At 73.8% G+C, this 225,054-nt stretch carries 193 protein-coding genes, 1 tRNA gene and 3 pseudogenes (1 of these 197 only partly in view); 110 read left to right on the plus strand and 87 right to left on the minus strand.

Annotated features, from left to right (window positions below):
* Positions 1-192: 192 nt before the first annotated feature.
* Complete coding sequence (locus tag ACZ4TG_RS17390) at positions 193-870, minus strand: MBL fold metallo-hydrolase (RefSeq protein WP_468164143.1); 678 nt, start codon at positions 868-870, stop codon at positions 193-195.
* An 86-nt stretch (positions 871-956) separates the two neighbouring features.
* Positions 957-2,321, minus strand: coding sequence for a M20/M25/M40 family metallo-hydrolase (locus ACZ4TG_RS17395; protein WP_468163489.1), 1,365 nt, complete (start codon positions 2,319-2,321; stop codon positions 957-959).
* A gap of 271 nt (positions 2,322-2,592) precedes the next feature.
* Here ACZ4TG_RS17395 and ACZ4TG_RS17400 point away from each other — a divergent pair, with 271 nt between their 5' ends.
* Complete coding sequence (locus tag ACZ4TG_RS17400; RefSeq protein WP_468164145.1) at positions 2,593-3,783, plus strand: geranylgeranyl reductase family protein; 1,191 nt, start codon at positions 2,593-2,595, stop codon at positions 3,781-3,783.
* 62 nt (positions 3,784-3,845) lie between these two features.
* Here the strand turns inward: ACZ4TG_RS17400 and ACZ4TG_RS17405 are convergent, their stop codons facing one another.
* Both ACZ4TG_RS17405 and ACZ4TG_RS17410 read right to left on the minus strand, forming a co-directional pair.
* Positions 3,846-4,871: an NHL repeat-containing protein gene (locus ACZ4TG_RS17405; protein WP_468163491.1), complete on the minus strand. Its 1,026-nt coding sequence runs from the start codon at positions 4,869-4,871 to the stop codon at positions 3,846-3,848.
* A 677-nt stretch (positions 4,872-5,548) separates the two neighbouring features.
* Positions 5,549-6,007 carry a nitroreductase/quinone reductase family protein gene (locus ACZ4TG_RS17410; RefSeq protein WP_468163493.1) on the minus strand — a complete coding sequence of 153 codons (459 nt, stop codon included), beginning with the start codon at positions 6,005-6,007 and terminating at the stop codon, positions 5,549-5,551.
* A gap of 149 nt (positions 6,008-6,156) precedes the next feature.
* Here ACZ4TG_RS17410 and ACZ4TG_RS17415 point away from each other — a divergent pair, with 149 nt between their 5' ends.
* The 4 genes from ACZ4TG_RS17415 to ACZ4TG_RS17430 all read left to right on the plus strand — a co-directional run bounded on the left by ACZ4TG_RS17415 (position 6,157) and on the right by ACZ4TG_RS17430 (position 10,552).
* Positions 6,157-6,855 carry a TetR/AcrR family transcriptional regulator gene (locus tag ACZ4TG_RS17415; RefSeq protein WP_468163495.1) on the plus strand — a complete coding sequence of 233 codons (699 nt, stop codon included), beginning with the start codon at positions 6,157-6,159 and terminating at the stop codon, positions 6,853-6,855.
* Between the two features lie 206 nt (positions 6,856-7,061).
* Entirely contained in the window at positions 7,062-8,027 is a 966-nt protein-coding gene (locus ACZ4TG_RS17420; protein ID WP_468163497.1) for a spherulation-specific family 4 protein, read from the plus strand.
* 75 nt (positions 8,028-8,102) lie between these two features.
* Positions 8,103-9,872, plus strand: coding sequence for a sensor histidine kinase (locus ACZ4TG_RS17425; RefSeq protein ID WP_468163499.1), 1,770 nt, complete (start codon positions 8,103-8,105; stop codon positions 9,870-9,872).
* A complete protein-coding gene (locus ACZ4TG_RS17430; RefSeq protein ID WP_468163501.1) occupies positions 9,869-10,552 on the plus strand; it encodes a response regulator in 684 nt (227 codons plus the stop codon). The genes ACZ4TG_RS17425 and ACZ4TG_RS17430 overlap by 4 nt, the downstream gene beginning before the upstream one ends.
* Before the next feature lie 42 nt (positions 10,553-10,594).
* Here the strand turns inward: ACZ4TG_RS17430 and ACZ4TG_RS17435 are convergent.
* The 3 genes and pseudogenes from ACZ4TG_RS17435 to ACZ4TG_RS17445 form a co-directional block, all read right to left on the minus strand.
* Positions 10,595-11,230: pseudogene (locus ACZ4TG_RS17435) on the minus strand (phosphatase PAP2 family protein); the annotation flags it as partial.
* Positions 11,231-11,328: 98 nt separating this feature from the next.
* Positions 11,329-11,580, minus strand: a complete 252-nt coding sequence (locus ACZ4TG_RS17440; protein WP_468163503.1) for a DUF6332 family protein — start codon at positions 11,578-11,580, stop codon at positions 11,329-11,331.
* A gap of 59 nt (positions 11,581-11,639) precedes the next feature.
* Positions 11,640-12,383, minus strand: a complete 744-nt coding sequence (locus ACZ4TG_RS17445; RefSeq protein WP_468163505.1) for a maleylpyruvate isomerase family mycothiol-dependent enzyme — start codon at positions 12,381-12,383, stop codon at positions 11,640-11,642.
* Positions 12,384-12,420: 37 nt separating this feature from the next.
* Between ACZ4TG_RS17445 and ACZ4TG_RS17450 the strand changes: the two genes are divergently transcribed.
* Positions 12,421-13,083, plus strand: coding sequence for an alpha-ketoglutarate-dependent dioxygenase AlkB family protein (locus ACZ4TG_RS17450; RefSeq protein ID WP_468163507.1), 663 nt, complete (start codon positions 12,421-12,423; stop codon positions 13,081-13,083).
* A 40-nt stretch (positions 13,084-13,123) separates the two neighbouring features.
* Positions 13,124-14,521, plus strand: coding sequence for an ROK family protein (locus tag ACZ4TG_RS17455; RefSeq protein ID WP_468163509.1), 1,398 nt, complete (start codon positions 13,124-13,126; stop codon positions 14,519-14,521).
* A gap of 222 nt (positions 14,522-14,743) precedes the next feature.
* Here ACZ4TG_RS17455 and ACZ4TG_RS17460 read toward each other — a convergent pair whose 3' ends face one another.
* On the minus strand, positions 14,744-15,292 hold the full coding sequence (locus ACZ4TG_RS17460; protein WP_468163511.1) for an ATP-binding protein: 549 nt from the start codon (positions 15,290-15,292) through the stop codon (positions 14,744-14,746).
* Between the two features lie 422 nt (positions 15,293-15,714).
* Between ACZ4TG_RS17460 and ACZ4TG_RS17465 the strand changes: the two genes are divergently transcribed.
* Positions 15,715-16,842: a PLP-dependent cysteine synthase family protein gene (locus ACZ4TG_RS17465; protein WP_468163513.1), complete on the plus strand. Its 1,128-nt coding sequence runs from the start codon at positions 15,715-15,717 to the stop codon at positions 16,840-16,842.
* 151 nt (positions 16,843-16,993) lie between these two features.
* Positions 16,994-17,860: a S1 family peptidase gene (locus ACZ4TG_RS17470; protein ID WP_468163515.1), complete on the plus strand. Its 867-nt coding sequence runs from the start codon at positions 16,994-16,996 to the stop codon at positions 17,858-17,860.
* A gap of 237 nt (positions 17,861-18,097) precedes the next feature.
* Here ACZ4TG_RS17470 and ACZ4TG_RS17475 read toward each other — a convergent pair whose 3' ends face one another.
* The gene (locus ACZ4TG_RS17475) at positions 18,098-18,598 is read right to left on the minus strand and encodes an SRPBCC family protein (protein WP_468163517.1); all 501 of its coding nucleotides are present in this window, start codon (positions 18,596-18,598) and stop codon (positions 18,098-18,100) included.
* Between the two features lie 260 nt (positions 18,599-18,858).
* On the opposite strand from ACZ4TG_RS17475, the gene ACZ4TG_RS17480 reads away from it, so the two are divergent.
* A complete protein-coding gene (locus ACZ4TG_RS17480; protein ID WP_468164147.1) occupies positions 18,859-21,216 on the plus strand; it encodes a hypothetical protein in 2,358 nt (785 codons plus the stop codon).
* Between the two features lie 127 nt (positions 21,217-21,343).
* Here ACZ4TG_RS17480 and ACZ4TG_RS17485 read toward each other — a convergent pair whose 3' ends face one another.
* The 5 genes from ACZ4TG_RS17485 to ACZ4TG_RS17505 all read right to left on the minus strand — a co-directional run bounded on the left by ACZ4TG_RS17485 (position 21,344) and on the right by ACZ4TG_RS17505 (position 27,672).
* On the minus strand, positions 21,344-23,812 hold the full coding sequence (locus ACZ4TG_RS17485; protein WP_468163519.1) for a right-handed parallel beta-helix repeat-containing protein: 2,469 nt from the start codon (positions 23,810-23,812) through the stop codon (positions 21,344-21,346).
* Between the two features lie 149 nt (positions 23,813-23,961).
* The gene (locus tag ACZ4TG_RS17490) at positions 23,962-24,573 is read right to left on the minus strand and encodes an Rv1733c family protein (protein WP_468163521.1); all 612 of its coding nucleotides are present in this window, start codon (positions 24,571-24,573) and stop codon (positions 23,962-23,964) included.
* Positions 24,574-24,831: 258 nt separating this feature from the next.
* Complete coding sequence (locus tag ACZ4TG_RS17495) at positions 24,832-25,662, minus strand: MOSC domain-containing protein (protein ID WP_468163523.1); 831 nt, start codon at positions 25,660-25,662, stop codon at positions 24,832-24,834.
* Positions 25,663-25,746: 84 nt separating this feature from the next.
* On the minus strand, positions 25,747-26,253 hold the full coding sequence (locus ACZ4TG_RS17500; RefSeq protein ID WP_468163525.1) for a DUF6643 family protein: 507 nt from the start codon (positions 26,251-26,253) through the stop codon (positions 25,747-25,749).
* Positions 26,254-26,499: 246 nt separating this feature from the next.
* Positions 26,500-27,672, minus strand: a complete 1,173-nt coding sequence (locus tag ACZ4TG_RS17505) for a glycosyltransferase (RefSeq protein ID WP_468163527.1) — start codon at positions 27,670-27,672, stop codon at positions 26,500-26,502.
* Between the two features lie 323 nt (positions 27,673-27,995).
* Between ACZ4TG_RS17505 and ACZ4TG_RS17510 the strand changes: the two genes are divergently transcribed.
* The 3 genes and pseudogenes from ACZ4TG_RS17510 (at position 27,996) to abc-f (ending at position 31,352) form a co-directional block, all read left to right on the plus strand.
* Positions 27,996-28,790, plus strand: coding sequence for a glutamate racemase (locus tag ACZ4TG_RS17510; RefSeq protein WP_468163529.1), 795 nt, complete (start codon positions 27,996-27,998; stop codon positions 28,788-28,790).
* Positions 28,791-29,213: 423 nt separating this feature from the next.
* Complete coding sequence (locus ACZ4TG_RS17515) at positions 29,214-29,564, plus strand: hypothetical protein (protein ID WP_468163531.1); 351 nt, start codon at positions 29,214-29,216, stop codon at positions 29,562-29,564.
* A gap of 83 nt (positions 29,565-29,647) precedes the next feature.
* Positions 29,648-31,352: pseudogene (abc-f, locus tag ACZ4TG_RS17520) on the plus strand (ribosomal protection-like ABC-F family protein).
* On the opposite strand, the gene ACZ4TG_RS17525 reads toward abc-f, so the two are convergent.
* A complete protein-coding gene (locus tag ACZ4TG_RS17525) occupies positions 31,328-32,248 on the minus strand; it encodes an ADP-ribosylglycohydrolase family protein (protein WP_468163533.1) in 921 nt (306 codons plus the stop codon). The pseudogene abc-f and the gene ACZ4TG_RS17525 overlap by 25 nt on opposite strands.
* Positions 32,245-32,832: a TetR/AcrR family transcriptional regulator gene (locus ACZ4TG_RS17530; protein WP_468163535.1), complete on the minus strand. Its 588-nt coding sequence runs from the start codon at positions 32,830-32,832 to the stop codon at positions 32,245-32,247. Before ACZ4TG_RS17530 ends, ACZ4TG_RS17525 begins: the two co-directional genes overlap by 4 nt.
* 93 nt (positions 32,833-32,925) lie before the next feature.
* On the opposite strand from ACZ4TG_RS17530, the gene ACZ4TG_RS17535 reads away from it, so the two are divergent.
* The 4 genes from ACZ4TG_RS17535 to ACZ4TG_RS17550 all read left to right on the plus strand — a co-directional run bounded on the left by ACZ4TG_RS17535 (position 32,926) and on the right by ACZ4TG_RS17550 (position 37,114).
* Positions 32,926-34,176 carry an FAD-dependent oxidoreductase gene (locus tag ACZ4TG_RS17535; protein WP_468163537.1) on the plus strand — a complete coding sequence of 417 codons (1,251 nt, stop codon included), beginning with the start codon at positions 32,926-32,928 and terminating at the stop codon, positions 34,174-34,176.
* A gap of 142 nt (positions 34,177-34,318) precedes the next feature.
* Complete coding sequence (locus tag ACZ4TG_RS17540; protein WP_468163539.1) at positions 34,319-34,834, plus strand: hypothetical protein; 516 nt, start codon at positions 34,319-34,321, stop codon at positions 34,832-34,834.
* Positions 34,835-34,902: 68 nt separating this feature from the next.
* Positions 34,903-36,546, plus strand: coding sequence for an apolipoprotein N-acyltransferase (lnt, locus tag ACZ4TG_RS17545; RefSeq protein ID WP_468163541.1), 1,644 nt, complete (start codon positions 34,903-34,905; stop codon positions 36,544-36,546).
* 37 nt (positions 36,547-36,583) lie between these two features.
* Complete coding sequence (locus ACZ4TG_RS17550; protein ID WP_468163543.1) at positions 36,584-37,114, plus strand: NUDIX hydrolase; 531 nt, start codon at positions 36,584-36,586, stop codon at positions 37,112-37,114.
* 30 nt (positions 37,115-37,144) lie between these two features.
* On the opposite strand, the gene ACZ4TG_RS17555 is transcribed toward ACZ4TG_RS17550, so the two are convergent.
* On the minus strand, positions 37,145-37,909 hold the full coding sequence (locus ACZ4TG_RS17555) for a trypsin-like serine peptidase (RefSeq protein WP_468163545.1): 765 nt from the start codon (positions 37,907-37,909) through the stop codon (positions 37,145-37,147).
* A gap of 218 nt (positions 37,910-38,127) precedes the next feature.
* Between ACZ4TG_RS17555 and ACZ4TG_RS17560 the strand changes: the two genes are divergently transcribed.
* Complete coding sequence (locus ACZ4TG_RS17560) at positions 38,128-38,943, plus strand: alpha/beta hydrolase (protein ID WP_468163547.1); 816 nt, start codon at positions 38,128-38,130, stop codon at positions 38,941-38,943.
* 27 nt (positions 38,944-38,970) lie between these two features.
* Here the strand turns inward: ACZ4TG_RS17560 and ACZ4TG_RS17565 are convergent, their stop codons facing one another.
* The gene (locus tag ACZ4TG_RS17565; protein WP_468163549.1) at positions 38,971-39,582 is read right to left on the minus strand and encodes a hypothetical protein; all 612 of its coding nucleotides are present in this window, start codon (positions 39,580-39,582) and stop codon (positions 38,971-38,973) included.
* 266 nt (positions 39,583-39,848) lie between these two features.
* Between ACZ4TG_RS17565 and ACZ4TG_RS17570 the strand changes: the two genes are divergently transcribed.
* Positions 39,849-41,138 (plus strand): ATP-binding protein, encoded by a 1,290-nt coding sequence (locus ACZ4TG_RS17570; protein ID WP_468163551.1) that lies wholly within the window; start codon positions 39,849-39,851, stop codon positions 41,136-41,138.
* A 287-nt stretch (positions 41,139-41,425) separates the two neighbouring features.
* Here the strand turns inward: ACZ4TG_RS17570 and ACZ4TG_RS17575 are convergent, their stop codons facing one another.
* The 5 genes from ACZ4TG_RS17575 to ACZ4TG_RS17595 all read right to left on the minus strand — a co-directional run bounded on the left by ACZ4TG_RS17575 (position 41,426) and on the right by ACZ4TG_RS17595 (position 46,793).
* Positions 41,426-42,142: a hypothetical protein gene (locus tag ACZ4TG_RS17575; protein WP_468163553.1), complete on the minus strand. Its 717-nt coding sequence runs from the start codon at positions 42,140-42,142 to the stop codon at positions 41,426-41,428.
* Positions 42,139-43,770, minus strand: coding sequence for a serine/threonine-protein kinase (locus ACZ4TG_RS17580; RefSeq protein ID WP_468163555.1), 1,632 nt, complete (start codon positions 43,768-43,770; stop codon positions 42,139-42,141). Before ACZ4TG_RS17580 ends, ACZ4TG_RS17575 begins: the two co-directional genes overlap by 4 nt.
* A gap of 124 nt (positions 43,771-43,894) precedes the next feature.
* Positions 43,895-45,148: a Tm-1-like ATP-binding domain-containing protein gene (locus tag ACZ4TG_RS17585; protein WP_468163557.1), complete on the minus strand. Its 1,254-nt coding sequence runs from the start codon at positions 45,146-45,148 to the stop codon at positions 43,895-43,897.
* Between the two features lie 48 nt (positions 45,149-45,196).
* Positions 45,197-45,676 carry an NUDIX hydrolase gene (locus tag ACZ4TG_RS17590; RefSeq protein ID WP_468163559.1) on the minus strand — a complete coding sequence of 160 codons (480 nt, stop codon included), beginning with the start codon at positions 45,674-45,676 and terminating at the stop codon, positions 45,197-45,199.
* 79 nt (positions 45,677-45,755) lie between these two features.
* Entirely contained in the window at positions 45,756-46,793 is a 1,038-nt protein-coding gene (locus tag ACZ4TG_RS17595) for a cation diffusion facilitator family transporter (protein WP_468163562.1), read from the minus strand.
* Positions 46,794-46,944: 151 nt separating this feature from the next.
* On the opposite strand from ACZ4TG_RS17595, the gene ACZ4TG_RS17600 reads away from it, so the two are divergent.
* Genes ACZ4TG_RS17600 through ACZ4TG_RS17610 form a run of 3 tightly spaced genes read left to right on the plus strand, consistent with a single transcriptional unit; the run spans position 46,945 to position 51,142 of the window.
* Positions 46,945-49,341 carry an ABC transporter ATP-binding protein/permease gene (locus tag ACZ4TG_RS17600; RefSeq protein WP_468163564.1) on the plus strand — a complete coding sequence of 799 codons (2,397 nt, stop codon included), beginning with the start codon at positions 46,945-46,947 and terminating at the stop codon, positions 49,339-49,341.
* Positions 49,342-49,346: 5 nt separating this feature from the next.
* Positions 49,347-50,078, plus strand: a complete 732-nt coding sequence (locus ACZ4TG_RS17605; protein WP_468163566.1) for a hypothetical protein — start codon at positions 49,347-49,349, stop codon at positions 50,076-50,078.
* Positions 50,078-51,142: a serine/threonine-protein kinase gene (locus ACZ4TG_RS17610; protein WP_468163568.1), complete on the plus strand. Its 1,065-nt coding sequence runs from the start codon at positions 50,078-50,080 to the stop codon at positions 51,140-51,142. Before ACZ4TG_RS17605 ends, ACZ4TG_RS17610 begins: the two co-directional genes overlap by 1 nt.
* Positions 51,143-51,160: 18 nt before the next feature.
* Here ACZ4TG_RS17610 and ACZ4TG_RS17615 read toward each other — a convergent pair whose 3' ends face one another.
* Entirely contained in the window at positions 51,161-51,532 is a 372-nt protein-coding gene (locus tag ACZ4TG_RS17615) for a hypothetical protein (RefSeq protein ID WP_468163570.1), read from the minus strand.
* A gap of 134 nt (positions 51,533-51,666) precedes the next feature.
* Positions 51,667-52,926: a streptophobe family protein gene (locus ACZ4TG_RS17620; protein ID WP_468163572.1), complete on the minus strand. Its 1,260-nt coding sequence runs from the start codon at positions 52,924-52,926 to the stop codon at positions 51,667-51,669.
* Between the two features lie 166 nt (positions 52,927-53,092).
* Here ACZ4TG_RS17620 and ACZ4TG_RS17625 point away from each other — a divergent pair, with 166 nt between their 5' ends.
* Together ACZ4TG_RS17625 and ACZ4TG_RS17630 are read left to right on the plus strand one after the other, a co-directional pair.
* Positions 53,093-54,424: a DUF6777 domain-containing protein gene (locus ACZ4TG_RS17625; protein WP_468163574.1), complete on the plus strand. Its 1,332-nt coding sequence runs from the start codon at positions 53,093-53,095 to the stop codon at positions 54,422-54,424.
* Between the two features lie 146 nt (positions 54,425-54,570).
* Positions 54,571-56,637 (plus strand): SpoIIE family protein phosphatase, encoded by a 2,067-nt coding sequence (locus ACZ4TG_RS17630; protein ID WP_468163576.1) that lies wholly within the window; start codon positions 54,571-54,573, stop codon positions 56,635-56,637.
* Positions 56,638-56,663: 26 nt separating this feature from the next.
* Here the strand turns inward: ACZ4TG_RS17630 and ACZ4TG_RS17635 are convergent, their stop codons facing one another.
* The 4 genes from ACZ4TG_RS17635 to ACZ4TG_RS17650 form a co-directional block, all read right to left on the minus strand.
* Entirely contained in the window at positions 56,664-57,371 is a 708-nt protein-coding gene (locus tag ACZ4TG_RS17635) for a DUF4328 domain-containing protein (protein WP_468163578.1), read from the minus strand.
* Positions 57,372-57,482: 111 nt separating this feature from the next.
* Positions 57,483-59,408, minus strand: a complete 1,926-nt coding sequence (locus tag ACZ4TG_RS17640) for an ABC transporter permease (RefSeq protein WP_468163580.1) — start codon at positions 59,406-59,408, stop codon at positions 57,483-57,485.
* Positions 59,409-59,503: 95 nt separating this feature from the next.
* Complete coding sequence (modA, locus tag ACZ4TG_RS17645; protein ID WP_468163582.1) at positions 59,504-60,331, minus strand: molybdate ABC transporter substrate-binding protein; 828 nt, start codon at positions 60,329-60,331, stop codon at positions 59,504-59,506.
* 185 nt (positions 60,332-60,516) lie between these two features.
* Complete coding sequence (locus tag ACZ4TG_RS17650) at positions 60,517-60,912, minus strand: TOBE domain-containing protein (RefSeq protein ID WP_053681863.1); 396 nt, start codon at positions 60,910-60,912, stop codon at positions 60,517-60,519.
* A gap of 134 nt (positions 60,913-61,046) precedes the next feature.
* Between ACZ4TG_RS17650 and ACZ4TG_RS17655 the strand changes: the two genes are divergently transcribed.
* The gene (locus ACZ4TG_RS17655; protein WP_468163585.1) at positions 61,047-61,424 is read left to right on the plus strand and encodes an RNA-binding S4 domain-containing protein; all 378 of its coding nucleotides are present in this window, start codon (positions 61,047-61,049) and stop codon (positions 61,422-61,424) included.
* Positions 61,425-61,485: 61 nt separating this feature from the next.
* On the opposite strand, the gene ACZ4TG_RS17660 is transcribed toward ACZ4TG_RS17655, so the two are convergent.
* The 4 genes from ACZ4TG_RS17660 to nadE form a co-directional block, all read right to left on the minus strand.
* Complete coding sequence (locus tag ACZ4TG_RS17660) at positions 61,486-61,893, minus strand: PTS-dependent dihydroxyacetone kinase phosphotransferase subunit DhaM (protein ID WP_468163588.1); 408 nt, start codon at positions 61,891-61,893, stop codon at positions 61,486-61,488.
* On the minus strand, positions 61,890-62,465 hold the full coding sequence (gene dhaL / locus ACZ4TG_RS17665) for a dihydroxyacetone kinase subunit DhaL (protein WP_468164150.1): 576 nt from the start codon (positions 62,463-62,465) through the stop codon (positions 61,890-61,892). The genes ACZ4TG_RS17660 and dhaL overlap by 4 nt, the downstream gene beginning before the upstream one ends.
* A 95-nt stretch (positions 62,466-62,560) precedes the next feature.
* Positions 62,561-63,565 (minus strand): dihydroxyacetone kinase subunit DhaK, encoded by a 1,005-nt coding sequence (dhaK, locus tag ACZ4TG_RS17670; RefSeq protein WP_468163590.1) that lies wholly within the window; start codon positions 63,563-63,565, stop codon positions 62,561-62,563.
* 148 nt (positions 63,566-63,713) lie between these two features.
* Entirely contained in the window at positions 63,714-64,544 is an 831-nt protein-coding gene (gene nadE, locus ACZ4TG_RS17675) for an ammonia-dependent NAD(+) synthetase (RefSeq protein ID WP_468163592.1), read from the minus strand.
* A gap of 147 nt (positions 64,545-64,691) precedes the next feature.
* Here nadE and ACZ4TG_RS17680 point away from each other — a divergent pair, with 147 nt between their 5' ends.
* Genes ACZ4TG_RS17680 through ACZ4TG_RS17725 form a run of 10 tightly spaced genes read left to right on the plus strand, consistent with a single transcriptional unit; the run spans position 64,692 to position 76,355 of the window.
* Positions 64,692-65,996, plus strand: a complete 1,305-nt coding sequence (locus ACZ4TG_RS17680) for an ATP-grasp domain-containing protein (RefSeq protein WP_468163594.1) — start codon at positions 64,692-64,694, stop codon at positions 65,994-65,996.
* Positions 65,993-66,844, plus strand: coding sequence for a Rossmann-like domain-containing protein (locus ACZ4TG_RS17685; RefSeq protein WP_468163596.1), 852 nt, complete (start codon positions 65,993-65,995; stop codon positions 66,842-66,844). Before ACZ4TG_RS17680 ends, ACZ4TG_RS17685 begins: the two co-directional genes overlap by 4 nt.
* Positions 66,841-67,950: a PLP-dependent cysteine synthase family protein gene (locus ACZ4TG_RS17690; protein ID WP_468163598.1), complete on the plus strand. Its 1,110-nt coding sequence runs from the start codon at positions 66,841-66,843 to the stop codon at positions 67,948-67,950. The genes ACZ4TG_RS17685 and ACZ4TG_RS17690 overlap by 4 nt, the downstream gene beginning before the upstream one ends.
* Positions 67,947-69,047 carry an enolase C-terminal domain-like protein gene (locus ACZ4TG_RS17695; protein WP_468163600.1) on the plus strand — a complete coding sequence of 367 codons (1,101 nt, stop codon included), beginning with the start codon at positions 67,947-67,949 and terminating at the stop codon, positions 69,045-69,047. The genes ACZ4TG_RS17690 and ACZ4TG_RS17695 overlap by 4 nt, the downstream gene beginning before the upstream one ends.
* A complete protein-coding gene (locus ACZ4TG_RS17700; protein ID WP_468163602.1) occupies positions 69,044-70,339 on the plus strand; it encodes an MFS transporter in 1,296 nt (431 codons plus the stop codon). Before ACZ4TG_RS17695 ends, ACZ4TG_RS17700 begins: the two co-directional genes overlap by 4 nt.
* Positions 70,336-71,274, plus strand: coding sequence for a class I SAM-dependent methyltransferase (locus ACZ4TG_RS17705; RefSeq protein WP_468163604.1), 939 nt, complete (start codon positions 70,336-70,338; stop codon positions 71,272-71,274). Before ACZ4TG_RS17700 ends, ACZ4TG_RS17705 begins: the two co-directional genes overlap by 4 nt.
* Positions 71,271-72,842 carry an ABC transporter substrate-binding protein gene (locus ACZ4TG_RS17710; protein WP_468163606.1) on the plus strand — a complete coding sequence of 524 codons (1,572 nt, stop codon included), beginning with the start codon at positions 71,271-71,273 and terminating at the stop codon, positions 72,840-72,842. Before ACZ4TG_RS17705 ends, ACZ4TG_RS17710 begins: the two co-directional genes overlap by 4 nt.
* Positions 72,839-73,786 carry an ABC transporter permease gene (locus ACZ4TG_RS17715; protein ID WP_468163608.1) on the plus strand — a complete coding sequence of 316 codons (948 nt, stop codon included), beginning with the start codon at positions 72,839-72,841 and terminating at the stop codon, positions 73,784-73,786. The genes ACZ4TG_RS17710 and ACZ4TG_RS17715 overlap by 4 nt, the downstream gene beginning before the upstream one ends.
* Positions 73,783-74,607: an ABC transporter permease subunit gene (locus ACZ4TG_RS17720; protein WP_468163610.1), complete on the plus strand. Its 825-nt coding sequence runs from the start codon at positions 73,783-73,785 to the stop codon at positions 74,605-74,607. The genes ACZ4TG_RS17715 and ACZ4TG_RS17720 overlap by 4 nt, the downstream gene beginning before the upstream one ends.
* Positions 74,604-76,355, plus strand: coding sequence for an ABC transporter ATP-binding protein (locus tag ACZ4TG_RS17725; RefSeq protein WP_468163613.1), 1,752 nt, complete (start codon positions 74,604-74,606; stop codon positions 76,353-76,355). Before ACZ4TG_RS17720 ends, ACZ4TG_RS17725 begins: the two co-directional genes overlap by 4 nt.
* Here ACZ4TG_RS17725 and ACZ4TG_RS17730 read toward each other — a convergent pair.
* A complete protein-coding gene (locus ACZ4TG_RS17730) occupies positions 76,349-77,626 on the minus strand; it encodes an SUKH-4 family immunity protein (RefSeq protein ID WP_468163615.1) in 1,278 nt (425 codons plus the stop codon). The genes ACZ4TG_RS17725 and ACZ4TG_RS17730 overlap by 7 nt on opposite strands.
* A 181-nt stretch (positions 77,627-77,807) precedes the next feature.
* Here ACZ4TG_RS17730 and ACZ4TG_RS17735 point away from each other — a divergent pair, with 181 nt between their 5' ends.
* Positions 77,808-78,452, plus strand: a complete 645-nt coding sequence (locus ACZ4TG_RS17735; protein WP_468163617.1) for a fasciclin domain-containing protein — start codon at positions 77,808-77,810, stop codon at positions 78,450-78,452.
* A gap of 33 nt (positions 78,453-78,485) precedes the next feature.
* On the opposite strand, the gene ACZ4TG_RS17740 is transcribed toward ACZ4TG_RS17735, so the two are convergent.
* From ACZ4TG_RS17740 to ACZ4TG_RS17760, 5 genes are all read right to left on the minus strand, one after another.
* Complete coding sequence (locus tag ACZ4TG_RS17740; protein WP_468163619.1) at positions 78,486-80,672, minus strand: protein kinase domain-containing protein; 2,187 nt, start codon at positions 80,670-80,672, stop codon at positions 78,486-78,488.
* A 5-nt stretch (positions 80,673-80,677) separates the two neighbouring features.
* Positions 80,678-81,616 (minus strand): protein kinase family protein, encoded by a 939-nt coding sequence (locus ACZ4TG_RS17745; protein WP_468163621.1) that lies wholly within the window; start codon positions 81,614-81,616, stop codon positions 80,678-80,680.
* A 98-nt stretch (positions 81,617-81,714) separates the two neighbouring features.
* Entirely contained in the window at positions 81,715-83,862 is a 2,148-nt protein-coding gene (locus ACZ4TG_RS17750; RefSeq protein WP_468163623.1) for a protein kinase domain-containing protein, read from the minus strand.
* 183 nt (positions 83,863-84,045) lie between these two features.
* Positions 84,046-84,348, minus strand: a complete 303-nt coding sequence (locus tag ACZ4TG_RS17755) for a DUF1232 domain-containing protein (RefSeq protein ID WP_468163625.1) — start codon at positions 84,346-84,348, stop codon at positions 84,046-84,048.
* Between the two features lie 32 nt (positions 84,349-84,380).
* On the minus strand, positions 84,381-84,845 hold the full coding sequence (locus tag ACZ4TG_RS17760) for a MarR family winged helix-turn-helix transcriptional regulator (RefSeq protein ID WP_468163627.1): 465 nt from the start codon (positions 84,843-84,845) through the stop codon (positions 84,381-84,383).
* A 110-nt stretch (positions 84,846-84,955) separates the two neighbouring features.
* Between ACZ4TG_RS17760 and ACZ4TG_RS17765 the strand changes: the two genes are divergently transcribed.
* A complete protein-coding gene (locus ACZ4TG_RS17765) occupies positions 84,956-85,513 on the plus strand; it encodes a DoxX family protein (RefSeq protein ID WP_468163630.1) in 558 nt (185 codons plus the stop codon).
* 90 nt (positions 85,514-85,603) lie between these two features.
* The gene (locus ACZ4TG_RS17770) at positions 85,604-87,397 is read left to right on the plus strand and encodes a glycoside hydrolase family 15 protein (RefSeq protein WP_468163632.1); all 1,794 of its coding nucleotides are present in this window, start codon (positions 85,604-85,606) and stop codon (positions 87,395-87,397) included.
* 660 nt (positions 87,398-88,057) lie between these two features.
* Here ACZ4TG_RS17770 and ACZ4TG_RS17775 read toward each other — a convergent pair.
* Positions 88,058-89,308: a hypothetical protein gene (locus ACZ4TG_RS17775; protein WP_468163634.1), complete on the minus strand. Its 1,251-nt coding sequence runs from the start codon at positions 89,306-89,308 to the stop codon at positions 88,058-88,060.
* 186 nt (positions 89,309-89,494) lie between these two features.
* Between ACZ4TG_RS17775 and ACZ4TG_RS17780 the strand changes: the two genes are divergently transcribed.
* Together ACZ4TG_RS17780 and ACZ4TG_RS17785 are read left to right on the plus strand one after the other, a co-directional pair.
* The gene (locus tag ACZ4TG_RS17780; RefSeq protein ID WP_468163636.1) at positions 89,495-89,830 is read left to right on the plus strand and encodes a hypothetical protein; all 336 of its coding nucleotides are present in this window, start codon (positions 89,495-89,497) and stop codon (positions 89,828-89,830) included.
* 455 nt (positions 89,831-90,285) lie between these two features.
* Positions 90,286-90,681 (plus strand): hypothetical protein, encoded by a 396-nt coding sequence (locus ACZ4TG_RS17785; RefSeq protein ID WP_468163638.1) that lies wholly within the window; start codon positions 90,286-90,288, stop codon positions 90,679-90,681.
* A 216-nt stretch (positions 90,682-90,897) separates the two neighbouring features.
* On the opposite strand, the gene ACZ4TG_RS17790 is transcribed toward ACZ4TG_RS17785, so the two are convergent.
* The 7 genes from ACZ4TG_RS17790 to ACZ4TG_RS17820 all read right to left on the minus strand — a co-directional run bounded on the left by ACZ4TG_RS17790 (position 90,898) and on the right by ACZ4TG_RS17820 (position 97,672).
* Positions 90,898-91,686 carry an ABC transporter ATP-binding protein gene (locus ACZ4TG_RS17790; protein ID WP_468163640.1) on the minus strand — a complete coding sequence of 263 codons (789 nt, stop codon included), beginning with the start codon at positions 91,684-91,686 and terminating at the stop codon, positions 90,898-90,900.
* On the minus strand, positions 91,673-92,710 hold the full coding sequence (locus ACZ4TG_RS17795; RefSeq protein WP_468163642.1) for a taurine ABC transporter substrate-binding protein: 1,038 nt from the start codon (positions 92,708-92,710) through the stop codon (positions 91,673-91,675). Before ACZ4TG_RS17795 ends, ACZ4TG_RS17790 begins: the two co-directional genes overlap by 14 nt.
* A 44-nt stretch (positions 92,711-92,754) precedes the next feature.
* Positions 92,755-93,627, minus strand: coding sequence for an ABC transporter permease (locus ACZ4TG_RS17800; protein WP_468163644.1), 873 nt, complete (start codon positions 93,625-93,627; stop codon positions 92,755-92,757).
* Entirely contained in the window at positions 93,624-94,742 is a 1,119-nt protein-coding gene (locus ACZ4TG_RS17805) for an LLM class flavin-dependent oxidoreductase (protein ID WP_468163646.1), read from the minus strand. Before ACZ4TG_RS17805 ends, ACZ4TG_RS17800 begins: the two co-directional genes overlap by 4 nt.
* A gap of 441 nt (positions 94,743-95,183) precedes the next feature.
* The gene (locus tag ACZ4TG_RS17810; RefSeq protein WP_468163648.1) at positions 95,184-95,735 is read right to left on the minus strand and encodes a rhodanese-like domain-containing protein; all 552 of its coding nucleotides are present in this window, start codon (positions 95,733-95,735) and stop codon (positions 95,184-95,186) included.
* 373 nt (positions 95,736-96,108) lie between these two features.
* Positions 96,109-96,226: transfer RNA gene (locus ACZ4TG_RS17815), tRNA-His, on the minus strand.
* 39 nt (positions 96,227-96,265) lie between these two features.
* Positions 96,266-97,672, minus strand: a complete 1,407-nt coding sequence (locus tag ACZ4TG_RS17820) for an APC family permease (RefSeq protein ID WP_468163650.1) — start codon at positions 97,670-97,672, stop codon at positions 96,266-96,268.
* A 329-nt stretch (positions 97,673-98,001) separates the two neighbouring features.
* Between ACZ4TG_RS17820 and ACZ4TG_RS17825 the strand changes: the two genes are divergently transcribed.
* Positions 98,002-98,394 (plus strand): VOC family protein, encoded by a 393-nt coding sequence (locus ACZ4TG_RS17825; protein WP_468163652.1) that lies wholly within the window; start codon positions 98,002-98,004, stop codon positions 98,392-98,394.
* Positions 98,395-98,576: 182 nt separating this feature from the next.
* The gene (locus tag ACZ4TG_RS17830) at positions 98,577-99,977 is read left to right on the plus strand and encodes a serine hydrolase domain-containing protein (RefSeq protein ID WP_468163654.1); all 1,401 of its coding nucleotides are present in this window, start codon (positions 98,577-98,579) and stop codon (positions 99,975-99,977) included.
* Here the strand turns inward: ACZ4TG_RS17830 and ACZ4TG_RS17835 are convergent.
* Positions 99,934-102,120, minus strand: a complete 2,187-nt coding sequence (locus ACZ4TG_RS17835; RefSeq protein ID WP_468163656.1) for a PP2C family protein-serine/threonine phosphatase — start codon at positions 102,118-102,120, stop codon at positions 99,934-99,936. The two genes, ACZ4TG_RS17830 and ACZ4TG_RS17835, sit on opposite strands and share 44 nt — an antisense overlap.
* Before the next feature lie 177 nt (positions 102,121-102,297).
* On the opposite strand from ACZ4TG_RS17835, the gene ACZ4TG_RS17840 reads away from it, so the two are divergent.
* A complete protein-coding gene (locus ACZ4TG_RS17840; RefSeq protein ID WP_468163658.1) occupies positions 102,298-103,014 on the plus strand; it encodes a class I SAM-dependent methyltransferase in 717 nt (238 codons plus the stop codon).
* 195 nt (positions 103,015-103,209) lie between these two features.
* Here the strand turns inward: ACZ4TG_RS17840 and ACZ4TG_RS17845 are convergent, their stop codons facing one another.
* Positions 103,210-104,118, minus strand: a complete 909-nt coding sequence (locus tag ACZ4TG_RS17845) for an alpha/beta hydrolase fold domain-containing protein (RefSeq protein ID WP_468163660.1) — start codon at positions 104,116-104,118, stop codon at positions 103,210-103,212.
* A gap of 216 nt (positions 104,119-104,334) precedes the next feature.
* Here ACZ4TG_RS17845 and tdh point away from each other — a divergent pair, with 216 nt between their 5' ends.
* The 3 genes from tdh (at position 104,335) to ACZ4TG_RS17860 (ending at position 107,688) form a co-directional block, all read left to right on the plus strand.
* Complete coding sequence (gene tdh, locus ACZ4TG_RS17850; protein ID WP_468163662.1) at positions 104,335-105,363, plus strand: L-threonine 3-dehydrogenase; 1,029 nt, start codon at positions 104,335-104,337, stop codon at positions 105,361-105,363.
* A gap of 177 nt (positions 105,364-105,540) precedes the next feature.
* Positions 105,541-106,743, plus strand: a complete 1,203-nt coding sequence (locus ACZ4TG_RS17855; RefSeq protein ID WP_468163664.1) for a glycine C-acetyltransferase — start codon at positions 105,541-105,543, stop codon at positions 106,741-106,743.
* A gap of 30 nt (positions 106,744-106,773) precedes the next feature.
* Positions 106,774-107,688 carry a LysR family transcriptional regulator gene (locus ACZ4TG_RS17860; protein WP_468163666.1) on the plus strand — a complete coding sequence of 305 codons (915 nt, stop codon included), beginning with the start codon at positions 106,774-106,776 and terminating at the stop codon, positions 107,686-107,688.
* 31 nt (positions 107,689-107,719) lie between these two features.
* Here ACZ4TG_RS17860 and ACZ4TG_RS17865 read toward each other — a convergent pair whose 3' ends face one another.
* Both ACZ4TG_RS17865 and ACZ4TG_RS17870 read right to left on the minus strand, forming a co-directional pair.
* Entirely contained in the window at positions 107,720-108,802 is a 1,083-nt protein-coding gene (locus ACZ4TG_RS17865) for an LAETG motif-containing sortase-dependent surface protein (protein WP_468163668.1), read from the minus strand.
* Positions 108,803-108,978: 176 nt separating this feature from the next.
* Complete coding sequence (locus ACZ4TG_RS17870) at positions 108,979-109,758, minus strand: DeoR/GlpR family DNA-binding transcription regulator (protein ID WP_468163670.1); 780 nt, start codon at positions 109,756-109,758, stop codon at positions 108,979-108,981.
* Between the two features lie 157 nt (positions 109,759-109,915).
* On the opposite strand from ACZ4TG_RS17870, the gene ACZ4TG_RS17875 reads away from it, so the two are divergent.
* The 5 genes from ACZ4TG_RS17875 to ACZ4TG_RS17895 all read left to right on the plus strand — a co-directional run bounded on the left by ACZ4TG_RS17875 (position 109,916) and on the right by ACZ4TG_RS17895 (position 114,086).
* Complete coding sequence (locus ACZ4TG_RS17875) at positions 109,916-110,818, plus strand: SIS domain-containing protein (RefSeq protein ID WP_468163672.1); 903 nt, start codon at positions 109,916-109,918, stop codon at positions 110,816-110,818.
* Positions 110,815-111,657 carry a class II fructose-bisphosphate aldolase gene (locus tag ACZ4TG_RS17880; protein WP_468163674.1) on the plus strand — a complete coding sequence of 281 codons (843 nt, stop codon included), beginning with the start codon at positions 110,815-110,817 and terminating at the stop codon, positions 111,655-111,657. The genes ACZ4TG_RS17875 and ACZ4TG_RS17880 overlap by 4 nt, the downstream gene beginning before the upstream one ends.
* 17 nt (positions 111,658-111,674) lie before the next feature.
* Positions 111,675-112,208: a hypothetical protein gene (locus ACZ4TG_RS17885; RefSeq protein WP_468163676.1), complete on the plus strand. Its 534-nt coding sequence runs from the start codon at positions 111,675-111,677 to the stop codon at positions 112,206-112,208.
* 136 nt (positions 112,209-112,344) lie between these two features.
* The gene (locus ACZ4TG_RS17890; protein WP_468163678.1) at positions 112,345-113,517 is read left to right on the plus strand and encodes an LLM class flavin-dependent oxidoreductase; all 1,173 of its coding nucleotides are present in this window, start codon (positions 112,345-112,347) and stop codon (positions 113,515-113,517) included.
* Between the two features lie 218 nt (positions 113,518-113,735).
* Positions 113,736-114,086 carry a hypothetical protein gene (locus ACZ4TG_RS17895; RefSeq protein ID WP_468163680.1) on the plus strand — a complete coding sequence of 117 codons (351 nt, stop codon included), beginning with the start codon at positions 113,736-113,738 and terminating at the stop codon, positions 114,084-114,086.
* Positions 114,087-114,113: 27 nt separating this feature from the next.
* On the opposite strand, the gene ACZ4TG_RS17900 is transcribed toward ACZ4TG_RS17895, so the two are convergent.
* On the minus strand, positions 114,114-114,611 hold the full coding sequence (locus ACZ4TG_RS17900) for a hypothetical protein (protein ID WP_468163682.1): 498 nt from the start codon (positions 114,609-114,611) through the stop codon (positions 114,114-114,116).
* A gap of 97 nt (positions 114,612-114,708) precedes the next feature.
* Between ACZ4TG_RS17900 and ACZ4TG_RS17905 the strand changes: the two genes are divergently transcribed.
* Positions 114,709-115,899, plus strand: a complete 1,191-nt coding sequence (locus ACZ4TG_RS17905) for an acyl-CoA dehydrogenase family protein (protein ID WP_468163684.1) — start codon at positions 114,709-114,711, stop codon at positions 115,897-115,899.
* Between the two features lie 69 nt (positions 115,900-115,968).
* Here the strand turns inward: ACZ4TG_RS17905 and ACZ4TG_RS17910 are convergent, their stop codons facing one another.
* Positions 115,969-116,196, minus strand: a complete 228-nt coding sequence (locus tag ACZ4TG_RS17910; protein ID WP_468163686.1) for a hypothetical protein — start codon at positions 116,194-116,196, stop codon at positions 115,969-115,971.
* A gap of 454 nt (positions 116,197-116,650) precedes the next feature.
* Between ACZ4TG_RS17910 and ACZ4TG_RS17915 the strand changes: the two genes are divergently transcribed.
* From ACZ4TG_RS17915 to ACZ4TG_RS17925, 3 genes are all read left to right on the plus strand, one after another.
* A complete protein-coding gene (locus tag ACZ4TG_RS17915) occupies positions 116,651-116,923 on the plus strand; it encodes a hypothetical protein (RefSeq protein WP_468163688.1) in 273 nt (90 codons plus the stop codon).
* A gap of 294 nt (positions 116,924-117,217) precedes the next feature.
* Positions 117,218-117,424, plus strand: coding sequence for a hypothetical protein (locus tag ACZ4TG_RS17920; protein WP_468163690.1), 207 nt, complete (start codon positions 117,218-117,220; stop codon positions 117,422-117,424).
* A 660-nt stretch (positions 117,425-118,084) separates the two neighbouring features.
* Complete coding sequence (locus ACZ4TG_RS17925; protein WP_468163692.1) at positions 118,085-119,557, plus strand: sialidase family protein; 1,473 nt, start codon at positions 118,085-118,087, stop codon at positions 119,555-119,557.
* Between the two features lie 80 nt (positions 119,558-119,637).
* Here ACZ4TG_RS17925 and ACZ4TG_RS17930 read toward each other — a convergent pair whose 3' ends face one another.
* Positions 119,638-121,254 (minus strand): ADP-ribosyltransferase domain-containing protein, encoded by a 1,617-nt coding sequence (locus ACZ4TG_RS17930; RefSeq protein ID WP_468163694.1) that lies wholly within the window; start codon positions 121,252-121,254, stop codon positions 119,638-119,640.
* A gap of 306 nt (positions 121,255-121,560) precedes the next feature.
* On the opposite strand from ACZ4TG_RS17930, the gene ACZ4TG_RS17935 reads away from it, so the two are divergent.
* The 5 genes from ACZ4TG_RS17935 to ACZ4TG_RS17955 all read left to right on the plus strand — a co-directional run bounded on the left by ACZ4TG_RS17935 (position 121,561) and on the right by ACZ4TG_RS17955 (position 128,347).
* Positions 121,561-122,238: a macro domain-containing protein gene (locus ACZ4TG_RS17935; RefSeq protein WP_468163696.1), complete on the plus strand. Its 678-nt coding sequence runs from the start codon at positions 121,561-121,563 to the stop codon at positions 122,236-122,238.
* Between the two features lie 153 nt (positions 122,239-122,391).
* Positions 122,392-123,606: a glycosyltransferase gene (locus ACZ4TG_RS17940; protein ID WP_468163698.1), complete on the plus strand. Its 1,215-nt coding sequence runs from the start codon at positions 122,392-122,394 to the stop codon at positions 123,604-123,606.
* A gap of 137 nt (positions 123,607-123,743) precedes the next feature.
* On the plus strand, positions 123,744-124,634 hold the full coding sequence (locus ACZ4TG_RS17945; protein ID WP_468163700.1) for an oxygenase MpaB family protein: 891 nt from the start codon (positions 123,744-123,746) through the stop codon (positions 124,632-124,634).
* Between the two features lie 27 nt (positions 124,635-124,661).
* Entirely contained in the window at positions 124,662-126,731 is a 2,070-nt protein-coding gene (locus tag ACZ4TG_RS17950; RefSeq protein WP_468163703.1) for a serine/threonine-protein kinase, read from the plus strand.
* Positions 126,728-128,347, plus strand: a complete 1,620-nt coding sequence (locus ACZ4TG_RS17955) for a phytoene desaturase family protein (protein WP_468163705.1) — start codon at positions 126,728-126,730, stop codon at positions 128,345-128,347. Before ACZ4TG_RS17950 ends, ACZ4TG_RS17955 begins: the two co-directional genes overlap by 4 nt.
* 6 nt (positions 128,348-128,353) lie before the next feature.
* Here ACZ4TG_RS17955 and ACZ4TG_RS17960 read toward each other — a convergent pair whose 3' ends face one another.
* Positions 128,354-128,803, minus strand: a complete 450-nt coding sequence (locus tag ACZ4TG_RS17960; protein WP_468163707.1) for a nitroreductase family deazaflavin-dependent oxidoreductase — start codon at positions 128,801-128,803, stop codon at positions 128,354-128,356.
* 152 nt (positions 128,804-128,955) lie between these two features.
* Between ACZ4TG_RS17960 and ACZ4TG_RS17965 the strand changes: the two genes are divergently transcribed.
* Entirely contained in the window at positions 128,956-129,549 is a 594-nt protein-coding gene (locus tag ACZ4TG_RS17965; protein WP_468163709.1) for a hypothetical protein, read from the plus strand.
* A gap of 155 nt (positions 129,550-129,704) precedes the next feature.
* Positions 129,705-130,061, plus strand: coding sequence for a hypothetical protein (locus ACZ4TG_RS17970; RefSeq protein ID WP_468163711.1), 357 nt, complete (start codon positions 129,705-129,707; stop codon positions 130,059-130,061).
* A gap of 112 nt (positions 130,062-130,173) precedes the next feature.
* On the opposite strand, the gene ACZ4TG_RS17975 is transcribed toward ACZ4TG_RS17970, so the two are convergent.
* Positions 130,174-132,036: a serine hydrolase domain-containing protein gene (locus tag ACZ4TG_RS17975; RefSeq protein ID WP_468163713.1), complete on the minus strand. Its 1,863-nt coding sequence runs from the start codon at positions 132,034-132,036 to the stop codon at positions 130,174-130,176.
* Between the two features lie 146 nt (positions 132,037-132,182).
* On the opposite strand from ACZ4TG_RS17975, the gene ACZ4TG_RS17980 reads away from it, so the two are divergent.
* The 3 genes from ACZ4TG_RS17980 (at position 132,183) to ACZ4TG_RS17990 (ending at position 136,588) form a co-directional block, all read left to right on the plus strand.
* Positions 132,183-133,289: an NAD(P)H-dependent flavin oxidoreductase gene (locus ACZ4TG_RS17980; protein ID WP_468163715.1), complete on the plus strand. Its 1,107-nt coding sequence runs from the start codon at positions 132,183-132,185 to the stop codon at positions 133,287-133,289.
* A gap of 28 nt (positions 133,290-133,317) precedes the next feature.
* The gene (locus tag ACZ4TG_RS17985; RefSeq protein ID WP_468163717.1) at positions 133,318-135,000 is read left to right on the plus strand and encodes an acyl-CoA synthetase; all 1,683 of its coding nucleotides are present in this window, start codon (positions 133,318-133,320) and stop codon (positions 134,998-135,000) included.
* A gap of 448 nt (positions 135,001-135,448) precedes the next feature.
* Positions 135,449-136,588: a calcium:cation antiporter gene (locus ACZ4TG_RS17990; protein ID WP_468163719.1), complete on the plus strand. Its 1,140-nt coding sequence runs from the start codon at positions 135,449-135,451 to the stop codon at positions 136,586-136,588.
* Between the two features lie 66 nt (positions 136,589-136,654).
* Here the strand turns inward: ACZ4TG_RS17990 and ACZ4TG_RS17995 are convergent, their stop codons facing one another.
* Positions 136,655-139,084 (minus strand): penicillin acylase family protein, encoded by a 2,430-nt coding sequence (locus tag ACZ4TG_RS17995; RefSeq protein ID WP_468163721.1) that lies wholly within the window; start codon positions 139,082-139,084, stop codon positions 136,655-136,657.
* 155 nt (positions 139,085-139,239) lie between these two features.
* Here ACZ4TG_RS17995 and ACZ4TG_RS18000 point away from each other — a divergent pair, with 155 nt between their 5' ends.
* Together ACZ4TG_RS18000 and ACZ4TG_RS18005 are read left to right on the plus strand one after the other, a co-directional pair.
* Entirely contained in the window at positions 139,240-140,754 is a 1,515-nt protein-coding gene (locus tag ACZ4TG_RS18000; RefSeq protein WP_468163723.1) for a fatty acyl-CoA synthetase, read from the plus strand.
* Between the two features lie 63 nt (positions 140,755-140,817).
* Positions 140,818-141,204 (plus strand): barstar family protein, encoded by a 387-nt coding sequence (locus tag ACZ4TG_RS18005; protein ID WP_468163725.1) that lies wholly within the window; start codon positions 140,818-140,820, stop codon positions 141,202-141,204.
* 5 nt (positions 141,205-141,209) lie between these two features.
* Here ACZ4TG_RS18005 and ACZ4TG_RS18010 read toward each other — a convergent pair whose 3' ends face one another.
* The 3 genes from ACZ4TG_RS18010 to ACZ4TG_RS18020 all read right to left on the minus strand — a co-directional run bounded on the left by ACZ4TG_RS18010 (position 141,210) and on the right by ACZ4TG_RS18020 (position 144,438).
* Positions 141,210-142,037, minus strand: a complete 828-nt coding sequence (locus tag ACZ4TG_RS18010) for a YhjD/YihY/BrkB family envelope integrity protein (RefSeq protein WP_468163727.1) — start codon at positions 142,035-142,037, stop codon at positions 141,210-141,212.
* A gap of 189 nt (positions 142,038-142,226) precedes the next feature.
* Positions 142,227-143,528 (minus strand): phenylacetate--CoA ligase PaaK, encoded by a 1,302-nt coding sequence (paaK, locus tag ACZ4TG_RS18015; protein WP_468163729.1) that lies wholly within the window; start codon positions 143,526-143,528, stop codon positions 142,227-142,229.
* A gap of 157 nt (positions 143,529-143,685) precedes the next feature.
* Positions 143,686-144,438, minus strand: coding sequence for a transglutaminase domain-containing protein (locus ACZ4TG_RS18020; protein WP_468163731.1), 753 nt, complete (start codon positions 144,436-144,438; stop codon positions 143,686-143,688).
* Between the two features lie 97 nt (positions 144,439-144,535).
* On the opposite strand from ACZ4TG_RS18020, the gene ACZ4TG_RS18025 reads away from it, so the two are divergent.
* Positions 144,536-145,186, plus strand: a complete 651-nt coding sequence (locus ACZ4TG_RS18025; protein WP_468163733.1) for a DUF2278 family protein — start codon at positions 144,536-144,538, stop codon at positions 145,184-145,186.
* Between the two features lie 43 nt (positions 145,187-145,229).
* Here the strand turns inward: ACZ4TG_RS18025 and ACZ4TG_RS18030 are convergent, their stop codons facing one another.
* Positions 145,230-146,861, minus strand: coding sequence for an acyl-CoA synthetase (locus ACZ4TG_RS18030; protein ID WP_468163735.1), 1,632 nt, complete (start codon positions 146,859-146,861; stop codon positions 145,230-145,232).
* Between the two features lie 174 nt (positions 146,862-147,035).
* Between ACZ4TG_RS18030 and ACZ4TG_RS18035 the strand changes: the two genes are divergently transcribed.
* From ACZ4TG_RS18035 to ACZ4TG_RS18065, 7 genes are all read left to right on the plus strand, one after another.
* Positions 147,036-147,836, plus strand: coding sequence for a crotonase/enoyl-CoA hydratase family protein (locus tag ACZ4TG_RS18035; protein ID WP_468163737.1), 801 nt, complete (start codon positions 147,036-147,038; stop codon positions 147,834-147,836).
* Positions 147,837-148,096: 260 nt separating this feature from the next.
* Entirely contained in the window at positions 148,097-149,056 is a 960-nt protein-coding gene (locus tag ACZ4TG_RS18040) for a Zn-ribbon domain-containing OB-fold protein (protein ID WP_468163739.1), read from the plus strand.
* A complete protein-coding gene (locus tag ACZ4TG_RS18045) occupies positions 149,056-150,123 on the plus strand; it encodes a thiolase domain-containing protein (RefSeq protein ID WP_468163741.1) in 1,068 nt (355 codons plus the stop codon). Before ACZ4TG_RS18040 ends, ACZ4TG_RS18045 begins: the two co-directional genes overlap by 1 nt.
* Entirely contained in the window at positions 150,120-151,286 is a 1,167-nt protein-coding gene (locus ACZ4TG_RS18050) for a thiolase domain-containing protein (RefSeq protein ID WP_468163743.1), read from the plus strand. Before ACZ4TG_RS18045 ends, ACZ4TG_RS18050 begins: the two co-directional genes overlap by 4 nt.
* A gap of 131 nt (positions 151,287-151,417) precedes the next feature.
* Positions 151,418-151,645 (plus strand): DUF397 domain-containing protein, encoded by a 228-nt coding sequence (locus tag ACZ4TG_RS18055; protein WP_468164152.1) that lies wholly within the window; start codon positions 151,418-151,420, stop codon positions 151,643-151,645.
* Positions 151,646-151,749: 104 nt separating this feature from the next.
* Positions 151,750-152,154: an ACT domain-containing protein gene (locus ACZ4TG_RS18060; RefSeq protein WP_468163745.1), complete on the plus strand. Its 405-nt coding sequence runs from the start codon at positions 151,750-151,752 to the stop codon at positions 152,152-152,154.
* Between the two features lie 67 nt (positions 152,155-152,221).
* Positions 152,222-153,040, plus strand: a complete 819-nt coding sequence (locus ACZ4TG_RS18065; RefSeq protein ID WP_468163747.1) for a maleylpyruvate isomerase family mycothiol-dependent enzyme — start codon at positions 152,222-152,224, stop codon at positions 153,038-153,040.
* On the opposite strand, the gene ACZ4TG_RS18070 is transcribed toward ACZ4TG_RS18065, so the two are convergent.
* The 3 genes from ACZ4TG_RS18070 to ACZ4TG_RS18080 are packed head-to-tail and all read right to left on the minus strand — an operon-like array spanning position 153,013 to position 155,413.
* Entirely contained in the window at positions 153,013-154,245 is a 1,233-nt protein-coding gene (locus ACZ4TG_RS18070; RefSeq protein WP_468163749.1) for an MAB_1171c family putative transporter, read from the minus strand. The genes ACZ4TG_RS18065 and ACZ4TG_RS18070 overlap by 28 nt on opposite strands.
* Complete coding sequence (locus ACZ4TG_RS18075) at positions 154,242-154,796, minus strand: toxin-antitoxin system, toxin component (RefSeq protein ID WP_468163751.1); 555 nt, start codon at positions 154,794-154,796, stop codon at positions 154,242-154,244. The genes ACZ4TG_RS18070 and ACZ4TG_RS18075 overlap by 4 nt, the downstream gene beginning before the upstream one ends.
* The gene (locus ACZ4TG_RS18080) at positions 154,793-155,413 is read right to left on the minus strand and encodes a hypothetical protein (RefSeq protein WP_468163753.1); all 621 of its coding nucleotides are present in this window, start codon (positions 155,411-155,413) and stop codon (positions 154,793-154,795) included. Before ACZ4TG_RS18080 ends, ACZ4TG_RS18075 begins: the two co-directional genes overlap by 4 nt.
* A gap of 240 nt (positions 155,414-155,653) precedes the next feature.
* Here ACZ4TG_RS18080 and ACZ4TG_RS18085 point away from each other — a divergent pair, with 240 nt between their 5' ends.
* Entirely contained in the window at positions 155,654-156,154 is a 501-nt protein-coding gene (locus ACZ4TG_RS18085; protein ID WP_361312019.1) for a hypothetical protein, read from the plus strand.
* Positions 156,155-156,258: 104 nt separating this feature from the next.
* Here the strand turns inward: ACZ4TG_RS18085 and kstD are convergent, their stop codons facing one another.
* Together kstD and ACZ4TG_RS18095 are read right to left on the minus strand one after the other, a co-directional pair.
* Positions 156,259-158,040, minus strand: a complete 1,782-nt coding sequence (gene kstD / locus ACZ4TG_RS18090; RefSeq protein ID WP_468163755.1) for a 3-oxosteroid 1-dehydrogenase — start codon at positions 158,038-158,040, stop codon at positions 156,259-156,261.
* A gap of 199 nt (positions 158,041-158,239) precedes the next feature.
* The gene (locus ACZ4TG_RS18095; protein ID WP_468163757.1) at positions 158,240-159,364 is read right to left on the minus strand and encodes an aminoglycoside phosphotransferase family protein; all 1,125 of its coding nucleotides are present in this window, start codon (positions 159,362-159,364) and stop codon (positions 158,240-158,242) included.
* A 232-nt stretch (positions 159,365-159,596) separates the two neighbouring features.
* On the opposite strand from ACZ4TG_RS18095, the gene ACZ4TG_RS18100 reads away from it, so the two are divergent.
* Positions 159,597-161,084, plus strand: coding sequence for a DNA-binding protein NsdB (locus ACZ4TG_RS18100; protein ID WP_468163759.1), 1,488 nt, complete (start codon positions 159,597-159,599; stop codon positions 161,082-161,084).
* Between the two features lie 169 nt (positions 161,085-161,253).
* Here ACZ4TG_RS18100 and ACZ4TG_RS18105 read toward each other — a convergent pair whose 3' ends face one another.
* On the minus strand, positions 161,254-162,681 hold the full coding sequence (locus ACZ4TG_RS18105) for a PP2C family protein-serine/threonine phosphatase (RefSeq protein ID WP_468163761.1): 1,428 nt from the start codon (positions 162,679-162,681) through the stop codon (positions 161,254-161,256).
* Positions 162,682-163,167: 486 nt separating this feature from the next.
* Here ACZ4TG_RS18105 and ACZ4TG_RS18110 point away from each other — a divergent pair, with 486 nt between their 5' ends.
* From ACZ4TG_RS18110 to ACZ4TG_RS18120, 3 genes are all read left to right on the plus strand, one after another.
* Positions 163,168-165,423, plus strand: coding sequence for a xanthine dehydrogenase family protein molybdopterin-binding subunit (locus ACZ4TG_RS18110; protein ID WP_468163763.1), 2,256 nt, complete (start codon positions 163,168-163,170; stop codon positions 165,421-165,423).
* A gap of 56 nt (positions 165,424-165,479) precedes the next feature.
* Positions 165,480-165,935: a (2Fe-2S)-binding protein gene (locus ACZ4TG_RS18115; protein ID WP_468163765.1), complete on the plus strand. Its 456-nt coding sequence runs from the start codon at positions 165,480-165,482 to the stop codon at positions 165,933-165,935.
* 81 nt (positions 165,936-166,016) lie between these two features.
* Positions 166,017-167,966: an APC family permease gene (locus tag ACZ4TG_RS18120; protein WP_468163767.1), complete on the plus strand. Its 1,950-nt coding sequence runs from the start codon at positions 166,017-166,019 to the stop codon at positions 167,964-167,966.
* Positions 167,967-168,019: 53 nt separating this feature from the next.
* Here the strand turns inward: ACZ4TG_RS18120 and ACZ4TG_RS18125 are convergent, their stop codons facing one another.
* A complete protein-coding gene (locus ACZ4TG_RS18125) occupies positions 168,020-168,229 on the minus strand; it encodes a hypothetical protein (protein WP_468163769.1) in 210 nt (69 codons plus the stop codon).
* A 110-nt stretch (positions 168,230-168,339) separates the two neighbouring features.
* Entirely contained in the window at positions 168,340-169,590 is a 1,251-nt protein-coding gene (locus tag ACZ4TG_RS18130) for a PucR family transcriptional regulator (protein WP_468163771.1), read from the minus strand.
* Between the two features lie 190 nt (positions 169,591-169,780).
* On the opposite strand from ACZ4TG_RS18130, the gene ACZ4TG_RS18135 reads away from it, so the two are divergent.
* The 9 genes and pseudogenes from ACZ4TG_RS18135 to ACZ4TG_RS18175 all read left to right on the plus strand — a co-directional run bounded on the left by ACZ4TG_RS18135 (position 169,781) and on the right by ACZ4TG_RS18175 (position 178,050).
* Entirely contained in the window at positions 169,781-170,344 is a 564-nt protein-coding gene (locus tag ACZ4TG_RS18135; RefSeq protein ID WP_468163773.1) for a TetR/AcrR family transcriptional regulator, read from the plus strand.
* A 43-nt stretch (positions 170,345-170,387) separates the two neighbouring features.
* Positions 170,388-171,026: a DUF6461 domain-containing protein gene (locus ACZ4TG_RS18140; protein ID WP_468163775.1), complete on the plus strand. Its 639-nt coding sequence runs from the start codon at positions 170,388-170,390 to the stop codon at positions 171,024-171,026.
* A 105-nt stretch (positions 171,027-171,131) separates the two neighbouring features.
* A pseudogene (locus ACZ4TG_RS18145) lies at positions 171,132-171,347 on the plus strand (helix-turn-helix domain-containing protein); the annotation flags it as partial.
* A 187-nt stretch (positions 171,348-171,534) separates the two neighbouring features.
* Positions 171,535-171,939 carry a hypothetical protein gene (locus ACZ4TG_RS18150; protein ID WP_468163777.1) on the plus strand — a complete coding sequence of 135 codons (405 nt, stop codon included), beginning with the start codon at positions 171,535-171,537 and terminating at the stop codon, positions 171,937-171,939.
* Positions 171,936-172,727: a transcriptional regulator gene (locus ACZ4TG_RS18155; RefSeq protein ID WP_468163779.1), complete on the plus strand. Its 792-nt coding sequence runs from the start codon at positions 171,936-171,938 to the stop codon at positions 172,725-172,727. Before ACZ4TG_RS18150 ends, ACZ4TG_RS18155 begins: the two co-directional genes overlap by 4 nt.
* Before the next feature lie 68 nt (positions 172,728-172,795).
* A complete protein-coding gene (locus tag ACZ4TG_RS18160) occupies positions 172,796-173,242 on the plus strand; it encodes a roadblock/LC7 domain-containing protein (RefSeq protein WP_468163781.1) in 447 nt (148 codons plus the stop codon).
* A gap of 74 nt (positions 173,243-173,316) precedes the next feature.
* Positions 173,317-173,691, plus strand: coding sequence for a hypothetical protein (locus ACZ4TG_RS18165; RefSeq protein ID WP_468163783.1), 375 nt, complete (start codon positions 173,317-173,319; stop codon positions 173,689-173,691).
* A 180-nt stretch (positions 173,692-173,871) separates the two neighbouring features.
* Positions 173,872-177,444, plus strand: coding sequence for a bifunctional glycosyltransferase/CDP-glycerol:glycerophosphate glycerophosphotransferase (locus tag ACZ4TG_RS18170; protein WP_468163785.1), 3,573 nt, complete (start codon positions 173,872-173,874; stop codon positions 177,442-177,444).
* A gap of 123 nt (positions 177,445-177,567) precedes the next feature.
* Positions 177,568-178,050, plus strand: coding sequence for a VOC family protein (locus tag ACZ4TG_RS18175; RefSeq protein ID WP_468163787.1), 483 nt, complete (start codon positions 177,568-177,570; stop codon positions 178,048-178,050).
* 13 nt (positions 178,051-178,063) lie between these two features.
* Here the strand turns inward: ACZ4TG_RS18175 and ACZ4TG_RS18180 are convergent, their stop codons facing one another.
* Positions 178,064-178,789, minus strand: coding sequence for an SIR2 family NAD-dependent protein deacylase (locus ACZ4TG_RS18180; protein ID WP_468163789.1), 726 nt, complete (start codon positions 178,787-178,789; stop codon positions 178,064-178,066).
* A 202-nt stretch (positions 178,790-178,991) separates the two neighbouring features.
* On the opposite strand from ACZ4TG_RS18180, the gene ACZ4TG_RS18185 reads away from it, so the two are divergent.
* The 3 genes from ACZ4TG_RS18185 (at position 178,992) to ACZ4TG_RS18195 (ending at position 181,311) form a co-directional block, all read left to right on the plus strand.
* Positions 178,992-179,435 (plus strand): hypothetical protein, encoded by a 444-nt coding sequence (locus ACZ4TG_RS18185; RefSeq protein WP_468163791.1) that lies wholly within the window; start codon positions 178,992-178,994, stop codon positions 179,433-179,435.
* Between the two features lie 43 nt (positions 179,436-179,478).
* Positions 179,479-180,372 (plus strand): ATP-grasp domain-containing protein, encoded by an 894-nt coding sequence (locus ACZ4TG_RS18190; RefSeq protein WP_468163793.1) that lies wholly within the window; start codon positions 179,479-179,481, stop codon positions 180,370-180,372.
* Positions 180,373-180,468: 96 nt separating this feature from the next.
* The gene (locus ACZ4TG_RS18195; protein WP_468163795.1) at positions 180,469-181,311 is read left to right on the plus strand and encodes a GNAT family N-acetyltransferase; all 843 of its coding nucleotides are present in this window, start codon (positions 180,469-180,471) and stop codon (positions 181,309-181,311) included.
* A gap of 9 nt (positions 181,312-181,320) precedes the next feature.
* On the opposite strand, the gene ACZ4TG_RS18200 is transcribed toward ACZ4TG_RS18195, so the two are convergent.
* Positions 181,321-181,764, minus strand: coding sequence for a subtilase-type protease inhibitor (locus ACZ4TG_RS18200; protein ID WP_468163797.1), 444 nt, complete (start codon positions 181,762-181,764; stop codon positions 181,321-181,323).
* Positions 181,765-182,146: 382 nt separating this feature from the next.
* On the opposite strand from ACZ4TG_RS18200, the gene ACZ4TG_RS18205 reads away from it, so the two are divergent.
* Together ACZ4TG_RS18205 and ACZ4TG_RS18210 are read left to right on the plus strand one after the other, a co-directional pair.
* A complete protein-coding gene (locus ACZ4TG_RS18205; protein ID WP_468163799.1) occupies positions 182,147-182,884 on the plus strand; it encodes an ABC transporter ATP-binding protein in 738 nt (245 codons plus the stop codon).
* Positions 182,878-185,319, plus strand: a complete 2,442-nt coding sequence (locus tag ACZ4TG_RS18210) for an FtsX-like permease family protein (protein ID WP_468163801.1) — start codon at positions 182,878-182,880, stop codon at positions 185,317-185,319. Before ACZ4TG_RS18205 ends, ACZ4TG_RS18210 begins: the two co-directional genes overlap by 7 nt.
* A gap of 39 nt (positions 185,320-185,358) precedes the next feature.
* Here ACZ4TG_RS18210 and ACZ4TG_RS18215 read toward each other — a convergent pair whose 3' ends face one another.
* Both ACZ4TG_RS18215 and ACZ4TG_RS18220 read right to left on the minus strand, forming a co-directional pair.
* Positions 185,359-185,820 carry a Crp/Fnr family transcriptional regulator gene (locus tag ACZ4TG_RS18215; RefSeq protein WP_468163803.1) on the minus strand — a complete coding sequence of 154 codons (462 nt, stop codon included), beginning with the start codon at positions 185,818-185,820 and terminating at the stop codon, positions 185,359-185,361.
* A gap of 337 nt (positions 185,821-186,157) precedes the next feature.
* A complete protein-coding gene (locus tag ACZ4TG_RS18220) occupies positions 186,158-186,472 on the minus strand; it encodes a hypothetical protein (protein ID WP_468163805.1) in 315 nt (104 codons plus the stop codon).
* Between the two features lie 168 nt (positions 186,473-186,640).
* Between ACZ4TG_RS18220 and ACZ4TG_RS18225 the strand changes: the two genes are divergently transcribed.
* Entirely contained in the window at positions 186,641-188,233 is a 1,593-nt protein-coding gene (locus ACZ4TG_RS18225; RefSeq protein WP_468163807.1) for a hypothetical protein, read from the plus strand.
* 51 nt (positions 188,234-188,284) lie between these two features.
* On the plus strand, positions 188,285-190,258 hold the full coding sequence (locus tag ACZ4TG_RS18230) for a glycoside hydrolase family 5 protein (protein WP_468163809.1): 1,974 nt from the start codon (positions 188,285-188,287) through the stop codon (positions 190,256-190,258).
* Between the two features lie 74 nt (positions 190,259-190,332).
* On the opposite strand, the gene ACZ4TG_RS18235 is transcribed toward ACZ4TG_RS18230, so the two are convergent.
* Positions 190,333-190,731, minus strand: coding sequence for a hypothetical protein (locus ACZ4TG_RS18235; protein ID WP_468163811.1), 399 nt, complete (start codon positions 190,729-190,731; stop codon positions 190,333-190,335).
* Between the two features lie 273 nt (positions 190,732-191,004).
* Between ACZ4TG_RS18235 and ACZ4TG_RS18240 the strand changes: the two genes are divergently transcribed.
* On the plus strand, positions 191,005-193,743 hold the full coding sequence (locus ACZ4TG_RS18240) for a DNRLRE domain-containing protein (RefSeq protein WP_468163813.1): 2,739 nt from the start codon (positions 191,005-191,007) through the stop codon (positions 193,741-193,743).
* Positions 193,744-193,923: 180 nt separating this feature from the next.
* Positions 193,924-194,619, plus strand: coding sequence for a hypothetical protein (locus ACZ4TG_RS18245; protein WP_468163815.1), 696 nt, complete (start codon positions 193,924-193,926; stop codon positions 194,617-194,619).
* A 75-nt stretch (positions 194,620-194,694) separates the two neighbouring features.
* Here ACZ4TG_RS18245 and ACZ4TG_RS18250 read toward each other — a convergent pair whose 3' ends face one another.
* Positions 194,695-195,102, minus strand: coding sequence for a DUF3224 domain-containing protein (locus ACZ4TG_RS18250; protein ID WP_468163817.1), 408 nt, complete (start codon positions 195,100-195,102; stop codon positions 194,695-194,697).
* A 107-nt stretch (positions 195,103-195,209) separates the two neighbouring features.
* Here ACZ4TG_RS18250 and ACZ4TG_RS18255 point away from each other — a divergent pair, with 107 nt between their 5' ends.
* Positions 195,210-196,196 (plus strand): helix-turn-helix transcriptional regulator, encoded by a 987-nt coding sequence (locus ACZ4TG_RS18255; RefSeq protein ID WP_468163819.1) that lies wholly within the window; start codon positions 195,210-195,212, stop codon positions 196,194-196,196.
* A gap of 69 nt (positions 196,197-196,265) precedes the next feature.
* On the opposite strand, the gene ACZ4TG_RS18260 is transcribed toward ACZ4TG_RS18255, so the two are convergent.
* Positions 196,266-196,742 carry a hypothetical protein gene (locus tag ACZ4TG_RS18260; protein ID WP_468163821.1) on the minus strand — a complete coding sequence of 159 codons (477 nt, stop codon included), beginning with the start codon at positions 196,740-196,742 and terminating at the stop codon, positions 196,266-196,268.
* 90 nt (positions 196,743-196,832) lie between these two features.
* Here ACZ4TG_RS18260 and ACZ4TG_RS18265 point away from each other — a divergent pair, with 90 nt between their 5' ends.
* Positions 196,833-197,186, plus strand: a complete 354-nt coding sequence (locus tag ACZ4TG_RS18265; RefSeq protein WP_468163823.1) for a hypothetical protein — start codon at positions 196,833-196,835, stop codon at positions 197,184-197,186.
* Positions 197,187-197,230: 44 nt separating this feature from the next.
* Here the strand turns inward: ACZ4TG_RS18265 and ACZ4TG_RS18270 are convergent, their stop codons facing one another.
* Together ACZ4TG_RS18270 and ACZ4TG_RS18275 are read right to left on the minus strand one after the other, a co-directional pair.
* Positions 197,231-198,064 (minus strand): MerR family transcriptional regulator, encoded by an 834-nt coding sequence (locus ACZ4TG_RS18270; protein ID WP_468164154.1) that lies wholly within the window; start codon positions 198,062-198,064, stop codon positions 197,231-197,233.
* 73 nt (positions 198,065-198,137) lie between these two features.
* Positions 198,138-198,608 (minus strand): hypothetical protein, encoded by a 471-nt coding sequence (locus ACZ4TG_RS18275; RefSeq protein ID WP_468163825.1) that lies wholly within the window; start codon positions 198,606-198,608, stop codon positions 198,138-198,140.
* 316 nt (positions 198,609-198,924) lie between these two features.
* Here ACZ4TG_RS18275 and ACZ4TG_RS18280 point away from each other — a divergent pair, with 316 nt between their 5' ends.
* The 3 genes from ACZ4TG_RS18280 (at position 198,925) to ACZ4TG_RS18290 (ending at position 202,970) form a co-directional block, all read left to right on the plus strand.
* Positions 198,925-200,211, plus strand: coding sequence for an MFS transporter (locus tag ACZ4TG_RS18280; protein ID WP_468163828.1), 1,287 nt, complete (start codon positions 198,925-198,927; stop codon positions 200,209-200,211).
* A gap of 732 nt (positions 200,212-200,943) precedes the next feature.
* Complete coding sequence (locus tag ACZ4TG_RS18285) at positions 200,944-201,549, plus strand: peptidoglycan-binding domain-containing protein (protein WP_468163831.1); 606 nt, start codon at positions 200,944-200,946, stop codon at positions 201,547-201,549.
* A gap of 347 nt (positions 201,550-201,896) precedes the next feature.
* Positions 201,897-202,970 (plus strand): RNA ligase (ATP), encoded by a 1,074-nt coding sequence (locus ACZ4TG_RS18290; protein ID WP_468163833.1) that lies wholly within the window; start codon positions 201,897-201,899, stop codon positions 202,968-202,970.
* 97 nt (positions 202,971-203,067) lie between these two features.
* Here ACZ4TG_RS18290 and ACZ4TG_RS18295 read toward each other — a convergent pair whose 3' ends face one another.
* A complete protein-coding gene (locus ACZ4TG_RS18295) occupies positions 203,068-204,366 on the minus strand; it encodes an ROK family transcriptional regulator (protein WP_468163835.1) in 1,299 nt (432 codons plus the stop codon).
* A gap of 221 nt (positions 204,367-204,587) precedes the next feature.
* On the opposite strand from ACZ4TG_RS18295, the gene ACZ4TG_RS18300 reads away from it, so the two are divergent.
* The 5 genes from ACZ4TG_RS18300 to ACZ4TG_RS18320 all read left to right on the plus strand — a co-directional run bounded on the left by ACZ4TG_RS18300 (position 204,588) and on the right by ACZ4TG_RS18320 (position 210,235).
* Positions 204,588-205,907, plus strand: a complete 1,320-nt coding sequence (locus ACZ4TG_RS18300; RefSeq protein ID WP_468163837.1) for an ABC transporter substrate-binding protein — start codon at positions 204,588-204,590, stop codon at positions 205,905-205,907.
* 10 nt (positions 205,908-205,917) lie between these two features.
* Positions 205,918-206,898, plus strand: a complete 981-nt coding sequence (locus ACZ4TG_RS18305; protein ID WP_468163839.1) for a carbohydrate ABC transporter permease — start codon at positions 205,918-205,920, stop codon at positions 206,896-206,898.
* Complete coding sequence (locus ACZ4TG_RS18310; RefSeq protein WP_468163841.1) at positions 206,891-207,769, plus strand: carbohydrate ABC transporter permease; 879 nt, start codon at positions 206,891-206,893, stop codon at positions 207,767-207,769. The genes ACZ4TG_RS18305 and ACZ4TG_RS18310 overlap by 8 nt, the downstream gene beginning before the upstream one ends.
* On the plus strand, positions 207,766-209,160 hold the full coding sequence (locus ACZ4TG_RS18315; RefSeq protein ID WP_468163843.1) for a GH1 family beta-glucosidase: 1,395 nt from the start codon (positions 207,766-207,768) through the stop codon (positions 209,158-209,160). The genes ACZ4TG_RS18310 and ACZ4TG_RS18315 overlap by 4 nt, the downstream gene beginning before the upstream one ends.
* Before the next feature lie 157 nt (positions 209,161-209,317).
* On the plus strand, positions 209,318-210,235 hold the full coding sequence (locus tag ACZ4TG_RS18320; RefSeq protein ID WP_468164156.1) for an NADP-dependent oxidoreductase: 918 nt from the start codon (positions 209,318-209,320) through the stop codon (positions 210,233-210,235).
* A 142-nt stretch (positions 210,236-210,377) separates the two neighbouring features.
* Here the strand turns inward: ACZ4TG_RS18320 and ACZ4TG_RS18325 are convergent, their stop codons facing one another.
* The 3 genes from ACZ4TG_RS18325 to ACZ4TG_RS18335 form a co-directional block, all read right to left on the minus strand.
* Complete coding sequence (locus tag ACZ4TG_RS18325; RefSeq protein WP_468163845.1) at positions 210,378-212,534, minus strand: discoidin domain-containing protein; 2,157 nt, start codon at positions 212,532-212,534, stop codon at positions 210,378-210,380.
* A gap of 415 nt (positions 212,535-212,949) precedes the next feature.
* Entirely contained in the window at positions 212,950-216,198 is a 3,249-nt protein-coding gene (locus tag ACZ4TG_RS18330; protein WP_468163847.1) for a poly(A) polymerase, read from the minus strand.
* A complete protein-coding gene (locus ACZ4TG_RS18335) occupies positions 216,198-217,967 on the minus strand; it encodes an RNA ligase family protein (protein WP_468164158.1) in 1,770 nt (589 codons plus the stop codon). Before ACZ4TG_RS18335 ends, ACZ4TG_RS18330 begins: the two co-directional genes overlap by 1 nt.
* 43 nt (positions 217,968-218,010) lie before the next feature.
* Between ACZ4TG_RS18335 and ACZ4TG_RS18340 the strand changes: the two genes are divergently transcribed.
* Positions 218,011-219,669, plus strand: a complete 1,659-nt coding sequence (locus tag ACZ4TG_RS18340) for a M48 family metalloprotease (RefSeq protein WP_468164160.1) — start codon at positions 218,011-218,013, stop codon at positions 219,667-219,669.
* On the opposite strand, the gene ACZ4TG_RS18345 is transcribed toward ACZ4TG_RS18340, so the two are convergent.
* Positions 219,571-220,185: a TIGR03086 family metal-binding protein gene (locus ACZ4TG_RS18345; protein WP_468163849.1), complete on the minus strand. Its 615-nt coding sequence runs from the start codon at positions 220,183-220,185 to the stop codon at positions 219,571-219,573. The two genes, ACZ4TG_RS18340 and ACZ4TG_RS18345, sit on opposite strands and share 99 nt — an antisense overlap.
* Positions 220,186-220,247: 62 nt before the next feature.
* Here ACZ4TG_RS18345 and ACZ4TG_RS18350 point away from each other — a divergent pair, with 62 nt between their 5' ends.
* The gene (locus tag ACZ4TG_RS18350) at positions 220,248-221,366 is read left to right on the plus strand and encodes a helix-turn-helix transcriptional regulator (protein ID WP_468163851.1); all 1,119 of its coding nucleotides are present in this window, start codon (positions 220,248-220,250) and stop codon (positions 221,364-221,366) included.
* Here the strand turns inward: ACZ4TG_RS18350 and ACZ4TG_RS18355 are convergent.
* The 4 genes from ACZ4TG_RS18355 to ACZ4TG_RS18370 form a co-directional block, all read right to left on the minus strand.
* Positions 221,360-222,016 (minus strand): NAD(P)-dependent oxidoreductase, encoded by a 657-nt coding sequence (locus ACZ4TG_RS18355; RefSeq protein ID WP_468163853.1) that lies wholly within the window; start codon positions 222,014-222,016, stop codon positions 221,360-221,362. The two genes, ACZ4TG_RS18350 and ACZ4TG_RS18355, sit on opposite strands and share 7 nt — an antisense overlap.
* Before the next feature lie 109 nt (positions 222,017-222,125).
* On the minus strand, positions 222,126-223,607 hold the full coding sequence (locus ACZ4TG_RS18360; protein ID WP_468163855.1) for a hypothetical protein: 1,482 nt from the start codon (positions 223,605-223,607) through the stop codon (positions 222,126-222,128).
* Between the two features lie 98 nt (positions 223,608-223,705).
* Entirely contained in the window at positions 223,706-224,227 is a 522-nt protein-coding gene (locus ACZ4TG_RS18365) for a hypothetical protein (protein WP_468163857.1), read from the minus strand.
* A gap of 75 nt (positions 224,228-224,302) precedes the next feature.
* Positions 224,303-225,054 carry the 3' end of a VanW family protein gene (locus tag ACZ4TG_RS18370; protein ID WP_468163859.1) on the minus strand. Its footprint extends 994 nt past the window's final position, so 752 of the gene's 1,746 nt are visible here — the last part of the coding sequence; the start codon falls outside the window, past its right edge; its stop codon occupies positions 224,303-224,305.

The raw sequence follows: 225,054 nt of genomic DNA on the forward strand, positions 1-225,054 counted from the left end.
AAACCCAGCCCCGCCGGCGCTTGAGGCGCCCGGGCGCAGCCCGGGGCCGGAAGCGACGGCGCCGCAGGCGACCAACTCAACCGCCCGGCCAGGGCAACGGCCGGTGCTTGAGGCGCCCCGCAGCAGCCGAGCTGCAAACCAAACCCGGCCCCGCAGGGGCAGCCCGAACCCCGTCAACCGCCCGGCCAGGGCCTAGGCGGCGCGCAAGGCAGCGGCCGTGTCCTCGGTCAGGGGGCCGCCGTGGCCGAAGCAGGCTATCGACGGGTTCAGGGCGGCCAGCCGACGGAAGGAGGCCTCGGCTTCGGCGCGGTCCACGTTGAAGACGCCCAGCATCACCTGGCCCACCCCCGCCACGCAGTCCCCGGTGAACAGCACCCCGTGCTCCGGCAGGTGGATGCCGATGCTGCCCGCCGTGTGGCCCGGGGCGTGGACCACCACCGCCCCGTCGCCGAAGGGGAGTACGTCCCCGTCCTCCAGCTCCCGGTCCACCCGGGTCGGCGGTGCCTCCGGGGCCGTCAGGCCGTGCGCGTACAGCGGGAGTTCCCAGTCCAGCAGCACCGGCTCGGGGACCGGCTGCTCGCCCCGGATCACCGGAGCGTCCAGGCGGTGCGCCAGCACCTCCGCCCCCCAGCGGGCGGCGAGTTCGCCGGCCGCGCCGACGTGGTCGCGGTGGCAGTGGGTCAGTACGATCCGCTCCAGCCGCTGCGGTCGCAGCCCGAGCGAGCGGATCGCGTCCTCGATGGCCGGCGCCGACCCCGCGTACCCGGCGTCGACCAGGGTCAGGGCCTCGCCGTCGCGCCACAGGTACGCCTGGCCGATCGGGAACCGGAGCATGTGGAGCCGGTGGGGGATTACCTCGACAAGATCGATTTCGGTCATGGATCCGACCGTAGACCGCAGACCCCCGCTCCCGGCGCTCGGTTCACCGGGAGCGGAGTTCGCCCGTGGCGCAGACCTCAGACGGCCTTGGACGCCGCGTAGTTGACGAGGAACAGGGCCTCCGCGACCGAGAGGCGTTCGAGTTCCTCGGGGGAGACGCTCTCGTTCACCGCGTGGATCTGTGCTTCCGGCTCGCTCAGACCGATCAGCAGCATCTCCGCCTCCGGGTACAGCGAGGTCAGCGAGTTGCACAGCGGGATCGAGCCGCCCATGCCGCTGATCTGCATCTCCTGGCCCGGGTAGGCCGCCTCCAGCGCCGCCGCCATCGAGGCGTACGCCGGGCTGTCCGTGTCCGCCTGGAAGGGCTGGCCCTGGCCGACGATCTCGAGTTCGAGGCGTGCGTTCCACGGGGTGTGCGCCACCATGTGCGCCTCCAGCAGCTTGATCGCCTCGCGGGTGTCCACGCCCGGCGGCACCCGCAGGCTGATCAGTGCGCCCGCGCTCGCGTGCACCGACGGGGTCGCGCCGACCACCGGCGGGCAGTCGATGCCCAGGACGGTGACGGCCGGGCGGGCCCACAGCCGGTCCGCGATCGTGCCGTGGCCGATGAGGTCCACGCCGTCCAGTACCTTCGCGTCGGCGCGGAAGTCCGCCTCCGGGTACTGGAGGCCCTCCCACACCGCGTCCGAGGCGAGGCCGTCGACCGTGGTCGTACCGTCCGCCGCCCGCAGCGAGTCCAGCACCTTGATGAGCGCGGCCAGCGCGTCGGGGGCCACGCCGCCGAACATGCCCGAGTGCAGGTTCCCGCCCAGGGTGTCGATCTTGACCTTGAGCAGCGCCATTCCGCGCAGGGTGGCCGTCACGGTCGGCAGGCCGAGCCGGAAATTGCCCGCGTCGCCGATGACGATGGTGTCGGCGGCCAGCAGCTCCGGGTGCGCCTCGGCGTACTGCTGGAGGCCGCCGGTGCCCTGCTCCTCGGAGCCCTCGACGATCACCTTCACGCTCACCGGCACACCGCCGTTGGACTTCAGCGCGCGCAGCGCCAGCAGGTGCATGATGAAGCCGCCCTTGCAGTCCGCCGCGCCGCGCCCGTACCAGCGGCCGTCGCGCTCGGTCAGCTCGAAGGCGGGGGAGATCCAGGCGGCGTCGTCCAGCGGCGGCTGTACGTCGTAGTGCGCGTAGAGGAGAACGGTCGGGGCGCCCTCGGGACCGGGCAGGAAGCCGTACACCGACTGCGTGCCGTCGGGGGTGTCGAGCAGCGCCACGTCCTGGAAGCCCTCGACGCGCAGGGCGTCGGCCACCCAGTTGGCCGCGGCCTCGCTCTCGCTCTTGGGGAACTGCGCCCAGTCCGCCACCGACTGGAAGGCCACCAGCTCGGTCAGCTCCGCCTTGGCGCGGGGCATCAGTGAGGCGATGGTCTCGGCGATCGGATTCTGGGACATGGGCACGCTCCTCTTGGGTGCGACGTTGTTCTGTGTGTACGCCGCCCGCATACGCGGGGTGTGCGTACGCCGGGTACGGCGAAAGACAGTCCCGATCCTCGCACAGCGGGCCGAGGCGATCTCTCACCGTAGGATTCCTCCGGCATCCGAGCAACAGCGTGATCAGGAGCAGCAGCACATCGTGAGCAGCGACGACGACGTACACGGGGCAAACGCAGAGCAGTCCGACGCCGAGGGGACGGTAGAGGAGAACGCCGGGGGGACCGGCGAGGTGTGGGACGTCATCGTGGTCGGGGCCGGGCCGGCCGGCGCCTCGGCGGCGCATGCGGCCGCGGCCGGGGGGCGCAGCGTCCTGCTGCTGGAGAAGGCCGAGCTGCCCCGGTACAAGACCTGCGGCGGCGGCATCATCGGCCCCTCGCGCGACGCCCTGCCGCCGGGGTTCGTGCTGCCCTTCAAGGACCGCATCAACGCGGTCACCTTCTCCATGAACGGGCGGCTGACCCGGACCCGCAGGTCCCGGGGGATGCTGTTCGGACTCATCAACCGGGCGGAGTTCGACGCGGCCCTGGTCGCGGAGGCCGAGAAGGCCGGCGCGACGGTCCGTACGGGTACGGCGGTGGCCCGTGTCGAGCAGCACGGGGCGGCCGTGCCCGACCGGCGGACGGTGGCCGTGGTCCTCGCGGACGGCGAGACCGTGCTGGCCCGGGCCGTGGTCGGTGCGGACGGCAGCGCCAGCCGGATCGGGGCGCACGTCGGGGTGGAGATGGACCAGGTCGACCTGGGCCTGGAGGCGGAGATCCCCGTCCCCGAGACCGTGGCCGCCGACTGGAAGGGGCGGGTGCTCATCGACTGGGGCCCCCTGCCCGGCAGTTACGGCTGGGTCTTCCCCAAGGGCGACACCCTCACCGTCGGGGTCATCTCGGCGAAGGGCGAGGGCGCCGCGACCAAGCGCTATCTGGACGACTTCATCGGCCGGCTGGGCCTGGCCGGTTTCGAGCCGTCCGTCTCCTCCGGGCACCTGACCCGCTGCCGCAAGCCCGACTCGCCGCTCTCGCGGGGCCGGGTGCTGGTGGCGGGCGACGCGGCCGGACTGCTGGAGCCGTGGACCCGTGAGGGCATCTCCTTCGCGCTGCGCTCGGGGCGGCTCGCGGGGGAGTGGGCCGTCAAGATCTCCGAGGCGCAGGACGCGGTGGACGCGCGGCGCCAGGCCCTGAACTACGCCTTCGCCGTCAAGGCCGGGCTGGGCGTGGAGATGGGCGTCGGCAAGCGGATGCTGACCCTCTTCGAGGCCAGGCCGGGGCTGCTGCACGCCGCCATCACGGGCCTGCGCCCGGCGTGGCTGGCCTTCGCCCGGATCACGCGCGGTTCGACGACCCTGGCCGACCTGGTCCGTCAGTTCCCGCTGGCCCGTAAGGCGCTGCACGCGCTGGACGGCCGTCAGGCGCGCAAGGGCAGCGCCTAGGCGTATTGATCAGAGGACGGCGCCGGGCCCCTGCCGGGCCCGGCGCCGTCCGGCCGCCGTTCCTACGGGTGGTGCCGCTGGATGCGGGCGGTCAGGAGGTTGGGGTCGTCCGCGGTGTAGAAGGCGGCGCTGGGCACGTGGACCCTGCCGTGGCGCAACGCCACGGAGGTGGGGTTGGACAGTCCGTCGTGCCGCGTCAGCAGGATGCCTTGCGTGCCGTCGGGCCGTACCACGGCGAGGTCGCTGCTGGTGTTCAGCGCGGCGAGGACGGTGTCGCCGTGGACGAACGCGAAGTCGTCGATCCCGGCGAGCCCGGTGGCCCGGACGGTGGTCGGGCCCGCGGTGCCGTCCTTGCGGACGGGGATCCGCAGCAGGGTGGCCCGGTCGTGGTTGGACACCCAGACGGCGCCGTCGTGGACCTTGATGCCGTTCGCGCCGATGAACCCGGTCGGCGCCGGAGCGGGCCGCAGTTCGGCGCCCGTGGCCCAGGCGGTGACCGCGGCGTCGTCCAGCGAGATGCGCCAGACGGTGCCGAGCACCGAGTCGGCGGCGTAGAGCACGCCGTGGTCCTCGTCGAGCGCGAGCCCGTTGGCGAAGCCGGCCGGCGGCAGGGCCGCGAACCGGGTCGTGTGGCCGTCCGGAGTGATCCGCCAGACGCCGGTCAGGCCGGCGGTTCCGGTGAGGTAGTTGACGTACAGCACGCCGTCGTGGGTACGTACGATCCCGGACACGACCGCGGCGCCGACGAGCGGGGTGGCCGGGTTGGCCACGGGAGGCAGGGTGGCGAGGATCTCCGTGTCGCCGTGCGGGCTGACCCGGGCGACCTGCCGGGCGAAGGCGAAGGTCAGGTCGGCGGAGCCGTCGGGCTCCAGGGCGATGTTCTCGGGGGTCTGACCGGCGGCGAAGTCGAAGTGCGCGACGATGCGGGGGTGCGTCAGCGCCAGGGGCGGCTGCGAGGAAGACTGCGGAGGCGGCTCGGCGGCGGCCGTGGGAGCGCCGGGGGCGGTGGCGAGTACGGCGAGGGCGAGGACTGGGGCTACGGCGCCGGTGGCCGCAACGCGACGCGGCAGGCGGAGCTTGCGGGGCACGGGGCTCTCCTTCTCGACCGGGCACGGGATGCCAGGGCGTGATGAAGGACCAGCCAAACATGACGGGGTGTCAGGGTAGTCGCATAGCGCGGCGCCGACTCCGCGGATCGCCCGCACGGTCGAAGGCCGGACTGCGCTTCGTCCGGTCCGCTGCGCCGGCCGCTGCGCGCTGTCGCCGTCCGTGCCGGTCACTGTCCCTGCCGCTGTCCGTGCCGGCCGCTGCCCGTGCCGGCCGCCGCGCGCTGCCGCTGCCCAGCCGGTCGCTGCCCAGCTGGCCGCTGTCCGTGCCGGTCGCCGCCCAGCCGGTCGCCGCCCAGCCGGTCGTTGCCCAGTCGGCCGCTGTCCGTGCCGGCCGCCGCCCGTGCCGGCTGCTGCGCGCGCTGCCGCCGCCCAGTCGGCCACCGCCCGCGCCGGCCGTCGCCCGCGCCGACGCTGCGGTGTCCACCCCGTTTGCCGCGCCGGCCGTTGCAGCGGTTGCGGGCCCGCCCTTGTTGCTGCGGCCGCGCCGGACGCTCCCGCCGGAGCCGGAGCCGGAGCCGGAGCCGGAGCCGGAGCCGGAGCCGGAGCCGGAGCCAGGGCCGGAGCCAGGGCCGGAGCCAGGGCCGGAGCCAGGGCCGGAGCCAGGGCCGGAGCCAGGGCGGGAGCGGGGGCCGGAGCGGGAGCGGGGGTCGGAGCCGTCATCCGGCGACGGTGATGCGGAAGACCGGGTGGTCCGCGGCCGCCGCCTGGAGTTCGGCGTCCGAGGACTTGGCGGTCACGCCCTGGAAGAACCGGTTGACCTCCCAGCCCCACTTCTCCAGGTAGGCGCGCAGGATGGCGGCCTGCCGCACCGGGTCGGTGATCTCGGTGACGGTGAAGGTGCGTACCTTGCGGCCCACCCGCAGCTCCCCGCCGCCCGCGGCGCGCATGTTGCGGACCCACTGGGAGTGGCCGCGGGCGGAGACCAGGTACTGCTCGCCTTCGTACGTGTGCGGGTTGACCGGGATCCGCTGCATCTGGCCGGACTTGCGGCCGCGGACCGACAGCTCGGCGGTGCCGGCGAGGCTGATGCCGAGGCGGGCGAGCTTGCCGAGGAGGGCGTTGAAGCGCACGCCGAGGGGGCTGGCCTTGAGGTAGTACGGGGCGGGCGCGTTCATGATGGCCTCCGGGACCCATTGGGAGAGCACTGCTCTCGCTTGAGATCAGTGTGCACGGATGCGCTGGCCAAAGCAAGAGCAGTGCTCTCTAAATAGATCGCCGGTCTCGTTTCTGGGCACTGCTCCAGATGCATGGCACACTGATCCGCATGAGTACCGTGCGCGGGGCCCGGGAGCGGGCCCGCATCGAGGTCACCAACGCCATCAAGGACGAGGCGCGCCGCATGCTCGCGGCCGAGGGCGCCGCCAAACTCTCCCTGCGCGCCGTCGCCCGCGAGCTGGGCATGGTGTCCTCCGCCCTCTACCGCTACTTCCCCAGCCGCGACGAGCTGCTCACCGCGCTCATCGTCGACGCGTACGACAGCGTGGGCGCCGCCGCCGAAGAGGCCGAGGCCGCCGCCCGCACCGCCGGCGCCCCGCCCCGCGCGCGCTGGATCGCCGTCTGCGAGGCCGTCCGCGCCTGGGCCCTGGCGCACCCCCACGAGTACGCCCTGATCTACGGGTCCCCGGTCCCCGGCTACAGCGCCCCCCTCGACACCGTCGGCCCCGCCTCCCGCGTCGGCAACACCTTCATCGGCATCGTCCGCGCCGCCTACGAGGGTCGTGGCCTGGCCCTGCCGCCGCTGCCCGACTCCCTGCGCCCCGAGGCCGCCCGGATGACCGCGGACTTCGCCGAGGGCCTGCCCCCCGAGGTCACCGCCGCGCTGGTCGCCGCCTGGGCGCAGCTCGTCGGGCTGGTCTCCTTCGAGCTGTTCGGGCAGTTCAACCGGGTCGTCGAGGACCGTGCCGCCTTCTTCGGCCATGCGGCCGGCCAGCTGGCGCACGGGGTCGGACTGCCCGCCGTATGACGAAATGACGAAGGCCGGCAGCGGGCGGTGTCCGGGAACAAGGCTGCCGCCGACCGGGCCTGACGCGGATTCACATGATGAGGTGATGGATCGTTTTTCTGTTCCTCACACCAAAGCGGGTGGTTCGGCCTTCACGCAACCGCCGCCCGTCTAGTGTTCGTCGGGTCGCCCCCCGCCCCGCACCTGCCGCCGCCGGAGGAACAGCCATGGCCCGCCCCCGCGCCGTCCAGGCCCTGTACGCCGTTCTGGTCACCGTCTTACTCGCCGCCCCGGCGCCTGCCGTGACCGCTTCGGCGGACAGCGCGACGCAGGCCCCGGCGGCCCGCAAACCCGCACCCGCCCCCAGCACACCGCCCACCCCCCGGATACCCGGCGTGCGCGGCCTCGAGATCGGGGTTCCCGCGTACGTATGGGCCGACGACCGGATGCTGGCCGACCTCACCGCCACCGGCCCGGCGGCCTCCGTGGTCGTCCTCAACCCCGGAAACGGCGACTCCCGCTTCGACACCCCCTGGCAGGACCGCGCCGACGCCCTGCGCGGGGGCACCACCTCCACCGGTGAGCGGACCAAGGTGCTCGGCTACGTCCACACCGACCACGGCAAGCGCGACGTCGCCGCCGTCAAGGCCTCCGTGGACAACTACCTCAAGACCCGCGACGGCCGACTGCACGTGGACGGCATCTTCTTCGACGTGGTCAGCCGCGACTGCGGCCCCGCCAACGCCACCCGTGACCACTACGCCGAGCTCCGCCGCTACGTCCAGGAGACGATGAACGCCGTCGACCCGGCCGCGCCCGACCTCGTCGTCAACAACCCCGGCACCGCCATCGCCGACTGCTACCTGGAGCCCGGCCACCGCACCGCCGACGTCTTCGTCACCTACGAGGACACCTACGCCGCGTACACCGCCGGAGGCTGGCTCGGCGGCAACGTCTTCAACGAGCTCAGCGGCTACCGCGCCGGCACCGAGTTCGACCCGAGCGGCACCGCCTTCTGGCACCTGGTCCACGACGTCCCGGACGCCACCGCCATGCGCACCGCCCTGCGCACCGCCTTCGAACGCGGCGCCGGCTACGCCTACGCCACCAGCGCCGCCATGCCCAACCCGTGGAACGCGGGCCCCACTTGGCAGTACCGCAGCCAGACCACCTACGCGGCCACGCTGGGCTGAGGCGCGGCCCGGCCCGCGCGCCATTGGACTTTCGGCAGTGCCGCAGGCCGGGCCGGGTTCCGTAGGGTCGCCAGGGTGAGATCAACGATCGTGAAGTTCCCGGCCCGCGCGCCGGTGCTCTCCGCCCTGACGTCAGCCGTTCCGCCCGCCGTTCCGTCCGCCGTCCTGTCCGCCCTGCTCTGCGCGGGGGTGCTGGCCGCCGCCGGCGCGAGCGCGTGGAGCGGGTGGTGGGTGCTGCCGGAGGCGGCCTGCGCGTTCCTCGCGGGCGGACGGCCCGGGCGGGCGCGGTACGTGGCCCTGGCATCGGTCGCGGTGCTGGCGGCCGCGGTGGTGGCGGTGGCCCTGGTGCCGGAGTGGTTCATGTGGGCCAGCCGGTTCGTGGGGCTGGTGGTCGCGGCGATGGTCCCCTGGTTCGCGGGCCGGTTCCTGCGCCAGTCCCGCACGCTGGTCCGGGCCGGCTGGGACCGGGCCGCACGGCTGGAGCGGGAGCAGCGGCTCGTCGCCGAACAGGCCCGGCTGCGCGAACGGACCAGGATCGCCCAGGACATGCACGACCTCCTGGGCCATGAGCTCAGCCTGATCGCCCTGTCGGCGGGAGCGCTGAAGCTGGCCCCCGGCCTGCCGGACCCGCACCGGGCCGCCGCCCAGGAGATACGGGCCCGGGCGGGCGCGGCCGTGGACCGCCTCGGCGAGGTGATCGGCCTGCTGCGCGAGGATCCGGGACTCCCGCCGGACGAGGCCGGAGCCGGGGACCTCGAAGCGCTCGTCGCCCGGGCAGCTGCGGCGGGGCTCGACGTCCGGCTGCGGCTGGAGGGCGATCCGCCGCCCGGCGGGGCGCCGCCGGTCGTGGAGCGGGCCGTGCTGCGGGTGGTCCAGGAGGCCCTGACGAACGTCGCCAAGCACGACCCCGACGCCCGCGCGGCCGTGGTGGTGCGGCACACGGAGGGGTGGACGGAGGTCCGCGTCACGAACGGCCCGGCGGCCGGGCGGCCGAACGTCCCCGCCGGGACCGGGCCGCTCCCGCCCGGGCAGGGCCACCGGTTCGGGCTGATCGGCCTCGACGAGCGGGTCCGGCACGCGGGCGGCACCTTCGAGGCCGGTCCCGCCGGCGCCGGCTTCGCCGTCCGGGCCGCCCTCCCGCACCGCCCCGACAGCGCCACCCCGCGGCAGGCCGCCGGCCCCGGCGCGCGGGGCGACGCACGGGCCGCCGATGCACGGGCCGCCGACGTACGGGCTGACACAAGGGCCGCCGACGTACGGGACGGCGTACGAGACGGCGCACGGGACGGCGTTCGGGCCGGAGTACGGGACGCCGTACGGGCCGACGCACGGGACGGCGTACGGGCCGACGCACGGGACGGCGTACGGGCCGACGCACGGGTCGACGTACGGGCCGGTGTACGCAAGGCGGTCGGGGCCGCCGTGCGTGACGCCGTACGCGCCGACCCGCTGCCTCCCGAGCACCGGCGGGCCCGCCGTCGGCTCGGCCGGACCGCGGCCGCCGCCGTTCTGGTCCCGCTGCTCACCGCGGCGGCCCTCATCGGCGGCGTGCGGGTCTGGGACACCCTGACCGCCCGCCAGTCGGTGCTCGACCCGCAGGACTACGCCCGGCTGCGCCCCGGGCAGCAGTCCCGCGCCGAGGTGGCCCCGCAGCTGCCGCGGCGGCAGACGGCCCGCCGCCCGGCCGAGCCGGCTGCCAGGCCAGAACCCCCCGGCTCCGCATGCGAGTTCTACGTACAGACCGCGGACCCCTTCGACGACCGGTCGGGGGACGTCTACCGCCTCTGCTTCCGGGCCGGGCAACTGGTCTCCGCCGACACCTTCACCGGAAAGGACCTGCCGTGATCAGGATCCTCATCGCCGACGACGAACCCATGATCCGCGCGGGCGTCCGGGCCGTCCTCGCCACCGACCCCGGACTCACCGTCGTCGCCGAAGCCGCCGACGGCCACCAGGCGGTGGAGCTGGCGCGCCGGCACCGCCCGCAGGTGGTGGTGCTCGACATCCGCATGCCGGGGTCGGGCGGCATCGAAGCCGCCGCCGAGATCCGCAGGACCGTGCCCGGTACGGGTGTGGTCATGCTGACCACCTTCGGCGAGGACGAGTACATCCTGCGGGCCCTGTCCGAGGGAGCCGCCGGCTTCCTCGTCAAGTCCGGCGAGCCCGAGGAGCTCATCGCCGGGATCCGGGCCGTGGCCGACGGCGCCGCCTACCTGTCACCCAAGATCACGGCCCGGGTGGTCGCCCACCTCGCGGCCGGCGGCGCGGGAATCCGGGCCGGGCGCCGGGCCGAGGCCCGCGCCCGGGTCGAGGCGCTCACCGCGCGCGAACGCGACGTACTGGCCTTCCTCGGAGGCGGGCACTCCAACGGGCAGATCGCGCGCCGCCTGCGGCTGGCCGAGGGGACGGTGAAGGCCCACGTCAGCTCGATCCTGGCGCGTCTGGGCGTGGACAACCGGGCGGCCGCGGCGGTGGTCGCCCACGAGGCCGGCGTCACCCCGGAACCGGCGGTCGAGCAGCGCTGACGCCGCGCGCACGGCGGCGGGGCGCAGGAGCAGCACCGCCGCCACCGTCCCGGCGGCGCCGAGGGCCGCACCCGCGAGGACATCGTGCGGGTAGTGCACCCCCACCAGTACGCGGAGCAGCGCGGCCGCCCCCGCCACCGGCAGCGTCAGGCCCGCCAGCCTGGGCCGCACCAGCACCACACCCGCCGCGAGCGCGGCCGCGAGGGTGGCGTGGTTGCTGGGGAACGACCAGTCGCCCGCTCCGGGGCAGGGCGCGAGGGTGAGGGCTCCGGACAGCGCCCGGCACGGCCGCTCCTCGTCCAGGACGAGTTTCAGCGCCTCGCTGAGCGCATACGCGGCCACGACCCCCGCGGCCACGAGCGCCGCCCCGGCCAGGGTGCGCGGGTCGCGCCGGCGCACGCCGCCCCAGGCCACCCAGGCCAGCAGGGCGGCCAGCAGGAGCAACGTGCCCTCGCTCGCCGCCTCCAGGGCGCTCCCCGCCCAAGACGGCCACCCCGCCACAGCCCGGGTCAGCGTCCCGTAGGCCGCCGCCGACCAGCCGCCGGTGACGTGCACCGGCTCGGCCGTCCCCACTCCGCCGCCGGGCGCCAGCCAGAGCACCGCCCCCGCACCCGCCCCGGCCGTCGCGCCCACCGCCGACAGCCGCCGACCCCGTCCGTACCGCATGTCCGTTTCCATGCCGCCGAACGTACGGACGACGGCAGGCCCGGCACCCGGGCCGAACGGCACCCCGCACCCCCGACGTTCGTCGGGGTTGACGAAGCCGCGCGGCCGCCTCAGCGCTCGTCGTTCTCCGGGCGGCGGGGCAAGCGCCACAGCAGCTGCGTGACCCTGAGCAGGAACGCCACCGCGGCCAGGATCCCGCCCGTCACCGCCAGGACGCGGTGCGCGGCGGGGGAGAGGCCGAAGAGCGCGGCGGGCGCGAACACCGCCGCGAAGACGAGCCCGGCCGCGAGGCACGCGCTGACGAAGGCGTAGCTGATCTCGATGGTGACCGCGTCCCGGTCGGCCTGAGTCCGTCGCTCCATGCCGCCAGTCTCACCGCTCCTGGCGGACCGTCACAAGGAGCCCGCCGGGCGGCTGTTCGTCAGATCCGGCCCTTCTCCGTCCACAGCCGCGCCAGGGACTGGTCCCCGACGACCCCGGGCCCGGCCAGCGGCAGGCGGTTCCACAGCGCCGCGTACAGCCAGGAGGCGTCGCCGGTCAGCTCGCAGTCCGCCGGGCCGCCCCCGTCGCCCCGCACCGTACGGGCCGGCTCCGGCGACAGGTGTACGGTCCACACCGCGCCGGTGTCCGTGGCCCGGATCCGCAGCACCTTCGGCTCTTCCGTACGCACCCGGCTGCGCGCCCGCGCGTGGAAACCGGTCAGCAGCTCGTCCACCCCGTCCTCCCCGAACCCGGGCGTCACCGGTGCCGGGGCGATCCCCTGGGCAGCCTGCGCGTCGAACCGGTGCACGGCCGTCTCGTGCGCCTGCCGCCGGGCCCAGAACGCCAGCGGTGTGGGCGGAGCCGTCGGAAGGAACGTCCAGCACTGCACATCGGCCGGGGCCTCGGTCAGGGTCCGGACCAGCGCCGCGTGCCCCTCCCGGAACCAGGTCAGCAGCTCCGGGCCGGCCAGCACCGGCGGCTCCGGGAACGGCGCCGGCTCGACCACCGCGCCCGCGACGAAACCGGCCGCCCAGCGGTGCACCGAACCCGTGTGCTCCAGCAGGTCGGCCACCCGCCACTGCGGGCAGGTGGGCACCAGGGCTTCCGTCCCGGCCTGTTCGGCGGCGTCGGCCAGCAGTTCGCCCTCGCGGGCGAGGATCTCCACGTGCTCAACGATCTTCATAGGCGCGAGTCTGACAGCGACCACCGACAATGGGGACATGGACGGGGAACTCTTTCCGCGCGAGCGGGCCGAGATCGCACCCGGCGCCGTGCACCTGCCCGGCTGGCTGGCGCCGGAGCGACAGCGGGAGCTGCTCGCGGACTGCCGGGAGTGGGCGCGCCCGCCCGCCGGACTGCGCACCGTACGCACGCCCGGCGGCGGCACGATGACCGCCCGGCAGGTGTGCCTGGGGCTGCACTGGTATCCGTACGGCTACGCGCGCACCGCCGTCGACGGCGACGGGGCGCCCGTCAAGCCGATGCCGCACGGACTCGCGGAGCTGGGGCGCGAAGCGGTGGCCGCCGCGTACGGGGCGCGGCAGGCGGCCGGGTACGACGAGGCGTACGACATCGCGCTGATCAACTTCTATGACGGGGACTCCCGGATGGGCATGCACCGGGATGCCGAGGAGCGGTCCGCGGCGCCCGTCGTCTCGCTCAGCCTGGGTGATGCCTGCCTCTTCCGCTTCGGGAACACGGCCTCGCGCGGCCGTCCGTACCGGGACGTCGAGCTGCGCAGCGGGGATCTGTTCGTCTTCGGAGGTCCGAGCCGACTGGCCTACCACGGAGTGCCGAAAGTCCTGCCCGGCACCGCACCGCCCGGGCTGGGCCTGACCGGGCGGCTGAACATCACACTGCGGGTCGGCGGCCTCGACCGGTGAGCGGCGCCCGGTACCTCCCGATCATGCGAGGATCGCTGTCATGAACGGCAACGGGGCCCCGCCGCGGGCGGGGGACGCGACCGCGGTGTCCACGGCGACCACGCCGACGGCGGGCGCCACGGGATCCACGGCTTCCGCGGCTTCGACGGCTTCGACGGGGGCCGTGGCTTCGACGGAGGCCGTGGCTTCCGCGGGGTCCGTCGCCTCTGCGGCCTCGGCGGCTTCGGCCGCTTCCGCGCGGACCCGGCTGGAGCGGGGCCGCAGCGCGCTCGGCCCGGCCCTGGAACTCGTGCACACCGGCCGGGCCCCCACCCGCGCGGTCCTGACGGCCGAGCTCGGGGTCACCCGCGCGACCGCCGGGGCCGTCGCCGCCGAGCTGGAGGCGCTCGGCCTGATCCGCGTCGACTCCCGCCCCGGTGGCGCGGGCGGCGCACAGGGCCGGCCCTCGCACCGGCTCTCCGTGGACGAGAACGGCCCGGTGGCACTGGCCGCCCAGGTGCACCCGGACGGGTTCCGGGCCGCGCTGGTCGGACTCGGCGGCCGGATCGTGGCCACCGCTCCCGGGAAGGTCACCGTCTCCGCCGACCCCGCCCAGGTGCTGAGTGCCGTCGTCGACGCGGGGGCCGCGCTGCTCGCGGAGTCCGGCCGGCGATGCGTCGGTGCGGGCCTCGCCGTACCGTCGGCGGTCGCGGAGCCCGAGGGCACCGCCCTGAACCCGCTCCACCTGGCCTGGCCGGCCGGTTCTCCCGTACGGGCCATCTTCGCCGAACGGGTGAAGGCGGCCGGGATCGACGGCCCCGCCCTGACGGGGAACGACGTCAACCTCGCCGCGCTCGCCGAGCACCGGCACGGCGCGGGCCGCAGCGCGCAGCACCTGCTGTGCGTGGCCACCGGCCACCGCGGGGTGGGCGGGGCCCTGGTGCTGGACGGCCGCCTGCACAGCGGCAGCGCCGGGCTCGCCCTGGAGGTCGGCCACCTCACGGTGAACCCCGAGGGGCGCGCCTGCCACTGCGGGAGCCGGGGCTGCCTGGACGTCGAGGCGGATCCGCTGGCCTTCCTGACGGCGGCCGGCCGGACCCCCGGGCCCGAGGTGTCGCTGCTCCAGCAGGCCCGCGACCTGCTGCGCGCGGAGTACGCCGAACCGGCCGTACGGGCGGCCGCCGAGGAGCTCATCGACCGGCTCGGCCTGGGCCTGGCGGGCCTGGTCAACATCCTGAACCCGGACCGGATCATCCTGGGCGGCCTGCACCGGGAGCTGCTGTCCGCCGATCCGGAGCGGCTGCGCGCGGTGGTCGCGGACCGGAGCCTGTGGGGGCGCAGCGGGGGCGTGCCGATCCTGCCGTGCACCCTGGACCACAACAGCCTGGTCGGCGCCGCGGAGCTGGCGTGGCAGCCGGTGCTCGACGACCCGCTGGGGGCGCTGGGCGCCGCGGCCTGAGGGCGGTCGTGAGGCCGGCGGCGTCGGGGCGGTGGTGTCAGGGCTGCGGTGTCAGGGCGGTGCTCGCGGGCGGCCCGGACGCCGGGCGGCCAGCGGCTCACGCGGCTTCGGTGGCCCGAGCGCCCGGTGCCGGGCGGCCCGGCGGCTCACGTGGCTTCCGCGGCCCGCGCGCCGCGGTGCCCGGGCTCCTGGCCCCGTCGGGGCGGATCCGGCGGCCCGGGGCTACCCGGGCCTGGCGCCGCTCGCCACCGGCACCGGCACGCCTTTGACGCCGGCGCCCGGGTCCACGGCCGTGGACGCCGCCGGCGCGGGCTCTCGTACAGGCTTGGAAGCGATCCGGACGGTACGGGTCGGTGCGGCCGAGGCGGGCGCGTGGGCGGCCACCAGCGAGAACCACACGACCTTCCCCGGGCCCTCCGCCTTGTGCCGTGCGCCCCAGGCCTCGCTGACCGCCTCGACGAGCGCGAGCCCGCGTCCGCAGGTCTCCAGCTCCTCCGCCGCCCGCAGCACCGGCAGCCGGGGATCGCTGTCGTACACCGAGACGGTGAGGCGGCCGTGGCGGAGTTCGATCTCCACGGTGCAGGACTTGTCCGGCTGCGCATGGCGGTGGACGTTGCTGAGCAGCTCCGTCACGCCGAGCGCAGCCCGGTCTATGAGCGGATCGAGCTGCCAGTGGCGCAGCTGCGCGGAAACGATTCTGCGGACCTGGCCGATCCGAGACGGCACGACCTGCAGTTCGACGACGCAGTGCCTGCGGGAATGACTGATCACGGCTGCGACTCCCCGACATGAGTGTTACGGGTGCTGCACCCTCAGTAATGCTCCACCAGGGTCACCCACGGTGCCCCGCTGTGCAACCGAACGCGCAGCACGGCGTTCGAAAAGCGGGCGGAGGGCCGGAAGCGGACGTTCGGAGGGCCGCGGGCGCGTCGGCGCGGGGTGCGGACGGCGGCCCGCCGGGGCCTGCGCCGCGATCGCAGAGCGGTCCGAGAGCCGAGCCGAGAGCCGGTCCGAGAGCCGGTCCGAGAGCCGAGCCGAGAGCCGGTCCGAGAGCGATCCAAGAGCGGATCCGAGTGCGCCCCGAGGCCGATCCGAAAGCGATCCGCATGGAGACCCAAAGCAAGTGTTTGCGCAGGTGGGGGAGGTACATTGCGAAAGCAGGGGGCCACGGAAGGCACGAAGGAGCAAGGCGCATGAGCACCACCAGAACGACTGCCACGACCGTTGACGTCGACCGCAGCGATGCGGACTACCGCGCCTGGCTGAAGGAAGCCGTTCGCAAGGTCCAGGCGGACGCCAACCGGTCCGCCGACACCCACCTGTTGCGCTTCCCGCTGCCCGAGGAGTGGGGCATCGACCTGTACCTCAAGGACGAGTCCACGCACCCGACCGGCTCCCTCAAGCACCGCCTCGCCCGGTCCCTGTTCCTGTACGCGCTGTGCAACGGCTGGATCCGCCCCGGCCGCCCGGTCATCGAGGCCTCCTCCGGCTCGACCGCCGTCTCGGAGGCGTACTTCGCCAAGCTGATCGGCGTCCCGTTCATCGCGGTCATGCCCCGCACCACCAGCCCGGAGAAGTGCCGGCTGATCGAGTTCCACGGAGGCGAATGCCACTTCGTGGACGACTCGATGAAGATGTACGAGGAGTCGGCGGAGCTCGCGGCGCGGACCGGCGGGCACTACATGGACCAGTTCACGTACGCGGAGCGGGCGACGGACTGGCGCGGGAACAACAACATCGCAGAATCGATTTACCAGCAGCTGCGCCTGGAGCGGTACCCCGAGCCGGCCTGGATCGTGGCCACGGCCGGCACCGGCGGCACCTCCGCGACCATCGCGCGCTACGTGCACTACATGCAGCACGACACCCGGATCTGTGTCCCGGACCCGGAGAACTCCTGTTTCTTCGCCGGCTGGACCAACAACGACCCGCACGCGAGCAGCGATTGCGGCTCCCGCATCGAGGGCATCGGCCGGCCCCGGATGGAGCCGAGCTTCGTGCCGGGCGCGATCGACCGGATGATGAAGGTGCCGGACGCGGCGAGCGTCGCCGCCTGCCGGGCGCTGGAGACGGCCATAGGGCGCAAGGCGGGCGGCTCGACGGGCACCGGCCTGTGGAGCGCCCTGAAGATCGTCTCGGAGATGGTGGCCGAGGGCCGTACGGGCAGTGTCGTGACCCTGCTCTGCGACCCGGGCGACCGCTACCTCGACAAGTACTACTCGGACGCCTGGCTGGCGGCGCAGGGGCTGGACATCGCCCCGTACGCGCAGACCATCGAGACGCTGCTGACGACGGGCGCCTGGCGCGAGCCGGCGGCCTGACCGGGCCCGCTCGCAGCCGGCGTCATGGCGGCGGGCGAACTTCGCGGCATGTGTACGTGTACCGCGCCACGGATGGGGGAACGCGCTGCTGGAGACGGGAAACCCCGACGTCCGGGGGCATGCCGTCGGCACCTACGCGAAGGACACCACCATGACCGTTCCCGCCCCTCCGGCAGCCACGCACCGGCAGACCGCCCGCTCCCGTCCGGTACGCGGCCTGCTGGTTCGGACTGCCGCGGTCGGTGCGGCGACCGTCCTGTGCGCGACGGCGATGAGCTCCAGCGCCCAGGCCATCGTCCACGGCAGGGACTCCACCGAGAAGTACCCCTTCATGGTCTCGATCCCGATGACCCTGGAGGACGGCCCGGCCTCGCTCGAAGGGGTGTGCGGCGGGGCGCTGATCGCCTCCCGGTGGGTGGTGACCGCCGCCCACTGTGCCCTGGCCGGAGCCCCGTCCCACCCGGCCGGGACGGTACGGATCGGCAGTGAGAAGCGGAACTCCGGCGGCACGCTGCGCAAGGTGACCGCGATGGTGGTCCACCCGCAGTACGACCGCAACAGCGCCGATCGCTCGACGCACGACATCGCCCTGCTGCGGCTGGACCGCCCCGTCCGGCAGAAGCCGATCCGCATCGCCGACCGGGCGCCGGAGGTGGGCCGGCCCACGCGGGTCATCGGCTTCGGGACCGTGGTCGACGCGCTGAAGCCGGAGCAGTGGGTGTTCCCCGAGCGCCTCCAGGAACTCGACACCCGCCGGGCCGCCGCCACCGACTGCCGGGCCATCAACGGCAAGAGCGAGCTGTGCACCACCAGCCGGGTACCCGGAGCCATGGCGTGTTCCGGTGACTCCGGCGGCCCCCAGATCCAGCGCGCGGGCGGACGGTGGGAGCTCGTCGGCGCGACCTCCGGAGACGGCGACCACGAGGCCAACCCGCACTGCTCGGGCGGTCCCGGCATCTGGACCTCGGTGGCCGAGTACAAGGGCTGGATCACCCAGGCCATGGCCGCGCACCGCTGACGCCCGCCCAGCAGCCCCGGAGTGAACAGAGCGTTGTGTTCGCGCGGGCCCCGCTTGGCGGCCTCTTCGCTTGTCGTACAGCATGATGACGACGAGGTCTTCCTGCGGGCAGTACACGTCCCACATGGTTCCGGACATCGCGGAAACACCTCCACGCTGAGCGCAAGTCCATTGTCCGACCGGCGACGTGGGCCCGTCTGGGGATAGGGCAATCCCGTTCGGCGCTTTACGCGCCGGTCAGTGTTCCGCCGCGCGCCGTCCCGTGAGCCGGGAGTCGAGAGCGCGCACCGCCGAGCGGAACGAGTGGCCGAGGCCCGGGCGAACGGCCTTGAGAGCCACCCGGAACGCGGGCGGGCCGTCCGCAGCGAAGGTCCACCGGATCCGGGTGCCGGAGGAGCCCCCGGGCTCCGCGGGGGACAGCTGCCACTCCTCCAGCAGGGCCCGCACACCCGGGGCGTTGGTCTCGTCGACCCGGTACGCGTAGCGCCGCTCCGGGTCGGCGGCCATGATCGTCTCCTGGAACCGGACCCCTCCGGCCAGCCGGACCTCCCGCCCCGCTCCGCCGTGCGTCGGCCGGGCCAGGGTCACCGCGCCGAACCAGGCCGGCCAGCCGGTGACGTCCTCCGCGAGCGCCCGGTACACCGCCTCGGGCGAGGCCGCGACCCGTGCCGCGAAGACCAGACGGACCGGGGCGACCTCGATGAAGTCCAGCCCCACCGGGCGGAGTCGGCGAGCCATGGCGGTACTCCCTTGAGTGCGGCGGGGAACGCGTGTGCGGGCCAGCATAGCTGGCGCCCCGTCAGATGTCCCCGGCGGGCGGTCTTTCACACGGACGGGGGCCTGGGCAGCGGGCCCGCCGGGCGGGATGCTGGTCGTGTGCCGATCCCGCCCCGCGAGCGGAGGCCACCGTGCCGGAAGTCCCCCCGCCCACACCCCCGGTCCCGCCCCCGGTCCCCGGATCCCCGGTCCCGCCCCCGGTCCCAGCCCCCGGATCCCCGCTGACACCCCCGCCCCCGGTCCCCGGATCCCCGGTCCCGTCCGCACCCCCCGTCCCCGGCTCCCCGCTCACCCTTGAGCTGCTGGTCCACGGCGTCGGCGGCGCCACCCCCGGCGAACTGCTCGGGGACCCGCGCACCGTCCGGATCACCGGGGACTCCACCGCCGCCGTCTTCCGCCGGACCGAGGACGCCGACGCGGAGGCCCGCCCCGAGCAGTACGCCGGGCGGCCCGTGCCCGAGGCCTACTGCTGGTCCCGGCTCACCTCCGGCAACGCCACCCGCGCCCTGTGGCTGCTGCTCCTGCCGTTCATGGTGGTCAACCTCGCCCACTGGGCCCGCCCGGCCGGACCCGCCACGGCAGGATCGCAGCGGGCGGCGCGTGCGTACGGGCTGCTCGTACGGGTCCTCGCGCTCAGCCTGACCGTGCTGCTGATCGCGGCGGCCTGCGAGGTGGCGCTGGACCTGCTCGCCTGGCAGTGCGCGGGCTCCGGGAGCTGCCGCGGGCGCCTGCCGTTCCCGGAGCCGGGCGGCTGGTGGGGGCAGCCCGGACGCCGCCTCGCGCTCGGCGCGGTGGTCCCGGCCGCGCTGACCGGGCTGCTCTGGTTCCTGTCGGACCGCACCTGGAGCGCGTACGAGTCCCAGCCGCCGCCCGCGGACACCCCGGGCGCCACCGGCCCGGACGGCCCGGGCGACGCCACGCCCGCGCTGGGGCGGCCCGGGTTCTGGTACGGGCGCCGGCTCGTGGCCCGGCTGCGCGCGGCGCACACCGCCGCCGGGCTGCTCACCGTCGCCGTCGCCGTCGCGGTACCGGCCGCCCGCTACGACCGCCGCGCGGGGACGCCCGGGCTCGAAGCCGCCGGCTGGGTGGTGCAGTTGCTGCTCGCCGCCTGGGCGGTCGGGGTGGCCTGGGTCGTCTGCCGGCGCGGCCGCGCCGAGGTCCGGCCCGACCACCGGCTCGACCGGGCCGCCGGCACCCTGCTGCCGGGCGGCGCCCTCGGCCTGCTCGCCGCCGTGCTGGTGTACGCCGGCTGGTCCCGGCCCGGGTGGACCTCCGCCGGGCGGCTGCCGGGGGACTTCGCCTTCGGGGTGCTCATGCTCGGCCAGGGCTGCTGCGTCCTGGCCCTCGCCGTGGTGGCACGCCGCCTGTACCGGTCGGCCCCCGACCCGGCGGCCGCCCTGCGGGGGCTCGGCGGCCCGGCCGTGGCCGTGCTGGGCTGCGCGCTCGGCGGGGTCATGTCCGGCGGGGCCGCCCAGCGGGTCGCCGACTGGCTGGACGGGGGCGCCACCCCCGGCATGGCCGGAGCCACCCTGCCCGGGCCGCCCGTGCTGCTGTCCTGGCAGGCCGCCGTGCTGCCGCCGATGCTGCTCGTACTGGCGCTGCTCGCCCTCTGGTTCGGTGTACGCGGGGCCCGCGCGACGCGCCGGGTCGCCGCCACCGTGGCCGCCGAGTACCCCGGGGAGCCGGCCGAACCCGCGCGCAGCCGCCGGATCGCCGCCGCCCGGGCCGCCGCCGCGCTCACCGACTCCGCGCCCTGGTTCGTGGCGGCCGTCTCCGGGATCACGCTGCTGCTCGGCGCGGGCGCCCTCGCCGGGGCCTGGCTCAGCGGGCAGGTCCCGGGTGCGGCCGCGCGCGGCACCCACCCCGTGGTGGAGGCCGCCGCCCGGGGCGCCCAGGACGCCGGGTCCTGGCTCATCGGCTTCGGCATCGCCGCCTTCGTCACCTGGGGACGGCGCGCCTACCGGGACCCCGCCGCCCGCCGCACCATCGGCATCCTGTGGGACGTCGGCACCTTCTGGCCGCGTGCCGCCCACCCGTTCGCCCCGCCCTGCTACGCCGAGCGCGCCGTGCCCGACCTGACCTGGCGGATGACCGGCTGGACCGGCCGCACCGGAGGCCGCCTGGTCATCTCGGGCCACTCGCAGGGCAGCGTGCTCGCCGCGGCCGCCGTCTGGCAGCTCGCGCCGCGAGCGCGCCGGCGGGTCGCTCTGCTGACCTACGGGTCCCCGCTGTCGCGGCTGTACGGGCGCTGGTTCCCCGCCTACTTCGGCTCTGGGCCGCTCACCGCCCTGCACGGGGACGTCGACTGCTGGCGCAACCTGTGGCGCGCCACCGACCCCATCGGCGGCCCGGTCCTGGCCGGTACCGGCCAGGACGTGGACCGGGGCCCGCTCGCCGACCCGGTCGCCTACGGGCGCAGCCCCCGCCACCCGCTGCCCGCGCCGGTCCTCGGGCACTCCGACTACCAGGCCGATCCGGCGTTCGCTGCCGAACGCGACGCCCTCCTCGCACGACTGACCACCGCCCCACGGGCCGACGTACCGCAGCAGCGACCGCAGACCCGCCGGCCGGCCCGGTGAACGTCCGCGGGACGTGCCCGGACGCCGGGCGCGCCCGCACCGGACCGAGTGCCCGGACCGGCGCGCCCGGACCGGACCGAGTGCCCGGCCGCGGGGCGTGCTCAGGCGTGCGGCGCCCCGGGAGCCTTCAGCACGCCCCCGCCGGCAGCACCGGCAGCACCGGCAGGTCCTCGGGGAACAGCAGGGTGAGCTCGTCCGTGCCCGGGTCGGCCAACTGCGCCACCCGGCCCGCGTGGCGCTCGACCATCGACTCGAAGGTCTGGCGGGCGGTGCGGCCGTTGCCGAAGGCCGGGCCCTTGGGGAGCTCCGTGAAGTACGTCAGCAGGGCCTGCGGGGTGCCCTCGCCCAGCCGGTACTCGTGCTCCTCCGCCTGCTGCTCCACGATCCGCAGCAGCTCCTGCGGCCCGTAGTCGCCGAAGGTGATGGTCCGGGAGAACCGGGAGGCCACACCCGGGTTGACGGTCAGGAACCGGTCCATCTCCGCCGTGTACCCGGCGACGATCACCACCACCGCGTCCCGGTGGTCCTCCATCAGCTTCACCAGCGTGTCGATCGCCTCGCGCCCGAAGTCACGGCCGGAGTCCTCCGGCGCCAGCGCGTACGCCTCGTCGATGAACAGCACCCCGCCGCGCGCCCGGTCGAACGCCTCCTGCGTACGGATCGCCGTGGATCCGATGTGCTCGCCGACCAGGTCCACCCGGGACACCTCGACCAGGTGGCCCCGCTCCAGCACGCCGAGGGAGGCGAGGATCTCCCCGTACAGCCGGGCGACGGTGGTCTTGCCCGTGCCGGGGGAGCCGGTGAACACCAGATGCCGGCGCACCGAGGCCGCCTTGAGGCCCGCCTGCTGCCGCCTGCGCCCGACCTCGATCATGTCGGTGAGGGCGCGCACCTCGCGCTTGACGCTGTCCAGGCCGACCAGCGCGTCGAGCTGGCCCAGGACCTCGCCGGAGCCACGGGGCGCCGACGGCGGGGCCGCCCGCTCGGGGTCCGCCGCTTCGCCCGGCCGGGCCGCGGGAACGTCCGCCGCCGCTGGCGCGGGGCTCCGGGCCGGTGCGACGGTACGGATACCCGCCTGCGCCCCGGCGAGAGCGCCGCCCGCGGCCGACTGGGCGGCGAGCCGCGGCCCGGGCTCGTCGCTGGTGCAGCCCTCGGTGGTCGGCCCGTCCTCCGCGAACTCGTACCCGCCGCGCGCGCAACGCTCGGTGTGGCACTTGGCGAGGCTGGTCCGGGAGCCGTCGATGACGTGGAAGCCGAAGCCGGAACTGCCGCTCACCCGGCAGGCGGTGAAGGTGCCGCGGCCGCCCGCCGAGACGTAGAACCCGGCTTCGGCGGGAGAGCTGACCGTGCACCGCTCCAGGACCGGATCGGCTCCCTTGGTGACGATCACGCCCGTCTGCACGGAGTCGATGGTGCAGTTGGCGAGGGTGCCGCCGCTGCCGTGGTCACGGAACCAGGCTCCGGTCGCCGCCTCCCGGATCCGGCAGTCGTCGAGCTGCGCGGTCGCCCCGTCGCTCACCGAGACGGCGGTGTTGCGCACCTGGGAGAGGTCGCTGTCGACCACGTCGACGCGCGAGCCCCGGTCCAGCACGAACAGCGCGTCCGGCACGTCGTGGACCCGGCAGGAGTCCAGCGAGGCGGTGGCCCCGTCGCTGATCCACACCGCCGGATAGTCGCCCGTGCTGTCGTGGATCTCGCAGGACTCGGCGTCCACCCGGGTACCCGGGTCCCACACCGAGAGTCCGTTGCGGCCGAACCGGCGCACAGTGGTGCGGCTGAGCGTCAGCACCGACCGGGAACGCAGGTCCACCGCGTTCTCGGGAATGTCGTGGATGTCGCAGCCGGCGAGCGTGAGCACCGCGTCGGTGTCGAGGGTGACCCCGTCGGCCGAGGTGCGGTGTACCGCGCAGTCGGTCAGCCGGGCGGCGGCGCGCGCGGCGACCTGCACGCCGGTGCCCTTGATCTCGTACACCTCGCAGCCCAGCGCCTCCAGGCCCGAGCCCTCGCCGGTGACCCCGATGCCGGCGCCGGTGGCGTGGTGGATGCGGCAGCGCTCCAGGCGCGGGTGCGCGCCGCCGCGCACCGAGACCCCGGTCTGGCCGGCGGCCACGACCTCGCATTCCTCGAACACCCCGCCGCCACCGTCCAGTACGGAGATCCCGACCCCGGTCGGGTTCTCCACCGTGCAGCGGCGCACCAGCGGGCGGGCCCCGCTGCCGCGCACCTCGATCCCGGCCGCCGAGCGGGTGCTGACGCGCAGGTCGGTGAGCTCGGGGGAGCCGTCCTCGACGAGCAGCGCGGGCGCCGCCCGGTCCTGGCCCTCCAGGTACAGGTCCTGGACCACGGCCGAGGCGCGCACGGTCAGCGCCACCCCGTCGAGCGGGGCGATCCGCACCGAGCCCACCGCGCCCTCGGGCCCGCGCAGGGTCACGGCGTGGTTCAGGACCAGGTTCTCCCGGTAGGTGCCGGGGGCGATCGACAACACGTCCCCGTCGCCCGCGACCGCGAGCGCGGCGGTCAGCGTCGGATACTCACCCGAGCGGCGCCGCCAACGCGAAGCCCCGCCGTGTGTCACCTGGACCGTGCCCTGAGCCATGGTGCTGTCGTGCCCCCACCCTCGTATTCGCGGTATTCGCGCTGCTGAAGTGACCGAAGCCACCGAAGCCGCTCAATGAGATCGAAGCGTCTGGAGCGACTGAACTGCCCGGTCCACCGTAGCGCGCGTGGAGCCGGTGAGTTGCCAGGTCAGCTGCCCGCGCCCGCCCGGCCCCAGTCGGGTCCGGCCGCCGCCCACGCGCGGTCCAGACGTCTGTACCGCCGATGCATGAGCCGGCGTACGACCAGCCGCCGGACCGTCTCCACCAGCGCGGCCACCCCGAGGGCGGCGGCCAGGCCGGCCATCGCGGCGTGGAAGGACGCTGCCGAGGGGTCGAGCGGCCGTCCCACGAGGCGGCCGCCGGCGTCGGTCCATATCCGGAACTCGTCGCCCGGCCGCGGCGGTTCCTCCGCGGCCGGCACCGTCCCCTGATGGCTGCTGCCGTCGGGCGCCGTCCACGAGGCCACGATCCGCGTCCGCTCCGGCGTCGGCCGCTGCGCCGCCGGATCCGCCTCCGCCCCGGCCGGCGGGGCCGGAGCCGGCCGGACCACCACCGCCGGAACCAGATACCGCGCGTGCCGCTGCTCGCGCGCGGCCTGCTGCAGGGTGCCGTCCACCCGGACTCCCGCGACCCAGCCGACGGCCGGAGCCACCACCAGGACGCACACCACCGCGGCGAACGCCACCCACGCCTCGAAGAGATCGGTCGGCCTGCGCAGCGGATTGCGCCGCCAGCGCCACACTCCTGTTGCTGTCCACACGGTCCGGCTCCCCCTGCTTCTGCCAGTCTCCGTCTGCCTGCACGCCCCAGCCTTCCGCATGCCCGGTGGACGCGCACTCCGGGACGCGCGGGACGCCTGGCACCCGATCCGGTGCGCGTTCCCCCGCGCCCCGTCCGTACCGGTGCCCACACGTCCTGATTGCTCCAACGGCCCTGCCGGGCCGGTTGGTTCCAGCGGATGCCACGAGCCCCTCGAAGGTGTCATTCCGGGGGGTTCGGTCCGCTCGCGCGCCCCCGCTCACTCCAGGATGCGCACCTCGTCGCCCACGCGGACCGTGCCCAGCACCACCGGCGCCACCTGGCGACCGAAGGCCAGCGACTTCCCGATCCGCCGGTGCCTGGCCAGGGTCTTCAGGGGCTCCTTGCCCCGCTCCGCCGTCGCCTGGTCGGTGGTCGTCACGACGCACCGCCCGCACTCCCGCACCCCGCGGAACACCGCGTCGCCGACCGCGATGCGCCGCCAGCCGTCCTCCGCCCAGGCCTCGGCCCCGGCGCCGGCCACCACCAGGCTGGGGCGGAAGCGGTTCATCGGCAGCGGGCCCTCCGCCGGGTGGTCCCCCTGGGCGATCAGGTCGTTGAGGGCGTCCAGCGAGGCGACGGTGGTGATCAGCAGCGGATAGGCGTCGGCCAGGCTCACGGTCTCGCCGGGCAGCGCGTAGTCCGGGTCCACGGGCCGCCGTACGGCCGGGTCGTCCAGATGCACCAGCCGCGCCGGGAACCCGAGGTACGCGGTGAACCAGTCGGCCGCGGCGCCCGCCGCGACCACGGTCTCGATCTTCTTGCCGAACAGCACGACGGGCTCCAGCGGCCCCGGCTCCGGCACCTCCACCGTCAGCTCCGCCATCCCGGGCGCCGACAGCGCCACCCTGCCGCCCTCCAGCGGACGCGCCGAGGCGAGGGCGAGCCGGGCCTGCTGGCGTTGGGTGACGATCGCGCCCTCGGTGTCGACCACGGCCCAGCGGCGGTCCCCGGACAGCCCCCAGGGCTCCACGGCCACCTCGTCGGGAGCAGTCCCCGCCACCGACTTGACGGGATAGACGTGGAGCGACTGGACATACAAATTCGACATGAAGGCATTTTGTCAGCCGCCTTCACCGGCTCCCCATTCAGTACCGCGCCGGGCCCCGGTGCATCGGGGCCCGGACATGGTCCGTCAGTAGCCACGCCCCTGGTACTGGCGGCCGTACGGATCCTCGTACGAGGGCCCCTGCGCGGGCGCGGCCATCGGACGCGGCGCGGCCGGGCGCATCGCCTCGTACCCGGTGGCCGTGGCGACCGGGCGGGGCTGCTGGGGCTGCTGCTGCGGCACGTACCCCGCACGGGCGGCGACGGGCTGCTGCTGCGGGATGTACGGCGCGGGCGCGTTCTGCAGGGGCATGGGCATCTGCATCTGCGGCGCGGACTGCTGCTGGTACGGGTATCCGTACGCCGGAGCCTGCTGCGGCACGGCGGCCGGCAGCGCGGGCAGGGCGGACGGGAGGGCCGGGAGGTACCCACCGCTCGAGTAACCGGCACTCGGGGACTCGTAGGCGGCCGGGACGCGGATCGGGGCGATCTGCGGAGTGCCGCGTTCGGCGACGAGGGAGTCGTAGATGGGGGTGTCCGGGAAGGAGGGCGCGGAGTAGTAACCGCCGCCATAAGTGGAGCGGGGGGAGGTCATGGGACCTAAGTTAAGCCCACGACTTCACGGGGTCCATAGCGAGGTGGCGTCAACACCGCCCTGACCTGCATATTCGCAGGTCAGGGCCACAGCTTTCACTTGACGTTCACGTGCACGATTCGTCACTTGCACCCCAGCTTGTTCCTACTCGTACTCACCGGTTGGCTGTTGCACCCACTTGCTCCTGACGCAGCGTCACAACGCGGTGACCTCGGATGACGCCGCTTCAGACGGTGTCCGGCAGTTTCAGGCGTCGCTGGGGCGGGCATAGGTACGGCCCTTCCAGGCGGCCCCCCGCCCCCGGTAGTGCAGGACGGCCGAGTCCACGGTCATCAGGAGGTAGAGCAGCGCGGTGAACGGAAGCAGCGGGGCGAGCACGGCCGACTGGCGGTAGTAGCGCAGCATCGGCAGGTAGGTGCCCGCCATCAGCAGCCAGGCGAGGCCGCCGGCCCAGGCGAGGGCGGGCCGGCCGGCGGCGAGCCCGGTGGCGAGGGCCGCGGGCGGCACGAGGTACACCAGCACCAGCCCCGCCACCGTCCCCGCCAGCAGCAGGGGCTGGTGGCGCAGTTGGGCGTACGCGCTGCGCGAGACCATCCGCCACAGGTCCCCGAGCGCGGGGTACGGGCGCACGCTGTCCACGCGCTCCGCGAGACCCAGCCAGATCCGGCCGCCGGAGCGCCGCACGGCCCGGGCGAGCGAGACGTCGTCGATGACGGCCTGCCGGATGGAGTCGGGGATCCCGGCACGGACGGCGGCCCCGGTGCGGAGCAGCACGCACCCGCCGGCGGCCGCGGCGGTCCGGCCGGTGGGGCGGTTGATCCAGCGGAACGGGTACAACTGCGCGAAGAAGTACACGAAGGCCGGAACGACGAGCCGCTCCCAGTTGCTCGCCACCCGCAGCCGGGCCATCTGCGACACGAGGTCGAGCTCGGCGGAGGTCGCGGCGGCGACGAGTTCGCGGAGGCTGTCGGGCTCGTGGGCGATGTCGGCGTCGGTGAGCAGGAGGTAGTCCGGCTCGGCCGGACGGGCGGTCCGGGCCTCTGCGATGCCGTGGCGCAGCGCCCACAGCTTGCCGGTCCAGCCGGGCTCCGGGTCGCCGGGGGAGACGACGGTGACCGGGAGCCCCGGCTGCTCCGCGGCCAGGCGGCGGGCGAGGCCGGCGGTGCCGTCCGTACTGCCGTCGTCGACGAGGAAGACCTCGGCCCTGCCCGGGTAGTCCTGGGCGATGAGCGACGGCAGGCTGCGGGGGAGCACCTCGGCCTCGTCCCGGGCGGGGACGACGATGGCCACGGACGGCCAGCGCGCGGGGGCCGTGCGCGGGGGGAGGCGGACGTCGGTACGCCAGAACATGCCCTGGGCGAGGGTGAGCCAGAGCCAGGCGGCGAGGGAGACGTAGGCGGCGGTGAGGAGGAGGCCCATTGCCGCAGTGTGCCGAACCCTGCGGGGCGTGTCGCGCATTCGAGGCGTGGCGGCCCGGGCGGGGGTGGTCGGGGGTGGTCCAGGGGGCCGTGGCGCCGAGTGAGGCCCGTCACGGGCTGCCGCGCCGCGTACGCCCGCTCCTGCGGGCTCGTGGTGATCGGTACGGTCGCGATCGGTCCGTGTCGGCAGGGCGAGTCGGACCGGCTTCCGCCGCTCCGCGCTCTCCGGGGGCCCGATCGAGCCCGGCGCGGCGGCGTCGCACGCGTGGCCGGGAGTGACGTGTGGGGGCCGGGTTCGAGGGGCTCGTCGATTAAGGTGACCAGGTGAAGATCGCGCTCATGGACTCGGGAATTGGCCTCCTCGCGGCGGCCGCCGCGATGCGTCGGCTGCGGCCGGACGCCGATCTGGTGCTCTCCTCCGACCCCGACGGGATGCCGTGGGGGCCGCGTACCCCCGCCGACCTCACCGGCCGGGCCCTCGATGTGGCCCGGGCCGCCGCCGCGCTCCGGCCGGAGGCGCTGATCGTGGCCTGCAACACCGCCTCCGTGCACAGCCTGCCCGCCCTGCGGGCGGAGCTGGAGCCAGGGATCCCGGTCATCGGAACCGTGCCGGCGATCAAGCCCGCCGCGGCCGCGCGCGGGCGGGTGGCCATCTGGGCCACCCCCGCCACCACGGGCAGCCCGTACCAGCGGGGCCTGATCGGCGAGTTCGCCGCGGGGGTCCCGGTCACCGAGGTGCCCTGCCCCGGGCTGGCCGACGCCGTCCAGTACGCCGATGAGGAGGCCGTCGTCCGGGCCGTCGCGGCGGCCGCCGAGCTGACCCCGCCGGACGTCACGGACGTGGTGCTCGGCTGCACGCACTACGAGCTGGTCGAGGCGCCCATCCGGGCCGCCCTCGCCGAGCGCACCGGCGGGGGCGAGTTCCGCTTCTACGGTTCCGCCGAGGCCGTCGCCGTCCAGGCGCTGCGCCGCATCGGCGCCCGCCCCGAGCCGGACCTGCCCCGCACCGGGAGCCTGAGCGTGCTGCTCAGCGGCCGGCCGTCCGAACTGCCGGCCACCGTGCTCGGGTACGCCGAGGGCAGGCTGCTCGCGGGCGAGAGCGCGCCCGTCGGCGGGTGACCCTCAAGGGCGCCGCGCCGGGCCGTACCCGGTGACCTCCGAGGGTGGCGAGCCGGTCGCGGCCGTCATCGCGCCGGCTCGCACTCGGTGACCTCCGAGGGCCGGGAGTCGGTCGCGGCCGTCGCCGCGCCGGCCCGTACCCGGTGACCTCCGAGGGTGGCGAGCCGGTCGTGGCCGTCGCTGCGCCGGCCTGTACCCGGTGACCTCGGAGGGTGGCGAGCCGGTCGTGGCCGTCGCTGGGCCGGCTCGCAGCCGGTGACCTCTGCGGGTGGCGAGCTGGTCGCGGCCGCCCCCGTGCCGGCCCGTACCCGGTGACCTCCGAGGGTGGCGAGCCGGTCGTGGCCGTCGCTGCGCCGGCTCGCAGCCGGTGACCTCTGAGGGTGGCGAGCTGGCCGTGGCCGTCGCGGTGCCGGCCTGTACCCGGTGACCTTCGAGGGTGGCGAGCTGGCCGTGGCCGCCCCCGTGCCGGCCCGTACCCGGTGGCCTTCGAGGGGCGTGAGCCGGCCGCGGCCTCCCCCGCGCCAGCCGCACCCGGTGGCCTCCGAGGGCCGCGAGCCGGTCGCGGCCGTCGCCGCGCCGGCCCGGACCCGGTGCCGCGGTGAAGGGCACACCACCGCAGCGGCGGTCCGCGCCGCCGACGGGGGGATCGCCGGATCCCGCGACGGGCTGCGGTCCGTGACGGGGGCGGGCCTGCGTGCCGGTGCGTACGGCCGGGCCGACCGGCAGGCCGGCGCGGCTCCCGGTCCCGCGGTCGCTCCCACCGGATCCCGCTGACGAGACGAAACGTCTTGCCGTATCGGCAGGCTCCGGCTAAGGTCCCATAGCGAGACGAAACGTCTCGTCTATCCATGGGAGCCATGGAACGCCGATGTCCCCGACGGAAGGAACCGCCCTTGCGCGCCCCACTCGCCCCGACCCAGATCGTCCTGTCCGAGGTCTCCAAGCGCTACGGCACCCAGGTCGTGCTGGACCGGGTCAGCTGCACGGTCCGGCCCGGCGAGCGGGTCGGTGTCGTCGGTGACAACGGCTCCGGAAAGTCCACCCTGCTCCGCCTGCTCGCCGGCCGCGAGCGCCCCGACCACGGCCAGGTCACCGTCACCGCCCCCGGTGGAACCGGCCACCTCGCCCAGACCCTCGACCTGCCGCCCACCGCCCGCGTCGGCGACGCCGTCGACCTCGCGCTCCGCGACCTCCGCGCCCTGGAGCGCCGGATCCGCGCCGCCGAGGCCCGGCTCGACGAGGGCGGCCCCGAGGAACTGGCCGCGTACGGAGACCTCCTCGCGGCCTGGGAGGCGCGCGGCGGCCGCGATGCCGAGCGGCGGGTGGCGACCACCCTGCGCCGGCTCGGCGAGCGCACCGCCCCCGACCCCGGCCGGCGGCTCGACAGCCTCTCCGGCGGGCAGCGCTCCCGCCTCGCCCTCGCCGCGGTGCTCGCCGCCGAACCGGAGCTGCTGCTGCTCGACGAGCCGACCAACGACCTCGACGACGAGGCCGTCGGCTGGCTGGAGGAGCGGCTGCGCGCCCATCGCGGCACCGTCATCGCCGTCACCCACGACCGGCTCTTCCTCGACCGGGTCACGACCACGATTCTGGAGGTGGACCAGGACCACCGCGCCGTACGCCGCTACGGCAACGGCTACGCCGGGTTCCTGACGGCCCGCGCCGCCGACCGTGCCCGGTGGGAGCGGGAGTACGAGGAGTGGCGGGAGGAGACCCGCCGCGCCGAGCGGCTCGCCGACACCAACATCGGGCGCTTCGACGGGATCCCGCGCAAACTGCCGCGCGGCTTCAGCGGCGCCGGCGCCTTCCGGGCCCGCTCCCGAACCCACGGCGCGGCGAGCCGGATCCGCAGCGCCCGCGAGAGGCTGCACCGGCTGACCGAGAACCCGGTGCAGCCGCCACCCGTCCCGCTGAGCTTCACGGGGAGGTTCGAAGCGGGAGCCGCCGGGGTCGTCGAGGCGGACGGGCTCGGCCTGCCCGGGCGGCTGGCGCCGGTCTCCTTCCGGCTCGAACCGGGGGAGAGGCTGCTGATCACCGGGCCCAACGGGGCCGGGAAATCGACCCTGTTGCACCTGCTCGCGGGAGAACTCGCCCCGGCGCGGGGTCTCGTACGGACACCCGCGGGTCGGGCTGCTGCGGCAGGACGACCCGTGGGTGCGCGAACTCCGCTCCGTTACACAGGTGTTCGGGCCGGAGTACGCCGACCGGGTCGCGGCCCTCGGCCTGCTCGCCCCGGCCGACCTCGGCCGCCCCGTCGGCACCCTCTCAGCCGGCCAGCGCCGCAAGCTGGAGCTCGCCCGCCTGGTCACCGAGCCGCTGGACGTGCTGCTGCTCGACGAGCCGACCAACCACCTGGCCCCGGCGGTGGTGGAGGAACTGGAGGCCGCCCTGGCCCACTTCACCGGCACCCTGGTACTGGTCACCCACGACCGGCGGCTGCGCTCCGCCTTCCGGGGCCGGCGCCTGGAGCTCGCGGCGCAGGCCCCGCCCGCGGCGCAGGGTCAGCCCGCGGCGCAGGGCCGGCCCGCAGTGCGGAGTCAGCCGGCGGCCGCGAGCCGCTGAGCCAGCTCCCGCAGCGCGGCCGCGTCCAGGACCCGGTCCCCGAACCCCGGCAGCGGCACGTGCAGCGGCCCCGTCCAGGCCGCCGGGATCGCCCCCTGGCCGTACCGGGCGCCGGCCAGGGCTCCGGTGACCGCCGCAACCGTGTCGGTGTCCCCGCCCAGGTCCACGGCGGCCCGCACGGCCTGCGCGAACCCGGTGGTGGTCCGCAGCGCCCACACCGCCGATCCGAGGCAGGGCCACACCGCCCCGTTGAACTCGGTGGCCAGGTCCGGGTGCCAGTCGGGGTCCAGTACCCGCGCGTAGCGCTCGCGGTGGTCCGCGTGCACCGCGTCGAGCGTCGCGGGCAGCGCGGCCAGCGGATCCACACCGTCCAGGGCCACCCGCACGAGCTCGTGCAGGACGGCGGTGCCCTCCCAGGCGGCCCGGTCGCCGTGCGTGAGGGCCGCGATGCGCCGGGCCGCGTCCATGGTGGCCTCCCGCCCGGCGGCGGCGAAGTACACCGCCGAGGTGGCGGCCCGCATCAGCGAACCGTTGCCCGCGGCCCGGGCGTTGACCTGAAAGTGCACGGTGGCGGCGAGCTGCCAGGGCTTGCCGTTCGTCAGCACGTCCTCGGTCTGGAGCCCGATGTCCTTGGGCCGGCCGGCGGCCCAGCGCTGGAAACGCCCGAAGACGTCGGGGAGTTCGAGACCGCCGCACTCCAGCAGGGACTCGCCGACCAGCACCGCCATCTGCGTGTCGTCGGTGGCCTCGCCCGGGTCCCAGCCGCCGCCCGCGGCCATCTCCTTGCCGAGCGCGGACAGTTGACCGGCCGGGCCGAACTCGTAGGGCGCGCCCAGTGCGTCGCCGACGGCCGAGCCCAGTACGGCTCCCACCGCCCGGTCGAGCCGGCCGGTCACGGCGCCTGCTCGGGGCAGATGCCGTCCAGCAGGCCGCGCGTGAAGCCCTCCAGGTCGTCCAGGCCGGCCGCGGCCAGGGTCTCCGGCGCTCCGGCGAGCAGGTGCGGGATCGCCCCGTGCAGCGCGAGGGTCAGCGCGCAGGCCCGCTCCGGGCCGCCCGGCAGTCCGGCGGCGGCCAGCAGGTGCCGGTGCGCAGCGAAGTCGGACGCGCCGATCGGGTCCAGCAGTGCGGCCAGCCAGGGCCGCCGGGTCGTCTCGGTCTGGAGCTCCAGGTAGGCCAGTACGCGCGGCCGCCCGGGCCCGGCCACGTCCCGCAGCAGCGCGGCGAGGAAGGCGGCCAGTCCGGCCCGGCCGGCGGGGGGAGCCCCGCCCGCCAGGGAGGCCGAGAGGGCCTGGTACTGCTCCAGGCACCGCTGGGCGACGGCCAGCAGCAGTGCGTCGCGGGTCGGGAAGTAGTTCTTGGCCGTGCCCACCGGCACCGCCGCGGCGGCGTCGACGGCCCGGTGGGTCAGTCCGCGCCCGCCCGCCTCGGCCAGTACCGCCATGGCCGCGTCGCGCAGCCGGTCCCTCCGGTCCTGATTCACCCTGGCAGCTTAACCGCAATTGTGGTACCACAGATGTAGTACCACGGGTGTGGTGCTCCCTTCAGGGGAGTCCGGCGAACGAGGGGTGCAGGTATGAACACGAACGCGGGCCCGGCAGCGGGTACCGGGACGGCCGTCGTCGTCGGGGCGGGCGTCAGCGGACTCGCCACCGCCATCGGACTGCGCCGGGCCGGCTGGACGGTCACGGTCCTGGAGGGCCGGACCGCCCCGGACCGGTACGGCACCGCCTTCGGCATCCACCCCACCGCCCAGGCCGCCCTCGACCGGCTCGGTCTCGGGCCGGCCCTGCGGGCGCGCGCGGTCCCGTACCGCAACGGGCGGATCCGCCGCCCCGACGGCAAGGTGCTCGCCGCCCTGCCGCTCGAACGGATGGAGCGGAAGGCGGGGCGCCCCGAACTCCTCATCGCCCGGCCCCATCTGATCGACGCCCTGCTCGCCGAGCTGCACCGGCTCGGCGGCACGGAGATCGCGTACGGGCAGCGGCTCACCGCCCCGGCCTCCCTCGACGCCGACCTCGTCGTCGGCGCCGACGGCATCAACAGCGTCGTCCGCACCGCTCATTTCGCCGCGCCCGGCGGGGTGCGCGCCATCGGCACGGTGGCCTGGATCGGCATCGCCGGCTTCGAGACCGGGATGTACGGCGAGACCTGGGGCGAGGGCCGTTTCTTCGGCATGACCCCCATCGAGCCAGGCCGCACGAACTGGTACGCCGCCGTCCCCGCGGCCACCGCCGCGGGGGCGAGGAGCTCCGCCCCGACGGCCGCCGCCGTCCAGGCCGCCACCGGAGCCACCGCCGCCCGGGCCGCCACCGCCACCCAGGCCGTCCCCGCGGACACCGCCGCCCGCACCGCCACCGAAGCCCAGGCCACCCGCGCCGCCACCGCCGCCGCCACCGCCGCTGGAGCCACCGGGACCGCCGCCGAGGAGCTGCGGGCCGCGTTCGCCGGCTGGCACGACCCCATACCGCGGCTGCTCACCGAAACCGATCCCGCGACCTGGATCCGGTACGAGATGCGACACCTCCACCCGGCGCTCCCCACCTTCACCGCGGCCGGCCGGATCGCCCTCGTCGGCGACGCCGCCCACGCCATGACCCCCAACCTCGGCCAGGGTGCCTGCACCGCCCTCCTCGACGCCGAAGCCCTCACCCGCGCCGTCACCGCCCACGGCGCCGCCGGGCTTCCCGCCGCCCTGCGCGCCTACGACGCCGAACGCCGCCGTAGCGCCCAGCGCGTCGCGTTCGGCTCACGCAACCTGCACCGCTTCATGAGCGTCAGGCACCCGGCCCTGCGCGACGCCCTGCTGCGTCTGCTGCCCGGCTGACCCCGCCCGCCCCCGCCCACCCCCGGCCGCCCCCGGTTGGCCCGGCCCGGCGGGGGCAGGCAGGTCAGCAGGGGGGAACGGCGCTGAACCGAGTGGCGGAGAGGCAGTGGCGCCCGTGCCGAACGTGAGTACGCTGCTACCCATGACGGGTCACCCTCCGGGTCCGCTCTGGACGGGCCGCGCCTCCAACCGCGCACAGTGGCTGCTCGCCGGCGCCGGTGCCGCCTGCGTCGCCCTCGGCATCGAACTCGCCGTGGACTACACCTGGGACGCGGGGATCATCGCGCTGCTCATGTCCGTGATCGGCTGCCTCGCGGTGGGCCTCCTCATCCTCTTCGGCACCCTCGCCTTCGTCCACGTCGCCGTCACCGTCGACTCCCAGGCCCTCGAAGTGCGCTGCGGCCACATCGGTCTGCCCCGCCGCACGATCCGGCTCGCCGAGGTGGCCTCCGCCGAGTTCGTGCCGCGGATCACCCCGCACCAGTGGGGCGGCTGGGGCTACCGCTGGCGCCCCGAGAGGGGCACCGCAGTCATCGTCCGCCGCGGCGAGGGGCTGGTGCTGCGCCTGGACGACGGGAAACTGTTCACGGTCACCGTCGACGACGCCGAGAACGCGGTCCGGGTCATCCGCACCCACCTGCGCGCCCTGGCCCGCTGACCCCGTCGCCCGAAGGCCCGCCGAGCCGGTTTCCCGGCTCCGGCGTGCGGGGACGTACACTCCGCCAGATGAGCAGCAGTGTCACCCGAGAGGCCGGGAACGAGCCCTCGCAGTCACCCACCGCCGCAGCCGCCACACCCGGCGATCCCGACGGCGGCGGGCGTCCGGCGGCCCGCGCGGTGCGGGGCGCCGTAGGGAAGGCGGGCTGGCAGGTGCGTTCCGTACTCGCCGCCCTCGCCGGAGTGCTGCTCTACCTCAGCTTCCCGCCGCGCCCCCTGTGGTGGCTGGCCCCCTTCGCCCTCGCCCTGCTGGCCGGCTGCCTGCACGGACGCCGGGCCCGGGCGGGCTTCGGCCTCGGGTTCCTCTTCGGCCTGGGCTACCTGCTGCCGCTGCTCGTCTGGACCAGCGAGGGCGTCGGGCCCGTCCCCTGGCTGGCGCTGGTCACCCTGGAATCCCTGCTGCTCGGCCTCACCGGCCTCGGGATCGCCCTCGTCGGCAAGCTCCCCGGCCGGCCGCTGTGGGGCGCCGCCGTCTGGGTCGCGGGCGAGGCCCTGCGCGCCCGGGCCCCCTTCGGCGGGTTCCCCTGGGGCAAGCTCGCCTTCGGCCAGGCCGACGGCTTCTTCCTCCCGCTCGCCGCGCTCGGCGGCACCCCGCTGCTCTCCTTCGCCGTCGTCCTGTGCGGATTCGGCCTGTACGAGGCGCTGCGCATCGCCCGCAGCCACCCCACCCGGACCGCCGCCGCCCTCGCCGCGCTGACCGTCGCCGCCCCGGTGGGCGCGGCCCTCGCCGCCCGCCCGCTCGTGTCGGACGCCGCCGAGGACGGGACCGCCACGGCCGCCGTCATCCAGGGCAACGTCCCGCGCGCCGGCTTCGACTTCAACGCCCAGCGCCGCGCCGTCCTGGACAACCACGCCAACCGCACGATCCAGCTGGCCGACGACATCAAGGCCGGCCGGGCGAAGCAGCCCGACTTCGTGGTCTGGCCGGAGAACTCCTCCGACATCGACCCGTACGCCGAGCGCGACGCGCACGAGGTCATCGACAACGCCGTCCGGCGCATCGGCGTGCCCGTCGCGGTCGGCTCCGTACTGGCCCCGGAGACCGGCCCGCTGCGCAACACGATGATCCTGTGGGACCCCGTCAAGGGCCCCACCGAGACCTACGACAAGCGCAAGATCCAGCCGTTCGGGGAGCGCATGCCGATGCGCTCCTTCATCCGGATCTTCAGCAAGGACGTGGACCGGGTGCGCCGTGACTTCGGCCCCGGCAAGGAGCCCGGCGTCTTCGACATGGCGGGCAGCGGGGTGGGCATGGTCACCTGCTACGAGGCCGCCTTCGACGACGCCGTCCGCTCCACCGTCCAGGCGGGCGCGCAGGTCATCGCCGTACCGAGCAACAACGCCACCTTCGGCCGGACCCAGATGACCTACCAGCAGCTCGCCATGGACCGGGTCCGCGCCGTCGAGCACAGCCGGACCGTGCTCGTTCCCGTGACCAGCGGGGTCAGCGCCGTGATCCGGCCCGACGGCGAGGTCGTCCAGCAGACGAAGATGTTCACCGCCGACGCGCTGGTGGCCGAGATCCCGCTGCGCTCGACCCGGACTCCGGCCACCCGGCTCGGTCCGCTGCCCGAGTACGCGCTGCTCCTGGTCGCCGCCGGCGGCCTGGGCTGGGTGCTGACCCGCCGGATTCGGGCCCGCCGGGCCGCATGACGAGGGTGGCGGCACCCGGGCCTCGTAGGGTCGGGGCATGACCACACCTGAGTTCATCCGCGCGATCCGCGCCAGCGCCGGGCACCAGCTCCTGCTGCTGCCCGGCGTCACCGCCGTCGTCGTCGACGACCGGGGCCGCGTGCTGCTCGGCCGCCGGGCCGACACCGGGCAGTGGGCGGTGATCGGCGGGATCGCCGAACCGGGGGAGCAGCCCGCGGAGACGGCGGTGCGCGAGGTCTACGAGGAGACCGCCGTACGGTGCGTCCCCGAGCGGGTCGTCCTGGTGCAGATGCTCCGGCCGATCGTCTACCCCAACGGGGACATGTGCCAGTTCCAGGACATCACCTTCCGCTGTCGGGCCACCGGCGGCGAGGCGCGGGCCAACGACAGCGAGTCGCTGGAGGTGGCCTGGTTCGAGGTGGACGCCCTGCCGCCGCTGGACGCTTTCGCCCTGGACCGCATCCACCGCGCCCTGGCCGACGGGCCGACCTGGTTCGAGGCCCCGTCCGAGGGGCTCGTCGAGGGCCTCGCCGCCGCCGAGGACCGGGAACCCGGCGCCGACGCCTGACGGGCACCCGCGCGGCGGCGCGCCGGCCGGTCACCCCGCCGGGACGGCCGCCTCGCGGTAGAGCTCCAGCGCCTGGTCGCCCATCACCGCGCTGTACGAGACCTCCGGCACCGTTCCGCCGCCCTCGTAGCCGCCGAGCACCCCGGCCAGCGCGCCGTCCGCCAGCCAGGGGCTGCCGCTGGTGCCGCCGCTGAGGTCGGGGCACTCGATCCGGCGCTGGGTGTCCGAGAACAGCGTCGTCTCGTTGGTGCAGCTCAGCGGGGTCTCCTCGCTGCTCGGGTAGCCGAGGACCGTCACCGTCACGTCCGCGGGCTGTTGGGTGGCCACCGGGAAACCGCCCACCAGGTCCTCGACCTGCGCCGTCCCTCCGTCCACGGGGTCGACCGTGGCGAAGGCGATGTCCTCGTCCGGGTCCTCGCCGTCCGTCCAGCCCGGGGCCACGTACACGCCCGTCACCTTCCACACCCCGTGCGGGGCCCGCCCGTCCCGGTAGCCCGGCGCGAACACCGTGGAGTCGGGGTTGTCCAGGCAGTGGGCCGCGGTGGCGATCACATCGCGGTCGGCGCTGCGCACCACGGCCGCGGTGCAGAAGTGCCCGCCGTCCAGCCCGCCCGCGAACAGGGCTCCCACCCGCTCGGCCGCCGTGCCGGGCGCCGCCTGCGTGGTGACGCCGGGCGGCGGGACGGCCGTGGCGTCGGGCAGGTCCAGGCTCAGCAGCGCGGCCATCGCGGCGAGCGCGAGCAGGATCCGGGATGCCCGCCGGGCACGGGCGCGGCCGGTGTATCGGGGAAGCACGCGGTGGATCATTTTCCGAGCCTCCCCGTCGAGACTGTGTCCGGAGCTCGATATTCCATATGAATCCGCTGTGAATCACGGTCCCGGCCGCCCGGGACGGCGCGTGTCCGCCCGGGCGGCCCGTGAACCTGCCGCCCGGAATCGAGTCTCCCGCGGGCGGCCGCTCGCCGCCCGCGGGAGACTGGCAGAGGCGAACGGGCCGCAGGAGGTGTCGCCCCATGACCGTGTCGCACCGCACCCCAGTGATGTTCATCCACGGGCTCTGGCTGCATTCCACGAGCTGGCAGGGCTGGGCCGACACCTTCCGCGAAGCCGGATACGAGCCGGTCCTGCCCGAGTGGCCCGGGGTCCCCGACACCGTCGCGGACGCGCGCCGACGCCCCGACGACCAGGCCGGGGTCGGACTGTCCGAGATCTCCGAGGCGCACGCCCGGGTCATCCGCGAGCTTCCCGTCCCGCCGGTGCTCGTGGGGCACTCGGTCGGCGGTTTCATCGCCCAGCACCTGCTCGGCCAAGGCCTGGGCACGGCCGCCGTGGCCATCTGCCCGGGCCAGATCAGGGGGGTCAAGGCCATCGCACCCGCACAGGCGAAGTCGACGTTCGCCTTCCTGCGCGACCCCGGCAACATCAAGCGGGCGGTGGCGCTGAACACCGAGCAGTTCCGCTACGGCTTCGCCAACGCCGTCTCCGAGCGGGAGTCCGCCGAGCTGTTCGACGAGTGGGCGATCGCGAGCCCGGCCCGGCCGCTGTTCCAGCTGGCGCTCGGCAACTTCACCCCGCACTCGGCGGCCAGGGTGAACACCGCCAGCGAGACCCGCGGCCCGCTGCTCCTGCTGTCCGGCAGGCTCGACCACACCGTCCCGGACGTGCTGACCCGCTCCACCTACAAGCAGTACCGGCACTCCCGGGCGACCACCGAGTACCAGTGCTTCGAGGACCGCGGCCACTCCCTGATCGTCGACCACGGCTGGCCGGACCTCGCCCAGGCCTCGCTCACCTGGCTGGACACCCACACCCTGGCCGACCGGTCCTGAACGGCGCACCCGGGCGCCGGCGTCCCGTCAGCGCCGCTCGTACACCGTCACCCGGCGCCCCCGGACCTGCCGGTCCGCGACCACCGTGAAATCGGCCTTCAGCACGGCCGCCTTCGCCCGGTCCCGCTCCGCACCCGACGGTTTCGCCACCTCCGCCGCGTCCGTCACCAACAGCACCCGCCGCTGCCCTCGCAGGGCCTTCCGTATCCGGGCCGGGGCGGCCTCCTCGCCCTTGAGGGTGGAGGAGGCCACCGCCAGGACGTCGTCGACGCGGCCGGCCGGAGCCCGCCGGGCGAGCTCGACCGGCAGCAGCGCCAGCACCCCGATCCCGACCACGCCCGGCACGAGCGGGGCCGACGCCCTCGGGAACCGCGGCGCGAGCACCCGTACGGCGGCCCCCAGCGCGGCGCCGATCAGCAGCGCCAGGCCCAGCATGCCGAACAGCACGTACCGGTCCAGGAACAGCGGCTGGACCAGCAACAGCCCGATCAGCCCCGGCTGAGGCGCCGCCAGCAGCGGCAGCCCCACCGCGGCCACCGACAGCCGGCCCGCGCGCGGCCCGTTGCGGCCGTCCGCCCAGGCCCCCAGGGCGCCGATCGCCAGCAGGATCCCTGCCAGGTCGCCGCCTCGTCCCGCCACACACTGTCCTGCCGGGACATCCCCCACAGGCCGAACGCCAGGGTCCACAGGACGGGACGGGCCCTACGAGAAGCCCGCGTCGGGCCGCGGGTATGTGGCAAAGCATGAAGGCGCTGGGGTTCTCGGTCTGGTGTTCGGGCTGAAGGCACCAGTCTATGGACGACACGGAGGGTTTCCGGACCGCCTGTTGTGCACCGCGGAGCGTGATCGCCGGGCCCGGCCGCCCCTAGCCTCGCCGCAGGAGCACGAACGAGGGGCGGTACCCGGTGAACTGGCTCATCCACGACTACCGCGAGAGCGATCTCGCAGCGGTGGTCCACCTGATCGACACCACGGCCGAACTCGGCCAGGAGTCCGTCTTCTCCCTCGCCGAGTGCATCAGCGCCCTCACCGACCGGCAGCCCTGCGTGGTCGCCGTCCACCAGGGCGTCCCGATCGGCGCGGCGCTGGCCTGCGTCACCGGCGAGCGCGCCTGGGTGATGCGGATCGCGATCGCCGCCGGCTGGCGGGGCCGGGGCCTGGCCAGCGCCCTGCTCGTCGAGCTGGAACGGCGGCTCATCGCCGCCCGCGTCGGCCGGATCGCCTACGTCCTGCCCGAGGAGGACCTGCTCGGTGAGGGCCTGCTCAACGCGGGCTACACCCGGCAGCCCGCCGTGGCCTACTTCGAGAAGACCGAGCCGCTGCACGGACCGGCCGCCGGGCTCCTCGACGACCTCGGCGGGCGCTTCCTCCCGAACGACCTGTGGGCCAAGGTCGCCGGGATGGAGAAGGAGAAGGACCTCATCGAGCGCCGCGTGGTCCTGCCGCTCGCCGAACCCGAACGGGCCGCCGCGCACGGCGTGCGCCCGCCGCGCGCCATCGCCCTCTTCGGCCCGCCCGGCACCGGCAAGACCACCTTCGCGCGCGCCATCGCCTCCCGGCTCGGCTGGCCCTTCGTCGAACTGCTGCCCTCCCGGCTGGCCGACGAGGGGAACCTGGCCGCCGCCCTGCGCGACGCCTTCGCCCGGATCGCCGAGCTGGAGCGGGTGCTCGTCTTCATCGACGAGGTCGAGGAGATCGCACCCGTGCGCACCGAGCCCGCGCAGCCGGGCGGGATCCACGGGGTCACGAACGAACTGCTCAAGCTGATACCCGGCTTCCGGGAGGGCGACGAACGGCTGCTGGTCTGCGCGACCAACTCCATCCGCTCCCTCGACCCGGCCTTCCTGCGGCCCGGGCGCTTCGACTACCTGATCCCGATCGGCACCCCGGACGCCGGGGCGCGGGCCGCGATCTGGTCCCGCTACACGGCCGGGCGCGCGGACGTCGACGTATCGGCCCTGGTGGCGGCGAGCGAGCTGTTCACCCCGGCCGACATCGAGCACGCGGCGCGGAGCGCGGCGCAGGTGTCCTTCGAACGGGACCTGGAGGCGGTCGGGGCCCGGGGCGCGTCGGCCGCGCAGCTGGGGGCGAGCACCGAGGACTACCTGGCGGCGGTGGCCCAGTGCCGGCCGTCGGTGACCCCGGCGATGACGGGCGAGTTCGCGGCGGACATCACCGCCCACGCCCGGTTCTGACTGACCTGCCACGGACAGGTCGGCAAGGCGGCCCGCAGCCACTCCCCAAAGCGGCTGCGGGCCTCCCCGCGCGGACTTGGCATCCGTGCGGGACGACCACGGCTCCGGTTGGGGTGTTCGCCGGCTGGAGCGTGGCACGCAGGGGTGCCGGAGGACGTCCTGAGCGTCCTCGTCAACACGTTCCAGTCAAACAGCGGGCAGGGCGGCGGCGCCTCGGCCGGACGGCCACACCCGGACCGGCCGAAAGAACGGGGCGCCAGGTCCCGGCGCCCATTCGACGGCAGGGCCTAGGGAAGGCAGCGGTACGTGAACTCCACGGCGGCCGTGCGCGGCGTCGGGGAAATCAGCTGGAGCTCGGCCCGCGCAGGGTAGGTACCCGCACCCCGGAAGGTCCACAGCAGATGCAGCCGGGCCTCCTGCCGCCCGCTCGGCACCCGCTCGGTGAGCTGCTCCGACTGCGTCCCGTCGCTGCGCAGCCACCGGTACGTCAGGGTCCCCGGGCGGCCGTTCGTGCGTACGACCGCCACCACATCGGCGGCGGAATCGCAGCCCGGCCCCTTCGGATCGGTGCTCACCGCCACGTCCCGGACCTCCACGGCGGGCCCGAAGCGCTGCCAGCCCAGATACCCGAGCACCGCGGCCAGGACCACGGCCGCGAGGGTGTAGCGCCGCCACTGCCCCCTAGGGCGGGGCGGCCCGGCCGCCGGCCCGGCGACGACGGGGAACGGCGCCCGGACCGCCGCCGTCACCCCGGGCCCGAACCGCAGCACGGCGCCCTCGACCCGGTCGGGGGCCGCGCCCGGCGTGGTCTGCGGGGTGTCGGCGCGCCGGGTCGGAGGGCTGTCCGGGCGCCGTGTCGCCGGCTCCTCGTCGAGCCGCTGCGTCGCGGGCTCCTCGTCGAGCCGCTGCGTGTCGGAGGGCTGCGACGGCGGGCCGCTGAACCAGTGGCTGCCGAGGACGGTGGCGCTGTAGTCGTCGCCCTCGGGGGCGCGGGGATCGCTCATGAGATCGTGCACCGCCTGACGTAGGTCTGGGCCGTTGCCGGGCCCGTCCCGGCGGCGGGCTTCGTGGTGGCCCGTACGCCCCAGTAGCAGCCCGCGCCGGAGAAGGTGTGGGTCCTGGTGAGCGGTGCGCGGACGCCCTGCTGGTAGGTGAAGGTGTCCGGGGCGCCGTCGGCGGAGCCCAGTTGCCCCCGCGCGTCGCCGGTGAACCATTCCAGCGTCACCGTCACCGGTCCGCCCTTCGCGTCCACCGAGACGGTCGCCTCGCCCAGGGCAGTCCCGGTCTGGCGGATCGTGACGCTCACCGATCCGACGACCACCGTCGGCTTCGGCGAGGGCGGGGGAGACGTCGTCGGCGGTGGGGTGGTCGGCGGCTTCGTCGTCGGCGTCGGGGCCGTCGGCGACACGGACGTCGTGTGGCTCGGGCTCGCCGTGGGCGACTGCGATGCGGACGCGGACGGGGACGCCGTGGGGCTCGCCGACGCCGACACCGAGGCCGACGGGGAACCCGACGCGACCGGGCCCGGGGCCGGGGAGACGGTCGGGTCGCCCGGACTGGTCGTCGCGAAGGCGCTCAGCGCCGCCGCCCCGCCCCGCTCCCCGCCGACCGCGTTGTACGTGAACAGCACCATCAGCCCCGCCACCAGCGCCGCACCCGCCGCCAGCGCCCCGCGGCGGCCCGGCAGCCAGCTCGCCGGGGGCGGCTTCAGCGCGGTCGTCGCCACCGCCGTGGTGCCCGCCGCCGGAGCAGCGGCCGAGGGGAACAGCAGCGGCAGCAGGGCGGCGAGCGCCGCCAGCTTGCGCTGCCCGCGCTCCTCCCAGTCGGGCCCGTACGCGGCCAGCGCCACCCCCTCCAGCTCCGTCACGAACGCCTCGGCGTTCTCCGGGCGCCGCTCGGGCTCCTTGGCCAGGCCGCGCCGGATCAGCGGGCGCACCGGCTCCGGGGCCTCGGTCTCCGGCACGGGCGACTCGATGTGCTGGACCGCCAGCTCCGCGAAATTGCTCCCGTCGAAGGGCTTGCGGCCCGTCAGGCACTCGAAGAAGGTCGCCGTGGCCGCGTACACGTCGGCCGCCGGGGACGCGGGCCGCCCCTGCCACTGCTCGGGCGCCATGTACGCGGGCGTACCCGCCACGCCCGGGGTCGTACCGCGGCCCGCCGCGATCCCGAAGTCCACCAGCTTCGACGAGCCGTCCGCCCCGACCAGCACGTTCTCCGGCTTGTAGTCCCGGTGGACCACCCCCGCCCGGTGCGCCGCGGCCAGCCCCAGCAGGGAGCCCTTCAAGACCACCAGCGCGGCCTCGGCATCCACCCGGCCGGACTGCTTCAGCAGCGCCCGCAGGGAGATCCCGTCGACCAGTTCCATCACGATGGCGGCCCCGCCGGGCGTCTCCACGTGCTCGCAGTACTCGTACAGCGCCACGACGTACGGCGAGCGCAGTCCGCCCAGCAGCCGGGCCTCCGCGCGGAACTCCCCGACGAAGGCGGGGTCCTCGCGCAGCCGGTCGCTGAGGTACTTCACCGCGACCGCGGTGCCCGTCGCGTCGTGGACCGCGAGCACCACCCGGCCGCTGCCGCCGGAGCCGAGCTCCCGGACCTGCGTGTACCCGGGTACCGTCCACGCGTCGTTCATCGTTCGCCCCCGTTCCGTGGCGTCACCGCGCCCAGTGCCGGTCGTCCCCCGACCGGCCATCCCCTGGGACACGGTTTCCGCCACGGCTGGTTCCCAACCCTGCGGGGGTGTCTCTGTCGGGGTGTCAGGCCGCGGCCCGCTCCGCGCCGATCATGGCGTGCAGACGGTCGGCCGCGGCCCGGCCGAAGGCCGGATCGTTGATGTGGGTGTCGTAGTCGTAGAGCCGGGCGGCGCTGCCCCGCAAGCCTTCGCGCAGCGAGGAGAACAGGGCCCCGTCGGCGCGGGGGTCATGGTAGGGGCCGCCGGGGGCGCCGAGCGTGGACAGTCCGCGGAGTGGGACGCACACGGCCGTGGGCCCGGTGGCCGCGCGGAGTTTGGCCGCGACCCGGCGGCCCAGTTCGGCGCACTCCGACTCGGTCGTACGGATGACCGTGATCGAGGGGTTGTGGACGCGGACCCGCCGGTAGCGGGCCCGTTCGGGCAGGCTCTCCAGCGGGCCGAACTTCACCATGTCCAGCGCCCCCAGGCTCACCACCTGCGGAATCCCGGCCCGGCCGGCCGCGCTGAGCCGGTCGGGGCCCGCGGTGAGGATGCCCCCGCACAGATCGTCGGCGAGCTCGCTGAGCGTCAGGTCCAGCACCCCCGAGAAGATCCGCTGACCGGCCAGTTTCTCCAGGGTCCGGCCGCCGGTGCCGCTGACGTGGAAGACCAGCACCTCGTAGCCCAGTTCGGTCAGCCGCTCGCGGGCCGCGTCCACCCCGATCGTGGTCACGCCCGCCATGCTCGCCGCGATCAGCGGCCGGGATCCCGCACCCAGCCGGGCCGGGCGGCCCTCCAGGGAGGCGCGGGCGTAGCCCTTGGCCATGCCGGCGATCGCCTCGACGGCGTTCGCCAGCACCGGGGCGGAGATGCTGTTGATCCCCGCGATGTCCACCACGCTGTACATCATGGTGATGTCCGAGGATCCGACGTACGGGGCCACGTCCCCGGACGCCATCGAGGAGACCATCACCTTCGGCACGCCCAGCGGGAGGGCCCGCATCGCCCGGGTGGCGATGGACGTGCCGCCGCTGCCCCCGATCGCGAGCACCCCGTGCAGCCGGCCCTCGGCGTGCAGCCGCAAGAGGGTCGCCTCGGCGCCGTGGGCCATCGTGGTCACGGCCGCGCCCCGGTCGGCGGCCGCGCGCAGTTGCGACAGTTCCGTTCCCGCCGCCCGCGCGACCGCTTCACGCGGCACGTCCGCGGGCACCCGGGGCTCGTCCATGATTCCTGTGTCGACCAGTACCACCTCGACGCCGGCCCGCAGCAGCCTCTCGCGCAGCCAGCCGTACTCCACACCCTTGGTGTCCAGGGTTCCCACCAGCACGACGTTCGTCATATGTGCAATGTCCACGCAGGTGGGGTTTGTTGGCAAGTCAAGGTCGGGTCAACCCTTCAGAAGTCCCAACAGCCGCTCCAGGAACGGAACTTGGCTTGGAATCAGCTTGGTCCTGGCCGCTTCGGGAGTGAACCAGGCCACCTGGTCCAGCTCCGGGAACTCCCCGGTCCGCCCCGAGTGCGGCGGCCATTCCATCGTGAAGGTCCCGGGCACCATGAGCGCCGGATCCAGGTCCGCCCGTACCGCCCAGATCGTCACCAGCTTCCCGCCGGGCATCCGGATCTCGCCGCCCAGCGGAAGGTAAGGGCCCTCGGGGGGCGGCAGCCCGATCTCCTCGGTGAACTCCCGGCGGGCGGCGTCGAGCGGGGTCTCGTCGGGTGTGTACTCCCCCTTGGGGATCGCCCAGCCACCGGCGTCGCGGCGCTCCCACAGCGGGCCGCCCATGTGGCCGAGCAGTACCTCGACGTCGAACTCCTCCTCGCCGGCCCGTCGGAAGAGGAGCAGGCCGGCGCTGCGCTTCTGTGTCATGGGGGCATGTATGCCCCGCGCGCAGGGCCGTCAGCGCCCCGTGCCGCCCCCAGCGGCCGGCGGCGGCCGTCAGCGGGCGTCAGTGGGCGTGCGGGCCCTGGCGGTGCACCGGTCCGTGGGCGTCCGCGCAGTGCCCGTCCCGGGCGGGCGGCTCGCCCGCCCGGCCGACGGAGAGCAGGGCGTCCTGTACGTGGTCCACCTGGAGGGTGGTGTGGGTGATCCCGTACTCCTTGTCCAGCAGCCCTTCCAGATCGCGGCGCACCGCGTGGCAGTCGCCCGCAGGCTCCACCAGGACGTGCGCCGAGAGCGCCGCCTGACCGGAGGTGATCGTCCAGATGTGCAGGTCGTGCACCTCGCTCACCGGCGGGTGCCCGGCCAGCCGGTCGCCGACCGCGTCCGGGTCCATGTGCGCCGGAGCGGCCTCCAGGAAGATCCGGCCGGACTCGCGGACCAGCCCGTAGCCCGCCTTGACCATCAGCACCACCACGATCAGCGAGGCGATCGCGTCGGCCTGTACGAAACCGGTGGTGAGCACGATCAGACCGGCCACGGCGGTCCCGATGAAGGCGAAGAGGTCGTTCAGCACGTGCTGGTAGGCGCCCTCCACGGCCAGCGACGTGCGGTTCGCCCGCGAGATGCACCAGGCCGCCGCGACGTTGACCACGATCCCCGCGAGAGCCGTGACCAGGACCGGCCCGCCCTCCACCGGCGGCGGATCGATCAGCCGGCGCACCGCCTCGTACGCCAGCCAGACGGCCAGCAGGAGCAGCGTCAGCCCGTTGGCCTGCGCGGAGAGTATCTCCGCGCGCTTGAGTCCGTACGTGAACCCGCCCCGCGCCGGCCGGGCGGCGAGCCGCATCGCGATCAGCGCGAGGACGATCGAGACGGCGTCGGTCAGCATGTGCGCGGCGTCGGAGATCAGGGCCAGCGAGTGGGCCATGACGCCGATGACCACCTCGACGGCCATGAAGCCGGCGATCAGGCCGAGGGCGATTCCCAGCCAGCGGCGGTCGGCATCGGGGTCGACCCCGTGACTGTGCCCGCCGTGACCACCGTGCCCGCCGTGGCCGTGGCCGTGACTGTGGCCCTGCTGGTTCGCGTGGTCGTGCCCGGTCATGGCATCCCCCGTTTGTTCGGTTCCGACGCGTGAAGTGAAGCGCACCTCGGCGAGATGGGCAAAGGCTGCAACGGGGACCGTTGTCATTACCCATAAGAGGCCTCTGACCTGCGGTTATGCCGGGCCGGTCGGATCGTGGGAAAATCTGACCATGGTCCAGCGCTCCGGTGTGCCGACCGCACCCGAACTCGTCCTGGAGACGGCCTCGGGCTCCACCACGATGAGCCCGGTCCGCACGTACCACGTGGGCCGGGACCCCCTCTGCGAGATCTGCCTGGACGACACCCGCGTCTCCTGGCACCACGCGGTCCTGCGCCCCGACGGCGACCACTGGACCGTCGAGGACGAGAACAGCACCAACGGCACCTGGGCCGACGGGCGCCGCATCCGCCGCTGGACCGTCGGCGCGGGCAGCGAACTGCGCTTCGGCAGCGCGGACGACGGCCCGCGTGCCGTCCTCGTCGGTCCCGGACCCCGGCTCGCGGTACGGCCCGAGCCGCCGTCCCGCCCCCTCGCCGACGCCCGGCCCCCGCGCCCGTCGTCCGTGTCGAACCCCGGGCTGACCGGCACCTTCGCCCGGCCGACCTCCGTACGTCCACTGCCCGCGCGGACCGCCGTACGCATCGGCCGCGCAGCCGACAACGACCTCGTCGTCGACGACCTCGTCGTCTCCCGCCGGCACGCCGAACTGCACGCACTCGCCGACGGCACGTACGAGATCACCGACCTCGGCAGCCACAACGGCACCTACCTCAACGGCGCCCGCGTCGACCGCTCCCCGATCGCCCAGGGGGACATCGTCGGCATCGGCCACACCGCCTTCTGCCTGGTTGGCGACCAGCTCCAGGAGTACGTGGACACCGGCGAGGTCTCCCTGGACGTCCAGGACCTCGCCGTCGCCGTCGACCACGGCCGCAAGGTCCTGCTCGACCACGTCTCCTTCCCCGTCGGAGCCAAGTGCCTGCTCGCCGTCGTCGGCCCCAGCGGCGCCGGCAAGTCCACCCTGCTGGGCGCCCTGACCGGGCTGCGCCCCGCCGACCAGGGCAGCGTCCTCTACGACGGCCGTGACCTCTACCGCGACTACGCCGAACTCCGCAGCCGCATCGGCCTCGTCCCGCAGGACGACATCCTGCACAGCCAGCTCACCGTCCGCCGCGCCCTCACCTACGCCGCCGAACTGCGCTTCCCGCAGGACACCGCGAAGGCGGAACGGCAGGCCCGCGTGGACGAGGTGATCGGCGAACTGGGCCTGGGGCAGCGCGCCGACCAGCCCATCCACAGCCTCTCCGGCGGCCAGCGCAAACGCGTCTCCGTCGCGCTGGAACTGCTCACCAAACCCTCGCTGCTCTTCCTCGACGAGCCCACCTCCGGCCTCGACCCCGGAATGGACCGCTCGGTGATGCACATGCTGCGCAGCCTCGCCGACGACGGCCGCACGGTCATCGTGGTCACCCACAGCGTCCTGAGCCTCGACGTCTGCGACCGGCTGCTCGTCCTCGCCCCCGGAGGGCGCATCGCCTACTTCGGGCCGCCCGGGGAGACCCTCGGCTTCTTCGGCTTCGACCAGTGGCCCGAGGCCTTCGAAGCCTTCGAGAGCCAGCAGGACCGCGACTGGGCCGGACAGTACGCGGCCTCGCCCCAGCACCGCCGGTACGTGAGCGGCGCCGCCCACCAGCCCCCGGCCGAAGGCAGCCGGGCGGGCCAGGCCGCAGCCGTGGCCCCGCCGCCCAAGGCCCAGAGCTGGGGCGCCCAGCTCTCGACCCTGATCCGGCGGTACGCCGCCGCGCTCAGCGCCGACCGGACCTTCCTCGCCATCATGATCGCGCTGCCCTTCGTCATGGGTGCGATGGCCCGCGCCCTGGCCGGCAGCACCCTCACCCAGGAGACGGCGATCAACGCCCTGCTCATCCTGTGCGTGGGCGGCGTGCTCACCGGAGCCGCCAACGCGGTACGGGAACTCGTCAAGGAGCGGACCATCTACCAGCGCGAGCGCGCGGTCGGCCTGTCGCGTTCCGCGTACCTGATGTCCAAGGTCGTGGTGCTGGGCGCCATCACCGTGGCGCAGGCCGTGGTCCTGACCCTCGTCGCCCTGTTCGGAGTGAAGACGAACGCCCCGGACGGCAAGGGCGTCCTCCTGCCGCCGCTGGTCGAGATCACCATCGCCGTCGCCCTGTTGTCCTTCACCGCGATGATGCTCGGCCTGCTGGTCTCCGCCCTGGTCCGCAAGGAGGAGGTAACCATGCCCCTGCTGGTCCTCCTCGCCATCGTCCAGGTGGTGTTCTGCGGAGCCCTCCTCCAGCTCGACGGAGTGCCGGTGATCGAGCAGCTGGCCTGGCTCGTCCCCTCGCGCTGGGCGCTCGGCGCGATGGCGGGCACCATCGACCTGGGCGCGATCGTGCCCGGCAGACTGACCGACGATCCGCTGTTCGCCCACTCCGCCGGGGTGTGGCTGCTGAACCTCGGGATGCTCGTCGCCCTGTCGGTGCTGTTCGGGGTGCTCGTCTCGCGGCTGCTGCGGCGGCACGAGCCCGCGATCATGCGGAAGTAGGCCCCATGACGAGCCCCGAGGGGATCGCGGACTTCCGGCCCACGCACGTCGTACCGCGGGACGGGCTGCCCGCCTGGGAGGCGCCGGACGTCTCCCGGCCCACCGCCTCGCTGGACGCCTTCCTCCCCGTGCAACTGGTGTCCCGGCGCGGTGAATGGGGGGAGGTCCGGTGCTCCAACGGGTGGTCCGCCTGGGTGGACGGACGGCTGCTGGTGGCCGTGCCGCAGCCGCCGCCGACGACGGGCCGGCCGCTGTCGCGCACCGAGGACCCCCGGCCGCTGCTCGCCCGGAGCGCCGACGTCCTGGAGCGCTACCGCCGGGCCGCCGAGGAGCTCGGCTCCGGGCGGGTGGACGCCGAGGCCTTCCGGCGCGGGACCCGGGGGCTGCGCGCCGGGGTGGTGCTCGACGGGGCGGAGGTCTGGCTGTACGACGAGGCCAGCGGGCGGTGGATGTACGGCGACGGGAGCCGGCTGGCGACCTGCGCGGTCGTGTCGGGACCGGACGCCCCGCCCGCGCAGGGGCCGCCGGAGGCGGAAGCGGACTCCGGGCCGGCGGCCGACGTACCACCGCATGCGCGCAGTTCACCGGCACGGGCCGCCCCGGCCGCCCCCGGCGACGGCCTGCCCGACGCGCCGCCCGACGTACCGCCCGACGCGCCGCCCGATGCCGCGCCCGGGACCCCCTCCGGGCACGATCCGACGCGCATCGCGGACGTGCCCGAGGGCGGGGGACGGTGATGTCCGCCGCCGGTTCCCTGGGCGGACGGCCGTCCGGCCTGCTGGGCAAGCGGATCGCCGGGTACCAGGTGGAGAGCGAGATCGGGCGCGGCGGGATGGCCGTCGTCTACCGGGCGCGGGACCTGCGCCTGGAGCGGACCGTGGCCCTGAAACTGCTCGCCCCGGAGCTGGCCCGCAACGACACCTTCCGCCGGCGGTTCGCGCACGAGTCGAAGGTGGCGGCGGCCATCGACCACCCGCACATCGTTCCGGTCTTCGAGGCGGGGGAGACGGACGGCCTGCTGTACATCGCCATGCGCTACGTCGCCGGACAGGACCTGCGTGCCCTGCTGGACCGCACCGGTCCGCTGCCGGTGGCGACGGCGGCGCGGATCGCGGGGCAGGTGGCGTCGGCGCTGGACGCGGCGCACGACCACGACCTGGTCCACCGCGACGTGAAACCGGGCAACATCCTGGTCGCCGGGGGCACCGACAGCGAACACCCCGAGCACGTGTACCTGACGGACTTCGGCCTGACGAAGAAATCGCTGTCGCTGACCGGGTTCACGAGCGTCGGGCAGTTCGTCGGGACGCTGGACTACGTGGCGCCCGAGCAGATCTCCGGGAAACCGGTGGACGGGCGGTGCGACGTCTACAGCCTGGGGTGCGTGGTCCACGAGATGCTGACCGGCGGACCTCCCTTCCGGCGCGACGACGACATGGCCCTGCTCTGGGCCCACCAGTACGATCCGCCGCCCGCGGTGACCTCGCGGCGGCCGGACGTACCCGTGGCGGTCGACGCGGTACTGGCGAAGGCGCTGGCCAAGTCCCCGGAGGAACGGTGGCGCAGCTGCCTGGAGTTCACCGGGGCGCTGCGGCGGGCGGGGGAGGAGCCGGTGGCGGGCGCCGAGGGGTCCGCGGCGGGCCGCCGCCACCCGCCGACGAGGGTGGCCGCGCCCCCGGGTTCCGGGGGCGCGGCCCCGGCCCCCGCGTCGGCGTCGGCTTCGGCTTCGGTGGATCCCGGGCCACCGCCTCCGCCGCCGCGCTGGGCGATGCCGGTGTTCCGGCCGAGGGACCGGGAGTGAGCCCGTACCGGGGCGAGGTCAGGGGCCGGGGTCACCGGGGGCGACGAGGCAGAGCACGTACGCCCTGACGTCCGCGTGCGAGGCGGAGGCGTACCAGCCCTTGCGGCCCCGCCCGTCGACGACGGGGTGGCTGGCGAGGAGGGGGCCGGTCTTCCCGTTCTCCAGCGAGTAGCCGCCGGACTGCGCGAGCAAGCCGTCGGGACAGTAGACCGCGCTGACGGACACCTTGCGGGAGCTCGCGTCCTGCGCACCGACAGGACCGGCCAGATAGCGGGCCCCGGTGGGCGTCGCCTCCGTGGGGAGAGCGGTGGACAGGGTCAGGGCGACAGCGGAGACGGCAAGCAGGCCGCCGGCGTGGAGCGGCCGGAACAGGCCTTTAAACGTGTTCACGGAGGTGAGGTTGGCATGCAGAAACGATGCCCCGATGAACCGATATCCACCCGTTCACCCGTACGGACCAGCGGTTTCCGGAAGTAGCTGCGTTCGGCACCAAGTTGAGGCGGAAGAAGCGGACGAGAGACGGCCTAGTCCACCCGGCCGGCGCGGCGCAGGGGACGGGCCGCCAGCGCGCCGAGGAAGCCCGCGGCGGCGCCCCACAGCAGCGCGAGGCCCACGTTGCGCCAGAGATCCGGGGTGAGGTCCACCTTCCCGCCGAGGCCGCCCACATCGCCGATGCCCAGCAGGGACAGGCCGAACCGGGCCTGCGCGCCGGCCAGCAGGCACACCGCCAGCGTGGCCAGCGCGAGGGCCACGCCCAGGTGGAGCGCGTGCTGCCAGGCGCGTACGTGCGCGGGGGACCGTACGGCCGCCAGCGCGCCCGCACCCAGCAGCAGGACGGCGGCCACCGGGACCAGCCACCACGCCCGGGAGTCGTGCTCCGCGAGCGAGGCCACGTCGACCGTGGACAGGTCGGGCCCGCGCAGCACCTGGTCCAGCAGCTGCGGAACCGGCAGCCCGAACGGCCCTTCCACCCGGCCCTCCCACGATCCTCCCAGGCCCAGGGTCAGCCCGAGCCACGCCAGGTTGGGCAGGCCCAGCAGGATCACGGCCAGCGTCCGCGCGGCATGCCCCTGGGTCGCCGCGACCACCAGAGCGACGACCAGGGCGAGGGCCACGTAGGTCAGGAGCAGGACGACGGTGGCGAAGGCGGCCGGGCGCACCGCCGTGTGGAAGCGCACCAGAGCGACGGGCAGCGGAGCCCGCCGGGACGCCAGCAGGGCGACCAGCAACAGGCCGAGGATCCACAGGAGTCCGAAGAGCAGGGTGGTCGGCAGGTCAGCCCTGAAGCCCACGGTCGGGGCGGAGTCGAGGAGTTCGCTGATCTCTCCGACGGGGGAGTCGCCGGTGGAGATCCCGAAGGTCTGCCGGGCGAGCAGCGCGGCGCCGGTGAGGGCGAGCAGCCACAGCACCACCAACGGGACGGCTCGGCGCAGCAGTTCGCCCGGTCCGGCCACCGCCCGGTTGTGCAGGGGCCGCAGGAAGCAGAAGGCGGCGGTCAGGGCGCCGGCCAGACTCACCGACAGCGGCAGTACGGACAGGCTCGCGTCGGCCCCGGCCAGGAAGCCGGCCTCGCCGGACACCTCGACCGAACCGCCGGCCGCCATCACGACCACGGCGGCGACCACCCGGGGGAACGCCCCGCCCGGAAGGTCGCCCGCGCCCGCGCAGGCCAGTCCCGCCGCGGCGACCGCGGCCATCACCACGAAGCCGGCCACGGCGGCGACGAGGGCGTCACGCCAGGCCCTCGCGGAGCCACCGGATGAGGTTGCTGACGTTCGGCTCACGCTGCAACCGTAGGCACCCTCGGCTTGCGGCCACCACCTGGACACCGCACACAATGGTCCGCAGGAGTGCAGTAAATCCGGAGATTTCCGTACAGCGCCCGGGGAGTGCGGCGCCGACGGGACGTCCACCCGGGACCGGAACTCCTCCGCCTGGGAAGAGGAGCCCGTGACCACGCAACCCTCCGGCCAGGAGCCGCCGCGGCCCCCGCAGTCCTCGCAGCCGCCGAACGGGTCCTCGCAGCCGCCGTCCGAGCGCCCCACGGGGCCTCCTTCCGGCCCGCTCTCGGGCGGCCGCCAGGGGACCCCGCCTCCGACGGCCCCGCCGCCTCCCGGAGGGCCCTCGGAGCCCGGCGGAGCCGGCGGCCCGGGCGGGCCGCCGGCCAAGGGCCCGTGGTGGCGGTCCGTGCCCCGGCTGGCGGCAGCGGTCGTCGCGCTGGCGGCGGTCGCTGCGCTGGTGGTGGTCCTGACCCGGCCCAGCGGAACCTCCACCCGGCAGGGCGGCGGGGAGGTCTTCCTGCAGCCCGCCGCCGCGACCGGACCCGACCCGTTCACCGAGTCGACGGCGGCGAAGGAGGCCACGCCACCTCCGGAGAGCCCGCCGCCACCCGGTCGGAGTACCGCGCCGACCGGCACCACCGGTACGACGGTCACCCGCAGCGTCAGCGGCGCGTCACCCGGCCTGTACGGCGGCACCCGGAACATCGCCAGCTGCGACGTGGAGAAACAGATCAGGGTGCTCTCCGCGCAGCCCGCCAAGAACGCCGCCTTCGCCTCGGCCCTCGGCATCCGGCCGGACGCCGTACCGGGCCACCTCCGCTCGCTGACCCCCGTCCAGCTCCGGACGGACACCCGGGTCACGAACCACGGCTACCGCGACGGCCGGGCCACCGCCTACCAGGCGGTGCTCCAGGCCGGGACGGCGGTGCTGGTGGACGGCCGCGGGGTGCCGCGGGTGCGCTGCGCCTGCGGGAACCCGCTGGGCGAGCCGGTGGCGCTGAAGGCCGAACCGAAGCGCACCGGCCGGTCCTGGCCCTCGTACCGGCCGGCGGACGTCGTGGTGATCGCGCCGTCGGTGAAGATCGTGAACACCTTCGTGATCTACGACCACCACGACCAGGTCTGGTACGAGCGGGACCGGGGAGACCGCCAGGGCAAGCACGACCGGCCCGTGCCGCCACCGGTGACCCCGACCCCCACCCCGACGCTCACCGAGCCGCCCGTGACCAGCTCGCCGCCGGTCCCCGACACCCCGACGGACACCCCCACCGGCACCCCGGAGGAGTCCTCCTCCGACACGCCGTCCGGCACGCCCTCCGACACCCCGGAGGAGTCCCCGTCCGACACCCCGTCCGGCACGCCGGAAGGGTCCCCCTCCGACACCTCGAAGGACACCTCGGAGGCCTCGCCGCCCCAAGCCCTCGTCGACCCCTCCGGCAGCCCGCCCGCCGAGCCGCCGTCCCCGGCGCCCCCCTCCGGGCCGGGCACGCGGCCGGACTGAAGACGCCACCCCGCGCGCACCGCAACGGCAGGCGGTCCGCAGGCCGGTGGCGCGGGAGGCGGCGAGGCCGGCGGCCGTCACGGCGGGGGTACGGTCCGCGTGCCGTCCGCGTGCCGTCCGGCGGGGAAGAGTGAGACCCTGGCTGCATGGACCAACGGGGACGAAACACCCCCGAGGTCGACTGGCCCGCGCGGCCCGACACGAGTCTCGCGCTCAACCGCATGGGCACCTTCGACTGGGACCTCGACAGCGGACAGATGCATCTGGACCCCACCGCCCTCGAGGTCCTCGACCTGCGCCCGGACGAGTTCAGCGGGACCCCCGAAGGGCTCCGGAGCCGGGTCGTGCCGGGCGAGGAGGCGCGGCTCGACGCACGCGTCGCGCAGGCGCTGAAGGACGGGCGCAGCCACTACGGGGCCTACTTCCGCAGCCGGCGGCGCGACGGCACCCGCGGCTGGACCCATGTCCAGGGGCACATCCTGCGGGACCCGCACGGCCGCCCGTACCGGGTCATCGGCATCCTGCGCGACGCCGCCCACGACCCCGGGGAGCCGGGGGCCGCGGGCGAGCGGGACGAGGGGCGGCGCCGGATGACCGGGGTCGTCGAGCGGACCACCGCGATCCTGGCCCACGCCCGCACCGTCAACGACGTGACGGACGTGCTCAAGGACCCGCAGGCCCTCGGCCACCTGGGCGCGGTCAGCGTGATGCTCGGAGTGGTCGACGGCGGGCGGATCCACCTGGTCGCGGAGGGGCAGCTGGGCTCGTACGTGCCCGAGATCGAGTACACCCGGATGGACGCCGAGCTGCCGATGAGCGAGGCCGTACGGAGCCTCCAGACGGTCTACATCGCCTCACGGGAGGAGTTCCGGCGGCGCTACCCGCAGCTGTGGCCGTACATCGAACCCCTCGACGTGCGCAGCGGGGTCTACCTGCCCCTGATCGCCCAGGGCCGTCCCGTCGGCGCGCTGGGGCTCCTCTACGCCCGGGACGGGGACTTCACCGCCGAGGAGCGGAACCTGCTGGTGGCGCTGGGCAGCGGCATCGCACAGAGCCTCCAGCGGGCCATCCTCTTCGAGCAGGAGCACGACCTGGCGGAGGGGCTCCAGCGCGCGATGCTGCCGCGCCGGATCCCGGAGGTGCCGGGCGCGCGGATCGCCGTGCGGTACCGGGCGGCCAGGATGGGCCGGGACATCGGCGGCGACTGGTACGACGTGATCCCCCTCGGCGAGGGCCGGGTCGGGGTGATGATCGGGGACGTGGAGGGGCACGACACCGACGCGGCCGCCGTCATGGGCCAGCTGCGGATCGTGCTGCGCGCGTACATCACGGAGGGACACACCCCCGGCACGGCGATGGCACGGGCCTCGACGTTCCTGCGGGAGCTGGCGACGGAACGCTTCGCCACCTGCGTCTACGGCGAAGTGGACCTCAACACCGGCATGCTGCACCTGGTCCGGGCCGGCCACATCGACCCGGTGGTCCGGCGCGGCGACGGCAGCTGCCACCGGATCCAGGCGGCCGGCGGCCTCCCGCTCGGACTGCCGGCCCGGGACGAGCCCGGCACCGGTACCGGCTACCCCGTCACCAGCATCGAACTGCACCCCGGCGACACCCTGCTGCTCTGCACGGACGGCCTGACCGAACGGCCCGACGGCGACCCCGAGACCGGGATGCGGCAGGTCATGGAGGCGGTCCGCAGCGGCCCGGTCGAGGTCGAGCATCTCGCCGACGTGCTGTGCGACCTCGTCGGGGACGCGGGTGGCGGGGACGACATGGCGCTGCTCCTGCTGCGCCGCCGCGGCGCGCCCGCCCCGCGGGGCGGGGGCCCGCTGCACCACCACCTCCACCCCGGCGACCCGGAGGCCCCGGCGATGGCCCGGCATCTGATCAGGGCGGCGGTGGCCGCCTGGGGCGCCAGGGACCGGGCGGACGAGATCGAGCTGGCCGCCGACGAGCTGATGACCAACGCGCTGGTGCACACCGACGGCGGCGGCGAGGTCAGCATGCGGCTGACCGCCGACGGCCGGATCCGGGTCGAGGTCGCGGACTCCAGCAGCGCCCTGCCGCACCGCTGCGAGGCGGGGGACTGGGCGGTGTCGGGGCGCGGCCTGATGCTGGTCGACCGGCTGGCGGACGACTGGGGCGTGGAGCCCCGGGGCGCCGGGAAGTGCGTGTGGTGCGAGTTCGCCGTCCCGGGGCCGGCCGCGTAGGCCGCGCGCGGCGCGGTGCGGACGGGTCAGATCGCGGCGTACGGGCCCTGCGCGGCCTTGATGTTCTGCAAGGCCGTCAGCTTGCGGACGAACAGGACGGTGACGACGGCAGCGGCCACCCCGACGAGGGAGCCGAAGACGGCCGCGGCGTAGGCGGTGCTCAGCTTCTCGGGGGTTTCCGCCCTGTCGTACATCGTGGCCGCTGCCCGCTCGATCACCGTCATGGCGACGAACAGCACCCACCAGCCGACGAGGAGCGAGCGCGACTGCGTCCGGTGCTCGCCCTGGGGGCCGAGCTGGGTGCTCGCCTTCCAGGTCTGGCCGGCGATCCGGCACGGGATGACGAAGTTGGCGAAGGGGATGAACCAGCCGCCGATGGCCCAGCCGCTGGACATCGTGAACGCGTCGGGACGGAAGATCTCGCCGTTCGTGCGCACGCGGTGGAACCAGATGACGAACACCACCGACGTGGCGGCGAAGACGATGACGTCGACCACGGACGAGGCGGCGGTGAGGACGTCGGCCAGGTCGAGGGAGCTGCCGGACACCTCGGCGGGATCCGCCAGCACGTCCTGGAGGAGCGTCCACCCGTACAGGTTGGAGCCCGCGGCGAAGAGGGCGGCCAGGCCCGACAGGGAGAGCAGCACGGTCAGAGCGGTCGAAAGGCCCTGCGGGGAACGCAGTACGTCGACGGCGACCGCGGGCGGTGGTGAGGCGGGCGTGCTGAAGGACATGTGGAACCCCCCACGGGAACGTGTGACATCCGAGAAAAGAAAGGCCCGCTGACGCGCGAGCAGCCCGAACATATGTCAGTACGGCGCCACGATCCAAAGGCGGGCAACGGCCTAGAGCAGCACCAGCGTGACCTCGGTGGCCTTCACGCTCGCCCACACGTCGGCCCCGTCGACCACGCCCAGTTCGGCCGCCGCCTCGGGGGTGATCTCCGCGACCAGGTCGGGGGCCTCGGTGAGGGCGACGAGTACGCGCAGCCGGCTGCCGACGGCGGTGATCTCCCGTACGGTGCCGGGCCAGACGTTGCGGGGGCTGCCGCCCGGGCGCTCCCGGTGCAGGGACACCGCCTCCGGGGCGATGATCGCGAGGGCCTCGGCCCCCTCCGGCAGGGCCTCGGGGACCACCAGCCGGCCGCCTCCGGCCAGGCCCAGCCCCTTGGCGTCGGCCTTGCCGGGCCAGGCGTTGCGGCCCAGCATGCGGGCCACCCACGGGGAGCGGGGATGGCGGGTGACCTCGGAGGGCGCGGCGTCCTGGAGGGTCTGCCCGTCGGCGAGTACGAGGACCCGGTCGGCCAGCGACACCGCCTCCACGGGGTCGTGGGTGACGATCAGGCAGACGCCGCCGAAGCCCGCCAGATGGGTGCGCAGGGTGTGGCGGACGCGCGCCCGGGTGGTCTGGTCGAGGGCCGCGAGGGGCTCGTCGAGCAGCAGCAGCCGGGGGCGGGCCGCCAACGCCCGGGCCAGGGCTACGCGTTGGGCCTGGCCGCCCGACAGTTGCGCCGGCTTGCGGCGCGCGAGGTGGCCGACGCCGAGCCGGTCCAGCCAGGCCTGCGCTTCGGCGCGCGCCTCGGCACGCGGCACCCGGCGGGCGCGCAGCCCGTACGCGGTGTTGGCCAGCGCGTTCAGGTGCGGGAAGAGCGCTCCGTCCTGCGGGACCCAGGCCACCCGCCGCTTGTGCGGGGGCAGTGCGGTGACGTCCGTGCCGCCCAGCTTGAGGTCGGCGTGGGCGCGGGGGGTCAGCCCGAGCAGGGCGCGCAGCAGGGTGGTCTTGCCCGCGCCGTTCTCGCCGACGACGGCGATGGTGGTGCCCGGCTCCGCGTCGAGGGTGAGCCGGTTGAAGCCGGTCACCTCGGCGTGCATCGGCCAGCGCCCGCCGTCGTGCGGGGCTGCGGCGGGGGTCTCGGGGCCGAGGGGGGCCGGGGGTTCCTCGGTTGCCGCGGGGGCCTCTGCGCCCTTGCGGGCGGCGGGGGTTCCGGCCCAGCGGCCGCGCAGGGCGATCAGTACGCCCATGGCGATCGCGAGCAGCAGCAGCGAGACGGACGTGGCCGCCTCGGGGCTGTCCTGGAGCAGCAGGTACACCTGGAGCGGCAGGGTCTGGGTGGTGCCCGGCAGGTTGCCGGCGAAGGTGATGGTCGCGCCGAACTCACCGAGCGCGCGGGCCCAGGTGAGGGCCGCGCCGGCGATCAGGCCGGGGGCGACCATGGGCAGGGTCACGGTGAAGAACACCCGTACCGGCGAGGCGCCGAGGGAGCCCGCGGTCTCCTCGTAGTTCTGCCCGAGCCCGCCCAGCGCCCCCTCCAGGCTGATGACGAGGAACGGCATGGCCACGAAGGTGGCGGCGACGACCGCCCCGGAGGTGTGGAAGGGGAGCGTGATGCCGAAGGTGCCCTCCAGCCAGGGCCCGAGCAGCCCGCGCCGCCCGAAGCCCAGCAGCAGGGCCACGCCGCCGACGGTGGGCGGCAGCACCATGGGGAGCAGTACGAGGGACCGTACGAAGGCCTTCCCCCGGAACTCCACCCGCGCCAGCAGCCAGGCGAGCGGCACACCGAGCAGGAGGGAGAGCCCGAGGGCCCAGAAGGACACCACCAGCGAGAGCTCGAGCGCCTCGACGACGCCCGGGCTGGTCAGGTGGGTGCCGAGCTCGCCCCACTGGGTGCGGGTCAGGATGCCCACGAGCGGCAGCAGCAGGAACGCGACGGCGAGCAGCGCGGGGAGCGCCAGGGCCACGGGCGGCCGGACGCGGTGACGGACTCTGGGCATGTGGGGTTCCTGGGTGGGGGGCGAGAGGGACTGCCTGTCCCCCCGGACCAGGCAGCCCCTCTCTATATCCGGATTTCCGGGCGCCGGCCGACCGGTTACGACTTCTGGAAGCCCGCGTCCTGGAGGATCTTCTGCGCCTCGGGCGTGCTCAGCCACGCGACGAACGCGGCGGCGGCGTCGGTGTTCTTGGACTGCTTGAGCGTGGCGGCCGGGTAGGAGGCCACGGCGTTCTGCTCGTCCGGGATGTCGACGACGGCGACCTTGTCACCGGACTTGAGGGTGTCCGTCTTGTAGACGAGGCCGGCGTCGGCCTCACCCAGCTCGACCTTGCTCAGGACGGCGCGGACGTTGGGCTCCTGGGAGACCGGCTTGACCTCGATCTTCTGCGCGTCGAGGATCTGCTTGCTGTAGCGGCCGACCGGGACCTCGGGCGCGGCGAGCACGACCTTGATCTTGGTGTCGGCAAGGTCCTTCAGCTCGTCGATCTTGAAGGGGTTGCCCTTGCCGCCGGCGATGACCAGGCGGTTCTTGGCGATGACCGTCGCGTCGTTGGTCTCGGCCTTGAGGCCGTCCATCGTCTTGGTGTCGGCGGTGACCAGCGCGTCGGCCGGGGCGCCCTGCTTGACCTGGGCGGCGAGCTCCTGCGAACCGGCAAAGGAGAAGGTGACCTTCGTGCCCGGGTGCGCCTTCTCGTACGCGGCACCCGCGGTCTTGAAGACGTCGGTGAGGGAGGACGCGGCCAGCACCGTCAGGTTCGCGGCCTTGGGCTCGGCGGAGGCCGAGGCGGAGGAAGCGGTGCTCGGGGAGGCGCCCGCGTCGTTCTTCTTCTCGTCACTGCTGCCGCAGGCGGCCAGCACGGGCACCAGGAGGGCGGCGGTGAGGGCGGCGGCGGTGGTGCGGCGGCGGGTCAGGGTCGGGGACATGGGCAGGAGCTCCTCGGTCGGGTCGGCGGCCGGCCTGATGCCGGGACCGCGCGGTGGTGACCCGCGCCGGTGACGGGCGGAGCGGGTGGGGACGTGCGTTGGTGCTGAGCGGTGGTGCGGGGACCGCGCGATGCGGCCGAACCCTCACGGATCGGCTGCGGACCTGCTGGGAGGCAAGGTGGGGATCAGGTGCGGTCGATGTGCACACTGGTGGACTTCACACGGGCGGTGGCCCGCATGCCGACCTCCAGTCCGAGCTCCTCGACGGCCTCACGGGTGAGCAGGGAGACCAGGCGGTGGGGACCGGCCTGGATCTCGACCTGGGCGGCCACGTCGCCGAGCTTGACGGCCGTGACGATGCCCGGGAAGGCGTTGCGCGCCGAGGTGTAGGGCTCCTCGTCCTCGGTGTGGGCTCCCTGGCCCACCTCGACGGAGAAGGCGGCCAGGGCGCGGCCGTCGATCAGGCGACGACCGCCCTCGTCGCGATGGGTCGCGACCCGGCCGGCGTCTGCCCAGCGGCGCGCCGTGTCCGGGCTGACGCCCAGCAGACGCGCGGCCTGTCCGATGGTGTAGGACTGCATGGGCGACAAGGTAGGTCCACTTGTCCCGCATTTGCAATTCCATTGGGACGATGTACATGGCAGATGCTATGGGTATTGGTGTTTCTGCCAAAACCCCTTCCGCTTCCCCCTCTCCGGATCGCTACAGTCGGGGCATGGCTGAAGAGGTAACGGGAACGGTGCGGGTGGACGCGTGGATCTGGTCCGTGCGCCTGACGAAGACCCGCTCGACGGCGGCGACCGCCTGCCGGGCGGGCCACGTGAAGGTCAACGGCGAGCGCGCCAAGCCGGCCCAGCCCGTTCGCGCGGGGGACGAGGTACGGCTCTTCCACGCGGGGCGTGAGCGGATCGTGGTGGTCCGGCGGCCGGTGGCCAAGCGGGTCGGTGCACCGGTGGCCGCCGAGTGCTTCGTGGACAACAGCCCGCCGCCGCCCACCCCCGTCGAGGCCGCCGTGGTCGGCATCCGGGACCGCGGCGCGGGCCGGCCGACGAAGAGGGAACGCCGCGAGATCGAGAGCCTGCGCGGCCGCTGAGGGCCGTGCCGCCAAAGCCGCGTCCGGCCGGTGGGGTCAGACCCCCGTCCGGCCGGTGGGGTCAGACCTTGCGGTACGTGTACGCCTCGCCGGCCGCGTCGGCCACCGCGTCCAGCGGGGCTCCGGCGGAGGCGGCCACCAGGGCTGCCACCGCGCCCTCCAGGAAGGGCGCGTCGACCAGCCGGCACCCTGCGGGCAGCTCCTCGTCCAGCAGGAGCGCCTTGACCGTGAGCACCGAACTGCCCATGTCCACGAGGACCGCGATGCCCTCGCCCTGGTCCACGGCCCGGGCGGCGGCCACGATCAGCTCCGAGCTGGTGCCGAGCCCACCGTCCGCCGTGCCGCCCGCCGTTGCGATCGGGGCCATCGGCCCGCCCGCGGCCAGGCCCCGGGCCAGCGCGGCCACCGAGTCCGCGACCTCCGCGCTGTGGGAGACCAGTACGATCCCGACCGTCGGCCGCGCGGTCATCCGCGCGGCTCCGCGACCTCGGCCAGCGCCGTGAGCAGCAGGGCGGAGGAGGTGGCGCCCGGGTCCTGGTGCCCGATGCTGCGCTCGCCGAGGTAACTCGCCCTGCCCTTGCGGGCCTGGAGCGGTACCGTGGCCAGCGCGCCGTTCTCCGCCGCGTCCGCGGCGGCGCGGTAGGAGGTGCTCATCGCGGCCACCCCCGGCACCAGCGCGTCCAGCATCGTCTTGTCGCCCGGTGCGGCGCCGCCGAGCTGGGCCACCGCGCCCACCCCCGCCTGCAGGGCCTGGTGCAGGTCGTCGTCGGAGACCTCCGCGGCGTCCCCGAGCTCCTTGCCCGTGCGCCGCAGCAGCGTCCCGTACAGCGGCCCGGACGCGCCGCCGACCGTGGAGATCAGGGTCCGCCCGGCGAGCTGGAGCACCGCGCCCGGCGTCTGCGGCCGCTCGCCCTCCAGGGCCGCGCGCACGGCGACGAAGCCCCGCAGCAGATTGCTCCCGTGGTCGGCGTCCCCGATGGGGGAGTCGAGTTCGGTGAGCCGGTCGGCCTCCCGCTCGACCGCGGCCGTGGCGGTGTCCATCCAGCGCCGGAAGAAGTCTGCGTCACGCACCGGAATCTCCTTGCCTCACGTCCATCTGGCCTGGTCCCACCGCCACCATACGTTCACCCGCGTGCTCAGCGGCCCCAGCGCAGCGCGGCGGTCTCCACGGGCGCGTCCCACAGGCCCAGCAGCTCCTCGTCGACCCGGCACAGCGTCACCGAACAGCCCGCCATGTCCAGCGAGGTGACGTAGTTTCCGACGAGCGCCCGCGCCACCCGCACCCCGCGCCCGGCCAGCACCCGCGCCACCTCGGCGTGGAACCCGTACAGCTCCAGCAGCGGGGTCGCGCCCATCCCGTTGACCAGGGCGAGCACCGGCCCGTCGGCCGGGGCCACCTCGGCGATCTCCTCCATCACGGCCCCCACCGCGACCTCGGCGATCTCCCGCGAGGTCATCATCGGGCGCCGCTCACGGCCCGGCTCGCCGTGGATGCCGATCCCCAACTCCAGCTCCCCGTCCGGGAGGTCGAAGGTCGGACTGCCCTTCGCGGGGGTCGTGCAGGCGCTGAGGGCCACTCCGAAACTCCGCGAGGCGGCGTTGACCCGGCGGGCGATCTCCGCGACCTCCTCCAGCGGCGCGCCCGCTTCGGCGGCCGCCCCGGCGATCTTCTCGACGAACAGCGTGGCCCCGGTGCCGCGCCGGCCGGCCGTGTACAGGCTGTCGGTGACGGCGACGTCGTCGTTGACCAGCACCCGCTCGACCCGCAGGCCGTCCTCTTCGGCGAGCTCCGCGGCCATGTCGAAGTTCAGCACGTCGCCGGTGTAGTTCTTGACGATGAACAGCACCCCCTGACCGCCGTCGACGGCTTTGGCCGCCCGCAGCATCTGGTCGGGCACGGGGGAGGTGAACACCTCCCCGGGACACGCGGCCGACAGCATCCCGGGCCCCACGAAACCGGCGTGCAGCGGTTCGTGCCCGGACCCGCCCCCGGACACCAGCCCGACCCGCCCCCCGTCGCGCGCACCGCGCCGTACGACGAGCCGGTGCTCGACGTCGACCTCCAGCTCGGGATGCGCCGCGGCCATCCCGCGCAGGGCGTCGGCGACGACGGTCTCCGCACTGTTGATCAGCATCTTCATGCGTATCTCCTGGTGGGCCGAAAGCGGACTCTGGCGGTACTGATACTCGCAGAGCGGGGTGCTTCCATCGCGGAGATCGTGTACGCGGACCGAGTGACACCCCCGGTACGATCTTCGCCGCGGGGGTGCCTCAAGGGCTTCGGTGTCGTCAGGGGGCCACGGGCAGCTGACGCTTGTGTTCGGTGAGGCGGTAGCGGGCGACGATCGTCCCGAAGGTCCGCTCGTCCACCGGCTTGCCCTCCAGGAAGTCGTCGATCTCGTCGTAGGTGACCCCGAGCGCGTCCTCGTCGGCCTTGCCCGGGTCGAGCGTCTCCAGGTCGGCCGTGGGGGTCTTCCACACCAGCTCGGCGGGCGCGCCCAGGGCGTCCGCGACGGCGCGCACCCGGCGCTTGGTCAGGCCGGTCAGCGGCACCAGGTCGGCGGCGCCGTCCCCGAACTTGGTGAAGAAGCCGGAGACCGCCTCGGCGGCGTGGTCGGTGCCGACGACCAGGCCGTCATGCGCGCCGGCCACCGCGTACTGGGCGATCATGCGCTGGCGGGCCTTGATGTTGCCGTGCACGAAGTCCTGCTGGTGGGCGTCGCGGAAGTCGACTCCGGCGGCCAGCGAGGCGTCGAGGGCGGCGTCGCTCGCGGGCTTGATGTCCACGGTCAGCACGTGGTCGGCCCGGATGAAGGAGAGCGCGAGCTGGGCGTCGTGCTCGTCGGCCTGGACCCCGTAGGGCAGCCGCATCGCGTAGAACCGCGCCTCGTGTCCGGCGGCCCGGGCCCGCTCGACGGCGAGCTGGCACAGCCGGCCGGTGGTGGTGGAGTCGACGCCGCCGCTGATGCCCAGCACGAGGGAGCGCAGACCGGTGGAGGTCAGCCGCTCGCTGAGGAAGGTCACCCGGCGCTCGATCTCCCGCTGCGCCTCGAAGGCCTCGGCCACCTGGAGTTCCCGCGCGATCTCCTGCTGCAGGGCGCTGGACGCCGGCTCGCTCACTTCTGCTCCTTCTTCCCTCTTCACGATGTCCTGTCGCGCCCACCCTACCCAGGGGCCGCCTCGCCCCGCTATTGGAAATGAAAACGATTTCCGATAACGTCTGCTCGGCGCGGCCCCGATCCGCGGCGCCGTCCGAGAGGGAGTTCTGTGGGACATCTGCTGGTTATCGAAAGCTGGGTGGGCTCGATGAGCGCGCTGCTGCCCGGGGCGATCCGCGAGAGCGGCCACGAGTTCACCTTCGTCACCCGGGACCTGCACCACTACCTGCGCGGCACCCCGGCCGGCCCGCCGGCCGGCGGGACCCACCCGCTGCTCACCGCACGCAACGTGTTCACCGCCGACACCAACGACCTGGACACCCTGCTCCCCTTCACGGAGCGGCTCCACGAGGTGCTCGGCTTCGACGGGGTGGTGTCCTCCTGCGACTACTACCTGCCCGCCGTCGCCCGCGTCGCCCGCCGGCTGGGCCTGCCCGGGGCCGACCCCGAAGCGGTCGAAGCGGCCTGCCGCAAGGACCTGACCCGTACCGTGCTCGCCTCCGCGGGAGTGCCCGGGCCGCGGTTCGCCGTGTGCGGGGACGAGGCCGCGGCGGCGGGCGCCGCGCGGTGCATCGGGTACCCGCTCGTCGTCAAGCCGGTGGACCTGTGCGCCGGCATGTTCGTCCGCGAAGTGCGTGACGAGCACGAGCTGGCCGAGGCCTGCCGGGCACTGGCCGGGTTCCCGGTCAACGCGCGCGGACAGGACCGTACGCCCGTCCTCCTCGTGGAGGAGTTCCTCACCGGACCCGAAGTCAGCGTCGAGACCGTCACCTCGGCCGGCACCACGCATGTCGTCGGCGTCACCGACAAGAGCATCGGCGGCGCCCCGGCCTTCGTCGAGACCGGCCACATGTTCCCCGCCGACCTCACCCCGGAGCTCGTCAAGGAGGCCGCCGACACCGCCGTACGGGCCGTCGAAGCGCTCCGGCTCGACCAGACCGTCTGCCACACCGAGATCAAACTGACCCCGGACGGGCCGCGCGTGGTCGAGGTGAACCCCCGCCCGGCCGGCAACCGGATCACCGAACTCGTCCGCCACGTCACCGGAATCGACCTCCCCACCGCCTGCGTCGACGTCGCGCTCGGCCGCACCCCCGAACTCGCCGCCCTGCCGACCGGCGTCCACAGCGCCGCCATCGCCTTCCTGCTGCCCGCGGAACCCGCCCTGCCCTCCGGGAGCGAAGCCACGCTCACCGCCGTCGACGGCGCCGAAGAGGTCGGCAGGCACCCCTCGGTACTCGAACTGAGCCTCGCCGGGCCGGGCCGCACCGTGCGCGCCGCGACGAGCAACAACGAGTACCTCGGGCACGTCATGACCGCCGACACCGAGGGCCGCGGCGCGCGCGGCACCGCCGAACAGCTGCTCGCCCGGCTGCGCCCCCGCTACGAACTGCACGCGGCGGTGCCCGCGTGAGCCACCCCGCCACCGCCGAACGGGCCACCGCCCCCGCCGGGCCGCCCCGCTCCCTCGACGAGCTGACCGGCCGGGTCCTGGCCGGCCACTACGGGCCCGCCCCGGACGGCTGCCGGATCACGCTCGCCTTCACCACCGCCCAGGCCGTACGGCACACCGGACGCGGCACCGGCTACCGCAACGAGGTGCTCAGCCTGCGCCTGGACGAAGCCGTCGGATCCTGCGCCGTCGAACCGGGAGCCCTCCCCGCCACCGCCCTCGACGACTGCGTCGGCGCCACCGTCGCAGCCCTGCTCGCCCACCCGCTGCTCCCCGTGCGCATCGCCGCGCTCGACGCCTACCTGATGCACACCCGCCCGCACACTCCGGCCCACGGCGCCCGCCCCTGGCCGCTGGCGGCGGGCGGTTCCCTCCTCAAGTCCCGCGCCCGCGCCCGGGCGGTGATCGGGCTGCTGCCCGTGCACCGGCTGCGCCGCGTCCTCGTCGTCGGCGTCGTCAACTCGCTGCTGGAACGGCTGCGCGAGGAGGGCGCGGGCTACCTCGCCTGCGACCTCAAGGGCGGGAGCACCGAATGGGGAGAGCCCGTACGCACCGACGCCTTCGCCGAACTGGAGCACTGCGACGCGATCCTCGCCTCCGGCATGACCCTCGGCAACGGCACCTTCCAGACCCTGCGCGACCATGCCGAAGCCACCGGCAAGCCCCTGGTGATGTTCGCCCAGACGGGCAGCGCCGTACTCCCGCGGTTCCTGGGAGCCGGGGTGAGCGCCGTCTCCGCCGAGCCGTACCCCTTCTTCTGGCTCGACGGAGGACCCGGAGTCCTCCACCGCTACGGAGGCACCCGATGACCGCGGTCCCGCTGCTGCACAGGCCGGCCGTCGCCGCCGCCAACCCCGATCTGCTGCGGCTGGTCGGCCGCACCCCCCTGGCCCGGATCCGCACCGCACTGCCGCACGGCCAGCCGGGCTTCTGGGCCAAGCTCGAATGCCTCGGCGCGGGCGGGATGAAGGCCCGGGCCGCCGTCTCCATGCTGCGTGGCGCCCGGCTGCGCGGCGAGCTGCGCCCCGGCGCGCCCGTGGTCGAGTCGACCTCCGGGACCCTGGGCATCGGCCTGGCCTTCGCCGGACAGGCCCTCGGTCACCCCGTGATCCTCGTCGGGGACGCCGAACTCGAAGCGTCCATGCGGCAGTTGCTGCGCATGTACGGCGCCGAACTCGAACTCGTCGACCGGCCCGCCCGGGAGGGCGGCTGGCAGGCGGCCCGGCTCGCCCGGCTCCGCGAGGTGCTGCGAAGGGTTCCCGGCGCCTACTGGCCCGACCAGTACAACAACCCGGACAACGTCGCCGGCTACCGGGAGATGGCCGCCGAACTGGTGGCCCAGATCGACCACTTGGACGTACTGGTGTGCAGCGTCGGGACCGGCGGACACAGCGCCGGGCTGCTCGGACCGCTGCGCCGGCGCTGGCCCCGGCTCAAGGTGATCGGCGTGGACTCCGTCGGTTCGGCCATCTTCGGGCAGCCCGCCCGGCCCCGGCTGATGCGCGGACTCGGCAGCAGCATCCACCCCCGCAACGTGGCCCACCAGGCCTTCGACGAGGTCCACTGGGTCGGCCCGGCCGAAGCGGTGGACGCCTGCCGCCGACTCGCCCGCGACAGCTTCGTCAGCGGCGGCTGGAGCACCGGGGCCGTCGCCCTGGTCTCCGCGTGGGCGGCCCGCGCGGAGCCGGGCCGGGTCGTCGCGACGGTGTTCCCCGACGGCCCCCACCGCTACCTCGGCACCGTCTACGACGACGAGTTCTGCCGCAGCCACGGCCTGGACACCGACACCGCCACCCGCCCGCTGGAGATCCCGCACCCGCGCGCCGCCGAGGTCACCGGATGGGCGCGCTGCCGCACCGTCATCGCCCCGCGCGCGGCCGTCCCCGCGCAGAGCTCGGCCGGAGGCCCGGCATGAACCTCACCTGGCGCACGGCCCGCCTCGAACTGGCCGAGCCCCTGCGCATCTCCCGCTCGGTGATGGCCCGCCGGGACGCCGTCCACGTGTGCCTCGGGCACGACGGACAGCACGGGTACGGCGAGGCCGTCAGCAGCGACCACCTCGGGCTGCCGACCGCCGCCATCATCCGCCGGCTGCACGGACTGCGCCCGGCGATCGAGCGGTTCCCCGACCCCGAGACCGCCTGGGCCGCCTCGTCCGGCCGGCGGACCGCCCCGGGAGAGGACGGCCTGCCCGCCGACCTGCCCGCCGGGGTGCTCGCCGCCGTCGAAGCGGCCCTCCTGGACCTGCTGGGCAAGCGCGCCGGCCGGCCCGCCCACCGGCTCCTGGGCACCGGCACCGGCACCGCCCCCGCCGCGCCGACCGCCCGTACGATCGGCATCGTCCCGCCCGGACCCGCCGGCGTACTGGCGGCCCGCCTCGCGGCGAGCGGATTCCGCGTCCTCAAGGTCAAGGCCGGTTCCACCGATCCGGCCGAGGACCTCGCCCGCGTCCGGGCCGTACGGGCCGCCGCGCCCGGCGCCGATCTGCTGCTCGACCCCAACGGAGCGTGGACCGAGGACCAGGCGCACCGGCTGCTGCCCCGCTTCGCGGAGCTCGGGGTCGGCGCCGTCGAACAGCCCGTCGCCCCCGGCGTGCCCGGGGCGCTCGCCCGGGTCGCCCGGTACTCCCCGGTCCCCGTCATCGCGGACGAGGACGCCGTCACGTACGAGGACGCGCTGCGGCTGGCCGGACACGTACAGGGGGTCAACATCAAGCTCGCCAAGTGCGGTGGCGTCCGCACGGCCCTGCGGATCTGCGAGGACCTGCGCGGCAGCGGCACCGACGTCATGCTCGGCTGCCTCACCGCGAGCTCGCTCGGCATCGCACCGGCCGTGCACCTCGTCGAACTGGCCCGCTGGGTCGACCTCGACGGGCATCTCCTGCTCGCCGACGACCCGTGGACCGGGATCGGCGGGACGGACGGAACCGTACGGGCGGCCGCCCGCCCCGGGCTCGGCGTCCGGCCCGCGGACGACCGCACCGACGGGGCGGACCCGGGGGAAGCCATATGAGGACCCTCGCCGCGATACGCGGCTTCCCCCTGCCGGTACGGCTGCTGCTGGTCAACCAACTGGGCGTCAACACCGGCTTCTACCTGCTGATCCCCTACCTCGCCACCCACCTGTCCCGGGACCTCGGCATGTCGGCGGCCGTGGTCGGGGTGGTCCTGGGCCTGCGCAACCTCAGCCAGCAAGGGCTGTTCCTCATCGGCGGATCCGCCGCCGACCGGCTCGGCGCACGCGGGGTCATCATCGCCGGATGCGCGCTGCGCACTGCGGGCTTCTCCCTGTTCGCCCTCGGGGACGGCCTGGCGGTGCTCCTCGCCGCGTCCGTCCTCAGCGGGCTCGCCGGAGCCCTCTTCAACCCCGCCGTACGGACCTACCTCGCCCAGGAGTCCGGGGAGCGCACGGCGGAGGCGTTCGCGCTCTTCAACGTGTTCGCCACCATCGGTGCGCTCCTAGGGCCGCTGCTGGGCGGCCTGCTGCTGCTCGTCGACTTCAAGGCGGCGGCGCTCACCGCCGCGGCCGTGTTCGCCCTGCTGACCGTGGCGCAGGCGCTGGTGCTCCCCGCCGGGGCCGCGCCCGCCCCGTCCGGCAGCGTGCTCGGTGACTGGCGCGAAGTCCTCGGCAACCGGCGGTTCCTGGCGTTCTCGCTGGCCATGGTCGGCATGTACGGCCTGGAGACCCAGCTCTACCTGCTGCTGCCGCAGGCAGCGGGCCGGGCCACCGGCTGGGACGGCTCCATCGGCCTGCTCTTCCTCGGCGGCACGGTCGCCAACCTGCTCTTCCAGCTGCGCGTCACCCGGTACCTCGGACGCGGCGGCAGCGGAGGCCGGGGCCGCTGGATCGCCCTCGGCACGGCCGTGATGGGCCTCGGCTTCGTCCCGCCGCTGCTGGTGGCGGGACCGGGCGAGCCCGCCGGGGCGGGCGACGCGGCGCTGCGGCTGCTGCCCGTGCTGGCCGGGGCGCTGCTGCTCCACCTCGGCGTGATGATCGCCCAGCCGTTCGTGATGGAGCTGATCCCCGCCTTCGGCAGGCCCGGCCTGACCGGCACCTACTACGGCCTGTTCCACGTCGTCTCCGGCATCGCGGCGGCGGGCGGCAACGCGGCCGTCGGCTGGGCCATGGACACCGGCGCCGACACCGGCCGCCCCTGGCTGCCGTGGCTGTGCTGCCTCGCCCTCGGGCTGCTGTCCGCGGCCGCCGTGGCCCGTCTGCACCGGATGCGCGCCCTGCCCGGGGGGCCCGGCCGGGAGCCGGGCGGGCCGCGCGCGGTGATCCGTACCGGAAAGGAGCCCCGATGACGACCGGCGACCGCCCCGCCGACACCCCGCCCGCCGCCAACCCGCTTGCTGCCGACACCGCGCCCGCCGGCACCCCGCTCACCGACACCGCGCCCGCCGGCACCCCGCTCACCGACATCCAGCCCGCCGCCAATCTGCTCACCGACAACCCGGAGCTGTACGAGCAGCGCTTCCCCGACCCCGGCCACCTCGCCGCCCGCTGGACCGAGGACGTCCTGCGCCGCCACGGCGCCGGACCGCGCGTCCTCGACGTCGGCTGCGGCACCGGCCGGGACGCCGCCTGGCTCCACCACCGTGCGGGCCGACGGCTCACCGCCGTCGACAGCTCGCCGGCCATGCTGGCGTACGCCCGCAGCCGCCACCCCGGGCCCGACTACCGGCTCGCGGACATGCGGGACTTCGCGCTCGGCCGGACCTTCGACGCCGTCGTCTGCCTGGACAGCGCCCTGCTCCACTGCCACACCAACGAAGACCTCACCGCCTTCCTCACCCGCTGCCGACGTCACCTGGCACCCGGCGGGCTGCTCGTGGCCGAGATGCGCAGCGGTGCCTTCTTCCTCGGCAGCACCGAACTCCTCGACGGCCCCCGCACCGACACCTTCACCCTGCGCGGAGTCACCCACACCTCCCGCACCACCCTCGCCATCGACCACGCCGCGCAACTGCTGCGCCGCCGCCGCGTCTGGCACGCCGACGACGGCTCCCCGCCCACGGAGCAGAGCTCCGCCTGGCGCCTGCTCTTCCCGCAGGAGCTACGGCACTTCCTGACCACCACGGGCTTCGAGGTCCTCGGCCTCTACGACCGCCCCGGCCCGCGCACGGATCCGCCCTGGACCGAAGGCGCGGAGCCCGCCCGCACCGTGACCGCGGACCGGCTCCACCTGATCGCCCGGCTCCGACAACCCCAGCACCCCGACGGAGACAACACCCCATGAACCACACCACCGCCGCGCACGGCCTCGACCGCAGAGGGTTCCTCGCCGCGGGCACCGGCACCGCGCTCACCCTCACCGCCGCCGGATGCGGCGCGGGCACGGCCACACCCGACGCGAAGACCCGGGACGGCACCCCGAAGAAGGGAGGGCGGCTGCGCGCCGCTTTCGCGGGCGGCGGCGCCAACGAGACCCTCGACCCGCACGCGGCCAACCTGTTCGTCGACGCCGCCCGCGCCAAGGCCCTCTTCGACAAGCTCGCGGACTTCGGCTCCGACCTGGCCCCCGTACCGCGCCTCGCCGCCCGCTGGGAGCCGAACGCGGCACTCGACACCTGGCGGATCACCCTGCGCCCGGCCGTCTTCCACGACGGCAGGCCCGTCACCGCGCAGGACGTGCTCCACAGCTACCGCCGGATCGCCGACCCGAAGGGCGCCTTCCGCGCCAAGGCCTCCCTGGAGCCCATCGACCTCGCCGCCAGCCGGGCCGTCGACGCCTCTACCGTGGAGTTCCGCCTGAAGCGCCCGTACGCCGAGTTCCCCAACACCCTCGCGGCCTTCGGCGCGTACATCGTCCCCCAGCACGCCACCGCCTTCGACCGGCCCGTCGGATCGGGCCCGTTCTCCTTCGTGTCCTTCACACCGGGCAGGTCCCTCGTGGTGCGGCGCAACCCCGACCACTGGGACGGCGCCCCGCACCTGGACGAGCTCGAACTCGTCGTCGCCACCGAGGAATCGGCCCGGGTCAGCGCCCTGCTCGGCGGACAGGTCGGCTACGCGCACGAGCTGAGCCCGGCCACCGCCAGGGCCCACGAGGGCAACGGGCGCATCCACGTCGTACGCCTGCCCGGCAGCGCCATGCAGGGCTTCGTCATGAAGACCGACCGCCCGCCCTTCGACGACAAGCGGGTCCGCCAGGCCTTCTTCCTGATCGCGGACCGCAAGGAGCTCGTCGACGGAGCGCTCTCCGGCGCCGGGGAGATCGGCAACGACCTCTTCGGCAAGGGATGCCGCTACTACGCGAACGGACTTCCGCAGCGCGCCCAGGACCTCGACCGCGCCCGCGCCCTGCTGAAGGAGGCGGGCGCCGAAGGCCTCAGGGTCACTCTGGACACCGCCCCCGCGGCCACCGGGTTCGTCGAGGCCGCCGGCATCTTCAAGGAGCAGGCCGCGAAGGCGGGCGTCACCGTGGAGGTCAGGGTCGGCAACAAGGACACCTACTGGAAGGACATCCTGGCCAACGGGACCTTCGCCTCCTACCGCTCCGGGGCGATGCCCATCGAATCCCACATCTCCCAGCGACTGCTGACCGGCTCCACCACCAACGCCACCCACTGGCAGCACAAGGACTTCGACGACCTCTACCAGCAGGCCCAGTCCACCCCCGACGAGCAGCAGCGCGCCGCCCTCTACGAGCGGATGCAGCGCCGCCTGCACGACGAAGGCGGCTTCCTCGTCTGGGGTTTCGCCGACTGGATCATCGCCACCGCCCGCACGGTGCGCGGTGTCGCCGAGAACGCCCCCGCCAACACCCTCGACTGGGCCCGCTTCGACCGGATCTGGCTCGCGTGACCCACGGCCCCGCCTGGATCGGCCGCCGTCTGCTCCTCGGAGCGGTGCAGACGGCGGCCGTGGTCGTACTGATCCACGCCCTCACCGAGGCACTGCCCGGGGACGCGGCCGTGGCGCTCGCCGGGGACCAGCCCGACCCCGAGCGCATCGCCGGGCTCCGCGCCGCCATGGGGCTCGACCGGCCCGCCGGCGAACGGCTCCTGGACCGGCTCGGCGCGCTGGCCCACGGCGACCTCGGCACCTCCCTGGTCACCGGCCGGCCCGTCACCGGCTCCCTCGCGGCCGGGCTCGGCCCGACGCTGATGCTCGCCGCCGCCACCCTCGTCCTGCTCGTGCCGCTCTCCGTCGGACTCGGAGTCCTCGCCGCCCGGCGAGAGGGCGGCCCGCTGGACCGGGCCGTCAGCGCGCTGACGCTGGCCGTCCACTCGGTCCCCGAGTTCGCGGTCGGAGTGCTGCTGGCCACCGTCTTCGGGCTGTGGCTGGGCTGGCTGCCGCCCACCGCCGTCGCCGCCGACCCCCTCGCCGAACCCGCCGTACTGGTGCTGCCCGTCGTCGTCCTGCTGTCCCGGCCGGTGTGCACCATCAGCCGCCTGATCCGCGCCGGCATGATCGACGCACTGGCCTCCCCGTACGTGGCCCAGGCGCGGCGCTACGGGCTGTCCGGCGCCCGCGTCCGCTGGACCCACGCCCTGCCCAACGCCCTCGCGCCCGCCACGCAGCAACTGGCCCGCACCTGCGACTGGCTGCTGAGCGGGGTCATCGTCGTGGAGGCGCTGTTCGCCGTCCCCGGCCTCGGGACGGTGCTCGTCGACGCCGTCGCCGCCCGCGACGTGCCCGTCGTCCAGGGCATGGCCCTCGTCTTCGGCGTCGCCACCGTCCTGCTCAACCTGGCGGCCGACCTGGTCGCCCGCCGATTCGCCCCGCGCACGGAGGTACGGGCATGACCGGGCTCCCGAGGCGCGGCCGACCGCCGCGGTGCGCGACGGCCCTCGTACTGGTCGCCGTACCCCTGCTGCTCGCGGCCGTCGGCCCGCTGTTCGCCGGACCCGCCGGACCGCGCGCCGTCTCCTTCAGCGGGGGCGAAGGGCACTGGCTCGGCACCGACTTCGCCGGCGGGGACGTCTGGCGGCAGGTGCTGCTCGGCGGCCGGTCCGTGGTGCTCGTGGCCGTCGCGGCGACCGCGCTCTGCTACCTGGTCGCGATCCCGCTCGGCCTCGCCGCCGCGCACACCCGCCGGCGCCGGCTCGAAGAGGCCCTGATGCGGCCCCTCGACGTACTGATCGCGGTGCCCACGCTGCTCCTGGTGCTGCTCGTGGCGGCCACCCTGGAGCCGGGTCCGGCCGGGCTGACCGCCCTGGTCGGGCTGGCCGCGGTACCGGACGCCGTGCGGGTCGTCCACGCCGCCGCCGTGGAGATCACCGCCCGGCCCGCCGTCGAGGCCCTGCGCATGCAGGGCGAATCCTGGTGGCGCACGGCGATCGGCTACGTGGCCCGCTCCATGCGCCGCACCCTCGCCGCGGACGCCGGGATCCGGCTGACCAGCGCCCTCTACCTGGTCGCCACGGCCGCGTTCCTCGGCGTCGGCGTGGCGCCGGACTCCGCCGACTGGGCCGTGATGGTCGACCGGAACCGGGTCGGCATGCTGCTCCAGCCCTGGGCGGTGGTGGTGCCGGCGCTGCTCGTCGCGGGGCTGTCGATGGGCACCAACCTTTTGTTCGACGCGGTCCTGCAACGGCCGGACCCCGGCAAGGAGGAGAAGCGATGAGCCCCGTGGCGGAGATCACCGGCCTGCGGATCGAGATCGGCGGCCGGGCGATCGTCGACGGCGTGCACCTCGGGGTCCACGCCGGACGGATCACGGCGATCGTCGGCCCCTCCGGCAGCGGCAAGACCACCACCGGCCTCGCCCTGCTCGGCGAGTACCCGGCGGGCGCCGTGGTCAGCGGCAGCGTACGGAGGGCCGCCGGAACGGTGGGGTACGTACCCCAGCATCCCGCGGCCGCGCTGAACCCGGCCCGCCGGGCCGGCGCCCTGCTCCGGGACATCGCCCGCGGCCGGGGAGGGGGCCGCAGCGAGCGCGCGCGACGGGTCGCGCGGGCGCTGCGGCTGGCCCGGATCCCCGACCCGGACGAGGTGGCCCGCCGGTTCCCGCACCAGCTCTCCGGAGGGCAGCAGCAGCGGGTCGTCCTCGCCCAGGCGCTGGCCCTGGGGGCCCGGATCCTCGTCGCCGACGAACCGACGACGGGGCAGGACGCCGTCACCAAGCAGGGCGTCGTCGCGGAACTGGCCGCCCTCGCCCGGCAGGGCATCGCCGTCGTGCTGCTCAGCCACGACCTGGACGTCGTACGGGAGCTGGCGGACGAGGTCGTGGTGATGGAGGCGGGCCGAGTGATCGCGGCCGGAGCTCCGGACGAGGTCCTCGCCGAGCCGGTGCCGAGCGGGCCGGTGTGCGTGGGCCCGGCGGACGCCGGCCCGATGCCCGCGGGGTCGCTGCCCGTCGGGCCGGTAGGCATCGGCCCGATGCCCGCGGGCCCGGTGCCTGTCGGCTCGGCGCCTGTTGGCCCTGCGCCTGTCGGCTCGCCACCTGCGGGCCCGGTGCCCGTCGGCCAGGTGCCTGTTGGGTCGGCGCTCGTCGGCCCAGCGCCTGCGGGGTCGGTGGCCGTCGGCCGGGCCGATTTTGCCCCGACGCGTCCCGTGCCGGATCCGCCGGGCGGGTCGGCCAGGCCGCCGGGGCCCGTGCGCCTGGAGCTGCGCGGCCTCACCGCCCGGCACCGCAACCGCGGCGGCGCCGTCAGCGTGCTGCGCGGGGTCGACCTGGCCGTCGGGGCGGGGGAGTGTCTGGCCCTGGTCGGCCGCTCCGGCAGCGGGAAGACCACCCTGGGGCGCTGCGCGGCCGGGCTGCACAGCGCGTACGAGGGCCGGGTCCTGCTGAACGGCGCCCCTCTCCCGCGCAGCCTGCGCTCCCGGGGCCGGGCCGAACTGGCCGCCGTCCAGTACGTGTTCCAGGACCCGTCGGCCGCCTTCGACGAACACCGGACCGTCCTGGAACAGGTCGCCCGCACCGCGGTACGGCTGCGCTCCGCCGACCGCGCCACCGCCCGGGAGCGGGCCCTGCGCACCCTGGAGGGGCTGGGGGTGGCCGAGGCCCTCGCCGCCCGCCGCCCGGGCGGGCTCTCCGGCGGCGAACTGCAACGGGCCGCGCTCGCCCGGGCGCTGCTCGCGGAGCCGGCGGTACTGGTCTGCGACGAGATCACCTCCGGGCTGGACTCCCGTACCCGTAGCCGCGTCCTCGACGTGCTCGCCGGACTTCGCGCGGGCGCCGGGACGGCCCTGGTGTTCATCACCCACGACCTGCCGGCCGCCGCCGCGCTGGCCGACCGGATCGCCGTCCTGGACGCGGGCCGGGTCGTCGAACAGGGGCCGGCCCGGCGGGTGCTGACCGAACCCCGGCACCCCTTCACCCGGCAGCTGCTGCGGGCCGCCCCGGCCGGCGCCGGCGGGCGGCGTCAGTAGCCGTAGACGCCGAGGACGGTCACCGCCGCGAAGATCTGGCCCCAGACCTCGTGGTCGGGGCTCCCCGGGCTCAGGGCCTCGGCCTCCGCGAGGAAGTCGCCTGTGCCGTCCTCGCAGGGGTACGGGTCCCAGCACGAGCCCATGTACCGGCGGACCGCCTCCAGCAGCCGCAGGAAGGTCTCCGCGTCCCGGGCGAGCGGGACCGGCGCGTCGGCACCGACGGTCGACAGGACCTCGCCGGTCCCGGGGTGGAGGAGGACCCGGACGGAGGCCGCGTAGCCGTGGTCGAAGGAGCCCAGGTGCAGCAGGCCCTGCGCCGGACCGCCCGGCTCGGTCTCCGGTCCCTCCTCCCCGTAGGCCAGGGCGAAGGCCGTCACGCCGGCGGCCCAGTACCGGGGCAGCCCCACCTCGGTGAGGAGCTGCCGGGCCGGGGGATGGGTGAGGGCGGCGGGCAGCCGCTCCGGCGCCACCCGGACCATGGTGTCCCCGTCGAAGACCGTGTCCATCCGGGCCGCGTCCAGCGGGGTTTCGGACGGCGCCGGGTCCAGGAACCACGGCTCGCCCTCCCCCTTCTCCCAGGAGCCGGGGTCGGCGCCCCCGGCGGGCCAGCCGGCTGCCGCGACCGCCTCGTTCCGCTCGGCCACGACCAGGCCGCGGGCCTCGGCGAGCAGGACGCGGCCCCCGCCGAGCGGTACGGGATCCTCCCAGGTGCCGGGGCACACCAGAGCCCAGCCCTGCTCCTCCAGGTCGAACAGGAGCGGCCCCTCGTCCTGCGCCTCGTCCTGCCGCTCGGCGTACTCCCCGTCGCCCGGCGCCGGCCGGGGCGCCCCGGTGGCCAGGTCGAACCAGCGGTCACCGGTCCACAGGGACCAGACCTTGAGCAGGGCGGCGCCCTCCGCGCCCCCCGCGGCCGGGTCCCCGGCCACGCGGTCGAAGACCTCGACGCTCCAGTCGCCGCTGAGGTTCGGATCGGCCCGGTGCGCGCCGACCGGCCGCCACCAGGCCCACACCGTGCGCCACGGCAGCCCCGGCTCCGCGGCGGCCACCTGCTCGGCGTACGCGTCACGGCCCAGCACCTTCGCGGCGAAGTGCAGCCAGGAGGCGAACTCCGCCCGCGAGACCTCCGCGCGCCCGAACACCGCCTCGGCCTGGGTGAACACTTCGCGTCCCACCCCGCCGGCGTCGGCGACCAGCTCGCGCACGCGGGCCGGTCCGGCGTCCAGCAGCGCCGAGGGAGAGGAGAACAGGGCGTCAGAACCGTTGTCAGGCATGCCGTCATGGTGCCATCGGGCACTGACAGCGCGGCGGCCGAGCCCCGCTCCGGCCGCGATCGCGGAAAGGGCCAATCCGGCCGCCCGTCGGCTCCGAAGACCGGTCGTGAGGATCAACGGCAGCAGGCCGTGCCGGATTCCGCTCGAACCACCGGAAACGCCAACCAAGGAGAACACGGTCATGAACGCTCTTCGCTTCCGCCGTACCGCCGTCGCCGTCGCCGCAGCGGCGGTGCTGCCCTTCGCGCTGGCGGCCTGCTCGGACTCCGGTGAGGACGCGGGCGCGGGAAGCGCCGCCGCGGACCAGGCGGTCCCCGGTGCGGAGACCAGCCCGCTGCCCGCCGTGGCGATGGGCGCCCCGTTCGGTCCGGCCTGTGCGGGCGTGCCCAAGGAAGGCGCGGGCAGCTTCGAGGGGATGGCCAAGGACCCGGTCGCCACCGCCGCTTCGAACAACCCGGCGCTCTCCACCCTGGTCGCGGCCGTCAAGAAGGCCGGGTTGGTCGACACCCTCAACAACGCCAGCGACATCACGGTGTTCGCGCCGACCAACGACGCCTTCGCGAAGATCCCGAAGGCCGACCTGGACAAGATCCTGGCCGACAAGGCCACCCTCACCAAGATTCTCACGTACCACGTGGTGGGCCAGGACCTGACCCCGCAGCAGCTCGGATCGGGCTCCTTCGACACCCTGCAGAAGGGCAGGCTCACCACGGCCGGCTCCGGCGAGTCCTACAAGGTCAACGGCACCTCGAACGTGGTCTGCGGCAACGTCCCGACCGCCAACGCCGCCGTCTACATCGTCGACACGGTCCTGATGCCCAAGTAGCGGCACGGCGCACGAGGGCGCCCCCGGGAGGCGCTAGTCCATCGGCAGGACGAACGCCTTGGTCGGCTCGACGGCGTAGAGCTTCGTGCCGTCCGGGTCCGCGTACAGGATGTGTGCGCTCGACCCGTACCGCCAGACCGACCGGTGCGAGTTCAGGTCGACGGCCCGCAGGCCGATCATGTCCATGGTGTAGACGTACTTCGCGCCCACGGCCGGTGCGGTGTCCGCCACCGGCCGGCTGTCCTTGGGCGGCTGCTCCGTCCACCGTTCGACGCCGCTGCGCGCATCGACCGCCACGAGCCCGCGGGCGCCCTCGACCGCGTAGACGACCCCCTGCCGCACGGCCGGAACACCGTAACGGCGCTGGCCGTACGGCTTGTTCCCCAGGTCCCGCCCGGCGCCGAAGGACCAGGCCACGGTTCCGTCGGTCAGCCGCAGGGCCTGGAGGGTGTCGGCTCCGAGGTACACGTGGTCGTTGTCGGTGGCCAGCTGGTAGGGCAGCGCGCCGGGGACGGGCAGGGACTTCTGCCACCGCTCGGCGCCGGTCGCCGGATCGTGCAGGGACAGCGTCAGGACGTCGGCGCCGTCCCCCTGACGGCACAGGAGCAGGGTGCCGAACCCCACCATCTTGGCCGCGACGATCCCACGGGTGTCACTGTCGCGGGGGGCCGCCGCGGGCCGGCGCCACAGCTCCTTGCCGGACGACAGCGCCACCGCCAGCAGGAACCACTGCCCGCCCGAGGCCGCCTTGGCGTAGAGGAACACCTTGTCGGAGCTGACGGCCAGAAGCTGGTTGCCCGCCTCGGTACCGTCGAACGCGGGCAGGGTCAGGACGGGAGGCTGCTCGCTGTTGACCACGCCGGACCGCGGGGCCGCGATCGCGAGTGCCTTGTCCTGGCCCTCCGGCTTCCGCAGCACGTACGCGGTGTCGGTGCCGGGGTCGACGGCGACCTGCGCCGCGTTCTCCACGTTCACCTGCCAGCCGAACTTGCCCGTTCGCACGTCGTAGCTGATGGCGACCGTCCCCACGGGCAAGATGACCTCGCCCCCCGTCTTGAGCGGTACGGAGTGCCGTTTGCTCCTGCCGGTCGTGCCCCAGAGCGCGGCCGGCGGCTGCGCCAGGGCGGGCTCCCCGGCCGCCGCCCCGCTCTTCTCCCGGCCTGCCAGCCAGGCCCAGAGCCCGCCTCCCGCGAGGGCCGCGCCGCCGACCGTGGCGCCGCTCAGCGTGAGCAGCCTGCGGCGGGACATGCCGCCCCCAGCCGCCGCGGCTTCCGCCGCGGTTTCCGTCGGAGCCTCCGAGGAGGGCATCGGCAGCCGCGCCGGGGGCTCCTGCCAGACCGCCGCGCTGCGCCGGGCGATGTCGGCCAGCACGGGCAGCGGGAGCCCGTCCGCGAAGGCACCCGCCGTGGGGGAGGCGAGCCACTGTTCCAGCTCGGCCGTCGTGGGCCGCCGCGCCGGGTCCTTGTCCAGGCAGCGCTCCAGCACCGGCACGAGCCCCGCCGGTACGCCGGCCAGGTCGGGCTCCGCGTACCGCACCCGGTACAGCAGGTCCGCCGCCTGGCCCCCGCCGAACGGGCCGTGCCCGGCCGCCGCGAAGACCAGTACGCCGGCCAGCGCGAACACATCGCCCGCCGGGGTGTGTTCGAGCCCGCCGGCCTGCTCCGGGGACATGAAGGCGGGGGTGCCGGCCGCGGCCCCGGCGGTGGTCAGCCGCTCGTCGCCGAGGGCGCGGGCGATGCCGAAGTCGATCACCTTGGGCCCCTCGGCGGTGACCATGACGTTGGACGGCTTGAGGTCCCGGTGCACCACGTCCGAGCGGTGCAGCTGGCCGAGCGCCCGCGCGAGGTCCGCGCCCAGGGCCCGGACACAGGGCTCGGGCAGCGGGCCGCCGAGGCGGACGGCCTCGTCGAGCTGCGGGCCGATCACGTACTCGGTGGCCAGCCAGGGCGTCGCCGCCAGCGCGTCGGACCCGAACACCCGGGCGCCGTACCGGTCCCCGATGACCCGGGCCGCGTCCGACTCCAGCCGGAACCGGGTACGGAAGGAAGGGTCGGCGGCGATCCGGGCGTGCACGGTCTTCAGCGCGACGGTACGGCCGCCCGCCGAACGGGCCAGGTAGACGGTGCCCATGCCGCCGCTGCCGAGCCGGGCGAGCAGCCGGTAGTCGCCGAGGCCCTGGGGATCGTCGTGGGTGAGCGGGGCGAGCGGGGAGGAGGACATCGGGGTCAGTGCACCTTCTGAGCGGCGGCCGCCTGGAACGGCTCCGGCGTGGTGGGAAGTTCCGCGGCGAGCAGCCCGGCGGACTGGGCCGCGAGCGCGGCGACGACCCGGCCCGGCAGCACGGGCGCCGTCGCGGGGTCGAGGACGGTCGCCACCGGCGCGGAGCCCGCGGCCGGCACGCCGTCGGACGGCGCCGTCAGCTCGCGCAGGAGTTCCCGCGCCGACCCCGGCCGGTCCGCAGGGGCCGACGCGAGGCAGGAGCCGATCAGCCGCCGCAGCCCCGGGGGCAGCTCGCTCTGTTCGGGCACGGTGTGGCCGGTCGAGGCGTAGGCGAGTACGGCGCCCAGCGCGAAGATGTCCCCGAGCGGCGTGGGCCGCCCGCCCGAGGCCTCCTCCAGGGCCAGACAGCCCGGGTCGAGCCCCGGCAGCCCCGAGCGGCGCACCCCGTCGGGGGCTGCGGCGCGCACGGCGCCGAAGCAGGTCAGCAGCGGGCCGCCCGGGGTGAGCAGCAGGGCCGCGGGCGACAGGCCCGCGTGGGTGAACCCCCGGTCGTGGACGGCGGCCAGGCCCCCGGCGAGCCCGGCGCCGATGCGCCGTACGAGGTGCTCCGGGAGCGGGCCGCCGTACGCGGCGAGCACCGCCGGGAGCGGCAGCATCGGCGTGTACGGAGCCACGTACCAGGGGGACCCGGCCGTCCCGCCCACCTCCGTGACGGGGAGCAGCCCCGGCGCGGACAGCCGCCGCGCGCCCTCGGCTTCGACCGCCCACCGGGAGGGGTCCGCGCCGGCCCGGGGCACGCAGACCAGGACGGTCCGCCCGCCGTCGGCGCCGCGCGCGAGGAAGCGGCGTTCGGGCACGGCCCGCTCGCTGGATCCGGCGTCCAGCCGGGCCAGGGTCACGTACGGCCCGATGTGCGAAGGGTCGTCCTGACGTAGGCGTTCCATGCGCGAATTCCCCCGGGGTCTGCTGACGGCGGACCGAGCCTAAGCGCTGACGGGCGGGACGGGTGAATCGGGTGGGACGCGGCGCCCGGGGACGGGGCTCACCCGACGGTGGGCATGGCCGTGATTTTGCCGTCGTTGACGAGGAAGACGCGGTTCCCGGCACCGGACATGGCCCAGGGGCCGCTGGACCCGGTGGACCAGGTCCACAACCGCTTGCCCTTGGTGCTGTCGAACGCCGAGACGCCCTTTCCGCCCGTCTCCACCGACCACAGGGCCTTGCCCTGGAGCACGGGGCGGGTGTGGGGCCGCGCGCCCGGTCCGGCTTCGCCGCGCGCCTCCGTCACCTCGCTCAGCTTGAGCGCGGCACCGTCCTTCATGCCTTCGAGGCCCAGCCTGACCATGGAACCGCCCTTCATACCGATCAGGGCATCGCCGTCCAGCACCACGGATCCCCAGCCGCCGGCGCCCTGCTGGACCTCCTCGCCCGCGGCCTGCGACCAGATCTCGTCGCCGGTCAGCATGTTGCGGACCGACAGGGTCCGGCCGCCCAGGACGACGAAGAACGAGCGGTCCTGGGGGGTGTCGCGTTTCAGGACGAGCGGATCCAGGGCCGAGCTCGCCTGGCGGTCCACCTTCCAGTACCTGGCGAACCCCAGGGTGGTGCTGAAGGCGAGCACGTTTCCGTCGGCACCGAACAGGACGAGGTCGAGACCTCCCACCGCGGCCTTCGGCCCGGCGCCGCGCGTGGCCCACAACGGCAGCGGCTGGGTCCAGCGGATGGTCCGCAGCCGGATGTCCACGGCGCGCAGTTGGCCGTCCCGGGTCACCACGTACAGGGCTTCGTCGTCCTTGGTCAGGAAGCGGCCGACCCCGGCGTCGGGGAGCGACCATTCGATCTCGGCGGTGGAGGCCCGGCGCACGGACAGCGCGCCGTTGGTGTCCGCGGCCGCGAACGTGTGGTCCGTCAGCTCGAGGAAACCGGCCGCCGGGGCCAGTTCGGGCAGCCGCCACTTCTCCTCGCCGTTCTTGGTCACCCGGGCCGCCACCCCGCCTTCCTTGGCCGCGAACATGACCACGTCGGCCAGCGCGAGCGGGGTCGTCACGACCCCGTCCACCGCTTTCGCCGCCACGGGCATCGGCCCCCACAACGGCTTCGGTGCCTTGCCCGACTGCGCTGCGGACGCGGGCAGCAGGTCCGCCACCGTGGCCACACTGGCCTTGGGAGGCCCCTTCGGCGGCTCCTCGCGCAGCAGCCACCAGGCGCCGCCGGCCCCGCCCGACGCGGCCAGCACCCCGCCCGCGGCGAGCGAGGTGCGCACGAAGCGGCGCCGGGAGGGCCCGGCCGCGCCCGCCGGCGCCTCCAGCGCGGCCTGCCGCTCGGCCTCGGCTCGGCGGCGGGCGATGTCGTCGGCGATCGGGCCCTTGAGCCAGACCCGGTCCGCTCCCCGCGGCGGTGCGAAGGCGCCCCGGATCTGCTCGGGGGTCGGGCGCTGTCCCGGCTCCTTGGCCAGGCAGGGCGCGATCAGGGTGCCCAACTCCGGCGGGACGGCCGAGAGCTGGGGCTCGCCGTGCACCACCTCGTACTGGACGGCGGCCACGTGCGTACCGTCGAAGGCGCGCTGACCGGTCGCCGCGTACGCGAGCACCGCGCCCAGCGAGAAGATGTCCGCGGCCGGGCCCACGCGTTGGCCCATGACCTGCTCGGGGGCTCCGTATCCGGGCGTGACCGGCACCTGGCCGGTGGTGGTGAGGGTCAGGCCGTGCTCGGGGCGGGCGATGCCGAAGTCGATGACCCGCGGTCCCGTCGAGGTGAGCACGATGTTGGACGGCTTCAGGTCGCGGTGCACCAGGCCTGCGGCGTGGATGTCGCGCAGGGTGGCGGCGAGCGAGGCGGCGAGGGCGCGGACCCCGTCGGCGCCGAAGGGCCCGTACGCGCGCACCGCGTCGTCCAGGGTGGGCCCGGAGAGGAACTCGGCGGCGATCCAGGGGCGGTTGCCCTCGCTCTCGGCGCCGAGGACCCGCGCGACGCCGCCGCTGGTGACGGCCTGGGCGGTGTGCGCCTCGCGCAGGAAGCGCTGGGCGAGGTGCTGGTCGTGCGCGAGTTCAGGCAGCAGCACCTTGACGGCGGCGGTGGTGCCGGTGTGGTCCCGGCCGAAGTAGACCTTGCCCATGCCGCCTTCGCCGAGAACGCCGATGACGCGGTAGGGGCCGAGTCGGATCGGGTCGCCTGGGCCGAGAGGTTTCATGGGTGCCGCTTCCTGTCCGGTCCGGGTCCGGCTGTCGGGCCCGGGGCGCGCGCGGCGTCAGCGCCGGCCCACCTGATTCAGGCCATCGTTTCATTGGCCGGGTCGCAGGTGGCGGTTGGGGGCGCAGGGGCCGGCCGGGCGGCTCCAGGACAGGGCGCGGCCGAAGGAGCCGGCCGAACGGGCCTAGGGCAAGGCGCGGTCGGAGGAGGTGCCGTGCCCGCGAGCGGCGGCCGCCGCCGCGTGCAGGGAGCGCAGGGCCAGCAGCAGGACCCCGATGTCGTCGAGGTACACCGGGTCCGGCACCAGGTCCAGCGGCGAGACCGTGTAGATCACGGCCACCCAGAACAGCGCCTTGTCCCGCAGCGGGATCCCCGCGTCGAGCAGCAGCTTGCGGGCCGCGAACACCCGTACGAGCAGCACGGCGGCCGCGACCGCCAGCCCGAGGGCGACGAGCACGGCGATGGTGAACCAGACTTTTCCGTCCATGTCACCCCTATACCCCGTGGAGCGGGATTCGGTCAGGCGCCCTGTTCCCGCAGTCGGCGGCTGACCTCGCCCAGCCCCGCCGCGATCGCGTCGAGCTGTTCGGGGGTGAGGACGTCGACGAGGATCTCCCGCACGGTGGTCACGTGCCCCGGCGCCGCCTCTTCCAGCCGGGCGCTCCCCGCGTCGGTGAGGACGGCGAAGACCCCGCGCACGTCGGAGGGGCAGCTGCGGCGGCGGACCAGCCCGGCCTTCTCCATCTGGGTGATCTGGTAGGTCAGCCCGCTCTTGGAGTTGATCAGCCCGTTGGCGAGCTCGGTCATCCGCAGCTCGCGGTCCGGCGCGGCGGCGAGCCGCACGAGGATCTCGTACTGCGGGTGGGAGAGCCCGGAGTCGTCCTTGAGCTGCTGGTCGAGGCGCCGGTTCACCAGGGCGGACGCGGCGAGGAATCCGCTCCAGGCCCGCATCTCGCGGTCGTCCAGCCATCTCGTTTCAGCCATGTTCACAGGGTACACGGGTTGTTCCAATTTGAATCAATCGCTAGGGTCGGGCTCGCCGGTTCGAATTTGAACGACTGACTCGGACCGACCCGACCGGAAGGAACCCCCCCATGACCAGCGCCTCCGCCACCTCGACGAAGGCCCGGGCCGCCGTACCGGCCGTCCCCACCCCCACCACCTCCGGCTACGACGCCGGCCTGCTGCTCCTGCGCGTCGTCCTCGGCCTCACCATGGCCGCCCACGGCAGCCAGAAGCTGTTCGGCTGGTTCGGCGGCGGCGGCATCAGCGGCACCGGCAAGTTCTTCACCGCCAGCGGCTACCCGGCGGGCGACGCGATGGCCGCCCTCGCCGGGCTCACCGAAACCCTCGGCGGCCTCGGCCTCGCCGTCGGGCTGCTCACCCCGCTCGCCGGAGCCGCCGTCGTCGGCACCATGATCAACGCGATCGCCGTGCACGGAGCGGGCTCGTTCTTCGCCCCGCAGGGCATCGAGTACGAACTCCTCCTGACCGTCGGCGCCGCGGCCCTCGCCCTGACCGGCCCCGGCCGGTACGCGGCGGACCGCTTCCTGCCCGTCCCCGTACTGCGCGACCACCGGCTGGCCCACGGCGCGCTCGCCCTCGCCCTCGGCGTGGTGCTCGGCGCCGCGCTGCTGCTCGTCCGCAGCTGAGCAAGGCGGCACACGCGGAAAATCCACGCGCAAGAGGGTGTCCCGGGGCCGGTCTGATTGGCCCCGGGCATTCGCGGGAAGAGCGCACAAATGACACAACCCATCGAAGACTACGCACTCATCGGCGACCTGATGACCAGCGGACTGGTCGGCCGAGACGGGTCCATCGACTGGCTGTGCCTGCCGCGCTTCGACTCGGCCGCCTGCTTCGCCGCCCTCCTCGGGGAGAAGGACAACGGCCACTGGCGCATCGCCCCGGCGGACGCAGCCGACGGCGCGCGGTGCACGCGCCGTGCCTACATCGACGGCTCGCTGGTCCTGGAGTCCCTCTGGGAGACCGAGAGCGGCACGGTCAAGGTCATCGACTTCATGCCGCAGCGCGAGACCGCCCCCGATGTGATGCGGATCGTCGAAGGCCTGACCGGCGAGGTCACCGTACGCAGCACCCTGCGCCTGCGGTTCGACTACGGCAACGTCGTCCCCTGGGTCCGGCGCGCGGGCGGCGACCGGGTCGCCGTCGCCGGGCCGGACTCCGCCTGGTTCCGCAGCGAACCGCCCGTACGGACCTGGGGCGAGCGCAACAGCACCCGTTCGGAGTTCACCGTCCGCGCCGGGGAGCGGGTCGCCTTCGTACTGACCTGGCACCCCTCGCACGAACCCCGCCCGGAGCCGGTCGACCCGTTCGTGGCACTGGAGCAGACCCTCGCCGACTGGGCGCAGTGGACCTCCCAGTGCACCTACGAAGGCCCGTACAAGGAGGCCGTGACCCGCTCCCTGATCACCCTCAAGGCCCTCACGTACGCGCCCACCGGCGGGATCGCCGCCGCTGCCACCACCTCCCTGCCCGAGGAGCTCGGCGGCGTCCGCAACTGGGACTACCGCTACTGCTGGCTGCGCGACTCCACCCTGACCCTCGGCTCCCTCATCGCGACCGGCTTCCACGACGAGGCCCGCGACTGGCGGGCCTGGCTGCTGCGGGCGGTCGCGGGCGATCCCGCCGACCTCCAGATCATGTACGGGATCGCGGGCGAGCGGCGGATCCCGGAGTTCGACCTGCCGTGGCTGCGCGGGTACGCGGACTCCGCCCCCGTCCGGGTCGGCAACGCGGCCGTGGACCAGCTCCAGCTGGACGTGTACGGGGAGGTCATCGACTCCCTCTACCTGGCCCGGTCCAGCGGGCTGGCCAAGGAGGCCCACGCCTGGAATATCCAGCTGGCGCTCCTGGACTTCCTGGAGCGCAACTGGCGCCGGCCGGACGAGGGCCTGTGGGAAGTGCGCGGCCCGCGCCGCCACTTCACGCACTCCAAGGTGATGGCATGGGTCGCCGCCGACCGGGCCGTACGGACCCTGGAGGGCGACCCGTCGATGCCGGGCGACGTGGAACGCTGGCGGGCCATAAGGGATCAGGTGCACGCCGATGTGTGCGAGAACGGCTTCGACCCGCTGCGCAACACCTTCACCCAGTACTACGGTTCGAGCGAACTCGACGCGGCGACCCTGCTGATCCCCCGGGTCGGCTTCCTGCCGCCCGACGACCCGCGGGTGATCGGCACCGTCGACGCCGTCCGCGAGGAACTCGGCCGCAGCGGCCTGGTCCGCCGCTACAGCACCGAAGGCCCGTCCGTTGACGGGCTGCCCGGCGACGAAGGATCCTTCTTGGCCTGCTCGTTCTGGCTGGCCGACGCCCTCCACATGACGGGCCGCGGCAAGGAGGCGCGGGAGCTGTTCGAGAGGCTGCTGTCCGTCCGCAACGACGTGGGCCTGCTCGCGGAGGAGTACGACCCCATCGCCGGCCGCCAACTGGGCAACTTCCCCCAGGCGTTCAGCCACGTCGGCCTGGTCAACACCGCGATCACGCTGAGCCGCGGCGACCGGCTGGACTGACCGGCTTGTAGGTTCTCAAATTCCGTGTCATTTTCTCAGTCGCAATGTCATCTGATTGGCCGAACTGACATGGCATTGAGAATCGCTGGCCACTGCCTTCACTCGTTCGGCTGACCTTGCCTTAGGCCCGGCGTGGGAGCCTCGCACGGATGCGAACGTAGCGCTCGCGGAGGAGGCGGTCGACGATCGGGGGGTGACGCATGGCGGCAGGGCTGAGAGCGGCATCGATCACCGTGAGCCTGCGGGGCCCGGATGGCAGCCAGGTTGAGAGCCGGGAGTGGAGCGCGTCCTCGATCGACCTGCTTGCGGCGGCGTTACCCTGGCGAACCCTTCGCTGGTACAGGGGCCAGCGGCACTACTCGGGCACCTACTGGTCCGCCACGATGCGCGACCACGTGATCTACGAGTCGCGCCTCGAACTGGGGAGGCTCCTCTTCGCTGATTTCGATCCGTCCGTACGGCGTATTTCTGTAGGGCTCACGGAGCTTGTGGCCGACCGGTGGGCAGCCGGGCCAGCGTTGCTGCCACAGATCCGTCAGAAGCACCCGCACATCTCCAGTCAGTGGAGCCGCGACTGGCTCCCCAAGCAGGGGAGGCCGCCGAGTAGGCGGGAGAGAGTGCGGTCAGTGGATTGCTGCTTTTCTATGCTGGTGCACACATTCACTCGTTGGGGGACTCCGTTGCCAGTGGGATACCGCACCGCCAGCAGTCGTTCGCATGGTCGTCCTGGCAGACGTAGCCGATGGCACCATCCACGCACCATTCGGCGGCCTCCTCGGAAAGCAGGTCGGACCCGGCAAGGAGCAGCCGACGAAATTCCGTGGTGTCCGCAATGTCGGCCGGCCGGTTGGTGAACCACTCGTCGAACCAAGGCTTGTCCCGGTATATGCGCCAGTGCGCATTCTCCCGGTCGTCGACAGCCGTAAGGAACCGATCGACGATGCGCCCCCAACTCGGTGCTCCGAACCAGCCGTTGTCGGACGCACAGAAGGATTCGATCAGGGTTCGCAGGCCGAACTCCTTCTCGTGAAGGCAGTACCTTCGCCCCCATGAGATCGCGACCTGCGCCATCTCCGCGAGTTCTTCTCGCGGATCAACCTCGTGCGCCGGGTCGTCAGGGTTGTGGCAGGCCAGCCCGAGCTCGAGTACGGACTGCCCTGTCGGTAGAACCCGGGACGGGTTGACGATCGCGAGACCGAGACCGATCCAGTCGACATGGTCGAACGACAGCATCGAGCGCACGAGTCGGGTGGTTGCCGTGTTGATCCGCAGCATTGTGCCGTCGTGGAGCGGACTCTTCCCGGCATGCCAGTTCTCGACGGGTGTGTTGCGCCACACGGCGAGCGTGATGCGGGTGGCAGCGAGCCACAGCAGGGCGTCGTCGTCGAGGTGCCCGAACCGCTTGGCACACTCCTGGGCGCCGTAGGTGATCAACTCTTCCGGTTTCGGCCACCTGTGCCTGTCGGGCCTTTCAGGCCCTTCAGGCGCGTACTCATAGTCGTCGGCGTACTCGTCGAGGATCGCACTCAACTCGGTTGCGCTGTAAGCCTCGCTGTACTCGGAGCTGTCCGGCTCCTCGACGGTGTACATGTCGTGGTCCCAGGAGACGTACACGTCGCCCCAGAGCACGACGTCGTCGCACTCGCTGGCGTTGTCCGTCACAACCGGCCTGATGGTGATCGGGGCAGTACGCCCGTCGGTTCGCTCGCCGTCCTTCTCTGCGGCCCATGCGGTGATGATCTCGAGTGGCTTCGGAAGGAGAGGGCCGACCTCGGTGATGCTGAAGGGTTCGTCGTCGTCATCGGTGTCGAACCGCCTGTTGACGAACGCGACCGCCTCGGAGGGCGTGCTGACGATGGACTGGGTACCGCTCTCGTTGTCAACCACTCGCCACAACGGGCTGTTCTTCACAGTGCTCTCCGATCGCGGTGAGTGCACCCGGGGTGGGTGCGATGCGCCGGGTCGCTCGGCACTGACACCAACTTATGGGCTGATCAACCCATCCGTAGTCCCGAAGGTGCTTGTCGGCCGTTCGCGTGCAACCTGCCTTTCGCGACCGCGGCGACACAGCACAGTCCAACAGCGGAGGAGGCGAAGATGGCGCTGAACAAGAAGGGTTCCCGGCGCATAACCGTTGACGGGATCGAGTACCGCTGGCGGATCCGCAGGAAGCCCTCCTACATGCAGGGACTCTGCTGGACACCGATGACCTATGCAGTTGAAGCGGCCAGCGGCAGCCAGTCGGGCGCGACCTTGATCGTCACCAGCGGCCAGGCCCATCCCAGCAACTGGGTGGGTGCCGAGGCAGTGCCCATCCGCCCAGCCCACGTTGCTGCCAGCATCCGAGAAGCACGGGACCGAGGCTGGGAACCAACCAAGGCCGGATTTCCCTTCCAGCTCGACCGATCTGCAGGGTTCATCGCCCAGCCATGAGACAAAGCGAACAAAAGCAGTCCATATCGGTCGAACTGTCGCAGAGGCTCCAGGCCTGGTTCTCCGAGCATGAGGAACGCCTGTAATCCTGCGGAATCACGGGTGCGGTCCAGCAGTCGCCCGAGGGCGGCCGAACCAAGAACAGCACCTGGATGACGCTCGAAAACGATGACTTCGTCGCCGTGCTCATCGTCTGGAGCAGCGGGGAAGCCGAGCTTGAGTACGGGGACATGGCAACAGGCTAGGTCCGACAACAGCACCGGGATCTCTGCACCTTCCAGGACCTCCTCGACGCCATCGAGACCATCCACGAATGGATCCGCATAAGGGCGAGCCGTCCGTGGAAGGGTGACCTCCAGCGAGTTTGTGAAAGCCTGGGCCGAGTTCCTTGACAGATTGCAACCCGATCCCGCCGACCTCTCGGTGTTCCGAGGACTTCTTGGCATCATCGCGACATGACCCCGACCCTTCCCCGCACCATCCGAGCCGTCGACAGCGCTCAGCTGCTGGACTTGGCCCAGGAGGCCGCCATGCATGGCTTCAGCCAGCGGCTCCCGGTCGACTGGCTACGAGAGCACCTCGCCGCAGATGCGACGCACTACCTGTTCCCGACGCTCGTGCAGCGACTCACGCACCGTCCCGAGGTGCCGCTGCAGTGGAGGTGCCAGCAACTGCTGACCGTCAGCACCGGCGAACAGGTCTGGGGTCTCCTCGACGTCCTTCCCGACACCTTCGACAAGATCCCGGAGACCTTGGATACGGCGTCCAAGAAGGACATCGTCAACCGCATCGAGCAAGCAGTGAAGGTGCGTGAGTGGATGGAACGGACGGCCGCCGATGCAGGCTCATGAGGTCCGGGGCAGCCGGCTGGACAGTCTGAGGAAATGACACCGATCTGAGACAACCGCCTGCCGACACGTCGTGAGACTGAAGGGGAACATCCAGGTCACAGCGTCGGCCCCTGACACCGAAAGTGAGAACCTACACGGCTGGACTGACCGGCGGCAGGACCGGCCGGTGTCGCGGCCGGGCCGGGGAGTGGACGAAGCGGCTCCCCGGCCTGCGAGTCAGGGCCGCTGCATCGCCTCCGTGAGCCGGCCGCGGAGGCGGGCGAACTCGGGCGACGACCGCAGCGCGGAGACGTCCGTGTCCGGGGCGCGGGGGAGCGGGACGGGGAGCTCCGCCACCACCCGGCCCGGCCCGGCCGCCATCACCAGGACGCGGGAGCCCAGCAGCACCGCCTCCTCGGCGGAGTGCGTCACGAACAGCACCGTCGTACCGAGCCGCCCCGCGGGGGTCCGTACCTCCTCCTGGAGCCGCTCCCGGGTCAGCGCGTCCAGCGCGGCGAACGGCTCGTCCATCAGCAGCAGTTCGGGCTCCGCCGCCAGCGCCCGGGCGATCGCCACCCGCTGTTGCTGGCCGCCCGACAGCTCCCAGGTGCGCCGCCCCGCGAGCCCCGGCAGCCCGACCCGCGCCAGCAGCTCCGCGATCCGCGCGGGCCGCTCCGCCCGCGGCACACCGTGCCGGGCCAGGGCGAAGCCCAGGTTCCCGCCGACCGTGCGCCACGGGAACAGCCGCGGCTGCTGGAACACCACTCCCGCGCCCCGGCCGGGCACGGGCACGCCGCCCCGGACCAGGGCGGTACCCGCCGCGGGCCGCTCGAAGCCGGCGACCAGGCGCAGCAGGGTCGTCTTGCCGCAGCCGGAGGGGCCGACCAGGACCACGAACTCGCCCGGGTCGATGCGCAGATCCACCCCCTCGACCGCCGTGACCCGCTTCTTGACGGGGCCGTAGCGGACCGAGACCCCGGACAGCTGCACGGCGGCGGCCGCCGCGGGCGCGTCAGTTCGCGGCACGGCCGAGCTCCTCCACCGCGAGCGCCCGCCCGAACACGGCCTCGTCCGGCACCGCGTCGACGGCCTTCTGCCCCTTCAGGAACACCGCCGCGTCGTGCAGGTTGGCGGCCAGCTTGCCGGGGGCTCCGGGCTTGCCGAGGTACTCGGGTCCGCTCTGCTCCCGCGCGCTCAGCAGCACCAGTTCCGACAGCTGCCGCTTCGCCTCGTCCGCCGGCAGCCCGAGCTCGGCGGCGATGGACTTGGCCGCCTGGTCGGGTGCAGTACGCGCCTGCGCGACGGCCTGGTCCTGGGCCTTCAGCCAGGCGGTCACCACCTCCGGGTGCGCGGCGGCGAAGCTGTTCGTCACCACCCCCAGGTCGGCGGTGGGCTTGCCCTGCTGCGCGAGCTGCCGGCTGCTGATCAGCACCTTGCCGTCCTTGGTGAGCTCGCCGAGCGTGGGCGTCCACACGTACGCGGCGTCGATGTCGCCGCGCTTCCACGCCGCGAGGGCGTCCTGCGGCTGGAGGTCGATGGTCTGCACGGCGGACGGGTCGACCCCGGCGGCGGTCAGCGCGGCGAGCAGCGAGTAGTGGGCGGTGGAACCGAAGGGCGTGGCCACCTTCTTCCCCACCAGGTCCTTCACCGAGCCGATCCCGGGCTTGGCGACGAGGGCCTCGTTGTCGCCGATCAGGTCGTGGATCCACACCACCTTGTACGGGATGTTCAGCGGGGCCGACAGACCCTTGGTGACGGGGCTCGACCCGGCCAGGCCCAGATCCACCGCCCCGGCGATCACCGCGGTGTTCACATCGCCGCCGGATTCGAACTTCACCCACTTCACGTCGGCTTGGGGCAGCGCCTGCTCCAGCAGCCGCTGGTTCTTCACGACGAGGTCGGCATTGGGTATCGCCTGGTAGGCGATCCGTACGGTGGTCCGCCCCGAAGCGTCCGAGGCCGCGCCGCCGCCGCACGCGGTGGTGCCGGCCGCGGTCAGGGCGACGGCGGCGGCGAGCAGGACGGTGCGGCGGGACAGGAATCCGGTCATGACTGTGCTCCGGTGTGAAGTGGGAGGGGGAATGGGTGGGTTGATCAGGAGTGGCCGCGCCACGGCACGGCGATCCGTTCGATGCCCCGCAGGGCGGCGTCCAGCACGATCCCGGACAGTCCGATGGCGAGGATGCCCGCGATGACCAGCGCGGTCTGGTTGTAGCGCTGCGCGTCGCGGATCATGCCGCCGATGCCGGGCACGCCGTTGATGGTCTCCGCCGCCACGACGGAGGTGTACGCGACACCGACCGCGATCCGCACGCCGGTCAGGATCTCCGGGAGGGCGGCGGGCAGCCGCACCGACAGCAGCAGTGCCACGGGGCCGGAGCCGAGGGCCCGCGCCGCTTCGACGAGCTGCTCCGGGACGGTCCGTACGGCCGCCGCGGTGGCCGCGGCGATCGGCGGCAGGGCGGCGATCACCAGCAGCCAGATCTTCGGGGCCTCGTCGATGCCGAACCAGATGACGAGCAGGGACAGGTAGGCGAGCGGTGGCAGCGTCCGCAGGAAGGTCACCGCCGGCTCCAGTACGACGGCCAGCGGCCGGACCACCGCGATCAGCAGCCCGAGCGGCACCCCGGCCAGCACGGCGTACCCCGACCCGGTGCCGATCCGGCCCAGGCTCACCCCCAGGTGCTCGACCAGGAGGTGGCCGCCGTAGCCGCGCACCCCGTCGTGCGTGGTCGAGGCGAGCACGAACTGCCGCCACACGTCACCGGGCGAGGGGACGAGCACCCGCGGCCACAGCTCGGCGGAGACCGCGGCCTGCCAGGCGCCGAGCAGGACGACCAGTGCCACGAGCCGCAGGGCGCCCCATCGAAGCGCCTCCAGGACCCGCTCCCGGCGGCCGGGGACGGTGTCCACGGGCTTTTCCGACAGCGGGAGCCGGTCGGGCTCCGCGGCCAGCAGCGCGGTCATGCCGCGGCCGCCGCGCCGGTCAGGGCCCGCAGCCGCGGCGCGACCTCTTCGCCGACCCGGTAGGCCTCTTCGAGGTGCGGGTACCCGGACAGGACGAACTCGTCGATGCCCAGGGCCCGGTACTCCGCGAGCCGGGCCGCCACCTCGTCGTGCGAGCCGACCAGCGCGGTCCCGGCACCCTCCCGGACCAGGCCGATGCCCGCCCAGAGGTTCGGGGCCACCGTCAGCCGGGCCGCGTCCGCGACCCCGCCGTGCAGTGCGGTCATCCGGGCCTGCCCGGCGGAGTCCATGGCCGCGAACCGCTTCTGGCTCGCCCGGACGGCCTCCGGGTCGAGCCCGACCAGGATCCGGTCGGCCTCGGACCAGGCCTCGGCCGCGGTGTCGCGGCTGATGACGTGCAGTCGCAGCCCGAAGCGCACGCTCCGGCCGGCCGCCCGCGCCAGCTCCCGCAGCCGGGCCACGCGGGTGGCGACGGCGGCGGGCGGCTCGCCCCACAGCAGTTGCACGTCGGCCCGCCGGGCGGCGACCTCCTCCGCGGCGGCCGAGGCTCCGCCGAAATACAGCGGAACGGGGTGCCGCAGCGCGGGATCGGTGAGCCGCGCGCCCTCGATCCGCAGATGAGCCCCCGCGTGGTCCACCTCCTTGCCGTCCAGCAGGGACCGCAGCACCGCCATCACCTCGTCGGTCCGGGCATAGCGGGCGTCGTGCTCCAAGTGGTCCCCGTAGGCCCGCTGTTCCACCGGATCCCCGCCGGTGACCACGTTCAGCGCGAGCCGCCCGCCCGCGAACCTCCGGAAGGCGTCGGCCTGTTGGGCGATCAGCGTGGGGCTGGCGAATCCCGCGCGGAACGCGACCAGGAACCCGATCCGGCTGGTGTGCTGCGCCAGCGCGGCCGTGAGGATCCAGGGGTCCACGCAGCCGAGCCCCACCGGGGTCAGCAGCGAGTGGAAACCCGCCTGTTCGGCGGCCCGGGCCACCTGGGCCAGATACGGGACGTCGGCCGGGCGCCGGACGGCCGCTCCGGTGCGGCCCTGGACGCTGGTCACCCCGCCGGGGTCGCGTCCGTCCCCGCCGGTGGGCAGGAACCAGTGGAGCAGAAGGGGGTTTTCGGGCATGGCGAAACCTCGTCCGGGCAGCGTGACACGGCCACCGCCCGGCGGTGGCACGTGTACACGGGCAGATGGAAGACGACAGGGAGGCGAACGGACCGCGGCTGGGTTCGCGAACGGACCGCGAAAGGGTTCGCGAAGGGATCGCGAAGGGGAGCGGGACCGCGCAGGGGTGCGCGGAACGCGGCGCGCCGCAGCGCGCGCGGTCATCCGTACGGTGTCAGGAGCGGCGGATCAACAGCCGTGCGTACGGGAGGAGTCGGCCCGACAGAGCATGGTCGACACGCGGAGCAGATCCACATGACGACGGGAAACGAGAACGGGGGCCATGAGCGCATCCTGTCGGGGTCCGGGCGCCCGGGACAAGCGCGGTCCGGATGCTGGACGATTGTGTTCCGCGAAGTGGGACGGATGGATGGCGGAACGGGCCGGGCGGTGGGGCCGGGGCTATCGGCGCCGGTTGAACGGCAGCTTCCCCAGCACGAGCGCCATCCCGCAGGTGTCGGTGAGCGCCGAGAAGACCAGACCGCCCGCCATCGCGGCGCTGATCAGCTGGAACGCCGGGTGCACCAGGAGGCCCAGCAGCAGGCCGAGCAGGACGAGGGTGCCGACGGTGAGCCGGACCTGCCGTTCCATGGCCCACACGGCCCGGCGGCCCTCCTCCGGGTACTCCAGGCCGTGCCCGGCCGCCTGCCAGGCGGTGGTGCCGCCGGTGAGGCTGGTGGCGCTGATGCCGTGCCCCGCCAGGGTCCGGGCCGCGTTCTGGGAGCGGGCTCCGGAGGCGCAGACCAGCAGCAGGCCGCCGGGGCTTTCGGCGGACTCGGCGGCCTCGCGGAGTTCGGGCAGCGAGTGTGCGATGCGGTCGAGCGGGATGTTCGCCGCGCCCGGCAGGTGGCCGGAGGCGTACTCGCCCGGCGTGCGGACGTCGACGACGGTGAACTCCTCGCGGCGGGCGTGGGCCTGGGCGGCGGTGAGGGCGAGGGTGAGGGGGCTGCTCATGGCTGACGGGCTCCTCTGAAGGGGAACTGCGCAGGGGGATGGCCGTGCCCGGGGGCGCGCGGGAAGGCGCGGCGGCGGGCAGGCGGGCAGGCGTCAGCGACAACAACAAGGGCGCGGCAGGGCGCGCGGCATGACGGCCATGCCGCGGATCATAGACACACCGGCGTGTTCCGGCCACCACCCCCGGCCGTCCGCTTGCCCGCGTCCCCCGGACCCTTGCCCGCGTCCCCCGGACCCTGGCCCGCGTCCCCCGGACCCCGGCCCCGCGTCGTCGGACTCCGGCACGCGGCCCGGACCCGCGTCGTTGGACCCCGGATGGTTGGCCCGGACCCCCGGCCCGCGTGCCCACAGGCGTACGCGGCCCGGACGGGTGCGGGGCCGACGGGATTCGAACCCGCGGGGTCGGTGGGCGGGTCCGCCGGACGACCAAGTCGGCGGTGCCGGGGACCCCCGGCACCGCCGATCGCATTGGGCCGCTCTGCCACGGCCCCACACCCTGCGGGACCGCGCGGTCCCGCTGTCCGCAGACGTTACGCGGCGGCCTCCTTGCCGTCATCCGGAATACTGACCAGCCAGCGGCTGTCCTGCCGCGGCCGCAGGTACAGCGCCCAGTACAGGGTGGCGACGGCGGTGATGCCGCCCGTCCACAGCAGGTACTGCGTCTCCTGCTGGGTCAGGATGTACGCGAACACACCGATCAGCACCACCGGCACGGCCGGCCACAGCGGCATCCGCCAGGCGGTTGCCGCGCGGTGCGCGCCGCGCCGGCTGAACAGCGCGGCGACCGCGACCAGCAGGTACATGCCGGTCACCGAGACACCGGTGACCCCGTACAGGGTGTCGAGGTTGACGAAGCACATCGCCGCGCCCGGGACGCCGACCAGCAGCGTGGCCACCCAGGGGGAGCCGAACCGGCCGAGCCGCGACAGGGCGTTGTTGACCGGCTCGGGCCAGGCCTTGTCGCGGGCGGAGGCGAACAGCACGCGCGAGTTCTGGATGACCATGACGATGCCCGCGTTGACGATGGCGAGGGCGACGCACAGGCTCACGAAGGTGCCGACGGCCGAGTTGGACCAGGCGGTGACCATCTCGCCGATGTCGCCGGAGCTGAGCGCGGCGAGGTCCGGGGCGCCCATGGTGATGGCGATGACCGGGATCAGGATGACGGCGGTGGAGATGGCGAGCGTGGCGAGCACGGTCCGCGGCACGTTGCGGCGCGGGTTCTCCAGTTCCTCCGACAGGTAGACGGCGGTCGAGAAGCCCTGGGTGATGAACAGCGCGATGGCCAGCCCGGAGACCACCATCATCGCGGTCACGGGCGAGGTGCCGCCGTTCTCGGAGGCCACGGCGCCGTGCACCAGCACGTCGGCGCCCCGCTCGCTGTGTGCGAAACCGAGTACCGCGACCAGTGCGGCGGCGACCACTTCGAGGACGAGGAAGATGCCGGTGATCCAGGCGTTGGCCCGCAGGTCGAGCAGTCCGGCGAGGGTGGCGAGCAGCATCACGCCGCCGCCGGCCACCGGGGCCGGTATGTCGATCACCGGGGCGAGGTAGTCGGCCGTGCCCATCGCGATCACGGGCGGCACGATCATCACGACGAGCAGGGACAGGACGAACACGAGCCACCCGGCGAGCCGGCCCGCCAGGGTGGACACCATCGCGTACTCGCCGCCGGCGCTGGGGATGAGCGTGCCCAGCTCCGAATAGCAGAACGCCACCCCGATGCAGAGCAGGGAGCCGATGGCGATGGTGAGCGCCGCCCAGGTGCCGAGATCGGCGAACAGGTCGGGCACGACGACGAAGAGCGTCGAGGCGGGAGTGACGCACGAGAGCGTGAGCAGGGTTCCGCCGACTACGCCGATGGAACGCTTGAGCTTCTGGGGGACGGGCCCGGTGGCGGGGGCGAGGGCCTGTGGTGCGCTGATCGTGTCAGACATCGGTACGCGGTTCCGATCGGCAGATGCGGTGAGTGAGCGCGGGAGCGGTATCGCCTCCGAGGCGGTGGTGAACAGGGTGTTTCGGTGGCTCCCGGGCCGACATGCAATCTCTGCGAGATCCGCAGGTCAATAGCTGTTCACCTGCGGATTCCATCGTCGCGCGGCCCCGGTGGCCCCGGTGTGCGGTGTTAAGGCCGCGTAAATGCTGAGTGAGGGAGGTGTGCGATAACCGCAGGTTGATCCACGCGAATTTTCTTCCGCTTTGCCGAGCCGGGACGAGGTCGGCCGCACGGGCGCGTACGGTCGGCTACTGCGGGTAAGCGCGGGCCATGACAGTGAAGAAGACGAGCGTTCTCGTACTGGACTGCGCCGAGCCGGAGGGCCTGGCGCTCTTCTACGCCGATCTCCTCGGCGCCGACGTGCGGGCCGGGGAGACCCCCGACCTGGTCGAGGTCGTCGGCGGGGCCGGCGTGCGCCTCGCGATCCGCCGGGACCACGGCCTCGCGCCGCCGAGCTGGCCGCGCCCGGAGGACTCCCAGCAGGCGCACCTGCGGATCCTGGTCGCCGCCGAGGACCTCGACGAGGCGGAGCGGGAGGCGGTCTCGCTCGGCGCCCGGCCCCTGTCGGTGGACGCCGAGGACGGCCCGCGCGACGCCCGCCTCTACAGCGACCCGGCCGGGCACTCCTTCACCCTCGCGGCGACCGGGCCGTCCCGCGCCTGAGGGCGCCCCGCGACCCCGTGCGCCCCGCCGCTCGGGGGAGGCGCGTCTGCATCCAAAGGCCTACCGCGCGTGCACCGGGATCCTTCCCAGGGGCGATGGGGGTGCGCCTGCCCGTCGACAGAATCGAGGGCAGGAAAGCACGTCCCGCCGCCCCAACGGGCCGCAGACACGGGGAGATCCAGGTGCATCTCGCACACGCCGACCGACGAATCCGCTTACGCGGCACGGCGGCCGCGGGGGCCGTCGTACTCGCGCTCCTGGCCGGAGCCGCCCCGGCGGCGACCGCTGCCGCGGCCGACGGGCCGGCCGCCGCCCCACAGAGCCCCGCTTCACAGAGCCCCGCCCCACAGAGCCCCGCACCCCAGGGCCCCGCACCGACCGGGCACCTCGACCGCAAGGCCCTCGACCAGACGCTGGCCGCGGTCCGCGACGCCGGGATGTACGGCGCGTTCAGCACCGTCCGCGACGGCCGCGACCGCTGGAACGGGGCCACGGGCCTCGCCGACATCGGCACCGGCCGCCCCACCCGCCCCGACCTGCGGCACCGGGTCGGCAGCATCACCAAGTCCTTCACCTCCGTCGCGGTGCTCCAGCAGAGCGCCAAGGGCCGCATCCGGCTGGACGATCCGGTCGGGGGCCACCTGCCCGAGCTCGTCCCGGGGGAGCGCGGCCGCAAGATCACCGTACGGATGCTGCTCAACCACACCAGCGGCATCGCGGACTACATCGTGGAGGCCTTCCCCTCCCTCAAGGAGAACTCCCCGAAGAGCCTGGACGACTTCCGCTACCGCACGCTCAGCCCCACCCGCCTCATCGGGTACGGGGTGAACGCGCCGCAGCTCTTCGAACCCGGTACGGACTGGTCGTACTCGAACACCAACTACCTGCTGCTCGGCGAACTGCTCCGCAAGGTCACCGGCGAGGACCCCGAACAGGTCATCACGGAGAACGTGATCCGCAGGGCTGGCCTCGAGGACACCTACTTCCCCGGCGCGGACCCGCGGATCAGGGGCCCGCACGCCAGGCTGTACGAGAACCTCGCCGGGCTCATCGACCCGCCGCGGGACTACAGCGAGTACAACATGACCATGGCGGGGACCGCCGGGGCGCTGATCTCGACCACCCAGGACCTCAACACCTTCTACCGCACCCTGTTCCGGGGCGGTCTGCTGCCCGCGGCCCAGCTCCGCGAGATGCGCACCGCGATCCCCGTCAAGGACGAGAACGGCGCCGTGGTCCTGCGCTACGGCCTCGGCATCTACGGCGTGGACACCCCGTGCGGAACCGTCTGGGGCCACGACGGCGCGGTGTGGGGCGCCGGCACCCAGGCCCTGTCCAGCGCCGACGCCACGCGCCAGATCGCCCTCGGGATCAACCTGATGGGCTACCAGCGCGCGGACGCGGACGGCCGGCCGCTGCCGCACCCGATCGACGCGGCCCTGGGCGACCTCCGCAACCAGGCGCTGTGCCCCGCCGCCGGGCCGGCCGCCCGCAAGGACGCCCCGCGGGGGCTCGCGGAGCCGCTGGACTCCCTGCTGCTCAAGGGAGCCCTGCCGTCGGCGTCGGGCCGTCGCCTGGGCTAGACCGGGCGACCTCGGGGGACGTGCGGGACGCCAGCAGCAGGGCGATGTCGTCGGGCCGGTCGGCGGAGTTGCCGGCCTCGCTGACCAGCCGGTCGGCCATCTCCGTCAGCGGGGACGGCCGGGCGGCGGCCAGCGCGATCCGCAGCCGCTCCACCCCCGCGTCGATGTCGGTGCCCGGCTTCTCCACCAGCCCGTCGGTGTACAGGGCGAGCACCGCGCCCGGCTCCAGCCGCAGCTCCGTCACCGGGTACGTGGCGTCCGGGTCGATGCCCAGGACCACCCCGCCCGCCAGGTTCAGCACCACCGTCCGCCCGTCGGGATGGCGCAGCAGCGGCTGCGGATGACCGGCGCGCGAGGCCCGGGCGGTGCCCGAGGCCAGGTCGAGCAACACGTAGCAGCAGCTGGCGAACTGGCCGGGGTCCAGGTCGATCAGCAGCCGGTTCGTACCCCACATCACCTGCGCCGGGTCGGTGCCGCCCAGGGCGAACGCCCTTACCGCGCTGCGCAGTTGGCCCATGGTCGCGGCGGCCGCCACCCCGTGGCCCTGAACGTCCCCGATGACCAGGGCCAGCATGCCCGGGCCCGTCTCGATGACGTCGTACCAGTCGCCGCCGACGTCCATGCCGACGGTCCCGGGCAGGTACCGGCCCACCGTCGCCACGTTCTCGCGCACCGGCAGCCGGTGCGGCAGCAGCGCCGCCTGGAGCCCCCGGGCCAGCGCCGCCTCGCTGTCGTAGCGCTGTGCCCGCTCCAGGGCCTGCGCGATCAGCCCGGCCAGCGCCGTGAGGACCGTACGCTCCTCCGGGCTGAAGCCGCGCGGCACGTCGAAGCCGAGGATGCACGAGCCCACCGGGCGGCCGGACGCGATCAGCGGGAGGAAGGCGCGGGCCCCGACGTGGGCGTCCAGCGGAATCCCGGGGTAGGCGGCGGCCAGATGCTCCATCGACTCGAAGAACATCGGGCGCCCCGAGGTCAGCGTCTCCACGCCCGGCAGCCGCACGTCGAGGCCCACTCCGTCGAACCGGTCCAGGAAGCCCTTCGGGAAGCCGGTCTCCCACGCCAGGTGCAGATGACGCTCGTTGAGCAGGTAGATGGCCAACTGGCGCCCGCCGAAGGCCGGCAGCAGCTCCTCGGTGACCACCGCCGACACCTGGCGGGCCGTCACCGCCTCGGTCAGCGCGATCGCCAGCGCCACCGGCCGGTACAGCGCGGACGCCCGGTCGGCGGGCGAGCCGCCCAGGCCCGCACCCGGCTGCTGGACGGATCCGGGTGCGTACGCGGGCGGTTCGGCGGAGCCGATCGTCACGGTCACCCCGTCGAGCCCGGGATGGAGCCCGACCGCCAGCCAGTCCCCGGACGGATGCGGGCCGCGCCGCGCCGGGAAGCGCACCGGGTCGGGAGCGAGGAAGGCGGACCGGAAGTGGTCCTCGTACGCGGGATGCCCGAGCCAGGGGAGCGCTTCCCAGAGCACCTTCCCGCGTGCCTGTGGCTCGTCGATCCCGAGCAGGGTCTGAGCTGCGAGGTTCTGGGAGACGATCCTGCCCTGCCGGTCCACGGAGAGCACCGCCTGCGCGAGCCGGTCAACGGCCTCGCGGGCGCCCCCGGCCGGCGCGGACCCCGGCAGGCACACCGGGTCGGAGTCCCACACCACCCGGACCCCCGCCGCCGTGAGCGCGGCCAGCTCGTCCCCCAGCCGGTCCGCGGCCTCCCGCAGCCGCTCCCGGTCCGCGGCCCCGACCCCCACGCCGGGGGTCACCGGGCGCAGTACCAGCAGCACCCCGAACCGTTCCGACCCGGCGGTCACCGGTTCGTACAGGGAGGCGAAGGGGTACGGCAGCCCCGCCATCAGCTGGGGGAAGCGCCGCATGGACGTCTCGGCGTCGGGCAGGTGCACGGCCTGACCGGAGCGGTAGGCCTCCGCCACCGGGTAGGGGCGGTTCATGTGCATCCGCCACCAGGGCCGGAACAGCTGCCCGGGAAGCCCGGTGAGCACGGCCATCCGCAGCAGCCCGTCGGTGCCGGAGCGCAGGTAGACCCCGCCCGCGTACCCGCCGACGGCCTCCACGGCGTCCGCGGCCGCCCGGGCGAGCACCTGGGCCGTGGCGTCGGTGGTGGGGCTGCCACTGTCCGGTCTCGCCGTCACACAGCCAGCATGCGCCCGCGCCGTCGCCGCGCACCAGTCGGCGGCCGGGGCCTGGGCCCCGGCCCGGCCGCGCTGGGCTCCGTACGCCCTACGGACTGACCCGAACGCCTCCCTCGTCCGGGGGACGGACCCGCGTAGGGCGAGGCCCCCGGGCCGCCTCCGGGGAGGCTTGCGGACATGCAACAGCCGTACGACAGCCCGACGCCCCCCACGGCCTTCTCGGCGGCCGACGCCTTCACGCTGCGCACCGCCCTGGACGCCCTCGGCGGGGTGCGCGGGCTCGACACCCTCGACCTCGCCTGCGGGCACGGCGGCACCGCCCGGCTGCTGGCGAGCGGCGGCGCCCGGCGGACCGTGGGCGTCGACAGCTGCCCCGAACGCATCCGCCGGGCGCGCGAGACCCGCCACGACGGCCCGGCCGGGCCCATCGAGTACGTCGTCGCCGAGGCGCACGGGATGCCGCAACTGGGCCCGTTCGACCTGGCCACCGCGCTCTACCTGTTCAACCACGTCCCGGACCGGGCCGCCCTGCACGCGATGTTCCGGTCGATCCGGGCGAATCTGCGGCCCGGCGGGCGGCTGCTGGCCATCGTGCCCAACGCCGGAGCGTTCCCGCACGTGGACTGGTCCCCGTTCGGGCTGCGCGTCCTCGAACGCGCCCCCGAGGGGGACGCTCCGCTGGTGCGGGCCCAGTTCCTGTCGGAGCCGCCCGTGCACGTCGAGTTCCGCGAGTGGGCGCACGCCGACTTCGCCGAGGCGGCCGTCGAGGCGGGGTTCGCCACCGCCGGCTGGCAGCCGGCGCGGACCCCGCCGCCCGATGCCGAGCGCGACGAGGCCTTCTGGGCGGCGTACCGGGCCAGGCCGGTCAGCTCGTTGATGACCTGCGTGGCCTGAGGGCATCCGCCGATGTGCGGCCTGCCCCCTCCGGCCGAGGCGTCACGGATGCCGTCGCGGGCGCTGTCGCTGTCGCGGGCGCTGTCGTGGGCGCGGGTGCCGTGGCGGGCGCCGGTGCCGCCGCGGTCGTCGGTGCCGTCAGGGTCCTCGGTGCCGTGGCCGTTCCCGTCGAGGGTGCCGCCGCGGGCCGCACCGTCACAGCTCGGCGGCCGCCCTGACCAGCTCCACGATCCGGTCGCGGGCCTCGCGGCCCTCCGGCACCGGCATCAGCGGGTACCCGTGCGGCAGCCCCGCCGCCTCGTGGAACTCCACCTCCGCCCCGGCCTCCCGGCCGCGGCGCAGCAGCTCCCGGCTGTCGGTGGTCAGCACGTCCCGGGTCCCGGTGAACACCGTCAGCGGTGCCAGTCCCGCGAAGGACCCGTGCAGCGGGCTCACCCGCGGGTCGTCGGCGGCCAGCGTGCCGGCGTACAGCCGCCCGGCCTCGGCCAGTCCCGGCCGCCCCAGCATCGGGTCGCCCGGCTCGATGGCCGCCTGGCCCGGGTGGCTCATGGTCAGGTCCAGCCAGGGCGAGATCAGCACGATGCGGGACGGCTGCGCCCCGGTGCGGTCCCGCAGCCGCTGCGCCGCGGCCAGCGCCAGACCCGCCCCGGCGGAGTCCCCGATGAGCACCGTCCCGCCCGCGCCGCCGCTCTCGATCAGGCCGCTCAGCAGGTCGGCGGCGACCGGCACGGTCCGGTCGGCGGTTCCGCGCGGGGCCAGGATGTACGCCGGTACGACGACCCGGGCGCGGGCCCGGACGACCAGGGTGCGGATCAGCGACCAGTGGGGCCGGACCAGCTCGTTGATGTACGCGCCGCCGTGCACGTACAGCACCTGCGCCACGGGCTCGACGCCGCGCGGCGAGACGTCGTACACCGGCCAGGCCCCGACGAAGGTCCGCGAGACCTCCGCGACCCGGCCCAGCGAGCGCGGCGGCAGGTGCGAGGCCGGCCGCCTGGCCGACTCGGCCACCTTGGCCCGTACCGCCTCGGCGCTGGCGAACCGTCTTCGCCGCCCCACCGCGATCAGCGCCGCCGACAGCGCCCTGCTGCGCAGACTCGGCACGCCCCCCACCTCCCCGTTCCCCTGATCCCGGCCTTGACCCGGCCGGCCCTGCCCCGTCACCCGAGGAGCATAGGCGTGAAGCTGCGCTGTCGACCCGCTTAAGAAAGTCTCGATGGACTGATCACCGTGCCGCTCGGCAGATTGGTGCACGTCAGACACCGCTCGGGCCCGCACGCCGCGCGGTGCTCCCTTCCGCATGCCCTGGAGCCACCCGCCATGAAGGCACTCGTCAAGCACAAGGCCGAGCCCGGGCTGTGGCTCATGGACGTCCCCGAGCCCGAGTACGGCCCCGGCGACGTACTGATCAGGGTGCTCCGTACCGGCATCTGCGGCACCGACCTGCACATCCGGGCCTGGGACGGCTGGGCGCAGGGTGCGGTCAAGACCCCCCTCGTGCTCGGCCACGAGTTCGTGGGCGAGGTCGCGGCGCTCGGCGCCGACGTACGGGACATCGAGATCGGGGCACTGGTCAGCGGCGAGGGCCACCTGGTGTGCGGCAGGTGCCGCAACTGTCTGGCCGGCCGCCGCCACCTGTGCCGCAGCACGATCGGGCTCGGCGTCGGACGGGACGGCGCGTTCGCCGAGTACGTGGTGCTGCCCGCGCAGAACGTGTGGGTCCACCGGACCGAGGTCGACCTCGACGTGGCGGCCATCTTCGACCCCTTCGGCAACGCCGTGCACACCGCGCTGTCCTTCCCGCTGGTCGGAGAGGACGTGCTGATCACGGGCGCCGGCCCGATCGGGATCATGGCGGCGGCCGTGGCCCGGCACGCCGGTGCCCGCAACGTGGTCATCACCGATGTCAGCCCCGAGCGCCTGGACATCGCCCGCAAGGCCGGTGCCACGCTCGCGGTGGACGTCCGGGAGTCGTCGATCGCGGACGCGCAGGCGCAGCTGGGACTGCGCGAGGGCTTCGACATCGGCCTGGAGATGTCCGGCCGCGCCGAGGCCATGCAGGACATGATCGCCAACATGACGCACGGCGGCCGGATCGCCATGCTGGGCCTGCCCGCCCAGGAGTTCCCGGTCGACTGGGCCAAGGTCGTCACCTCGATGATCACCATCAAGGGCATCTACGGCCGCGAGATGTTCGAGACCTGGTACGCGATGACCGTGCTGCTGGAGGGCGGGCTCGACCTCAGCCCCGTGATCACCGGCCGCTACTCGCACACCGAGTTCGAGGCCGCCTTCGACGAGGCGTCGACGGCCCGCAGCGGCAAGATCATCCTGGACTGGACGGCGTAGTCCCCGCCCGGGACCTCCCGCCCTTCCCTCTGGACGGACCCTTTTGGACGGACCGAGCGTTCCCGTCCTCCCCGAACCATTTCCCTCCGGCCGGGCCCCGCACGACCCTCCCCCCTCCGCGGGGCCCGGCCCCCCTTCCTCCCTCCGCCGCATCAGGAGAAAGAGAGCACGCCCGCCATGTTCGAGACCGTCCGCCAGGACCTGCGCACCACCCTCGACGAGATCCGTTCCGCCGGGCTGCACAAGCCCGAGCGCGTCATCGGCACCCCGCAGAGCGCGTCCGTGGGCGTCACCTCCGGCGGCGCCGCGGGCGAGGTCCTGAACTTCTGCGCCAACAACTACCTCGGACTGGCCGACCACCCCGAGGTCGTCGCCGCCGCCAAGGACGCGCTGGACCGCTGGGGCTACGGCATGGCCTCCGTCCGCTTCATCTGTGGCACCCAGGAGGTGCACAAGGAGCTGGAGGCGCGCCTGTCCTCCTTCCTGGGCCAGGAGGACACGATCCTCTACTCCTCCTGCTTCGACGCCAACGGCGGTGTCTTCGAGACCCTGCTCGGCCCCGAGGACGCGGTGATCTCCGACGCCCTCAACCACGCCTCGATCATCGACGGCATCCGCCTCTCCAAGGCCCGCCGCTACCGCTACGCCAACCGCGACCTGGCCGAGCTGGAGACGCGGCTCAAGGAGTCCCAGGACGCCCGCCGCCGCCTGATCGTCACCGACGGCGTGTTCTCCATGGACGGCTACGTCGCCCCGCTCGCCGAGATCTGCGACCTCGCGGACCGCTACGACGCCATGGTCATGGTGGACGACTCGCACGCCGTCGGCTTCGTCGGCCCCGGCGGGCGCGGCACCCCCGAGCTCCACGGGGTCATGGACCGGGTCGACATCATCACCGGCACCCTGGGCAAGGCCCTCGGCGGCGCCTCCGGCGGCTACGTCGCGGCCCGCGCCGAGATCGTCGAGCTGCTGCGCCAGCGCTCGCGCCCGTACCTCTTCTCGAACTCCCTCGCGCCCGTCATCGCGGCGGCCTCGCTGAAGGTCCTCGACCTGCTGGAGTCGGCCGGTGACCTGCGCGAGCGCCTCGCCGCCAACACCGCGCTGTTCCGGTCGAAGATGACCGAAGCCGGCTTCGAGATCCTGCCCGGCGACCACGCCATCGCCCCCGTGATGATCGGCGACGCGGCCGAGGCGGCCCGGATGGCGGAGCTGCTGCTGGAGCGCGGCGTGTACGTGATCGGCTTCTCGTACCCCGTGGTGCCCATGGGCGCGGCCAGGATCCGGGTCCAGCTCTCCGCGGCCCACTCCACCGCCGACGTGGAGCGTGCGGTGGCGGCGTTCATCGAGGCCCGCGAGGTGCTCGGGTCTCCTGCGGCCTGAGGGCCCCGCGCGCCCTGAGACAATGGCGGGGTGATCGACCCCCGCCGGCTGCGCATCCTGCGGGCCGTGGCGGACCACCGTACGGTGACCGCCGCGGCCGCAGCCCTGTACCTCACCCCCTCCGCCGTCTCCCAGCAGCTCGCCGCGCTGGAGCAGGAGACCGGGCACGCCCTGCTGACCCGCAGCGGCCGGGGCGTACGGCTCACCGCGGCCGGGGAGATCCTGGTCGGGCACGCCCACGAGGTACTGGCCCAGCTGGAGCGCGCCGAGGCGGAACTCGCGGCCTACGCGGGCGGCTCGGCGGGCGAGGTCACGGTGGCCGCCTTCGCCACCGGCATCGCGGAGGTACTGGCCCCGGCGCTCGCCCGCCTCAGGGTGGACCACCCGGGCATCAGGCTCCGGGTCCACGACGCGGAGGGCGACCAGAGCCTGCCGCTGCTGCTGGACGGGGAGGCCGACCTGGCCCTGGCGGTGGAGTACCGGGGCGCCCCGGGCGCGGACGACGGGCGCCTGTCGGTCGTCCCGCTGTACGCGGAGCCCTTCGACGCGGTGCTTCCGGCCGGACACCCCCTGGCGGACCTGCCAGCCGTGTCGCTGGCGGACCTGTCCGACTCGGACTGGGTGGGCCAGTACCCGGGCAACCCGTGCCACGACGTGACGCTGCTGGCCTGCGAACTGGCCGGGTTCCAGCCCCGCTTCGCGCACTCCTCCGACGACTTCCGCGCCGTGACGGCCCTCGTCGCCGCGGGAGCGGGCGTCGCCCTGGTGCCGCGTTCCGCCCTGCGCGGCATGGACCTCAAGGAGGTCCAGGTCCGCCCGGTCACCGGCCCGGCCGCCACCCGCCGCGTCTTCGCCGCCACCCGCCGCGGAGCCGAGACCCACCCCCTGATCGCCCCGGTCCTGGCAGCCCTGTCCCGCGAGGCGGGACGCGTCCCGGCGCCCTGACCGCGCCCGCCCCGCCCCGCGCGGACGGCCCTTAGGCGGTGGCCTTGCGGCGGCGCACCAGGAAGACGGCTCCGGCGCCGACGACGACGGCCGCGCCACCGACGGCGGCGAAGGCCGGGAGCGTGGAGGAGGAGCCGGTCTGGGCGAGCCGCCCGCTCACCGGCAGCTCCGCGCGTCCGCCCTGCGGCGCGGGCTGGTTCGCCGCGTCAGCCTTGGGGTCCGGGAGGCCCGGCGTACCCGGCTTCGCGGGCTTGCCCTTCGCGTCGTCGACGCCGCCGGGCTTGGTGCCGGGGGCCAGGACGGTGAAGTCGAACTGGCTGATGTGGTCGAAACCGCACTGGCCGTCCTCACCGAAGGAGTGGCCGCTGGTGAAGAAGTAGCCGGTGCCGGGCTCGGCCCGCTCGCCGATCCGGATGCGCATCCGCGCGTCCGCGTACTCGCCGGGCTTCAGCTGCTTGGCCGTGGCGAACCGGTCGTTGTCGAAGACGCCCGCGCCCTCGCCCTCGATCGGCTTCCACTGGCCGGCGGCCGGGTTGAACCACTCGACGGTGACGGCCAGTTGGGCGGTGTCGTGCAGCTTCGGGTCGGCGGTGCCGAGCCAGATGGAGACGTCCGTCTCCATCACCTTGGTCTTCGACACGTTGGACACGCGGTACGTGAACTCGTGCCAGCCCGAACCGGCCACGATCTTCCCCGGCAGACCGCGGAGCGAGGTCTTGCCGCGCTCCTCCTCGGGGATGCCGGAGCAGAAGGTGGGGCGGGAGTACGAGGGCGACGGCGTGGCCGCGGGCGTGCCCGAGAGGGAGGCACCCGGCTTCGGGGAGCCGGACGCGCCCGGCTTGGCGGAGGCGCCGGGCTGCGCGGAGGCGTCCGGCTTGGTGGAGCCGTCCGGCTTCGTGGAGCCGTCCGCTCCACCGAGCGTGCCCTCGCCGGGCAGGCCCGGGTGCGGGGTCGGTGAGACGTGTCCGCCGCCGCCCGCCGGGACGGAGGACGAAGCCGGGGTGCTCGGCGAGGGGGTGACCCCGTTCGCGTGGGCGGCCGGCGCCGCGAGCAGGGCCACGGGCCCGACGGCGGCCATGACGGCGGTGGTGGCCAGAAGACGGTGAAGCTTCATGGAGTCCTTCTCGTTGAGGCTCGGACCGCCGGCGCGAAGGTTCCACCCGGCACGGCGGTCCGTGGTCGTCTAGGTGACCAGGGCCCTCGCCGGAAGGTTGTGGGATGAACGTAACCCGGGTTCGTGATCATGGTCACAGGCGGCCGGCCCGAGCGGGGCGGGCGGCCCGGAGGCCGTCATGCGCGGACCACCTCGACGCCCGCCTTCGCGAAGGCCTCCGCCACCGGCGCCGACAGGCCCGTGTCCGTCACCAGGACGTCCACCGAGGAGGTCGCGCAGATGCGGGCGAAGGCGCGCACGCCGAGCTTGCTGGAGTCGGCCGCGATCACCACGCGCCGGGCACGCTCGCACAGCAGACGGTTCATCGCGGCCTCGTCCTCGTGCCGGGTGGCCGCGCCGTCCACCGGGTCGAAGGCGTCGACGCCGACCACCGCGGTGTCCACGGTGAGCTGGCCCAGCACCTGCTGGGCCAGCGGGCCGGTGAGCTCGTAGGACTGGGGCCGGGCCACCCCGCCCGTCAGGACGATCTTGAACTGGGGCCGGATCACCAGTTCGCCCGCGATGTTGAGGGCGTTGGTGACGACGGTCAGGGCCGGAGACCCGCTGGCCAGGTCCGCGCGGGCCGCCAGGGCGCGGGCCACCTCGGTGGTGGTGGTGCCGCCCGTCAGGCCGATCACCTCGCCCGGAGCGATCAGCGCGGCCACCGCCTCGCTGATCCGGCCCTTCTCGGCGGCCCGGCGGGAGGTCCGGTAGCGCAGGGGGAGTTCGTACGAGACCCCGTGCAGGACCGCCCCGCCTCGGGTGCGGACCAGTAGTTGCTGGTCGGCGAGCTGGTCGAGGTCGCGCCGGATGGTCGCGGCGGACACGCCGAGGATCTCCGCCGCGGGCTCCACCTCCAGCCCGCCCCGCTCCACCAGCAGGTCCAGCAGCTTCTGCCAGCGCTCGTTGCGGGTCATGGCCCCCCTCGCGTTCCTCCGTAAGGCCGCGCTGTTCGGCCGATCCGTCGAGATTAACCCAGGAGATCACCCCGTGGATGCTTGAAGTTGCGTGAAACTGCCCGCTACCTTGCAGGAAAACGCAACACCGGGAACCGCCGCGCACCAGGGAGCCTGCATGAGTCACGTCGCGCACGAGCTGGGCACACAACCCGAATGCTGGGAACGGGCCGCCGAACTGGCCCCGGAGTACAGGGCCGTCCTGCCACAGCGGGGGGAGCGTACCGCGATCGTCGGGTGCGGGACCTCGTACTACATGGCCCAGGCGGCCGCGGTACTGCGCGAGGAGGCCGGACAGGGGGAGACCGACGCCTTCCCCGCCTCGGAGTTCCCGCGCCACCGGAAGTACGACCGCGTCGTGGCGCTCACCCGCTCCGGGACCACCACCGAGGTACTGGACCTGCTGGCCGGGCTGCGGGACGCCGGCGTGCCCACCACCGCCGTGACCGGGGACCCGGCGACACCCGTGATCACCCTCGCGGACGAGCTCGTGGTGCTGGACTTCGCGGACGAACGCTCCGTCGTGCAGACCCGGTTCGCGACCACGGCCCTCACCCTGCTCCGGGCCCACGTGGGCGCCCACAGCCCGGCCGTCGTCGCCGACGCGCGCGCCGCACTCGCCGCGCCGCTGCCCGAAGGGCTGGAGAGCCGGGGCCAGTTCACCTTCCTCGGGCGCGGCTGGAGCGTGGGCCTGGCCCACGAGGCCGCCCTGAAGATGCGCGAGGCCTCGCTCTCGTGGGCCGAGTCCTACCCGGCCATGGAGTACCGGCACGGCCCCGTCAGCGTCACCGGTCCCGGCACCGTCACCTGGTCCCTGGGCGAAGCCCCCGAAGGCATCGCGGAACAGGTCCTCGGGACCGGCGCCCAGTGGGTGGCCGGCCGGCTCGACCCCCTGGCCGAGCTGGTACGGGTCCACCGGCTCGCGATCGCCGTCGCCGCCCACCGGCAGCTCGACCCGGACGCGCCCCGGCACCTGACCCGCTCGGTCATCCTCACCACGGGCGAGGAGGCGGTCCGATGACCCTCGTCCCCGCGGGCGGCCTCGTGACGGACGCGGCCACGGCCGGCCGCGCCGTCGCCGCCTTCAACATCATCACGCTGGAGCACGCCGAAGGCGTCATCGCCGGCGCCGAACGGGCCGGCCTGCCCGTCATCCTGCAACTCAGCGAGAACGCCGTGAAGTTCCGGGGCGGGCAGCTGCTGCCCATCGCCCGGGCCGCCCTCGCCTGCGCGGAGGCGGCCGGCGTGCCCGTCGCACTGCACCTCGACCACGTCAAGAGCGCCGAACTGCTCCGCCAGGCCGCCGACGCCGGTTTCGGGTCGGTGATGTACGACGCCGCACAGCTTCCGTACGCCGAGAACCTGGAGGCGACCCGCTCCGCCGCCGACTGGGCCCACGCCAACGGGCTGTGGATCGAAGCCGAACTGGGTGAGGTGGGGGGCAAGAACGGGGCCGCGCCACTGGACCCGCACGCCCCGGGCGCCCGTACCGACCCGGACGAGGCGCGGCGGTTCGTCGCCGACTCCGGAGTGGACGCGCTGGCCGTCGCCATCGGCAGCAGCCACGCGATGACCAGCCGGACCGCCGCACTGGACCACGTACTGCTCGCCCGGCTGGCCAAGACCGTGGACGTCCCGCTCGTCCTGCACGGCTCCTCGGGCCTGCCGGACGCCGAACTCGCGGCAGCCGTCGCGGGGGGCATCCGCAAGGTCAACATCGGCACCGCGCTCAACGTGGCCATGACCGAAGCCATCCGCACCCACCTCACCCCCGCGGACCCCCGCCCCTACCTCACGGCGGCCCGCGAGGCGATGGCGGATACGGCCGCCGCTATGATCGGCGCCCTGTACCAGGCCTGACCGCCGCCGGGGGGACCATGAACACGCAGCCGGGCCGCACCAGCCGCCGCCGACTCCTGTTGCTGCTGGGCGGCCCCGTGCTGCTCGGGGCCGCCGGGCTGACCGCCGTGCTGTGGCCCGACGGCAAAACGCCGGACCAGGAGCGGGTGCGCACCGACCTGGACCCCCTGCGCTCGCGCTTCGGTTCCGTCGGCGAGCTCTCCGACGCGCACTGGCTCGGCTACGACATCGACAAGGCCCGCCGCGGCGGCCGGGAGCTGCTGCCGAGCCCCGATCCGCGCATCCGGCTGGTGGGACTCTCCCACCTGCCGCCCGGCGGGGCCGTACGCGTGGTGCGCTCGAACCCTGCGTTCCCCTTCGCGCCCGACCAGCCCCGGGAGATACCGGGACCGCTGGCGAAGTTCCTTCCGAAGGACGCCGTCTGGCAGCGCAGCGACGGCTACGACCAGGACTTCGTACGCGCGAACGTGACCGGGAGTGCGACGGCGCGGCTCTGCTTCGACACCGCGCGGGACCTCCTCTGGTTCGACGTGCTGTACGTCTCGTCCTGAGCCCCGCACGGGGGCCCTGACGGCCCCGCCGGTTTCCCGCTGAGCGGGAGCGCGTCCGAGGCACCGTTGAACCCGCGCCGGGCACGGTGTTTCGTCGGTGGTACCGGACCAGGTATCCGACGGAAGGCCACCGCCCATGCCGCAGCCGTATCTCCCCACCCGCTTCGGGGTGTTCCTCGCCCCGTACCACCGGCCCGACCGCGACCCCGCGCTCCAGCTGCGCAGGGACCTCGACCTCGTCGGGGAGCTCGACCGACTCGGGTACGAGGAGGCGTGGGTCGGTGAACACCACTCCGCCGGGTACGAGATCATCGCCTCGCCCGAGCTGTTCCTGGCGGCCGCCGCGGAGCGGACCGGCCGCATCAGGCTCGGGACGGGGGTCAACTCCCTTCCGTACCACCAGCCGCTGATCCTGGCCGACCGGATCTGCCAGCTCGACCAGCAGTCCCGGGGGCGGGCCATGCTCGGGGTCGGCCCCGGCCAACTCCCCTCGGACGCCTTCATGATGGGCGTCGACATGCTGCGCTCCCGCGAGATGATGGCCGACTCGCTGGACGCGATCATGCGGCTGCTGCGCGGGGAGACCGTGACCACCGCCACCGACTGGTTCGCCCTGGAGGAAGCCCGGCTCCAGCTCGGACCCTACCGGGGACGGGAGCTGGAGGTGGCCGTCGCCTCGGCCGTCTCGCCCACCGGGGCCGTACTGGCCGGCCGGCACGGCGTCGGGATGCTCTCGCTGGCCGCGGCCGACCCGGCCGGGTACGCCGCACTCGGCGCCAACTGGGACGCCCACGAACGCGCCTGCGCCGAAGCGGGCCGTACGGCGGACCGGTCCGCCTGGCGGCTGGTGACCCCGGTCCACCTCGCCGAGACCCGGGAACGGGCCCTGGAGGAGGCCCAGTTCGGCACGCCGGACCTGGTCGCGTATGTCGAGGCGGTCAGCGGAACCCGGCTCGAAGGATGCGACACCGCCGCCGGCGCCGTCGAACGCTGGGTCACCGACGGGCTGCCGACCTTCGGCCGGGCGGTCATCGGATCCGCCGAGGACGCCGTGGAACGGATCGGGCAACTCGCGGATGCGACAGGCGGGTTCGGGACCTTCCTGATCCTCCAGGCCGACATCACGGACCCCTTGGCCACCCTGCGCAGCCTCGAACTCTTCGCGGAGCGCGTCGTGCCCCGCCTCACCGGCGTCACCGGCGCCCGCCGCGCCAGCCTCGACTGGACGGGCCGCAACAGCGAGCGCTTCATGGGCGCCGTGCACCGGTCCATCGCGGAGGCCGTCGCCCGCAAGGGGGAGGTCCGTTGAAGGCGGCCGTACGGGAGGGGGCTGAGGGGGGGGCTGAGGGGGGGCCGCTTCCTCGTGACGGGAGCGCCGGATCCGGTAGGTGGCGAAGCGTTTACGCGTACCCGGGGTCAATAGGGTGGGAAACCACTCTTTCCGGTACTTCGGAAGAACCGTTTGATCACTTGGGGTGAGCTCTAGCGTGATCGTTGTCGCATTCCGTATTCGAAAGGGTTCACCCCATGCGTCTTCGCACCGCGCTGGTCGCCGCCGCCAGCGCCCTCACCCTCCTCGTCGCCGTCCCCGGCTCGGCCAGTGCGGCGTCGGGAGAGTTCTCGTACTCCTACGTCGGCCTGGACGGGCAGCCGCGACGCGCCTCGCTGGACGTCGACCCGCCGAGCCGCGAATGCATCACCATCCCGGAGGCCGAGGACCCCGACGCCTCGGAGCCCGCCTTCTCGCCGCGCAACCGCACCGACTCCAGTGCGACGGTCTTCACCGAGCCCGACTGCACGGGTGAGTGGTTCACCCTGCGACCGCACACCGGTTACGGCACGGCCCGCCTGAAGCTGCGCTCCGTGGTCTTCTCCTGACCCCCGGCGGGTGACTCCGGCGCGCTGTCAGCCGTCGAGCGCGGCCAGCAGGGCCCGCGCGAAGGCGGCCAGCGCGTCGGGGTCGGCCGGTGAGATCTCGCCCAGGTGCAGGTGGGCGCCCCCGAACACGTTGGAGTACAGGGCTTCCCCCGTCGGGGACGTGCCCACCCGGTCCTGCCGGTAGTCGAAGGCGGCCTCCAGGCCCAGGTAGAGCTCCGGCCCGTACCCGACCCACGCCACCGCGTCGGTGTAACCGTCGCTCCACAGAGGGAAGTCCGGTTCGCCGGAGCCCGCCGCGAGCGTCTCCAGGATCCCCCGCGCGAAGGCCCGTACGTCCTCCTCGCGCGCCACTCCGGCCAGCGTCGGTACGGCGGCGACCGGCGTACCGACCTCGTACAGCCATGCGCCGTCGTCCGTACGGCGCCGCAGGCGGAACGGGACCGGGACGTCCTTGCTGTAGTAGCCCCGCATGCCGGCGCACTCGACCACGATCTCGCTGCCCGCCGTCATCCCCTGCGTGTCCATGGCGAAACCCTAACCCGCCGACCCTTCCGGATTCTTGTAACAGGTTCTAGTCTGCCCTGCGCCAGCGACGACGGACCGCGAGACTCCCGGAGGGGCCGTGCACCTCGAATACACGCCTGAGCAGCAGCAGTTGCGCACCGAGCTGCGCGCCTACTTCGCCGAGCTGGTGCCCGAGGACGTCTACGGCCGCTACGAGGACCCGGCCGCCCAGAAGCGGTTCTACCGCGAGACCATCCGCAGGCTCGGGGCCGACGGCTGGCTCGGCGTCGGCTGGCCCGAGGAGTACGGCGGGCGCGGGATGTCGCCCATGGACCAGTTCATCTTCTTCGACGAGGCCGCGCAGGCGGTCGTACCGCTGCCGCTGATGGCGCTCAACACCGTCGGGCCCACCATCATGCAGTTCGGCACCGACGAGCAGAAGGCCTACTTCCTGCCCAGGATCCTCGCGGGCGAGATCGACTTCGCCATCGGCTACAGCGAGCCCGACGCCGGCACCGACCTCGCCGCGCTCAAGTGCAAGGCCGTCCGCGAGGGCGACGAGGAGACCGGCACGTACGTGGTCAACGGCCAGAAGATCTGGACCACCAACGGCGACACCGCCGACTGGGTCTGGCTCGCCGTCCGCACCGACCCGCAGGCCCCCGCGCACAAGGGCATCACCATGCTCCTCGTGCCGACCGCGGACCCCGGCTACTCCTGCACCCTCATCAACACCCTCGCCTCGCACGACACCACCGCCAGCTACTACGAGAACATCCGCGTCCCCGCGAGCCGGCGCGTCGGCCAGGAGAACAAGGGCTGGCGCCTGATCACCAACCAGCTCAACCACGAGCGCGTCACCCTCGCCGCCCACGGCACCATGGCCATCCGCGCCCTGCACGACGTCCAGCGCTGGGCCGCCGAGACCAAGCTCGCCGACGGGCGGCGCGTCATCGACCTCTCCTGGGTCCGCGGCCGCCTCGCCCGCACCCACGCCCGGCTCGACGCGATGAAGCTGCTCAACTGGCAGATGGTGAACGCGGTCCAGTCCGGCACCCTCACCCCGCAGGACGCCTCCGCCGTCAAGGTGTACGGCTCCGAGGCGCGCCGGGACGCGTACGCCTGGCTCATGGAGGTGGTCGGCGCGGCCGGCTCCCTCAAGGACGGCTCCGTCGGCGCGGTCCTGCACGGCGAGCTGGAGCGGGGCTACCGCAGTGCCGTGATCTTCACCTTCGGCGGCGGCAACAACGAGATCCAACGCGAGATCATCTCCTGGATCGGCCTCGGCATGCCCCGCGTCCGCCGCTGACCGTCTGTGACTCGCTGCGCACGCGCGAAGCGCCCCGCGGCGCGTGGCCGCGGGGCGCCTTGTGGGGGTTCAGTCGATCTGCTCCCCGTCCTTCGTACCGCCCTGGCAGTAGTTGCCCTCCTCGTTGATCGCGGGCGTTCCGCCGCCCTCCTTGCACTCAGAAGGGGTGACGACGGATGGGGCACCCTGTGCGGTGGCGGCGACGGTGGCGGCGGTGGCGGTGGCGGCACCTGTGAGGCCGAGTCCGGCGAGGGCTGCCGTGGCGATGACGGCGGCGAGGATTCGTCGAATGCGCATTCGGTTCCCCTTTCACGGATTGCCTCTGTTTGGGGCACTATTCAGCTTCTCACCCATGTGGGTGACACGTCTTGTTGGGCCGTGCAGGCCTTGGGCGACAACGGGCAATGAGCCGCCGGCCCCGCTCTCCCCGGCGACACCGCTCCGCACCATCGCAGTTGCTCAGAGCGCCGCCCCCGGGTGCCCAGGACGGGCGGGGGAGAGGATGCGACGCTGGAGTGAGGGCCCGCGAGTGGAGGTCCGAGTGCGTCTCATCCGGTCCGCGCCCCTCTCCTTCGGCCTGGCGGCCATGTCCCGGTGCGGCCCAGCGGATGCGACGCAGAACCGTGCGGTCAGTCTGTGAGCCCGCCGGCCGGGGGCACCACTCGCCAGGCGTCGCCAGGCGGCCCTACCGCGTGGATCCGGCCCGCCGGGACCAGGACCGCGCGACCAACCCGGAAGGCAGGTGCGTCCCATGCGCACGTCGACCCGTATCGCCGGTGCCCTCACCGGTCTGACCCTCACCCTCGGCGGTGCGGTCGCCGCTCCCGCGGCCCGGGCGGACATCCCCGCCTGCACGCAGATGGCCGAACTGGCCGGCGCCACCGCTTCCGACTCCGTCGCAGCGGCCTGCAGCCGTGGCGTGGTCGGAGACCTGCAGAGTTGTGTGTCCGGGCTGACCGGGGCCGGAGTGGCGGGCGGCGCCGCGACCGGTGCCTGCCGGGCGGCGGCCCACGAACCGCGTTAGAGGACCGCGCGCCCGCCGCCCGCCGCTCGTCGGCACCGGTCGGAGGCAGATACGGCCCGTCTCCTCCTCAACCCCCGGGCTGCCCGGACACAACGCGGCGGCGTACCGATGCGGCCGGTCGAGGCCGGTGACGTCCTGCCTCTCCGGGGTCGGGTGGTCACCGCCCGGGAGCGGCGCCCAGCCTCGCCTCGCGGGCCCCATGTGGAGCGCCCATGCTGAGTAGGAGGGCGCCGTCGTCTTTCGACTTGTCCTTCCCGAAGGCCGAACGAAGGCGCCTGAGAGGAGGAGGAAGTCATGCGCATGCGAAGAATCCTGGGCCTCGCCCTGGCCGCGGCAACCCTTGCCGGCATGAGCGCCGTCGGCGCCGTCAGCGCCGGGGCCGCCTCGTCTCCGAACATCTCCAGAGACGACTGCACGACCGCCGGCGGACAGGTCCTTTCGCGCCCCTACGGCGGCGAATACTGCGCGCTGCCTGACGGGACCAAGCCGGCGATCACTTGACCGGTCGGCGCACGGCTGGGCAACCAGCCCGGCCGGTGCACCTGGCGCGGTGCGTATGGGGTGACGGCCCCCGGTCCACCATGGGGCCGATCGCCTGCGCCCGTCTCGACACCGCGGCACTCGCGAGGGTGGACGCGGACCGTCTCGAAGCCAAGGCCGCCACCCCTTCGAGACGGTCCGCGCCGTCCTGAACACCGCCTGGATGCGCCGCCGGTGAGGGAGTCTTCCTTCTGGCGCGGGCGACGATCACGCCGCTGTCCGCATCGAGGCGGCCTCTTGCCGATGCCCTGACTCAACCCCACCCTGGAAGAGGTCCAACAGGCCATCCCCCTCCCCCGACCCGTCTAAGGGAAGGCCGACCCCGCCGGCATCGCCAACCGGCACACGGCCCACAGCCCACTCCGGGGACCTACGAGACGGCGACGTAACAGCACGACCAAGGAGCCGACCGGCACGGTGCACCCGCCGGTCGGCTCCGCCGTGCTCCTCGACGACCCCGGGGAAGACTCCGTCGTTCGGCCCATCAAGGGCACCGGCTGCAACGCCGAAGAGGACCAAGCGGAGTCGCCCCACCCTCGCGTTCCGGTACGCCTCCGCGCCCAGGCCGCCCCGATGACGGCGGTCCTGTGCCCCAGCCGACAGGCCCGGAGGAGATCCCGCATGCGCGTCTGCCTGCCCCTGACCGCCGTCACCACCGCCGCGCTCCTGTTCGTCACGGTCACCGGCGCGACCCCCGCCGCAGCAGACCGGAACCCCGACGGCGCACCACTGGTCAAGGTGTCCCATGGCGACCCGTACGCGGACTGCACCATCGGCGCGATCTCCCCCGAGAGCATCGTCTACCCCGGCACCGAGGTCGAGCCGTACCTGTCCGTCGATCCGCGCGACCCGAAACGCGTGGTCACCGTGTTCCAGCAGGACCGCTGGAACGACGGCGGCGCCCGTGGCCTGGCGGCCAGCTGGACCACCGACGGCCACACCTTCCACCGGAGCACGCTGCCGTTCAGCCTGTGTGCCCCCGGCGGCGCGGACTTCGAACGGGCCTCCGACCCCTGGGTGAGCACCGGCCCGGACGGCACCGTCTACGCGAGCGGCGAGGGCGTCGACTTCACCAAGAGCACGCGCAGCGCCCTCCTGGCCGCCACGTCCCGCGACGGCGGCCGCACCTGGCAGAACCTCACCACCACGCACGTCGACGAGCAGCCGTTCTTCAACGACAAGCCCTCGCTCACCGCCGACCCGATCCGCGAGGGCACCGCCTACCAGGTCTGGAACCGCCTCGACAACGACCCGCCCGGCCCCAGCTCCCTCGACGGTCCCGGCTACATCTCCCTCACCCGCGACGGCGGCCGCACCTGGAGCGAGGCCCGGCCCTTCGTCGACACCAGCACCGTGCCCAACACCCAGACCATCGGCCATCTGATCGTCGCCGACCGGCGCACCGGCACCCTGTACGACTTCTACGACCGGATCACCCACTCCGACGACCTGAGCACCGTCGTCGAAGCCCGCTACGAGGTCGTCACCTCGACCGATGCCGGAGAGACCTGGAGCGCCCCGGTCACCGTGGCCAAGGACACCGCCGTACCGGAGGTCGACCCGAACGACCCCGCCAAGCCGCTGCGCGCCGGGTCCACCCTGCCCAGCCCGGCCGTCGACCCGAAGACGGGCACGCTCTACATGGCGTACGAGGGCTCGGACTTCTCCGGCGGCAGGTTCGACTCCGTCCAGCTGGTGCGCTCCACCGACGGCGGACGGACCTGGGGAGCCCCGGAGCTGATCAGCCCGAAGGACGTGCCGGCCTTCTCCCCGTCGATCGCGGTCGACGAGCGGGGCACGGTCGCACTCACCTACTACGACCTGCGCTTCCTCAAGCCGGGCGACACCACCACCCTGCCTACCGCCTACCAGCTGGCCACCCTGCCGCACGGGGACCCGAATCGCCGGACCGAGCGACGCATCTCGCGGATCTTCGACTGGCTGCAGGCGCCCTTCGCCGGGGGCTACTTCCTCGGCGACTACCAAGGCCTGGTGGCGGACGACGAGGGAGTACGGGCGGTGCTCACCGAGACCCACTCCGGCGCGCCACAGAACCGTACGGACGTGTACACCAGCAGTCTCCGCACCCGCTGACCGACGCGGACGCCGTCGGCCGGCCCGCCATCCCGAGGCGGTTACGACACGATCGAGGCAGCCGGGGTGCGGGCCCGCGCTCAGGACACGAGGGTCTGCTCCTCCAGTTCGGTCAGCTTCACGGTGCAGAGGCCGCCCCGCTCGGCCTGTACGTCCGTCACCTTCAGCTGCGTGCCCGGCGGAAGGATGAACTCCTCCTCGTCGGTGAACGCGGAGAAGCGACGGATGCCGACCGCGCGGACGGGGGTCACCTCGAACAGCGTCCGCTTGCCGCGGCCGCCGAGGAACGCCCGGGCCACGCTCAGCTCGGACGTGCAGGAGGACACGCCCCACCAGGTCACCGTACGGCCGAGCGGGTACTGCGCACGCAGGTCCAGCGACACCCCGCGCCACAACGGCTCCTTGCGGGCGGGAAGGTGCGAAACCGCCGAGAAGAGCAGCCGCAGGTACGGGAGGTAGGGAAGGACCCTGGCGCGGTCGGGGGCGCGCAGGACGGCGTTGATCTCCCGGTAGAACGCGGACTCGCAGGTGTAGAGGTGGAGGGCGGCGATCGCGTCGGCGGACAGACCGCCGGCGGCTTCGTCCGCCCGCCTCTTGCCGAAGTCGTGCGAGAGCTTGACGTGCCGGTCAAGGCTGGACAGCAGTCTGGCGACCGGGTCGACGGCGTTGCGGAAGTCCATGAGGGGCGTGTCGAAGACGCCGGTGATCGCGGGGAGGACGAGCCCCTCGTCCTTGACGCTGGCGAGACGTTCCAGGTAGAGCTGGTGCAGTTCCATGGTGGACGCGATGAACGCGCCCATCCGCTCCGCGACGCCGCCGTCGGTCCCGTCGGCCTGCGCCGCGGCCTCGTTCCACCCCTTGCTCGGCAGCCAGTCGATCTCGTCGGCACCCAGCGATGCGAGGGCACCGTTCACCATCGCGAAATGGTCGCCCTCGCAGAAGATGTCGCCCTGCGCCGCGGGATTGGGGTGGTCGATGTGCCGGACCTCGACCTCGGGATACTTCTTCTGGAGCTCGACGACGACCTTCTTCAGGCTGCGGGCATGAGCCCCCCACCATGCGAAGACGACACCGCGGTCCTCCTCGTCGGCGTTCTGCTTGGCCTTGAGGATCTCTTCGACGATCCGCTCCGCGACCGGACGCCAGAACGCGGTGTGCCGGTCGGTCGCCGTCGATCCGTCGCTGCTGGCGGTGAGCGCCGCGTTCAGCAGCAGCACGCCCTGCGTGAGCATCGCCTGGAACCACTCCGGCGGCTGGACGGTGTCCTGCTCCTTCAGCAGCGCCCGAACATCGGCGATGGGCGTCTTCTTGGGAATCCCGTACTTCCACATCGCCGCCGCCTTGATGATGCAGCGGATGCTGACGACCCGGCCGAACTGGCTGTCCTTCCAGTCGTGGAAGGTGTTGTCGAACATGGCTATGCCCGTGGCGCTCTCCGGCCTCGGGTACGGGTTCTGACCGAAGACGACGACCTTCCACTTGTGCGGCGGATGGGGCTTGAGCGCCTGGAAGGTCAGTTCGCGGACGGGGACGACCTCCGGGCCGCGGCCCGAGCCGATGAACGCGGCCGCGTCCGGCTGCGCTTCGATGACCGGCTTCAGCAGCGGAAGCCACGGCTCACCGCCGCCCTTGAACAGATCGGCGAGGCCCAGCGGGTCGTTGGCGTCGGACTGGGCCGGGGTGTTGGCATCGCTCATGGTGGAGGAACTCCGAAGGGTCGAACCGTGCTGATGGCATGGCGAGTCTGGCGGTTGATGTGCGAGTGCAAGCCCTGCAAGGGCGGCGGAATACGTCCGGAACGTCATGCGCGCGGACCGGTCGGCAGCGTCGGCAGCGTCGGCCCTCGGGGCGTGACCTGCGGAAATCTGGCGGCAGGCTAACACCGGGTCGGCAGGCCCGCAATCGTGACGGGCAGTCACGCGAACGTCCGGGCAACGGCGTTGTCAGTGGCCCACGGTAGCGTCGTGATCGGTCGAAAGGCCGTTCCTCGATGGGAGTAGATCATGACCGTGAACCGCGTGCAGGCGCCGCTCAAGGTGGTACTGACCGACATCAACACCGAAGTCGTGGAGGCATGGCGGGCGGCGTTCGCCGATACCCCCGGGATCGAGATCCGCCAGGGCTCGATCCTCGACGAAGCGGTCGATGCCTGGGTCTCCCCGACGAACTCCAAGGGGCGGATGGACGGCGGGGTCGACGCGGCCATCAAGCGGCACCTCGGAGCGGGCATCCAACTGCGTGTGCAGCGCGCGATCCGCGACCAGTCCGGGGGAAGCCTGCCGGTGGGAAGCGCGGTGTGCGTTTCTTCGGGGGCGGTCAACCCGAAGTTCCTGATATCGACGCCGACGATGCAGACGTCCTCGGAGAACGTGCGGGAGACGCTGAACGTGGCCCTGGCGTGCGCCGCGGCGTTCCAGGCGATCCACCGGCAGAACGAGAAGGCGCCGGGCAGCATCGAGTCGGTGGCGCTGGTCGGGATGGGCGCTCAGACCGGCCGGGTGCCGGCCCGGGTGTGCGCCAACCTGATGTGGAGCGGCTACACGCTGTTCAACGACTTCCGTTTCGAGGACGACGACGAGCTGCGCAGCACCATCACCGCGCAACTGGACGACATCGAGAACGCTCCCCACGAGGAGCGGGTGCGCATCGCACCGCCGAAGCGGACCAGGTCCGTTCGCTGATCCGGGCAGGATCCGGGCAGGATCCGGCAAGGAGGATTCCTCACTCCTGGCCACTCTCAACGTATAGCGCACGGGGGGCCTTGCGGCAAGACCCCGGTCGTGCCGCAGAATCACCGGCCTAGACCGGAATCTGCTGGAACGGGGAATCACTTGATGCGTGTGGTGTTGTCGACGTACGGGACGCGCGGGGCCGTCGAGCCGATCGCGGGGCTCGCGGTGCGGTTGCGTGAACTCGGCGCGGAGGCGCGGGTGTGCGCCCCGCCGGACGAGGAGTTCGCGGAGCGGCTGGCCGAGGCCGGTGTGCCGCTGATACCGACCGGCGCGCCGGTGCGCCCGCTGGTGACCACGGTGACGCCCGGGTCGGCGGAAGGACTGGCGCAGCGTATGGCCGCTTTGATGGCCGCCCAGTTCGACACGCTCGCCGCGGCGGCCGAGGGATGTGACGCACTGGTGGCGACCGGCCCGTTGCCGGCGACCGCGGGCGCGCGGTCGGTGGCCGAGAAGCTGGGCGTCCGCTACCTGCACGCGAGCCACCAGCCGGTCAGCCTGCCGTCGCCGTACCGCCGGCCGCCCGCGCGGCGGGGCCAGCCGTTGCCGCCGGACGCGACCGACAACCGGGCGCTGTGGGACCTGGACGCCCGGATCGCGAACACGATGTTCGGCGAGGAGCTCAACGCGCAGCGGGCGTCCTTCGGCCTGCCGCCGGTGGACAACATCCGCGACTACGCCTTCACCGACCACCCGTGGCTGGCCACGGACCCGGTCCTGTCACCGTGGCAGCCGACGGACCTCGCCGTGGTGCAGACCGGTGCGTGGATCCTGCCGGACGAACGCCCCCTCCCCGATGAGCTGGTGGCGTTCCTGGACGCCGGCGAAGCGCCGGTGTACGTGGGCTTCGGCAGCATGCCCATGAGGGAGTCGGCGGACATCGCCAAGGTGGCCGTCGAGGCCATCCGTGCGCAGGGCCGCCGCGCGGTCGTCTCCCGCGGCTGGGCCGAACTGGACCCGGCCGACGGCCAGGACGACTGCTTCGTCGTCGGCGAGGTCAACCACCAGGCACTCTTCCGCCGGTCGGCCGCCGTCGTGCACCACGGCAGCGCGGGCACGACGAATACCGCCGCCCGGGCCGGCGCGCCCCAGGTGGTGGTACCCCAGGGCGCGGACCAGCCGTACTGGGCCGGGCAGGTGAGCGACCTGGGCATCGGCGCGGCGCACGACGATCCGGCTCCGACCGTCGAGTCCCTGTCGGCCGCGCTCGCCGCGGCCCTGACCCCCGGGACCCGCGCACGAGCGAGGGCCGTGGTCGACACCCTCCGCACCGACGGGACGGCGGTGGCCGCGAAGCTGCTGCTCGACGCGGTCGGCTGAGGTCACCGCCTCCTGGGCCGCCGCCCTCCGCGGCCCAGGAGGCGGTGACCGCCCGCGCGAGGGGTGTCGAAGTCCGGGGACGCGTCGGATAATTTCGAAAGAGACTCCCGCGCGGTACGGACGGCGGAGGTGCGGTGATGGAAGCGAGCGGGGGACCGGACCCGGGGCTCTACGGCCCGGGGTCCGTCACCTGGCAGTGCCACGGCGACCCGATGATGTGGATCGCCGGGGTCCGCGCGCTCTACCTCCAGGCCCTGCACCCGCGCGCGGTCCGCGGGGTCATGGAGAACTCGGACTTCCGCAAGGACGCCTGGGGCCGGCTGCTGCGCACCGCGGACTTCGTCGGCACCCTCACGTACGGCACCGCCGAAGCCGCCGAGCGGGCCGGCGCCCGCGTCCGCGGGATCCACCGGAAGCTGTCGGCGACCGACCCGGCCACCGGCGAGCGGTTCCCCGTGGACGACCCCGAGCTGCTGCTCTGGGTGCACTGCGCGCAGATCGACAGCTTCCTGCACGTCCTGCGCCGCTCCGGCTTCCCCCTCACCCCCGCCCAGGCCGACCGGTACGTGGACGAGAACCGCGTCAACGCCAGGCTGGTCGGTCTGGACCCGGCCGGGGTCCCCGCCGACACCGGGGCCCTCGCCGGCTATTTCGAGGAGATCCGCCCCGAGCTCGCCGCCGGGCCCGACGCACGCGCCGTCGACGACTTCCTGCGCGGGCCGCCCGTCCCTTCCCTGCTCGTCCCTGGCCGAAACCTGCTGTGGCGGCCCCTGGCCGGACTCGCCTACGGATCCCTGCCCGGGTACGCGCACCGGCTGTACGGCAGGCCCGCGCCGCCCCCGCACGTCGTCACCCGCCACCTGCGCCTCACCGGACACCTCCTGCGCAGCATTCCCGCAGGTCTGCGCTGGCAGCTGCCGCCAGGTCACATCTTGAAAGCGATGCGTCGCATGGGCCCCGATAGCCGCCCCTCGGCGTACACACTGCGTACATCAGCGGCCATACTGGACCGGCCGGGGAGGGCGTAGCACGACACACGGGGGCGGCATCAAGACATGGCGGAGACCAGACTGATCCAGGGCCGGTACCGGTCGCTCGATCTGATCGGTCGCGGCGGCATGGGCGAGGTGTGGCGGGCCCGCGACGAGTCGCTGGGCCGCCAGGTCGCCGTGAAGTGCCTCAAGCCCATGGGACCCGAGCAGGACAAGCACTTCACCCAGGTACTGCGCGAGCGGTTCCGCCGCGAGGCGCGGGTCGCCGCCTCGCTCCAGCACCGGGGTGTCACCGTCGTCCACGACTTCGGCGACGACAGCGCGGCCGGCGGACCCCTCTACCTCGTCATGGAACTCCTCGACGGCCGCAACCTCAGCCAGCTGCTGGAGGACAACGAGACGCGCCCGCTCCCCGTCGACGTGGTCGTCGACATCGCGGAGCAGATGGCCGCCGCCCTCGGCTACACCCACGACCAGGGCGTGGTCCACCGCGACCTCAAGCCCGCCAACATCATGCGGCTCACCGACGGCACGGTGAAGATCTGCGACTTCGGCATCGCCCGCCTCGCGCACGACATCGGCTTCACCGCCAAGCTCACCGGCGGCGGCATGGCCATGGGCACCCCCCACTACATGTCGCCCGAGCAGATCGCGGGCGGCGAGGTCGACCACCGCAGCGACCTGTACTCCCTCGGCTGCGTGCTGTACGAGATCGCCACCGGCGCCCCGCCCTTCGACCTCGGCGACTCCTGGTCCGTCCTGGTCGGCCACCGCGACACCGCTCCCGTACCGCTGCGCGAGCACCGCCCCGAGCTGCCCGTCCACTTCGAGCAGCTGGTCCTCGAACTGCTCGCCAAGCGCCCCGAGGACCGCCCCGGCGACGCCCGCCACCTGCACCGCCGGCTCGTCGAGTCCCGGCTGGGCGCGGGCGGCCCGCCGGGGGCCGCGGCCCCGCTGCCCGCATGGGCCGAGGGGATGACCGCCGGGCGCAAGGCCGGGACCGACGCCCGTCCCGCGAGCGGCGAGTGGGCCGTGCTCACCGGATCATGGACGGCGGGCCGCCCCAGCGGCGCCCAGCGGATCGTGCGGCCCGACGCGGCGGCCGACCCGCGGCTCACCGCCGCCTACGGTCTGCCCCGCGCCCCGGCGCCCGACCCGGCCGACCCCGACCACCCCGACGCGCTGGCCGCCGGGCACACCCGCGCGTTCACCCTCAGCCGGGCCGGCCGGCCCGAGGAGGCGCTGGCCGCGTACGCGGCCGTGGCCCGGGGCCGGGCACGGGTGCTCGGCCCCGACCACGCGGACACCCTCGCCGCCCGCCAGGAGGAGGCGTACGAACTGGGCAGGCTCGGACGGCACCGCGAGGCCTACGAGGTATACGGCGCCGTGCTCGCCGCCCGGGCCCGCACCATGGGCCCGCGCCACCCCGACACCCTGCGCTGCCGCCACAACCTGGCCTGCGCGATGGGCGCCCTCGGCCGGTTCGGGGAGGCCCACCGGATCGCCGCCGAGGTGGCCGCCGACCGCGCGGAGGTGCTGGGGCCCGAGCACGCGGACACGCTGCTGACCCGGTACGAGGTCGCGTACGCGCTGGGCCGCCTCGGCCGCTGGGACGCGGCGCTGGGCGCGTTCCGGGAGGTCGCCGCCGTACGGGAACGCGTGCTCGGCCGCGACCACCCCGACTCCCTCGCCGCCCGCTACGAGGTCGGCATCGCGCTCGGCCGCACCGGCCGCGCCGCGGACGCCGTCGCGCTGTTCCGGGCCCTGGTCCGCGACCGCACCCGCGCCTACGGGGCCGCCGACCCCGAGACCCTGCGCGCCCGGCACGTCCTCGGAGTGAACCTGGGCCGGCTGGAACGCTGGGACGAGGCGGTGGCCGAGGCCCGAGCCGTGGGCGCGGCGCGAGCCGAGACGCTCGGCGCCGAGCACCCGGACACCCTGGTCAGCCGCCGGGAACTCGCCGTCGGACTGGGCCGGCTGGGCCGGTGGGACGAGGCGCTGCCCATCTACCGGGAACTCTCCGGGATCCGCGAGCGGTCCCTCGGCGACGAGCACCCCGACACCGTGGCGGCCCACGCCGACGAGGCGCACTGTCTGGAGCGGCTCGGCCAGGTGTGCTACCAAGAGCCATGACGACCTCGGCGGACTTCACGCAGGGCCTCGGACACGGCGGCGGACACGGCTTCGGCCGGGCCGCGTACGACGCGGTGATCGTGGGCGGCGGGCACAACGGCCTGGTGGCCGCCGCGTACCTGGCCCGGGCGGGCAAGTCCGTACTGGTCCTGGAACGGCTCGGGCACACCGGCGGGGCCGCCGTCTCCACCCGCCCGTTCGCGGGCGTGGACGCCCGGCTCTCGCGCTACTCCTACCTGGTCTCCCTGCTCCCGGAGAAGATCGTGCGCGAGCTCGGGCTGCGCTTCGAGGTCCGCAAACGCACGGTGTCCTCGTACACCCCCGTCGAGCGCGACGGCCGGCCGGGCGGACTGCTCGTCGGAGGCGGCGAGCCCCGCACCCGGGAGTCCTTCGCGCGGCTGACCGGCTCGGAGCGGGAGTACGAGAGCTGGCGCGCCTTCTACGGGACGACGGGCCGGGTCGCCCGGAAGGTGTTCCCCACCCTCACCGAGCCGCTGCCCACCCGCCGGGAACTGCGCGCCCGCATCGACGACGAGAGCGCCTGGCGGATGCTGTTCGAGGAACCGCTGGGCCGGGCGGTGGAGCGGAACTTCGCCGACGACCTGGTCCGGGGCGTGGTGCTCACCGACGGGCTGATCGGCACCTTCGCGGACGCCCACGACCCCTCGCTGGCGCAGAACCGCTGCTTCCTCTACCACGTGATCGGAGGCGGCACCGGAGACTGGGACGTACCCGTCGGCGGCATGGGCGCCCTCACCGACGCCCTGGCCGGGGCCGCGCTCGCGGCCGGCGCGGAGATCGCCACCGGGCACGAGGTCCTGCGCATCGACACCGACGGCACCGGCCCCGCCGAGGTGGCCTTCCGTACCGCGACCGGGGAGGGCGGCGTCGCCGCGGGGACCGTGCTGGTCAACGCCTCGCCCCGGGCGCTCGCGGAGCTCCTCGGGGAGGCACCGGCCGAGGTCCCGGCCGAGGGGGCCCAGCTCAAGGTCAACATGCTGCTGCGGCGGCTGCCGCGGCTGCGCGACGCCTCCGTGGACCCCCGCGAGGCCTTCGGCGGCACCTTCCACATCGCGGAGGGGTACGAGCAGCTCGCCCGGGCCCACGCCGAGGCCGCCGCCGGCGAACTGCCCTCCGTACCGCCCTCGGAGATCTACTGCCACTCGCTGACCGACCCCACGATCCTGGGTCCGGACCTCGTGGAGCAGGGGTACCAGACGCTCACCCTCTTCGGGCTGCACACGCCGGCCCGGCTGTTCGAGAAGGGGCACGGCGGCAACACGGTCGCGCGCGAGGTGCTGCTGGCCGGAACCCTCGCCCAGCTCGACGCCCACCTGGCCGAGCCGCTCACCGAGTGCCTGGCCCTGGACGCCGACGGCCGGCCCTGCATCGAGGCCAAGACCCCGCTCGACCTGGAGCGCGAACTGCGCCTGCCCGGCGGGCACATCTTCCACCGGGACCTGTCCTGGCCGTACGAGGACGGCCAGGACACGGGCAGGTGGGGCGTGGAGACCCCGTACGCGAACGTGCTGCTGTGCGGGGCGGGCGCGGTACGCGGCGGCGGGGTCAGCGGGGTCCCCGGTCACAACGCCGCGATGGCGGTGCTGGGGCGCTGAGCCCTGTTACGGGGCGACCGGCTCGATGACGACGATCGGGATCTCGCGGTCCGTCTTGGACTGGTACTCGTCGTACGCGGGCCAGTGCTTGACCATCAGCGGCCAGTACGCGGCGCGTTCCTCGGCGGTCGCCGTGCGCGAGACACCCTGGAGGATCCGGGGGCCGACCTGGATCCGTACCTCGGGGTGCTCGGACAGGTTCTTGAACCAGAGCGGGTGGTCGGTGGCGCCGCCGTTGGACGCGACGATGAGGTAGCGGCCGTCGGCCTCGCCGTAGATGAGCGGGGTGCGCACCGGGTTGCCGGACTTGCGGCCGAGGGTGGTCAGCAGCAGGGTCTGGGTGTTGTTCCAGAACTGGCCTTCGGCGCCGTTCGTCTCGACGTACTTCCGCAGGTGGCCGAGCTGCCAGGTGCCGGGCTTCGGGTCGGTCGGGTTGTCCCAGTCGACGGTGGTCATACGGGGGTGCCTGCCTTCGCGTTGAACGATCAACAAACCTCGACGGCGGACACAACGCCCGGCGCCAAGGCGTTCATTCCGGGCGGGTGTGGGCCGGAAGGGTGAACTTCGCCCGGACCGGCCCGGCCCCGGACAGCCCTTAGGCTGCCGGCATGGGATTGGACATCACGGCCTTCGCCGTCGACTGGGACCGGCTCGGCCGGATGCGGGCCGAGGACCACGGGGACCTGCTGGAGCTGTTCTTCGACGAGGCCTACCCCGGCGAGGACTACCCGCACGCCGGCTGGGCGTGGCCGGAGCTGCCGGGCGAGCCCTGGTTCGTACGGTACGAGTTCCGCGACACCCTCGGTTCCTTCAAGGCGCACTTCTGGGCCGGGGAGCGCTGGGAGCGCGTCCGCGGCACCCCCGGGGTCGCAGGCGCCCCCGTCCGCGAGGCCCTGGACGCCTTCCTCTCGGGCCTGTACTGGCAGCCCCCGGAGGCCCCCGAAGAGGACGCCGATCCCGGAACGGCACCGCGCGGCCTGCTGCTGTCGGTCCCGCCCGCGCGGACGGCCGAGCTCGCGGCGCACTGGGACCGCACCGGGCCGCTGCTCCCGGGCCTGCGGGACCCCTTCGCCCGCCACGCGGCGGTCCCGGACGGCTGGATCCGTACCTTCGAGGAGTTCGAGAACCTGCTGCGGGAATGGGGCGAGCTCGTCGCGGGGGCCCACCGGCGGGGCTGGGGCCTGATCGGCTTCCCCGTCTGACCCCGCCTTCCGGCCGCGGCCGGGGCCTCGGCTCCCGCCCGTACGCCCCGGGGCCCGGGTCGCACCGACTGGAACCCGTCCTGGGGCTGGCCCGCCCCGGTACCCGCCAAGCCGGAGCAGCCTCCGGCGGATCATGGCGACGTAGGCTGTCGGGCATGCACAGCACGTTGACGGAACACGCCAGGTGTCTCTTCGGAGACGAGTACCGACCCGTGCCCCCGTGCGCGAAGGAGCACGACGAGCACTATTTCCTCGAGGAGCTGACCTTCGCCGACGCGGATTCGATCCTGGCCATGCTGCGGGAGCTGAGCCCGCACCTGGTCGACGGCAACCTGCCGGTGCGCGTACGGAACCTTGCATACCGGCTGGTGCTCCTGCAGCGACCGGACGAGCCGGCACTGATGCGGGAGGCGGCACAGAGCCTCTGGTACCACGGCCCGGACTGGGACGACATCGCGGAAGACCTGACCGGACGGGCCGACGCCCTGGAATCGAACCGGCTCACGACCTGAGCCGAAGCCGGCCGCTGCCGCGGTGCTGGTCTTCCTTTCGGGATCCGCGGCCCACGACCGGATGGAACGCCCCTGCGCAGGGCGGTCACACGGTCCGCCGGGCAGGACCCGGCTAGTCGGCCGAGCGGGTCCAGCCGGCGGCCTCGATGCGGGCGGCGTCGGCGGGGCGGTCCTCGGCGAAGAGCAGGCGGGCCGGTTCCGCGACCCGTACGACGTCCACGTAGACCCCCCGGCCGACGTAGCGGCCGGTCGCGGTGTGGCGAAAGCGCAGGCGGACCTCGCGGCCGGCCCAGGCGGCGAGCGGGGCTTCGAGGCGGTGCCAGATGCGGCCCGACCAGCCGTCGGCGGAGCCCCGCGGCCACTGCTCGGCGGTGCCTCCGGTGGAGCGCAGGGTGCTGAACGCCAGTGGTTCCCAGGTCTGCCCGTCGGCCGAGGCCTCCACGTGGAAGGCGCCCTCCCCGGGCACGGTGTCCCACCACACGGCGCAGCGCAGCCGGGCGCCGGAGGTGGCCGGGGTGAGCGGCGGGAGGGTGAGGGTGCCCGAGCCGCCCGGGGTGTTCCCGGAGAACCAGGCCGCGCCGCCGTGCCGGGTGCGGACCGGGACGGCGCGGGCGAAGCGGTTGCCGACGGCGACCCGGGGCGCGCTGCCGGCCCGCCAGGTCCGCACGGGGTGCACGGAGTTGCCGAGCAGGATCAGGAAGGAGTCGGTGGACGGGTCGAGCACCAGGGAGGTACCGGTGAAGCCCGTGTGCCCGGCGGAGTGCGGTGTGGCCATGGCGCCCATGTACCAGTGCTGGTAGAGCTCGAAGCCGAGGCCGTGGTCGTGGCCCGGGAACGCGGTGTTGTAGTCGGTGAACAGCAGCTCGACGGAGGCGGGGCGCAGGACGCGCTTGCCCGCGTACACCCCGCCGTCGAGCAGGGTGCGCGCGAGGACGGCCAGGTCCCAGGCGGTGCCGAAGATGCCGGCGTGGCCGGCGACCCCGCCGAGGGCGTGGGCGTTCTCGTCGTGCACCTCGCCCCAGACCAGCCCGCGGTCCAGGCCGGACCAGGGCGGGCGCTGGACCTCGGTGGCGGCGGTGACCCGGCGCCAGGAGAGCGGAGGGTTGTAACGAGTGCGCTGCATCCCGAGCGGAGCGGTGATCTCGTCATGGAGCAGGACGTCCAGAGTGCGGCCGGTGATCCGTTCCAGGAGCAGCTGTAGCGCGATGAGGTTCAGGTCGGAGTACCGGTAGACGGTCCCGGGAGTGTCCTGCGGACGCACCGACCACAGCAGCCGCAGTTGGCCCTCCCGCGTGGACTCCTGGTAGAAGGGCGCCCAGGAGCGCAGGCCCGAGGTGTGCGTGAGCAGCTGACGGACCGTGACCTGCTCCTTGCCTCCCCCGGTGAACTCCGGCAGGTACCGGTCCACCGGAGCCTCCAGCTCCAGTCGGCCCCGCTCCATCTGCTGCACGGCCAGCAGGGAGGTGAACAGCTTCGTCAGCGAGGCCAGGTCGAAGACGGTGTCCTCGGCCATCGGGATCCGCTCGGCGGCCGGGAACTCCCGTACCCGGTCGGTACGTCCGTCGTAGTCGGCGTAGCGGACCGCGTCGCCCATGGCCCGGTGCAGCGCGATGGTGCGGCCGCGCCCGGCGAGGACCACGGCCCCGGCGTAGTAAGGATGTTCGGGGGAGGGGCCGAGGAACCGCCGGGCCTCGTCCGCCACCCCTTCGAGATGCTTTTCCAGCAGCCCGGCCTGGCGCGCGGAACCGTAGCGCAGCCGCAGCCCCTGGAGGGCGCGCCGCTCGGCCGGGTTGCCGTGGGCGCCGGCCGGCCCGGGCAGCGCCGCCTGCAGGACCAGCACTCCGCCGAGGGCGAGCAGCCGCGCGCCCAGCCGCCTGCGGCTCAGCCCGCCGCCCGGGCCCCCGGCACCTCTTCCGCGGCCGCCCCCCTCGCCGCTCGTGCCACCACTGCCGACCGCCCCCGCGAGCTCGTCCATGACCGGCCCTCCCTTTTGCCGTCGCACCCTCTCGAAGTATCTGCCCGCCCGCCCCGCACCCCCCGCACCGACCGGCCCGCAAAGAATCTGACACAGCATCAGAAAATCTCTTCCCTCGGCCGCCGCCCTGCGGCATCCTCACGGCCATGGAGACGGAGCTGAGCAAGAAACTGGGAGTCGAGCACGCCATCTTCGGCTTCACGCCCTTCCCGGCGGTGGCCGCGGCCATCACCCGCGCGGGCGGCTTCGGCGTACTCGGCGCGGTCCGCTACACCGCCCCCGACGACCTCAGGCGCGACCTCGACTGGATGCAGGAACACACCGACGGCAAGCCCTACGGCCTCGATGTGGTCATGCCCGCCAAGAAGGCCGTCGACGGCATCAGCGAAGCGGACATCGAGGCGATGATTCCGGCGGGCCACCGGGAGTTCGTACGCGACACCCTCGCCAAGCACCACGTCCCCGAACTGGCCGAGGGCGAGGCCTCCGGCTGGCGCATCACCGGCTGGATGGAGCAGGTCGCCCGCAACCAGCTCGACGTCGCCTTCGACTACCCCGTCAAACTCCTCGCCAACGCCCTCGGTTCCCCGCCCGCCGATGTGATCGCGCGCGCCCACGACCACGGAGTCCTGGTCGCCGCACTCGCCGGCAGCGCCAAGCACGCCCGCCGGCATGCCGAGGCCGGCATCGACATCGTCGTCGCACAGGGCTACGAGGCCGGCGGCCACACCGGCGACATCGCCACCATGGTCCTGGTCCCGGAGATAGCCGAGGCCGTCGCCCCGCTCCCCGTCCTCGCCGCCGGCGGCATCGGCAGCGGCGAGCAGATCGCCGCCGGACTCGCCCTCGGCGCCCAGGGCGCCTGGCTCGGCTCCCTCTGGCTCACCACCACCGAGGCCGACCTTCACTCCCGCGCCCTCACCGAGAAGCTGCTGGCCGCCGGCTCCGGCGACACCGTCCGCTCGCGCGCCCTCACCGGCAAGCCCGCCCGCCAGCTGCGCACCGAGTGGACCGACGCCTGGGACGACCCCGACGGCCCGGGCGCGCTCCCCATGCCGCTGCAGGGCCTGCTCGTCGCCGAGGCCGTCTCCCGCATCCAGAAGTACGAGGTACAGCCGCTGCTCGGCACCCCCGTCGGGCAGATCGTCGGGCGGATGAACAGCGAACGCAGCGTCCAGGCCGTCTTCGACGAGCTCACCAGCGGCTTCGAGCGCGCCATCGACCGCATCAACCGCATCGCCGGCCGTGCCTGAGCACGCGGGACCGAGAGGAGCGCGCAGCATGACCGACCAGCAGCCCCGGCAGCCCGGAGAACCCGAGCAGCCCGGTCAGCCCCAGCAGCCCGGAGAACCCCAGCAGTCCGGTCAACCCCAGCAGCCCGGTCAGCCCCGGCAGTCCCGGCAGGCCGAGCAGCCGAAGGCGCCGCCCAACGGCTTCTGGGCCCAGGCGGCCGCCGACCCCGGCCGCACGGCCTTGGTCACCCCGCAGGGCGAGGAGTGGAGCGCGGGCCGGCTGCACGCCGAGGTCAACCGGCTCGTGCACGGCCTGCGCGCCGCCGGACTGGAGAAGGGCGACGTCTTCGCCGTGGTCCTCCCCAACGGCGTCGAGTTCTTCACCGCCTACCTGGCCGCCTCCCAGGCCGGCTTCTACCTGGTCCCGGTCAACCACCACCTCGTCGGCCCCGAGATCGCCTGGATCGTCTCCGACTCCGGCGCCAAGGTCCTCATCGCCCACGAGCGCTTCGCCGAAGCCGCCACCGCCGCGGCCGACGAGGCGGGCCTGCCCGCCAGCCACCGCTACGCCGTCGGAGCGGTCGCGGGATTCCGTCCGTACGCGGACCTCCTGGACGGGCAGCCCGGCACGCCTCCGGCGGACCGCACCCTCGGCTGGGTCATGAACTACACCTCCGGCACCACCGGCCGGCCGCGCGGCATCCGCCGCCCGCTGCCGGGGAAGCTCCCGGAGGAGACGTACCTGGGCGGCTTCCTCGGCATCTTCGGCATCCGCCCCTTCGACGACAACGTCCACCTCGTCTGCTCGCCGCTCTACCACACGGCGGTCCTGCAGTTCGCGGGCGCGTCGCTGCACATCGGGCACCCGCTGGTCCTCATGGACAAGTGGTCCCCGCAGGAGATGCTGCGCCTCATCGAGGACCACGCCTGCACCCACACCCACATGGTCCCGACGCAGTTCCACCGGCTCCTCGCCCTCCCGCAGGAGACGAGGGACGCCTACGACGTCTCCTCCATGCGGCACGCCATCCACGGCGCCGCGCCCTGCCCCGACCACGTCAAACGGGCGATGATTGACTGGTGGGGCCGGTGCGTCGAGGAGTACTACGCGGCCAGCGAGGGCGGCGGTGCCTTCGCGACCGCCGAGGACTGGCTGAAGAAGCCGGGAACCGTGGGCAGGGCCTGGCCCATCAGCGAGCTCGCCGTCTTCGACGACGACGGCAACCGGCTGGCGCCGGGCGAACTCGGGACCGTCTACATCAAGATGAACACCGGCGGCTTCAGCTACCACAAGGACGAGGGCAAGACGCGGAAGAACCGCATCGGGGACTTCTTCACCGTCGGGGACCTCGGCCTGATGGACGAAGAGGGCTACCTCTTCCTCCGGGACCGCAAGATCGACATGATCATCTCGGGCGGGGTCAACATCTACCCGGCCGAGATCGAGTCGGCCCTGCTCACCCACCCCGCCGTCGCGGACGCGGCCGCCTTCGGCATCCCGCACGCCGACTGGGGCGAGGAGGTCAAGGCCGTCATCGAGCCGGCCGAGGGCTTCGAGGCGGGCGACGCGCTGGCCGCCGAGATCCTGCACCACTGCGAACGGCAGCTGGCCGGCTACAAGCGCCCCAAGACGGTCGACTTCATCGAGACGATGCCGCGCGACCCGAACGGCAAGCTGTACAAGCGCCGGCTGCGCGACCCGTACTGGGAGGGCCACGAGCGCGCGATGTGAGCCGGCCCCGGCCGGCCGACGGGGGCTGCGGTGGGGTCATGCCGCGGAACACCCCCTCGGCCGGGCGGGGGATCAGTTCAGGACGGCGTGGCCCAGCGGGCCGCCCACGATCTGGCCCTCGCAGTTGACGTCCGCCGAGATGAAGTTGTCGGGGAAGACGTCGCATGCGTGGACTCCGCGTCGTCGGTCGCGGCGCCTGTGGGCGGCCGCGGTGGCTGGGACTGCGCGTACCGCCCGATCGGCGGCATCACCGGCATTCCATCCCCGATCCGGCCCCCGGGCCAGCCGGTGTTCGGCCCATGACAGGGGCGATCTCCGGCCCGCACCGCCCGCGAAGGGCTCCGCGGTGGCTCGCCACGCCCGGAGATTTCGTGAGAAAGGCCACGTCAGCGGCCTGAAGGCGGCGGCTGCTCCGCACCGGGCGGACACTTCTGGCAACTTGGCTGATATGAGTACGGCAACGCACAGAACCCCCCTGACCGACTGGACCGTCGTGGTCCCCGTGGTGGCGCTCATCGCGCTCCTCTTCAGCTGGGGACGCGATCTGTCCGGACTCGCGGTGGTGCTGGTCTCCCTCTGTCTCGGGGGCGCGGTCCTGGCGGCGGTCCACCACGCCGAGGTCGTCGCCCACCGCGTCGGCGAACCCTTCGGCTCCCTCGTCCTCGCCGTCGCCGTGACCGTCATCGAAGTGGCGCTGATCGTCACCCTGATGGCCGACGGGGGCGACAAGACCGCCTCCCTGGCCCGGGACACCGTCTTCGCCGCCGTCATGATCACCTGCAACGGCATCGTCGGCCTGTCGATCCTCGTCGGCGCCCTGCGCAACCGGGTCGCCGTCTTCAACGCCGAGGGATCCGGCGCCGCTCTCGCCACCGTCGCCACCCTGGCCGTCCTCAGCCTCGTGCTGCCCACCTTCACCACCTCGAAGCCCGGACCCGAGTTCTCCAGCGCCCAGCTGACCTTCGCCGCCTGCGCCTCGCTCGCCCTCTACGGCCTGTTCGTCGCGGTCCAGACGGTCCGCCACCGGGACTACTTCCTTCCCGTGGACACCAAGCGGCGCCGGGCCGAGGCGGCCCAGGCCGCCGCCGCGGCCGCCGCGGGCGAGGAGGACGAGCACGCCGCGCCGCCCACCTCCCGCGCCGCCCTGATCAGCCTCGGCCTGCTCCTGGTCGCCCTCGTCGCCGTCGTCGGGGACGCCAAGGCCGTCTCGCCGACCATCGAGCGGGGGGTCGCCAGCGCGGGACTGCCCAACGCCGTCGTCGGTGTGATCATCGCCCTGCTGGTGCTGGCCCCGGAGACCCTGGCCGCCGTACGCGCCGCACGCCGCGACCGGGTCCAGACCAGCCTCAACCTCGGCTACGGCTCCGCCATCGCCAGCATCGGCCTGACCATTCCGGCCATCGCGCTGGCCTCCGTATGGCTCTCCGGCCCCCTGTTGCTCGGCCTCGGCCCGGTCCACATGGTGCTGCTCGCGCTGACCGTGGTCGTCAGCGCCCTGACCATCGTGCCGGGGCGCGCCACCCTGCTCCAGGGCGGGGTGCACATCGTGCTGCTGGCCGCCTACCTGTTCCTCGCGGTCAGCCCCTGACCCGGCCCTTCACGCACCGCGGCCCCCGGGGCCAGGTGTCCCGGGGGCCGCGGTGATGGCGGGGCGTCAGCGCCGCTCGCGCGGCCACACCACCTTCAGCTTCGGCGAGGCGAGGATGTCCCGCTCGCAGAACCGCGAGGTCACCCAGCGCTCCTGCGAGAACAGCCGGGTCTGGTCGGCGTAGTACGGCGATTGCGGGTTCGCCGACTGGCTGTACGTCAGCAGCGTGCGCGCCACCGGGCAGCGGCCGCCGTCCCAGCCGACCGCTTGCATGTGGCTGGAGCCGTGCACGACCTCCGGGTAGCCCCCGGCGGCCGCGTTCCACGGCGCCTCGATCTTGTTCCACACGCCCAGGGCCTCGGTACCGCCGCCCACCGGGAGCTTCAGGCCGCCGCGCACCACGAACTGGTGCTCCCCGAGCGGGGCGTCCAGCGCGATCCCGGCCGCCTTCAGCTCGGTGACGGTGTCCGCGAGGGCCCGCCCGATCCCGGGCGCCGCCGGGTTCAGCGTGCGGGGCGTGCGCACCGGATCGGCCGGCGTGAACGGCACCAGCCACAGGTCCTTGGCCGGGGTGCCGGAGGTGAGCCTGCGCCAGAACCGGTCGAACAGCAGCGCACCCCGGCTGGCACTGTCGGCCGTACGGTCCCAGCCCGCCAGCACCGGGCAGGCCGCCGACACGTCCACCGCCCCGCCGTCGCTGCCGGTGGCGGCGCCGCCGGGCAGCGCCGCGCAGGCCTTCGCCGCATCGGCCGCGGCCAGGTCACCGGCCGGGACCCGGTTCGCGTACTGCTGCCTCTCCAGGTCGCCCACGGTCAGCCGGCCCCTCGCGGCCATCGCCGACACGTCCTCCAGCGCGCCGCGCGTGCGCAGCGAGCGCGGGGTGGTGCCCGTACCCCAGATCCGCTCGTAGCCGGTCAGCGGCCGCTCCGCATTGGCCAGCCAGGCACTGTCGTTGGAGTTCTCGGCGTACGGGGCGTCCCGCAGCGTCGGCGCCCGGCCGGGGCCGAACACTCCCGGCTGCACCGCGTCCGGGTCCGAGCCGAGTGCGCAGTCACCCCGCGAACCGTCGAGCACCGCCAGCCCCGACGAGGGGTACGTGGCCGCGCCGAGCGGGGTGGAACAGCGCGCGGCGACCTCGTCGGTGACCCGGGGGAGCACCTGGGACTGGGTGAAGAGCGTGCCGCCCGCGGAGTCCGCGGCGACCGTGTTGACCCAGGGCAGGCCCTGGGTGCGCTTGAGGGCGTCCTGGATCCCGGCGACCGAGCGGGCCCTGCCCATGGCGAGGGCGCTGTCCGACCCGCGCAGGTTCAGGGCGTTCGGGTCGTTGAGGGCGAAGGCCGTGGAAGCCGTCCAGGGCAGTGGCAGGCCCGGGCCGAGGCCGTTGACGACCGGCCCGTAGCGGGTCCACCACTGGGTGCGGACCACCGGGGCCCCGCCCGCGACCTGCACGCTCACCTTCCGCGGGGTCATCCGCTCCGGCTTGCCGTCGACCAGGTACGCGGTGGGGTCGGCCGGGTCGAGGGTTAGCTGGTGCAGGGTGACGGGGGTGCCCGTGGCGACGGTGTGGCTCCAGGCGACCTTGTCGTTGAATCCGATGTTCACCACCGTCGTGCCCAGCAGCGAGCCGCCCGAGACGTTCAGCTCCCCGGGTATGGTCTGCTGCGACTGCCAGAACCGGCGTCCGCCCTGCCAGGGGTAGTGCGGATTCCCCAGGAGCAGACCGCCGCCCGAGGCCGAGGTGGAACCGGCGAAGGCCACCGCGTTGGAACCCATGTCGTACCGGGTGGTGTCGAAGAACTGCCGTGCGGCCTCGGCGGCGGCCGCGGGATCGATGTCCGGCGCGGCGGTACGGGCGCTCGCGCCCGGAGGATGCGCCGCCGTGATGCCGTCGACGCCGCGCCCCTCGCCGCCGAGGACCGAGACCGCGAACCCGCGCGCGGCCACGTCGGTGGCGGTGACCGGGCGCACCCAGCCGGCGCCCTTGCAGGCCGGGTCGGTGATCTTGTTCTGGGCGAGCCAGGCGTTGTACCCGGCGGCCCAGCCCCTCATCAGGTCCCGGAGTTCCTTGCTGGGACCGGCAGGCGCGGGCGTGGCCAGCAGCTTCTCGACCGTGCCGGACTCCCGGACGCCCTTGAAGTACAGGTCGCTGGACAGGTTCCCGGCCGCCGAGGAGAGCGAGCCGTCGGGCGCCGCGTCGGGGCCGAACCAGCGCGAGCGCTCCCCGGAGACGGTCAGGAACCCGTCGGCCAGGACGCAGACCTGGTCGGCGGCCTGGGCCCAGCCGGTGCCGAAGCCGAGGTGCGCGTAGTCCTGGGCCAGGATGTGCGGGATGCCGTTCTCGGTGTACCGGATGACGGCGGACAGGCCGCCGCCGGACGGGCCGCGCTCCTCGGAGGCCGTGGCGGTGGCCTGCGGTATCGCGGCCGTGGCGGCCAGCAGCGCGGCGCCGGTGAGGGCGACGCGACGGAGGAGCGGGCGGGTGCGGAAATGCAACATACCTCCCAAGTAGCCTGCGGATGGGCCTACTTGCCCGTGAAACAGGCGGTGCTTCCCGTGCCCCCACACTCATGCAGGCGGCCCGACGGTCTGTCAACATCCCGTTTGGTATCGCGGTTGTTGACCTTGGGCGGGGGAGGGACGAGGATCGCGCCATGACGCCAGAGCGAGCAGACGCGGCGGTGCGGCGGAACACCGTCGACGGACTCCTGCGGGACAGCGCCCGCCGGGTCCCCGACCGGGTGGCCCTGCGCTACCGCGAGCGGATCTGGACCTACGCGCAACTCGACGAGGCGGTCACCACCGGCGCGGCCGTGCTGCGCCGGCGGTACGGGCTCGCGGACGGCGACCGGGTCGCGACCTTCGCCCACAACTGCGACGCCTACCTCCTGGCCTTCCTGGCCTGCGCCCGGGCCGGGCTCACCCACGTCCCGGTCAACCAGAACCTCACCGGCGAGGACCTCTCGTACATCCTGGAGAACTGCACGGCCGCACTCGTCCTCGCGGACCCGGACCTGGCGGGGCGGGTCCCGGACGGGCACCGCGTACGGGCGCTGCGCGACGCGCCGGACTCCTTCCTCGCCGAACTGGCCGAACCGCTCTCCTTCGAGCCGGACCGGACCGCCGACGCGGTCGTGCAACTGCTGTACACCTCCGGGACGACCGCTCTGCCCAAGGGCGCGATGATGACCCACCGGGCGCTGGCCCACGAGTACGAGAGCGCGATCGAGGCGCTGGACCTGTCCGAGACGGACCGGCCGGTGCACTCGCTGCCGCTGTACCACTCGGCGCAGATGCACGTCTTCCTGCTGCCGTACCTGGCGGTGGGCGCGCAGAACACCGTCCTGGACGCGCCGGTCGCGGAGGAGGTCTTCGACCTGGTGGAGGCGGGGCGGGCGGACAGCCTCTTCGCACCGCCCACGGTGTGGATCGGCCTGGCCAACCACCCGCAGTTCGGGGAACGCGAGCTGGGCGCCCTGCGCAAGGCGTACTACGGAGCCTCGATCATGCCGGTGCCCGTCCTGGAGCGGTTGCGGGCGCGGCTGCCCGGGCTCGGGTTCTACAACTGCTTCGGGCAGAGCGAGATCGGCCCGCTGGCCACCGTGCTGGGGCCGCAGGAACACGAGGGCCGGATGGACTCCTGCGGGCGGCCGGTGCGGCACGTCGAGGCGAAGGTGGTCGACGAGCACGGCGCCGAGGTCGCGGACGGGGAGGCGGGCGAGGTCGTCTACCGGTCGCCGCAGCTGTGCCTGGGCTACTGGAACGACCCCGAAGCGACGGCGCAGGCCTTCCGGGACGGCTGGTTCCGCTCCGGGGACCTCGCCGTGCGCGACGCGGAGGGCTACTTCACCGTGGTCGACCGGGTGAAGGACGTCATCAACTCGGGCGGGGTGCTGGTCGCCTCCCGGCAGGTGGAAGACGTCCTGTACACCCATCCGGGAGTGGCCGAGGCGGCCGTGGTCGGCCTGCCCGACGAGCGCTGGATCGAGGCGGTCACGGCGGTGGTGGTGCCGCGCGGGGAGGTGACGGAGGAGGAGCTGAGCGCCTACGCCCGGGAGCGGCTGGCGCACTTCAAGGCCCCCAAGCGGGTGCTGTTCGTGGACGCCCTGCCGCGCAACGCCAGCGGCAAGATCCTCAAGCGGGAGCTGAGGGACCGCTTCGGCCGGTAGGCGCGTGCGCCCGCGCCGATATGCGCGTGCCGTCGCTCCCCGCGCGCCCTACGCTCGTCTCCCGTGACGGAGATCTACGTACTCGACGGCGCCCGGATCCGGACCCTGGAGGACTTCTGGCGGGTGATCGGTGAAGCGGTCAACGGCCCCGGCGGCTACTTCGGCGGCAACCTGGACGCCTTCAACGACTGCCTCCGGGGCGGCTACGGGACCCCCGACGACGGTGACTTCGCCTTCGAGTGGCGCGACCACGAGGCGTCCCGGCGCTCGCTCGGGCACGCCGAGACCGCGCGCCAGCTGGAGATCCGGCTGGGGCGCTGCCACCCGACGAACCGGACCTCGGTCGCCGAACGGCTGGCGGCCGCGCGGCGGGGGCAGGGGGAGACCGTCTTCGACTGGCTGACCGGGATCTTCGAGGGCCAGGCTCCGGGCGCGCTGCGCCTGCGCTGACCGGCTCAGGTGCCATCCGGCAGCAGGCCGGTGCGGTGCAGCCGGCGCAAGGTGAGGCGTTCGTGGAGCAGGCGGCCGACGAGCGCGCCGCCGTAGACGACGAAACCGACGCCCACCAGCCAGGACTGCACGACCAGCAGGGTGCCGAAGGGGCCGTACGTGACGGCGTTGGAGGCGATCAGCGGTGAGAACACCAGCTGCGAGAAGACCCGCAGGCCGAGCAGCCCGAGGCTGGTCGCCACCGCTCCCGGGAGCAGGGCGCGCCAGCGGACCCGGCCGCCCAGCAGGAGCCGCTGGGAGTACCAGAAGAAGAGGATCGTGCCGATGAGGTCGCTGACGGTGCCCACCAGCGTCCCGATCGTGTCCTTCGACGGGGCGGGGATCTCGACGAGCAGGGCGAGGTAGCAGACCAGCAGGGCGAGCCACACGACGTGCCGCCACATGGTGTGCCAGCGGGCGGTGGGCAGGTCCCAGACCTTCTCGTAGCCGGTCTGCACGGCGGAGCCGAAGGTCAGGCCGAACACGGCCAGGGCGGCGAGTCCGAAGGCCGTGGTCCGCTCCAGCGCCAGGTCGGCGGCGCCGAACAGCATCTCGACGCGGGCCCGCGAGGACGCCGTCACCCCGAGGGCCTGGCCCAGCCAGCGGCCGAAGCCGTACCCGCTGCCGGGGGCGGCGGCCGCGACGACCACCAGCAGCGGCACCAGCGTGAGGAACCCGAGGGCGGCGAAGCCCATCGCCCGGTGCATGAGCTCCATCTGGCGCCCCCGGCTCCACGCCAGCCCGGCGAGGGAGGCCTGGAGCCGGTCGTGCAGCGGCCGGGGCTTCGGGGTCACGCACACTGCCCTACCCGGGAGCGCACCGCCGCCTCCCGCGGACCCCCGCAAATAGGCCCGAAGGGGTGGTTTCCCGCGGCCACGCGGATGACACGGGCCCCGTCGCCGTCAGGCCGGCCCGTACCCCGGGCACCGGGCCGCACCCCCGGCATCGGCCCGTACCCCGGGCACCGGGCCGTGCCCACGGCCCTACGGTCTGTCCCGCAGGTCCCGGAAGCGCTTGATCTTGCCCACCGAGCGCTCCAGGGTCTCCGGGTCCACCACCTCGACGCGGACGGAGACCCCGACGCCCTCCTTGACGGCGCGGACCACCTCGGCCGCCGCCTCCGCACGACGCTCCTCACCGGTCTCCCGGCGGGCCTCCACCCGGACGGTCAGGGCATCCAGGCGGCCCTCGCGGGTCAGCCGCAGCTGGAAGTGGGGCGCCAGCCCCGGGGTCCGCAGCAGGACCTCCTCGATCTGCGTGGGGTAGAGGTTCACCCCGCGCAGGATGATCATGTCGTCGCTGCGTCCCGTGATCTTCTCCATCCGGCGGAAGGCCGGCCGGGCCGTGCCGGGCAGCAGCCGCGTCAGATCCCGGGTGCGGTACCGGATGACGGGCATGGCCTCCTTGGTGAGCGAGGTGAACACCAGCTCCCCCGGCTCCCCGTCCGGCAGCACCGCGCCGGTCAGCGGATCGACCACCTCCGGGAAGAAGTGGTCCTCCCAGATGTGCAGGCCGTCCTTGGTCGAAGCGAACTCCTGCGCCACACCCGGCCCCATCACCTCGGACAGGCCGTAGATGTCCACCGCGTCTATGCCGAGCCGCTCCTCGATCTCGCGCCGCATCTCCTCGGTCCACGGCTCCGCCCCGAAGATCCCCGTGCGGAGCGAGGTCGTGCGGGGATCGATGCCCTGGCGCTCCATCTCGTCCAGCAGCGTCAGCATGTAGGACGGGGTCACCATGATGACCTCCGGCCGGAAGTCCTGGATGAGCCGGACCTGGCGGTCCGTCATGCCCCCGGAGGCGGGCACGACCGTACAGCCGAGCCGCTCCGCGCCGTAGTGCGCGCCGAGACCGCCGGTGAAGAGGCCGTATCCGTAGGCGATGTGCACGATCTGGCCGGGGCGGCCGCCCGCCGCGCGGATCGACCGGGCCACGACATCCGCCCAGAGCGACAGGTCCCCGTCGGTGTAGCCGACGACCGTGGGCCGGCCGGTGGTGCCGCTGGAGGCATGGATCCGGCGCACCTCGGAGCGCGGGACGGCGAACATCCCGAAGGGGTACTGGTCGCGCAGATCGGCCTTGGTGGTGAAGGGGAAGAGGGCCAGATCGGCCAGGGAGCGGCAGTCGTCGGGATGCACGCCCGCCTTGTCGAACGCCTGCCGGTAGAAGGGCACCCGCTCGTAGGCGCGGTGCAGGGTCGCGCGCAGCCGCCTCAGCTGCAGAGCGGCCAGCTCGTCGCCGCTCAGCCGTTCGCCTTCGTCATGGAGATCCGCATACCCCGTCATGCCGTCACCTCACCGTGAGCCACCCGACCGATCATTCGGTAGAGTGCCAGCACCTCGGCGGTTAAATCAATGACTCGAACGAGTGATCGCCTGATTTCATGGCCCGCCGGACGGCTGCGGCGACCGGCCCTGCGCGCCCGGCTGTGGCGGAACCCGCTCAGGCGGCCCCGCGGCGGCCCATGAGCATGTCGCCGACCGTCCGGGCCGGCGCACAGAGGGTCTGGCCGTGGATCCGGAACAGTTCGTCCCGGGAGGCGAACCGGCCCAGGTCGCGCCGGACGGACGCCGACAGGTCGAAGCCGGAGCAGCTCGCGGTGCCGCAGGTGGAGCCGTCCCAGTCGACCGCGGTGGTCGCCAGCGCCTCGAAGAGGGTGTTCGAACCGCTGTTGCGGAAGCCGGCCGGGTTCTTCGCGCCGAGCTCCTCCAGGCTCCCGTAGAGCTCCGAGGCGTTGACCCAGTCCTCACCCAGCCGGAACTCGGGCCAGGCCAGCAGCACCTCCCGGGGCACCAGCGTCCGGAGCCGGGGGAAACGGGGGTACCAGAACGAGCCGTCCACGAGCAGGCCGCGCACCCGGGTCGGAATCCCGGCCGCGCGGGCCACGGCCTCCAGGACCGACAGGCGCTGGCTGCAGGAGCCGCGGCCCAGGGCCAGGGTGCGGGAGGCGGGCCGGGCGTCGTTCATCGCGTACACGGGCCGCACCCGGTCGCTGATCAGCCCGTGCGCCGCCTTGAGCAGCGCGCGGTCGCCGGGGGCGGTCCCGGCGGCCGCCCGGGCGTCCGCCAGCAGGGCCCGTACCCGCGGGTGGTGCAGGTCGAGGATCGCGGTGGCCGCCACCGAGCCGGGCTCGTCGGCGGCGAGGCCGCCGGAGGGGCGGGCACGCCACCAGGGGGTCAGCCAGGTACAGGTCATGGCGCCGATCGTAGGGACGGGGCCACGGCGCCCCTCCGCCGGGGTCACGTGCGGCGCGTCACCGCCCTCGCGTACCCTCCGGTGGTTCACTGGCCCCATGCCGCTCGACGACTACGGTGTGCTGTCCGGAACCCTGCACCGCCACTTCCGCGATGAGCCCGACACCCAGGGCCGCTGGTTCCACGTCAACCTGGAGGTCGACGCGCCCGCGGGCCGCTACCGCTGCGCGGTCGACGTCGACAGCAAGCAGTCCGCCACCGGCGTGCAGTGGAAGGTGCTCACCCTCGCCGCCTCGGTGCTGGACCCGGCGTCCGGACTGCCGCCGGGCTTCCACGACCTCGGCAGCAGCTCCGGATCGGGCGCCATCGACTACCTGCGCCACCCCGCCCTGCGGCCCCGTTCGGGCTGCTCGATCGGCTGGCTGCGGGCGGTCCTCGACCGGCTCAGCCCGCCGCACCCGTGGGTCTCGGGCTCGTACCTGGAGGCCTCGCAGGCGCTGGAGCCCGTACTCGTACCCGGCAGGCCGATCCTCGTCTTCGGGCAGCCCTTCTCCCACGGCGGCCTCGGCGTCCACAACATCCACCAGAACCAGGGGGACCCGTACGGCAGCCAGTGGTGGGCGGACAACGGCATCTGGCAGGACGGCGGGACGATGACCCGCCGCCCCGACGGCCGCTACGACGCGTTCCTGTCCAAGTTCTCCACCCAGGCCGACCACACCGGGCCCGACGGCCACCCCGGCACCTGACGCGGGAACGACCAGCCGGTCCGGGCGGGTCCGCCGGGCAGGTTCAGCGGCCGGCGTCGGCCTCCGTGGCCACCGCCTTCGCCCAGCGGTAGTCCGCCTTGCCGCTGGGAGAGCGCTGGATCGCGGGTGCGACGACCAGCTGGCGCGGGATCTTGTAGCCCGCCAGCTTGGTACGGCAGTGGCTCTGGATCTCGTCCAGCGTCGGCTCCGGCGCGCCCTCGCGGATCTGCACCACCGCCGCGACATGGCTGCCCCAGGTCGGGTCGGGCACACCGGCGACCAAGGCGTCGTACACGTCGGGGTGCGACTTCAGCGCCTGTTCGACCTCCTCCGGGTACACCTTCTCGCCGCCCGTGTTGATGCACTGCGAACCGCGCCCGAGCACGGTGACGATGCCCTGCTCGTCCACGGTCGCCATGTCGCCGAGCAGCACCCAGCGCTCGGCTCCCTTCTGGAAGAAGGTCTCGGCGGTCTTCGCCGGGTCGTTGTAGTAGCCGAGCGGTACGTACCCGCGCTGCGCGAGGCGGCCGGGCCGGCCCACCGGCACCGGTTCGTGGGTCACCGGATCCACCACCTGCGTACGGTCGTTGACCTCCAGGCGGAAACCGTTCTCGGGGCCGGAGTCGTTGGTGGCCCGCCCGTTGGAGCCGGACTCCGACGACCCGAAGTTGTTCAGCAGGACGACGTTCGGGACGAGCCGCTGGAACTCGGCCCGCACGGTCTCCGACATGATCGCGCCCGAGGAGGAGACGCTGAACAAGGAGGACAGGTCGGTGCCCTTGAGCGGGCCGTTCAGGGCGTCGATGAGCGGCCTGAGCATCGCGTCGCCCACCAGGGACACGCTGGAGACCTTCTCCTTCTCGATGGTGCGCAGCACCTCTTCGGGCGCGTACTTGCGGTGGATGACCACCCGCTGCCCGTAGTTGAAGGCGATGAACGAGGTCAGCGTGGACGTCCCGTGCATCAGCGGAGGAGCCGGGAAGAAGGTGAGCCCGGCCCCGCGCGCGGCCACCCGCTCGGCCAGCTCCTCCGGCCGCTTCACCGGCTCGCCGGACGGCTCCCCGCCGAACAGTCCGGCGAAGAAGAGGTCTTCGGCCCGCCACATCACGCCCTTGGGCATGCCGGTGGTGCCGCCGGTGTAGATGATGAACAGGTCGTCGGGGGAGCGCGGCGGGAAACCCCGCTCGGGCGAGCCCTGCGCCTGCGCCCGCGTGTACGGGACGGGCGCGATCGAGGGCTCCGGCGCGTCCTCGGGGGCCGCGCCGACGCGGATCAGGTGCCGGAGCTTCGGGGTCTGCGGCAGGGCGGCCGCCACCCGCTCGGTGAACTCGCCCTCGAAGACGAGCGCGGCGAGGTCGGCGTCGTTGTAGAGGTAGACCAGCTCCTCCTCCACGTACCGGTAGTTGACGTTCACCGGCACCAGCCGGGCCTTCAGGCAGGCCAGCACGGTCTGGAGGTATTCGACCCCGTTGTAGAGGTGCAGGCCCAGGTGCTCGCCGGCCTTCAGCCCGCTGTCCAGCAGGTGGTGCGCGATGCGGTTGGCCGCCGCGTCCAGTTCCGCGTACGTCAGGCGGTGCTCGGCGCCGGTCCCGGGGTGGTCCACGTAGACCAGGGCCTCGCGGTCCGGGACCACGTCCACGACCGACTCGAACAGGTCGGCAAGGTTGTACTCCACCGTTCCTCCTGACCCGAAAAATCCCATGGGTGGGCTGCTCGGCGGTCATTAGAGCGCCGCTCAGGCCAACTGGGAAGGGCGCAGCACAAGAAAACTGACTGAGTGTCAGAAAACTATTGAACTGCACTCGCCCCTCCTGCAACCTGTTCTAGGTCTTGAGACGGGAGGACGGCAATGGGTGGGACCGAACACCTGACCGTGGAACGCCACGGCGCCACGCTGGTGCTCACCATGAACAGGCCGGAGGCGAAGAACGCGCTCTCGCTTCCGCTGCTGGTGGGCCTGTACGACGGCTGGCTGGAGGCGGACGCGGACGACACGATCCGCTCCGTGGTACTGACGGGCGCGGGCGGGGACTTCTGCGCGGGCATGGACCTGAAGGCGCTCGCCGGGAAGGGGATGGCGGGCGACCAGTACCGGGACCGGCTCAAGGCCGATCCCGACCTGCACTGGAAGGCGATGCTCCGCCACCACCGGCCGCGCAAGCCGGTGATCGCCGCCGTCGAGGGGTACTGCGTCGCCGGCGGCACCGAGATCCTCCAGGGGACCGACATCCGGGTCGCCGGGGAAGGCGCCACCTTCGGGCTGTTCGAGGTCAAGCGGGGCCTCTTCCCGATCGGCGGATCGACCGTACGGCTGCCGAGGCAGATCCCGCGCACGCACGCGCTGGAGATGCTGCTGACCGGACGCCCGTACCCGGCCGAGGAGGCCGCGCGGATCGGGCTCGTCGGGCACGTGGTGCCCGACGGAACGGCACTGGCCAAGGCCCTGGAGATCGCCGAGCGGATCAACGCGTGCGGGCCGCTCGCCGTCGAGGCCGTCAAGGCCTCCGTGTACGAGAGCGCCGAGCTGACCGAGACGGACGGACTGGCCGCCGAACTCACCCGGGGATGGCCGGTCTTCGACACGGCCGACGCGAAGGAAGGAGCCCGGGCGTTCGCGGAGAAGCGGCCCCCGGTCTACCGCCGAGCCTAGCCACTGGCCGTGGGGTGGACGGGACAGGACCGGACCGCCCCCCGACCGGCTCGGACCGGACCGCCCCCGACCGGCTCGGACCGGACCGCCCCCGACCGGCCCGGACCGGCTCGGGCCCCGACCGGCCCCGACCGCCCCCGACCGGCCCGGACCGGCCCGACCGGACGGCGCCCGGCCCCGCCCCGCGACGGCCCGAGCGCCCGCACCCCGACGAGCACCACCCCCGCCAGCCCCCCGCCACGGAGAATCGGAGACCACCCATGACAGCCGCGTCCCCACCAGAGGTGCTGCGCGCGCCCCTCGTCGTCGAGTTCCCCTTCACCCGCTCCCTCGGCCCCGTCCAGGGCGCCTTCCTCACCGGCCTGCGCGAAGGCCTCGTCCTCGGCGTCAGGACCTCCGACGGCAAGGTGATGGTCCCGCCGGTCGAGTACGACCCCGTCACCGCCGAGGAGATCCGCGAGCTGGTGGAGGTCGGCGCCACCGGCACCGTCACCACCTGGGCCTGGAACGGCGACCCCCGCCCCCACCAGCCCCTCGACACCCCCTTCGCCTGGGTCCTCGTCCGCCTCGACGGCGCCGACACCGCGATCCTGCACGCCCTCGACGCCCCCGCCCCCGAATCGGTGTCCACGGGCATGCGGGTCCGGATCCGCTGGGCGGCCGAGCGCACCGGCGCCATCACCGACATCGCCTGCTTCGAGCCGTACGCCGGCCCGGCCGGCCCCGGAGCCGCCCCGCACGACGGCGCCTTCGCGGACCCGGCCACCGGCATCGTCGCCGAGGCCCGCCTCGACTACACCTACAGCCCGGGCCGCGCCCAGACCGCCTACATCAACGCCCTCTCCGAGCGCAGGACCGTCGGAGAGCGCTGCCCCTCCTGCCACAAGGTGTACGTGCCCCCGCGCGGAGCCTGCCCCACCTGCGGGGTCGCCACCACCGACCAGGTCGAGGTCGGCCCGGCCGGCACGGTCACCACGTACTGCATCGTCAACATCAAGGCACGCAACCTCGACATCGAAGTGCCGTACGTCTACGCCCACATCGCCCTCGACGGCGCCGGCCTCGCCCTCCACGGCCGGATCGGCGGCATCCCGTACGACCAGGTCCGCATGGGCCTGCGCGTGGAACCCGTGTGGACCGAGGGCGGCCGCTACCCCGACCACTACCGCCCCACCGGCGAGCCGGACGCGGACTACGACGCGTACAAGGAGCTCATCTGATGGCCAGGACGAGCAGGCACGCACGGGAAGTGGCCGTCGTCGCCTTCGCGCAGAGCGACCACCTGCGCCGCACCGACGAGCTCAGCGAAGTCGAGATGGTCATGCCGGTCCTGCACCAGGTGCTGGCGCAGACCGGCCTGAAGGCCGGGGAGATCGGCTTCACCTGCTCCGGCTCCAGCGACTACCTGGCCGGCCGGGCCTTCTCCTTCACGATGACCCTCGACGGGGTCGGCGCCTGGCCGCCGATCTCCGAGTCGCACGTCGAGATGGACGGTGCCTGGGCGCTCTACGAGGCCTGGGTCAAGATCCAGACCGGCGAGGCCGACACCGCGCTCGTCTACGCGTACGGGAAGTCCTCGCCCGGTTCGGTACGGGACGTCCTCACCCGGCAGCTCGACCCGTACTACCTCGCCCCGCTCTGGCCCGACTCGGTGGCCCTGGCCGCCCTCCAGGCCCAGGCGCTGATCGACGCCGGAGAGACCGACGAGCGCGCCCTGGCCGCCATCGGCGCCCGCAGCCGGGCCTCGGCCGAGTCCAACCCGCACGCCCAGCTGACCGGCGCCGTCCCCCAGGGCGACTACGAGGTGGCCCCGCTGCGCACGGGCGACTGCCCGCCCGTGGGCGACGGCGTGGCCGCGGTGATCCTGGCCGCCGGGGACCTCGCGCGCGGGCTGTGCGCGCGGCCCGCCTGGATCACCGGCATCGACCACCGCATCGAGGCGCACGGCCTCGGCCTGCGGGACCTCACCGACTCCCCGTCCACCCGGATCGCCGCGGAGCAGGCGGGGGTCTTCGAGGGCCCGGTGGACACGGCGGAGCTCCACGCGCCCTTCTCCTCCCAGGAAGTCGTGCTCCGCAAGGCCCTCGGGCTCGGCGACGGGGTGAGCGTCAACCCCTCGGGCGGCGCGCTCGCCGCGAACCCGATCATGGCCACGGGCCTGATCCGCATCGGCGAGGCCGCCGCCCGCATCCACCGCGGCGAGTCCGACCGGGCCGTCGCCCACGCCACCTCCGGCCCCTGCCTCCAGCAGAACCTGGTCGCCGTCCTGGAAGGGGACCGAGCATGAGCAAGGAGCCCGTGGCCGTCGTCGGCATCGGCCAGACCAAGCACGTCGCCGCCCGCCATGACGTGTCCATCGCCGGACTGGTCCGCGAGGCGGCGGTCCGCGCCCTCGAGGACGCCGAGCTGACCTGGGCGGACATCGACGCGGTGGTCATCGGCAAGGCTCCCGACTTCTTCGAGGGCGTGATGATGCCGGAGCTGTACCTGGCGGACGCCCTCGGCGCGGTCGGCAAGCCCATGCTCCGCGTGCACACGGCCGGTTCGGTCGGCGGATCCACCGCGCTGGTCGCCTCGAACCTGGTCGCCGCCCGCGTCCACCGGACCGTCCTGACCCTCGCGTTCGAGAAGCAGTCCGAGTCGAACGCCATGTGGGGGCTCTCGCTGCCCGTCCCCTTCCAGCAGCCGCTGCTGGCCGGCGCGGGCGGGTTCTTCGCCCCGCACGTGCGGGCGTACATGAGGCGTACCGGAGCGCCCGACACGGTGGGTTCGCTCGTCGCCTACAAGGACCGGCGCAACGCGCTGAAGAACCCGTACGCACACCTGCACGAGCACGACATCACCCTGGAGAAGGTCCAGGCCTCACCGATGCTGTGGGACCCGATCAGGTACTCCGAGACCTGCCCCTCGTCGGACGGGGCCTGCGCGATGATCCTCACCGACCGGGAGGGGGCGGCCCGTTCGCCCCGGCCGCCCGCCTGGGTGCACGGCGGGGCGATGCGCAGCGAGCCGACGCTGTTCGCGGGCAAGGACTTCGTGTCCCCGCAGGCGGGCAAGGACTGCGCGGCCGACGTCTACCGCCAGGCGGGGATCACCGACCCGCGCCGGGAGATCGACGCGGTGGAGATGTACGTACCGTTCTCCTGGTACGAGCCGATGTGGCTGGAGAACCTGGGCTTCGCGGACGAGGGCGAGGGCTGGAAGCTGACGGAGGCGGGGGTCACCGAACTCGACGGCGACCTGCCGGTGAACCCGTCCGGCGGGGTCCTGTCGACGAACCCGATCGGCGCCTCCGGCATGATCCGCTTCGCGGAGGCGGCGCTCCAAGTGCGCGGCCAGGCAGGTGAACACCAGGTGCCGGACGCCCGGCGGGCCATGGGGCACGCCTACGGCGGAGGGGCCCAGTTCTTCGCGATGTGGCTGGTGGGGGCCGAAGAACCCGCCTCCTGAACGGAATCGGGTTTCCGCGCGGGTGCCGGGCCGGTCACGGGTGACTCACTGTGGCCTGTGCGGCACCCGTCGTCGTGGTTAACCTTGCCCTCGGACGACGTACCGGGAGGAGCACGCACGTGGCCGAGAGCATGACTTCGCAGCCCCTCGCTGGCTGGGGCAAGCCCGAGCTCGATCTCAGCGGGGCGCACTGGCAGTCGAGCAGCGGGGGAGCGGGTGACGTCCAGATCGCCTTTGTGGAGGGGTTCATCGCGATGCGCAACAGCGAACGCCCCGACAGCCCTTCGCTGATCTTCGCGCCGGACGAGTGGCGCAAGTTCGTCCTGGACGCGCGGGGCGGGGAGTTCGACCTGACGTAGGGCCCCTCCCGCCCGGCACGGTACCGGGCACCCGGTGCCGTGCCGGGCGCCCCCGCACCGGGGCGTCGAACCGGGCGTACCGGGGCGATGGGTAGGGTGACCGCATGAGCGGCGAGAGCGACCTGCGGAAACTGCTGAGCGGTATGCGACCCGAACTGAACGAGGGCCGCTACGTCTTCTGCACCGTCCCCGGCCCCACGGCTCCCGTCGGACTCAGCCCCGTCGCCACCGTCCTGGAGCCCGAGGGGCTCACCCTGGTCCTGCGGCAGGAGGAGGCCGACGCGGCCGGCCTCGCCTACGACTACACCGCCGGCTGGATCACCCTGCGGATCCACTCCGCACTCGACGCCGTCGGCCTCACCGCGGCCTTCGCCACCGAGCTCGGCGCCCACGGACTCAGCTGCAACGTCATCGCCGGGTACCACCACGACCACCTGTTCGTCGCGGCCGACCGGGCCGCCGAGGCCGTCTCGGTACTGGAACGACTGGCCGCCCGTTCGGCGCGGTGACGCGCCCAGGACGTTCGCCCGTAGCTCAAGGCGAGTGGCCCCGCAGGCGGTCGGGCAGGGTGGCCGTATGGACGACAACACCCGGATCGACCTCTTCCAGGCGGAGGCCCTGGCATTCGAGAAGGCCGTCCGCCGCGCGCTCGACACCCACCAGGGGACACCGCTGGTGCCCGCGTGCCCCGGCTGGTCGGTCTCCGACCTCGTAGGGCATGTGGGCGGCATCCACCGCTACCTCGGCCACATCCTGCGCGAGCGGCTCACCGAGCCCCCGGAGGTCACCGACCTCTCCCTCTACGGGCTGCCCCCGGACCCGGCCGTACGGGCGGCCTGGCCGCTGCCCGACCGGGCGCCGAACCTGGGGCCGGTGCCCCCCGAGCTGCTGGACTGGTTCGCCGAGGGCGCGCGCGAGCTGGCCGGGCTGCTGAGCGCACTCGGCCCGGACGTACCGGTGTGGACCTGGTCGGTGGAGCGGACCAGCGGCTTCTGGCTCCGCATGCAGACCATCGAACTTGCCCTGCACCGCTGGGACGCCGAGGACGTGACGGGCAGCCCCGCGCCCCTCGACACGGAGCTCGCGGCCGACGCGGTGGCACAGACCTTCGAGGTGATGGCCCCGGCGCGGCGCGCCTGGCGCTCCGCCCCGGCGGGGGCGGGGGAGCGGTACCGCTTCCGCCGCACGGACGGCCCCGGTTCATGGACGGTCGCCTTCGCCGGGGAGCAGGTCCGGCTGGAGCCCGACGGCGCCGCCCCGGCCGACGTCGAGGCGGCGGGGACGGCCGGCGACCTGATGCTGTTCCTCTGGCACCGGATCCCGGCCGACACCCTGCGGGTCACCGGTGACGCGGCCCTGCTGGAGCGCTACTTCACGCTCGTGCCACCGGTCTGACCCACCCGCGCCGGGCTCCCGGCCGACCCGCCGCGGGCGCGGAAGGCGGCGACCACGGGAGAGCGGCGCAGCGCCCGGGACACGGCCACCAGGTCCGGGGCCGGCGCGGCGCCGGTCCCGCGCGCCGGGGCTGCCGCGGGCCCGGAGGGCGGGACCGGCCGTCCCCCGCCGCCCAGCAGGCAGCGGATCGCGGCCACCACCGTCACCGCCTCGGCGGTCGCGGCGGCCCGGGCCGGGCTCTCGCGCCGTGCGAGGGCCTCCTGGAGGGCGCCGCGCCGGACCTCGGGATCCATGTACGGCTGGAGCTGGAGCAGCCCGTCGTTGATCCGCGTCCTGCGCTGGATGAGCCGCCGGCCCAGCGAGGACCGCCGGGGCAGCCGGAGCCCACTGGCGTCGACGGCGGCGAGCTCCCTCGCGAACGGACCCAGCGACCGGTAGTGCCGCAAGTCCGTCCAGAGCCGCTGGAGCGCCTCCCCGGCGTGCGGCAGCACGAAGCCGACCGCGACGAACAGCGCGCACACCGACGCGATGGGCGGGGCCACGTAGGTACTGAGCCAGTCCAGGTCGTGGTCCGTCCAGCGGGCGACCACCGCGGTCAGCTTCACCGTGTCGTAGCAGACGTTCAGGACGAAGCCGGTGACCAGGAGAACCAGCCCGATGCGGAGCCAGCCCGAGACCTGCCGCAGCCACGTCCAGGTCACCACGGCCGTGGTCACGCACGCGACGGTGTGGGCCAGCAGGTACAGCAGGATGTGCTCGCGCATCCACGGAGTGGTGGCGTAGTACGTGTCCAGGTCCCGCAGCCGCTCCACCGGTACGTCGGCCAGGGCGAAGGTGCCCCACAGCCCCGCCACGGCGGCGCAGTAGACGGCGCCGATGATCCGGGTGGTACGCCGGACCCGGCCCGGGTCGCCGCCCCGCCAGTGGATGACCATCACCAGGCAGGAGGCGCAGAACAGCGTCAGCAGCGTGTAGACGACCGGAGCCGCGACATTGCTGATCCCCGTGGCGCGGTTCATCATCGCGAGGGTCTCGGGGCGGCCGAAGTAGAACACCGCGGAACCCAGTACGAGCAGACCGCCGACGTTGCGCACGTTCGGGTCGATGCGCCAGAACCGGATCATCACCGGGAGCCGGATCGCGAACGCGAGGGTGAGGATCACGGCCGGTATCAGGTACGGGATGTAGAAGGCGTCGGACGTCACCGGAAACCGATCGGTCCGCGGTTGCCGAGGGCGTTGCCGATGCGTCCCGCGACATCGCTGCGCCGGACGCCGCCGGCGGCGTCCCCGGAAGCCAGCCACCCCCGGCACCGGTCCCCGAGCAGCAGCCCGAACGTTTCGGCTTCCATCTCGTCGGCGTCCTCGTAGTGCGAGCGCGCCGCGACGGTGGCGTACGTCAGGTCCGGGCTGCCCGGCAGGGACCTGGCCGCCGCGGCCGGGCCGAGGCCGTGCACGCTTCCGTGGCCGGCCCGCATGTGCCACAGCTCGTGGCCGAGGATGACGAGCTGGTGGTCGGGCGTCGTGTACTTCTCCACCACGACGATGTCGTACTCCTCCATGTTCAGCCACAGGCCCGACGTGGTGAGCTCGGAGGGGAACCGCTCGAACCGCAGCACGATGGGCCGCCCGCCGCGCAGTGCGCTCATCGCGTCGCACAGGGCGCGGAAGAGGGCGGGCGGATCCGCCGGCAGCTCCAGGTCTACGGAGGAGGTCAGCGCGGTGCACAGCTTGCGCATGGACCGGGCCACGCTCATGCTTCCTCCTCCTCTTCCGGCCGGGCCGGCTCTTCCGCCAGCAAGGCGGCGATCATTCCGAGCAGCAGTGTCTCCTGGGTAGGGGTGAGGGCCTTCCCCCGGGTGCAGATGGAGACCAGTCCGTAACGGTCCACGAGATCCGCCAGCAGGTGGTCGGAAACCCTGTCCAGGGACCGGACCACCGGCTGGAGGGCCCGGCTCAGCGCCTCGGGCGCGGTGTCCGTCAGGAAGGCGGTCCCGCGGCCGAAGAAGGCCGTGTAGCGCTCGGCCTCCCCGGGGTCCGGCGGTCTTCGGCCGGAGACCAGGTCGGCGACGGCTCGCGGGGTGGCGCCGATGGCGGCCGCGATGTCCGCGACGCGGTACGGACGGCCGCCCGGGTCCAGGGAGGTGGTGTGGAGGAACACCGCGCGCTGCCGGGCGGTCTCCCGAGCCTCCTCCGGCGTGGGGGCCGGGGGCTGCGCGCCGTGCAGGAGGGCGGCCGTCACCTCCGGCGGGACGCCCGTCCGGGCGGCGAGGTCCGCCACGTCGAGGACCTCCTGCGGATCGAGCCGTCCGGCCCCGGCGAGCGTCCGGATCTGAGCGAGCGTCACGGCGAGGGAGGGCACGGACTCGTCCATCTGCCTGCACTTCCCTGGGTCCGGGGCCGAAGGCCGTCCTGTCGCGCCGCGGGCCAGCCTAAGACGTCCAAAATGCAAGATCCATACCGGCCAACCATCGATGCATGGGGAAACTGTCCGGGGCGCCCACGGACGGGGGGCCGCCCCGCCGGGCGGACGCGCCCGGGGCGCCGGCGCAGCACGGAGCCGGATGCGGGGCCCCCGGGCCGGAAAAGGGTCCCGGCCACGTACCATGGCGGCATGTCCTTCCTCCGCCGCCACCGCGCCGCCACACCCGCCGGCCCGGACTTCGACGTCCTGGCCATGGACCCGGGGGACTGGCCGGGCAACCTCGGGGCCGGGCTGCTCCCCGCCCCCGACGGCAGCTGCCAGGGCGTCTTCCTGCGCTACGACCTGTTCGGCGGCCGCGGCCCCGCGATGATCATCGGCAACCTGCCCGAGGGCTCACCGGCCCGGGAGCTCGCCGACAAGCAGGTCCCCTTCGAGGTGGCCCAGCTCCTCGACGCCCTGGAGAACGACGAGGACGTCGAGGTCACCGGTGTGGAGGACTGCCCCGTCATGCAGGGCGACAACCTCCTCATCGTCCGGAAGGTCAAGCTTTCGGAGTCCCGCATCTCCTGCGTCCAGTTCGACCGCAGCGACAACGTGCTGGTCACCATCGCCAGCTGGGACCGCCCGATCACCGATGACCTCTACGCCCTCCTGAAGCCGCTCCCCGCCGAGCTCTTCCAGCAGGGATAAGCGCGAAGGACCGGCGCGAAGGACCAGCGGGAAGGACCGGCGCGCAGACGACGGCCGGACCGCACCGCCGCGGCCCGGTCCGCCCCACGGTCCCCCCGGTCGTCCTACGCGTCCGCGATGTCGTTCGCCGCCACGTAGCCGAACGTCATCGCGGGGCCGATCGTCGACCCGGCCCCCGCGTAGCTGTGGCCCATCACCGCCGCGCTCGCGTTGCCCGCCGCCCACAGGCCCCGGATCACCGAGCCGTCCGCCCGCAGGGCCCGGGCCCGAGCGTCCGTGACGATGCCGCCCTTCGTCCCCAGATCACCCGGCACGATCTTGAAGGCGTAGAACGGCGGGGCCCAGACCGGCGCCAGGCAGGAGTTCGGCTGGACGTTCGGGTCCGTGTAGTAGTGGTCGTACGCGGTGTCCCCCCGGTGGAAGTCGGCGTCGTTCCCGCTCCACGCCTGCGCGTTGAACCGGTTGAGGGTCGCCCGCAGCGCGGCCGCCGGCACCCCGATCTGGTGGGCGAGGGCGTCCCAGGTCCACGCCTTCTTCGCGGCGCCCGACTCGTACCAGGAGTCCGGGAAGACGAAGGTCGGCAGGATGTCCTTGAACAGGTACTTGTTGCGGTAGTTCTGGTCCACGATCAGCCACGCCGGGATGTGCGAGCCCGCCGCGCCCCGGTCCTTCTCGTACATCACGTGCACCACATCGCTGTACGGCGCCGCCTCGTTGACGAACCGCGCGCCGTTCCCGTTCACGATCAGCCCGCCCGGCAGGGTCCGTTCGGCCAGGCAGAAGTACGGTTCACCGGGCAGCGGGATCGACGGCCCCCACCAGGCGTCCTCCATCAGCCCCAGCGCCGCCCCGGCCCGCTGGCCCGCGCGGATCCCGTCGCCGGTGTTCTCCTTCGCGCCGACCGACCACTGGGTCCCGATGGGCTGCTGCTGGTACTGGGCCCGCATCTGCGCGTCGTGCTCGAAGCCGCCCGAGCCGATGACCACGCCCTTGCGGGCCCGCACCGTGCCCCGTACGCCCTCCTTCTCCACCACCACCCCGGTGACGGCCCCGCCCTCCTGGACCAGGTCGACCAGCGGACTGTTCAGCCACACCGGCACCCCCGCCCGCTGGAGTCCGGCCCGCAGCCCGGCGGCCAGCGCCTGGCCCATGGTCAGCGGTTTCTCGCCCCTCAGGGCGGCCTTCGTACCGCGCGCCAGGCACTCGGTGGACACCGCGAGGCCCTTGGCGCTGACCGCCGCGAGGTTGAGCCACTTGTAGTCCTGGCTGAACACCACCATCCCGGCCGGGACCGGCATGTACGCCGGGTTCAGGTGCGCCAGTTCGGCGCCGAGGACGTTGCCGTCGATCTGGTCCGGCTCGATGGAGCGGCCGTTCGGCAGGCCGCCGGGGAGGTTGGGGTAGTAGTCGCTGTACCCGTCCATGAAGCGGAACCTCAGCGGGCTGTTGGCCATGACGAAGTCCAGCATCCGGGGTCCGTTGGCGAGGAAGGCCCGCTGCCGGTCGGCCGGCACGTCGGGCCCCACCACCGCCGAGAGGTACGTCGCGGCCTTCTCCGGGGTGTCCGGCACCCCGGCGCCCAGGATCACGGAGTTGTTCGGCAGCCAGATCCCGGCGCCCGAGCGGGCGGCCGAGCCGCCGAACGTCGGCGCCTTCTCGACCACCAGCACGCTCAGGCCGCGCTTGGCCGCGGTGAGCGCGGCGGTCATCCCGGAGGCGCCGGACCCGACCACGACGACGTCGTACTCGCCGAGCGGGGCCCCCTCGGAGGCCCGCGCGACGACCCCCGGCAGGACGGTCGCGGCGAGCACACCGGCGCCGGTCCCGGCGAGGACCGTCCGGCGGGAGGGGAGTGAAGGACGTGCGGGATCGGGGCTCGCGGACATCGGCAGGCTCCAGCGGGTCGGGGGAGGGCGGGTACTGCCAGCATTCCTGATGCTGAGTCAGAAAAGGTCTTCGGGGGATCATGTGATGTCAAGGCATCTGCCGCGGCGCACCGCCCTGTTGCCCCTCCTGTCGTTCCCCCCGAACGCGACGGAGTCCCATGGCGGCGGATGCCATGGGACTCCGAACGGGCGGCCGGGGTCAGCGGGTGCCGACCGCCGCGCGGACCGCTCTGCGGGCCATCCCGCAGTCGTCGTGCAGCCGGCGCAGCAGCAGGCGCTGCTCCTCCCCCGAGGACAGGGCGCCGACCGGCAGCGGCTGGGTCGGGGCGGTCGCCAGCATGGAGCGCTGCACCGCCGTCTCGGACATCCGGATCTCCCGGGTCAGCACCAGCATCAGGTTCACCAGGAAGGCGTCCCGGGCGGCCGGGCCCTGCTGCTGCGCGAGGCGGCTGATCTGGCTGCGGGCGGCCGGGGCGTCGCCCAGTACCGTCCACAGCGTCGCCAGGTCGTAGCCCGGCAGGTACCAGCCCGCGTGCTCCCAGTCGAGGAGCACCGGCCCGGCCGGGGACAGCAGCAGGTTCGACAGCAGGGCGTCGCCGTGGTTGAACTGCCACGGGGTACCGGCCAGCCGCAGACCGTGCAGCAGCTTCTGCAGGTCTCCGAAGTCCCGGTCCGTCAGCAGCCCCAGCTCGTGGTCACGGGTGATCCGCCGGGCGTAGTCCATCGGGTGCCCGAACAGCTCGGCCGGCGGCCGCCACTGGTTGACGCGGCACACCGCGCCCAGCGCCGCCCGTACGTCGGCGCGCGGCGGAGCCTCCACCGGATGGCGCTGGAGGGCGGCGACCCGGCCCGCCATCCGCTCCACGATCAGTACGCAGTTCTCCGGGTCGGCGGCGATCAGCCGCGGGACGCGGACCGGCGGGCGGTGCCGGACGAACGCCCGGTACGCCGCTATTTCGTGCCGGTACCGCTCGCGCCATTCGGGCGAGTGGTCCAGTAAAACCTTCGCGACGGCGGTCATCCGCCCGGTGGTCCCCACCAGGAGGACGGACCGGCCGCTGCGCCGCAGTACCTGGACGGGCGCGAACTCCGGACAGATCCGCTGCACCGAGGCGAGCGCGGTGCGCAGCTGCGCACCCTGCGGCCCCGACAGGTCGATTCTTCCGCTCGGCGGCTGCGTTCCGGTCCCCGGCAGCCGGCGCGCCCGGACGGCGCCCTGTGCCGGCGCCGCCGGACGGCCGGGATCGAGGTAGGGGCCGCCGCCCGCGGGGAGCGTGCGGTGGGGCCGGACCGGGGCGGACACGGAGGACGTTGCTGCGTACATGGCGTTTACGGTTCCCTTCGTGCGCCGACGAGTTGCGTACGCCGCCCCGCCGGATCCCCTGCTTCGCCCTGGGGAGTTCCGCCGGTGAGCCGGGTCGGGGAGGCGCATTCCTACCTGACACCCGGCCATGGGTGGCGGACCATCTTGCGTGCCCTGGCGAAGCCTGGCGAATAGTCGCTGGGCATCTGACGGCGGGCTACTGTCAACTCAGCCGAGAACCTGGGGGCTTGACGTGAGCAAAGGTCCAAACACCCGTCTGAACGACTTGTTCGGCCTGGCCGGCTGGTCGAAGGGCGAGCTGGCGAGGATGGTCAACCGGCAGGCGGCCGCCATGGGCCACCACCAGCTGGCCACCGACACCTCGCGGGTGCGGCGCTGGATCGACATGGGGGAGACCCCGCGCGAACCGGTGCCCACGGTACTGGCAGCACTGTTCACCGAGCGGCTCGGTCGTGTCGTGACCATCGAGGACCTCGGGTTCGTACGGCAGCGGCGCACCTCCAAACGGCAGCCGGACGGGGCGAAGGAGAACCCCGACGGATTGCCCTGGGCGCCCGAACGCACAGCCGCGGTCCTCACCGAATTCACGGGAATGGACCTCATGCTCAACCGTCGCGGCCTGATGGGCGCGGGAGCCGCGCTCACCGCAGGCACAGCCCTCAGCAACGCCATGTTCGACTGGCTGCACACCGACCCCGCCACCGCCAAGGACGCGCAGCGCTTCGGCGAGAACCCCTACCAGGCCGACCCGGCGGGCTACGACCGCTACGAGGCGGCCCCGATCGGCTCCCAGGAGATCGAGGCCCTGGAACGCTCCGTGGAGGTGTTCCGCGCCTGGGACGCGTCCAGAGGCGGTGGACTGCAGCGCAAGGCCGTCGTCGGCCAGCTGAACGAGGTGGGCGGCATGCTCGCGTACCACCACCCCGACCACCTCCAGCGGAGGCTCTGGGGGGTGGCGGCCAACCTGGCCGTGCTGGCGGGCTGGATGTCGCACGACGTCGGTCTCGAACCCACCGCGCAGAAGTACTTCGTCATCGCCGCCCACGCGGCCCGCGAGGGCGGCGACCGGCCGCGCGCCGGCGAGGCCCTCTCCCGCGCTGCCCGCCAGATGGTCCACCTCGGCAAGCCGAACGAGGCCCTCGACCTGATGAAGCTGGCGCAGTCCGGCTCCGGGGAGCAGACCCTGCCGCGCACCCGCGCCATGCTCCACACCATCGAGGCCTGGGCGCAGGCGGCCATGGGCAAGGGCCAGGCCATGCGCCGCACCCTGGGCGAGGCCGAGGACCTCTTCGTCTCCGACAAGGGCGACGTGCCGCCGCCGTCGTGGATGCAGAACTTCGACGAGGCCGATATGCACGGCATGCAGGCACTGGCCTTCCGTACCCTCGCCGACCACGACCCCACCGCCGCGCCGATCGCCCAGCGGCACGCCCGTGAGGCACTGCGGCTGCGCGCCCACGGCCACCAGCGTTCGCAGATCTTCGACTACATCTCCATGGCCTCGGCCTGTTTCATCGCCGACGACCCCGAACAGGCCGACCGCTACGCCCGCCTGGCCCTGGTGTCGATGAACGAGACCTCCTCGCACCGTACGTGGGACCGGCTGCGCGAGATGTACCGGCTCACCGGCCAGTACTCCGGCTACGCGCGCATCGAGGACCTGCGCGAGGAGATCAAGCTGGCGCTGCCGAACAGCCCGGTGGCACCTCGCAGCGTGTGAGCCCCGCATGCCGGCTGCCGCACCGCCGCCACGACCGCACACGCACCCGTACGGAGACGAGAAAGGCCGCGCCTCCCGGCGCGGCCCTGAACGGCCCCTGAACGAAGGGCTTCTGCCTTGAAGAGCAGCCTCTGCTCGTGAGAACAGCCTCTACTCGCCCTGCCCGCTCCTATGTGCCGACGCGCGCGACCAGCACGCAGGCGTCGTCCTCGCGCTCGCTGTCGCCGAACTCCTCCGTCACCATCCGTACGCAGTCCTGCGCCGACCGCGCCGCGGAGAACCGCGGCGCGAGCGCCAACAGCCGTTCGGTGCCGTCCGCCCTGCTGAACTCGATGCTGCGCGGGGTCAGTCCGTCGGTGTGCAGGACCAGTACGTCGCCCACCTCAAGCCGTTCCTCGGCCTGCCCGTACGCGGCTCCGGAGGTCGCCCCCAGCAGTACGCCCTCGGGCGGCTGCAAGGAGCGGCCCTGGCCGCGGCGGAACAGCAGCGGGGCCGGGTGCCCCGCCTGGGCCCAGGACAGCACGCGTCGGGCGGGATCGTAGCGGCAGCAGACGGCCGAGCCGAGGGCCGGCTGCACGGAGGCCTCCAGGAGCTGGTTGAGCCAGCCCATCAGCGGGCCCGGCTCGATACCGGCCATGGCCATCCCGCGCAGGGCGCCGAGCATCATCGCCATTCCGGAGGTGGCGGTCACCCCGTGTCCCGTCAGGTCGCCGACCGTCAGAAGTGAGCGGCCGTCCGGGAGTTCCAGGGCGTCGTACCAGTCCCCGCCGATCAGCGCGCTGGTGGCGGAGGGCAGGTAGTGGGCGGCGACGTCCAGCGCGCCGGTGCTGTTGTGCGGGAACCGCAGGGAGCCGCGCCACGGGGGGAGCACGGCTTCCTGCAGCTCGACCGCCAGCCGGTGCTCGGTCTGCGCGATCTCCCGGCGGCGCTGCAGCGAGTCACGGGACTCGCGCACCGCACGCTGGCTGCGGCGCAGCTCACTCACATCCCGCAGCACGGCCCACATCGTGGCCGTGCAGCCGTCGGAGTCGAGTACCGGCTCGCCCCTCATGTGCAGCGTCCGGACGCGGCCGTCGGCCCGGACGATGCGGAACTCGCCGTCTATCGGCTTGCCGTCCACCAGGCAGTCCGTGACCATCGCGGTCAGGACCGGCTGGTCCTCGGAGAACAGGGTGGAGCCCAGTTCGTCCAGGGGCAGGGGCCCCGCCTCGGGGGACCGGCCGAAGATCTGGAAGAGCTCTTCGGACCAGGTGACCTCATCGGTCAGCAGGTTCCACTCGGCGCTCCCGACCCGGCTCGGCCGGTCCTCGGGAACGGCCGCGGGCGCCGCCTGCGGGAGTTCGACGAGCTGCTCGGGGGCGGGCGGCAGCCCTTCCTTGAGCTGTCCGAGGTGCTGGCCGAGGTCGTCGAGGTGGTGCACGGCGAGGTCGCACAGTGCGCGCTGCCAACGGCCCTGCGCGTCGTCGTCGTCCGCGACGGTGTCGCGGCGCACCGCGTCCACTTCGCCCCGCAGCTGCCGGGTCTGCGAGATCAGTGCGTCCACCGACCCCGGTTCGGGCGGCTGTGCGGGACGGTCCGCATACAGGTGGGACGGCATGAGAACTCCGATACAGGCGCGGCGCGGCCAAGTCTGAAGGGAAGGACCGGTAACGACTGTGGCACAGCCGGCGACGGGCTGTAAGGCGTTTGGCAACATCCGGAACGTCCTTGTCCCGGGCATATGCCCGGGGCCTCCCGGCCGTCCCGCGGTTGTGCGAACGATTCCGGTCAGCCGTTCCGGCGCCTGCCCCGGGGCCCTGCTGCCGACGCCCCGTCAGCCGCTGATCCGCCCCGGCCGGAAAGCGGCCCCGCGGGCGTGCGCGATCGATCGTACGGCCGAGCCGTACGAGTGCTCCGGGCCGCACCGGTCGCGTGAGGCGCCGGTCGCCGCATCGTGCGGGGGATCCCCCGAACGGACGACCCCGCGACCCGGACCGGCCCGCTCCGCCGCTTCCCTCCGCACCCGGTGATCGCTACGCTACGTGCCGGTAATGAACCGGGGGAGGTCCGCCACGGCGGGCCCGCGCAGGGCGGGGAACACGAGATGACCGGGCAGAGCCATGCCGCCGGGCAGAACAGCCGGACCGGCGGTGCCGGGCGGAGCCGCCGCGGCTTCCTCACCCTCCTCGTCGCCGCGCCGACCCTGGCGCTCGTCACCCGCGCCGGGGCCGACGCCCTCGCCCCGCAGAGCGCCCACGCCGTGATCCCCAGCCTGCCCGCCATCGCCGACCTGGTGGACCTCGGCGACCTGTTCATCCTGGCCGGCGCGCCCACCTCCGCCCTGCTCGCACTCGCCGTCGACGCCGACGGCACCATCCGCTTCCGGCTGCCGCGCGAGGAGGTCGGCCAGGGACTGACCACCGCCGTGGCCATGCTCGTGGCCGAGGAACTGGACGCGCCGCTGGCCGCCGTACGCGTGGAACTCGACGATGCCAGGCCCGAGCTGCTGTTCAATCAGCTCACCGGCTCCTCCAACTCCATCCGCTCCCTCTACGGTCCGGTCCGGCAGACCGCGGCCACCGCCCGGGCCCGCCTGGTCGCGGCCGCCGCCGCCCGCTGGAAGCTCTCCGCCTCCGCCCTGACCACCGAGAACGGCGTCGTCCGCGCCCCGGACGGACGTACCGCCGACTACGGCAGCCTCGCGGCGGCCGCTGCCGCGCCCGGCCTGATCGTCCTCGGCGCCACCCCCAAGCCCGCGGCCCGGCACGCCCTGGTCGGCAGGCCCACCAGCCGCATCGACGCCCGCGCCATGGTCACCGGGGCCCAGCGGTACACCCTGGACCTCGACGTGCCGGGGGCCAAGCCCTGCGTGGTGCGCCGCCCGCCCACCCTCGGGGGCAGCGTCCGCGACGTCGCCAACCTGGCCGCCGTCCAGGCCATGCCGGGAGTCCTGCACGTGGTGACGATCCCCACCGGGGTCGCCGTCGTCGCCGAGACCTTCGGGCAGGCCCTCGACGCCAAGGCCGCCCTCCAGGTGAGCTGGGGCCCCGGCCCCGCGGACCAGCTCTCGGACGCGCAGGTGCGTACGAAGCTGCGCGCCGCCGCCCCGCCGCTGCTCCTGCCACCGCTGCTCACGCCGTACGTGGACGCCGAATTCGACTTCGCGTTCGTCAGCCACGCCCCGATGGAGACCAACTCGGCGGTGGCCGACGTACGCGACGACGGGGCCGAGATCTGGTCCGGGCTCAAGTCCCCCATCGTGGCCCGCCAGACCATAGCCGCCGACCTGGGGCTGCCCCTCGACAAGGTCACCGTGCACGTGGTCCAGGCCGGCGGCTCCTTTGGCCGGCGGCTCTTCTTCGACGCAGCCCTGGAGGCGGCCAGGGTCTCCAAGGCCTGCCGCCGCCCGGTCCGGCTGATGTGGACCCGCGTCGACGACACCCGGCACGGCCGGATGCGCCCGGCCACCCACCACAAGATCCGCGCCACCTACGCCCTGGGCGAGGTGCTCAGCTTCGAGCACCGGGTGGCCGCCGCCGAGACCGACTTCCGGCACGGGCTCGGCGAGATCATCACCGCCACCGCGGCGAACCTGCCGCTCGGCATCGGCAACGCCACCCTCGCCCAGACCCTCTTCCACACCACGGTCAAGTCCCCGTACCACTTCGGGCTCACCACCCAGGCGCTCACCGAGGTGCGGACCGCGATCCCCACCGGGTCCTGGCGCTCGGTGTACTCCGCCAACACCCGGGGCGCCGAGGAGATCGTCGTCGACGAACTGGCCGCGCGGATCGGCAAGGACCCGTACCGCTTCCGCCGGGCCTTCCTGAAGAACGACGCCCAGCGGGCGGTGCTCGACAAGGTCGCGCAGGAGGGGGAGTGGGGGCGCCCGATGCCGGCGGGCTGCGCCCAGGGCATCGCCTTCCACGAGGAGTACAAGTCCCGTACGGCCTGCCTGGTGGAGATCGACACCCGTGACCCGGGGCACGTCCGGGTCACCAAGGCCGTCATCGCGGTCGACGTGGGCCTGCCCGTCAACCCGCGCGGGCTGGAGGCGCAGATGATCGGGGGCCTGACCGACGCGATCTCCACCACCCTGCGGGCCGGCCTGCACCTGGACAAGGGGCTTCCGCTGGAGGGGAGTTACAGCCAGTTCCACTGGGCGCGGCAGCGCGACACCCCCAAGGACCTACGGGTCTTCGTCCTCCCGGCGACCGGCACCGAGCCGGGCGGGGCGGGCGAACTCGGAGTGCCCGCCGCCGTCGGGGCGATCGCCAACGCCTGGGCCCGGGCCACCGGGAACAAGCCGCGCAGCTTCCCGCTCTACTTCGACGTCGACTTCACCCCGTACCCCCGCTAGCGCGGCCCCACCGGACCCGCCCGCCCCCCGTCACCAGCCAGCTCAGGAGCGCCGCCGTGCCCTCGCACACCTTCACCGTCAACGGGCAGAGCGTCACCGTCGACGCCCCCGACGACCTGCCCCTGCTGTGGGTGCTCCGCGACATGCTGGGCGTCCGCGGGCCCAAGTACGGCTGCGGCGTGGACGTCTGCAAGGCCTGCACCAGCCACCTCGACGGCGCGGACGTCCGTCCGTGCGTGGTGCCCGTGTCCGCCTGCGCGGGCAAGGCCGTGACCACCATCGAGGGCCTGGCGAACGGGGACGAGCTGCACCCCGTGCAGGAGGCCTGGCTCGAACAGGATGTCGCCCAGTGCGGCTTCTGCCAGCCCGGCCAGATCATGGCCGCCGTCGCTCTGCTCAAGCGGACGGCCGAACCCACGGACGAGGACATCGACGCCATCGCCAACATCTGCCGCTGCGGAACCTACTTCCGCATCCGGGAAGCCATCCGCAGCGCCGCCGCCAAGATGTGAGCGCGCGCGGCGGCGCAGCCCGTACAACGACACAGCCCATATAAGGGGTGAAGCGGGCAAAAAGTGGCCGATCATGCCTGAATGAGGCGTATCAATGCGAAACGCGTGCTGGTCGGTGAACCGCTCGACACCGCGCGCCTGGGCGAGACCCTGCTTCCCAAACGGCTCGCGCTGCCCATCTTCTGCAGCGACCCGCTCTCCTCGGTGGCGTACGCCACCGAGGAGATCCTGCTGATCCTCGCCCTCGGCGGCGTCGCGCTGCTCCACCTCACCTGGTACGCGGCCGCCGCCATCGTCTTCCTGCTGGTCGTGGTCGTCGCCTCCTACCGGCAGACCTGCTACGCCTACCCCGGCGGCGGTGGCGCGTACGTCGTCAGCTCCGAGAACCTCGGCCAGACGGCGGCACTCACCGCCGCCAGCGCGCTGCTCGTCGACTACGTGCTGACGGTGGCGGTGTCCGTGGTCTCCGGCGTCGCCGCCATCACCTCCGCCATCCCCTCGCTCAGCGACCACGAAGTCGTCCTGTCGGTGGGCTTCGTGGTGCTCCTGACCCTGATGAACCTGCGCGGCGTACGCGAGTCGGGACGGGTCTTCGCCGTCCCGACCTACGGCTTCGTGCTGGTCATCTACCTCATGTTCGCCGTGGCCGCCGTGCGGATCGCGACCGGCGACACCATCCTGGCCGAGTCCGCCTCACTGCCGATCACCGCGGAGGGTACGTACACGGGCCTGGCCCTGGTCCTGCTCGCGATGCGCGCCTTCGCCTCCGGCTGTACGGCGCTGACCGGCGTCGAGGCCATCAGCAACGGCGTCCCCGCCTTCCAGAAGCCCAAGAGCCGCAACGCGGCGAACACGCTGGCCGCCATGGGCGCCCTGTCGGTGACCATGTTCCTCGGGATCACCATCCTGGCCATGGTGTACGAGGTCCACGTCGCGGCCGACCCGACGGAACTGGGCCTCGCCCCCGGAACGCCGACCTCCACCGCCCTCGCCCAGATCGGCCGGGCCACCTTCGGGAGCTGGCACTTCCTCTTCTACCTGCTCCAGGCCGTCACCGCCGGCGTGCTGATCCTCGCCGCGAACACCGCCTTCAACGGATTCCCGATGCTCGCCTCGATCCTCGCCAAGGACCGCTTCGCGCCGCGCCAGCTCTTCAACCGCGGCGACCGGCTCGTGTACTCGAACGGCATCGTGCTGCTCGCGCTGGCCGCCATCGCCCTGATCGTCGCCTTCGACGCCGAGCTGACCCGCCTCATCCAGCTCTACATCATCGGCGTCTTCGTCTCCTTCACCCTGTCCCAGGCGGGCATGGTCAGGCACTGGCGGCGCGAGCTCGCCTCGCCCGCCACGCCCAAGGAGGAGCGGGTCCACATCCACCGGCGGCTGGCCATCAACGCGATCGGCGCCACGCTGACCGCCCTGGTCCTGGTCATCGTCCTGATCACCAAGTTCACGCACGGCGCCTGGCTGGTCGTCATCGCCATGCCGCTGCTGTTCCTCGGCATGAAGGGCGTCCGGCGGCACTACGACACCGTCGCCGGGCAGGTCGCCGTCGCGCCCGGGGTCAAACCGCGCAAGCCCGCCCGTCACCACGTGGTGGTCCTGGTCTCCTCCGTGCACGCCCCCACGCTCAAGGCCCTCGGCTACGCGCAGGCCCTGCGGCCCGACAGCCTCACGGCCGTCACTGTCGCCGCCGACGAGGAGGACGCGCACCGGCTGCGGCGGGAGTGGGCGGAGCACGACCCGGGGATCGCGCTGAAGGTGCTGCACTCGCCGTACCGGGAGGTGATCGGCCCGGTGCTGGCGTACGTGCAGGAACTGGCCGCCGCCGAGGGGACGGACATGCTGTCCGTGGTGATCCCGGAGTACGTGGTCGGGCACTGGTGGGAGCAGCCCCTGCACAACCAGAACGCGCTGCGGCTGAAGGCCCGGCTGCTGTTCACGCCGGGCGTCGCGGTGATCGACGTGCCGTACCTGCTGGAATCGGCGAAACCGGAGGAGACGGCCGCCCCGGCCGAGGTGAAGCGGTAGGGCGTGCCCGCAAAGTGGCTCGGGTCAGGACGGGCTCTGCGGGCACGCCCGGCTCAGGCGTCCGGGGAGGCGGCCCGCAGCAGTTCCAGCTCGCTGCGCAGGCCCGCGCCCCGGTCGTGTTCCAGCTCCGCGGCGTAGAACTCGTGGGCCGCCCGCAGCTGGTCCTCACGGACCAGGGAGGCCTCCAGGTCGGCGGCCAGCCGGTCGGCGGTGGTGGCTTCGGGGGTCGTGGCTTCGGAGGCGGAGGCGGGGGTGTGCGCCATGGTCTCTCCCGGTGGTGCGTGGGTCGGCTCGGTACGCGGCCGAGCCTCGCGCATGGGACGGCCCGGCCGGGGGTGTCGTGGGGCGGGAATGGCTGAAATCGCACCCCCGGTCATCTGCCGGAAAGGCCCTGTTGATCAGCCGGAAGGGCCCTGGGGTGCGACGGGGCGCTGCCGAGCGTTTGGCCCGATGTGCCCTGTTCCGCCGCGTCCCGCTGGATGACCGCGGCGTGCGCCAGCGCCAGTTCCACCACGTGCGCCGGATCGGAGAGCGAGCGGCCGGTGAGCTGCTCCAGGCGGCGCAGCCGGTTGGAGACCGTGTTGCGGTGGCAGTACAGCCGCTGGGCGGCGTACGTCGTCGAGCCCTGGCAGGTCAGCCAGGTGCCGAGGGTGGTCAGCAGCACCCGGCGGTCATCCGGGGGCAGCGCCAGCACCGGACCCAGCACCACCTGGCGCAGCCGTCCCGCCAGTTCGGACTGCCCCGCCACCAGGGCCGCCGGGAGCCGCTCGTCCAGCAGCGCGGTGCGCGGACCGCCGGACGCCGGGGAGGAGCGCAGTGCGAGGGCCGCCAGCCGGCGGGCCCGGGCGAGATCGGCCGCCGCCTCCACGACGGGGCTGACACCGGCCCGGACACCGAGCGGCGCGAGCAGTTCCCGTACGGACTCCAGCGGGTGGTGCCCCAGCTCCACCAGGCCGGTCTCCCCGTCGGCCCGGATCCGCCACAGCACGCGCGGGCCGGCCGGCCGGGCGATGGCCGCCGCGGAGCCGGCCGGCCCCAGCACGACCACGGCGAACCGGCCCCGCTCCGGCAGTCCCAGTCGGGCGGCGGCCTCCGCCGCCGGCGCGGTGCCGTCCAGCAGGGCGTCGAGCAGGGACGCCCTGCGCTCCCGCTCCCGCTCGCCGCCGCCCCGCTCGGCCTCGGCCTCGGCTTCGGCCCGGCGGTACGCCTCGGAGGCGGCGTCCGCCATCTGGTCCAGTATGTCCCACAGCGCCGCCGCGCCCGGCAGCAACCGGGGGAGCGCCGCCCGGTCGTGCGCCGCCACCGCTTCGGTGAGGGTCTGCCACAGCAGCCGGCCGCCGTGCCGGTGGGTGCGGAGCAACGAGGCCAGCGGCAGGCCCTGTGCGGCCCGCAGGGCGCCGGTGGCCCGGGCGTCGGCGAGCTCCACGGGCAGCCCCCGGGAGGTGCGGACCACGCCCTCGACGGCCTGGCGGAGCTGGCGGTGGATGCCCTCGCGCAGCTCGGCCCGTCCGAGCAGGGCGGCGTACGCGGGATCCTCGGTCAGCGTCCGGTCGGTGAGCCGGTCCGCCGCCACGGCGATCCGGCGGGCCAGGTCCTCGCGTATCTCCTCGATGATCCGCTCCATGCCGGGCAGCGTGACACGGGCGAGGGGGCGGTGGGGAGGCCCCGGAACCCGCCGCGTCCGCTAGCGTGTCCGAAGCACTGCATCTGGAGTGCTCACGAACGGCCTTTCGAACCGGCCGCCACCACGCCCCACCCGTCCCCGAACACCCCTCCCCGCCCGCCCCTTACGCACACACCCGACGGAGCCGCCCGTGCGCCAGAACCCGGAGCGCCGCACCGCGCTGCTCGACGCCGCCATCGAAGTCCTGGCACGCGAGGGCTCGCGCGGGCTGACCCTGCGCGCCGTGGACGCGGAGGCGGGCGTCCCGACCGGAACCGCCTCCAACTACTTCGCCAACAGGGGCCAGCTGCTGGTGCAGATCCTCCACCGCACCCGCGAGCGGCTCACCCCCGACCCGGCCGACCTCGTCGGCCCGCTCGACGCCGCGGTGCTGCTCCGCCAGCTCCTCGGCCGGATGCGGCGCGAGCGGAGCGTGCACATCGCGGCGCTGGAGCTGCGGCTGGAGGGCACCCGGCGGCCCGAACTCCAGACGGAGCTCGCCGGATTCCAGGGCGCCGAGCTGGAGTCGAGCGTCGCCTGGCACCTGGACGCCGGGCTGCCCGGGGACCGCCAGGGCGTGGTGCTGATCTACCTCGCGATGCTTGGCCTGCTGGTGGACGACCTGACCGTGCCCACGATGCTCGACCCGTATCCGCTCGACGGCCTCATCGAGGTGATGGTGGAGCGTCTGCTCCCGCAACCCCCCGCGGACTGACTATCGTGCGGGCGGGGGAGCACCGACCGTTCGGGGGGACACCGTGGGCACTGCGCACTCCGAGGCCGCCGCGCACTCCGGGGCCGGCGCCGGCATCCAGTGGCTGGCCCACTGGGACCGCTGGTTCGTCAGCCTGACCTTCGCCCGGGGCATCGGCCCCGAGGAACTCGCCGCGAGGCTCGGCGCGATACCCGGCGTCCACCCCGGCCCACTGGGCGCCATGGACGCCTGGAGCATGTCCACCGAGACGGTGGAGGGGGACGGGGTGGCCCGGGTCGGAGCCTGGGGCGGCTGGTCCTTCGCCGTGGAACACGGGATGCCGGCCGGGGCGGAGCGGCTGGCCCAGGTCTCCTCGGGCGGGGTCGAGGCCGTCCACCTCGACCCGCAGCCGGACCACCCGCCCAGGCAGTTCGCGTACGCCCGGGACGGCGAGCTGGTGTGCTGCTTCGGGCTCGGCGAGGAATGCTGGCGCGGCGGCCACCGGCCGGACTTCCTGCTCCCGGAACTGGTGGCGGCCAAGATCCTGTCCCCCGACGGCGAGTACCTCCGTCCGGACGACGAGCCGTACGGGGAACGCGACCGCCTCACCCTCGCCGTCGTGGAACACCGCTTCGGCCTGTCCCTGCCCCGGCACCTGGTCGAGGATGCCCCGCTCCCGGCCTACGTCACCTGCGCCCAGTAGGCATGAGGTGATCTTATGCCCGGGTTCATGCGAGTCAGCTGGTTTTGAGGCCGGTGACCCACTTGGATGGGTTTGCCACGCCTCGTACAGAGCAGGGGACTCATCATGAGCACCGAGCACAGTGCCAAGGGCAGCACACCCACCCTGATCGGTTCCGTCCAGCGGGCACTGCGCCTCGTGGAGGCGATGCACGCCGAGGGCGGCGCCACGGCGAAACGGCTTTCCCGGCTCACGGGAATCCCCTTGCCGACCGTTTACCACCTGCTTCGCACACTCAGTCATGAGGGATATGTGCGGCGGGAGGGCGGAGCCTTCCGGCTCGCGGACGATCTTCCGCTCGCCTCTTGATCAAAATCCGACACGTTCCGGCCACGCTGTCACGTGCTACCGCGCATGTTCCAGCGGAAAATGCCAGAACGCCCTTTCGCAGTGTGGAAGTTGAGTAAGTTCCCTCCTGTCGCGCCGTACGACCGTGCACCCAGCACGTCTGGCCGGGAGGGGAGCCCGCGTGCCCGGGATCGACGAATGTCTGCTCGAAGCCATGGCCCTGCCCGGTGCACGGGGGGCCGCGCTGGTCGACTGGAGCAGCGGACTGGCCCTCGGCACCGCCGGGGACTCGCCGGTGGGGGACCACGAGACCACCGCCGCCGAAACCGCCGAACTGGCCCGGGCCGCCGCCGAGTACGAGTCCTTCGCCCCCGAGGCCCCCGGAGCCGGACAGGCGGACCCCGCCGGCCCGCCCGTCGAGGACATGATCGTCACCACCCGTACCGGCTACCACGTCCTGCGCTTCGTCGAGACGAGCTTCGACAGCAGCGTCTTCCTGCACCTGTGGCTCGACCGCGCCGACGGCAACCTCGCCCTGGCCCGGCTCAGACTCCGGGCGCTCGCCGAAGGGCTGGTGCTCAGATGATCGCCCCGACCCTTCCCGCCAACCCCGTGGAAGTCTCCCCCCTGCTGACCCGGCTCGCCGCCGAGCGGGCCACCGGCGCCCTGCTCCGCGACCGCGGCACCCTCTTCCTGGAGGACGGCCGCATCGTGCACGCCGAGAGCCCCTCCACCCCCGGCCTCGACGTACTTCTCACCACCGGAGGCGGACTCGCCCCCGAGCGCTGGAACGAGGCCCTGAACCAGGCCGGAGCCCGCCGCCAGGTCGCCCGCTTCCTCGTGGACAGCGGCGGCCTGGCGGGCGGCGAGCTGGAGATCTGCCATCTCGCCGCGATCTTCGACGCCGCCTTCTTCGCGCTCTCCCCGGGCAGCGGGCCCTCCCGCTTCCGCCGCGGGGCCACCCACTGGATCGGCTCCGTACGCTCGGTCGCCGCGGCCGCCGTCGAACGGGAGACCCGGCGCCGCCGGGAACTGCTGGACGCCGTCTGGCCCTACCCGCTGCTCGACACCGCTCCCGTGGTGCCCCGCGCGGCCGCGCCCGGGCAGACGGTCACCGCCCGGCAGCGGATCCTGCTCCAGCAGGCGGACGGCGTACGGACCCCCGCGGACCTCGCGTGGGTGCTGGGCCGGCCGGCCTTCCACACGCTGCTCGACGTACGCAGGCTCGCGGCGGCCGGTCTGGTCGAGACCCCGCACGCGCCGGCCCCCCTCCCGCTCGACGGGACACCCCTGCCCGACTGGATGACCCAGGCCCAATCCCCGGACGTGGCGCTGCTCCGCCGGTTACGCGACGCACTGGAGGCAAGCCTGTGAGGCTCCCGCTGCGACCGGTTCTGCGCACCGACCGCTCCGAGCGGAGGCAGCCCGAGAGGAAGGCCGACATGAGTACGGCGATGGTGAACGCCGAGGCCGAGGCCGAGATACTCGCCGAGCTCCGGCGCCTGCGGGCCCGCGTCCCCCAGCTCACCGGCGCCCTCGCCGCGAGCGCCGACGGCCTGGTGCTCGCCCACGACAGCGCCGCCACCGAGGCCGAGTCCGTCGCCGCCCTGACCGCGGCCGCCCTCGGAGTCGCCCAGCGGCTCAGCGACAGCACCGGCCAGGGCGGATTCCGCGAACTGCTGGTGCGCGGCGAGCACGGCTACGTCGCCACCTACGCGGCGGGCGAGGCGGCCGTGCTCACCCTGATCGCGGAGACGCGCGTCAACGTCGGCCGGCTCCACCTGGAGGCCCGCCGCTCCAGCCTGCGCATCACCGAGCTCATAGAACACAGCCTCGGACGCCGGGGCCCGGTGGCGCCGCCGATGCCCACCCAGGCCCCGCAGACCTGAGCCACGTACCACCACCGACCTCCGGACACGGCAAGCAGCATCCGGAACCGCCACACAAGAAAGAGGAACCTCTCATGGCCAACGTGGAAACCGCCCTCAAGGAAGCGACCACCACCATCGACGGCGCGCTCGGCGCGGCCCTGGTCGACTACGGCAGCGGGATGGCGCTCGGCACCGTCGGCGGCGGCAAGGACCTCGACCTCGCGGTCGCCGCGGCGGGCAACACGGACGTCGTGCGGGCCAAGGTGCGCACCATGGAGATGCTCGGGCTCAACGACGAGATCGAGGACATCCTGATCACCCTCGGCGGCCAGTACCACCTGATCCGGCTGATGAAGGCCCGCGGGTCCAGCGGGTTCTTCCTCTATCTCGCACTGGACCGCGGGCGCGCCAACCTCGCGATGGCCCGGCACCAGCTGAAGAAGATCGAAGCCGAACTCGAGATCTGACGGCGGTCCGGAAAGGCCGCGACGGGCGCGGTGGCGGGCGGCGCAATTCTTTTGCCGTCCGCCCCGGAGGCCGACGATGATATGTCCGAGGATGGGCGGACTTTATCATCCTGTTACAGAGTAGGATGCTGTAATCAGCTGATCATCAACAAAGTAAAAACGCTGGAGAACCCGCCACCCATGCCCCCGCGCCTGAGCATCGTCGTACCTGTCTACAACGTCGAGCTCTACCTCGACGAGTGCCTGGAGTCCATCGCCGCTCAGACGTTCGACGACTTCGAAGTCGTCCTCGTCGACGACGGCTCCACCGACAGCAGCGCCGTCATAGCCAAAGCGTTCGCCGCGCGGGACAAACGCTTCCGGGTGGTCCTGCAGGAGAACGCCGGACTGGGGGCCGCCCGCAACGTGGGCGCCCGGCACATATCGAAGGACAGCGAGTACCTGGCCTTCGTCGACAGCGACGACACCATGCCGCCGCACGCCTACCAGAAGCTGATCGACGCCCTCGACGAGACCGGCTCGGACTTCGCGGGCGGCAACGTCAAGCGCTTCCGCTCCGTCGGCATGCAGCAGTCCTGGGGCCACCGCAACGCCTTCGCCAGGACCCAGCTCAAGACCCACATCTCCAAGTTCCCGGCGCTGGTCACCGACCGCACCGCGTGGAACAAGGTCTACCGGCGCACCTTCTGGGACGAGCACGGCTTCCAGTACCCGGAGGGCATCCTCTACGAGGACGCCCCCGTCAGCATCCCCGCGCACTACTTCGCCTCCAGCGTCGACGTGATCGGTGACGTGGTCTATCACTGGCGGGTCCGCGAGACGGGCGAGCGCTCCATCACCCAGCGCTCCACCGACCCCGTCTCCCTCATCGACCGCGTCACCTCCGTGCGCATGGTCCGCGAGGCGCTGAAGAGCAAGCCGGGCGAGCGCTACGCCCGCTACCTGCGCGACTACGACCGCAACGTACTGAGCGAGGAACTCCCGCTCATCTACAAGTACGTGGCCGAGGCCGGCCCCGACTTCCGCGCCGCGTTCGTCAAGGACGTCGGCGGCCTCATCCGGGAGATCGGCACCGAGCCCTGGTCCGACCTCACCGTCGCGGACCGGCTCAAGGCGTACCTGGCCCGCGAGGGCCGGGTCGAGGAGTTCATCGCCCTGCTCCGGCACCAGCGGGACTTCACCTACAGCGTGCCCGTCAAGGGACTGGCCCGCCCGCAGGCCGACTACCCCTTCCTCAAGACGCCCGTCCCCGCCAAGATCCTCACCCTCGGCCCCCGCGAGCGCCGCGTGGTCAGCCGGCTGGAGCAGGCCGCCTGGAGCGACGGCAAGCTGCTGCTGCGCGGCTACGCCCTGCCCGGGCACATGGGCGCCGAGAGCCGGCTCGGCTCCCGCAAGATGCTGATCTTCCGGGAGAGCGGCAAGCGCCGCCGCACCGTCGTCAGCGCGCGGACCGTCGCCTCCCCGATGGCCACCGTGCAGGCGCCGCACCTCGCGCTGCGGCACGCCGACTGGGCAGGGTTCAGCGCCGTGGTCGACCCCTCGATCTTCCAGTCGGGGGGCAAGTGGCGCGACGGCACGTGGTCCACCTCGATCGCCGTCACCGGCCCCGGGGGCCTGCACCGCGCCCGCCTCAAGGGCGGCGAGCACGACAGCGGCCTGACCCCTCCCCCCTACTGGGCGACTCCCGACGTCCGCATCCTGCCGACCGTCTCCGGCGCCCTGACCGTCAAGGTCGAGGTCGTACGGGCCCGGGCCCTGGACGTGCGCCCCGCCGGCGACGACGCCGTCGAGATCTCCGGCGAACTGGCGGCCGGGCTCGGCGCGGACGCGAGCCTGCGCGCGGAGCACGCCACCACCGGCCAGGTCGTCACCGTTGCGCTGGAGACCGGCGGGTCCGCCGGGTCCGCCGCGAGCGGCCGGATCCCCTTCACCGCCCGCGTGCCGCTGGCCGCACTGGCCGCCGTGCCGGACGCCGACGAGCAGGCCGGCGAGTGGAGCCCCGAGGCCTGGAACCTGTCCGTGGTCCGCGCCGACGGCACCCGCCACCCCCTGGCACACGACGAGCGCGGTGGCTTCACCGGCCTGGTCGTGCCCCTGCCCGGCGACCGCGCGGGCCGTACGGTCTTCGCCAAGCGCGGGACGGGCGGCCACCTCGTCCTCTCCGTCCAGGCCTCGCCGCCCCTCGTGGACTCCGTCGCCGTCAAGGAGGGCGCCCTGACCCTGCGGGGCAGCTTCCTCGCGCCCGCGGACGAGCCGTACGAGCTGGTCCTGCACAACATGTACGGCATGGAGTTCAGTTACCCCGTCACCCGCGACGGCGACCGGTTCGAGGCCTCCTTCGAGCCGGTGCTGCCCGAGGCGTACGCGGGCCGCACCACCCTCCCGCAGGGCCGCTGGTGGGCCACCGTGCGCCCGTCGGCCCAGGGCGGCACCACCGCCGGCCTGCTCGGCGTCGACCGCGGCGCCCCGGTCCAGCTCGTCTCGCCGGCCCTCTTCTCCGGCCCGCACGCGATCACCACCGACGGCCGCCGGATGCGCGTCGAGGCCCGGCTGCACGACCGGATGGCGCTGGTCTGCGACCCGCTGCTCAGCCCGCACGACCGCTCCACCTACGCCCAGCGCGTCGCCCGCGACGTGACCTACCCGGCCCAGCGCGCCCTGCCGGTCAAGGACATGGTCGTGTACGACACCTTCCAGGGGCACGGCGCCGGCGACTCGCCGCGCGCCATCCACGAGGAGCTCGTACGCCGCGGGGTGAAGCTGGAGCACATCTGGCTGGTCCGCGACGGCCGCGCCGAGGTCCCGCCGACCGCGCGCGCCGTCCAGTACGGAAGTCTGGAAGCCTGGGACGTCCTGGCCCGGGCCCGCTACTACGTGGTCAACGACAGCGTGCCGCAGACCTTCCTGCGCCGCCCCGGGCAGACGGTCGTACAGACCTGGCACGGTACGCCGCTCAAGCAGATCGGCCACGACTTCATCCACGACTACTACACGAGCCCCGAGGTGCTGGCCGGGCTGGAGCACGACAGCGCCCAGTGGAGCCTGCTGGCCTCCCCGAGCTCGTACGCCACGCCTGTCCTGCGGCGCGCCCTCGGCTACTCGGGCGAGATCGTCGAGGCAGGCAGCCCGCGTACGGACGCCCTCGTACGGCCCGACGCGCAGCGCATCGCGGAGATCCGGCGCAGGCTCGGCCTGCCCGAGGGCAAGAAGGTCGTCCTCTACCTGCCGACCTGGCGGGAGAACCGGCAGGGCTGGACGGTGGCCGGCGGCTACAAGCTCGACCTGCGGATCGACCTGGAGGCGGCCCGGCGCGAGCTCGGCGAGGACCACGTGCTGCTGGTCCGCGGCCACCACAAGGTGACCGAGCAGGTCCGCGAGGGCGCCCGCGACGGTTTCGTCGTCGACGTGTCCCGCTGGCCCGACACCACGGACCTGCTGCTCGTCGCGGACGTGCTGATCTCGGACTACTCCTCCGCGATCTTCGACTTCGCGCTCACCGACCGGCCGATCCTGCTGTTCACGTACGACCTGGGGCACTACCGCGACACCATGCGCGGCTTCACCTTCGACTTCGAGGAGAAGGCCCCGGGACCGCTGCTGGCCGATTCCGCGAGCCTGATCGAGGCCGTACGGAACGCGGACGCGGTCGGCGCCGAGTACGCGGCGGCGAGGGCGGCCTTCCGGGCCGAGTTCTGCGATCTGGACGACGGCGGGGCTGCCGCCCGGGTCGTCGACCGCATGCTCGACATGTAGCCCGCAGGAGTGCATTCCGGGCTGGATACGGACCGGTCCCGCGCCCACCGATGAATTTCGGGCGCGGGACCGGTCTGTATGTGCGGGACGGTATCCCCCGTCGCGCACACCCTGGAGGCAGTCATGACGAGCAACCCCTTCACCACGTGTCTGTGGTTCGACGGCAAGGCCGAGGAAGCGGCCGACTTCTACCTGTCCGTCTTCAAGGACGGCAAGCGCGGCCGGGTCGGCTACTACAACGAAGCGAGCCCCGGCCAGGCCGGCGAGGTGATGGTGGTCGAGTTCGAGATCAACGGCCAGAAGTTCGTCGGACTCAACGGCGGCCCCCAGTTCCCCTTCACCGAGGCCGTCTCCTTCCAGATCAACTGCGCGGACCAGGCCGAGGCGGACCACTACTACGACGTGCTGACCGGGGACGGCGGCCAGGAGTCGCAGTGCGGCTGGGTCAAGGACAAGTTCGGGCTGTCCTGGCAGGTCATCCCGGCCGGCGCCATCGAGCTGGTCACCGACCCGGACCCGCAGCGGGCGGGCCGGGCCACCGCGGCCATGATGAAGATGAAGCGGCTCGACGTGGCGGAGATGCGCCGGGCGGCCGACGCGGCCTAGACCGCGGCGCGGATCAGCCGGCGATCCGGGCCAGGAGCGCCGGAAGGGCGGTCCCGATCGGCTCGCGGATCACCTCGTCGGCGAGCGGGTCGTACGGGGTCTCCTCCGCGTTCACGATGATCAGGCGGGCCCCCGCCTCCGCGGCCATGCCGGCCAGCGAGGCGGCGGGCTGGACCTGGAGGGTGGACCCGACGGCGATGAACACCTGGCAGCCCTTCGACACGGCCACGGCCTGCGCCAGCACCTCGGGGTCGAGCCGCTGGCCGAACATCACGGTGGCCGGCTTCAGGATCCCGCCGCAGCGCGGACAGGCGGGATCCGGGTCGCCGGCGGCCAGCCGGGCCAGCGCCTCCTCCATCGGGGAACGCGCGTGGCAGGCCGTGCACACCACCTCGCGGGCCGTCCCGTGCAGTTCGAACACCTTGCGGGCGGGCATGCCGGCGAGCTGGTGCAACCCGTCCACGTTCTGCGTGATGACCCGCACCGGAGTCCCCCCGCGCTCCAGCCCGGCCACCGCCAGATGCGCCGCGTTCGGCTTCGCCCCGAGGGCCCCGAGCTCGGCCCGCATCAGCCAGGAGCGGCGCCGGACCTCCGGGTCCGCCATGTAGTACTCGTACGTCACGAGCTTCTCGGCGCCGGGCTCCCGGCGCCACAGACCCCGCGGCCCCCGATAGTCCGGAATCCCGGAATCCGTGGACATTCCTGCCCCACTGAACACTGCTACGAGCGGCTTCCCCATACCCCGACCCTATGTACGGCCCGCACGCTCCCGCGACCGCATTTAGCGGCTCGCCCCGTCTCGGGGCCGTCCCGGGGCGGTTCCGGGACGGGGCTCCGGCCTGCGGCCGAAGGGGCGGTTCTGCGGTGAATCCCGCCTCCACAGGGGTGAGATCAGGCCGTGCCCCTGTCGGTCGGCGCGAGCATGCGGCTACAAACCGGACATGACGCTCACCTCCCGCCTGACCGGTGCTCTCCTGCTCGCCCTGACCGCCCTGCCGGCCCCGGCCGCCCTCGCCGTCCCCGCTCCTCCCGCTCCCCCCGAGTCGGCGGCGACCGGACCGCACCGGCACGGCGCCGTCGAGATCACCCGCTTCCTCACCGCCTTCTACGGCCAGCACGGCCCCACCCCGCACGGCCGCGAGCACCGCGTCTCGCAGGTGCTCAAGGACAAGCAGCGGGACAACCCCCAGAGCGACGTACTGCTCTGCGCCCAGAACGAACCGGTGGCCATCGCCATCGGGCCGGTCACGGTCGCCCAGTCCGCGGCGGTCGGCTGGGCCACCGTCACCACGTACTGGGACGCCGGTCGCACCGATACCTTCACCGCGTACGTACGCCTCGACTCCCAGCCGATCCACCTCGACGACGTCATCTGCGCGGGCTGACACCCCTGCCCGGCCGCCGCGGAGTGATCCGTAGGGTGGGGGGATGCCGAAGACCACCGTCCTGTACTGCTCCGATCCGCTGAACGAGCGCCGGGCCGACCCCCACTTCGCGGCGGAGGCCCGGCAACTGCGTGCGGTGGGCGGGACCGCCCTGCTCCTCGACCACGACGCGCTCCTCGCCGGGGACCCCGGCCGGGCCGTCTCCCGGATACCCGCCGGAACGGGAGCCGTCTGGTACCGCGGCTGGATGATCCCCGCCGGACGGTACGCCGAACTGGACGCGGCCCTGCGGGAACGCGGCGCCGAACTCCTCGTCACCCCCGAGGCGTACCGGCGTGCCCACGAACTGCCCGGCTGGTACGGGACGTTCGCGGACCTCACCCCGCACAGTGCCTGGCTGCCGACGGCCCCGCGCGAGGTCCCGGAGCCGGCCCGGCTCGCAGCGCTCGCCGCCCGGCTTCCCGGCGGGGCCGCGATCGTCAAGGACTACGTCAAGTCCCGCAAGCACGAGTGGGCCGAGGCCTGCCACATCCCCGACCACACCGACCTCGCCGCCCTGCACCGGGTCGTGGCCCGTTTCGTCGAACTCCAGGGAGACGACCTGGCGGGCGGGGTGGTGCTGCGGGACTTCGAGCACTACGTCCGCCCCGTGAGCGCCGCCGCCGAAGCCCGCGTGTGGTGGCGCGACGGGACGCCCCGGCTGGTCACCGCCCACCCGGACAGCCCGTCCGGCGAGGTCCCGCCGCCCGACCTCGAACCGGTCCGGGCGGCGGTGGAGGCGCTGGGCTGCCGCTTCGTCACCACCGACCTCGCGCTGCGCGAGGACGGGAGGTGGCGGGTGGTGGAGGTCGGCGACGGGCAGGTCAGCGACCTCCACCGGGAGGCCGATCTCCCCTCCTTCACCGGCCTCCTGACGTCCCCTCCGTCCGCCTCCTGACGTCCCTTCCATCCGCCTGCTGACCTCCTCCGGGGGCCGCCGGCGGCCGAAGAGGCCACGCTGCGCACCCCGTAGGCATCTGGTACAACACCGGACATGACGGGATTCGACATCGGCGGCGCGAGCGCCGCCGACATGGAAATGATCCGTGCCTGGGCCGACGAGGAAGGTTGGAACCCGGGTGACACCGACCGCTTCGCCTTCGCGGTCGCCGATCCCGGCGGCTTCCTCGTCGGCCGGCTCGACGGTGAGCCGGTGGCCTGCATCTCCGCCGTGCGCTACGGAACGGGCTTCGGTTTCATCGGCTTCTACATCGCACGCCCCGCCTTCCGCGGAAAGGGCTACGGCCTCCGGCTGTGGCACGCGGGGATGGAGCGGCTCGACGGCCGCCTCGTGGGGCTGGACGGGGTGGTCGAGCAGCAGGGCAACTACCGCAAGTCCGGGTTCCGTCCGGCCTGGAACAACGTCCGCCACGAAGGGGTGCCGCGGCCGGGCGACGACGGCGGGGTGCGCATCGTGGCCGCCGCCTCGCTGCCCTTCGCCCAACTCGCCGCGTACGACCGGAGGTTCTTCCCCGAGTCGCGGGACGCGTTCCTCTCCGCCTGGACCGGGCTGCCCGGGCGGACCGCCCTCGCCGCCGTCCGGGACGGCCGCATCGAGGGCCTCGGCGTGATCCGCCCGTGCAGCGCCGCCTCCCGCGTCGGCCCCTTGTACGCGGCCACGCCCGAGGTGGCCGCGGCCCTGCTGCGGCGGCTCGCGGAGCACGCCCCCGGCGGGGAGGTGGCCGTGGACGTGCCCGACGCGAACCCGGCCGCCACCGGACTGCTGGCCGGGCTGGGAATGGCCCCGACCTTCGAGGCGGCCCGGATGTACACCGGCCCGGCGCCGGAGCTCGACCTGGCCGGACTGTACGGGGTCACCAGCCTCGAACTCGGCTGACGGGAAGGGTCAGATGCCGAACAGCACGCCGTTGCTGTTCCGCAGACCGCACGGGTTGCCGTAGGTGTAGGTGTAGCTCAGCCGGCGCCCCTCCCAGACGCCGTCGGCCGTGACCGTCATCGGATTCCACTCCCGGGTACACGCGGCGTCGGAGCGCGGCTGCGCGAGTGCGTCCAGCGCACGCCCGTTCGCCCGTAATTCGGCGCACGCGGCGGCCGGGTCCGGGTGTGTGCCGGTCGGCCGCGGAGCGCACACCAGCGTCACCGCGCGCAGTACCGTGGCGTGGTCGGGGTCGTCGCCGGCCATGACGCTGACCACGAGTGCGGAGGGCGCGTACAGGCTCTCCGTACCGGCCGGCGCGGCGTCCGCGGCTCCGGAGCCCGCCAGTGCGGTGAGGGCGGTGAGCGCCATGGCGCCGGTGGCCAGTCCCAGACTCCTGGTGATGGACCGCATTTCGAACACTCCTCGGGGTGGTTGCTTCGGATAACGGACGGGAGTCTTGCCCATCTGGAACAGGAACGCCCGTTCGTACCGCCATTTCACGTCACTCGTCGTGAGGGAATGACTGCACTCCGCAGTGTTGACGAGCTGTTGACCTGTGCGGGAGCGCACGGTGGAATCGGCTGAAGACATTCCTGAAACACCCCTGAAACATGCCCGGCGAGGGCTGCGGGAGGGCTGCGGGAGAGCCCGGGCAGGGTTGCGTGAGGGCCCGGGCGCGGTTGCGGGAGAGCCCGGGCGGGGCTGGTGGGAGGGCTCGGGTAGGGCTGGGCATACCGCCGGGACTCGCCCCTGCCCCGCTGTGCCGGGCGCGCTCAGGCGGTTGGCTCGGGGCATGGAAAACGATGCGATCCAACTGCGGGCGGTCAGCCGGGTGTACGGCTCCGGCGACCAGGCCGTCACCGCCCTCGACCAGGTCACCCTGGGCTTTCCCCGGGGCAGCTTCACCGCCGTCATGGGCCCTTCCGGCTCGGGGAAGTCCACCCTCCTCCAGTGCGCCGCCGGACTCGACCGGCCCACCTCCGGCTCCGTCACCGTCGGCGGCACCGAGCTCACCGGGCTCAGCGAGACCAGGCTGACCCTGCTGCGCCGCGACCGGATCGGCTTCGTCTTCCAGGCCTTCAACCTGCTGCCCGCGCTGACCGCCGAGCAGAACATCGCCCTGCCGCTGCGGCTGGCGGGCCGCCGGCCCGCGAAGGCGGACGTACACCGGGTCCTGGCTCGCGTCGGCCTCGGGGACCGGGCCCGGCACCGGCCCGCCGAACTGTCCGGCGGCCAGCAGCAGCGCGTGGCGCTGGCCCGCGCCCTCATCACCCGCCCCGAAGTGCTCTTCGCCGACGAGCCCACCGGAGCGCTGGACTCCAGGACCGGCCGCGAAGTCCTCACCATGCTCCGGGAGATGGCCGACACCGAGCAGCAGACCGTGATCATGGTCACCCACGACCCGGTCGCCGCCTCCCACGCGGACCGCGTCGTCTTCCTCGTCGACGGCCGGGTCGGCTCCGAACTCACCGACGCCGGAGCCGACCGCATCGCCGCGCACATGACGAAGCTGGAGGCCCTGCCGTGCTGAGCCTCGCCCTGAGCACCCTGCGCACCCGCTGGGTCACCCTGGTCGGCAGTTTCGTCGCCCTCGCCCTCGGCGTCGGCCTGATCGCCGCGATGGGCCTCGGCCTCGCCGCCACCCTCGACGCGCCACGACGCCAGCCCGAGCGCTTCGCCCAGGCCCCGGTCGTCGTCAAGGGCGCCGACACACTGCGGGTGCCGACCCCGATCGGTGAACGCACCGCCGCGCTGGCCCACCCCAGACCCGTCGACCCCGCACTGCTGCGGCAACTCGCCGCCCTCGGGCCCGTCACCGAGGACCGCTCCTTCCCGGTGCGCGTGGCGGGCGGACCCCGGCACCCCGTGGGCCACCCCTGGTCCGTCGCCGCCTTCGCCCCGTACACCCTCGACGCCGGACGCGCCCCGCGGTCCGACACCGAGGTCGTCACCACCGGCTGGGCCCGCCCCGGCGCGCGGCTCGCCACCGACACCGGAACCGTCACCGTCGTCGGCACCGTCCCCGGGCGGGGGTTCGAGGACGCGCTCTTCTACACCGACGCCCGCGCCGCCCGGCTGTCGCCGGCCGTCCCCCAGGCCGTGGTCGCCGCGGACCCGGCCGCCGTACGCAACCTCGTCGCCCCGCATCCCGGCGTGCGGGTCCTGACCGACCGCGACCGGCGCTTCGCGGACCCCGACCCGGAGCGCGACGGCGAAGCCCTGCTCGCCGTCAACGCCGCGCTCGGCACCTCGGGCGCGATCACCGGCTTCGTCTCGGTGTTCGTGGTCGCCTCCACCTTCGCCTTCGCCGTGGCCCAGCGGCGCCGGGAGTTCGCCCTGCTGCGCTCCACCGGCGCCACCCCGGCACAGATCCGCCGGATGGTCCTCCACGAGGCGGTACTGCTGGGAGCGGCGGCCTCCGCCACCGGCTGCGTCCTTGGGGCGTACGGGGCGCCCGTGCTCGTCCGGGCCATGGTGGAAGGGGAGCTGGCACCCCGCTGGTTCACCGTCGGGGACGCCACCTGGCCCTACCACCTGGCCTTCTGGACCGGCCTGCTCGTCGCCCTCGGCGGGGTCGCCGCCGCCTCCTGGCGGGCCGGCCGGGTCGGCCCCGCCGAGGCGCTGCGCGAAGCCGCCGTCGAGACCCGGACCATGACCCGGGGGCGCTGGATCTGCGGCGCCGCACTGCTGCTCCTCGCCCTCGGCACCCTGGGGTACGCCCTGGCCGGCGACCCGTCCGACCTGCTGCACCGCAAGACGTACACGAGCCGCCCGATGCCGCTCATCGTGGCCTGCGCCCTGCTGGCCCCCGTGCTGGTGAGGCCGCTGGTCCGGCTGACCGGCCGGCTGCCGGCCCGACTGCCGGGCGCCGTAGGGATGCTGGTCCGGGAGAACGCGGCCGCGGGCGTGCGGCGCACCGCCTCGCTCGCGGCCCCCGTCCTGGTCACCGTCGCCCTCGCCGGATCCCTGCTCGGCACCACCGCCACCCTGAACGAGGCCAAGGCCGTCGAGATCCGGCAGCGGACCACCGCCGCCTTCGTCGTCTCCGGGAGCTTCGACCGGGCCGCCGTCGACCGGCTGCGGGCCGTACCCGGAGCGGAGGTCTCGGCCACCGCGGCCACCACCGTCCACGTCCTGGAGGAGGGCACGGCCCTCATCCGCTCCGACGCCCGCGCCGCCGATCCCGGCCTGCTCGCCAGGACGACCGCGCTGCCCGTCACCGCGGGCCGCGTCACCGACCTCGACGACAACTCCATCATCGTCAACGAGGAATGGGAGCGGCACACCGTCGGCTCCACCGTCGACGTCTGGCTCGGCGACGGCACCCGCAAGACCCTGCGCATCGCGGCGGTACTGAGCATCGGAACCGGCAACAACGGTGCCTACGTCACCCCCGCCAACGCGGCCGGAGCGCGCGTGGACCGGGTCGACGTACGGACCGCCCCCGGCGCCGACCCCGTCACTGTCGGCGCGGACCTGGCCCGCGCCGCCGGGGAGGCCGGCGGCCGGGTCTTCACCAAGGAGCAGTGGGTGGCGGCCAGTCATCCCGAGACCAAGCGCACCACCCGGCTCGGCCTGCTGCTCGTCCTCGGCATCGCGCTGCTCTACGCCGGGATCGGGCTGGTCAACACCCTGGTCATGGCCACCTCCGAACGGGCCCGCGAACTCGCGGTGCTGCGTCTGACCGGCGCCACCCGGTGGCAGGTGCTGGCGCTGGTGGCCGGCGAGGCGCTGTTGGCCGTACTGGTCGGGGCGCTCGTCGGAGGCCTGGTCGCCGCCCTGAACCTGGGCGGGGTGTGGGGCGCCCTCGCGCTCCTGGATGTCCGGGCTCCCCTCGTGGTCCCCTGGGGCATGGTCGGCGGCGCGGCCGGTGCCTGCGCGGTCGCCGCGGTGGTCTCGGCCACGGCCACCGCGGCGGTGTCCCTGCGCAGGCGTGCGGCCGAATCGGCGGGCGTCCGGGACTGACGGTCGTTCCGGGGCCCGGGTGTCAGCGGGGGGCCGCCCTCAGCGGGTGGCCCCTGTCCGCGGGGCGTACAGGTCGAGGAGCCGGGTGCGGGTCTGCTGGAGCCGGACCGCGAGGACGCGGCCGACCCAGTGTCCGACCGCGGACCCGAACGCCGGGTCGACGTCCATGAGCATCCGGATGGTGGTCCCGTCGAACTCGTACGCGCGTACCGGGGTCATCGCCTCGGCGCTGAGCTGCCAGGTGTACGGCGGGAACAGCCAGGACCAGCCCACCAGCTCACCGGGGCCGAGGCTCTGGACCGGCGTGGGCCGGCGTCCGGGCACGGGGATCTCCAGCGTCACGGTGCCGGAGCGCACGATCCAGAAGGAATCCGCCCGGTTGCCCTCGTCGAAGATCCGTGCTCCCTCGGGGAAATTGACCTCGAGGGCGTGGGACATGAGCCGTCCACGGTGCTCGGTGGAAAGGACGGCAGCGATCCGGATGGGGGAAGGTGTGCTCACGACGGCCTCCGATCACGACCCCCCACTACGCTCCTGCTAACCCCCAGTGTCGCCGACCGCGGTCCGGTCCACGCGCGGCTGCTGCCCGGGGCGGATCCGGTGTCCCGGGGGCCCTTGTGCGGGCCGGGCCGGGACCCCTTCTGTCGCTTTCTGCTGACCGGTGGTGACCCTGCGTCCTTCCGGAGTCCTTTTCCTCGTGCGCTATGGGGACCGGCCCGCTGTTGGCAGCGTCGGCCGATTCGCGGCGGAAGAAACCCTTCCGGTCGGCTTCGGGTCATACTCCTGGCCCTGCTCCTGGCTCCTGGGCCTACTCCTGGCCTGCTCCCGGCTCCTGGCCCTACTCCTTGCCCTGCTCCTCGGCATTCGCCTCCAGGCAGGCCAGCTCCATCGCGTCCAGCACCGCCTCGTGACTGCGCCCGCTGAGCTCCGCGACGTTCTCGATCTGCGCCGTCGCCCAAGCGGCGAGGGTCATCACCAGGACCCGCAGCCCGTCCGTGCCGTGCTCGGCGAGGATCGCGTCGGCGACGAGCATGGCGTCCTCGGGGACCTGCTCCGGGGGCTCCAGCCCGGCCAGGCCTCGGAGCATCGCCAGGGTCCGGCGGGAGACCTCCGGGGTCAACCTCGCCAGCCGCATGTCTTCTTCCTCGTCCATCCGCCCCACCCTCCGGTGCCGTGCCCAACCCCCCAGGGCACGGTAGAGGGGCGCGGCCCGCCGCGGGGTGCTTTCGGGGCGGGCGGGCTCGCGTAAACGGGTGGCATACGAGGGACCCGGTTGACAGGATCCGGACATGAGCGAACGAAACGCACCCAAGACCGGGCATTGACGGGCGCCGCGCGCGGTCCCGCGCTGTACGAGCACGCCCTGCGACTGCTGCCCGGCGAGCCGCCCGCGCCGCCGGGGGCGAACCCGTGCGGTGACGTCTTCGCGGAGCACCCGATGCCGGACGAGGCGGACCAGCCGCCGAGGATCCGCTCGACCCGGCAGTCCCGGCGGGAGGCGGCCGAAGCCCTCGGCGCGGCCCTCCGGGAGGCGTTCGCGGGATTGCCGGCCGGGACCGCGTCCGACCCGCTCACGGACGTCGAGGCGGCCACCCGCCGGCTGGAGGTCCCGCTGAAGCGGCTCGCGCGGCGGGACTGCCGGATCGCCTCCGCCCTGGAGGCCGCTGCGCCGGGCGGGGACGACCACCGCCGGCTGGCCCTGCACCTCGTACGGCACGGCACGGACCGCCGGCTGGTGTCGACCGGGCTGGCACTCCTGGCCCGGCTGGGCGGACCCGCGCCCGGCGCGGAGAGCGAGGCGGTCCGGGTCGTGGGGCTGCTGCCGTGCTTCACGGACGACGCGCTCAGGCTCCTGGCCGAACCCGGCTCCCTGCTGTGGCTCCTCCGGCGGATACCGGGCCACCGCAGCGGGGTGCTCACCGCCCTGTGCGCGCGGGCCGCCGAACCGGCCGTACACGAGTGGCTGCTCACCACCCCGGTCGACACCGGACGCACCTCGCCCTTCGAAGCCCGCGTCCTCGCCGAGGCGTTGGGCCGGCAGGCGCTGCTCTCCTGCGCCGCCGGGGCGCCGGCCCAGGCGGTCCGCCTGCTCGCGCTGATGTCCCGCAAGGCCGACGGGGAGTCCGAGATCCACAACTACGCGCCCGCCCGGGAGCTGTACGCGGCCGTCGCCGCCCGCCTCGGGGCGCTGCCGAGCGACCTGGACACGTACGCCTGCCTGCGCACCCTGTTCCTGGACCTGCACGGCGGCCAGGGCGCCCTGCTCGACTGGGCGCCCGGCGTACGGGAACGACTGCTCGCCGCGCTCAGGTCCGCACTGGCCGGCACCCCGCCGGAAGCCGGCCCCGGGGACCGTCCGGACACCGGGCAGCAGGAGCGCGCCGCCTGGGCCCGGCAGCCGCTGCCGGCGCCGCTGCCCGCGCCGCTGTCCGCGCCGCGTGGACCGTTGCCCGCCCCGCTCACCGCACCACCGCCCGCGCGGCTCGGCGTGCCGCCGGACCCCGGGGCCTTGAGCCGCCTGGACATCCAGGTCACCGGCCTCGACCCGGTCGCGGGGGGCGGGGTCGAGGCCCGGCTGTTCGTGGACGGGGTTCCGCTGGTCCCGGCCGTCTTCGCGGCCGGTTCGGCATCCGGCCCCGAGCGGCTGCTGGGGTCCGGGACGCTGCGCGCCGCCGCCGAGCCGCACGAGGCCGAACTGGCCGAGTCCCGCTGCGGCGAGGGCTGTTGCGGCGCCCTGTACGTCACCATCGTCCGCGAGGGCCGCACCGTCGTGTGGCGCGACTGGCGCCGCTCCCGCGCACCGGGCGCCCCGCCGCTGCTACCGGCGCCGCCCGAGTGCCGCTTCGAAGCCGCCGCCTACGACGCCGAACTCGCCCGCGCCGAACGGCTTCCCCTGTCGGCAACCCGCCGGTAACTTGACCGCGGCACCGTCCGGCCCGGGGCGGCCCGATGTGGCGGGAGCGATATGAACAGCCTTCTACGGACGGCCCGTTACGCGGCCGTGAGCGTGCTCCTGCTCGCGAGCACCGCCGCACCCGCGCTCGCCGCACCGGCCGCGCTCGCCACACCGGCCCCACCGGCCGTGCTCGCCACGCCTGCCGCACCGGCGGCCGCCGCGGGGCCGGCCGAGGCGCAGACGTGGTCCCCGCCGCTCTCCACGCGGGGCCGCTACATCGTCGACGCCCAGGGCAACCGCTTCCGCCTGCGCTCGGGGAACTGGGACGGCGCCCAGGGCTCCTGGAGCGGCTCGGGCGACCGCACCGACCCCGCCACCCACCACAGCGGCCAGGACTCCCACGGCATCCCGCTCGGCCTGGACCGGGTCCCGCTGCCCACCCTGCTGGCCGACTTCCGCGCGCTCGGCCTCAACAGCATCCGGCTGCCCTTCTCCAACGAGATGCTCCGCGCCACCACCCCCGTCCCCGACGCGGCCGTCACCGCGAACCCGGCCCTGCGCGGCCGGACCCCGCTCCAGGTGTACGACGCCGTGGTCGGCGCCCTCACCGAAGCCGGCTTCGCCGTCATCCTCAACAACCACACCGTGACCACCCGTTGGTGCTGCGGCCTCGACGGCAACGAACGCTGGAACAGCGGCCGCTCCACCGCACAGTGGGCCGACGACTGGGTGTTCCTCGCCCGCCGCTACCGGGACAACCCGCGGGTGGTGGGCGCCGACCTCTACAACGAGGTCCGCCGGGACACCTTCGACGACCCCAACTGGGGACTGGGCGACGGCCACGACTGGCACGCGGCCGCCCAGGAGGCCGCCGACCGCATCCTGACCGAGGCCAACCCGAACCTCCTCATCGTGATCGAGGGCATCAACTGGACCGGCATCCCGGTCGACGGGCTCCCGCACGGCCGCCCGACCCTCACACCGGTCCGTACGCTCTCCCACACCCTCGCCGTGTCCGGCAAGCTGGTCTACTCGGCCCACTTCTACGGGTACACCGGCCCCCACCACAGCGGAGCCACCGGGATCGGGGAGACCCACGACGCCCGCTACCAGGACATGACCCGCACCGAGCTCGAACAGACCCTGTACGACCAGGCCTTCTTCGTGTCCGCCGAAACCGGTACGCACTTCACCGCGCCCGTCTGGATCAGTGAGTTCGGCATCGGTGCCGACGAGACGGGTCCGGCTCCGCGCGCCTGGTTCACCCATCTCACCGCCTACCTGACCGGAGCCGACGCCGACTTCGCGTACTGGCCGCTGGTCGGCTGGAGCACCACCGCGCAGGGCGCCCCGGGCGGCGACAGCTGGGCGGTGCTCCGCTACGACAACACCGGCCGCCGCAGCGGCGTGCTCGACCCGGCCGACTGGCGCACGGGACCCTGGGCCGGGCTCGCCGGCACCCCGGGGCGCACGGGGCCGGTCCCCGCCACCCCCGCCTGGTACCAGCTCACCACCGATCACCGGGACCACAACGCCTCCCTGATCACCCGGGCCGGCGGCGACTGGGACAGCGGCGCCCGCAAGGCGGTCTGCCCCGACGGCGCACGGCTGGCCGGCCTCAGCCACACGGGCGGGCGCGGCCTGTGCGCGACGTCGGGCCTGCGCGCTCCGACGGGCGGGCACACCGTGGTCCAGGACGAGCGGTACGTCCCGGCGGGCGGGGACTGGGCCTCCGGCTACACGAAGCTCCAGTGCCCCGAGGGCCGTTTCCTGATCGGCTACAGCCTGCGCGGGGCCCGTGTCTCGGCGGCCCTGTGCGCCCCGGCCGGCACGGCCCTCCCGGCGGGAGCCGGGCGCACGCTCTGGTTCGACCGTGGCGACAACCGTCCGCCGGCCGCCCCCGGGGGCGACTACGCCTCCGGCCACTACAAGGGCCAGTGCCTGCCCACCGAGTACGCGGCCGGCATCGCCTTCACCACCCGCGCGGCCGCCCGCCAGGGACCGGCGGCCCTCCTCTGCCGCCCCCTGCCCGGATCCCCTTAGGCCCGGCGCAACCAGCCGTCCCGCCGACCGGCCCGAGCGCGACCGACCGACCGGTCGGCGAGGGCGCGGACCGGCTAGTTTCCCCAGGCGCCCGAGGGGCTCGGTTCCGCGTCCGGGAACCAGCGGGGGAGGGCGTCCAGCAGCCACGGGTCGGCGGTGCGGACGTCCCAGCTCGTGCTGTCGAACTCCTGGAGTTCCACCACGAGGCGCCCGTCCGTGTCGTACCCGTCGAAGTCGGCGTCGATCAGCTGTCGCTCCGGGGCCAGCAGGGCGAGCAGCCGCAGGGTTCCGACGCGGGTCCGGGCCGTCGTGTCCTCCAGCTCCGGGTGGATGCCGGGCTCATGGATCCGTACCTGCCAGGTCAGCTCCAGTCCGAAACTCCCCAGCCGCACCAGCATCTCCGCCGCCGTGACGTAGTGCGGCGGCGGGCCGGGGCGCCAGGCCGCGAAGGTCAGGGAGCGGACGGCCGTCATCCGGCGCCCACGCGTGCGTACTTCATGATTCCCCCCGGGAGTCGGTCGTACCGGTCATCCGCTGCCGACGTTAGCAACCGGCACTGACAACGCCTCCGCGCAGCGGTTCGGCGGCCTCCGGGTGCCGGCCCCCGGTCCAATTTCGCATCCAATACGTCAAGTGTGATGAACGGCTCGATGAATCGCCCTAGGGTGCGCCAGTACGCACGGCCGAGGACGGCTGTCCGCCTGTTTTCGGCCACTCCGCACACCGCACACCGAACTGGGGGGTTCATGCGCAGATCCAGAGGGCTGGCGACCGCTCTCGCCCTGTCCCTGGCCGGCACCGGCACGGCCGTCGGCCTCGGCCTCGTCCCGCAGGCGGCGGCCGTCACCCCGCCCGTGGCCTTCACCGCCGACGCGCTGCCGACCTGGCAGCCCAACGGCGTCGTCTGGGCCCTCGCCGAGGCGGGCGGCCAGGTCTTCGTCGGAGGCACCTTCTCGGCCGTCCGCCCGCCCGCGGGCGGAGGCGGCGCCGAGCGGCCGGCGGTCAACTTCGTGGCGCTCGACGCCGCTACCGGCGCCCCGACCTCCTGCGAGCTGGAGTTCACCGTGGGCGGCGGCACCGCCACCGTCCGGGCCCTCACCCTCTCGCCGGACAAGAAGACCCTCTACGCGGGCGGCTACTTCGGCGCGGTCAACGGCACCCCGGTGTCCAGCCTCGCCGCCATCGACGTGGCGACCTGCACCGTCAAGACCTCCTTCAGGCCGGCCTTCGCGGCGACCGTCCGGGCCCTCGCCGTCACCGGCGACACCGTCTACGCGGGCGGCGACTTCCTCACCGTCGCCGGCCAGCCGCGCCAGCGGTTCGCCGCCGTCGCCACGGCCGACGGCGCGCTCAGGCCCTTCACCGCGAACGCCGACGAGCCGGGCCGCGCCATCGAGGTCACCCCGGACGGCGGCAGTGTCGTACTCGGCGGGGACTTCTTCACCGTCAACGGTACGAACACCCACGCCCTGGCCGTCGTGAACGCGACGAGCGGCGCGCTCACCAAGTCCTACCCCGGCTTCATCGAGACCAACTCGGTGGTCAAGGACATCGCCACCGACGCCACCGGCTTCTACACCGCCAACGAGGGCACGGGCGGCGGGGTCTTCGACGGCCGCATCGCCCTCGACCTCGGCGACCTGAACCAGCGCTGGCGCGACACCTGCCTCGGCGCCACCCAGGCCGTACTGCCGTACCGGGACGTCCTGTACAGCGCCTCGCACGCGCACGACTGCTCCAGCGTCGGGGAGTTCCCCGACGGCCAGCGCCACCACCTCCTCGCCCAGCCGACGGCGGGCACCGGCAAGCTGGGCTGGGCCCCCGACACCAACGACGGCATCGGCGAGGGCATCGGCCCGCGCGTGATGACGGTCGGCTCCAAGGCCGGGACCCCGTACCTGTGGGTCGGAGGCGAGTTCACCACCGTCAACGGCGGCGCGCAGCAGAGCCTGACCCGGTTCTCCTCCACCGGGGACACGGGGGCGCCCACGGTCCCCGTGGCGAGCGCCGTCAGCTTCAGGCCGGGTGAGGTGCAGGTGCGCTGGCGTACCAGCCTCGACCTCGACGACAGCGCGCTCACCTACCGGATCCACCGCAACGGCTCGGCCACCCCGATCGCCACGGTCACCGCGGACTCGCTGTTCTTCAAGCGCCCGCAGGCCTCCTGGACGGACACCACCGCCGTGCCCGGCCAGTCGTACACGTACCGGGTGACGGCGAGCGACGCGGCCGGCAACACCAGCGCCCTGTCGCCGGCCGCGGCCGTGACGGTGCCGGCCTCCGTGGACGCGTACCCGAACGCGGTCCGCACCGACGGCGCCCAGCAGTACTGGCGCTACGACGAGTCGGCCCTGCCGTTCGTCGCCGACTCCTCGGGCAGCGGCAACCAGAGCGGCGTGCACCTGAACGCCCCCGCCCTGCGCCAGACGCCCGGCGCGGTCACCGGCGCGAGCACGGCCATCGGCTTCAACGGAACGAACAGCCAGGTCTACGGCGACAAGCGGCAGAACATCGGCAGCAGCTACACGATCGAAACCTGGTTCAGGACCAGCACCACCCGCGGCGGCAAGCTCATCGGCTTCGGGAACAACCAGGAACGCGGCAGCAGTCAGTACGACAAGCACATCTACATGACCAATGACGGCCGGCTCGTCTACGGCGTGTACACCGGATCCGCCCGCACCATCACCACCGGCGGCGCCGACCGCTACAACGACAACCAGTGGCACCACGTCGTCGCCACCCAGGGCCCCGGCGGCATGACCCTGTACGTGGACGGAGCCCAGAAGGGCACCCTCAACGTCACCACCCACGAGAACTTCGCCGGCTTCTGGCACGCCGGCGGAGACAGCCTCGGCGGCTGGCCGGAACGCCCGACGAGCGAGTACTGGGCGGGCCAGCTCGACGAGACCGCCGTCTACCCGAACGTACTGAGCGCGGCGCAGGTGCAGAACCACCACGCCCTCGCCTCCGCCCCCGCCGACTCGGTCGTCCGGGTCACGGCCGCCGAGGACACCTACTCCAACGCGGGCGCCCCCGACGGCAACTACGGCACCTCGGGCTCCCTGGCCGTCCGGGGAACCTCCTTCTACGCGAGCTACCTGCGCTTCGACCTGCCCGCCGCACCGGCGGGCACGGTCCTCAAGTCGGCCACGCTCAGCGTGAAGACCAGCACCATGAGCGGCGCCGGTACGGCGGACACCGTCTCGGTGGTCCCGGTCTCCGGCGCGTGGACCGAGGGCGGCACCACGTACAACAACCGCCCGGGCCTGGGCGGTCCCGCCCTCGGCAGCTTCCCCGGGGTCCCCGACGGTTCGGCGGTCCACACCGCAGGGCTGTCCACGGCGACCGTCGCCGGCGCGCTGGGCAGCCCGTACGGCCTGGCGCTGACCAGCTCCGGGACGGACGCGCTGTGGCTGTGGTCCTCGGAGGCCGCGGCCAACGAAGGGACGCCGCAGCTGACGCTGACCTTCGGCGCCCCGTAACCGGGGACGCGGGCGAACGGGGGCGCGGGCCGATCCGGTCCGCGCCCCTTCGCGTGCGCGGTGCGCGCCCGATCGAGGCCCCGCCCCCGGTGTACACGGGCCCACTGCCGAACGGCTGCCTCCACCGCTAGGGTCCCCGGTGTCCGGCACCATCCACTGGGTCCAGGGGGGAACCACCAGATGGCACGCTTCCGCATGCCCGGCTTACCGGCACCGCTGTCCCGGCTCGTCCTCGCGCTCTGCGCGAGCACGGCCCTCGTGCTGGCCGGCACGGGCACCGCGCACGCCGCGCAGACCGTCGAGATCCCGGCGGCCACCCCGGGCGGGATCTCCGCCTCGGCGACCTTCCACGGGGCCGTGGTGCCCCAGCCGTACCACCCCGATCCGACCGCGATCTCGGGTCCGCGGCAGTGCCTGCTGAAGTACCACGAATACGAGGCGACGCCCGGCTGCGGGGGCTTCAGGCTGAGCGTCGTGCTGCACGGCGTCCGCGACAGCCCCGGCTTCCGGGCCGGCCTGTGGAGCACCGACTACTGGTTCCAGGCCAAGGCCGACACCGCGCGCACCTTCCGCTGCACCGGACCGGACGGCCGCTCCGACCGCGGGAACGACGTGGTCGTGCGGACCGAGCAGACGGCCCTGGACCGCGGCTACTTCTATGCCGAGGCCAACTACATCATCTCCAGGCACCAGCACGAACAAGGGGACTTCGGCCCCGAGTTCTACCTGAACTTCGCCCCGCAGACCGTGAACTGCCCGGCCGGTACGACGCCTTCGCAGTACGGCCTCAAGGTCACCAACCTGAAGATCTCCATCAACGACGCCAACGTCTTCGGCGCGACGACCTGGGCCCACCCGGGTCCGTTCTACGGCTGACCCGCCGGCCGGTCCGGGCCGGGGCGCCACCACCCCGGCCCGGACCGGTCCCCGGCGAGATCCCGAGGAGACCGGCTAGCCCAGGTCGTACGTGAACGCGTACGCGACGGACTCTTCGCCCTGCCGGGCCGTGAAGGTGCCGGAACCCGTGAGGCCCGTCAGGCCGCCGGTGGCGCTGCCGGGGGTCACCTCGAACGCGCAGTGCGTGGTGCCGTCGGCATCGAAGCTGCCGCGCTCCTCCAGGACGAACGTCCCCGTGTGGTCGCCCACGCGGCCCGACACCAGTTCCATCCCGACGAAGGTGCCGGTGTTCGCCGATGCGTACGCGATCGTGATGTCGCACTCCGTCTCCGCGGCCTCGATGCCCCCGGCGAACGCGTTCGTGACCCGGGCGCGGGCGAGGCGCGGGGTGGCGTCGGCCGCGCCGACCGGGGACTCCTCCCAGTTGGCGTAAGTGAAGGTACCGCTCGTGGACGTGGGCATGTCGGTGCTCCTGGCTCTCCGCCGCCGGGCAGGACCTCCGCCCGGCGCCCTACCAGCCTCGACGCCATACCTGACATCTACCGTCAGGTATGGCGCACGATGGCACCATGCGCGCCGACCGCCTCCTCTCCCTCCTGCTCCTGCTCCAGAACCGCGGCCGGATGACCGCGCCCGACCTCGCCGCAGAACTGGAGGTGTCCGTCCGCACCGTCTACCGGGACATCGAGGCCCTCAGCGCCTCAGGGGTCCCCGTCCACGCCGACCGCGGACCCGCCGGCGGATACCGGCTGATGGACGGCTACCGCACCCGGCTCACCGGGCTCACCGACGCCCAGGCCGGCTCCCTCTTCCTCGCCGGAGCCCCCGGCCCCGCCCGGGAACTCGGCCTCGGCGCCGACCTCGCCGCCGCCCAGCTCAAACTCCAGGCCGCGCTGCCCGCCGAACTCGCCGCCCGCGCCCAGCGGATCCGGGCCCGCTTCCACCTCGACGCCCCGGCCTGGTTCCGTGACGCCGACCCCGTGCCGTACCTCGCGCGGATCGCGCAGGCGGTGTGGGAACAGAAGGCCCTGCGCGCCCACTACCGCCGCTGGGGCGGAGACGTGCACCGCGAGCTGCATCCGCTGGGCCTCGTCCTCAAGGGCGGCATCTGGTACCTCGTCGCACGGGCCGGGGAAGCCGTGCGGACCTACCGCGTGGGCCGGTTCCTGGCCGTGGACACCCTCGCGGAGGGCTTCGAACGCCCCGAGGACTTCGAACTCGCGGCCTACTGGACGGAGTCCTCCCGCCGCCTGGAGACGGCGCTGCAGAACCAGACCGCCGACATCAGGATCTCGCCGCGCGGCCGGAAACTGCTGCCCATGCAGTTCGGGGCGGCCGGGACGCAGGCCCTCGCGGACGCCGAGGCGACGGGGGAGACCGCCGACGCGGACGGCTGGCTGCGGGTGCGCCTCCCCGTCGAGACGAGCGCCGTCGCCGTCGGCGACCTGCTCCGCCTCGGCGTGGAGGCTGAGGTGCTCGGCCCGCCGGAACTCCGCCGGGCCCTCGCCGAGACGGCGGCCGCGCTCGCGGATGTCTACGGGCGACCCCGGCCGTAGCGCACCCGGAGCGCGCCGGGCCGGATCAGCGGCGCCTTCGACCCGCCGGCCGACCGGAACCCGACGGGATCAGCGGGGCGGCTCCACCTCCAGGAAGCGCCGCCGGCGCGGTCCCCGGTACAGCAGGCAGACCCAGCCCAGCCGTTCCAGCACCGCGGCGCACTCCGTCAGCCGCTGCTGCTCCTCCTCGGCCGCACCGCCGCCCGGCGGGCCGAGCCAGGACACCTCCACCTTCCCCGGCTCGGCCGCGCCGGCCACCCGGTAGCCCGTGTGCGTCCGGCGGCCCCGCGCGTCCACCGCCGACGGTGTGATGCCCGCCGCCTCCAGGGCCAGGGCCACCGCCCGGGGCATCAGCCGCAGCTCCCAGGGCGCGGGAACCGTGAGGCCCGCCTCGCCGTTCACTAGACGGCGGATCTGCAACAACCCCTCGTACGCCGTGCGGAGCCGGCCCGCGCGAGCGGCCGCCGCAGCGCCCTCCGCCCCCGCCGCCGGCCCGTCGCCGGTCGCGGCCTCGAAACCCTGCCCGCCGCCGGGTCCTTCCGTCACCGCCCACCACCCCCGTCTGAGTACCTCACGCGCCACGGCCTGAGTATCTGCCCCGATTCCCCGCCGCGCCCCCGCTGGTCGAATGAGGGCATGACTTCCGAAGCCGCGCGCGCCGCGCACCGCCCGCGCATGCAGCACGTCACCACCGCCGGTTCGGCGCTGGCGGTGGCGCTGGTCCCGCTCGTGGTCGGCGTCCTGCTCGCCAAGGCGATGGCCGCCGACCCGTACACCCCGGTCAACGCCCTGATCTCCGGCGGCGGCCAGCGCGCGGGCCTGCCCCGGGCCGAGTGGCGCCGACGCCGGCACGCCACGATGAGCCGGCTCCGCTCCGCCCGCCGGGGCACGGCCCGCACGGCCCAGCGCTGCGCCGAGGCCTGCGGGCGGCGGCTGCCCCAGGGAGAGGCGTCAGGCCAAGGGCACCAGGCCGGGGGACCCCGGCCGTAGGGCGCGCGGGTGCCGTGGGGAGCGCGGGTGCCGTAGCGCGCGGGTCACGGGACCAGCGGCTCCTGGAGTTCCGTCACCCACTCGTCCCGGTTCTCGGGGCACGCAAGGTTCAGCTCGCGCGCGAACCCGGTCGAGCGGTGGCCGTGGGCGTCGATCCAGCGCGCCAGCGCCTGCGCCGTCGGGAGCACACCGTCCATCGAGCCCCGGTGCACGACGGTCGCCGCCCGTTCGACCCCGGGCAGTTCGACGATCCGTACGTCGCCCCCGAGGTCCTCGGCACGGACGGCGGCCGCCACGGGAAGCCCGGCGTGCACCAGCACGGATCCGGGCTCGCCCTCCGCAGCGGCCTCGTAGTAGGCCAGGCCCGGACCGGTCGGAACCACCCCGGCGGCCTCGATGCGGCGGCACAGGTCCTCGTACAAAGGACTGATGACGGGCCCGATGTCCTGCGGGGCGTAGCCGGCGGCGACCCCCGTCAGTTCGGCGAGCCGGACGGCCGGAAGGCTCTTCACGACGATCTCTTCGGTGGGCATGGTTCCCTCGCTCTCGATGATCCGGAGCCTCGCTTCGACCGCGTTGAGCCGGGCCGCCGCGGCGGCCATGGCGGTCTCCACTTCCGCCCGCCGCAGCCGCAGCATGGCGCGCAGTTCCTCCGCGCCCAGCCGCTCGTTCAGGATCGACCCCACCTCTTCCAGGCTGAAGCCGAGATCCTTGAGCGCGATGACACGGTTGAGACGGGCGAGCTGCCCGGCCTCGTAGAAGCGGTAGCCGGTGGCGGGGTCGACACGCGCCGGGCGCAGCAGTCCGAGTGCGTCGTAGTGACGCAGCATGCGGACCGACACCCGGCCGTGCTTCGCGAAGTCTCCGATGGTGAACATGACGCCCTCCAGTGCAGTGCCTGACACAGTGTGAGAGTCAAGCACCACCCGCCCGGGCAGGGATCCGGGCAGGTCAGCGGCCGTACTGGCGCACGCACAGGTCGACGATGGACGGCGGTACGGCCCCCTCTGCGGCCGCGCAGAGCTCGTCGCCGCGCGGGGCCCGGGGGGCGGCCCGGCGCGGAGGGTGGGCCGGTGCGGCCTTCGGTGGCCGTACGTGCCGGGGCGCGGCGGGTTTCGCGGGCCGCTCGGCGTGCGTGCGGGCCGGGCGGTGTGCGGGCGCCTCCTCGGGATCGGCCTCCGGGTCCGGTTCGGGGCCGGGGTCGGCGTCCGGGGGCACGCTCAGCGGCAGGGAGCGGGACAGCGGGAGCGCCGGCGGCCCGGCGGCCGGGTCGGGGGCACCGGGTGCGTCAGGGGCGTCGACGGGCGGTACGGAACCACGTGCCGGGCCCGGAACGGGGGACTCCGGGCCGACCGAGACACAGCCGGCGCTCGCGAGGAGGGCGAGGAGGGAGAGGGGCAGGGCGGCCCGGCGTAACTGCATCGGTCCAGCTTGCCGTACCTCCGGGCGGCCGGGCGCCGCAGGTCACGCGTCCGGGTGACGGCGCTTCGGGGCGGGGCCGCGGGCGGGGGCCTGGGCCGGGGGGCGTGGCGGGGGCGCGGCGCGGAGGCGGCGGGTGCGCGGCCGGGAGGCGCTGCGGACAGGGGGTTCCCGTTGCCGAATCGATTCACCGCGCGGAGGCCGGGAACGCCCCGCGCCGTCGCAGAATGGGCCCGCGGTGCGGAGCACGGGGGAGGCGCGACCCCCGGAGCCCCGCGCGGCCCGCCTGTCCGCCCGACTTCGTACGGAGTGCCACCTGATGACCCCTGCCGCCGCGCCCGGCACCCCCGCGCCGAAACCCGCACCGCACCCGGCCCCGCTCAAGGGCTGGGCCGCCGTGTCCGCCGTGTCCCTCGGGATCTTCTGCCTCATCACCTCCGAACTCCTCCCCGTCGGCCTGCTCACCCCCGTCGGCGCCGCCCTCGGGGTGTCCGAGGGGACCGCCGGCCTGATGGTCACCGCCCCCGGGCTCGTCGCCGGGTTCTGCGCGCCCCTCGTCACCGTGGGCGCCGCCCGGCTCGACCGGCGGATCGTGCTGTGCGTGCTGATCGCCCTGATGGCCGTCGCCAACCTCGGCGCAGCGCTCGCACCGAACTTCACCGTGGTCCTGGCGGCCCGGCTGCTCGTCGGTGTCAGCGTCGGCGGCTTCTGGGCCATAGCCGGCGGCCTCGCCGTCCGCCTGGTTCCCGAGCGCCACGTCGGCCGGGCGACCGCCGTGGTCTTCGGCGGGGTCCCCACCGCCTCGGTGCTCGGAGTGCCCGCCGGAACCCTGCTCGGCGAACTCGGCGGCTGGCGGCACGCCTTCGCGGCGGTCGGCGTGCTCGGGCTCGTCACGCTGGCCGCACTGCTCCTGCTGCTGCCCGCCCTGCCGCCGGCCCGGCACATCACCCTCGCCGAACTGCCCGCCCTGTTGCGCCGCAACCGCGCGGTGCGCGCCGGAGTGATCGTCACCTTCCTGGTGGTGACCGGTCAGTTCGCCGCCTACACCTTCGTGCGGCCGATCCTGCGGGACGTCTCCGGCATCGACGCCGGGCACGTCAGCACCCTGCTCCTCGGCTACGGGGTGGCCGGGGTCGCGGGCAACTTCCTGGCCGGGGCGCGCGATGCGTACCGTACGCTCCTCGCGGTCAGCGGCATCCTGGCCGTGGTCCTGGCGCTCATCGCGCTCCTGCCGGGAGCGGCCGCCGGAACCTCCCTGCTGCTGCTCTGGGGCCTGGCGTACGGCGGGGTCTCCGTCAGCCTGCAGAGCTGGATGATCAAGGCCGCGCCGGAGGCGGCCGAGGCGGCCTCCTCCCTCATGGTGGCCATGTTCAACTTCGCGATCGCGGCGGGCGCCCTCGTCGGCGGGCTCGCGGTGGACAGGGTCTCGGCGCCCGCCGCCCCGCTGACCGGCGCCGCCCTGATGCTGTCGGCCGCCGTCACCGTCGGGGCCACCTCGCTCCGGCGCCGGGGCCCGGGCGCACCGGTCCCGGAGGCCGCCCCCTCGGTGCCCGAAGGAGCGGCCCCGGGCGGTAAGAGGTCCCGAAGTCCTGACAGAGGCTGTTGATCACGGCCCCACGGACCGACCCCCACCGTCTTCGCCGGGATTTCCCAGAGCGTCGAAGTCTCTCGTCCCCAGCTCGACGAACCAGGTCGTGATGGGCATCGTCACGTTGACGTCAAGGGTCCCGCCTTGGTGACCTCCAAGTCCCGAACACAACGGATGACATAGGGCGGATCGGACATCCGGCTTGACCGGGGGCGTCCGCGAGGGAAAGAGTGCGCCGATCAAGAACCACGGCATGAGCCGCATTTCGGAGAGCCCTCACATGTCCATATCCGTTCACACCTCGCCATCCCTTCGCTCCTCGCCCACCCCGGCCACCCGCGGCGGCTCTCCCGTACTCGGCACGCCCGGCGCCCTCGGCGTCGCGCCGCCGGCCCACACGGCCCCCGCGGCTCCCGCCGCGCGGCGGCGCAGGGCCTGACAGGCCGGGAGGGGGCCGGTACCGCACCGCCGCACCGGCCCTCTCCCCTGCCGGGAGGAAACGTGTCCCACCACCCCGACGAGAGCGCTGCCGTGCCCGACGACCGCCTGCTCGTACGCCCGTACGTCGCCCCCTCGGAGCGTCCGTCCCGCTCGACGACCCCTGCCTGGCCGCAGGACGGCGCGCGGCAAGGGCCTGGTTCCGGAACCGGCTCCGGTTCAGCTCCGGTTCCGGGCTGTGCTCTGCATACGGAGGGCCCGGCCCTGGTTCCTCACCCGGCCCGGGGAGCTGCGCATGCTCCGCACGCTTCCGTGACGCCGCCGGCGGTGGCCGGGTCCGGCTCCGCCGAGCGGGTCCGGGGGAGCCGGCTGCCGCTGGCGGTCCTCGCCCTGCTCGCGCTCGTGGCGGCGGGCGGCCTGGTGCTGCTGCTGGGCGGGTCCGACCCCGAGCCCACGCCGGCCGTGTCGCCGCCCGGGCTGTCGGTACCGGTGCTCCCGGCGCGCAGCCCGGACGCGGGCGCCGAGGCGGCAGGGCCCGACGGGTCCGCGCCGCCGACCCCGGCTTCCGGCGCACCCGCCGGTTCCGGTTCGCCGTCCGGTTCGCCCGTCGCCGGAGCGGCTGGGTCTGCGGCGGCCCCGGGACAGGGGGGACGGCCCGCCGCGACCCCGCCGCCGACCGCGCCGCCCGCCACACCGGAGCGGACCGGCACCTCAGGGACCCTGCGCCCGGGGGACCGCGGGCCCGAGGTGCGTGCCCTGCAGGACCGGCTCTTCGGGCAGGGGTTCACGTACGTATCCACGACCGGCGTCTACGACGAGCAGACCCGGCGGGGTGTCGCACAGCTCCAGAGCGACCGCGGCATCAAGGGCGACCCGCAGGGCGTCTACGGCCCGGCCACCCGGGCCGCCTTCGGCTGAGCGGGGATCCCGGCCGCGGTCCGGGGCGGGGCGCCGGTGAGCCGGAGCCGGGCCCGCACCTCTCTTCCCGACCGCTCCGGGCCGGCTCCTCGCAGGGATGGGCGGCCTGCTGTTCTGCGGCATGGTCGTGACGTTCTTCGCCACGAGGGCCGCCCTCAACCGGCGGGCGCCGGAGCGGGGTTAGAGGGCGCGGGCTCCGCGCGGGCGGGGCAGGTTAGCACCGGGATAAGCGCTGGACCAGCGTAAATGGACCGTTGGAAGGTGGTCCTCGGAGCCCGCGCCGACGCGTACCGCCGCGGCCGCGGGGCCCAGCCACCCACCCCGACCGCATGCCCGAGGAGCCTGCCATGTCCACCTTGCGAGTGACCGCCGAGCAACTGACCGTCCACGAGCACCCGAACGCCGACGCGTTGGAGCTGGCCCAGGTGGGCCTGTACCGGGCCGTGGTCGCCAAGGGTGCCTACCGCAGCGGCGACTTCGCCCTGTACATACCGGAACAGGCCGTCCTGCCACCCGATTTGACGGATGAACTCGGTCTGACCGGCCGGCTGGCCGGCAGCGCCTCCAACCGGGTCAGGGCCGTCAGGCTGCGGGGCGAGCTGTCGCAGGGCCTGGTGTGCAGGCCCCGGGCGCTGGCCGACGTGGACCTGGAAGCGGCCGCGAAGGAGGGCACTGACTTCGCCGAGCTGCTCGGGATCACCAAATGGGCCCCGCCCATCCCCACGACGATGAGCGGCGAGGTGGAATCCGCTCCCGACCTGCTGCCCTGGGTGGACATCGAGAACCTCCAGCGCTACCCGCACATCTTCGAGCCCGGCGAGCCCGTCGTCCTCACCGAGAAACTGCACGGCACCGCCTGCCTGATGACGTACGTCGCGGGGGAGGAGCGGATCGTCGTCTCCTCCAAGGGGTTCGGATCGAAGGGGCTCGCGCTGAAGGAGGACGGCCGCAACCTGTACTGGCGGGCCGTACGCGGGCACGGGGTGCCGCAAGCCGCGGCGAAGCTGGCCCGACGGCTCGGCGCGAGCCGCGTCGGGATCTTCGGCGAGGTGTACGGATCCGGGGTCCAGGACCTGTCCTACGGCACGGACGCCCGCACGGCCGACGGGCCGCCCGGATACGCCGTCTTCGACGTCTCCGCCGAGATCGGCGGGCAGGTGCGCTGGCTGGACCCGGCGGAGCTGCTGGCGGAGGAACTCCCGCTGGTGCCGAGGCTGTACGAGGGCCCGTACGACCTCGACGCGGTGCTGGAGGTGGCCACCGGACGCGAGAGCGTGTCGGGGCGGGCCGTGCACCTGCGCGAGGGGGTCGTCATCCGCCCGGCGACGGAGCGCTACAGCCCGGTGGTCGGCGGCCGCGCCATCGCGAAGGCGGTCAGCCCGGCGTACCTGACGCGCAAGGGTGGCACCGAGTACGAGTGATCGGCTGGGGGGGGGACCCCGGGGCCGGCAGGGGGTGCCTCAGCGATCGCCGTCCGCGGCGTCACTCCCGCCGTCACCTCCGTCGCCACTCCCCTCGTCACTCCCGTCGGCCCGCCAGCCCGCCCCGCACCTCCAGCGCCGTCTGCCAGCCCGGCTGTTCCGCCGGGGGCTCCGGTTGGGCCCGTCGGCCGCCGGCCGCGAAGAAGGCCGACAGCGGCAGGGTCGCGGCGCCCACCGTGACCGCGTCCGGGCCCAGCGACCCCAGGTCGATCGTGACGCGGGCGGCGGGATGCCGCAGGGAGTAGCGCGTCGCGTGCTCCCGTACGGCGGGCAGGATGTGCGGGCCCAGCAGCAGGCCCGCCCACCCCCCGATCAGGATCCGCTCCGGCCGGAACAGGTTGATCACGTCCGAGAGCCCGGCGCCCAGGTACTCGGCGGTCTCCTCCAGCACCTCTCCGGCCACCGCGTCCCCCGCGACGGCCGCCGCCAGCAGCGCCGACAGGGCCTCCTCCTCGTCCATCGAGGCCAGCGCCCCGCCCGCGGCCCCGTCCCGCTCCGCCCACCTGGCCAGTACGGACTCGGCCCCGGTGTACGCCTCCAGGCATCCCCGCGCCCCGCACCGGCAGCGCCGGCCGCGCACCGAGACGGTGAGGTGGCCCCACTCCAGGGCGGTGCCCGCGCCGTCGGTGATCAGGCTGGCGCCGACACCGGAGCCGAAGAGGACGACCACCGCCTCCCGCGCGCCCCGGCCGGCCCCGAACCACATCTCGGCCTGGCCCAGGGTCCGCGCACCGTTGTCGATGATGTACGGGACCTCGTCCGACAGGGCCTTCGTGGCGCGCAGCAGCGCCTCCAGCGGTACCGAGTCCCAGCCGATGGTCTGCCCGTGCACGACCGTTCCGCCGGGGGCGTCCCGGTCCACGATCCCGGGTACGCCCACGCCGACGCCCAGCAGCCGGTCCGTCCCCACCCCGGCCTCGGCGAGCACGGTGGCGATCCCGGTCCGGATGTGGTCGACGATCGGGCCGACGTCGTAGCAGCCGCGAGGCTGCAAGGGCATCTCCGTCCGGGCCAGTTCGGTGAGGGTCAGGTCGAACAGCTCGACGCGCACCCGGGTTTCGCCGACGTCCACGCCGATCATGTGCGCGCTGCCGGGGGCCACCCGGAGCAGGGTGCGGGGCCGGCCGCCGTCGGAGTCGACGATCCCGGCCTCCTCGAGGAGTCCGTCCGCGACCAGCTCTCCCACCACGTTGCTGACGGAACCGGAGCTCAGCCCCGTGGCAGGGCCCAGTTCCTGACGGCTCATCGGTCCGCCGAAGTACAACTGCCGGAGTACCGCGCTGCGGTTGCCGCGCCGCAGGTCCCGCACCGTTCGTCCGCTACGCCCTGTGGTCATCCGGTCCCTTCCGCAGTGACATCCAGCGCAACATACCCTTGCGCGACCTCTTGACGCGACCCTTTCGCGAGGCTTAACTCACGTCCTAAATTAAGTCCCGTACGGAACGGGTGCCCACGAGGCGCCAAGTCAGCGCCACACGGCGCGCATTCCCATCGCCCCACGGGGCGGATCCTCGCGCCGACCCTCCCCCCGACCCCGCCGAAAGGGCCCGATCCGCCATGCGCAGAACCAGAGCCGCCGCAGCCACCGCCGTGACCGCCTCGCTCCTCGCCGCCGCCACCGCATGCGGCGGCGGGACCGCGGACGGCGGGGGCGGCTCCAACACCGCCCCCAAGGAGCTCACCTACTGGGCCTCCAACCAGGGCCCCGACATCGCGGCGGACCAGGCGATCCTCGGCCCGGAGCTCAAGAAGTTCGAGCAGCAGACCGGGATCAAGGTCAAGCTGGAGGTGGTCCCCTGGTCGGACCTCCTCAACCGGATCCTCGCGGCCACCGCCTCCGGCCAGGGCCCGGACGTGCTCAACATCGGCAACACCTGGTCCTCCTCCCTCCAGGCCACCGGCGCCCTGCTGCCCTGGGACGCAAAGAACTTCGAGGCCATCGGCGGCAAGGACCGCTTCGTGCCCTCCGCCATCGGCTCGGCCGGGGCCGCCGGCCAGGACCCGGCAGCCGTACCGCTGTACTCGATGTCGTACGCCCTCTACTACAACAAGAAGATGTTCCAGGAGGCGGGCATCGAGAAGCCCCCGGCCACCTGGGACGAGATGGTCACCATCGGGCAGAAGCTGTCCAAGGACGGCAAGTGGGCTCTGGGCACCGAGGGTTCGAACCTCTCCAACAACATCCACCAGGCCTTCGTCTTCGCCAAGCAGCACGGTGCGGACTTCTTCGACGCCTCCGGCAAGCCCACCTTCGACGGCCCCGGCAACGTCGACGCCGTCAAGCAGTACGTCGACCTGATGGCCAAGGACAAGATCATCGCGCCGGGCAACGCCGAGTACGCCCAGAACCAGTCCCTCCAGGACTTCGCCAACGGCAAGACGGCCATGGTGCTGTGGCAGAGCGCGGCCTCCTCCTTCAAGTCCCACGGCATGAAGGACGGGGACTGGGGCGTGGCCCCCGTCCCGGTGCCCGCGGGCGGCACCCCCGGCGCCGGCAGGAACACCAACTCCATGGTCGCGGGCATCAACATGGCCGTCTTCAAGAACACCGACAACATCGACGGCGCACTGAAGTTCGTGAAGTTCATGACCAGTGACGAGGAGCAGAAGGTCCTCAACAAGACCTACGGGTCCGTTCCGCCCGTCACGGCGGCCCAGACCGACGCCGCCTTCGGCACCGAAGACCTCACCGTGCTCCGCAACACCCTCGGCACCAGCGCCTCCCCGCTTCCGCAGGTCCCCGAGGAGTCCCAGTTCGAGACGGCCGTCGGCACCGCCGTCAAGGAGCTGTTCGCCGAGGCCGCCGCGGGCAAACCGGTGACCACCGAGTCGGTCAGGGCGAAGCTCACCAAGGCCCAGCAGCAGATGTCGAAGTGAGCCCTGCCCGATGACCTCCGTGACCACCGGCACTGCGGGACGGCTACGGCGCACCGCCACCCGCGCCCGCCGCACCGGACGCGTGCGCCGCGCCGCCCTGCCCTACCTCCTGCTGCTGCCCGCCCTCCTCCTCGAACTGCTCATCCACCTCGTCCCGATGGTGATGGGCATCGCGATGAGCTTCCGGGAGCTGACCCAGTTCTTCATCCGGGACTGGTCCCGCGCCCCCTGGACGGGCTTCGACAACTACGAACTCGCCGTCGACATCAACCGGCCGGTCGGCGAGGCCCTGCTGGGCTCCTTCCTCACCACCTGCCTGTTCACCCTGCTGTCGGTGGCCCTGTGCTGGTCCCTCGGCACCGCCGCCGCCGTGTTCATGCAGGAGAACTTCCGCGGCCGCGGCGTACTGCGGGCCCTTTTCCTCGTCCCCTACGCACTGCCCGTGTACGCGGCGGTCATCACCTGGGCGTTCATGTTCCAGCGGGACAACGGCCTGGTGAACCACGTCCTCCACGACCAGCTGGGCCTCGGCGGCGCCGAGCACACCTTCTGGCTGCTCGGCGACAACAGCTTCTGGGCCCTGCTGACCGTCTCCGTATGGAAGGGCTGGCCGTTCGCCTTCCTGATCGTCATGGCCGCCCTCCAGAACGTCCCCAAGGAGCTCTACGAGGCCGCCGCCCTGGACGGCGCCGGCATCTGGCAGCAGATCCGCCGGATCACCCTGCCCTCGGTCGGCGCGGTCAACCAGGTACTGGTCCTGGTGCTGTTCCTGTGGACCTTCAACGACTTCAACACGCCGTTCGTGCTGTTCGGCAAATCGGCTCCCGAGGCCGCCGACCTCATCTCCATCCACATCTACCAGTCCAGCTTCGTCACGTGGAACTTCGGCACCGGCTCGGCCATGTCCGTCCTGCTGCTGCTCTTCCTGCTGCTGGTCACCGCCGTCTACCTGTTCCTCACGACCCGCGGCCGGAGGGAAACCGATGCCTGAGCGCCGCGCCACAGCGCGCAGCCGGTCGCCGCTCGACCCGCCCGCCTCCTTCAAGGTGGTCCGGGCCCTGTTCCTCACCCTGCTCGCGGGGTTCGTGCTGCTGCCCGTCTACGTGATGGTCACCAGTTCCCTCAAACCGCTGGAGGACGTCGCCGGCGCGTTCCGGTGGATCCCGAGCGGACTCACGATCCGCCCCTACATCGACATCTGGCACACCGTCCCGCTCGCCCAGTACTTCGTGAACTCCCTGATCGTGGCCGGAGCCGCCACCGCCTGCTCGGTAGTCATCGCCGTCTTCGCGGCGTACGCCGTCAGCCGCTACCGCTTCCGCGGCAAGCGCCTGTTCACCGTCACCGTGCTGTCGACGCAGATGTTCCCCGGGATCCTCTTCCTGCTGCCGCTGTTCCTCATCTTCGTGAACATCGGCAACACCACCGGGGTCGCCCTCTACGGGTCCCGCGGCGGCCTCATCCTCACCTACCTGACCTTCTCCCTCCCCTTCTCCATCTGGATGCTGATCGGGTACTTCGACTCGGTGCCCCGCGACCTCGACGAGGCCGCCACCGTCGACGGCTGCGGCCCCCTCGGCGCACTGTTCCGGGTCGTCGTCCCGGCCGCGGTCCCCGGGATCGTCGCCGTCGCCGTGTACGCCTTCATGACGGCCTGGGGCGAGGTCCTCTTCGCCTCCGTCATGACGAACGACACCACCCGCACCCTCGCCGTCGGCCTGCAGGGCTACTCCACGCAGAACGACGTCTACTGGAACCAGATCATGGCCGCCTCGCTCGTCGTCAGCATCCCCGTCGTCGCCGGATTCCTGCTGCTCCAGAGGTACTTGGTGGCCGGACTCACGGCAGGAGCCGTCAAATGACCCTTTCCGGAACCGGGTTCGACCCCACCCACGCCGCCCTCCGTCCCGCCGGCATCGACCTGGGCGCGCTGCCCCGCGGCTTCGCCTGGGGCACCGCCACCTCCGCCTACCAGATCGAGGGCGCGGTGGCCGAAGACGGCCGTTCCCCCTCCATCTGGGACACCTTCTCCCACACCCCCGGCGCCATCGACGGCGGCCACAACGGCGACACCGCCTGCGACCACTACCACCGCTGGCGGGACGACATCGCCCTCATGCAGCAGCTGGGCACCAACGCCTACCGGTTCTCCGTCGCCTGGCCCCGCGTCGTGCCCGGCGGGGACGGCCCCGTCAACGCCAAGGGCCTGGACTTCTACGACGAGCTGGTCGACGCCCTGCTCGCCGCCGGGATCACCCCCTCCGTCACCCTCTACCACTGGGACCTGCCCCAGACCCTCCAGGACCGGGGCGGCTGGCCCGAACGGGCCACCGCCGAGCACTTCGCCTCGTACGCCGGGCTGGTCGCGCAGCGCCTCGGCGACCGGGTCACCCGGTGGACCACGCTCAACGAGCCGCTCTGCTCGGCCTGGATCGGCCATCTGGAGGGCAAGATGGCCCCCGGCCTGACCGACCTCACCGCCGCCGTCCGCGCCTCCTACCACCTCCTGCTCGGACACGGCCTCGCCGCCCAGGCCATCCGCGCATCCGCCCCCGGCGCCCGGATCGGCATCGTCAACAACCTCTCCACCGTCGTGGCCGCCACCGACAGCGAGGCCGACCGGGCAGCGGCCGTACGGATGGACGGACACGTCAACCGCTGGTGGCTCGACCCCGTCCACGGCCGCGGCTTCCCCGCCGACATGCGCGAGGTCTACGCGGTGGACCTCCCCGAACGCCCCGGCGACCTCGACACCATCGCCGCCCCCCTGGACTGGACCGGCCTGAACTACTACTTCCCGCAGACCGTCACCGCCGACCCCGCCGGCCCGGCCCCCCACGCCCGGCAGGTCGACCTGCCCGGCGTCCCGCGCACCGGCATGGACTGGGAGGTCGACGCGAGCGGCATCGAGACCCTGCTCATGCGCCTGACCGAGGAGTACGGAGCCCGGTGCATCCACGTCACCGAGAACGGCTCCTCCTACCCGGACACCGTCGCCCCCGACGGCAGCGTCCACGACCCCGAGCGCGCCGCCTACCTCACCGCGCACCTGGCCGCCTGCGCCCGCGCCGCCCGCCGCGGCGCACCCCTGGCCGGCTACTACGCCTGGTCGCTGCTCGACAACTTCGAGTGGGCCTACGGCTACGACAAGCGCTTCGGCCTGGTGCACGTCGACTACGCCACCCAGGAGCGCACGGTCAAGTCCAGCGGCCGCCACTACGCCGAGGTGATCGCCGCCCACCGGGCGCTCTGAACCCCGCGGACCGCCGGCAGTTTCCCGCGCCGTGCCCGCCCCGCTTGCCGGGGCGGGCACGGCCTTTCGTGGTGGGATGGGGAAAGGGGAGGTCGAGGTTCCACCAGCTCACGGAGAGGTGTGACGCATGTCGTTGAACGTCGGGGCCGAAGGCACCATGCGGGCGATGGCCTACGAGACGTACGGCGGGACGGAGGTGCTCACCGAAACCCGGCTGCCCGTCCCCAAGGTCGGGCCGGGCGAGGTCCTCGTCCGCGTCAGGTGCGCCTCGGTCAACCCGGTCGACTGGAAGATCATGGCGGGTGGCCTCGACGGCCTGATGGACGTGGTGTACCCGGTGATCCCCGGCTGGGACGTGGCCGGGACCGCCGAGGTCATCGGCATCGACACCCCCGAGTTCACGGCGGGTGACGAGGTCATCGCGTACGCGCGCAAGGACTACGTGCACGGCGGCACCTTCGCGGAGTTCGTCACCGTGCCCGTACGGGCCCTCGCGCCGAAGCCCGCCTCGCTCAGCTGGCAGGAGGCGGCGGGGCTGCCACTGGCCGGGCTCACCGCGTACCAGCTGCTCACCCGCCTCGACGTCGGGAAGGGCGACACCGTGCTCGTCCACGGAGCGGCAGGCGGGGTCGGCTCCCTCGGCGTGCAGATCGCCCGCTCCCTCGGCGCCCGTGTCATCGGGACCGCCTCGGAGCGCAACCACGACCGGCTGCGCGAGCTGGGCTGCGAGCCCGTCGCCTACGGGGAAGGCCTCACCGAACGGGTCCGGGCACTGGCCCCGGACGGGGTGAGCGTCGTCGCGGACTTCGTCGGAGGCGTCCTGGACGTCACCACGGCGGTCCTCGCGGACGGCGGCCGGCACGCCTCCATCGCCGACCCCACCGTGACCGGCGAGGGCGGCCAGTGGATGTGGGTCCGGCCCGTCGGCAGCGACCTGGCCGAGCTGGGCCGACTCGCCGACGAAGGGCAGCTGGCCGTCCCCGTCGCCAAGACCTTCCCGCTCTCCGAGCTGGCCGCCGCCTTCGAGCTCAGCCAGGCCGGACACACCGCCGGGAAGATCGTCCTGGAGGTCTGAGGCGCCCCCGCACCCCGTGACGCGGGCATGAGCGCGCGCCGCCCGGCGGAGGACCGGACGGCGCGCGGCACCTGCACCTGCGCCTGCGCCTGCGCCTGCGCCAGGGCCAGGGCCAGGGCCAGGGCCAGGGCCAGGGTCAGGGTCAGGGGAACGAGACGACCGTGGAGGGCGTGGTCGAGGTCCCGGAGGTGGGGGCGCCGGTGGTGTTGATGACGTGCTCGTACTGGCCGTTGCCGCCCAGCGAGACGACGAGCAGGTCGTGGAACTTCACCCCCGGCTTCACGGGCGCCTGGAATCCATGGTCCTGACGGATCGTCGGGTCCACGTTGTAGTAGCAGTAGCTGCCCAGGCCCCAGCCCTCGTGCGTGTTCACGGAGTCGGCCACCTTGTAGGCGGCGTAGCCCTTGACCGGACCGTTCTGGATCGCGGCCTGGTTGGGGGCGTCGTACGCCTTCTCGTTCTGGAAGAAGATCGTGCGCCCGCGCTCGCCGTTCCACTGCACGTCGTACTTGTTGAAGTGCTCCACGAACAGGCCGGTGGCCAGGACGTCGTCACCGTTGACCCGGAACCCGTAGTCGGAGCGGTTGGTCTCCCAGCCCACCCCGTCGCCGTGGTCGGCCCGCCAGATCCAGGTGTGGTCGACGATCGTGTCGTGGTTGTTGACCACCATGCCCGCGGTGGCCTTGCCGGCTCCGGCGCCGCCGACCCGGATGAACACGTCCTGGACCGTCGTCGGGTTCGCCGCGTGGTCCGTGGTGGTGCCGGCCGGGCCGACCTCCAGCAGGGTGGGGGAGTTGACCGGGCCCGCGTCGATCAGGAACCCGGCGAGCCTGACGCCGTCCACGTCGGCGACCCTCATCGCCGTCACCCCGTTGTCGGGGACGACCGTGGCGAGGCCGAGGCCCAGGACCACCGTGTCGGGACGGTTGACCTGGATGGTCTGGTCGACGTGGTAGACGCCGGGTGTGAACAGCAGGTGCAGCCCCTGCGCCAGCGCCTGGTTGATCGTGGCGGCGCTCGCGCCCGGCTTGACCACGTAGAACCGGTTCAGCGGGATCGAGGTGCCCTGCGGTGCGCCGTTGCCCCAGGAAGTGCCGCGGGCGTTCACGCGCTTCGCCGGGACGAAGACCTTGTACTCGGAGCCGTCCAGGTACAGGAAGGGCTTCTCCCGGGAGACGGGGGTGGTGTCGAGCGTGGTGTAGCGCGGCTCGGGGAAGCTCTGCGCGGGCGCGCCCTGGGTGCCCGAGAAGACCTGGTTCCAGACGGAGTTGGACCAGCCGCCGATCGAGCTGTCACGGGTGTACCACTGCTGCTGCGAGTAGTTGCCGACCTGCCCGTCGATCTTCGAGTCGGCGATGTAGCCGCCCGAGGCCCACCCGTAGCCGTTGGGGGCCAGGTTGAGGCCGCCCTTGACGTGCATCCGGCGGAACGGGGCCGCCTGGGAAACCGCCCAGCGGTCGGTGCCGCTGACCGGGTTGAGCGCCAGGTTCTCCGCCGAACGCCAGAAGTTCTGGGTGGCGTTGCCGCCGAACCAGCCCGCGTCGACGGTCACGTCGCCGTTGATGGTGGTGTCGTCGGGGCTGAGGCCGAGGCCCGAGACGGAGGTGTAGAAGCCGATCTGGGCGTTGAGGCCGTTGTAGGTGCCGGGCTTGAAGAGGAACTGGTAACGGCCGGAGCCGAACTGGGCAGACTCCTGCTGCCTGAAGACCTCGTCCAGCCTGCCCTGGATGTTCGGTGTGGACGGGTCGAAGACGATCACGTTCGGGCCGAGGTCGCCGCCGCCGGGCAGTGTCGGGCCGGTGCCGGCGGTCCCGTAGACCTGGAACTCGAAGAGCGAGTAGCCGTACGCCGTGGTGCGCTGGGTTCCGTACATCCGGACGTAGCGGGCGGAGCCCGTGATGTCGTGGGTGACGGTCCCGCCGGCGCCGGTGGTGGTGGAGTGGGCGGTGGACCAGTTGCTGCCGTCGGTGGACAGCTCGATGCGGTAGGCCCTGGCGGCCGCGGTCTCCCACCGGAGCACGACCTGGCTGAGCTGGGCCGGAGCGCCGAGGTCGACCTGTATCCACTGCGGGTCGGCGAACTGGCTCGACCAGCGGGTGTTGTTGTCGCCGTCGACGGCCGCGGAGGCCGGTGTGCCGGCGCCCTCCACGCTGGAGGCGGTGGCCGGCTTGCCCTGGGAGAGGAGGGCGGGTGCGGCCGTGGCGGCCGTGCCGGGGAGCAGTACGAGGAGGGCCGCGACCAGGGCGGCGGCGAGCGCCGCGACGGTGAGCCGCGGCGGGCGATCGTGGAGCAGGGGCATGGGGGGCACTCCTGACGTCATGGATCCGGGGGGATCGAAGCGTGAGTGAACTGCCCGGCGCGGGGGGCGTCAAGGGGTTGAGCGTTCATGAACTGAAGACCAGAGGGAGTGTCAATTACGCTGCAGGCCTGTGAACTTGGGGTTTCTTCAATCCTTGTGAAAAGTGTTGACGAAAAAACTCGCCGGGACTCTACTGAGGCTCCTGACCGCTCCGTCCCGCCGCGCCCGCTGGGTGGGGCGGAGCGGAACGGGTCGGCCGTGTTCGGAGAGTGGGGCTGCCGGAGGATGCATACGGCCCGTGTGTTCGTTAGTTGTCGGCGGACGGGCTGCGGGCGCGGGCGAGGCGATGAACAGCGCTGGGCCGGAGGGGAGTTCGGCGGGCGGCCGCCCCCGGGCCTCGCGGCCCGGGGGCGGGTCAGTGGAGGGTGGGGACCGAGCCGCACTCGACGCGGGCGACCTCGATGCCGGGGAGCGTACGGGTCCACCGCGCGGCGAGGGCCGACAGGGCGGCCGCGTCCGGCGGGTTCGCACCGAGGCCGATCGCGTAGCGGGCCACGGCGCCGCCCGACTCGAACGGGCGGGGCCAGGCGTGCGCGTCCCGCACCCCGTCCTCCTCCAGCGCGCCGAGCAGCGAGCGCAGGCGGCCGCGCATCCGGCCGAGGTTGTCCTCGAACTCCGCCGCACTGCCGTTGACGGTGACCACCGCCCAGGCCGCGTGCCGGCGGTGCAGCGGCGACCCGGTCACGGCGAAGGGCCGGCCCGGATCGGCCTCCAGCGCCTCCCACGCCGCGTACAGCTCGCGGACCAGCAGATCCCGCATCCCCGGCCCCACCTGCGCCGTGCAGCTGCGAACCGGCGAGGACGGGGTGAGCACCACGACGGGCCCGGGTGCGTGGCCCTGACCCGAGGCCGGCCCGGGGCCTTGGCCGGGGTCCGTGCCGGGGTGTGGGGCGGGGTCCGCGCCGGGGCGCTGGTCGGGGTCCGTGCCGGAGTCATGCCGGGGCGCCGAGTCGAGGTCCTGCCCGCAGGCGCCCGCGTTCGGGCCGGTTCCGGGGACGGCCTTGAGCTGCTGCCCGGCGTCCGTGCCGTGGCCCGTGCCGGGTTCCCGCCCGGTGGCCTGCCAGGGGTTGCCTGTGCTGTGGCTCGGTCCGGGGTTTGGGCTAAGCGTCTGCCCGGTGTCTGTGCCGAGGCCCGGGTCGAAGCCCTGCTCGGCGTCCGTGCCGTGGCCCGTGCCGGGGGCCTGCCCGGGGGCCTGCCCAGGGTCGTCCAGGCCCGACCCCGGGGTTTCGGTGGGGGCCGTGTCGAGCGGCGGGCCGGGGTTTGCGGTGGGGGGTTGCGCCGGCAGGGCCACCGGCTCGCGCCAGTCCCAGGCGGCCCAGGTCCCGAAGAACTCCCGCAGCAGGGCCGCCGGCGCCAGGTCGGGGGCCTCGCGTACCGTGCGCGCCGCCAGCACCGCCCAGGCCAGCCCCGGCAGCCCGCCGAAGGGCGCGGAGTCCAGACCGCGCGCCCGGGCCCAGGCCTTCACCTCGCGCACCAGCACCGCCCAGGCGGCATGCTCCGCACCCACGAAGCCCCGTACCGCATCGGCATCGCTCACCGCGCTCAGCGCCAGCGCCGCCGCCTCGCCCAGTTCCCCCCGCCGGGCCACGGCCGCGGCCGGCTCCGTCCCGCCGGTGGCGACCACCACCAGGTCCACGTCCAGCCCGGCCACCCGGAACCGCAGCCCCGGCACCCGCGCCCCCGGCACCAGCCGCAGCCGCTCGGCCTCCGGCAGCGCCGCCGCCATCAGGTCCCGCACCTCCTCGATGCGGTCCTCGCCCGGCAGGGCCGCCACCAGGTCCAGGTCCGCCCCCGGCAGTGCGCAGCCCATCCGCCGGGACCCCGCCACATGCAGGACGGCAGCGGGCAGCGCCGCCGCGATCCGCTCCAAGACCGGTCCCGGGTCCGCACCGGGCAGCCCGGCGGCCGGCCGAGGCTCCTCCGGCCGCCACCGCACCTCGCCCGTGCCCAGCTCCACCGTCGCCCGGACCTCCATCGGGCCGTCCCCGCGCCGCGACAGCACGGCGAGCGATCCGACCCGGGCCCGGCGCACCCCGCCCCCGAGCCGCGCGGTGAACTCCGCCACCGCCCGCTGCGGATCCCGGCTGCGGCCCAGGGTCAGATGCGGGGTGTAGCCCCCGTCGCGGCCGCGCCGGCACCCGGGGAACCGCTCGGCGAGCGTCCGCCGCAGCTCCTGCCACGGCGCGTCACCGTCCGCCGCCGGGTCCAGCCACAGCGTCGCGTCCTCCCGGTGCCCGAAGCTGTGCACACCCTCCAGTCGCGCAGTGAACGCCCCTGTTCCCGCGGCCACTTCGGCCAGCAGCGGCAGCGCCGCCTCGAAGGCGGACTCCGGCACGAAGCCGAAGAGCAGGTTCACGTGCGCCGGCCAGCGGTCCGCCTGCGGGTCGTGGGCGCGCCGCAGGTCCTCGACCGCCGCGTCGGGCGGCGCGAGCCAGGCCACCGCCGTCCGCGCCGTCGCCGGTACGTCGAGCAGCGCGGGCCCTGCGGCCGGCGCCCCGAACTCCACCGTGGCCTCCACCCCGAAGTGGTCGGAGACGAACAGCCCGTCGGGACCGGGGGAGTTGCCCCGCAGCGCGGCCGAACGCACCGCTCCCGGGGACCTCAGCAGGATCCGGTCGAGCCGGCCCGGCCGCCCCGACAGCGAACCGACGGCGGCCAGCGGGTTCGCCACCGGGTCGAAGGTCGGAGTCTCGTCCGCCGCCCCGTGTACGTCGTTCCACGCGTCCCGCAGCCCCAGCGCGGCCGCCGGACCCTCGGCCCCGGACCGGCCGTCGTTGAAGTCGCCGACCAGGGCGAGCCCGGCGTCGATGCCGCCCAGCCCGTCGGCCAGCCGGGCCAGTTCCTCCGCCCGCCGGCCGGCGCCGTTCTCGGTGTGGTCGCTGGTCAGGTGCGTGTTGGCGACCACCAGCGGCCCCGCCGCCGTGTCCACCGTCACGGCGGTGACCGCCTTGTGCGGGCGCAGCTCGTGCAGACCCGCCTCCCGCACCGGCAGCCGGCTCAGGATCAGCAGCCCGCTCTCGGCGACGTCCCGGCCGCGCGGGTCGGTGGCCACCGTGTAGGCGGCCCGCACCCACGGCTCGGCCAGCAGCATCGCCAGCAGCGCCGGCTCGACCTCCTGGAGCGCGATCACATCGGCATCGGCCTCCGCCAGGTCGGCCAGCAGCAGCGGCCTGCGCAGCGCGGTGGCGATGCGCGGGGCGTCGTACCGGTCCCACAGCGTGTTCCACGTCAACAGCCGGATCCTGTCGAGGTGTTGGCCCGCCGGGCCCGGTTCGGCCGGCCGCCAGGCCCCGCCGTCCGCCGGGTCCCACGCATGCGGGGTCCGGGCGGAGAAGAACGGCGCGCGCAGCAGCCGCGGGTCCCGGACCCGGCCGGCCCGCGTGCTGTCGATCAGGTCCACGCCCGTGGCCCGGTCCCACACCAGCTCACCGTCGGCCTCGACGAACAGCACCCGGTGCCAGGGGATGTCACCGCCCGGCACGAAGGAGGGCAGCGGAACCCGCTTCGGCGCCGCCCCGCGCTGGAGCAGCCCGAGCGTGAAGCGCGCCGGGTCGAAACGGGGGTCCCAGCGGACCTGGTGGTAGAGCTCCTCGCTGGTACGCATCAGACTTCCCCGCCCTGTGCCCGCCCTGGTTCCCCGGGCTCTTCCCCGATGGCCCCCGCCGTGTCCTCGACCGCGCCACCCGCGCCGATATACCAGGTCCGGTGGGCCTGGCCCGGGTACGGCGGCCCGAACCGCCGCAGCTGCGACTCCAGCACCGAAGCCGGCACCGGGTGCGGCCGGACGACGTTGCGCCGTACCAGCTCCGCCTCCTCGACCAGTACCACCGCGTGGGTGACCAGTGCGTCGCGGCCCCGGGCCACGGCCCCGGCGAGGCCGCGCTGCCCGCTGTTGATGGAGGTCGCGTCCCACACCACCGTGCCGCCGGTCCGCGCGGCGGCCGCCAGCGCACTGTCCAGCCGGTCCAGGCCCTCGCGCAGCACGTCCGCGTTGGCCTTCTGATCGGCGCGGGAACCCCGGCCGGTGCGCAGATCGTCAAGACTGATGTACGCGTCCACTCCGGGCAGGCTCCGCGCGAAGGTGCTCTTGCCGCTGCCCGAGGGCCCGCAGAGCTGCACCAGTCGCGGGAAGGCTCCGTCGCGCCACCGCCAGGTCGCCGCCACCGCCTCCCCGGCGGTGTACACCTTCTCCTGCGCGAAGGCCTCCCGCGCCTCGGCCCAGCAGCGGTCCGCCACATCCGGATCCAGCCCGCCGACACCCTCGCGCACCCCCGACCGCAGTGCCGCCAGCGGATCCGGCCCGAGCAGCCCCGCCTCCTGCGCGCACAGCGCCGACCACTCCACACGCTCCCGGTCCGCCTCGTCCCCCGTCGCCGCCTCGGCCAGGGCGTGCAGCACCCCGAGGTCGGCCGCCGCGGCCATCCGGACCAGCCCGGCCCGCCGCTGCTCGTCCGGGAACGGCCGCCACAGCGCCGGGTACAGCCCGACGAGGTCGGCGACCCGCCGGGCCGTCGGCATCCCCAGCGGCCCCGCCGCGAGCCGCGCCCCGAGCCGGGCCCGCGGCACGTCGCGCAGGGCGGCGGCCAGCACACCGGCCAGCCGGGCCTCCCCGGTGCGCCCCGACCCGTCGAGCCGGGCGGCCACTTCGGCGACGACCGCCTCGTCCGCCGCCGTGGAGCCCGGCTCCACGCCGACCGCGTCCACCAGCCCCGCGACGTCCGGCTCGGAGCCCGAGCGGACCGCCCACAGCGGAGCGGACGGCCCAAGCCCGTTGGGCACCACCGGTGCGTACATCCAGTGCGTGCCGGTCTGTACGTGGCCGCCGCGCACCCACTTGGCCACGCACCGCCCGAAGTCGGCCCGCGCGAACCCGTCCACCGTCCGTACGACGTACCCCTCCTGCCGGGTGGTGTCGATCGCCAGCTTGCGCAGTGCGCGCTCGTCGAACACCCCCCGCCACAACACCCGGGGGCTCGGGATGCCCAGCCGGGACAGGAACCGCACGGTCCGGTCCCAGTCCAGGCAGTGCTCGCCGTCCCACACCGAGAACCCGTAGAACCAGCTGTCCAGCTCCTCGTACGCGAGGGAGTGCCGGGCATACAGGTTCTCGCCGCACACCCGCCACCCGGCCGGGATCCCGGCGCCGATCCGGCTCTGCAGCCCCTTCACCCAGGCCCGCGACGGATGGTGGCCCGAGTCGAGCGAGCGCGCGTGCAGCCCGTCCGCGTACAGGGTGGTGTTCTCCCCGTCGAGCTTCTCGGTGACGACGACCTCTCGCCCGGCCAGCTCGGCCAGCCCCCGGGCCCGTACGTCGTCGGGGGTCGCTCCCGGAGACCAGGGCAGGTGCGCCGTACGGGGGTAGTGCGTGCGCATGATCCGCTCCTGCTCGATGACGTGGTGCCTGGTCACTGTAGGTATGCGGAGGGCGCGCATCCACCCAATTACCCGTGTGCGCCGGGCCGCCGCCCGCGGCCGGCCGGGGAGCCGGCCGACAGCGGATTCCGCGCTCACCGCCGCGCGCGGGCTGCCGTACGCTTCGGCGACGATCACGGAGAACGAGGGTGCAGGGGGGGCCGGCCATGACTGCCGGGACGGACGAAGTGGGGACCCGGGACTGCCCGGACTGCGGCGCGCGGATCGAGGTGGACGAGCGCTTCGCCACGTGGTGCGCCGCCTGCGACTGGAACGTGGACCCGGGCGAGGCGGAGCCGGAGCGCGGCCGGCGGGAGGAGCGCCGCCGCGCGCTGGCACGGGCGCACGAGGAGCGGCTGTTCGCCCTGGTGACGGCTCGCCCGGCGGACGCGGAGGCCCTGGCGGGACCGGCGGCTCCGGGGGACGCGGCGGAGCCGGGAGAGCCCGCCGACGTCACGCGCGCCCGGGTCGGCCGCGGTCCGGCGGCCGCCGCCGCGTTCGCGATCGCGCTGGGCGTGCACGGCCTGACCGTGGTCCTGGTCGCCGCCGCCGTGCTGCTGGTCGTTCCCTACCGCAGTGCGTTCCTGACCGGTCTCGCCGCCGTGCTGCTCGCGTCCGCCTGGATGGCGCGGCCCCGTTTCGGCCGGCTGACCGACACCGAGGGGCGGGTGCTGCGGCGGGCGGACGCCCCGGCGCTGTTCGCCCTGACCGACGAGGTCGCCGCCGCGGTGGGCACCGCCGGTGTCGAACTCGTGCTGGTCGACGGCGACGTGAACGCGGCCGTCAACGTGTACGGGGTGCGCGGACGGCGGGTGCTCCGCCTGGGCCTGGTCTCTGGGAGACCCTGGACGCCGAGGAACGCATCGCGCTGCTGGGCCACGAGTTCGGCCACTACGCGGGCGGCGACCTCCGCCGCGGCCTCGTCCTCGGCCAGGCGCTGCGCTCGCTGGCGGCATGGCAGTACCTGCTGGCGCCGGTCAGACCCGTCGAGTCCCTGACCGCCCTGCTGGTCAACGCGGTGTACGCGGTGCCGCGGCTGCTGGTCGGCGCCCTGCTGACGGCCCTGGACCGGCTGACGCTGCGCGCCTCGCAGCACGAGGAGTACCTCGCCGACCGGTGCGCCGCGCGCGTCGGCTCGACCGCGGCTGCCGTGCGGTTGATGGACCGGCTGACGGTCGCCGAGGTGACGCACGGGGCGCTGCTGCGCGAGGCCAATCGCCGCCGCGTGGCCAGGACCGGGCCGCGCGGCGCGCAGCACCCCGCCTACGCGACGTTGTGGGAGCAGGGGGCGGCCCACACGGCGTCCATCCCGGCGGGGGAGTACGAGCGCCGCCGACGGATGGGCGCGCGCCACCGCCGGCGCGTGGACGCCGCCCACCCGCCGACCCACCTGCGCCGCGCCCACCTGCTGGCCCGCCCGGCCCAGCCCGCCCGCGTACGGGTAGGGCCGGACCGCTTCACGGCCATCGCGGCCGAACTGGCCCCCCTGCGCGAACGGGTGGCCAGGGAATTCGTCGAGGGCAACCAGGGGCCGGCCCGTCAGCCCTTGGACGGCCCAGCCGCTCTACGGGCGGCGGCCCGCCCACGCCACCATCCGGTCGATGGCCGGCGCGTCGGGGTCCACCGCCACGACCTCCCCGAACGGAATCCGCCCGCCGCGTGATTCGGCGGGCAGGAGCCGGCGTACGACGTCGAGCGCACGGTTCACCCGGGCCTCGTCCCACACGGGCCGCTGCCCCGTGGAGCGGGCCAGGTCCCAGGTGTGGACGGTGAGTTCGTGCGTGTACATGAGCGCGGCGGCCGCGCCCGGCAGCGGGCCGACCGGCACCCGCAGCTCGCGGCTCAGGATCCCCGGGTCCGCCCAGACGGCCGCCGCCTCGCGGGCGGCCGGCTCCCAGGCCGCCGCCCAGGCGCCGTCGGCCAGCTCGTCGGCGAACGAAGGCACGCTGAACGGGTCCTCACCGCGCCCGATCACCGAGATCCGGCGCAGGACGCCGACGAGGTGGCTCGACAGCCGCCGTACGTCGAACTCCTCGCACGGGGTCGGGGCGTCGTACTGGTCGGCCCGTACGGCGGCGAGCGTGCGCCCCGCGAGGTCGATGGCACCGGCGAGGTCGAGACGGGGGTCGAAGGCATCGGTGGAAGTGGACTGGGCGAACTGCGTGGTGTTTTCGTTCATGTACTCATCCTGGCGGCCAAACCGGCCACCTTCTGGCCAGTTTCCCCCGCAGAATGATCCACATGAAAGCTGACCGTCTGGTGGCGACCCTGCTGTTCCTCCAGGAACGCGGCCGCGTCACCGTCGCCGAAGTCGCCGCCGAGCTGGAAGTGTCCGAGCGCACGGCCCGCCGGGACCTGGAGGCGCTGGCCGCGTCCGGCGTACCCGTCTACTCGCAGCGCGGCCGGGGCGGCGGCTGGTCGCTGGTCGGCGGGGCCCGCACCAACCTCACCGGGCTCACCGCGGACGAGATCCGGGCGCTGTTCCTCGTCACCGGACCCCTCGCCGCCACCCCCGAACTGCGCACCACCCTGCGCAAACTGGTCCGCGCCCTGCCCGCCACGCTGCGCGCCGACGCCGAGGCGGCCTCCCGCGCCGGAGTCCTCGACGCCACCGACTGGTCCCGCAATCCGTCCACCGCCGACGCCGTCCACCGCTCCGCGCTCCAGGACGCCGTGGTGGACGGGATCCGCGTCCGCCTCGGGTACGGGGGTGTCGGCAAACCGCCCGGGGTGCGTGTCGTCGACCCGCTCGGGCTGGTCTCCAAGGCCGGATCGGAGTACCTCGTCGCCGGCACCGACCGGGGGCTGCGCACGTTCCGGCTCAGCCGGGTCCTCTCCGTCGAGCCCACCGGCGAACCGGTCGTCCGGCCCCCGGGCTTCGACCTGGCCACCGCCTGGCGCTCGCTGGCGGAGGCGGTCGAGGGCGGCATGTACGCGGTCACGGCCCGGGCCCGTGTCGATCCGGCGGCGCTGGCCCTCCTCGGCCGGCTCCTCGGCGGCAGGCTGCGGGTCGGGGAGCCGCTCGCCGACGGCTGGACGGAGGTCTGGATCGACGGCCCGGCCCCCGCGGCCGTCGCCGCGAGCCTGTCCGGGCTCGGGGCGAGGGTGGAGGTTCTGGAGCCGCCCGAGGTGCGGCGCCGGCTGGCCCGCACCGGCGCCGAACTCACCGCGCTGTACGCGGCCGACGCGGAGGCGACACCCGACGGGGAGGCGCCCGACGCGGGAGCGCCCAACGCGGGAGCGCCCGAGGCGGGAGCGCCCGAGGCGCAGGCCCCCGGCGGGGAGGCGCCCGGCGGCGAGGCACGGCAGGCCGAGACGTCCGATGCGCAGGCGCACGCCCCGGCCACCCGCGCTCAGTAGCCGACGGTGAACCGGAGCCCCGCGTGCGCGTCCCGCTCGACCTCGTCCACCAGCGCGACGGCGTAGTCCTCGGTGGAGATCAGGCTCCGGCCGTCATCGTCCACCACCAGGTCGTCGAGACCCAGCCGGTACGTCCCCGTACGCTCGCCCGGCTCCACCTGCGCGGCCGGGCTCAGGTTGGTCCAGTGCACCTCGTCCACCGGGACGGTGTGCAGGAAGTCGAGGGCTTCGCCGTGGGCGTGCATGACGGCCAGGACCGCCTCCGGGATGCCGGGCGCGTCCCAGGCCGGCGGACCGCCGGGGGTCCGCAGCGAGCCGGCTCCGCCCACGGTGATCAGCCGGGGCCGGGGGGCCGCGGGCGTGCCCAGCGTCTGGATCCCGCCGATCAGCGACTTCGCGGCGGTCACGATCGCCCCCGCGTCACCGGTGCCCGGCCCGAAGGCGCTCACCACCACATCGTGCCCCGCGGCCGCCTCGGCCACCGACGCCGGGTCGAGGACGTCGCCGCGCACCACGGCGGCATCGGCCGGGCCGGGGAACCGCGCGGGATCCCGTACGACCGCCGTGACCTGGTGGCCTCGACGGAGCGCTTCGTCCAGCACCCGGCCGCCGATGGTGCCGGTCGCGCCGAACAGGGCGATCTTCGCCATGGACACTCCCTGGAGCTCCGGGGCCCCCGCGGGGCCCGCCGCGTTCATCAAAGCGAACCCGCCCGCCCGGCCCGGGGAGCCGGGCCGGGGCCAGTCGGATGACGCGGGGTCAGCCCGGCACGGGCACGGGCACGGCCGCCGCCAGCCGGCCGCCCGCCGCGAAGTGCAGCCGGTCCAGCCGGGCCGAGTACGGCCACTCCCGCGCCCGGTAGAAGCACAGGTCGCTCGGCACCGGCACCTCCCGCAGGTCGGCGGCGTGCGTCCCGTCCGGCAGCGCCGCGGCCGCCGCCGCGAGCAGTGGATCCGCCGAGCCCGCCCACTCGGCGACCGGCGCGGGCCGCGGCCACGGCTCGCCGGTGTTGGGGAACAGCCACTGCGCGTGGCCGGCGATCCGCTTCGCGAAGTCCGGCCCGGACGCGGTGCGCCGGACCCGCCGGGCGAACGCCAGCAGCAGGCCGGCCAGCGACTCCGCGACCAGTTTCACCTCGGGGTGCTCCCGCAGCCCGGCCGGATCGGCGGGGACGGAGACCACGTAGCCCCACTGCCCGGTGGCCGGGTCGATCCGGACCTGGGCGAGCGCGCTGCCGCGCCCGTAGCGCACGACCGCCAGCGGCCAGTACGTCCCGTCGCCGCCCAGCATCCGGTGCAGCTCCGGGTCCACGCCCAGCTCGGGGGCGCCCGGCAGCAGCCGCAGTGCGGGCAGTCCCGCGACGGCCACCGCGCCGATCTCGCGGAGCACGACCCGTACGTCTTCGGGGACGGGGGCGGGCCAGCCGTCCATGACGGATTCCGCGCAGCCCGGCTCGACGGTGACCTGTGACGGGAACTCCGCTGCCAAGGCCCGCAGTTCGGCCACCGCACGGTGCGGGGCGTCCTCGGGCAGCGCCGGCCGGCGCACCGGCCGGCCCAGGAAGTCGCCGCTCACCATGCTGTGCAGGAGCAGCGCCCGGCCGCCGCCGACGAGCTGGAAGCGGACTTCGCTGCCGCTGGTGTCGGCGGTGTCGTGGAAGGTGGAGAAGTACGGCTCCCAGCCCACTCCGCACGGGTATCCGGGCAGGGCGCGCAGGTCGACCACATCGGTGAGCGAGTTGCCGCGCCCGACGAGGCCGGCGAGTTCGGTGTCCGGACCCTCCGCCACCTCGACGCTGGGGACGGCGGCCGTGAAGACCTGCGGCGCGAGGGGCTCGCCGGACTCCGCGAGCCGCGCGGCGAACCCGGCCAGCCAGCCCAGGAACTCCGGTGCCTCGACGGTGACCTCGCGGTCGTCGCTGCGGTACGGGTACACGGACACCACCGGACCCCAGTCGCCCGTCCCGGCGCCGACGATCAGCTCCCCCTCGCCGTAGTCCAGTTCGCCCAGCGTCCAGTACCCGCTGTCGAAGACCTGGCGGCCGCGCGGCCCGAAGGCGTACTCGTGGTCCTCGGTCTCCACCCCGCCGATCTCCCGCAGGACCGTACGCAGCGCCTCCGGCACCTCGACCGGCCAGCCGTCCAGCTCGGCGTCCGTGAACCCGTCGAGCAGCTCCACCTCGTCCGGCCGCTCCAGCGCCAGCTCCCGCAACGCGCCCACCACCGCTGCCGCGTCGGTCATGCCCCACACTCCCCGTGTCATCGGCCCGCCGGCTCCGCTGCCCGGCGGGGCGGTCCGAGGCTATGTCCTCGCCGCGCAGGATCCGAAGGGGAGACGGTCTAACGGCACAGCGCCACGATGGACGGCGACACCGTCCCCTCGGCCGCCGCGCACAGCGCCGCCATGTCGTACGTACGCCGCGGCGCGGGCCCGGGCCCGCGCCGTACGGGCTCGCGCTTGCGGGGCTTCGCGGCGGGGGCGCGGTGGGCCGGCCGGGCGGGCTTGGCGGGGGCGGCGCGCCGGGGCGGCCGTTGGTCACGACGCGCCGGGCCGGCCGGCCGCGGGGCAGCCCGCTCCGGCTCCGCACGCTCGGGCCGCCCGGCCGCTGCGGGCTCCACGGCGGGTTCCGGGGCGGCCGGTTGCGAGGTGTCCGGCGTGGGCGACGGGGCGGGCGGGGCGGGTGCGGGCCCCAGCGGCAGGGCCTCGACGGCCGGTTGCGCGGGAGCCGTACGGACGGCGGCGGGCGCCGGCCCCGGCGCGCCGGCGGGTCCGGCCGGCCGTACCGTCACACACCCGGCGGTCAGCGCGAGCGCGAGCACGGCAAGGGTCAGGGGAAACGGCGGGTTCCGGCGCGACTGCATCCGCCCACCCTGCCGCACCTGCCCCCCCGGCGCCGCCCCGTCACACGGACGGGTGATCAGCGCCGGGGGCCGCCGTCAGTTCCCGCAGGTGACCGAGTCCCGCGGCGTGTAACGGGTCTTCATCGTCTCGCGCTTGACCTCCTGGCCGCCCTTCACGAAGATCCGGTCGACGGCCACGTCGAAGCCCTCCAGGGGGGACTGCGCCTCGCACTTGGGGCCGCTGCCCGTCCGCGTGGCCGGCGGCTTGACGTTGGTGCGCGGGCCCTTGACCGCCTTGACCTCGTCGTACTTCTTCGTCCCGAGGAAGGTGATGGTGACCGAGGTGTCGGTGGCCGTGGCCTGGACGTACAGGGCGTTGCCCGAGTCGTTGGCGAAGCGGAGGTCCAGGCTGCCCCAGGCGACCGTGGCCTCCCGGCCCTCCGGATAGCGCTCGATGTAGAAGGAGTGGGCCCCGTACTCGACGGGCTTGACCCCCGCGAAGAACATGGCGTTGAAGACGGTGGTCGCGACGGCCGAGACCCCGCCGCCCGCGGCCTTCTCGTACACACCGTTGTTGATCATGATGCCGTCGACGAAACCGTTCGCCTTCGTACGCTCGCCGACCCGCTGGTTGAAGCTCCACGTCTCGTCGGGCAGCACCACCGAGCCGTTGATCAGCTCGGCGGCCCGGCCGATGTTCGTCGTCCGGTACGCGGCCTGCTCGAACGGCACGGTGAAGGAGGACACCTGCTCCTTGATGCCGAGCTGCCGCACCGTTTCCCGGGTCAGCCGCGGCTGGACCGCCTCGGTGGCGACCTCGCCGGTACGGGCCGACGCGCCGGCCCCCG

It is taken from the genome of Streptomyces sp. NPDC028314 (assembly GCF_055565795.1).

Bases quoted from the DNA above. Each gene is read 5' to 3' on its own strand.
- ACZ4TG_RS17395 (WP_468163489.1), bottom strand. From the start codon at position 2,321: ATGTCCCAGAATCCGATCGCCGAGACCATCGCCTCACTGATGCCCCGC.
- ACZ4TG_RS17410 (WP_468163493.1), bottom strand. From the start codon at position 6,007: ATGAACGCGCCCGCCCCGTACTACCTCAAGGCCAGCCCCCTCGGCGTG.
- ACZ4TG_RS17415 (WP_468163495.1), top strand. From the start codon at position 6,157: ATGAGTACCGTGCGCGGGGCCCGGGAGCGGGCCCGCATCGAGGTCACC.
- ACZ4TG_RS17420 (WP_468163497.1), top strand. From the start codon at position 7,062: ATGGCCCGCCCCCGCGCCGTCCAGGCCCTGTACGCCGTTCTGGTCACC.
- ACZ4TG_RS17440 (WP_468163503.1), bottom strand. From the start codon at position 11,580: ATGGAGCGACGGACTCAGGCCGACCGGGACGCGGTCACCATCGAGATC.
- ACZ4TG_RS17445 (WP_468163505.1), bottom strand. From the start codon at position 12,383: ATGAAGATCGTTGAGCACGTGGAGATCCTCGCCCGCGAGGGCGAACTG.
- ACZ4TG_RS17450 (WP_468163507.1), top strand. From the start codon at position 12,421: ATGGACGGGGAACTCTTTCCGCGCGAGCGGGCCGAGATCGCACCCGGC.
- ACZ4TG_RS17455 (WP_468163509.1), top strand. From the start codon at position 13,124: ATGAACGGCAACGGGGCCCCGCCGCGGGCGGGGGACGCGACCGCGGTG.
- ACZ4TG_RS17465 (WP_468163513.1), top strand. From the start codon at position 15,715: ATGAGCACCACCAGAACGACTGCCACGACCGTTGACGTCGACCGCAGC.
- ACZ4TG_RS17470 (WP_468163515.1), top strand. From the start codon at position 16,994: ATGACCGTTCCCGCCCCTCCGGCAGCCACGCACCGGCAGACCGCCCGC.
- ACZ4TG_RS17475 (WP_468163517.1), bottom strand. From the start codon at position 18,598: ATGGCTCGCCGACTCCGCCCGGTGGGGCTGGACTTCATCGAGGTCGCC.
- ACZ4TG_RS17485 (WP_468163519.1), bottom strand. From the start codon at position 23,812: ATGGCTCAGGGCACGGTCCAGGTGACACACGGCGGGGCTTCGCGTTGG.
- ACZ4TG_RS17495 (WP_468163523.1), bottom strand. From the start codon at position 25,662: ATGTCGAATTTGTATGTCCAGTCGCTCCACGTCTATCCCGTCAAGTCG.
- ACZ4TG_RS17500 (WP_468163525.1), bottom strand. From the start codon at position 26,253: ATGACCTCCCCCCGCTCCACTTATGGCGGCGGTTACTACTCCGCGCCC.
- ACZ4TG_RS17505 (WP_468163527.1), bottom strand. From the start codon at position 27,672: ATGGGCCTCCTCCTCACCGCCGCCTACGTCTCCCTCGCCGCCTGGCTC.
- ACZ4TG_RS17535 (WP_468163537.1), top strand. From the start codon at position 32,926: ATGAACACGAACGCGGGCCCGGCAGCGGGTACCGGGACGGCCGTCGTC.
- ACZ4TG_RS17540 (WP_468163539.1), top strand. From the start codon at position 34,319: ATGACGGGTCACCCTCCGGGTCCGCTCTGGACGGGCCGCGCCTCCAAC.
- lnt (WP_468163541.1), top strand. From the start codon at position 34,903: ATGAGCAGCAGTGTCACCCGAGAGGCCGGGAACGAGCCCTCGCAGTCA.
- ACZ4TG_RS17550 (WP_468163543.1), top strand. From the start codon at position 36,584: ATGACCACACCTGAGTTCATCCGCGCGATCCGCGCCAGCGCCGGGCAC.
- ACZ4TG_RS17560 (WP_468163547.1), top strand. From the start codon at position 38,128: ATGACCGTGTCGCACCGCACCCCAGTGATGTTCATCCACGGGCTCTGG.
- ACZ4TG_RS17575 (WP_468163553.1), bottom strand. From the start codon at position 42,142: ATGAGCGATCCCCGCGCCCCCGAGGGCGACGACTACAGCGCCACCGTC.
- ACZ4TG_RS17580 (WP_468163555.1), bottom strand. From the start codon at position 43,770: ATGAACGACGCGTGGACGGTACCCGGGTACACGCAGGTCCGGGAGCTC.
- ACZ4TG_RS17585 (WP_468163557.1), bottom strand. From the start codon at position 45,148: ATGACGAACGTCGTGCTGGTGGGAACCCTGGACACCAAGGGTGTGGAG.
- ACZ4TG_RS17590 (WP_468163559.1), bottom strand. From the start codon at position 45,676: ATGACACAGAAGCGCAGCGCCGGCCTGCTCCTCTTCCGACGGGCCGGC.
- ACZ4TG_RS17595 (WP_468163562.1), bottom strand. From the start codon at position 46,793: ATGACCGGGCACGACCACGCGAACCAGCAGGGCCACAGTCACGGCCAC.
- ACZ4TG_RS17600 (WP_468163564.1), top strand. From the start codon at position 46,945: ATGGTCCAGCGCTCCGGTGTGCCGACCGCACCCGAACTCGTCCTGGAG.
- ACZ4TG_RS17605 (WP_468163566.1), top strand. From the start codon at position 49,347: ATGACGAGCCCCGAGGGGATCGCGGACTTCCGGCCCACGCACGTCGTA.
- ACZ4TG_RS17610 (WP_468163568.1), top strand. From the start codon at position 50,078: ATGTCCGCCGCCGGTTCCCTGGGCGGACGGCCGTCCGGCCTGCTGGGC.
- ACZ4TG_RS17630 (WP_468163576.1), top strand. From the start codon at position 54,571: ATGGACCAACGGGGACGAAACACCCCCGAGGTCGACTGGCCCGCGCGG.
- ACZ4TG_RS17635 (WP_468163578.1), bottom strand. From the start codon at position 57,371: ATGTCCTTCAGCACGCCCGCCTCACCACCGCCCGCGGTCGCCGTCGAC.
- ACZ4TG_RS17640 (WP_468163580.1), bottom strand. From the start codon at position 59,408: ATGCCCAGAGTCCGTCACCGCGTCCGGCCGCCCGTGGCCCTGGCGCTC.
- modA (WP_468163582.1), bottom strand. From the start codon at position 60,331: ATGTCCCCGACCCTGACCCGCCGCCGCACCACCGCCGCCGCCCTCACC.
- ACZ4TG_RS17650 (WP_053681863.1), bottom strand. From the start codon at position 60,912: ATGCAGTCCTACACCATCGGACAGGCCGCGCGTCTGCTGGGCGTCAGC.
- ACZ4TG_RS17655 (WP_468163585.1), top strand. From the start codon at position 61,047: ATGGCTGAAGAGGTAACGGGAACGGTGCGGGTGGACGCGTGGATCTGG.
- ACZ4TG_RS17660 (WP_468163588.1), bottom strand. From the start codon at position 61,893: ATGACCGCGCGGCCGACGGTCGGGATCGTACTGGTCTCCCACAGCGCG.
- dhaL (WP_468164150.1), bottom strand. From the start codon at position 62,465: ATGGACACCGCCACGGCCGCGGTCGAGCGGGAGGCCGACCGGCTCACC.
- dhaK (WP_468163590.1), bottom strand. From the start codon at position 63,565: ATGAAGATGCTGATCAACAGTGCGGAGACCGTCGTCGCCGACGCCCTG.
- ACZ4TG_RS17690 (WP_468163598.1), top strand. From the start codon at position 66,841: ATGACCGCGGTCCCGCTGCTGCACAGGCCGGCCGTCGCCGCCGCCAAC.
- ACZ4TG_RS17695 (WP_468163600.1), top strand. From the start codon at position 67,947: ATGAACCTCACCTGGCGCACGGCCCGCCTCGAACTGGCCGAGCCCCTG.
- ACZ4TG_RS17700 (WP_468163602.1), top strand. From the start codon at position 69,044: ATGAGGACCCTCGCCGCGATACGCGGCTTCCCCCTGCCGGTACGGCTG.
- ACZ4TG_RS17705 (WP_468163604.1), top strand. From the start codon at position 70,336: ATGACGACCGGCGACCGCCCCGCCGACACCCCGCCCGCCGCCAACCCG.
- ACZ4TG_RS17710 (WP_468163606.1), top strand. From the start codon at position 71,271: ATGAACCACACCACCGCCGCGCACGGCCTCGACCGCAGAGGGTTCCTC.
- ACZ4TG_RS17720 (WP_468163610.1), top strand. From the start codon at position 73,783: ATGACCGGGCTCCCGAGGCGCGGCCGACCGCCGCGGTGCGCGACGGCC.
- ACZ4TG_RS17725 (WP_468163613.1), top strand. From the start codon at position 74,604: ATGAGCCCCGTGGCGGAGATCACCGGCCTGCGGATCGAGATCGGCGGC.
- ACZ4TG_RS17730 (WP_468163615.1), bottom strand. From the start codon at position 77,626: ATGCCTGACAACGGTTCTGACGCCCTGTTCTCCTCTCCCTCGGCGCTG.
- ACZ4TG_RS17735 (WP_468163617.1), top strand. From the start codon at position 77,808: ATGAACGCTCTTCGCTTCCGCCGTACCGCCGTCGCCGTCGCCGCAGCG.
- ACZ4TG_RS17740 (WP_468163619.1), bottom strand. From the start codon at position 80,672: ATGTCCTCCTCCCCGCTCGCCCCGCTCACCCACGACGATCCCCAGGGC.
- ACZ4TG_RS17745 (WP_468163621.1), bottom strand. From the start codon at position 81,616: ATGGAACGCCTACGTCAGGACGACCCTTCGCACATCGGGCCGTACGTG.
- ACZ4TG_RS17750 (WP_468163623.1), bottom strand. From the start codon at position 83,862: ATGAAACCTCTCGGCCCAGGCGACCCGATCCGACTCGGCCCCTACCGC.
- ACZ4TG_RS17755 (WP_468163625.1), bottom strand. From the start codon at position 84,348: ATGGACGGAAAAGTCTGGTTCACCATCGCCGTGCTCGTCGCCCTCGGG.
- ACZ4TG_RS17760 (WP_468163627.1), bottom strand. From the start codon at position 84,845: ATGGCTGAAACGAGATGGCTGGACGACCGCGAGATGCGGGCCTGGAGC.
- ACZ4TG_RS17765 (WP_468163630.1), top strand. From the start codon at position 84,956: ATGACCAGCGCCTCCGCCACCTCGACGAAGGCCCGGGCCGCCGTACCG.
- ACZ4TG_RS17770 (WP_468163632.1), top strand. From the start codon at position 85,604: ATGACACAACCCATCGAAGACTACGCACTCATCGGCGACCTGATGACC.
- ACZ4TG_RS17780 (WP_468163636.1), top strand. From the start codon at position 89,495: ATGGCGCTGAACAAGAAGGGTTCCCGGCGCATAACCGTTGACGGGATC.
- ACZ4TG_RS17785 (WP_468163638.1), top strand. From the start codon at position 90,286: ATGACCCCGACCCTTCCCCGCACCATCCGAGCCGTCGACAGCGCTCAG.
- ACZ4TG_RS17795 (WP_468163642.1), bottom strand. From the start codon at position 92,710: ATGACCGGATTCCTGTCCCGCCGCACCGTCCTGCTCGCCGCCGCCGTC.
- ACZ4TG_RS17800 (WP_468163644.1), bottom strand. From the start codon at position 93,627: ATGACCGCGCTGCTGGCCGCGGAGCCCGACCGGCTCCCGCTGTCGGAA.
- ACZ4TG_RS17805 (WP_468163646.1), bottom strand. From the start codon at position 94,742: ATGCCCGAAAACCCCCTTCTGCTCCACTGGTTCCTGCCCACCGGCGGG.
- ACZ4TG_RS17810 (WP_468163648.1), bottom strand. From the start codon at position 95,735: ATGAGCAGCCCCCTCACCCTCGCCCTCACCGCCGCCCAGGCCCACGCC.
- ACZ4TG_RS17820 (WP_468163650.1), bottom strand. From the start codon at position 97,672: ATGTCTGACACGATCAGCGCACCACAGGCCCTCGCCCCCGCCACCGGG.
- ACZ4TG_RS17825 (WP_468163652.1), top strand. From the start codon at position 98,002: ATGACAGTGAAGAAGACGAGCGTTCTCGTACTGGACTGCGCCGAGCCG.
- ACZ4TG_RS17840 (WP_468163658.1), top strand. From the start codon at position 102,298: ATGCAACAGCCGTACGACAGCCCGACGCCCCCCACGGCCTTCTCGGCG.
- tdh (WP_468163662.1), top strand. From the start codon at position 104,335: ATGAAGGCACTCGTCAAGCACAAGGCCGAGCCCGGGCTGTGGCTCATG.
- ACZ4TG_RS17855 (WP_468163664.1), top strand. From the start codon at position 105,541: ATGTTCGAGACCGTCCGCCAGGACCTGCGCACCACCCTCGACGAGATC.
- ACZ4TG_RS17865 (WP_468163668.1), bottom strand. From the start codon at position 108,802: ATGAAGCTTCACCGTCTTCTGGCCACCACCGCCGTCATGGCCGCCGTC.
- ACZ4TG_RS17870 (WP_468163670.1), bottom strand. From the start codon at position 109,758: ATGACCCGCAACGAGCGCTGGCAGAAGCTGCTGGACCTGCTGGTGGAG.
- ACZ4TG_RS17875 (WP_468163672.1), top strand. From the start codon at position 109,916: ATGAGTCACGTCGCGCACGAGCTGGGCACACAACCCGAATGCTGGGAA.
- ACZ4TG_RS17880 (WP_468163674.1), top strand. From the start codon at position 110,815: ATGACCCTCGTCCCCGCGGGCGGCCTCGTGACGGACGCGGCCACGGCC.
- ACZ4TG_RS17885 (WP_468163676.1), top strand. From the start codon at position 111,675: ATGAACACGCAGCCGGGCCGCACCAGCCGCCGCCGACTCCTGTTGCTG.
- ACZ4TG_RS17890 (WP_468163678.1), top strand. From the start codon at position 112,345: ATGCCGCAGCCGTATCTCCCCACCCGCTTCGGGGTGTTCCTCGCCCCG.
- ACZ4TG_RS17895 (WP_468163680.1), top strand. From the start codon at position 113,736: ATGCGTCTTCGCACCGCGCTGGTCGCCGCCGCCAGCGCCCTCACCCTC.
- ACZ4TG_RS17900 (WP_468163682.1), bottom strand. From the start codon at position 114,611: ATGGACACGCAGGGGATGACGGCGGGCAGCGAGATCGTGGTCGAGTGC.
- ACZ4TG_RS17910 (WP_468163686.1), bottom strand. From the start codon at position 116,196: ATGCGCATTCGACGAATCCTCGCCGCCGTCATCGCCACGGCAGCCCTC.
- ACZ4TG_RS17915 (WP_468163688.1), top strand. From the start codon at position 116,651: ATGCGCACGTCGACCCGTATCGCCGGTGCCCTCACCGGTCTGACCCTC.
- ACZ4TG_RS17920 (WP_468163690.1), top strand. From the start codon at position 117,218: ATGCGCATGCGAAGAATCCTGGGCCTCGCCCTGGCCGCGGCAACCCTT.
- ACZ4TG_RS17925 (WP_468163692.1), top strand. From the start codon at position 118,085: ATGCGCGTCTGCCTGCCCCTGACCGCCGTCACCACCGCCGCGCTCCTG.
- ACZ4TG_RS17930 (WP_468163694.1), bottom strand. From the start codon at position 121,254: ATGAGCGATGCCAACACCCCGGCCCAGTCCGACGCCAACGACCCGCTG.
- ACZ4TG_RS17935 (WP_468163696.1), top strand. From the start codon at position 121,561: ATGACCGTGAACCGCGTGCAGGCGCCGCTCAAGGTGGTACTGACCGAC.
- ACZ4TG_RS17940 (WP_468163698.1), top strand. From the start codon at position 122,392: ATGCGTGTGGTGTTGTCGACGTACGGGACGCGCGGGGCCGTCGAGCCG.
- ACZ4TG_RS17945 (WP_468163700.1), top strand. From the start codon at position 123,744: ATGGAAGCGAGCGGGGGACCGGACCCGGGGCTCTACGGCCCGGGGTCC.
- ACZ4TG_RS17950 (WP_468163703.1), top strand. From the start codon at position 124,662: ATGGCGGAGACCAGACTGATCCAGGGCCGGTACCGGTCGCTCGATCTG.
- ACZ4TG_RS17955 (WP_468163705.1), top strand. From the start codon at position 126,728: ATGACGACCTCGGCGGACTTCACGCAGGGCCTCGGACACGGCGGCGGA.
- ACZ4TG_RS17960 (WP_468163707.1), bottom strand. From the start codon at position 128,803: ATGACCACCGTCGACTGGGACAACCCGACCGACCCGAAGCCCGGCACC.
- ACZ4TG_RS17965 (WP_468163709.1), top strand. From the start codon at position 128,956: ATGGGATTGGACATCACGGCCTTCGCCGTCGACTGGGACCGGCTCGGC.
- ACZ4TG_RS17970 (WP_468163711.1), top strand. From the start codon at position 129,705: ATGCACAGCACGTTGACGGAACACGCCAGGTGTCTCTTCGGAGACGAG.
- ACZ4TG_RS17975 (WP_468163713.1), bottom strand. From the start codon at position 132,036: ATGGACGAGCTCGCGGGGGCGGTCGGCAGTGGTGGCACGAGCGGCGAG.
- ACZ4TG_RS17980 (WP_468163715.1), top strand. From the start codon at position 132,183: ATGGAGACGGAGCTGAGCAAGAAACTGGGAGTCGAGCACGCCATCTTC.
- ACZ4TG_RS17985 (WP_468163717.1), top strand. From the start codon at position 133,318: ATGACCGACCAGCAGCCCCGGCAGCCCGGAGAACCCGAGCAGCCCGGT.
- ACZ4TG_RS17990 (WP_468163719.1), top strand. From the start codon at position 135,449: ATGAGTACGGCAACGCACAGAACCCCCCTGACCGACTGGACCGTCGTG.
- ACZ4TG_RS17995 (WP_468163721.1), bottom strand. From the start codon at position 139,084: ATGTTGCATTTCCGCACCCGCCCGCTCCTCCGTCGCGTCGCCCTCACC.
- ACZ4TG_RS18000 (WP_468163723.1), top strand. From the start codon at position 139,240: ATGACGCCAGAGCGAGCAGACGCGGCGGTGCGGCGGAACACCGTCGAC.
- paaK (WP_468163729.1), bottom strand. From the start codon at position 143,528: ATGACGGGGTATGCGGATCTCCATGACGAAGGCGAACGGCTGAGCGGC.
- ACZ4TG_RS18020 (WP_468163731.1), bottom strand. From the start codon at position 144,438: ATGACCTGTACCTGGCTGACCCCCTGGTGGCGTGCCCGCCCCTCCGGC.
- ACZ4TG_RS18025 (WP_468163733.1), top strand. From the start codon at position 144,536: ATGCCGCTCGACGACTACGGTGTGCTGTCCGGAACCCTGCACCGCCAC.
- ACZ4TG_RS18035 (WP_468163737.1), top strand. From the start codon at position 147,036: ATGGGTGGGACCGAACACCTGACCGTGGAACGCCACGGCGCCACGCTG.
- ACZ4TG_RS18040 (WP_468163739.1), top strand. From the start codon at position 148,097: ATGACAGCCGCGTCCCCACCAGAGGTGCTGCGCGCGCCCCTCGTCGTC.
- ACZ4TG_RS18045 (WP_468163741.1), top strand. From the start codon at position 149,056: ATGGCCAGGACGAGCAGGCACGCACGGGAAGTGGCCGTCGTCGCCTTC.
- ACZ4TG_RS18050 (WP_468163743.1), top strand. From the start codon at position 150,120: ATGAGCAAGGAGCCCGTGGCCGTCGTCGGCATCGGCCAGACCAAGCAC.
- ACZ4TG_RS18055 (WP_468164152.1), top strand. From the start codon at position 151,418: ATGACTTCGCAGCCCCTCGCTGGCTGGGGCAAGCCCGAGCTCGATCTC.
- ACZ4TG_RS18060 (WP_468163745.1), top strand. From the start codon at position 151,750: ATGAGCGGCGAGAGCGACCTGCGGAAACTGCTGAGCGGTATGCGACCC.
- ACZ4TG_RS18065 (WP_468163747.1), top strand. From the start codon at position 152,222: ATGGACGACAACACCCGGATCGACCTCTTCCAGGCGGAGGCCCTGGCA.
- ACZ4TG_RS18075 (WP_468163751.1), bottom strand. From the start codon at position 154,796: ATGAGCGTGGCCCGGTCCATGCGCAAGCTGTGCACCGCGCTGACCTCC.
- ACZ4TG_RS18080 (WP_468163753.1), bottom strand. From the start codon at position 155,413: ATGGACGAGTCCGTGCCCTCCCTCGCCGTGACGCTCGCTCAGATCCGG.
- ACZ4TG_RS18085 (WP_361312019.1), top strand. From the start codon at position 155,654: ATGTCCTTCCTCCGCCGCCACCGCGCCGCCACACCCGCCGGCCCGGAC.
- kstD (WP_468163755.1), bottom strand. From the start codon at position 158,040: ATGTCCGCGAGCCCCGATCCCGCACGTCCTTCACTCCCCTCCCGCCGG.
- ACZ4TG_RS18095 (WP_468163757.1), bottom strand. From the start codon at position 159,364: ATGTACGCAGCAACGTCCTCCGTGTCCGCCCCGGTCCGGCCCCACCGC.
- ACZ4TG_RS18105 (WP_468163761.1), bottom strand. From the start codon at position 162,681: ATGCCGTCCCACCTGTATGCGGACCGTCCCGCACAGCCGCCCGAACCG.
- ACZ4TG_RS18110 (WP_468163763.1), top strand. From the start codon at position 163,168: ATGACCGGGCAGAGCCATGCCGCCGGGCAGAACAGCCGGACCGGCGGT.
- ACZ4TG_RS18120 (WP_468163767.1), top strand. From the start codon at position 166,017: ATGAGGCGTATCAATGCGAAACGCGTGCTGGTCGGTGAACCGCTCGAC.
- ACZ4TG_RS18125 (WP_468163769.1), bottom strand. From the start codon at position 168,229: ATGGCGCACACCCCCGCCTCCGCCTCCGAAGCCACGACCCCCGAAGCC.
- ACZ4TG_RS18130 (WP_468163771.1), bottom strand. From the start codon at position 169,590: ATGGAGCGGATCATCGAGGAGATACGCGAGGACCTGGCCCGCCGGATC.
- ACZ4TG_RS18155 (WP_468163779.1), top strand. From the start codon at position 171,936: ATGATCGCCCCGACCCTTCCCGCCAACCCCGTGGAAGTCTCCCCCCTG.
- ACZ4TG_RS18160 (WP_468163781.1), top strand. From the start codon at position 172,796: ATGAGTACGGCGATGGTGAACGCCGAGGCCGAGGCCGAGATACTCGCC.
- ACZ4TG_RS18165 (WP_468163783.1), top strand. From the start codon at position 173,317: ATGGCCAACGTGGAAACCGCCCTCAAGGAAGCGACCACCACCATCGAC.
- ACZ4TG_RS18170 (WP_468163785.1), top strand. From the start codon at position 173,872: ATGCCCCCGCGCCTGAGCATCGTCGTACCTGTCTACAACGTCGAGCTC.
- ACZ4TG_RS18175 (WP_468163787.1), top strand. From the start codon at position 177,568: ATGACGAGCAACCCCTTCACCACGTGTCTGTGGTTCGACGGCAAGGCC.
- ACZ4TG_RS18180 (WP_468163789.1), bottom strand. From the start codon at position 178,789: ATGGGGAAGCCGCTCGTAGCAGTGTTCAGTGGGGCAGGAATGTCCACG.
- ACZ4TG_RS18185 (WP_468163791.1), top strand. From the start codon at position 178,992: ATGACGCTCACCTCCCGCCTGACCGGTGCTCTCCTGCTCGCCCTGACC.
- ACZ4TG_RS18190 (WP_468163793.1), top strand. From the start codon at position 179,479: ATGCCGAAGACCACCGTCCTGTACTGCTCCGATCCGCTGAACGAGCGC.
- ACZ4TG_RS18195 (WP_468163795.1), top strand. From the start codon at position 180,469: ATGACGGGATTCGACATCGGCGGCGCGAGCGCCGCCGACATGGAAATG.
- ACZ4TG_RS18200 (WP_468163797.1), bottom strand. From the start codon at position 181,764: ATGCGGTCCATCACCAGGAGTCTGGGACTGGCCACCGGCGCCATGGCG.
- ACZ4TG_RS18205 (WP_468163799.1), top strand. From the start codon at position 182,147: ATGGAAAACGATGCGATCCAACTGCGGGCGGTCAGCCGGGTGTACGGC.
- ACZ4TG_RS18220 (WP_468163805.1), bottom strand. From the start codon at position 186,472: ATGGACGAGGAAGAAGACATGCGGCTGGCGAGGTTGACCCCGGAGGTC.
- ACZ4TG_RS18230 (WP_468163809.1), top strand. From the start codon at position 188,285: ATGAACAGCCTTCTACGGACGGCCCGTTACGCGGCCGTGAGCGTGCTC.
- ACZ4TG_RS18235 (WP_468163811.1), bottom strand. From the start codon at position 190,731: ATGACGGCCGTCCGCTCCCTGACCTTCGCGGCCTGGCGCCCCGGCCCG.
- ACZ4TG_RS18240 (WP_468163813.1), top strand. From the start codon at position 191,005: ATGCGCAGATCCAGAGGGCTGGCGACCGCTCTCGCCCTGTCCCTGGCC.
- ACZ4TG_RS18245 (WP_468163815.1), top strand. From the start codon at position 193,924: ATGGCACGCTTCCGCATGCCCGGCTTACCGGCACCGCTGTCCCGGCTC.
- ACZ4TG_RS18250 (WP_468163817.1), bottom strand. From the start codon at position 195,102: ATGCCCACGTCCACGAGCGGTACCTTCACTTACGCCAACTGGGAGGAG.
- ACZ4TG_RS18255 (WP_468163819.1), top strand. From the start codon at position 195,210: ATGCGCGCCGACCGCCTCCTCTCCCTCCTGCTCCTGCTCCAGAACCGC.
- ACZ4TG_RS18265 (WP_468163823.1), top strand. From the start codon at position 196,833: ATGACTTCCGAAGCCGCGCGCGCCGCGCACCGCCCGCGCATGCAGCAC.
- ACZ4TG_RS18270 (WP_468164154.1), bottom strand. From the start codon at position 198,064: ATGTTCACCATCGGAGACTTCGCGAAGCACGGCCGGGTGTCGGTCCGC.
- ACZ4TG_RS18275 (WP_468163825.1), bottom strand. From the start codon at position 198,608: ATGCAGTTACGCCGGGCCGCCCTGCCCCTCTCCCTCCTCGCCCTCCTC.
- ACZ4TG_RS18280 (WP_468163828.1), top strand. From the start codon at position 198,925: ATGACCCCTGCCGCCGCGCCCGGCACCCCCGCGCCGAAACCCGCACCG.
- ACZ4TG_RS18290 (WP_468163833.1), top strand. From the start codon at position 201,897: ATGTCCACCTTGCGAGTGACCGCCGAGCAACTGACCGTCCACGAGCAC.
- ACZ4TG_RS18295 (WP_468163835.1), bottom strand. From the start codon at position 204,366: ATGACCACAGGGCGTAGCGGACGAACGGTGCGGGACCTGCGGCGCGGC.
- ACZ4TG_RS18300 (WP_468163837.1), top strand. From the start codon at position 204,588: ATGCGCAGAACCAGAGCCGCCGCAGCCACCGCCGTGACCGCCTCGCTC.
- ACZ4TG_RS18305 (WP_468163839.1), top strand. From the start codon at position 205,918: ATGACCTCCGTGACCACCGGCACTGCGGGACGGCTACGGCGCACCGCC.
- ACZ4TG_RS18310 (WP_468163841.1), top strand. From the start codon at position 206,891: ATGCCTGAGCGCCGCGCCACAGCGCGCAGCCGGTCGCCGCTCGACCCG.
- ACZ4TG_RS18315 (WP_468163843.1), top strand. From the start codon at position 207,766: ATGACCCTTTCCGGAACCGGGTTCGACCCCACCCACGCCGCCCTCCGT.
- ACZ4TG_RS18320 (WP_468164156.1), top strand. From the start codon at position 209,318: ATGCGGGCGATGGCCTACGAGACGTACGGCGGGACGGAGGTGCTCACC.
- ACZ4TG_RS18325 (WP_468163845.1), bottom strand. From the start codon at position 212,534: ATGCCCCTGCTCCACGATCGCCCGCCGCGGCTCACCGTCGCGGCGCTC.
- ACZ4TG_RS18330 (WP_468163847.1), bottom strand. From the start codon at position 216,198: ATGCGTACCAGCGAGGAGCTCTACCACCAGGTCCGCTGGGACCCCCGT.
- ACZ4TG_RS18335 (WP_468164158.1), bottom strand. From the start codon at position 217,967: ATGCGCACGCACTACCCCCGTACGGCGCACCTGCCCTGGTCTCCGGGA.
- ACZ4TG_RS18340 (WP_468164160.1), top strand. From the start codon at position 218,011: ATGCGGAGGGCGCGCATCCACCCAATTACCCGTGTGCGCCGGGCCGCC.
- ACZ4TG_RS18345 (WP_468163849.1), bottom strand. From the start codon at position 220,185: ATGAACGAAAACACCACGCAGTTCGCCCAGTCCACTTCCACCGATGCC.
- ACZ4TG_RS18350 (WP_468163851.1), top strand. From the start codon at position 220,248: ATGAAAGCTGACCGTCTGGTGGCGACCCTGCTGTTCCTCCAGGAACGC.
- ACZ4TG_RS18355 (WP_468163853.1), bottom strand. From the start codon at position 222,016: ATGGCGAAGATCGCCCTGTTCGGCGCGACCGGCACCATCGGCGGCCGG.
- ACZ4TG_RS18360 (WP_468163855.1), bottom strand. From the start codon at position 223,607: ATGACCGACGCGGCAGCGGTGGTGGGCGCGTTGCGGGAGCTGGCGCTG.
- ACZ4TG_RS18365 (WP_468163857.1), bottom strand. From the start codon at position 224,227: ATGCAGTCGCGCCGGAACCCGCCGTTTCCCCTGACCCTTGCCGTGCTC.